187 protein-coding genes, 6 tRNA genes and 3 pseudogenes are annotated in these 227796 nt (G+C 69.3%); 98 read left to right on the top strand and 98 right to left on the bottom strand.

All coding sequences use genetic code 11. The annotated features are described in order from the left end of the window. Positions 1-218: 218 nt before the first annotated feature. Positions 219-758, bottom strand: coding sequence for an HNH endonuclease (locus tag AB0M67_RS24235; protein WP_249949387.1), 540 nt, complete (start codon positions 756-758; stop codon positions 219-221). Between the two features lie 264 nt (positions 759-1022). On the opposite strand from AB0M67_RS24235, the gene AB0M67_RS24230 reads away from it, so the two are divergent. The 14 genes from AB0M67_RS24230 to AB0M67_RS24165 all read left to right on the top strand — a co-directional run bounded on the left by AB0M67_RS24230 (position 1023) and on the right by AB0M67_RS24165 (position 20613). Then, the gene (locus tag AB0M67_RS24230; RefSeq protein WP_365748555.1) at positions 1023-2090 is read left to right on the top strand and encodes a mechanosensitive ion channel family protein; all 1068 of its coding nucleotides are present in this window, start codon (positions 1023-1025) and stop codon (positions 2088-2090) included. 234 nt (positions 2091-2324) lie between these two features. Then, complete coding sequence (locus tag AB0M67_RS24225; RefSeq protein WP_365748587.1) at positions 2325-3488, top strand: ROK family transcriptional regulator; 1164 nt, start codon at positions 2325-2327, stop codon at positions 3486-3488. Positions 3489-3581: 93 nt separating this feature from the next. Beyond that, positions 3582-4916, top strand: a complete 1335-nt coding sequence (locus tag AB0M67_RS24220; RefSeq protein ID WP_365748553.1) for an ABC transporter substrate-binding protein — start codon at positions 3582-3584, stop codon at positions 4914-4916. An 18-nt stretch (positions 4917-4934) separates the two neighbouring features. Next, positions 4935-5876: a sugar ABC transporter permease gene (locus AB0M67_RS24215; RefSeq protein WP_365748552.1), complete on the top strand. Its 942-nt coding sequence runs from the start codon at positions 4935-4937 to the stop codon at positions 5874-5876. 1 nt (position 5877) lies between these two features. Beyond that, positions 5878-6789: a carbohydrate ABC transporter permease gene (locus AB0M67_RS24210; protein WP_365748585.1), complete on the top strand. Its 912-nt coding sequence runs from the start codon at positions 5878-5880 to the stop codon at positions 6787-6789. A gap of 5 nt (positions 6790-6794) precedes the next feature. Further along, positions 6795-8060, top strand: coding sequence for a 6-phospho-beta-glucosidase (locus AB0M67_RS24205; protein ID WP_365748550.1), 1266 nt, complete (start codon positions 6795-6797; stop codon positions 8058-8060). Between the two features lie 29 nt (positions 8061-8089). Next, a complete protein-coding gene (locus tag AB0M67_RS24200) occupies positions 8090-9073 on the top strand; it encodes a BadF/BadG/BcrA/BcrD ATPase family protein (protein WP_365748583.1) in 984 nt (327 codons plus the stop codon). A gap of 338 nt (positions 9074-9411) precedes the next feature. Next, positions 9412-10755 (top strand): hypothetical protein, encoded by a 1344-nt coding sequence (locus tag AB0M67_RS24195; RefSeq protein ID WP_365748581.1) that lies wholly within the window; start codon positions 9412-9414, stop codon positions 10753-10755. Between the two features lie 17 nt (positions 10756-10772). Then, a complete protein-coding gene (locus tag AB0M67_RS24190) occupies positions 10773-11831 on the top strand; it encodes a glutamate ABC transporter substrate-binding protein (protein WP_365748549.1) in 1059 nt (352 codons plus the stop codon). A gap of 150 nt (positions 11832-11981) precedes the next feature. Beyond that, positions 11982-13313 carry a hypothetical protein gene (locus AB0M67_RS24185; RefSeq protein ID WP_365748547.1) on the top strand — a complete coding sequence of 444 codons (1332 nt, stop codon included), beginning with the start codon at positions 11982-11984 and terminating at the stop codon, positions 13311-13313. Positions 13314-13419: 106 nt separating this feature from the next. Next, the gene (locus AB0M67_RS24180; RefSeq protein ID WP_365748545.1) at positions 13420-16263 is read left to right on the top strand and encodes a tetratricopeptide repeat protein; all 2844 of its coding nucleotides are present in this window, start codon (positions 13420-13422) and stop codon (positions 16261-16263) included. A 3-nt stretch (positions 16264-16266) separates the two neighbouring features. Further along, positions 16267-17829 (top strand): PP2C family serine/threonine-protein phosphatase, encoded by a 1563-nt coding sequence (locus AB0M67_RS24175; protein ID WP_365748543.1) that lies wholly within the window; start codon positions 16267-16269, stop codon positions 17827-17829. A 140-nt stretch (positions 17830-17969) separates the two neighbouring features. Beyond that, positions 17970-19328 carry a VWA domain-containing protein gene (locus tag AB0M67_RS24170; protein ID WP_365748542.1) on the top strand — a complete coding sequence of 453 codons (1359 nt, stop codon included), beginning with the start codon at positions 17970-17972 and terminating at the stop codon, positions 19326-19328. A 103-nt stretch (positions 19329-19431) separates the two neighbouring features. Further along, on the top strand, positions 19432-20613 hold the full coding sequence (locus tag AB0M67_RS24165) for an FHA domain-containing protein (RefSeq protein ID WP_365748540.1): 1182 nt from the start codon (positions 19432-19434) through the stop codon (positions 20611-20613). Here the strand turns inward: AB0M67_RS24165 and AB0M67_RS24160 are convergent. Continuing rightward, positions 20594-21679, bottom strand: coding sequence for a methyltransferase domain-containing protein (locus AB0M67_RS24160; RefSeq protein ID WP_365748538.1), 1086 nt, complete (start codon positions 21677-21679; stop codon positions 20594-20596). The two genes, AB0M67_RS24165 and AB0M67_RS24160, sit on opposite strands and share 20 nt — an antisense overlap. A 156-nt stretch (positions 21680-21835) precedes the next feature. On the opposite strand from AB0M67_RS24160, the gene AB0M67_RS24155 reads away from it, so the two are divergent. After that, complete coding sequence (locus AB0M67_RS24155) at positions 21836-22240, top strand: globin (protein ID WP_365748537.1); 405 nt, start codon at positions 21836-21838, stop codon at positions 22238-22240. A 120-nt stretch (positions 22241-22360) separates the two neighbouring features. Here AB0M67_RS24155 and AB0M67_RS24150 read toward each other — a convergent pair whose 3' ends face one another. The 7 genes from AB0M67_RS24150 to AB0M67_RS24120 form a co-directional block, all read right to left on the bottom strand. Next, positions 22361-23059, bottom strand: a complete 699-nt coding sequence (locus tag AB0M67_RS24150; protein ID WP_365748535.1) for a hypothetical protein — start codon at positions 23057-23059, stop codon at positions 22361-22363. Next, entirely contained in the window at positions 23056-23520 is a 465-nt protein-coding gene (locus tag AB0M67_RS24145) for a thioesterase family protein (protein ID WP_365748533.1), read from the bottom strand. The genes AB0M67_RS24150 and AB0M67_RS24145 overlap by 4 nt, the downstream gene beginning before the upstream one ends. Position 23521: 1 nt before the next feature. Next, positions 23522-25186, bottom strand: a complete 1665-nt coding sequence (ettA, locus tag AB0M67_RS24140; RefSeq protein ID WP_365748531.1) for an energy-dependent translational throttle protein EttA — start codon at positions 25184-25186, stop codon at positions 23522-23524. Between the two features lie 210 nt (positions 25187-25396). Then, positions 25397-26821, bottom strand: coding sequence for an LAETG motif-containing sortase-dependent surface protein (locus AB0M67_RS24135; RefSeq protein ID WP_365748529.1), 1425 nt, complete (start codon positions 26819-26821; stop codon positions 25397-25399). A gap of 223 nt (positions 26822-27044) precedes the next feature. Then, positions 27045-27638: a single-stranded DNA-binding protein gene (locus AB0M67_RS24130; protein WP_365748527.1), complete on the bottom strand. Its 594-nt coding sequence runs from the start codon at positions 27636-27638 to the stop codon at positions 27045-27047. Between the two features lie 113 nt (positions 27639-27751). After that, positions 27752-29452, bottom strand: coding sequence for a GTPase (locus tag AB0M67_RS24125; protein WP_365748579.1), 1701 nt, complete (start codon positions 29450-29452; stop codon positions 27752-27754). A 461-nt stretch (positions 29453-29913) separates the two neighbouring features. Then, entirely contained in the window at positions 29914-31512 is a 1599-nt protein-coding gene (locus AB0M67_RS24120) for a dynamin family protein (RefSeq protein ID WP_365748577.1), read from the bottom strand. Between the two features lie 316 nt (positions 31513-31828). Between AB0M67_RS24120 and AB0M67_RS24115 the strand changes: the two genes are divergently transcribed. The 4 genes from AB0M67_RS24115 (at position 31829) to AB0M67_RS24100 (ending at position 35428) form a co-directional block, all read left to right on the top strand. After that, positions 31829-31901: transfer RNA gene (locus tag AB0M67_RS24115), tRNA-Arg, on the top strand. Positions 31902-32567: 666 nt separating this feature from the next. After that, the gene (locus AB0M67_RS24110; protein WP_365748525.1) at positions 32568-32933 is read left to right on the top strand and encodes a hypothetical protein; all 366 of its coding nucleotides are present in this window, start codon (positions 32568-32570) and stop codon (positions 32931-32933) included. Between the two features lie 359 nt (positions 32934-33292). Further along, positions 33293-34492 (top strand): YbhN family protein, encoded by a 1200-nt coding sequence (locus AB0M67_RS24105; protein WP_365748523.1) that lies wholly within the window; start codon positions 33293-33295, stop codon positions 34490-34492. Between the two features lie 201 nt (positions 34493-34693). Continuing rightward, on the top strand, positions 34694-35428 hold the full coding sequence (locus AB0M67_RS24100) for a fasciclin domain-containing protein (protein ID WP_365748521.1): 735 nt from the start codon (positions 34694-34696) through the stop codon (positions 35426-35428). A 121-nt stretch (positions 35429-35549) separates the two neighbouring features. Here AB0M67_RS24100 and AB0M67_RS24095 read toward each other — a convergent pair whose 3' ends face one another. Next, complete coding sequence (locus AB0M67_RS24095) at positions 35550-36038, bottom strand: hypothetical protein (RefSeq protein ID WP_365748520.1); 489 nt, start codon at positions 36036-36038, stop codon at positions 35550-35552. Between the two features lie 396 nt (positions 36039-36434). On the opposite strand from AB0M67_RS24095, the gene AB0M67_RS24090 reads away from it, so the two are divergent. Next, positions 36435-37379, top strand: coding sequence for a phosphotransferase (locus AB0M67_RS24090; RefSeq protein ID WP_365748519.1), 945 nt, complete (start codon positions 36435-36437; stop codon positions 37377-37379). Between the two features lie 52 nt (positions 37380-37431). Here the strand turns inward: AB0M67_RS24090 and AB0M67_RS24085 are convergent, their stop codons facing one another. The 3 genes from AB0M67_RS24085 to AB0M67_RS24075 form a co-directional block, all read right to left on the bottom strand. Then, positions 37432-38250, bottom strand: coding sequence for an SAM-dependent methyltransferase (locus tag AB0M67_RS24085; protein ID WP_365748517.1), 819 nt, complete (start codon positions 38248-38250; stop codon positions 37432-37434). 122 nt (positions 38251-38372) lie between these two features. Then, on the bottom strand, positions 38373-38606 hold the full coding sequence (locus tag AB0M67_RS24080; protein WP_030352492.1) for a DUF397 domain-containing protein: 234 nt from the start codon (positions 38604-38606) through the stop codon (positions 38373-38375). Continuing rightward, complete coding sequence (locus tag AB0M67_RS24075) at positions 38606-39466, bottom strand: helix-turn-helix transcriptional regulator (RefSeq protein ID WP_365748515.1); 861 nt, start codon at positions 39464-39466, stop codon at positions 38606-38608. Before AB0M67_RS24075 ends, AB0M67_RS24080 begins: the two co-directional genes overlap by 1 nt. A 199-nt stretch (positions 39467-39665) precedes the next feature. Between AB0M67_RS24075 and AB0M67_RS24070 the strand changes: the two genes are divergently transcribed. Then, entirely contained in the window at positions 39666-40319 is a 654-nt protein-coding gene (locus tag AB0M67_RS24070) for an ATP-binding protein (protein ID WP_365748513.1), read from the top strand. A 123-nt stretch (positions 40320-40442) separates the two neighbouring features. On the opposite strand, the gene AB0M67_RS24065 is transcribed toward AB0M67_RS24070, so the two are convergent. Next, the gene (locus AB0M67_RS24065; RefSeq protein WP_365748511.1) at positions 40443-40904 is read right to left on the bottom strand and encodes an anthrone oxygenase family protein; all 462 of its coding nucleotides are present in this window, start codon (positions 40902-40904) and stop codon (positions 40443-40445) included. Between the two features lie 295 nt (positions 40905-41199). On the opposite strand from AB0M67_RS24065, the gene AB0M67_RS24060 reads away from it, so the two are divergent. Beyond that, entirely contained in the window at positions 41200-41910 is a 711-nt protein-coding gene (locus AB0M67_RS24060; RefSeq protein ID WP_365748510.1) for a DNA-binding response regulator, read from the top strand. A 71-nt stretch (positions 41911-41981) separates the two neighbouring features. On the opposite strand, the gene AB0M67_RS24055 is transcribed toward AB0M67_RS24060, so the two are convergent. The 8 genes from AB0M67_RS24055 to iolC form a co-directional block, all read right to left on the bottom strand. Beyond that, entirely contained in the window at positions 41982-42842 is an 861-nt protein-coding gene (locus tag AB0M67_RS24055) for an ABC transporter permease (RefSeq protein ID WP_365748508.1), read from the bottom strand. Beyond that, the gene (locus tag AB0M67_RS24050) at positions 42839-45406 is read right to left on the bottom strand and encodes an alpha/beta fold hydrolase (RefSeq protein WP_365748575.1); all 2568 of its coding nucleotides are present in this window, start codon (positions 45404-45406) and stop codon (positions 42839-42841) included. The genes AB0M67_RS24055 and AB0M67_RS24050 overlap by 4 nt, the downstream gene beginning before the upstream one ends. Positions 45407-45665: 259 nt before the next feature. Further along, entirely contained in the window at positions 45666-47507 is a 1842-nt protein-coding gene (gene asnB, locus AB0M67_RS24045; protein ID WP_365748506.1) for an asparagine synthase (glutamine-hydrolyzing), read from the bottom strand. A gap of 425 nt (positions 47508-47932) precedes the next feature. Continuing rightward, positions 47933-49432 carry a CoA-acylating methylmalonate-semialdehyde dehydrogenase gene (gene mmsA / locus AB0M67_RS24040; RefSeq protein ID WP_365748504.1) on the bottom strand — a complete coding sequence of 500 codons (1500 nt, stop codon included), beginning with the start codon at positions 49430-49432 and terminating at the stop codon, positions 47933-47935. Between the two features lie 14 nt (positions 49433-49446). Further along, positions 49447-51321, bottom strand: coding sequence for a 3D-(3,5/4)-trihydroxycyclohexane-1,2-dione acylhydrolase (decyclizing) (gene iolD, locus AB0M67_RS24035; RefSeq protein WP_365748502.1), 1875 nt, complete (start codon positions 51319-51321; stop codon positions 49447-49449). Further along, positions 51318-52328: a 5-deoxy-glucuronate isomerase gene (gene iolB / locus AB0M67_RS24030; RefSeq protein ID WP_365748500.1), complete on the bottom strand. Its 1011-nt coding sequence runs from the start codon at positions 52326-52328 to the stop codon at positions 51318-51320. The genes iolD and iolB overlap by 4 nt, the downstream gene beginning before the upstream one ends. 16 nt (positions 52329-52344) lie before the next feature. After that, on the bottom strand, positions 52345-53226 hold the full coding sequence (locus AB0M67_RS24025) for a deoxyribose-phosphate aldolase (RefSeq protein WP_365748498.1): 882 nt from the start codon (positions 53224-53226) through the stop codon (positions 52345-52347). After that, positions 53223-54323, bottom strand: a complete 1101-nt coding sequence (gene iolC / locus AB0M67_RS24020) for a 5-dehydro-2-deoxygluconokinase (protein WP_365748496.1) — start codon at positions 54321-54323, stop codon at positions 53223-53225. Before iolC ends, AB0M67_RS24025 begins: the two co-directional genes overlap by 4 nt. 154 nt (positions 54324-54477) lie before the next feature. Between iolC and AB0M67_RS24015 the strand changes: the two genes are divergently transcribed. The 3 genes from AB0M67_RS24015 (at position 54478) to AB0M67_RS24005 (ending at position 58419) form a co-directional block, all read left to right on the top strand. Further along, a complete protein-coding gene (locus AB0M67_RS24015) occupies positions 54478-55389 on the top strand; it encodes a sugar phosphate isomerase/epimerase (RefSeq protein ID WP_365748495.1) in 912 nt (303 codons plus the stop codon). Between the two features lie 305 nt (positions 55390-55694). Then, complete coding sequence (locus AB0M67_RS24010; RefSeq protein ID WP_365748493.1) at positions 55695-57935, top strand: glycoside hydrolase family 95-like protein; 2241 nt, start codon at positions 55695-55697, stop codon at positions 57933-57935. A 268-nt stretch (positions 57936-58203) separates the two neighbouring features. Further along, a complete protein-coding gene (locus AB0M67_RS24005) occupies positions 58204-58419 on the top strand; it encodes a MerR family transcriptional regulator (RefSeq protein ID WP_365748491.1) in 216 nt (71 codons plus the stop codon). Between the two features lie 84 nt (positions 58420-58503). On the opposite strand, the gene AB0M67_RS24000 is transcribed toward AB0M67_RS24005, so the two are convergent. After that, entirely contained in the window at positions 58504-60768 is a 2265-nt protein-coding gene (locus AB0M67_RS24000) for an MMPL family transporter (protein ID WP_365748489.1), read from the bottom strand. Between the two features lie 144 nt (positions 60769-60912). Between AB0M67_RS24000 and AB0M67_RS23995 the strand changes: the two genes are divergently transcribed. Together AB0M67_RS23995 and AB0M67_RS23990 are read left to right on the top strand one after the other, a co-directional pair. Beyond that, positions 60913-61554, top strand: a complete 642-nt coding sequence (locus AB0M67_RS23995) for a TetR/AcrR family transcriptional regulator (protein WP_365748487.1) — start codon at positions 60913-60915, stop codon at positions 61552-61554. Between the two features lie 138 nt (positions 61555-61692). Then, the gene (locus tag AB0M67_RS23990) at positions 61693-61926 is read left to right on the top strand and encodes a heavy-metal-associated domain-containing protein (RefSeq protein ID WP_365748485.1); all 234 of its coding nucleotides are present in this window, start codon (positions 61693-61695) and stop codon (positions 61924-61926) included. Between the two features lie 510 nt (positions 61927-62436). Here AB0M67_RS23990 and AB0M67_RS23985 read toward each other — a convergent pair. From AB0M67_RS23985 to AB0M67_RS23965, 5 genes are all read right to left on the bottom strand, one after another. Next, positions 62437-63735 (bottom strand): citrate synthase, encoded by a 1299-nt coding sequence (locus AB0M67_RS23985; RefSeq protein ID WP_365748483.1) that lies wholly within the window; start codon positions 63733-63735, stop codon positions 62437-62439. Between the two features lie 133 nt (positions 63736-63868). After that, positions 63869-66118: an ATP-dependent RecD-like DNA helicase gene (locus AB0M67_RS23980; RefSeq protein ID WP_365748482.1), complete on the bottom strand. Its 2250-nt coding sequence runs from the start codon at positions 66116-66118 to the stop codon at positions 63869-63871. Between the two features lie 244 nt (positions 66119-66362). Further along, the gene (locus AB0M67_RS23975; protein ID WP_365748573.1) at positions 66363-67154 is read right to left on the bottom strand and encodes a sugar phosphate isomerase/epimerase family protein; all 792 of its coding nucleotides are present in this window, start codon (positions 67152-67154) and stop codon (positions 66363-66365) included. 44 nt (positions 67155-67198) lie between these two features. Then, complete coding sequence (locus tag AB0M67_RS23970) at positions 67199-68368, bottom strand: dihydrodipicolinate synthase family protein (RefSeq protein WP_365748479.1); 1170 nt, start codon at positions 68366-68368, stop codon at positions 67199-67201. Then, the gene (locus AB0M67_RS23965; RefSeq protein ID WP_365748477.1) at positions 68365-69516 is read right to left on the bottom strand and encodes a Gfo/Idh/MocA family oxidoreductase; all 1152 of its coding nucleotides are present in this window, start codon (positions 69514-69516) and stop codon (positions 68365-68367) included. Before AB0M67_RS23965 ends, AB0M67_RS23970 begins: the two co-directional genes overlap by 4 nt. A 160-nt stretch (positions 69517-69676) precedes the next feature. Here AB0M67_RS23965 and AB0M67_RS23960 point away from each other — a divergent pair, with 160 nt between their 5' ends. The 3 genes from AB0M67_RS23960 to AB0M67_RS23950 all read left to right on the top strand — a co-directional run bounded on the left by AB0M67_RS23960 (position 69677) and on the right by AB0M67_RS23950 (position 72773). Further along, on the top strand, positions 69677-70804 hold the full coding sequence (locus tag AB0M67_RS23960; protein ID WP_365748475.1) for a LacI family DNA-binding transcriptional regulator: 1128 nt from the start codon (positions 69677-69679) through the stop codon (positions 70802-70804). A gap of 209 nt (positions 70805-71013) precedes the next feature. Then, entirely contained in the window at positions 71014-71997 is a 984-nt protein-coding gene (locus tag AB0M67_RS23955) for a helix-turn-helix domain-containing GNAT family N-acetyltransferase (RefSeq protein WP_365748473.1), read from the top strand. Then, positions 71994-72773 (top strand): sugar phosphate isomerase/epimerase family protein, encoded by a 780-nt coding sequence (locus tag AB0M67_RS23950; protein WP_365748471.1) that lies wholly within the window; start codon positions 71994-71996, stop codon positions 72771-72773. The genes AB0M67_RS23955 and AB0M67_RS23950 overlap by 4 nt, the downstream gene beginning before the upstream one ends. Here AB0M67_RS23950 and AB0M67_RS23945 read toward each other — a convergent pair. After that, complete coding sequence (locus tag AB0M67_RS23945) at positions 72770-73741, bottom strand: EamA family transporter (RefSeq protein ID WP_365748469.1); 972 nt, start codon at positions 73739-73741, stop codon at positions 72770-72772. The genes AB0M67_RS23950 and AB0M67_RS23945 overlap by 4 nt on opposite strands. Before the next feature lie 98 nt (positions 73742-73839). On the opposite strand from AB0M67_RS23945, the gene AB0M67_RS23940 reads away from it, so the two are divergent. Together AB0M67_RS23940 and AB0M67_RS23935 are read left to right on the top strand one after the other, a co-directional pair. Further along, positions 73840-74748: a LysR family transcriptional regulator gene (locus AB0M67_RS23940; RefSeq protein ID WP_365748467.1), complete on the top strand. Its 909-nt coding sequence runs from the start codon at positions 73840-73842 to the stop codon at positions 74746-74748. Positions 74749-74907: 159 nt separating this feature from the next. Beyond that, a complete protein-coding gene (locus AB0M67_RS23935; RefSeq protein ID WP_365748466.1) occupies positions 74908-76743 on the top strand; it encodes a glycoside hydrolase family 3 protein in 1836 nt (611 codons plus the stop codon). A 128-nt stretch (positions 76744-76871) separates the two neighbouring features. Here the strand turns inward: AB0M67_RS23935 and AB0M67_RS23930 are convergent, their stop codons facing one another. The 7 genes from AB0M67_RS23930 to AB0M67_RS23900 all read right to left on the bottom strand — a co-directional run bounded on the left by AB0M67_RS23930 (position 76872) and on the right by AB0M67_RS23900 (position 88439). Beyond that, positions 76872-78311, bottom strand: a complete 1440-nt coding sequence (locus AB0M67_RS23930) for a S28 family serine protease (RefSeq protein ID WP_365748464.1) — start codon at positions 78309-78311, stop codon at positions 76872-76874. A 104-nt stretch (positions 78312-78415) separates the two neighbouring features. Beyond that, positions 78416-78769: a hypothetical protein gene (locus tag AB0M67_RS23925; RefSeq protein ID WP_365748571.1), complete on the bottom strand. Its 354-nt coding sequence runs from the start codon at positions 78767-78769 to the stop codon at positions 78416-78418. A gap of 189 nt (positions 78770-78958) precedes the next feature. Continuing rightward, a complete protein-coding gene (locus AB0M67_RS23920) occupies positions 78959-82849 on the bottom strand; it encodes an ABC transporter ATP-binding protein (protein WP_365748462.1) in 3891 nt (1296 codons plus the stop codon). A gap of 207 nt (positions 82850-83056) precedes the next feature. After that, complete coding sequence (locus AB0M67_RS23915; RefSeq protein WP_365748460.1) at positions 83057-83920, bottom strand: serine hydrolase; 864 nt, start codon at positions 83918-83920, stop codon at positions 83057-83059. Between the two features lie 193 nt (positions 83921-84113). Then, on the bottom strand, positions 84114-85793 hold the full coding sequence (locus AB0M67_RS23910; RefSeq protein ID WP_365748458.1) for a thiamine pyrophosphate-binding protein: 1680 nt from the start codon (positions 85791-85793) through the stop codon (positions 84114-84116). Beyond that, entirely contained in the window at positions 85790-86800 is a 1011-nt protein-coding gene (speB, locus tag AB0M67_RS23905) for an agmatinase (RefSeq protein WP_365748456.1), read from the bottom strand. The genes AB0M67_RS23910 and speB overlap by 4 nt, the downstream gene beginning before the upstream one ends. 163 nt (positions 86801-86963) lie before the next feature. After that, complete coding sequence (locus AB0M67_RS23900; protein WP_365748454.1) at positions 86964-88439, bottom strand: sodium:solute symporter; 1476 nt, start codon at positions 88437-88439, stop codon at positions 86964-86966. Positions 88440-88567: 128 nt separating this feature from the next. Between AB0M67_RS23900 and AB0M67_RS23895 the strand changes: the two genes are divergently transcribed. Then, entirely contained in the window at positions 88568-90004 is a 1437-nt protein-coding gene (locus AB0M67_RS23895) for a PucR family transcriptional regulator (RefSeq protein ID WP_365748453.1), read from the top strand. 112 nt (positions 90005-90116) lie between these two features. On the opposite strand, the gene AB0M67_RS23890 is transcribed toward AB0M67_RS23895, so the two are convergent. After that, on the bottom strand, positions 90117-90323 hold the full coding sequence (locus tag AB0M67_RS23890) for a hypothetical protein (protein ID WP_365748451.1): 207 nt from the start codon (positions 90321-90323) through the stop codon (positions 90117-90119). Positions 90324-90427: 104 nt separating this feature from the next. Then, entirely contained in the window at positions 90428-96655 is a 6228-nt protein-coding gene (locus tag AB0M67_RS23885; protein ID WP_365748570.1) for a DNRLRE domain-containing protein, read from the bottom strand. Positions 96656-96947: 292 nt separating this feature from the next. Between AB0M67_RS23885 and AB0M67_RS23880 the strand changes: the two genes are divergently transcribed. Further along, positions 96948-98141, top strand: coding sequence for a histidine kinase (locus AB0M67_RS23880; RefSeq protein WP_365748449.1), 1194 nt, complete (start codon positions 96948-96950; stop codon positions 98139-98141). On the opposite strand, the gene AB0M67_RS23875 is transcribed toward AB0M67_RS23880, so the two are convergent. Further along, on the bottom strand, positions 98082-98660 hold the full coding sequence (locus AB0M67_RS23875) for a response regulator transcription factor (protein WP_365748448.1): 579 nt from the start codon (positions 98658-98660) through the stop codon (positions 98082-98084). The two genes, AB0M67_RS23880 and AB0M67_RS23875, sit on opposite strands and share 60 nt — an antisense overlap. Positions 98661-98938: 278 nt before the next feature. Here AB0M67_RS23875 and AB0M67_RS23870 point away from each other — a divergent pair, with 278 nt between their 5' ends. Continuing rightward, the gene (locus AB0M67_RS23870) at positions 98939-100096 is read left to right on the top strand and encodes an acyl-CoA dehydrogenase family protein (protein ID WP_365748446.1); all 1158 of its coding nucleotides are present in this window, start codon (positions 98939-98941) and stop codon (positions 100094-100096) included. 40 nt (positions 100097-100136) lie between these two features. Here the strand turns inward: AB0M67_RS23870 and AB0M67_RS23865 are convergent, their stop codons facing one another. Further along, on the bottom strand, positions 100137-100916 hold the full coding sequence (locus AB0M67_RS23865) for a phosphatase (protein WP_351388471.1): 780 nt from the start codon (positions 100914-100916) through the stop codon (positions 100137-100139). Positions 100917-101066: 150 nt separating this feature from the next. Next, positions 101067-101717, bottom strand: a complete 651-nt coding sequence (locus tag AB0M67_RS23860; RefSeq protein WP_365748445.1) for a TetR/AcrR family transcriptional regulator — start codon at positions 101715-101717, stop codon at positions 101067-101069. Between the two features lie 114 nt (positions 101718-101831). Between AB0M67_RS23860 and AB0M67_RS23855 the strand changes: the two genes are divergently transcribed. Genes AB0M67_RS23855 through AB0M67_RS23840 form a run of 4 tightly spaced genes read left to right on the top strand, consistent with a single transcriptional unit; the run spans position 101832 to position 107571 of the window. Next, positions 101832-103463, top strand: a complete 1632-nt coding sequence (locus tag AB0M67_RS23855; protein ID WP_365748443.1) for a carboxyl transferase domain-containing protein — start codon at positions 101832-101834, stop codon at positions 103461-103463. A gap of 8 nt (positions 103464-103471) precedes the next feature. Further along, a complete protein-coding gene (locus tag AB0M67_RS23850) occupies positions 103472-105445 on the top strand; it encodes a biotin carboxylase N-terminal domain-containing protein (RefSeq protein ID WP_365748441.1) in 1974 nt (657 codons plus the stop codon). Next, a complete protein-coding gene (locus AB0M67_RS23845; protein WP_365748439.1) occupies positions 105442-106389 on the top strand; it encodes a hydroxymethylglutaryl-CoA lyase in 948 nt (315 codons plus the stop codon). The genes AB0M67_RS23850 and AB0M67_RS23845 overlap by 4 nt, the downstream gene beginning before the upstream one ends. A gap of 6 nt (positions 106390-106395) precedes the next feature. Further along, positions 106396-107571, top strand: coding sequence for an acyl-CoA dehydrogenase family protein (locus tag AB0M67_RS23840; protein WP_365748437.1), 1176 nt, complete (start codon positions 106396-106398; stop codon positions 107569-107571). Between the two features lie 60 nt (positions 107572-107631). Here AB0M67_RS23840 and AB0M67_RS23835 read toward each other — a convergent pair whose 3' ends face one another. Next, positions 107632-109260: a beta-N-acetylhexosaminidase gene (locus AB0M67_RS23835; RefSeq protein WP_365748569.1), complete on the bottom strand. Its 1629-nt coding sequence runs from the start codon at positions 109258-109260 to the stop codon at positions 107632-107634. Between the two features lie 181 nt (positions 109261-109441). On the opposite strand from AB0M67_RS23835, the gene AB0M67_RS23830 reads away from it, so the two are divergent. From AB0M67_RS23830 to glmS, 3 genes are all read left to right on the top strand, one after another. Then, a complete protein-coding gene (locus AB0M67_RS23830) occupies positions 109442-110380 on the top strand; it encodes a DUF4429 domain-containing protein (RefSeq protein WP_365748436.1) in 939 nt (312 codons plus the stop codon). A 146-nt stretch (positions 110381-110526) separates the two neighbouring features. Beyond that, a complete protein-coding gene (locus AB0M67_RS23825; protein WP_249949545.1) occupies positions 110527-110802 on the top strand; it encodes a hypothetical protein in 276 nt (91 codons plus the stop codon). Positions 110803-110899: 97 nt separating this feature from the next. Continuing rightward, positions 110900-112729: a glutamine--fructose-6-phosphate transaminase (isomerizing) gene (gene glmS, locus AB0M67_RS23820; RefSeq protein ID WP_365748434.1), complete on the top strand. Its 1830-nt coding sequence runs from the start codon at positions 110900-110902 to the stop codon at positions 112727-112729. Between the two features lie 135 nt (positions 112730-112864). Here the strand turns inward: glmS and AB0M67_RS23815 are convergent, their stop codons facing one another. Both AB0M67_RS23815 and AB0M67_RS23810 read right to left on the bottom strand, forming a co-directional pair. Then, entirely contained in the window at positions 112865-113443 is a 579-nt protein-coding gene (locus AB0M67_RS23815) for an acetate uptake transporter (protein ID WP_365748432.1), read from the bottom strand. 167 nt (positions 113444-113610) lie between these two features. After that, positions 113611-114132: a universal stress protein gene (locus tag AB0M67_RS23810; RefSeq protein WP_365748430.1), complete on the bottom strand. Its 522-nt coding sequence runs from the start codon at positions 114130-114132 to the stop codon at positions 113611-113613. 290 nt (positions 114133-114422) lie between these two features. Here AB0M67_RS23810 and AB0M67_RS23805 point away from each other — a divergent pair, with 290 nt between their 5' ends. The 5 genes from AB0M67_RS23805 (at position 114423) to AB0M67_RS23785 (ending at position 117511) form a co-directional block, all read left to right on the top strand. Further along, positions 114423-114776, top strand: a complete 354-nt coding sequence (locus AB0M67_RS23805) for a hypothetical protein (RefSeq protein WP_365748429.1) — start codon at positions 114423-114425, stop codon at positions 114774-114776. Positions 114777-115254: 478 nt separating this feature from the next. Further along, positions 115255-116475, top strand: coding sequence for a helix-turn-helix domain-containing protein (locus AB0M67_RS23800; RefSeq protein WP_249949549.1), 1221 nt, complete (start codon positions 115255-115257; stop codon positions 116473-116475). A 10-nt stretch (positions 116476-116485) separates the two neighbouring features. Then, complete coding sequence (orn, locus tag AB0M67_RS23795) at positions 116486-117088, top strand: oligoribonuclease (protein WP_365748427.1); 603 nt, start codon at positions 116486-116488, stop codon at positions 117086-117088. Between the two features lie 130 nt (positions 117089-117218). After that, positions 117219-117291: transfer RNA gene (locus AB0M67_RS23790), tRNA-His, on the top strand. Positions 117292-117434: 143 nt separating this feature from the next. Beyond that, positions 117435-117511 (top strand) — tRNA-Asp (locus AB0M67_RS23785). Between the two features lie 97 nt (positions 117512-117608). Here the strand turns inward: AB0M67_RS23785 and AB0M67_RS23780 are convergent. After that, a complete protein-coding gene (locus AB0M67_RS23780; protein WP_365748425.1) occupies positions 117609-118739 on the bottom strand; it encodes a LacI family DNA-binding transcriptional regulator in 1131 nt (376 codons plus the stop codon). A gap of 213 nt (positions 118740-118952) precedes the next feature. Here AB0M67_RS23780 and AB0M67_RS23775 point away from each other — a divergent pair, with 213 nt between their 5' ends. From AB0M67_RS23775 to AB0M67_RS23760, 4 genes are all read left to right on the top strand, one after another. Continuing rightward, complete coding sequence (locus AB0M67_RS23775) at positions 118953-120287, top strand: ABC transporter substrate-binding protein (RefSeq protein ID WP_365748423.1); 1335 nt, start codon at positions 118953-118955, stop codon at positions 120285-120287. A 3-nt stretch (positions 120288-120290) separates the two neighbouring features. Continuing rightward, positions 120291-121310, top strand: a complete 1020-nt coding sequence (locus AB0M67_RS23770; RefSeq protein WP_365748421.1) for a sugar ABC transporter permease — start codon at positions 120291-120293, stop codon at positions 121308-121310. 9 nt (positions 121311-121319) lie between these two features. Beyond that, positions 121320-122240 (top strand): carbohydrate ABC transporter permease, encoded by a 921-nt coding sequence (locus AB0M67_RS23765; protein ID WP_365748419.1) that lies wholly within the window; start codon positions 121320-121322, stop codon positions 122238-122240. A 156-nt stretch (positions 122241-122396) separates the two neighbouring features. Continuing rightward, entirely contained in the window at positions 122397-123815 is a 1419-nt protein-coding gene (locus AB0M67_RS23760) for a GH1 family beta-glucosidase (protein ID WP_365748417.1), read from the top strand. Between the two features lie 191 nt (positions 123816-124006). Here the strand turns inward: AB0M67_RS23760 and AB0M67_RS23755 are convergent, their stop codons facing one another. Continuing rightward, positions 124007-125401 (bottom strand): HAMP domain-containing sensor histidine kinase, encoded by a 1395-nt coding sequence (locus AB0M67_RS23755; protein ID WP_365748416.1) that lies wholly within the window; start codon positions 125399-125401, stop codon positions 124007-124009. Between the two features lie 176 nt (positions 125402-125577). Further along, positions 125578-126261: pseudogene (locus AB0M67_RS23750) on the bottom strand (response regulator transcription factor); the annotation flags it as partial. 121 nt (positions 126262-126382) lie between these two features. Here AB0M67_RS23750 and AB0M67_RS23745 point away from each other — a divergent pair. Further along, positions 126383-126958 (top strand): hypothetical protein, encoded by a 576-nt coding sequence (locus AB0M67_RS23745; protein ID WP_365748414.1) that lies wholly within the window; start codon positions 126383-126385, stop codon positions 126956-126958. Between the two features lie 34 nt (positions 126959-126992). Here AB0M67_RS23745 and AB0M67_RS23740 read toward each other — a convergent pair whose 3' ends face one another. Both AB0M67_RS23740 and AB0M67_RS23735 read right to left on the bottom strand, forming a co-directional pair. Next, the gene (locus AB0M67_RS23740) at positions 126993-127850 is read right to left on the bottom strand and encodes a fused MFS/spermidine synthase (RefSeq protein WP_365748412.1); all 858 of its coding nucleotides are present in this window, start codon (positions 127848-127850) and stop codon (positions 126993-126995) included. Positions 127851-127915: 65 nt separating this feature from the next. Next, on the bottom strand, positions 127916-128308 hold the full coding sequence (locus AB0M67_RS23735) for a hypothetical protein (RefSeq protein ID WP_365748568.1): 393 nt from the start codon (positions 128306-128308) through the stop codon (positions 127916-127918). Between the two features lie 305 nt (positions 128309-128613). Here AB0M67_RS23735 and AB0M67_RS23730 point away from each other — a divergent pair, with 305 nt between their 5' ends. Continuing rightward, positions 128614-130005 carry a tetratricopeptide repeat protein gene (locus tag AB0M67_RS23730; RefSeq protein ID WP_365748410.1) on the top strand — a complete coding sequence of 464 codons (1392 nt, stop codon included), beginning with the start codon at positions 128614-128616 and terminating at the stop codon, positions 130003-130005. A gap of 58 nt (positions 130006-130063) precedes the next feature. Here AB0M67_RS23730 and AB0M67_RS23725 read toward each other — a convergent pair whose 3' ends face one another. Continuing rightward, positions 130064-130660, bottom strand: coding sequence for a histidine phosphatase family protein (locus AB0M67_RS23725; protein ID WP_365748408.1), 597 nt, complete (start codon positions 130658-130660; stop codon positions 130064-130066). 230 nt (positions 130661-130890) lie between these two features. On the opposite strand from AB0M67_RS23725, the gene AB0M67_RS23720 reads away from it, so the two are divergent. The 7 genes from AB0M67_RS23720 to AB0M67_RS23690 all read left to right on the top strand — a co-directional run bounded on the left by AB0M67_RS23720 (position 130891) and on the right by AB0M67_RS23690 (position 137834). Beyond that, complete coding sequence (locus AB0M67_RS23720) at positions 130891-131907, top strand: phosphatase PAP2 family protein (RefSeq protein WP_365748566.1); 1017 nt, start codon at positions 130891-130893, stop codon at positions 131905-131907. Continuing rightward, positions 131813-133063 carry a hypothetical protein gene (locus tag AB0M67_RS23715; RefSeq protein ID WP_365748407.1) on the top strand — a complete coding sequence of 417 codons (1251 nt, stop codon included), beginning with the start codon at positions 131813-131815 and terminating at the stop codon, positions 133061-133063. Before AB0M67_RS23720 ends, AB0M67_RS23715 begins: the two co-directional genes overlap by 95 nt. Next, complete coding sequence (locus AB0M67_RS23710; protein ID WP_365748406.1) at positions 133054-134709, top strand: hypothetical protein; 1656 nt, start codon at positions 133054-133056, stop codon at positions 134707-134709. Before AB0M67_RS23715 ends, AB0M67_RS23710 begins: the two co-directional genes overlap by 10 nt. 71 nt (positions 134710-134780) lie before the next feature. Next, positions 134781-136109: an AAA domain-containing protein gene (locus tag AB0M67_RS23705; RefSeq protein WP_365748564.1), complete on the top strand. Its 1329-nt coding sequence runs from the start codon at positions 134781-134783 to the stop codon at positions 136107-136109. 289 nt (positions 136110-136398) lie between these two features. Then, the gene (locus AB0M67_RS23700) at positions 136399-136746 is read left to right on the top strand and encodes a hypothetical protein (protein WP_365748404.1); all 348 of its coding nucleotides are present in this window, start codon (positions 136399-136401) and stop codon (positions 136744-136746) included. Between the two features lie 239 nt (positions 136747-136985). Beyond that, positions 136986-137675, top strand: a complete 690-nt coding sequence (locus tag AB0M67_RS23695) for a hypothetical protein (RefSeq protein ID WP_365748402.1) — start codon at positions 136986-136988, stop codon at positions 137673-137675. An 85-nt stretch (positions 137676-137760) separates the two neighbouring features. Next, positions 137761-137834 (top strand) — tRNA-Lys (locus tag AB0M67_RS23690). A gap of 54 nt (positions 137835-137888) precedes the next feature. Here AB0M67_RS23690 and AB0M67_RS23685 read toward each other — a convergent pair. Further along, a complete protein-coding gene (locus AB0M67_RS23685; protein ID WP_365748562.1) occupies positions 137889-139139 on the bottom strand; it encodes a M6 family metalloprotease domain-containing protein in 1251 nt (416 codons plus the stop codon). Positions 139140-139485: 346 nt separating this feature from the next. Here AB0M67_RS23685 and AB0M67_RS23680 point away from each other — a divergent pair, with 346 nt between their 5' ends. The 3 genes from AB0M67_RS23680 to AB0M67_RS23670 all read left to right on the top strand — a co-directional run bounded on the left by AB0M67_RS23680 (position 139486) and on the right by AB0M67_RS23670 (position 143090). Then, positions 139486-141501 (top strand): EAL domain-containing protein, encoded by a 2016-nt coding sequence (locus AB0M67_RS23680; protein ID WP_365748400.1) that lies wholly within the window; start codon positions 139486-139488, stop codon positions 141499-141501. Positions 141502-141748: 247 nt separating this feature from the next. Next, on the top strand, positions 141749-141877 hold the full coding sequence (locus AB0M67_RS23675) for a hypothetical protein (RefSeq protein ID WP_365748398.1): 129 nt from the start codon (positions 141749-141751) through the stop codon (positions 141875-141877). A 4-nt stretch (positions 141878-141881) separates the two neighbouring features. After that, the gene (locus tag AB0M67_RS23670; protein ID WP_365748396.1) at positions 141882-143090 is read left to right on the top strand and encodes a methyltransferase domain-containing protein; all 1209 of its coding nucleotides are present in this window, start codon (positions 141882-141884) and stop codon (positions 143088-143090) included. A 106-nt stretch (positions 143091-143196) separates the two neighbouring features. Here the strand turns inward: AB0M67_RS23670 and AB0M67_RS23665 are convergent, their stop codons facing one another. From AB0M67_RS23665 to AB0M67_RS23655, 3 genes are all read right to left on the bottom strand, one after another. Then, positions 143197-144279: an LLM class flavin-dependent oxidoreductase gene (locus AB0M67_RS23665; RefSeq protein WP_365748395.1), complete on the bottom strand. Its 1083-nt coding sequence runs from the start codon at positions 144277-144279 to the stop codon at positions 143197-143199. Between the two features lie 82 nt (positions 144280-144361). Then, the gene (locus AB0M67_RS23660; RefSeq protein ID WP_365748393.1) at positions 144362-145099 is read right to left on the bottom strand and encodes a decarboxylase; all 738 of its coding nucleotides are present in this window, start codon (positions 145097-145099) and stop codon (positions 144362-144364) included. Next, positions 145096-145998, bottom strand: coding sequence for a decarboxylase (locus AB0M67_RS23655; RefSeq protein WP_365748391.1), 903 nt, complete (start codon positions 145996-145998; stop codon positions 145096-145098). The genes AB0M67_RS23660 and AB0M67_RS23655 overlap by 4 nt, the downstream gene beginning before the upstream one ends. 228 nt (positions 145999-146226) lie before the next feature. Between AB0M67_RS23655 and AB0M67_RS23650 the strand changes: the two genes are divergently transcribed. Next, entirely contained in the window at positions 146227-147177 is a 951-nt protein-coding gene (locus AB0M67_RS23650; RefSeq protein ID WP_365748389.1) for a D-2-hydroxyacid dehydrogenase, read from the top strand. Beyond that, positions 147170-148678 carry an amidase gene (locus tag AB0M67_RS23645; RefSeq protein WP_365748387.1) on the top strand — a complete coding sequence of 503 codons (1509 nt, stop codon included), beginning with the start codon at positions 147170-147172 and terminating at the stop codon, positions 148676-148678. The genes AB0M67_RS23650 and AB0M67_RS23645 overlap by 8 nt, the downstream gene beginning before the upstream one ends. On the opposite strand, the gene AB0M67_RS23640 is transcribed toward AB0M67_RS23645, so the two are convergent. Further along, positions 148659-149156, bottom strand: a complete 498-nt coding sequence (locus tag AB0M67_RS23640) for a DUF3830 family protein (RefSeq protein ID WP_249949578.1) — start codon at positions 149154-149156, stop codon at positions 148659-148661. The genes AB0M67_RS23645 and AB0M67_RS23640 overlap by 20 nt on opposite strands. A 143-nt stretch (positions 149157-149299) precedes the next feature. Here AB0M67_RS23640 and ehuB point away from each other — a divergent pair, with 143 nt between their 5' ends. The 6 genes from ehuB (at position 149300) to AB0M67_RS23610 (ending at position 153377) form a co-directional block, all read left to right on the top strand. Further along, positions 149300-150208: an ectoine/hydroxyectoine ABC transporter substrate-binding protein EhuB gene (gene ehuB / locus AB0M67_RS23635; protein ID WP_365748385.1), complete on the top strand. Its 909-nt coding sequence runs from the start codon at positions 149300-149302 to the stop codon at positions 150206-150208. Further along, on the top strand, positions 150205-150879 hold the full coding sequence (gene ehuC, locus AB0M67_RS23630; protein WP_365748383.1) for an ectoine/hydroxyectoine ABC transporter permease subunit EhuC: 675 nt from the start codon (positions 150205-150207) through the stop codon (positions 150877-150879). Before ehuB ends, ehuC begins: the two co-directional genes overlap by 4 nt. After that, complete coding sequence (gene ehuD / locus AB0M67_RS23625) at positions 150876-151529, top strand: ectoine/hydroxyectoine ABC transporter permease subunit EhuD (RefSeq protein ID WP_365748380.1); 654 nt, start codon at positions 150876-150878, stop codon at positions 151527-151529. The genes ehuC and ehuD overlap by 4 nt, the downstream gene beginning before the upstream one ends. Continuing rightward, entirely contained in the window at positions 151519-152295 is a 777-nt protein-coding gene (gene ehuA / locus AB0M67_RS23620; protein ID WP_365748379.1) for an ectoine/hydroxyectoine ABC transporter ATP-binding protein EhuA, read from the top strand. The genes ehuD and ehuA overlap by 11 nt, the downstream gene beginning before the upstream one ends. Positions 152296-152461: 166 nt before the next feature. Continuing rightward, positions 152462-153220 (top strand): IclR family transcriptional regulator C-terminal domain-containing protein, encoded by a 759-nt coding sequence (locus AB0M67_RS23615; RefSeq protein WP_365748377.1) that lies wholly within the window; start codon positions 152462-152464, stop codon positions 153218-153220. A gap of 83 nt (positions 153221-153303) precedes the next feature. Further along, positions 153304-153377, top strand: a tRNA-Lys gene (locus tag AB0M67_RS23610). A 54-nt stretch (positions 153378-153431) separates the two neighbouring features. On the opposite strand, the gene AB0M67_RS23605 is transcribed toward AB0M67_RS23610, so the two are convergent. After that, complete coding sequence (locus AB0M67_RS23605) at positions 153432-153920, bottom strand: phospholipase (RefSeq protein ID WP_365748375.1); 489 nt, start codon at positions 153918-153920, stop codon at positions 153432-153434. A gap of 277 nt (positions 153921-154197) precedes the next feature. Next, positions 154198-155505, bottom strand: a complete 1308-nt coding sequence (locus AB0M67_RS23600; RefSeq protein ID WP_365748374.1) for a sensor domain-containing protein — start codon at positions 155503-155505, stop codon at positions 154198-154200. A 132-nt stretch (positions 155506-155637) separates the two neighbouring features. Here AB0M67_RS23600 and AB0M67_RS23595 point away from each other — a divergent pair, with 132 nt between their 5' ends. Together AB0M67_RS23595 and AB0M67_RS23590 are read left to right on the top strand one after the other, a co-directional pair. Next, positions 155638-156492: an ABC transporter ATP-binding protein gene (locus tag AB0M67_RS23595; protein ID WP_365748372.1), complete on the top strand. Its 855-nt coding sequence runs from the start codon at positions 155638-155640 to the stop codon at positions 156490-156492. Beyond that, positions 156486-158981 (top strand): ABC transporter permease, encoded by a 2496-nt coding sequence (locus AB0M67_RS23590; RefSeq protein ID WP_365748370.1) that lies wholly within the window; start codon positions 156486-156488, stop codon positions 158979-158981. The genes AB0M67_RS23595 and AB0M67_RS23590 overlap by 7 nt, the downstream gene beginning before the upstream one ends. Before the next feature lie 102 nt (positions 158982-159083). On the opposite strand, the gene AB0M67_RS23585 is transcribed toward AB0M67_RS23590, so the two are convergent. The 3 genes from AB0M67_RS23585 to AB0M67_RS23575 form a co-directional block, all read right to left on the bottom strand. Then, the gene (locus AB0M67_RS23585) at positions 159084-159671 is read right to left on the bottom strand and encodes a lytic polysaccharide monooxygenase (RefSeq protein ID WP_249949588.1); all 588 of its coding nucleotides are present in this window, start codon (positions 159669-159671) and stop codon (positions 159084-159086) included. Positions 159672-159953: 282 nt separating this feature from the next. Then, positions 159954-161690, bottom strand: coding sequence for an SPFH domain-containing protein (locus AB0M67_RS23580; protein WP_365748368.1), 1737 nt, complete (start codon positions 161688-161690; stop codon positions 159954-159956). A gap of 11 nt (positions 161691-161701) precedes the next feature. Beyond that, positions 161702-163144, bottom strand: coding sequence for a peptidoglycan-binding protein (locus tag AB0M67_RS23575; protein WP_365748366.1), 1443 nt, complete (start codon positions 163142-163144; stop codon positions 161702-161704). Between the two features lie 183 nt (positions 163145-163327). On the opposite strand from AB0M67_RS23575, the gene AB0M67_RS23570 reads away from it, so the two are divergent. From AB0M67_RS23570 to AB0M67_RS23560, 3 genes are all read left to right on the top strand, one after another. After that, positions 163328-163401: transfer RNA gene (locus tag AB0M67_RS23570), tRNA-Lys, on the top strand. Between the two features lie 574 nt (positions 163402-163975). After that, positions 163976-165988: a cellulose synthase catalytic subunit gene (locus AB0M67_RS23565; protein WP_365748364.1), complete on the top strand. Its 2013-nt coding sequence runs from the start codon at positions 163976-163978 to the stop codon at positions 165986-165988. Beyond that, positions 165985-167937 (top strand): galactose oxidase-like domain-containing protein, encoded by a 1953-nt coding sequence (locus AB0M67_RS23560; protein ID WP_365748362.1) that lies wholly within the window; start codon positions 165985-165987, stop codon positions 167935-167937. The genes AB0M67_RS23565 and AB0M67_RS23560 overlap by 4 nt, the downstream gene beginning before the upstream one ends. An 81-nt stretch (positions 167938-168018) precedes the next feature. Here AB0M67_RS23560 and AB0M67_RS23555 read toward each other — a convergent pair whose 3' ends face one another. Next, positions 168019-168324 carry a hypothetical protein gene (locus AB0M67_RS23555; protein WP_365748560.1) on the bottom strand — a complete coding sequence of 102 codons (306 nt, stop codon included), beginning with the start codon at positions 168322-168324 and terminating at the stop codon, positions 168019-168021. Between the two features lie 235 nt (positions 168325-168559). Here AB0M67_RS23555 and AB0M67_RS23550 point away from each other — a divergent pair, with 235 nt between their 5' ends. Next, the gene (locus AB0M67_RS23550) at positions 168560-169480 is read left to right on the top strand and encodes an aminoglycoside phosphotransferase family protein (protein ID WP_365748361.1); all 921 of its coding nucleotides are present in this window, start codon (positions 168560-168562) and stop codon (positions 169478-169480) included. A gap of 6 nt (positions 169481-169486) precedes the next feature. On the opposite strand, the gene AB0M67_RS23545 is transcribed toward AB0M67_RS23550, so the two are convergent. Beyond that, entirely contained in the window at positions 169487-170860 is a 1374-nt protein-coding gene (locus AB0M67_RS23545) for a sporulation protein (RefSeq protein ID WP_365748359.1), read from the bottom strand. Between the two features lie 350 nt (positions 170861-171210). On the opposite strand from AB0M67_RS23545, the gene AB0M67_RS23540 reads away from it, so the two are divergent. The 4 genes from AB0M67_RS23540 (at position 171211) to AB0M67_RS23525 (ending at position 172517) form a co-directional block, all read left to right on the top strand. Next, entirely contained in the window at positions 171211-171384 is a 174-nt protein-coding gene (locus tag AB0M67_RS23540; RefSeq protein WP_365748358.1) for a hypothetical protein, read from the top strand. Next, complete coding sequence (locus AB0M67_RS23535; protein WP_365748356.1) at positions 171381-171740, top strand: hypothetical protein; 360 nt, start codon at positions 171381-171383, stop codon at positions 171738-171740. The genes AB0M67_RS23540 and AB0M67_RS23535 overlap by 4 nt, the downstream gene beginning before the upstream one ends. Further along, entirely contained in the window at positions 171737-172009 is a 273-nt protein-coding gene (locus AB0M67_RS23530; RefSeq protein WP_365748354.1) for a hypothetical protein, read from the top strand. Before AB0M67_RS23535 ends, AB0M67_RS23530 begins: the two co-directional genes overlap by 4 nt. 217 nt (positions 172010-172226) lie before the next feature. Continuing rightward, positions 172227-172517, top strand: coding sequence for a hypothetical protein (locus AB0M67_RS23525; RefSeq protein WP_365748352.1), 291 nt, complete (start codon positions 172227-172229; stop codon positions 172515-172517). A gap of 242 nt (positions 172518-172759) precedes the next feature. Here AB0M67_RS23525 and AB0M67_RS23520 read toward each other — a convergent pair whose 3' ends face one another. The 15 genes from AB0M67_RS23520 to AB0M67_RS23450 form a co-directional block, all read right to left on the bottom strand. Then, entirely contained in the window at positions 172760-173491 is a 732-nt protein-coding gene (locus tag AB0M67_RS23520; RefSeq protein WP_365748351.1) for a hypothetical protein, read from the bottom strand. 878 nt (positions 173492-174369) lie between these two features. Beyond that, positions 174370-175797: a hypothetical protein gene (locus AB0M67_RS23515; RefSeq protein WP_365748349.1), complete on the bottom strand. Its 1428-nt coding sequence runs from the start codon at positions 175795-175797 to the stop codon at positions 174370-174372. Positions 175798-177689: 1892 nt separating this feature from the next. Beyond that, positions 177690-178739, bottom strand: coding sequence for a glycoside hydrolase family 6 protein (locus AB0M67_RS23510; protein WP_365748347.1), 1050 nt, complete (start codon positions 178737-178739; stop codon positions 177690-177692). 126 nt (positions 178740-178865) lie between these two features. Continuing rightward, on the bottom strand, positions 178866-179543 hold the full coding sequence (locus AB0M67_RS23505; RefSeq protein WP_365748345.1) for a class F sortase: 678 nt from the start codon (positions 179541-179543) through the stop codon (positions 178866-178868). Position 179544: 1 nt separating this feature from the next. Then, positions 179545-180228: a hypothetical protein gene (locus AB0M67_RS23500; protein WP_365748343.1), complete on the bottom strand. Its 684-nt coding sequence runs from the start codon at positions 180226-180228 to the stop codon at positions 179545-179547. Between the two features lie 93 nt (positions 180229-180321). Next, positions 180322-181101: an HAD-IIA family hydrolase gene (locus AB0M67_RS23495; RefSeq protein ID WP_365748341.1), complete on the bottom strand. Its 780-nt coding sequence runs from the start codon at positions 181099-181101 to the stop codon at positions 180322-180324. 169 nt (positions 181102-181270) lie between these two features. Then, positions 181271-182323, bottom strand: a complete 1053-nt coding sequence (locus tag AB0M67_RS23490) for a 2-aminoethylphosphonate ABC transporter substrate-binding protein (RefSeq protein WP_365748558.1) — start codon at positions 182321-182323, stop codon at positions 181271-181273. A gap of 122 nt (positions 182324-182445) precedes the next feature. Further along, positions 182446-183243 (bottom strand): ABC transporter permease subunit, encoded by a 798-nt coding sequence (locus AB0M67_RS23485; RefSeq protein ID WP_365748339.1) that lies wholly within the window; start codon positions 183241-183243, stop codon positions 182446-182448. Further along, positions 183230-184147 (bottom strand): 2-aminoethylphosphonate ABC transporter permease subunit, encoded by a 918-nt coding sequence (locus tag AB0M67_RS23480; RefSeq protein WP_365748338.1) that lies wholly within the window; start codon positions 184145-184147, stop codon positions 183230-183232. The genes AB0M67_RS23485 and AB0M67_RS23480 overlap by 14 nt, the downstream gene beginning before the upstream one ends. Next, positions 184140-185297 carry an ABC transporter ATP-binding protein gene (locus tag AB0M67_RS23475; protein ID WP_365748336.1) on the bottom strand — a complete coding sequence of 386 codons (1158 nt, stop codon included), beginning with the start codon at positions 185295-185297 and terminating at the stop codon, positions 184140-184142. The genes AB0M67_RS23480 and AB0M67_RS23475 overlap by 8 nt, the downstream gene beginning before the upstream one ends. Further along, positions 185297-186034: a phosphonatase-like hydrolase gene (locus tag AB0M67_RS23470; RefSeq protein WP_365748557.1), complete on the bottom strand. Its 738-nt coding sequence runs from the start codon at positions 186032-186034 to the stop codon at positions 185297-185299. The genes AB0M67_RS23475 and AB0M67_RS23470 overlap by 1 nt, the downstream gene beginning before the upstream one ends. Positions 186035-186093: 59 nt before the next feature. Then, positions 186094-187215 (bottom strand): TIGR03364 family FAD-dependent oxidoreductase, encoded by a 1122-nt coding sequence (locus tag AB0M67_RS23465; RefSeq protein WP_365748334.1) that lies wholly within the window; start codon positions 187213-187215, stop codon positions 186094-186096. A 198-nt stretch (positions 187216-187413) separates the two neighbouring features. Next, entirely contained in the window at positions 187414-188181 is a 768-nt protein-coding gene (locus AB0M67_RS23460; RefSeq protein ID WP_365748332.1) for a GntR family transcriptional regulator, read from the bottom strand. Between the two features lie 51 nt (positions 188182-188232). Next, complete coding sequence (locus AB0M67_RS23455) at positions 188233-189165, bottom strand: hypothetical protein (protein WP_365748331.1); 933 nt, start codon at positions 189163-189165, stop codon at positions 188233-188235. Positions 189166-189462: 297 nt separating this feature from the next. Further along, positions 189463-190668, bottom strand: a complete 1206-nt coding sequence (locus tag AB0M67_RS23450; RefSeq protein WP_365748329.1) for an ROK family transcriptional regulator — start codon at positions 190666-190668, stop codon at positions 189463-189465. 47 nt (positions 190669-190715) lie between these two features. Between AB0M67_RS23450 and AB0M67_RS23445 the strand changes: the two genes are divergently transcribed. Further along, a complete protein-coding gene (locus AB0M67_RS23445; protein ID WP_365748328.1) occupies positions 190716-191807 on the top strand; it encodes a Gfo/Idh/MocA family oxidoreductase in 1092 nt (363 codons plus the stop codon). A 101-nt stretch (positions 191808-191908) separates the two neighbouring features. Further along, positions 191909-192367: a heme-degrading domain-containing protein gene (locus tag AB0M67_RS23440; protein WP_365748326.1), complete on the top strand. Its 459-nt coding sequence runs from the start codon at positions 191909-191911 to the stop codon at positions 192365-192367. A gap of 107 nt (positions 192368-192474) precedes the next feature. On the opposite strand, the gene AB0M67_RS23435 is transcribed toward AB0M67_RS23440, so the two are convergent. From AB0M67_RS23435 to AB0M67_RS23420, 4 genes are all read right to left on the bottom strand, one after another. Further along, a complete protein-coding gene (locus AB0M67_RS23435; RefSeq protein ID WP_365748325.1) occupies positions 192475-193335 on the bottom strand; it encodes a fumarylacetoacetate hydrolase family protein in 861 nt (286 codons plus the stop codon). 172 nt (positions 193336-193507) lie between these two features. After that, positions 193508-194266 (bottom strand): YidC/Oxa1 family membrane protein insertase, encoded by a 759-nt coding sequence (locus AB0M67_RS23430; RefSeq protein WP_365748323.1) that lies wholly within the window; start codon positions 194264-194266, stop codon positions 193508-193510. A 129-nt stretch (positions 194267-194395) separates the two neighbouring features. After that, a complete protein-coding gene (locus AB0M67_RS23425) occupies positions 194396-194713 on the bottom strand; it encodes a DUF6412 domain-containing protein (RefSeq protein ID WP_351397732.1) in 318 nt (105 codons plus the stop codon). 64 nt (positions 194714-194777) lie between these two features. After that, the gene (locus AB0M67_RS23420; RefSeq protein ID WP_365748321.1) at positions 194778-195290 is read right to left on the bottom strand and encodes a helix-turn-helix domain-containing protein; all 513 of its coding nucleotides are present in this window, start codon (positions 195288-195290) and stop codon (positions 194778-194780) included. 133 nt (positions 195291-195423) lie between these two features. Here AB0M67_RS23420 and AB0M67_RS23415 point away from each other — a divergent pair. Then, positions 195424-195624: pseudogene (locus tag AB0M67_RS23415) on the top strand (MFS transporter); the annotation flags it as partial. Here the strand turns inward: AB0M67_RS23415 and AB0M67_RS23410 are convergent. Beyond that, positions 195566-197221: a sodium:solute symporter family protein gene (locus tag AB0M67_RS23410; RefSeq protein WP_365748319.1), complete on the bottom strand. Its 1656-nt coding sequence runs from the start codon at positions 197219-197221 to the stop codon at positions 195566-195568. The pseudogene AB0M67_RS23415 and the gene AB0M67_RS23410 sit on opposite strands and share 59 nt — an antisense overlap. Further along, positions 197218-197430, bottom strand: coding sequence for a DUF3311 domain-containing protein (locus AB0M67_RS23405; RefSeq protein WP_240627720.1), 213 nt, complete (start codon positions 197428-197430; stop codon positions 197218-197220). The genes AB0M67_RS23410 and AB0M67_RS23405 overlap by 4 nt, the downstream gene beginning before the upstream one ends. Positions 197431-197503: 73 nt before the next feature. On the opposite strand from AB0M67_RS23405, the gene AB0M67_RS23400 reads away from it, so the two are divergent. The 3 genes from AB0M67_RS23400 to AB0M67_RS23390 all read left to right on the top strand — a co-directional run bounded on the left by AB0M67_RS23400 (position 197504) and on the right by AB0M67_RS23390 (position 202842). Continuing rightward, positions 197504-198502 (top strand): SEC-C domain-containing protein, encoded by a 999-nt coding sequence (locus AB0M67_RS23400; protein WP_365748317.1) that lies wholly within the window; start codon positions 197504-197506, stop codon positions 198500-198502. Positions 198503-198569: 67 nt separating this feature from the next. Continuing rightward, the gene (locus tag AB0M67_RS23395) at positions 198570-201647 is read left to right on the top strand and encodes a DUF3427 domain-containing protein (protein ID WP_365748315.1); all 3078 of its coding nucleotides are present in this window, start codon (positions 198570-198572) and stop codon (positions 201645-201647) included. Between the two features lie 223 nt (positions 201648-201870). Next, complete coding sequence (locus tag AB0M67_RS23390) at positions 201871-202842, top strand: hypothetical protein (protein ID WP_365748313.1); 972 nt, start codon at positions 201871-201873, stop codon at positions 202840-202842. Between the two features lie 15 nt (positions 202843-202857). Here AB0M67_RS23390 and AB0M67_RS23385 read toward each other — a convergent pair whose 3' ends face one another. The 4 genes from AB0M67_RS23385 to AB0M67_RS23370 form a co-directional block, all read right to left on the bottom strand. Then, positions 202858-203667, bottom strand: coding sequence for a DUF6602 domain-containing protein (locus AB0M67_RS23385; RefSeq protein WP_365748311.1), 810 nt, complete (start codon positions 203665-203667; stop codon positions 202858-202860). A gap of 144 nt (positions 203668-203811) precedes the next feature. After that, on the bottom strand, positions 203812-204795 hold the full coding sequence (locus tag AB0M67_RS23380) for a hypothetical protein (protein ID WP_365748309.1): 984 nt from the start codon (positions 204793-204795) through the stop codon (positions 203812-203814). Between the two features lie 79 nt (positions 204796-204874). After that, the gene (locus tag AB0M67_RS23375) at positions 204875-205726 is read right to left on the bottom strand and encodes an alpha/beta hydrolase (protein ID WP_365748307.1); all 852 of its coding nucleotides are present in this window, start codon (positions 205724-205726) and stop codon (positions 204875-204877) included. 247 nt (positions 205727-205973) lie between these two features. Further along, entirely contained in the window at positions 205974-207458 is a 1485-nt protein-coding gene (locus AB0M67_RS23370) for a DUF445 domain-containing protein (protein ID WP_365748305.1), read from the bottom strand. Between the two features lie 235 nt (positions 207459-207693). Between AB0M67_RS23370 and AB0M67_RS23365 the strand changes: the two genes are divergently transcribed. Then, entirely contained in the window at positions 207694-209025 is a 1332-nt protein-coding gene (locus tag AB0M67_RS23365; protein ID WP_365748304.1) for an SGNH/GDSL hydrolase family protein, read from the top strand. Between the two features lie 187 nt (positions 209026-209212). Here AB0M67_RS23365 and AB0M67_RS23360 read toward each other — a convergent pair whose 3' ends face one another. Continuing rightward, complete coding sequence (locus AB0M67_RS23360) at positions 209213-209959, bottom strand: DUF1707 domain-containing protein (RefSeq protein ID WP_365748302.1); 747 nt, start codon at positions 209957-209959, stop codon at positions 209213-209215. Positions 209960-209990: 31 nt separating this feature from the next. Further along, positions 209991-210665: pseudogene (locus AB0M67_RS23355) on the bottom strand (ATP-binding cassette domain-containing protein); the annotation flags it as partial. Between the two features lie 102 nt (positions 210666-210767). On the opposite strand from AB0M67_RS23355, the gene AB0M67_RS23350 reads away from it, so the two are divergent. The 8 genes from AB0M67_RS23350 (at position 210768) to AB0M67_RS23315 (ending at position 219676) form a co-directional block, all read left to right on the top strand. After that, on the top strand, positions 210768-212300 hold the full coding sequence (locus AB0M67_RS23350) for a recombinase family protein (protein WP_365748300.1): 1533 nt from the start codon (positions 210768-210770) through the stop codon (positions 212298-212300). 306 nt (positions 212301-212606) lie between these two features. Further along, the gene (locus tag AB0M67_RS23345) at positions 212607-212939 is read left to right on the top strand and encodes a hypothetical protein (RefSeq protein WP_365748298.1); all 333 of its coding nucleotides are present in this window, start codon (positions 212607-212609) and stop codon (positions 212937-212939) included. A 184-nt stretch (positions 212940-213123) separates the two neighbouring features. After that, the gene (locus AB0M67_RS23340; protein ID WP_365748296.1) at positions 213124-213612 is read left to right on the top strand and encodes a hypothetical protein; all 489 of its coding nucleotides are present in this window, start codon (positions 213124-213126) and stop codon (positions 213610-213612) included. A gap of 525 nt (positions 213613-214137) precedes the next feature. Next, positions 214138-216360, top strand: a complete 2223-nt coding sequence (locus tag AB0M67_RS23335) for a type IV secretion system DNA-binding domain-containing protein (RefSeq protein WP_365748294.1) — start codon at positions 214138-214140, stop codon at positions 216358-216360. 184 nt (positions 216361-216544) lie between these two features. Next, positions 216545-217309: a replication-relaxation family protein gene (locus AB0M67_RS23330; RefSeq protein WP_365748292.1), complete on the top strand. Its 765-nt coding sequence runs from the start codon at positions 216545-216547 to the stop codon at positions 217307-217309. A gap of 84 nt (positions 217310-217393) precedes the next feature. Then, on the top strand, positions 217394-217621 hold the full coding sequence (locus AB0M67_RS23325; protein ID WP_365748290.1) for a helix-turn-helix domain-containing protein: 228 nt from the start codon (positions 217394-217396) through the stop codon (positions 217619-217621). Then, positions 217621-219063: a site-specific integrase gene (locus AB0M67_RS23320; protein ID WP_365748288.1), complete on the top strand. Its 1443-nt coding sequence runs from the start codon at positions 217621-217623 to the stop codon at positions 219061-219063. Before AB0M67_RS23325 ends, AB0M67_RS23320 begins: the two co-directional genes overlap by 1 nt. A gap of 97 nt (positions 219064-219160) precedes the next feature. Further along, positions 219161-219676, top strand: a complete 516-nt coding sequence (locus AB0M67_RS23315) for a DUF1697 domain-containing protein (RefSeq protein ID WP_365748286.1) — start codon at positions 219161-219163, stop codon at positions 219674-219676. A gap of 57 nt (positions 219677-219733) precedes the next feature. On the opposite strand, the gene AB0M67_RS23310 is transcribed toward AB0M67_RS23315, so the two are convergent. From AB0M67_RS23310 to AB0M67_RS23270, 9 genes are all read right to left on the bottom strand, one after another. Then, entirely contained in the window at positions 219734-220060 is a 327-nt protein-coding gene (locus AB0M67_RS23310; RefSeq protein ID WP_365748284.1) for a hypothetical protein, read from the bottom strand. Between the two features lie 264 nt (positions 220061-220324). After that, positions 220325-220582, bottom strand: a complete 258-nt coding sequence (locus AB0M67_RS23305) for a hypothetical protein (protein WP_365748282.1) — start codon at positions 220580-220582, stop codon at positions 220325-220327. Positions 220583-220671: 89 nt separating this feature from the next. Beyond that, positions 220672-221349 carry a replication-relaxation family protein gene (locus AB0M67_RS23300; protein ID WP_365748280.1) on the bottom strand — a complete coding sequence of 226 codons (678 nt, stop codon included), beginning with the start codon at positions 221347-221349 and terminating at the stop codon, positions 220672-220674. 143 nt (positions 221350-221492) lie between these two features. Beyond that, positions 221493-222149 (bottom strand): hypothetical protein, encoded by a 657-nt coding sequence (locus AB0M67_RS23295; RefSeq protein ID WP_365748278.1) that lies wholly within the window; start codon positions 222147-222149, stop codon positions 221493-221495. A 63-nt stretch (positions 222150-222212) separates the two neighbouring features. Continuing rightward, positions 222213-224402: a hypothetical protein gene (locus AB0M67_RS23290; RefSeq protein ID WP_365748276.1), complete on the bottom strand. Its 2190-nt coding sequence runs from the start codon at positions 224400-224402 to the stop codon at positions 222213-222215. A 15-nt stretch (positions 224403-224417) separates the two neighbouring features. Continuing rightward, positions 224418-224576: a hypothetical protein gene (locus AB0M67_RS23285; RefSeq protein ID WP_158960709.1), complete on the bottom strand. Its 159-nt coding sequence runs from the start codon at positions 224574-224576 to the stop codon at positions 224418-224420. A 151-nt stretch (positions 224577-224727) separates the two neighbouring features. Next, complete coding sequence (locus tag AB0M67_RS23280) at positions 224728-224907, bottom strand: hypothetical protein (protein ID WP_365748274.1); 180 nt, start codon at positions 224905-224907, stop codon at positions 224728-224730. Next, positions 224904-225158 (bottom strand): hypothetical protein, encoded by a 255-nt coding sequence (locus AB0M67_RS23275; RefSeq protein ID WP_365748272.1) that lies wholly within the window; start codon positions 225156-225158, stop codon positions 224904-224906. The genes AB0M67_RS23280 and AB0M67_RS23275 overlap by 4 nt, the downstream gene beginning before the upstream one ends. Next, positions 225158-225490, bottom strand: coding sequence for a hypothetical protein (locus AB0M67_RS23270; RefSeq protein ID WP_365748270.1), 333 nt, complete (start codon positions 225488-225490; stop codon positions 225158-225160). Before AB0M67_RS23270 ends, AB0M67_RS23275 begins: the two co-directional genes overlap by 1 nt. Before the next feature lie 175 nt (positions 225491-225665). Between AB0M67_RS23270 and AB0M67_RS23265 the strand changes: the two genes are divergently transcribed. Both AB0M67_RS23265 and AB0M67_RS23260 read left to right on the top strand, forming a co-directional pair. Next, complete coding sequence (locus tag AB0M67_RS23265; RefSeq protein WP_365748269.1) at positions 225666-226994, top strand: hypothetical protein; 1329 nt, start codon at positions 225666-225668, stop codon at positions 226992-226994. A gap of 172 nt (positions 226995-227166) precedes the next feature. Then, positions 227167-227733, top strand: coding sequence for a hypothetical protein (locus tag AB0M67_RS23260; protein WP_365748267.1), 567 nt, complete (start codon positions 227167-227169; stop codon positions 227731-227733). Positions 227734-227796 lie beyond the last annotated feature (63 nt).

Below are 227796 nucleotides of genomic sequence, written 5' to 3'. Positions count from 1 at the left end.
CGGCCTCGTGGTCGGCCGGGCCCGCTTGTGCGGGCGGTGAAGGGGGGCGCGCAGGGGTCGTGTCCGGGACGTAGAGCGTGATTTGTGGCGCGCGAACGCCCGAACCATCGACTGGGCAGAACGCGCCGTAAATCATGCAGTCCCGGATGCGAGCCCGGAGCGCCACCCGGCGACAACCCGCACCCGGAAACCGGCCCCAGCCGAAACGACCGGCCCCATCAAGACGCTCGGGGTGCGTCGATTCGGGCTACCGCGTCCTCCGCGCCGTACGGCTGGAGATATGGCATCCAGCGCGGATCACGGTGGCCCGTGCCGATGATGCGCCAGGCCAGGCCCGACGGGGGTTCGGGCTGGTGGTTGAGGCGCCAGCCCAGTTCTCGTAGGTGCCTGTCCGCCTTGACGTGGTTGCAGCGGCGGCATGCCGCCACCACGTTGTCCCACCGGTGCTGTCCGCCGCGGCTGCGCGGGATGACGTGGTCGACGCTGGTTGCGACGCCACCGCAGTACATACAGCGACCGCCGTCACGGGCGAAGAGGGCACGGCGGGTCAGCGGAACGGGCCCCCTGTAGGGGACCCGGACGAAGCGCTTGAGCCGTACGACGCTGGGGGCTGGGATGACTCGGGTCTCGCTGTGCATGAAGGCGCCGGATTCCTCTAGGCAGAGTGCCTTGTTCTCCAGAACGAGGACGAGCGCGCGGCGGAGCGGTACGACGCCGAGTGGCTCGTACGACGCGTTGAGGACCAGGACATGCGGCACGGATGCCTCCTTGTACGCCGGCGGCACGTGGCTCGCGCCGGGACGATCTGCTCTCAGTCTCTCCTCATGCCTGGTCGAAACGCCACCACGTCCAGGTAACGGGCCATGAGTGTTTTCGACCACATGACGTGTGCGGGGCCGCTCGGGGGCCCTGGGAAGGCCCTATACGTGAGGCGCGTCTCTCCGGCCTCCGGGGCGGCGGTCGCGCGGGAGTGCCCCGTTAGTGTGGTTGGTCCACCCCGCCGATACCTGGAGGTTTCTGTCGTGTCCTGGTCCGCCCTGCCGGCCGCCGGCCCGTCGTCCGACCCCGTCACTCTCGACGAGGCCGCGGACAGGGCGAACGACGCCGCGAGCTGGGTCGGGGACAACTGGGCCACCTGGCTGAGCACCGGTCTGCGCATGGTGCTGATCCTGGTGATCGCGCTGGTGCTGCGCCATGTCATCCGCCGCGCCCTGACCAAGCTGATAGACCGGATGAACCGCAGCGTGCAGACGGTCGAGGGCACCGCGCTCGGCGGGCTGCTGGTGAACGCGGAGCGGCGTCGGCAGCGTTCCGAGGCGATCGGGTCGGTGCTCCGTTCGGTCACATCGTTCCTGATCATGGGCACGGCGGCGTTGATGATGCTGGGCGCGCTCAATATCAATCTGGCCCCGCTGCTGGCCTCGGCGGGCGTCGCGGGAGTGGCGCTGGGGTTCGGTGCGCGCAATCTCGTGACGGACTTCCTGTCCGGGGTCTTCATGATCCTGGAGGACCAGTACGGCGTCGGGGACACCATCGACGCGGGGGTGGCCTCCGGTGAGGTGATCGAGGTCGGGCTGCGGGTCACCAAGCTGCGGGGCGACAACGGCGAGATCTGGTACGTACGCAACGGTGAGGTGAAGCGGATCGGCAACCTCAGCCAGGGCTGGGCGACGGCGGGTGTCGATGTGATGGTGCGGCCGACGGAGGACCTGGAGGCGGTCCGTACGGTCATCACGGCGGTCGCGGAGAAGATGGCCAAGGACGACCCGTGGAACGAGCGGCTGTGGGGCCCGGTCGAGGTGCTCGGTCTGGACGCCGTCCTGCTGGACTCGATGACGGTGCGGCTCTCGGCGAAGACGATGCCGGGGCAGGCGCTCGGGGTGGAGCGCGAGCTGCGCTGGCGGGTCAAGCGCGCGTTCGACGAGGCGGGCATACAGATCGTCGGGGGCCTTTTCCCCGCGGTGGAGACAGCCGCCGCGGCGCCCGACCCGGCGGCCGGTGTCGCCGCCCCCTCGGCGCTGGCGAGCCCGACGTCCCCGCAGTCCCTGGCGGCGGCCCCGATCACGCCGCCCCCGAACCTGGCGAAGTAGCGCGCCCCTTTTCAGGCACCCCCGCAGGTAACGCTTTGGTTGCCGCGGGGGTGTCTTGTGCCGGAGAGTATTGACGCCTTCGAGGCTTCCGGCCTACTTTCCTCGCACCCGATAGGAAACTTTCCTAACAGTGTCATCGGGAGAGCGAGCAGTGGAAGGGCAGGTGCCGAGTCCGTGACCGATGCGACCGGATCACCCACTCCGTCACCGGGGACGCCGCGTGTGCTGCGGGCCATGAACGACCGGGCCGCGCTCGATCTGCTGCTGGCCCACGGCCCGCTCTCGCGGACCCGGATAGGCAAGCTCACCGGCCTCTCGAAGCCGACCGCCTCCCAGCTGCTCGCCCGTCTCGAAGCGGCCGGTCTGGTCGTGGCCACCGGGACCACCGAGGGACGGCCGGGGCCCAACGCCCAGCTCTACGCGGTCAACGCGCACGCGGCGTACGCCGGGGGGCTCGATGTGAATCCGCGGCGGATCCTGGCCGCCGTCGCCGATATCACCGGAACCACCGTCGGGGAGTTCGAACTGCCCACCCCGGGGCGCCGCGCCGACAGTGTCGTCCGTCAGGTCACGGACGCGCTGGAGGGGGCCGTGAAGGCCGCCGGCCTCGCCACCGCCGAGGTGCGCCGGGTCGTGATCGGTACGCCAGGCGCGTTCGATCCGTCCACCGGCCGGCTGCGGTACGCGTCCCATCTGCCCGGCTGGCACTCCGCCACGCTCCTCGACGAGTTGGCCGCGGTCCTGCCGATGCCCGTCGAGTACGAGAACGACGTGAACCTCGCGGCGGTCGCCGAGCAGCGCCTCGGAGTGGCCCGCGGCGACGAGGACTTCGTTCTGCTGTGGAACGAGGACGGCCTCGGCGCCGCCCTGTTCATCGGCGGGCGGCTGCACCGCGGCTTCACCGGCGGCGCCGGCGAGGTCGGCTTCCTGCCGGTCCCCGGAACTCCGCTGGTACGCCAGGTGGTCCGGGCGAACAGCGGTGGTTTCCAGGAGCTGGCGGGCGCCCAGTCCGTGCCCCGGCTCGCGAAAACCCTCGGCATCGACACCCCCGAGACGCCGTACGCCGAGGTCGCGGCCGGGCTGCTGACCCGCGCCGCCGCCGGGCACGAGCAGGACGAGCGGCTGGCCGAGCTGCTGCGGCTGTACGCCCAGCGGCTCGCCACCGGTCTCGCTTCGGTGACCGCCGTACTCGACCCCGAGCTGATCGTCCTGGCGGGCGGGGTGACCGCCGCCGGCGGTGAGCCGCTGCGCGCACTCGTCCAGGCGGAGCTGGCCGAACTGGCCGCGTCCCGCCCCCGGCTCCTCATCGGCGAGGTCCAGCACCGTCCGGTTCTGCGGGGCGCGCTGGAGAGCGCCCTGTCGACCACGCGCGACGAGGTCTTCGACACCGCCCGCTGATCACCGTCCGACTCCGCCCGACTCCTTCCGCCGCACCGCACACCCCCCGTATCTCCCTTACCGACCCCCGTACCCATCACCGGGAGTACCGCCATGCTCAGAAACCGTCGTCTCGCCGCCTCCGCCGTCGCCGTGGCCGCGATATCCGTTCTCGCCACCTCCTGTACCGGGCAGTCCGGCGCCGACGCGTCCGACGACCCGAACGCCAAGACCTCCATCACCTTCTGGCACGGCTGGAGCGCGCCCGCCGAGGTGAAGGCCATCCAGGACAACATCGACCGGTTCGAGAAGGCGCATCCGAACATCACGGTGAACGTCGTCGGCAATATCAACGACGACAAGCTCAACCAGGCGCTGCGCGCGGGCGGTTCCAAGGGGCCGGATGTGGTGTCCTCCTTCACCACCTCGAACGTCGGCAAGTTCTGTTCGTCGGGCGCCTTCGCCGATCTGGCCCCGTTCATCGAGAAGTCCAAGCTGGACCTGGAGAAGACGTTCCCCAAGGTGCTGCTGGAGTACACGCAGTTCGAGGGCAAGCGCTGCGCGCTGCCGCTGCTCAGCGACGCGTACGGGCTCTACTACAACAAGGACGCCTTCGAGAAGGCCGGGATCGCCTCCCCGCCGAGGACGATGTCGGAGCTGGCCGCCGTCGCGAAGAAGCTCACGAAGCCCAAGGGCGACAGCTACGAGCAGGTCGGCATGATGCCGACGTACCACGGCTACGAGACGGTCGTCGACCACTACATGTCAAGCTGGGACCACGCGTACTTCGACAAGGACGGCAAGTCCGGCATCGCCAAGGACCCGGCCTTCGCCAAGATGTTCACGTACCAGAAGAAGCTGGTCGACGACCTCGGCGGGTACGAGAAGCTGGAGAAGTACCGCTCCACGTTCGGTGACGAGTGGGGCGCCAAGCACCCGTTCCACACCGGCCAGGTCGCCATGCAGCTGGACGGCGAGTGGCGGCTCGGCATGGCCGAGGACGCCAAGGTGCCGTTCGAGATCGGTGTCGCGCCGATGCCGGTGGCGGACGACGAGGCGGACAGCTACGGCAAGGGGTTCCTCTCCGGCACGATCATGGGGATCGCACCGCAGAGCGAGAAGCAGAACGCCGCGTGGGAGCTGGTGAAGTACATGACGACCGACACCGAGGCGGTCGTCCAGTTCGCGAACGGCATCCGCAATGTGCCCTCCACGCTGGAGGCGCTGAAGTCCCCGGGCCTGAAGTTCGACCCGCGCTTCAAGACCTTCCTCGACATCGCGCAGCACCCGAAGTCCAACACCCCGCCGGCCGCCATCAACGGCTCGACGTACCAGCAGACGCTCCAGGACTTCGGGTACCAGTACGAGCAGGGCAAGGTGAAGGATCTCCAGGCGGGTCTGGAGAAGACCGCCCAGCAGATCGACCGTGACATCGAGCAGGCCAAGTAGCGGGCCGGGACGTCACCGATGTCCACGCACACGCTCCGTTCGAAGCGCCGCGCGTCGGCGCTTCGGACGGCGGCGTTCATGTCGCCCTGGTTGATCGGCTTCACCGTCTTCTTCGCGTATCCGCTGATCTCGACCGTCTACTTCTCCTTCATGAAGTACGACGGCTTCAACTCGCCCGTCTGGAACGGTCTGGGGAACTGGTCGTACGTCTTCAACGACTACCCGATGTTCTGGCCGTCCCTGCGCAACACGCTCTGGCTCGTCGTGATCATGGTGACCTGCCGGGTGGTCTTCGGACTCGGCATCGGCATGCTGATCACCAAGATCAAGACGGCTACGGGGATCTTCCGCACCCTCTTCTATCTGCCGTATCTGGCGCCGCCGGTCGCCGCGACGCTCGCGTTCGTCTTCCTGCTCAACCCGGGTACGGGGCCGGTCAACACCATTCTCGGGGACCTCGGCCTGCCGACCCCCGGCTGGTTCAACGACCCCGGCTGGTCCAAGCCCGCGCTCACCCTGCTGGCCGTCTGGGGCATCGGCGACCTGATGGTGATCTTCATGGCCGCGCTGCTCGACGTACCGAAGGAGCAGTACGAGGCGGCCGAGCTGGACGGCGCGTCGGCCTGGCACCGCTTCCGGTACGTGACCCTGCCGAACATCTCGCCGATCGTGATGTTCGCGGTGGTCACCGGGGTGATCTCGGCGATGCAGTACTACTCGCAGCCGCTGGTCGCGGGCAAGGTCGCCTCCGGGGTCATCGGCGGCTCCGGGCAGCAGTTCGAGCCCGGCTACCCGGACAAGTCCACGCTGACCCTGCCGCAGCTGGTCTACAACCTGGGCTTCCAGCGCTTCGACTACGGCGCCGCGTGTGTGGTCGCGCTCGTACTGTTCGCGCTGGCCATGGCCTTCACGGCGCTGCTGATGCGGCGGCGCGGCGGACTGATCGGATCGGGTGACTGAGATGACACAACTCCTCGGCCGGCCCGGCTCGCCGACGACGGCCGCGCCCGACGCGCCCGACCGCACGCCCGCCGCCCGCAGCGCGCGCCGCAGGGCGCTGCTGCACTGGATCGCCGTGCACTCCCTGGGCGTCGCGGCCGCGCTCTTCTTCGTGCTGCCGTTCGTCTTCCTCTTCCTGACCTCGGTGATGAGCGACCATCAGGCGCTCACCCGCGATCTGACCCCCAACTCCTGGGAGTGGGGCAACTACGCGAAGGTGTTCGACACCCCGGGCTTTCTGACCTGGTGGAAGAACACCCTGCTGTACGCGGGGCTGGGGACCGTCCTGTCGGTGCTCTCCTCGATCCCGGTGGCGTACGCGCTCGCCAAGTTCCGCTTCCGGGGCCGGCAGCTCTCACTGATGCTCGTCATCTCGATGATGATGCTGCCGCCCCAGGTGATCATCATTCCGATGTATCTGTTCTGGGCGAAGCAGCTCGATCTGTCGGGCTCGCTCTGGCCGCTGATCATCCCGATGGCGTTCGGTGACGCGTTCTCCATCTTCCTGCTGCGCCAGTTCCTGCTGACGATCCCCAATGAGTACCTGGACGCCGCGAAGGTCGACGGCTGCGGCGAGTTCCGTACCCTGATCAGGGTCGTCCTGCCGATGGCCAAGCCCGGGATCGCGGCCGTGGCCCTGTTCCAGTTCTTCTACGCCTGGAACGACTACTTCGGCCCGCAGATCTACGCCTCGGAGAACCCGGCCGCCTGGACGCTCAGTTACGGCCTGGAGTCCTTCAAGGGCGCGCACCATACCGACTGGAATCTGACCATGGCCGCGACCGTACTGGTCATGGCCCCTGTGATCCTCGTGTTCTTCTTCGCCCAGAAGGCGTTCGTCGAGGGAGTCACACTGACCGGAGTGAAGGGCTGAGAACCATGAAGCTCGCCGTGGTAGGCGGAGGATCGACCTACACACCCGAACTCATCGACGGATTCTCTCGGTTGAGGGACACCCTGCCGATCGAGGAACTCGTACTGGTCGACCCCGCGGCCGACCGTCTTGAGCTGGTCGGAGGGCTCGCCCGGCGTATCTTCGCCAAGCAGGGCCATCCCGGCCGTATCACCACCACCTCGGACGTGGACGCGGGCGTCGCCGACGCCGACGCCGTACTGCTCCAGCTGCGGGTCGGCGGACAGGCCGCGCGCGACCAGGACGAGACCTGGCCGCTGGAGTGCGGCTGTGTCGGCCAGGAGACGACGGGCGCGGGCGGTCTCGCCAAGGCGCTGCGTACGGTCCCGGTGGTCCTCGACATCGCCGAGCGGGTGCGGCGCGCCAACCCCGACGCGTGGATCATCGACTTCACCAACCCGGTGGGGATCGTGACCCGGGCGCTGCTCCAGGCCGGTCACAAGGCCGTGGGGCTGTGCAACGTGGCGATCGGTTTCCAGCGCAGGTTCGCGAAGCTGCTGAACGTCGCGCCCTCCGAGGTGTACTTGGAGCATGTGGGGCTGAACCATCTGACCTGGGAGCGTGGCGTACGGCTCGGCGGCCCCGACGGCGCCGATCTGCTGCCCAGGCTGCTGGCCGAGCACGGCGACTCGCTCGCGGCCGATCTGCGGCTGCCGCGCGTGCTGCTGGACCGGCTCGGGGTGGTGCCCTCGTACTATCTGCGCTACTTCTACGCGCACGACGAGGTCGTACGGGAGCTGCGGACCAAGCCGTCCCGGGCCGCCGAGGTGGCCGAGATGGAGAAGCAGCTGCTGGAGATGTACGGCGACCCCTCGCTGGACGAGAAGCCCGAGCTGCTGTCCAAGCGCGGCGGCGCCTTCTACTCGGAGGCCGCGGTGGATCTGGCCGCTTCGCTGCTGCGCGGCGGCGGCAGCCCGATCCAGGTGGTGAACACGTACAACAACGGCACACTGCCGTTCCTGGCGGACGACGCGGTGATCGAGGTCCAGGCGCGGGTGGACACGTCGGGCGCGGTGCCGCTCCCGGTGTCCGAGCTGGATCCGCTGTACGCGGGCCTGATCGCGAATGTCACGGCGTACGAGGACCTGGCGCTGGAGGCCGCGCTGCACGGCGGCCGGGACCGGGTCTTCGAGGCGCTGCTCTCGCACCCGCTGATCGGTCAGTTCGAGTACGCCGAGGCGCTCACCGACCAGCTGATCGCGCACAACCGGGAGCATCTCGCGTGGGTGTGAGCGTGGCGGTGAGCACTGCCGGCGAGACGGTGGGGCGCGCGAGCGTCCTCGCCATCGACGCCGGGAACAGCAAGACCGATGTGGCCGTGATCGGCGCCGACGGCTCGGTGCTCGGCACGGCCCGCGGGGGCGGCTTCCAGCCGCCGGTCGTCGGGATCGAGACGGCGGTCGACGCGCTGGCGGTGACGGTCGCCGAGGCCGCCTCGGCGGCCGGGCTGCCGGCGCGCGACCTGGTCGGCCATGTGTCCGCCTGTCTCGCCAACGCCGATCTCCCGGTCGAGGAGCGGGAGTTGGCCGAGGCCGTGCAGGCGCGCGGCTGGGGGCGCACGACGGAGGTGCGCAACGACACCTTCGCGATACTGCGCGCCGGTCTGCCGAGCGGCGCGGAGCCGCGGGGCGTGGCCGTCGTCTGTGGCGCGGGCATCAACTGTGTGGGGATGCTGCCGGACGGCCGTACCGCGCGCTTCCCGGCGATCGGACGGATCTCCGGTGACTGGGGCGGCGGTTCGGGTCTCGCGGAGGAGGCCCTGTGGTTCGCGGCGCGGGCCGAGGACGGACGCGGCGAGCCCACGGAACTGGTGCGGACGCTGCCCGGCCACTTCGGGCTCGGCACGATGTACGAGCTGATCGAGGCGCTGCATCTGGGGCATATCCCGTTCGTACGCAGGCATGAGCTGACGCCGGTGCTGTTCGCGACGAGCGCGGCGGGCGACGCGGTCGCCCATTCCGTGGTCGACCGGCTGGCCGAGGAGGTCGTCGTGCTGGCCGCGGTGGCGCTCGGCAAGCTCGGGCTGCTCGACGAGGAGGTACCGGTGCTGCTCGGCGGCAGCGTCCTGGCGGCCCGTCATCCGCAGCTCGACGCCCGGATCGCGGAGCTGCTCGCGGCCAGGGCGCCCAAGGCGGTCGTCGGAGTCGTGACGGCGCCGCCGGTGCTGGGAGCCGCGCTGCTCGGTCTCGACCAGGTGGGGGCGAGCGCGGAGGCGCATGCCAGGCTCGGGGCCCATTACGCCTGACCCGGGGAGCCGCTCCGAACGGACTCCGACCGCCGTACGCGTACGAAAGCCCCGTGACCGGGAACCGCTCACGGGGCTGCGGCGTATTCATGAGGGGAAACAGCGGGAGAACGGCGGGGAGATCGACCGGCCGCGGTCGGCGCGAGAAAGACAAGATCCAGTCAACCCTGGTGTAGTTGTCAGTGCCTGCGGCCATACTGCTGACCTGGAGTTGTCCTCCGACCCGCAGGGGGCGGGCCGCCGTCGTCCATGACCGAGGGGGAGGTCACGTGACAAACCCGCCGAATGTGCGCCCCGCGCCACCATCGGCTCCGCAGCACGCGCCCGCGCAGCCGCCGATGCCACCGTCGGCTCCGCCGGCCGGTCCGGTGCCCGCGCGGCGGGCGGCGTGGGCCGAGACCTCGGAGCGGCTGCGCTCCGCCGCGACGACCGAGCCCGGCCGGCTGCGGATCATCGGAGCCGCCCTGGCCCTGCTGGTCGTGGCGTTCGGGGCGGTGACGGCATGGGAGGCGTCGGACCGGTTCACCGCCGCCGATGACGTGGTGAACCGCAGTCAGCCGCTGAGCGTGGACGCGGCGGACATCTACCGCTCGCTGGCCGACGCCGACACGGCCGCGGCGAGCGGCTTCCTGGCGGGCGCGCCGGAGCCCGCGGATGTGCGGAAGACGTACAGCACGGACATCACGACCGCGTCCGGGCTGCTGATCACGGCCGCCACCCACACGGATGGTGCCAGCGAGTCCGGCCGTCAGATCGCCACGCTCAACGAGGGACTTCCGCGCTACACCGGCCTGATCGAGCAGGCCCGCGCCTACAACCGCCAGGGGCTGCCGCTGGGCGGCGCCTATCTGCGGTACGCGAACCAGCTGATGACGAACGAACTGCTGCCCGCCGCCGAGAAGCTGTACGCGGCGGAGACGGACCGGCTCGTGACGGACAACGACGACGCGCGGCTGTGGCCGTATGTCTCGACGGCGCTGGGGGCGCTGGCGTTCGGCGGCCTCTTCTGGGCGCAGCGGCGCAACTACCTGCGGACGAACAGGGTGTTCAACCACGGTCTGCTCGCCGCCACCGCCGCCTCCACGGTCCTGCTGCTCTGGCTGGCCGCCGCGCAGACCGTGGCCCGCTCGGAGCTGGACAACGCGCAGACGCACGGCCAGGCGTCGCTCAAGGTCCTCAACGACGCGCGGATCAACTCGCTCAAGGCCCGCGCGAATGAGAACCTCACCCTGGTCGCGAGGGGCGCCGTCCTCAACGAGGACAACAAGGACAAGTACGAGACGGACTACAACACGGGCATGGACGAGCTGAGCACCGCGCTCGGCAGGGCCAAGGGGCTCGCCGACAACAGCGACGGCCGGGCACCGGTGAACGACGCGATCGCCTCGGTCTCCGAATGGCGCGGGCGGCACGCCCTGGCCAGCGAGGCCGACAAGACCGGTGACTACAAGACCGCGCTGGCGAAGGTGATCGGGACGGAGGACTCCACCGGCGAGTCCTTCCGCCGGGTCGACTCGTCCCTGAAGCTCGCGATCGAGCTGGAGCAGAAGGAGTTCGACACCTACGCCTCCGACGGTCTCGGCGCGCTGAACGGTCTGGCGATCGGGGCCGGCGCACTGGCGCTGGTGGCCGCGGTGGGCGCGATCCTGGGGATCGGCCGCAGGCTTTCGGAGTACCGGTGAGAGGGGAAGGGGACGGGATGACCTCGACGGACAGGCCGCGCCGGTTCCGCGGACCCGGCCCGTTCCGCGGGCTCCGTGGCTGGGGCGGTGTCTCGGCCATGGCGGGCGCCTGTGTGCTGACGGCCGTGGTCACCCTGCTGCCGCTGGCCCATACGACCTCGGAGGGACTGGAACGCTCCGAGCAGCGCACGTCCACGGCCGTGCCCGCGAAGGCCGACGACTGCCCGTCCCCGGAGGCCAGTCTCCGGCCCGTCAATGACAACAACGCCCCCGGCGTCAAGGCGATCAGAGACCGTAAGGGTGATGACCGGAAGCTGATCGTCGGCGTCGACCAGAACAGCTACCGCTGGGGCGCCCGGAACCCGGACACCGGCGATCTGGAGGGCTTCGACATCGATCTCGCGAAGGCCATAGCGGCGGACATACTGGGCAGTCCGGACGCCATCGTCTTCCGTACCATCCCCACCAACCAGCGGACCGAGGCGCTGAGAAGTGGCACGGTGGACCTGGTCGTCCGGACGATGACGATCACCTGCGACCGGCTCAAGGACGTCTCCTTCTCCACCGCCTACTTCCAGACGGGCCAGCAGATACTGGTTCCCAAGGGGTCGACCATCAAGGGGTACGACGAATCGCTGGCCGGGAAGCGGGTCTGCACGGCCGAGGGTTCGATCGCGAACGAGACGCTGAAGAGTGAATCGTTCGGCGCGATATTCGAGGACGAGAATGAGGGGAAGCCTTCGGACAAGGATCAGTTGACGGTGCCCAACCAGCTCGACTGTCTGGTCCGGCTCCAGTTGGACGAGGTCGACGCCCTGATGACGGACAACGCCCTCGCGGCCGGCCAGGCGGCCCAGGATCCGGCGGTCGAGCTGCGCGGGAAGCCGCTCAAGCCGGAGTACTACGGTGTCGCCGCCAAGCGTGGCAACGACGACCTGGTGCGCCGGGTGAACCACGTGCTGGAGGAGTACCGCGCGGGCGGACCCGACAGCCCCTGGATGAAGTCGTACGAGCGGTGGCTGGCGGCGGGGCTGCCGGGCATCACGAAACCGCCCACGGCCACATACAAGGACTAGGCGGCCAGGGACTGGGCGGTCAAGGACTAGGCAGCCGAGAACTGGGCGGCCGAGGACTTGGGTTGGACTGAGCGCCGACGACCGGCGGACACACGGCGCGCCGGCCGGTCCGCGCCGACAGGGCCGAAGACACGAGCGGAGAGGTGAGCGATGGGCGTCACGGGTTCCTTCCCCGACTCGACGGGGAGGCCACCGGGACCGGTGATGGACCGGGACGAGGTGGACCGCGCCCTGTCACGCCTCGAAGCCGAGTACGAGGCGATCGAGACCTCACTGCTCGCTCTCCAGGACCACGCGGGCCGCAGACTCCTCGAAGGCGCCGAGCTGACCGGCGTCACCAAGGACCGCTGGGCCGCCGCCGAGCTGTCGATCACCCTGCTCTGGACATACTTCGACAGCTACACCGCGGCGCTGAACGGAGCGCGTGAGGCGCGCGCCAGACGGCGCTGGCCCAACCGCGACGATCTGCTGGAGCTGACGGAGACGCTGCGCGGCCGCGGTGTCGTGGTCGCGGGCGCCGCCGAAGCGCGGCCCGCCTCCCTCGACGGCCCGGCGAGGCTCTCCGAGCGCTTCACGCTCGCGGAGCTGGTGGCCAGGATGAACGAGCTGTACGCGTCGTCCCTAGACATGGTCGTGGCCGCGGACTCGGTGTGGTCCGCGCTGCCCGCGCGCATCGATCTGCTCGCCGCTGAGCTGCGGCGCACCCGCTCGCTGGCGCACTCCGTGGGCGTACGGCCCGGCGAGCATCCGGCCGGTGACGACCTGGAGTCGATCACTCAGGAACTGAGCATGCTGCGTGACCAGGTCGTCTCCGATCCGCTGGCCTTCTGGCGGCCCGCGCCGGGCAGTTCGGCGCCGGGCGGCGGCCGGCCCGACACCGAGCGCTACGACCGGGCGGCCCGCGCGCTGGAGGACGTACGGCGGGAGATCGAGGCGGTGCTGCGGGTGCGCCAGGACTCCGAGGAGCGGCTGATGCGGCTGCGGGACGTGCTGTCGCGCGCGGACCGTACGCTCACCGAGGCCAGGTCGGCGCGCGGCGAGGTGCTGGCGAAGATCGCCGCCTCCGAGGTGCCCGCGGTGAGCGGTCCGCCGACGGCCCTTCAGGAACGGCTCTCGACCGCCGCCGAGTACCGCAGACACGCCCAGTGGCACCGGCTCTCACCGCTCCTGGAGTCGCTGGAGCGGGACGCCGAGGACGAACTGCTGCGGGCCCGCGAGTCGTTGACCGCGGTCACGGCTCCGCTGGCGGTCCGCGCGGAGCTGCGCGGCCGGCTGGACGCGTACAAGGCGAAGGTCGCCCGGCACGGACTGGCCGAGGACCCTGTCCTGATCGAGCGGTACGACGCGGCGCGCCGGATGCTGTGGAGCGCGCCCTGCGATCTGCGCGTGGCCGAGGAGGCGGTGCTGCGCTATCAGCGGGCGGCGGCGGATGTACTGGTCCCCCGCGGGCCCGGCCCCGCCGACCGCAGGGGGGACGCATGAGGGCGCCGTACGCGGTGGCGGGAGTCACGGCCGGGGGACGGGCGGCCGGGAGACGGACGACGGAGCGAGACGCGACAGAGATGTCGGCGGGCCAACGGGGGGACAGATGAGCGGGACGAACGCATGCCAGCGGCCCGGCTGCGAGGGTTCGTACGAGGACATGGGCGGCGGTGAGCTGTACTGCGACACCTGCGGTCTGGCGCCCGTCGTCTCGCCCAATGGATCGCTGTCCTCACCGCCCACCGGCATCACGGGCGGCGGGCGGAGCAGCGGCTCCGGGCGTGGCGCGTCCGCACGCTCCTCGTCCGGCTCCTCCGCACGGACCTCCTCGCGCTCCTCGCGCTCCTCCACGTCCCGGCGCTCGGTCTCCGGCCGGCTCTCGCGCACCCTGTCGGGGCGGCTGTCGACCCAGTCGGTGTCGGTACGCAGCTCCGGCTCGTCCACGGCCGCGTCGGGCCGTAACCGCCTCGGCGCGGGCCTCGTCTCCGTACCGGACGTACCGCGCCCCGACCCGCGCTCCGCGGTGATGCGGCATCCGGAGGTGCCCGAGCGCAAGCGGTTCTGCTCGCGCTCGGACTGCGGTGCGCCGGTGGGCCGCGCGCGTGGGGACCGGCCGGGGCGTACGGAAGGGTTCTGCACCAAGTGCGGCCACCCGTACTCGTTCGTACCGAAGCTGCACGAGGGCAATATCGTGCACGGCCAGTACGAGGTGGTGGGGTGTCTGGCCCACGGCGGTCTGGGCTGGGTCTATCTGGCGATCGACCGCGCGGTCTCGGACCGCTGGGTGGTGCTCAAGGGCCTGCTGGACACCGGCGACCAGGACGCCATGGAGGCGGCGATCTCCGAGCGCCGCTTCCTCGCGGAGATCGAACACTCCAACATCGTCCGTATCTACAACTTCGTGGAACATCTCGACCAGCGGACCGGCTCCATGGACGGCTACATCGTCATGGAGTACGTCGGCGGCAAGTCGCTGAAGGAGATCGCCAACGAGCGGCGCACGGCCGCGGGCAAGCGCGATCCGCTGCCGGTGGAGCAGGCGTGCGCGTACGGCATCGAGGCGCTGGAGGCGCTCGGCCATCTGCACAGCCGCAATCTGCTCTACTGCGACTTCAAGGTGGACAACGCGATCCAGACCGAGGATCAGCTCAAGCTCATCGACATGGGCGCGGTCCGCAGGATGGACGACAACGAGTCGGCGATCTACGGCACCGTCGGCTACCAGGCGCCCGAGGTCGCGGAGCTCGGCCCGTCGGTGGCCTCCGATCTGTACACGATCGCCCGCACGCTGGCGGTGCTGACCTTCGACTTCCAGGGCTACACGAACGTGTTCGTGGACTCGCTCCCCGACCCGGACAATATCGAGGTCTTCCGGACGTACGAGTCCTTCTACCGGCTGCTGGTCCGGGCGACGGACCCGGACCCGGCGCGGCGGTTCTCGTCGGCGCAGGAGATGGCGGAGCAGCTGACGGGCGTGTTGCGGGAGGTGGTGGCGCTCCAGACGGGGCGTCCGCGTCCCTCGCTGTCCACGCTGTTCGGTCCCGAGCTGCGGGTCACGGACACGGAGTTGTTCGCGGAGCTGACCGAGGAGGTCTCACGGCTGGGGGCGCGCCCCGAACCGGCGCGGGGCGGTGGCCTGTTCGGGCGGCGCGCCCGGGCGGCGGGGCCGGGCCCGGCCCTCACCGGCGGCGACGGGACGGGAGCCGCGCCGGTCCTGGCGCCGGGGGCCGGGGCCGGTGCGGTCGCCCTGCCCGCGCCGGGCGCGCGGCCGGGTGTTGCCGGAACCGGTGGGCTCGCCCCGGTGGCCCCGCCGTATCTGCCGTCGCCCCGCGCCGGGACGGGTCCGGGCGCGGTGGTCCCCGGAGTGGTGGCCCCCGGCGCGGTGGCCCCCGGAGTGGTGGCCCCCGGCGCGGTGGCCCCCGGAGTGGTGGCTCCGGGTGTGGTGGCTCCGGGTGTGGTGGCTCCGGGTGTGGTGGCTCCGGGCTCGGGCGTGCCGCGGCTCGCGCCGCTCGACACGCGCGCGGTCTCGCTGGCCCTGCCCGTACCGAGAGTCGATCCGAACGATCCGAACGCCGGCTTCCTCGCCGGTCTGCTGGCCACGGCCCCCGCCGAGCTGATCACCGCGCTGGCCGCCGCCCCCGCCGACTCGCTGGAGCGCGGACTGCGTGAGCTGCGCGCCCGGCTGGAGATGGGTGAACTGGCCACCGCCGCCCAGTCGTTGGCCGTCCTGGAGGAGCAGCGTCCGGACGACTGGCGGGTCGTCTGGTACCGGGGCGTCGCCTCGCTCGCCACGGGCGACCACGAGACGGCGGCGCTCTCCTTCGACGCGATATACGACGCGTTCCCCGGCGAGCCGGCCCCGAAGCTGGCGCTGGGCGTCTGCGCCGAGGTGCTCGGCCAGCTGGACAACGCCGCCGAGTACTACCGCCTCGTCTGGACGACCGATCCGAGCTATGTCAGCGCGGCGTTCGGTCTCGCCCGGGTGCAGCTGGCCGCCGGTGACCGGGTCGGCGCCGTACGGTCCCTGGAGTCCGTGCCCGAGGCGTCGATCCACTACACGGCGGCGCGGGTCGCGGCCGTACGGGCCAGGCTGCGGCAGCGTGGAGCGCCGACGGCCACCGCCGGTCCGGGCCAGGAGGGGCCGCTGATCGACGATCTCACGGCGGCGGCCCATCAGGTGTCCGCGCTCCAGCAGTTCGGTCTGGACGCGGTACGGCGCGAGCAGTTGTCGACGGAGGTACTGGGGACGGCCCTGGACTGGGTACTCTCCGGTAGTCCCGGCTCCCGTCCGGTGCGGGCCGTACTGCTCGGCAGTGAGCTGGACGAGCGCGGGCTGCGGTTCGGACTGGAACGCTCGTACCGGGTGCTCGCCCGGCTCGCTCAGCGCGGCGAGGAGAGGATCGAACTGGTGGAACGGGCAAACCGTTTCCGCCCCCGGACGTGGGTGTGATTGATGTCCCAGAAGCCCAAGTCGGCGCAGCTGCCGACCTGCCCCAGCTGCGAGGAGCCGCTGGAGTCCGGCGACCTGTTCTGCGGCGCGTGCGGTTACGACCTGTCGGTCGTGCCGCCGCGCCCTGACGACAGACCGACCCTCGTCATGAACGGGCTGGCACCGACGGTCCCCGACACGCGCGCGCCCGAGGCACCGGCGGCCGGTGCTCCGGCGACTGGTACGCCGGCGGCCGGTGCTCCGGTGGCCGGTGTGGAGTGGCCCACGGTCTCGGGGACCGGCAGCTCGGGCACATCGGCGCCGCCGCCGCAGCTGCCGGAGGAGTTGCCGGGGCTGGAGTCGAGCGGCTCGCGACTGCCCGCCCATCCAGGTGATTTCGAACTGCCCGCGCCCGGCGCCCTGATCCATGACAGCTCGGCGCGCGACTACGCGACCCCGGAGAACACGAGCCAGGAGAACACGGGCCCGAAGAGCGCGGACCCGGAGAGCACCGGCACCGAGAACGCCGGCGCCGAGGGCCCGAAGAGCACGGGCCCGGAGAGCACCGGCACCGAGAACGCCGGCGCCGAGGGCCCGAACCGGGCGGCCACCGATCCGCGCACCGCAGACCCCGGCGCGGCCCTCCCTGCCGGTGGCAAGCTCTGCGTCGCCTGCCGGGCCGGCCGGGTCGACACGGACGGCTACTGCGAGAACTGCGGCCACGCCCAGCCACGCGAACGTGACCATGTGGAGCAGGAGTTGGGCGCGGTGGCGGCCGTCAGCGACCGCGGGCTACGGCATCACCGCAACGAGGACGCGTTCGCCGTGTCGTCCGCCGCCCTGCCGGACGGCTCCCCCGCCGTGGTCGCGGTCGTCTGCGACGGTGTGTCGTCCGCGACCCGTCCCGACGAGGCCTCGGCCGCGGCGGCGGGCGCGGCGAACGAGTCCCTGCTGGCCGCGCTGGAGCGCGGTACGCATCCGCAGCAGTCGATGCACGACGCGATCGTGGTCGCGGCCGAGGCGGTCAACGCCCTGGCCACGGCCCCGGGCGGCGGAATGGAGCATGACCCGCACCGCCATCAGAACGCCCCCGCGTGCACCATCGTCGGCGCGGTGGTCGCGAGCGGTCTGCTGGTCGTCGGCTGGGTCGGCGACAGCCGGGTCTACTGGATCCCCGACGACCGCGGCGGCCCGCCCGCCCGGCTCACCGAGGACGACTCCTGGGCCGCGCAGATGGTCGCGGCGGGGCTGATGAACGAGACGGAGGCGTACGCGGACGCCCGCGCCCACGCCATCACCGGCTGGCTCGGCGCCGACGCGTATGAACTGGAGCCGCACACCGCCTCGTTCAAGCCGGACCGCCCCGGTGTGGTGGTGGTCTGCACGGACGGTCTGTGGAACTACGCGGAGGGCGCGGACGAGATGGCCAGGGCCCTGCCGGCCGACGCGGCGCGACGGCCGCTGCACGCCGCCCAGGTACTGGTCGGACACGCGCTCGACGGTGGGGGCCACGACAACGTAACAGTGGCGGTACTGCCGTTCGCCCTGCCATCGCAAGGGGCAGGATCCGCCTACAGCTCGGCATGAGTCTCGATTTCGGTCACGCATGCCTCGAAACTGACCAATTACTGATCAATTACTGACCGAACACTGATCAACGGAAGACCTTTTACTGCCCCTTTCACTGACTTGTCTCTGCTGTGTGGAGCGTCAAGGAGCCGATACAGATGGCGAACTTCTCCAAGTCGAACGTGCCGCGGTTCTCCGTCGACGTGTACCAGAACGAATACCTGCCGGAAGGCGGGCGCGAGGTCAACGCGATCGTCACGGTCACCTCGACGGGGGGCGGCACCACCGGTGGAGTGCCACTGACAGGAGCCACGGCCACGCCCTCCGCCGTGCCCGGCCAGGGCCCGAACGCGGCCGTGGTGATCATGGTCGACTGTTCGGGGTCCATGGACTACCCGCCGACGAAGATGCGCAACGCGCGCGACGCCACGGCCGCGGCCGTCGACACCCTGCGCGACGGCGTCGCCTTCGCGATCGTCGGCGGTACGCATGTGGCGAAGGAGGTCTTCCCGGGCAACGGGAAGCTCGCGATCGCCGACAGAGGGACCAGAGCCCAGGCCAAGGAGGCGCTGCGCCGGCTGAGCGCGGGCGGCGGAACGGCCATCGGCACCTGGCTGCGGCTGGCCGACCGGCTGCTGTCCACCGCCGATGTCCCCATCCGGCACGGCATCCTGCTCACCGACGGCCGTAACGAGCACGAGGCGCCGGAGGATCTGCGGGCCGCGCTCGACTCCTGCGCGGGCCGGTTCACCTGCGACGCCCGCGGTGTCGGCACGGACTGGGAGGTGAAGGAGGTCACGGCCATCGCCTCCGCGCTGCTCGGGACGGCCGATATCGTCGCCGATCCGGCCGGTCTGGCCGCGGACTTCACCAGCATGATGGAGAACGCGATGGGCAAGGAGATCGCGGATGTGGCGCTGCGGCTGTGGACACCCGTCGGCGTGGAGATCGCCTTCATCAAGCAGGTGGCACCCACGGTCGAGGATCTGACCGGCCGCCGCACGGAGGCGGGGCCGCGGGCCGGGGACTATCCCACCGGGTCCTGGGGTGACGAATCGCGCGATTACCACGTGTGTGTACGGGTTCCGGAGGCCGGCATCGGCCAGGAGATGCTGGCCGCGCGCGTCTCGCTCATCCTTCCCGCGCCCGGCGGCGGAGCCCCCGAGGTGCTGTCCCAGGGGCTGGTACGAGCGGTGTGGACGGATGACATGGCGGCCTCCACCTCGATAAACCCCCAGGTCGCGCACTACACGGGTCAAGCCGAACTGGCGCAAGTCATCCAACAGGGTCTGGACGCACGCAAGTCGGGCGATTTCGACGGCGCGACCGCCAAACTGGGACGCGCCGTACAGCTCGCCGCTTCGTCGGGGAACGCCGATACCGCGAAATTGCTTTCGAAGGTGGTGGACGTCGTCGATGCGGCGACAGGTACTGTGCGACTGAAGGCGAAGGTCGCGGACGCGGACGAGATGACCCTCGAAACGCGCTCCACCAAGACCGTTCGCGTCAAGAAGTAGAGGCAACCGCATCACCGCGTAACCGCGCGACGAGGAGTCCGCGGCGCGGAGACACAGAGAACAGCGGCCTGCGGGCCGAACGAGGAGAGGGGGAAGCGCCGACATGCCGACCTGCCCGAACGGACACCAGTCGGGTTCCGACGACTGGTGCGAGGTCTGCGGCCATCGCATGGCCGGACCTGGCGCTCCCACGGGTGCCGTACCGCCGCCGCCTCCCCCGCCGCCGCCCGCGCCCGGCTACGGCTATCCCCCGGGGCCGGGCCCCAACGCCACCGTCCAGGCCGAGCTGTGCCCGCAGTGCCGCACTCCGCGCGAGCCGATGGCTCCGTTCTGCGAGGAGTGCCGCTGGAACTTCCTGACGAACACGGCGACGTCGTACACCCCGCTGGCTCCGCAACAGCCGAGCCCCGGCGGCCCCGTACCCGGGCTGAACCTGCCGCCGGGCTTCCAGGCCCAGCAGCCGCCCCGGCAGCCGGCGGATCCGTACGAGTACCAGAGCTCGCGGCCCTCGCAGCTGAACCGGCCCGCCGAGCCGCTGTCGCCAGAGCAGCCGTCACCGCCCCCGCCGCCCTCGCCGCAGAACCCGCACCAGCAGGGGCCGCCGCCCCCGCCGCCGTATCAGCAGCAGGGACCGCCGCCCCCGCCCGCCTTCCAGCAGCAGTCCGCCGCTCCGCAGGCGCCCTCGCCCGCGCGGCCGGCCGGGGACGACGACTGGATGCTGCCGCCGCCCTCGGCGGCATCGGCCCCGGTCCATCCGCAGGCCCCGCAGTCGCAGCAGCACGCGCCGTCGCAGTCGTCACAGCAGTCGCAGGCACACACCCGGGCCCAGGTACCCCAGCAACAGCAGCACGACCCGATGCGGCAGTACCAGCAGCCGCCGGCCACCTGGACGGCGGTCATCGGCCCCGACCGTGAGTACTTCATGGCGATGATGCAGCGCAGCGGCCCCGAGGCCACCGGGCTGAATCTGCCCGCGTACTCCCCCGAGCAGCATCTGCCGCTGGCCGGGAACCAGGTCACCATCGGCCGCCGCCGGCACTCCACCGGTGAGTCGCCGGAGATCGACCTGTCGGTCCCGCCGGAGGACCCGGGCGTCTCGCACCAGCACGCGGTCCTGGTCCACCAGCCGGACGGCAGCTGGGCCGTGGTCGACCAGAACTCCACCAACGGCACGACGCTCAACGGCGCCGAGGACCCGATACAGCCCTATGTCCCCGTCCCGCTCAAGGACGGCGACCGAGTGCATGTCGGTGCCTGGACGACGATCACGATCCGTCGAGGCTGATCCCACCGGGGCTGAGGGGCCATACGTACGGCCCCGCCGGGTCGTCCAGCCAGGCCCACTGACGGCCGCCGGTGAGGGTGACGCCGAAGCGTTCCCGCTCCGGGCGGCGCTCCCGCTCCCAGAGGGAGAGCGCCTCGTGCGGATCCAGGCTGCCCGCGGTCAGGGTCAGCAGGAAGCGGAAGAGTTCGTTCTCGCTCGCGCGCCTCGGCAGTCCGCCGAGGGGCCGGCGTGCCAGGGCCCTGCTCCCGGGCACGCCGCGCAGCGGTACGAAGTAGGCGGCGGTGTTCAGGAAGTGCCCTTCCGCGCAGGTGCCGCGCTCCCCTTCGCCGCGCCCGCCCCCACCGCCATGTGCCCCGTTGCCGTGGGCGCCGTTCCCGTGGGTTCCCTTGCCGACGAGAAGGTTGATCAGCCCGGTCGCGAGCGGCGCCAGGATCCGGGCCCCCGGCCGGCACTGCGCCGGCCAGATCGTCGGCACCGACGGCAGGGTGCAGGTCGCGATGATCCGGTCGAACGGAGCGCGCTCCGGGCAGCCGCGCGCGCCGTCGCCGGTGATGACGGCGGGCCGGTAACCGGCCGTGGCGAGATGACCCCGGGCCGACTCGGTGATCTCCGGATCGACATCGACGGTGGTGACGAGTTCGTCGCCCAGCCGGTGACAGAGGAGGGCCGCGTTGTAGCCGCTGCCCGCGCCGATCTCCAGGACGCGGTCACCGTCCCGTACATCCAGCTCCACCAGCATCCGGGCCATCAGCGAGGGCTGGCTGCTGGAGGAGATCAACTCGCCGTCGCGCACCCGGGTCGCGAGCGGCCCGTCCGCGTACGCCCCGCGCAGCCAGCGCCGGCGCCGCGCCGGGTCGGGGTCTCCGCCCCACAGCCGGTCATAGCCGCCGGGGCGGCCGACGAAGTAGTACGGCACGAAGAGATGGCGCGGTACCGCCTCGAACGCCGCCCGCCAGGCCGGGTCGTCGAGCGCCCCGGTCAGTGCGATCTCCCGGATCAGTCCGGCGCGTGCGACGGCGACGGCCGCCTCGTCCAGCCCGTACACGTCCTCCCGGTGTGCGCCCATCTCTCCACTGTCCTGGGTGAGCGGCCCGGAAGCGAGTGGGCCTTGGCATCTGCGCGCCACTATCGGACAGGTCCTGTACAGGAGGACTGGTGGCGGATATGGGGGACAAGTCCTAGGGCTGAGGTCCTCCGCCGGTCGGTCTGAGACCATGGACAGGTGAACGAGATTCCGCGAGGCACGCTTCAGGAGCAGACCTTCTACGAGCAGGTCGGCGGCGAGGAGACCTTCCGGCGCCTGGTCCACCGGTTCTACCAGGGGGTTGCCGAGGATCCGCTGCTGCGGCCGATGTACCCCGAGGAGGATCTGGGCCCCGCCGAGGAGCGGCTTGTGCTGTTCCTGATGCAGTACTGGGGCGGTCCCCGCACCTACAGCGACAACCGCGGCCACCCCCGGCTGCGGATGCGCCACGCTCCGTTCACGGTGGACAGCGCCGCGCACGACGCCTGGCTCAAGCACATGCGCGTGGCCGTCGAGGAGCTGGGGCTCTCGGAGGCGCATCAGCGGCAGCTGTGGGACTACCTCACATACGCCGCCGCCTCGATGGTGAACACCGCGGGCTGATCTCTCCCGGGGCGCGCCGGTCGCGCCGCCCCTCGATCTCCCCGGTCCCCGCGGTCCTGTTCAGACCGGGGTGGTCCTGTTCAGACCGGGGTGGTCCTCTTCAGACGGGGGTGGTCCTGTTCAGACCGGGGTGACCGTGAGGCCGCCGATTCCCGCGCGCCGTACCGCGATCGAGCCGTACGGCGTGCGGAGCCGAAGCCAGCGGCCCGACTCCAGCAGCGCCACCGGCTGTTCCTCGACGGGCGCTGTGGCCGGCACCATGGCGCGAACCGGCCGCAGGAACCCCAGCGACCGCGCCGCGTGCACCGCCCGCAGCGGCAGATGGGTGTCGCCGAGGGTCCGGGACCAGATCTCCCGGCCGATCCGGTCGCGTTCCGCGCGCGTCCCGTCGCCGGGCGTCAACCGTTCGTCGCGGGACCGGAATTCGGCGACCGCGACGGTCAGCGCACGGCGCATGGCGTCCGTGCCCGGCAGTCCTGGCATCTGCCGCCAGCCGCCGCGCGGGGGCAGCACCCCGGCCCAGGGCGGGCCGGTGACGGCCGTCGGGACGACCACGCTGCCCGCAGTCTCGTCGATCGCTTCGAGGAGTTCCCCGGCCGAGACGGTGACATCGAACGCGTACCGCGTGGCGAGTCTGGCCGTACGGATGGCGAGCACCTCGAAGGACGCCGGCCGGCCGAAGACGGCGAGCGCGCCGCCCCCGGCCTGGAGCCGTACGGCGGCGGCGCGGTCGTAGTGGATCAGCCGGGCGAGGAAGGCGCCGAGATCGGCCGCCTCCCGCGCGTCGGCGAACTCCACTGTCCGTTCGGGCCCGGTCATGCCGCGAGCGCGTCCTTGTCCTTGTCCTTGTCCTCGGCCTCGGCCTCGTCGTCGAGGTACTTCAGGAGATGCGTCCTCTCCTCCTCGGTGATCCGCCGGGGCCGCCCGGCCGCCAGGTCGTACGGCACGACGACGGTCGAGGCCCGTACGTACACCTGGTCGGAGCCGTCACCGTCCTTGATCTCGTACGCGATCGTCAGCGACGCGGCGTTGATCTTCGTCACCCACGACTCGATGGTCACCGGCTCGTGCCGGTGGACCAACGGCCGCTTGTAGTCGATCTCGTGCCGGGCCACCACGGACCCGCCGGAGAAGGACGGCGAGCCGTCCCCCGGCGCCAGCCGGAACATGAAATCGATCCGGGCCTCCTCCAGATAACTGATGAAGACCGCGTTGTTGACATGCCCGAAGGCGTCCATGTCCGACCAGCGCAGCGGGCAGCTGTAGTAGTGGCGGGCCATCTCAGCCTCGCGTCAGCTTCTTGTAGGTGGCACGGTGCGGACGGGCGGCGTCCGCGCCGAGCCGCTCGACCTTGTTCTTCTCGTACGACTCGAAGTTGCCCTCGAACCAGAACCACTTGGATTCGCCCTCGTACGCGAGGATGTGCGTGGCGACCCTGTCCAGGAACCACCGGTCGTGGGAGACGACCACGGCCGCGCCGGGGAACTCCAGCAGCGCGTTCTCCAGCGAGGACAGCGTCTCGACGTCCAGGTCGTTCGTCGGCTCGTCGAGGAGCAGCAGATTGCCGCCCTGCTTGAGGGTCAGCGCCAGGTTCAGCCGGTTGCGCTCACCACCGGAGAGCACACCGGCCGGCTTCTGCTGGTCCGGGCCCTTGAAGCCGAACGCGGAGACATAGGCGCGCGAGGGCATCTCGACCTGGCCGACGTTGATGTAGTCCAGCTCGTCGGAGACGACCGCCCACAGCGTCTTCTTCGGGTCGATGTTGTCGCGGCCCTGGTCGGCATAGCTGATCTTGACGGTGTCGCCGACCTTGATGGAGCCCGAGTCCGGCTCCTCCAGGCCCTGGATCATCTTGAAGAGCGTGGTCTTGCCTGCGCCGTTCGGGCCGATGACCCCGACGATGCCGTTGCGCGGGAGCGAGAACGACAGGTCGTCGATCAGAACCTTCTCGCCGAACGCCTTGGAGAGGTTCTCCACCTCGACGACGACGCTGCCGAGCCGGGGGCCCGGCGGGATCTGGATCTCCTCGAAGTCCAGCTTCCGCATCTTGTCGGCCTCGGCGGCCATCTCCTCGTAACGGGCCAGTCGGGCCTTGGACTTGGCCTGGCGCCCCTTGGCGTTCGACCGCACCCACTCCAGCTCGTCCTTGAGCCGCTTGGCGCGCTTGGCGTCCTTCTGGCCCTCGACCTTGAGACGGGCCTGCTTGGTCTCCAGGTACTTGGAGTAGTTGCCCTCGTAGCCGTGCAGACGGCCGCGGTCGACCTCGCAGATCCACCCGGCGACATTGTCGAGGAAGTACCGGTCGTGGGTGACGGCGACGATGGTGCCGGGGTACTTGGCGAGGTGCTGCTCCAGCCACTGCACGGACTCGGCGTCCAGGTGGTTGGTGGGCTCGTCGAGGAGCAGCAGGTCGGGGGCTTCGAGCAGCAGCTTGCAGAGCGCGACGCGACGGCGCTCACCACCGGAGAGGTTGGTGACGGGCCAGTCGCCGGGCGGGCAGCCGAGCGCGTCCATGGCCTGTTCGAGCTGGGTGTCCAGGTCCCACGCGTTGGCGTGGTCGAGGTCCTCCTGGAGCTTGCCCATCTCCTCCATCAGCGCGTCGGAGTAGTCGGTCGCCATCAGCTCGGCCACTTCGTTGAAGCGGTTGAGCTTGCCCATGATCTCGGCGGCGCCGTCCTGGACGTTCTGCAGCACGGTCTTGGACTCGTCCAGGGGCGGTTCCTGAAGGAGAATGCCAACCGTGTAACCCGGGGACAGGAACGCGTCACCGTTGGACGGCTGCTCCAGCCCCGCCATGATCTTCAGCACGGTGGACTTACCGGCGCCGTTCGGACCCACCACACCGATCTTCGCGCCCGGCAGGAAGCTCTGCGTCACGTCATCGAGGATGACCTTGTCGCCGTGCGCCTTACGCGTCTTGCGCATCGTGTAGATGTACTCAGCCAAGAGAAACCGTCCGGCAATCGAGAAGGGCCAATGTGCGGCTCCGCCGCGTGAGGGCAGATACACGCCATCCTGCCGCATGTCCATCCCCTGATGGAAACCAGTACCGCTCCCCGGACCGCTCTCGCGCCGTTCTCACGGCCGTGGCCCCCGGTACGCGAATGCGTGCCGGGGGCCACGGGCTGCGAGGTCTCACTCAGCGCGAGACTTCGGTCACTCTCCGGGAGTCGAAGGCGCCGAGGCGTTCCTCTTACGGAGGAGGAAGACGGCGCCGCCACCGAGCACCACGAGCGCGATCGCGATGCCCGCGATGACCGGGGTGGCGCTGGAGGAGCCGGTCTCCGCGAGGTTGTCCGTGGCAGCCGCCGAGGAGCCGCCGGCCGAGGCCGGGAGGGGCTGCGCGGACTCCTGCTGGGTCACGGGGCCCGAGTCGCTGGTGGTCAGGCAGTCCAGGACGCCCTTGAAGTTCTGTGTGAACCCGGCAGGCCCGGTGATGGTGAAGTCGTACGCCTCGTCCTCACCGACCGGGACGGTGACGGTCTTGGACTCACCGGCCGGGACCGAGTGCTCGGTGCCCTGGAGCTCGAAGACGAACGGCTCGTCGCCCTTGTTGGTGGCGGTGATGTCGACGCCGCCCTCGGCGCAGTTCTTCTGAGCGGTCACGGCGGGGATCGCGCCCTGCTCGGCCCAGGTAGCGGTCGCCGTCGCCGAGACGGTGGACTCGCTGGACCCGGCCAGGATCTGCGTCTGGCTCTTGGTCACACCGGCGAAGGCCCGGCCGACCGGTACGGAGGTGGTGGCCTGCACACCGAGCGACGCGGTGCCGTCGGAGGCATCGGACGGCACATCGAAGTACAGCTGCGTGCCATTGACGGCGGTGGTGACCGGGGCGCCGTCCTTGTCCGTGATCGTGACGCCGCTGGCGGCGGCGTCGGCGGGCGGCGTGACGGTGGCACCGGCCGCGTTGGTGCGGAGGGTGATCGGCCCGAGCTTCTCACCGGCCTTGCCGGAGACGGCGCCGGGTTCGAGGGTCAGGGACGCCTTGGGCTCGGCGGCGTCCTGGGCGCTCTTCTCCAGCCAGTCGGCGAGCTTCTCGGCCGCCGGGTCGCTGGCGTCGACATCGGCGTTGTCCGAGTAGCGCCAGATCGCGACCTGGGTGCCCGCCGCCGCCGTCTTCTCGGTGAGGGGCCCGGTCTCCGCGCTCTGGGCGAGCGCCGAGAGGTCGTCTATCTGCGGATAGGAGTGCTCCAGGATCCACCGGATCTTGCCGGCGTTCTTGTTGGCGCCGAGCGAGGTCTGATCCCAGGGGGTCTCCAGGTATTTCGCCTGGTCCTGTGTGGGGTTGTGGACATCGATGCAGTACGTCTTGAGCTTGCCGCCGCCGTCCACGGTCATCTCGAACAGCCCGGCGGGGAGTTGCTGGTCCTTGCCGTCGGTGTGGAGCACGGCGCCGCCGTAGGTCTTCAGTCCGTCGAGGGTGGCCGCGGCGCCACCCTGGTGCTGCGGGACCTCGTCGGCGGTGGCCGCGCCGGCGCCGACCACCGAGCCCATGGCCACCAGACCCGAGACGAGTACCGCGGCGGCGAGACGGGCGGCGCCTCGCCTCCGTACGGATGACGCAGATATCGCAGAAAACACAGAATTCCCCTTCGGGCGAGGTACTTCCGCGTTGAACGCGTGGGGGGGATGCCTCGCCAGCAGACTCAAGTGCCCCGTGAGTACTGCGAATCCTATGGACGGCGCGAACCACCCGAGTCCACTCACGCACTCTGATAACCGTTCCGAATCGGAATCGTTATCGACACTCCGGCAGAACTATGCAATGCGACCGAGTATATCGACATGTCTCCACAACCCCCGTTCAGAAAGCCGCGGTCGACGCCGTGGCCGGCGCGCGAGCGGGTGCCGCCCCCGGTTTCCCGTCCAGCGCCCCGTCCAACGTGCCGTCCGGCACTCCGTCCGGCGCTCCGTCCGGCGCTCCGTCCGACACGGGAAGCCGCACGGGAAGCCGCACCTGATCCGGTCCCTGAGGCCGCGTCCGCCCCCGCTCCTCCCCCTCCGTCGCGGGCTTGTGACGCTCCGTCAGGGAGGGAGTGGCCCTGGTCACACGTCTGAACGCGGCGGTCCCGCGCGTCAGATCGTGTCCGACCGCCACCGCGTCGATCTCCACGGACGTCCGCCGCTGCCCTTCCCGTTCGTCCTCCCGCACCCGCAATCGGCCATGCACCACCAGCGGCTCACCGACGGAGACCGAGGCCGCCAGATTCGCCCCCAGAGTCCGCCACGCCCATACCGTGTAGAAGCTCGTGGGCCCGTCGGTCCAGCCGTTCTTCTGCCGGTCCCACCGGCGCCCCGTCACCGCGAATCGAAACCGGGCCACCCCGCCCGTGGCCGACTCCCTGAATTCCACGCCTGTTGCGACATTCCCCACCACGGTTACCACGGTGTCGTTCATAACGGCCCCTCCCCGTCCGGCTGCATTGACTGATCCCATGCTGGACCGGATGGAAAGAATCTGCTGTCGCCTGTGTATTACCTGTGAGTTGTGGAAAACCCCGTCACCCGCCGTCACCCGCCCGTGCGGGAAACAGTCACGTACTGCTCCCGCACCTCCCGGTAGCGCATCAGCTCCGCCGAGATCGGGTCCAGCACCCTCGCCCGCCCGCAGGCCGCCGCCGCCTCGCGCAGCCGCCGCTCCGCGTCCTGCCCGTACCGTCGTGCCGGCCCCATCGCGGCCGCCCCGCACGCCCACTCCACGAACGGCCCGCCGACGATCCCGGCGAGCATCACGAGTACGGGCGGCAGCAGCCCCGGTTCCAGTACGCCGATGATCTGCCCCACCAGCCACAGCGCGCCGAAGATCTGAAGCAGCGTCATGGATGCCTGTGCCAGCACGGCCGCTGGCCACCAGGCGGGCCGCGGTGGCCGGCTGCTCGGAGTGGCCGCCGTCACCGCCAGCTCGTCCAGCGCCTCCGGCAGCCCCTCCGCGCCCCGTGCCGCCGCCTCGCGCACGGAGTGCGCCCAGGGCCCGGGCAGCCCGGCGGACGCCTCCTCCGCCACCGTACGCACGGCCTGTTCGACCCGCTGGCGAGCCGTCAGCTCCTCCTCCGCGATCGCCGGGGGCCGCTGCGTCTTGCCGCCGGGCATCCGCGTCGACTCGTACCACCGCCACAGCCGGAGCCAGGGTGTCCCGCACGCGCGGCCCGCGTTCCTGCGCCAGGCGCGCTCCGCCGACTCGCCCGCGGCCACCGCGCCGACCGCCCAGGCCAGCCGGTCGGCGAACTGTTCACGGGAACGCTCGCCGAGTCCGGCGCGCCCCTCGGCGACATACGCGGACCGCAAGCGCCACGCCGCCGCGTCCACATCGGCGGAGAGCCGCCGTTCCGCGGCGTTCCGCTCCTGGACGAACCGCCCCAGCAGCTCACGCAGTTCGCCCACGCCGTGCCCGCTGAGCGCGGAGACCGCGAGGACCGTGGCGCCGGGCTCGCCGTGTTCGCCGAGGGCCATCCCGTCCTCGTCCAGCAGCCGGCGCAGATCGTCGAGCACCTGGTCGGCGGCCTCGCCGGGGAGCCGGTCGATCTGGTTGAGCACGACGAAGGTGATCTCCGCGTGGCCGGCGAGTGGCCGCAGATAGCGCTCGTGCAGCGCGGCGTCCGCGTACTTCTCGGGGTCGACGACCCAGATCACCGCGTCCACGAGCGCGAGCACCCGGTCCACCTGCTCACGGTGGCGGACGACGGCCGAGTCGTGGTCGGGGAGATCGACGAGGACCAGGCCGTGCAGTTCCTCGTCGCCGTCCCCGCCCGCGAGCGGCTTGCGCCGCAGCCGTCCGGGGATGGCCAGCCGGTCGAGCAGCCCCGCCGCGCCCTCGGACCAGACGCAGGCGATGGGGGCGGAGGTGGTGGGCCTGCGCAGGCCCGTCTCCGAGATGGGCACTTCGGCCAGGGCGTTGAAGAGCGTCGACTTGCCGCTGCCGGTCGCTCCCGCGATCGCGACGACGGTATGGCGCGAGGAGAGCCGCTGCCGTGCGGACGCCTCGTCCAGTACGCGCCCGGCCTCGGCGAGTACGGAACCGTCGAGTCGGGTCCGCGACAGTCCCACCAGCTCGCCCAGGGCATCGAGACGTACGCGCAGAGAGCCGCCGTACGCGCCTCCGATGGGCGTGTGGGCCTCGGACTCGTCGGAACCGGCGCCCGGAACGCCGTCGAGGCCGTCCACGCCGCTGAGGCCGTCCAGGGAGTCCTTCTCGGTGGCGCGGCGGGCGATCAGCCCGTCGTCCCAGCTGCCCGCGGAGGGGCCGGGCTCGTCGGGGGCCGGAAACGCGGCGTACTCGCCGGATTCGGCGTACTCCGTGGACTTGGCGTACTCCGTGGATTCGGCGGATTCGGCGTACCCCGCCGACTTGACGTACTCCGCCGACTCGCTTGCCTCATGGACCTCTTGGACTTCATGGACCTCTTGCGCCTCATGGACCTCCACAGCCACGTCGGGCTCACTGGATTCCGTGGATCTCACCGACTTCATGAATTTCGCGGGCTTCATGAATTTCGCGAGCATCGCGGACTTCCCGGGCTCCATGGCGCTCTCGGCGCCCTCCCCTCCGTTCTCAGAAGCCTTGTCAGCGCCGTCAGCTCTCTCGGCCTCATGAGACCCGTCAGGTTCATGGGGCCCATGGACTTTGTCGATCTCGTTGGCCTCATCAGCAACATCAGTCACCTGAGACACATCGGTCACCTTTCCCTCTGGAGTACGGACAGCGCGGCGATCAACTCGGCCTGCGGCTCCGGGCTCACCTCAAGCGCGTCGAGGGGGCCCAGCCGCCGGTCGCGCTCCGCGTGCAGTACGCGATCGATGTATGTCGTCACCAACTCGCCGCCCCGGTCGCGCAGCCGCAGCGCGGCGTGCGCCCCGACCCGCTCCGCGAGCCGCTCCCCCGCGAGCCGGGCGCGCCGGCCGCCGAGCAGGGCTGCCGCGAGCAGGGCGGCGACGGTCTCGGCGTCGGGCGCGGGGGTCCGTTCGAGCTGCCGGACCTCCTCCTCGGCCAGTTCCTCAAGGACGCGGCGCCAGCGGCGTACGGCCATCCCGACCCGTTCCGCCGTCTCCCCGTCCGGACCCGGCATGGGCAGCGTCCCGGCGGCCGGCTCACGCCGCCATACCTCCTCCACCCGCTCCTCAGCGGCGGCCACCGCGCACTGGAGGAGGGCGCCCAGGCTCTCCACCAGTGAGTCGAGCAGCTCACGCGCCGAACTGTCCCGGGGATAGCCGCGCCAGCGCGTCCGCGCGTCCCCGGCGAGCACGGCCCCGCGCTGGAGCTGCCGCCGCACCCGCTCGCCCTCGGACGCGTAGGCCTCCTCGACCGCGCCCGTCAGCCGCACGGCGGCGGCGTACTGTGCGGCGACCGCCCCCGCCAGCTCCGGCATCCGCGCGTTCAGCGAGTCGATGACCCCGGCCGCGGTGCGTACCAGGGCCTGCTGACGAGCCGCCGGGTCCTGTACCCGGTGCGCGAGCCAGGCGAGCAGAGGCGCGACGGCGGTGGTGGGCAGCAGGCCCCGCCCGGCGCCCGCGGACTCGGGCAGTTCGGGGACGGTGAACCGCGGTACGTCACCGAGCCCGGCCCGGGTCAGCAGCGCCGCGTACTGCCGTGACACCTCGTCGATCATCTGGTGCGGCACCCGATCGAGGACGGTGACCAGGGACGCGTCGTACTCCTTCGCGGTACGGAGCAGATGCCAGGGCACGGCATCCGCGTAGCGGGAGGCGGTGGTCACCATGACCCACACATCCGCGGCGCAGATCAACTCGGCGGCCAGCAGCCGGTTCTCCACCACGAGCGAGTCGATGTCGGGTGCGTCGAGCAGCGCGAGCCCACGGGGCAGGGTCGAGGCGGTGTCGATACGCAGCGCGCTCTGCTCCACGGACCCCATCCCGTCCGTACCGATCCCCCCGTCGTCCTCCTGCTGCGGCAGCCAGACGCGCGTCAGGTGCGGCAACACCCGCATCCCGGCGAACCAGTGGTGGTCCTCGGGGTGGCAGACCAGTACGGGGGTACGTGTGGTGGGCCGCAGCACCCCCGCGTCACTGACCCGCCGTCCCACAAGGGAGTTGACGAGCGTGGACTTCCCGGCACCGGTGGACCCCCCGACGACCACGAGAAGAGGTGCTTCGGGGTCCCTGAGCCGGGGCAGCAGGTAGTCGTCGAGCTGTGCGAGCAGCTCGGCCCGGGTCTGCCGGGCACGCGGCGCCCCGGTGAGAGGCAGTGGAAGACGCACGGCGGCGACACGGTCGCGCAGTGCGGAGAGTGCGTCGATCAGCTGGGGCCGTACGTCCAAGGTCACCACATGCGAAGAATGCCCAATTTTGGAGCCTTTTTGAAGCGTATGGACATCCCTGCGCGCCGATCACATACTCGGGACAGACGGGACGAGTGGGGCACAGGCATAACGACTGCACAACACCCGGGGCGCCGAGGGCCAAAAGCGATGCGTGAATCGCACCTGCCTGCGATTATCGGTTCGCTTCACTGAACCTCCACAACGTGCCACGGGCGTGAAGCAACCGGGTCAAGGTGATCGGAGCCCTATCCTTGTCCCGGCAAGGTCGCGGAACCACCCAACCAGGGCTTCAGGTCACCGAGGCCACCACCCGGCCCCCGTAGCTCAGTGGATAGAGCAGGTGCCTTCTAAGCACTTGGCCGCAGGTTCGAGTCCTGCCGGGGGCGCTTTTCTACGCGCGGTGCACGGCCCTCCCCAAGGGAGGGCCTTTCCGCAGGTCAGAGGCACCTTAGCGGGTACGGCGTAGCGCTGGCGTAAGCACCGGCACCACCGATACCGGCACCCGGGGCTACCGGCACCCGGGGCGTTACGCGACCCCGCCGAACCCCGGGCCGCGACCCCGGCCGGCCGCGCGCCCGTGGGCTGTCCGGGACGCCATCGCCACCGGGCCGGATTCCCGGCAGGCCGCCCCCGACCGGGCCGCCACCTACCGACACCACCGGGACCTGGTCCCGACACCATCAGGACCGGGTCCCGCGACAGAGCCCCCGCTTCCCCCGACGTCTGCTCGAAGGCGGCGCGCCCGGCGCCCGCGCCCCTGCCGCTCCCCGCCGCTCTCCGTCCCCCGTGCCGTGACACCCGGCATGATTGCGTGAGCCATGGCGAATGAATCACATTATGCGTAGCGGATTACGTATTCATTTGGCGAGGCAATGCCAAATGTCAGATTGATTCCCGGCGCACGCCGGAGCTTTCTCCTCGCGTGAACGCCGTATTCACAGGTGTCGTGTACTCGTACGGATGACATGCGTTCTCTCCCCCTTCCCGACACGCTTTCCGGGGTGCCATAAAGGACCCGGGGGAAATTCCCCCGTCAATAGAATGAGGGAAGCATGCGTAGATTGCGTAGCAAGGCCGGTGTCCTCGCGGTTCTCGCCGTACTCGCGGTAGGCGGCACGGGAATCGCCTCCGCCGTACAGACAGAGGGTTCCGACTCCGGAGCCACGCGCGGTGCCATGGAGCCGCCGCGGGTGGAGTACACCGGCGTCATCAAGGGTCCCCAGAACGCGAATGTCCACAAGGCCAAGCACCTGGACGCCGAGGAGTGGGGGCTGATCTACAACACGGAGACGGTGCATCTGAAGTGCAAGGGCCGCGGCGGCGGATACACCTGGTACCAGCTTGAGGGCCAGCCGAACAGGTGGATCGTCGGCTTCAAGCTCGAAAATCTCACCCCCGGAATTCCCAACTGTCAGTGACAGTTCCGGGAATCCACCGAACATATGCGGCCGGCCGGGACGGCGCACTTCAGTGACATGCCCCCCACGGCCATGCCGGATCACCGGGTGTCAGCTCCCCGGTGGTCCGGCGTCCACGGGCCACCGCCCAACTGTCGTCCGTGACCATCGAGATGAACGACGCGCGGGTCCGGGGTGGGCGTGCGTCGGGTGGGGTCGTCGGCGGGCCGCTGGAGACAGGCCCGCTGAAACTGTTCGCCGACGGCTCGGCTCAACACCCGAATGGCCCAGTGCCGCAGACCGGATCCCGGCATGCCGTGCGGCGGCCCCGGGAAGAACGGGCGGGGCCGGAGAGCCGGCCGGGTCGTATCGTGAAGAGCGTGGCGGGCCGCTCCGGGGGGCACAAGGGGGCCTCGCGACACGCCTTGGCCGCCGCGGTCACGTCCGTACGTCCGCTCTGGTGGGTCGTGTCAGCCCTGCTGGTGGCCGCCGCCGTGGTCGTCACACTCACCCGGCGCCACGAACTGGTCACCGCCGTACATCTCATCGATGACGTCCGGCTGCCCAGACTGGTGATCGCCGCCGGGTTCGAGGCGGCTTCCCTGGGCTGTCTGGCGGCCGTGCAGCACTGGCTGCTGCGCGCGGGGGGTGCGCGGATCCGGCTGCGGGTCGTCGGCGCCGTCGTGCTGGCGGCCAACGCCATCGCGGGGGCGCTGCCCGGTGGGGCGGCGTTCGCGGCGGCGTGGGTGTTCCGGCAGTTCCGCCGCCGGGGCGCGGGGCAGGTCCTCGCCGGGACCGTGCTGGTGGTCGCGGGGCTGCTGTCCGGGCTGAGCCTCTTCGTCCTTCTGATGGCAGGTGTACTGGCGGCCGGTTCATCGGGCCCGGTCGCCGGGGTGCGGCCGGTGGTCGTCGGGCTCGCCGCCGTGGCGGTCCTGGTGGCGGGCGTGGCGGGCGGCCTGTCGCGGTTTCCCCGGGTAAGGCGCCGGGCCCGCCGGGTGTGGCGGCGGATCGGACTGCGCTCCCGACGGCTGTGGGACATCGAGCGGGCGCTGTCGCGTCTGGGCCATCAGGTCCGTACCACCAGGCCGGGGGTACGCCCGTGGCTGTGGCCGTCGTCGCTGGCCGTGCTCAACTGGGGCTTCGACCTCGCGTGTCTGGTCGCGTGCGTGTGGAGTCTCGGGATCGCCGTACCGTGGCACGGCGTTCTCGCCGTCTACGCGCTGACGCAGTTCGCCGGAAGCCTGCGGCTCACACCGGGCGGTCTGGGCGTGGTCGAGACGAGCCTCACGGCGCTGCTCGTGCTGTACGGGCTGAGCACCGAGCAGGCGATCGCCGTCACGCTCCTGTACCGGGTGCTGAGTTACTGGGTGCTCCAGCCGATCGGCTGGGCGAGCGGGCTCGGACTGACGCTGAGCCGTGCCCACGCCGGTCCAGGTGCCAGTACCGGAGCCGATACCAGTGCCGATACCAGTGCCGATACCGGTGCCGATACCGGTCCTCACGCCGGATCCGAATCCGGCGACGGATCCGGCGACGGATCCGAATCCGACGGTGAATCCGCCGCCGACGGCCGCGCCTGACCTGGCCATACCTCTCAAGATGCCCATATCCACCCAGTACGGCTACGCTTTATGCGGTGGCTTGACCGATTGACAGGCTGGACCGGTGAGAACGCCCCGTCCGGCATCCCGCGCCACCGGCAGGATCGGCCGCCCCGGCCGCCATCGACGCCTCCCGGGCCCGAGCCGGGGCCCTCCTCCCACAGGAAGAGGAATCGAGACATGAAGTCCTCCCGCATCCGTCGTACCGTCGTGGCCGCTGCCGCCGTGGTGGCCCTCCCGGTCTCCCTGGGCGTCATGGCACCCCAGGCCTTCGCGGATCCCTCCACGCCCGGCACCCCCACACCGCCGACCGCGTCCGTGACCCCCAGCACGCCCACGTCGCCCAGCGAGTCCGCGTCGCCGAGCGAGTCGACGTCACCGAGCACGTCCACCTCGCCCAGCCCCTCCACCTCGCCGAGCAGGACCGCGGTGCCCAGCCCGGCCGTTCCGTTCGGTCCCGAATGCTCGTCGATCCCGAAGACCGGCGCCGGCAGCTTCGTCGAGATGGCCAAGGAGCCGGTGGCGACGGCCATTTCGCACAACCCGGACTTCAGCACGTTCGTCTCGCTGGTGAAGAAGGCCGGGCTGACCGACAGGCTGAACACCGCCCAGGACATCACGCTCTTCGTGCCGACCAACGAGGCGTTCAAGAAGCTCTCGACGGCGGACCTCGACCAGATCAAGAACAACGAGGCGCAGCTCAGGAAGGTCGTGAAGTATCACGTCGCGGAGAAGAAGGTCGTCCCCGACCAGCTCCCCAACGGCGTCTTCTCGACCTGGGAGGGCACGACCCTCTCCACCTCGGGATCCGACCGGACGTTCAAGGTGAACGACACGGCGAAGATCCTCTGCGGGAACATCAAGACGGCGAACGCCACGGTGTACACCATCGACACCGTGCTGACGCCGAAGTAGCGCGTCACGCCTCGCCGTACGCACCGTGTCGTACGGTGAGGCGTACACACATCGTCGTACGCACGTCTCGGATGGGCGGGCCCGCCGACCGGGCCCGCCCATCCATCGTGCCGAGGACGCGTCAGATACCCGCCGAGGCCATTTCGATCGCGGAGCGGTAGTTCAGCGCGGTCGCCTTCACACAGACGCCGTACGTACGGTCCTTGGTGACCACGAGGAAGTAGTCACGCAGGTTCTTCCAGTAGTTGACGAGATAGCCCAGCCCCGGAATGAAGCCGGCGGGCCGGGGTACGAGGGCGAACGCCTCGGAACACTTCAGGATTTCACCGGTGGCCGTCGAGAGGACGGCCGCCACATCGCTGTTCATGTTCCAGCCGGCGGCCAGCGAGTCGTTCCAGATGGCGCCGGCTATCTGCCGGAGCCGCTCCTGCTCCTCCGGCGTGGGATCGCTGCTGAACGCGACACTCCCCGATGAGACGGCTCTCGCGGCCGGTGCCTCGGGAGCCCCGCCGGCCGCGTGGGCCGCACCCGCCGTGCCGACGGCCAGGACCGCCCCGGCGGCGACCAGCGCCACCGCCGACGCCCAGCGGGATACTCTCCGCTCAACCATGTTCTCCACCCCTCCCCTGCAGCTGACCCGAGGTCCGAATTGGCCCTCGTCGGTCGCTGCCGCGCCGAGCCTCCCGTTTCGCCCCCGGGCCGTCAACGGCGCAGATCAAGCCGCGTGGCGATCCCCGATCTATCGAACGTCTGTTCTATGATTCCCCCGGTGCGCCCCGTTACACGCCCTTGATCAGGGCCGTTGTCCGGGCGCCCACCCCAACACCCCGCGCTCCGGAGGAATCATGCGACCTGTTCCCGCCCCCGCCCGTCTCGCTCCCGTCCCTCTCCCCGCGCCTTCCGTATCCCTGGTGTCTTCGGCGCTTCCCACGCTTCCGGTGCTTCCCGCGCTTCCCGTTGTGGCCGCCACGGATCTGTCATCACGACCGTCACCGAGGTGGGGCGCATGAGTCACACCCACGACAAGTCCCTGCCGCCCTCGCTACGAGTCTGGGCGGAACGCGTCGTCGGCCCCCTCTCCGCCGTACTGGACGCGTCACACCCACGCGAGACCTCGCGGGTCTGGGATGTCACCGGCAGTCGCGACCGGCGCTTCTTCATCAAGCAGTCGGCGAGTGCCGCGTTGTACGAAAGGGAGACCTTCGGGTACCAGTCCGCGGTACCCGCCCTGGGATTCGGCCGCGCCCCACGGCTCGTCGAGACCGACCCCCGGCAGCTGGCGCTGCTGCTGACCGCCGTGCCCGGCACACCCGTATCGCGGCTGGCGCTGCCCGGCCCGGAACGCCGCTCGGCCCACCGGCAGTTCGGGGCCCTGCTGCGCCGTCTGCACGGCACGGACAAGATGCCGGGCGCCGGACGACGGGAGGCCCGGGCCGCGCTGGAACGGCTGGCCGACGACGCCGAGCACCACCTCGCCCGCGCCCGTGACCTGATGTCCGAGAGCCGGCGCGCGCTCGTACGCCGCTCGGCCGACCACGTACGGAAACTGACCGATCTGCTCGCCCCCGCCCATATCCACGGCGACGCCCAGGAACGCAACGCCCTCTGGACCGGCCCGGCGGTGCCAGGACAGCGGACGTCAACGCGGGAGGCACCGGGACAGCTCGCGGTCATCGACTTCGAGCGGTCCCGGTACGCCCCCGCCGTACAGGACTTCGTACGGCTGGCCTGCGGCCCCTGGCAGGACCGCGACGATCTGCGCGCCGCGTTCTTCCACGGGTACGGCCGCCCGCTGACCGACGCGGAGCGCCAGGCGCTGCCGTGCCTGGCCGCGCTCGACGCCGCGAGCTGTCTCGCGTACGGGCCGGACCATGGCGAACACGACGTCACGGCCCGGGGGCTCCGTACGCTGGCCCGTCTGGAGAGCGGCGCCTGGGGAACGTTCGTATGACCGGACGGCGCGTGGATGTGACCGGACGGGGCGTGCGCGGTGCCGGCCGCCGTTACGGCTTGCGCGCCACGCCCGCGTAGATGGAGACCGCCGCATCGGTGGCGCCGTCCCTCGGTTCGCCGTCCGGGCGCCAGCGATGCGGCACCGCGAGGCCGGGTTCGACGAGTTCCAGCCCGTCGAAGAAACGGAGGACGTCACTCCGGGAGCGCACCTGAGCGGGGATACCGCCGCGGTGGTAGACATCGATCACTCGCTCCCACATCTCCGGGGCGAAGTCCGGAGTGCAGTGGGAGAGAACCAGGTAGCTCCCGGAGGGCAGCGCGTCGACCAGACACCCGACGGTCTCGTACGGACGGAACTCGTCCGGCACGAAATGCAGCAGCGCGTTGAGGGACAGCGCGACCGGGCGCGTCAGATCGATCGTGTCACGCAGCCGCTCCGACTCGATGATGGTCTTCGGCTCCCGGACGTCCGCGTGGATGTACGCGGTACGGCCCTCGGGCGTGCTGCGCATCAGGGCCTCGGCGTGCCGGAGGACGATCGGGTCGTTGTCGACGTACACGACACGGGCGTCCGGGGCGGCCTCCTGGGCTATCTGGTGGAGATTGGGCCGGGTGGGGATGCCCGTACCGATGTCGAGGAACTGCCGGATGCCGGCCTCGGACGCGAGCCAGCGGGTCGCCCGGTGCATGAAGTGGCGGTTCGTCTGCGCGCAGATCTTGACGGTGGGGAAGACCGACTCGACGGTCGCCGCGGCCAGTTGGTCGGCTTCGTAGTAGTCCTTGCCGTTGAGATAGAAGTCGTACATCCGGGCCGGGTGGGGCTTGGTGGTGTCGATCTCGTCTACCGACGGGTGGTCGAGGTCCGTCATGCGGGGCCGTCCGTTTCTGGCTCGTGGGGGGTTTGAGGGCTTTGGGGCCGTGGGGTTTCTTGGGGGGGCGAGGTATCCGAGGAGGCGGGGGGGTAGCCGGGCGGGCCCGGAGGAGGTGGCGACTACAGCAGGAAGTCGGCGAGACCGTTCTTGGCGCCTGCGACGAAGTCGGCCATGGCGGCCGCGGTGCAGATCAGGGTCGGCCCCGACGGGTCCGCCGACTGACGGATCGCGACGTGCTCGCCGTCCACCTTCTTCGTCTCGACGCAACTGCCGCCGTTGGGGCCGCTCCACGGCTTCTCCCAGCCATCGGCTCCCAGTTCATCGGCCGGCATACCGTTGAAAATCTCCCGCATTAGAGCTCCTTGCGTATCCCTAGGAGAAAAGCTCTGGTTTCGTCAACGGGTGCCGCCCGGGCGGACATATTGTCCAGGACTTCCAGATAGGCGGCGATATCGGGGCGCTGATCCATATAGACGGCGCCGGTGAGATTCTCGGTGTAGACGACATCGGGCAGTTCGGGTATATCGAACCGGAAGAGATGGAACGGTCCGAACGCCCCGAGATGCGGCCCGATCGCGAACGGCATGATCTGCAAGGTGACGTTGGGGATCTCGGTGGTTTCCAGCAGCCGGTCGACCTGCGCCCGCATCACCTCCGGATTGCCGACGGGTCTGCGCAGGACCGCTTCTTCCATCAGAATCCACAGAAAGGGCGCGTGCGACTTGGTGAGCAGCTGCTGACGCTTGACGCGCAGGGCGACGCGCCGCTCCAGCTCCTCGGCGTTACGGTGCGCGCCCGCCCGCAGCACACCGCGGGCGTACTCCTCGGTCTGCAACAGGCCCGGCACATAGTGGGGTTCGTACGTCCTGATCAGACTGGCCTGGTCCTCCAGGCTGATGTACGCGCTGAACCAGCCGGGCAGCGCGTCCCGATAGCGATGCCACCAGCCGGGCCTGTTGGCGACCTTGACCAGCTCGGCGAACTCCTCGGCCTCGCTCTCCGTGACTCCGTACGCCTGCAACAGCAGCAGGACATAGGGGAGTTTGAGGCTGACCTCGGAATTCTCCATACGCCGAATGGTCAGCGGAGCGACATCAAGGACTTTCGCCGCCTCCTCACGGGACACCCCCGCCTTCTCACGGAGTGCCCCGAGCCGCTTGCCCAGAACGATTCGGAGGACGGTGGGCGCGGTTCCCGGACGAGCCTCACTCATGTGGGGTCTCCTGACGTCGACTCATCTCATGAAGTCTGACAGGTGAGTGGTGCGCTAACCAGAGAGATGTGGAGCATTGTGAAATTATCAGAACGATCGGTTGCGGCCTGTGACCGCCAACGCTCATAGTGAACGCGTGGCTCACATCACGGATCACCGTGCACACAAGCAACCCCTGCCTCTCGCCGGGGAGTTACAAGTGCGGGCTCGGCACCCCTGGGGTGCCTGGTGTGCCTCGGTCAGCCGACGGGACGAGGGAACCGGCCCCGGCCCCGGCCTCCGCGCACGTACGCACTGTCACGACACCTACGGTCATGACGCCTACGGGCATGAGGCGTACCGGCACGGCACCTGCGGACACGAGGCGCCCGGGCACGAGGCGTACGAGCACGAGGCATACGGGCACGAGGCGTACGGACACGACCTGCGCGAACACGGTCGGCACCCCGCGTACAGAAGCGCCTTCACGCTCCCCAGCCGACGGGACTCCGTCTCCAGAGCGCGCCACTGGCTCCGTGATGAGCTTCAGCGGTGGAGACTGCACACGGATCTGTGCGATGTCGCCGTCCTCGTCGTCTCCGAACTGTTCACCAATGCCGTGCTCCATACGGCCAGCACGCTGATCAGCTGTGAGGTGCGGCTCCTGGCCGAGCATGTACGGCTCGACGTCCACGACCAGGGCGCGCGGGACGGGGCACCCAGCCCCCGCAGCCCCGACTTCCGCGCGGAGAACGGGCGTGGCCTGCTGCTGGTGGAGAGTCTGGCCGAGGCGTGGGGCGTCGGATCCCGCGAGGGTGGGGTGGGGCGCACGGTATGGGCGATGCTCCCGCTGAGTCACGGGTCCGGCATCTGAACGACGCGTCGGGCCGCGGGTTGTCGCCGGTCCCGACCGGCAGTACAGGGGTCTGCCGGTCGGGTCGGTCCGGCCGGGCCGACCCGGACTGGGCCGGCCGGACCCGCCCGGGCCCGCGGCGGGTTACGAGAGAGCGGCGCCGACCACCAGCGCGAAGGCCGCGACGGAGAAGAGCGTGCGGATGAGGTGGAAGGTGTTCCACCGGGACTCGAAGGCCGCGCGCGCCACACCGTCGGGTGAAGAAGTGGCCGAGGCCAGCGCGTTGTTGAGCGGTACGTTCCCGCCGATGGTGACCAGATGATTGAGGACGGCGCAGACCAGTCCGGCCACCAGAAGCCAGCGCTGGGTGTCCGAGCGCCCGTCGACGGGTATGGCGAGCGCCGCGGCCGGGAACGCCACCACGGCGAGGAAGGTGAGCAGGAAGACCGGGCGGGGCACGTACTCGTTCACCCGGCGCATGGCCGCGACGAACTGCTCGTCGTTCAACCGCCCCAGGGCGGGCATGATGCCGGTCTGGAAGATCAGGAAGTACCCCGCGAACAGACCCGTGGAGATCGCGGCGAGAGCGAGCAGCAGAGTGGCCATGCGCACATCATGGCGCACGTAAAGGCCGGCTGGGCAGGGTTCTTGGGGGCTTCTCGATCACACCGGTTCGATCGCCGCCGATCACCCAGACTGCGGGAGTATGGGCCGATTGCGGAAGCTCTGGCATGGAGTCGCCACTCTCCGTACCAGCACTTGTCACGGTGAGCAATGATGTGCGTACATGGAGTGGCGTACGGCTCCGAGGGGATGGCGGGGGTGGTCAGCCGTGGCAGAGGTTTCGGGTTCTGTGCTCAACAGGTCGACATTACCGGTGGGCGGAGCGCGGGAGGACGTGGTGGACACGCCCCATCCGCCCGGCCGCCCCATCCAGGGTGTGCGGGAAGTGACGGCGACACTGACGGCACTGGTCCGGTCCGCCCGCCGGGAGCTGCTGATCTTCGACGACCCGGGCAGTTGTCTGGGCCAGTGCATCCCGGAGCAGTTCCTTGAGTTCGCCGGTGCCTGTGTGCGTGCCGCGGGTGAGCAGAACTGGCACGACAGCGGCCCGGGAGGCAGAGCGCGCGGACGGTCCAGCGCGGTCGGCGTCCGCAGGATCGTGCCGCGCCATGGGCTCGCCGGGCTCGCGTATCCACTCCCCCGGGACCTGCCGGGCCGGGCCAGACAGACGGACTCCATCCCGTTCAAGATGGTCCTGGTGGACCGCTCGGTCGCCGCGGTCCCTCTCGATCTCCAACTCCACTACCACGGGCTGCTGTTGATCCGCGATCCGGTGGTCGTCCAGGCCCTGGTCCGTACGCACCAGACATGGTGGGACACGGGTGAGGAGCTGCCGACCGCCGCGCTCCCCTCGCCCGGAGGTCTGCCGGGACACCTGCGGCCCGTCCTGGAGGCGCTGCTCGCTGGTCTCACCGATGAGACGGCTGCCACCCGGCTGGGCATGTCCAGCCGTACCTACAGCCGTCGGGTGGGCGATCTGCTCACCGCCCTCGGCACGACGAGCCGCTTCCGGGCGGGTGCGGAAGCGGCTCGAAGGGGGTGGATCTAGAAGGGGATCCAGAAGGGGGATCCAGAAGGGGATGACTCTGCCGGGCGGCTACGAAACGGCGTCCTCAGCGGCTACGAAACGACGTCCTTACGCGAGAAGCCCCGGAAGGCCAGCGCGAACAGCACCACGGCGTAAGTCACTGAGATCGCCGCGCCCTTCACCATGCCGCTCCACTCCAGTTGCGGCTGGAGCGCGTCCGCCCAGGCGAACTGCCAGTGCGCCGGAAGGAAGTCCCGCCAGGAACCGAGCGCCGTCACGGCGTCCAGCACGTTACCGATGATCGTCAGCCCGACCGCCCCGCCGACCGCGCCCAGGGGTGCGTCGGTCTTGGTGGACAGCCAGAAGGCGAGGCCCGCGGTCACCAGTTGGGAGACGAAGATGAACGCCACGACGAGCGCCAGCCGGGGCACCGCTTCGGCGGTGGCCAGGGAGCCGCCCGTCGGCAGTTCGAGTGGCTTCCAGCCATAGGCCGCGGTGCCCGCCGCCAGGGCGACCAGCGGCAGCAGCAGCATCGCCGCCGCGCTCATACCGAGCGCCACCGCCAGCTTGCTCCAGAGCAGCCGGGCGCGTGGCACGGGCGCGGCGAGGAGATACCGCAGCGAGGACCAGCTCGCCTCGGAGGCGACCGTGTCCCCGTGGAACAGCGCCACGGGCACCACCAGCAGAAAGCCCGCGGAGACAAAGAGGCAGGTGGCCGCGAAGTTGGCGCCGGAGGCGGTCGCGGTGTCCATCAGGGTCACCCGGTTGTTCTCGCCGTCCGCGCCCGGGGTGCCGCCGATCGCGAACGCCACGATCAGGATGAAGGGCAGGACGGCGAGCAGGACTCCCATCGCCAGCGTCCGTCTGCGCTTCAGCTGGCGCAGCGCCTCGACCCGCAGCGGCAGGGTGCGCCGGGCCCGGTAGCCGGGGGCCGATTCCGTCAGCGCGCTCATGCGGTGCCTCCTGAGATCAGGGTGAGGAACGCGTCCTCCAGGCGGCGGTGCGGTCCGACACCCGTCAGCGGGACATCCAGCCGGATCAATTCGGTGACCAGCGCGTTGGTGCTCGCCCCGTCGAGCCGTACGAGCAGACCGAGTCCGTCGTCCGCGCGGACCGCCGAGCCGATACCCGCCAGCGCGGCGATCTTCTCGACGACCGGCTCCGGCACCTTCTCGGCGGTGGTGACGAGCAGGGTGTCGCCCGCACCGGTGATCTCCGCGACCGGACCGGCCTGGACGAGCTGTCCGCGGTGCATGACGACCAGATGCGTACAGGACTGCTCAACCTCGGAGAGGAGGTGACTGGAGACGATCACGGTCCTGCCACCGGCCGCGTATCTGATCATCACGTCCCGCATCTCGCGGATCTGGGGCGGGTCGAGACCGTTGGTCGGTTCGTCGAGGATCAGCAGATCCGGCATGCCGAGCATGGCCTGGGCGATCGCGAGCCGCTGGCGCATGCCCTGCGAGTAGGTGCGTACGGCCCGTGCGAGGGCGTCGCCGAGCCCGGCGATCTCCAGGGCCTCCTCGATATGGGAGTCCTCGGCGGGGCGTCCGGTGGCCTGCCAGTACAGCTCCAGGTTGGCCCGGCCCGACAGATGCGGCAGGAAGCCCGCGCCCTCGACGAACGAGCCGACCCGGGAGAGCACCGGAGCGCCCGGCCTGATGGCGTGCCCGAAGACACGGATCTCGCCCGCGTCGGGGCTGATCAGCCCCATCAGCATGCGCAGGGTGGTGGTCTTGCCGGCGCCGTTCGGGCCGAGAAGGCCGAGGACCTGGCCCTTTTCGACCTGGAAGGAGAGATCACGGACCGCGTAGCGGTCGGCGGCCCCGGCGTACCGCTTCGTCAGCTCGGTGATCCGCAGCGGCACCTCCGCGAGCGCGGGATCGGGCGCCGGCGCGCTGGTGCGGCGCCGGGCGGTGAGCAGCAGTGCGGCCGCGATCAGTACGCCGGCGGCCGGCAGCCCCCAGGTCCACCAGGGCAGTGCGGTGGATCCGGTGGTGAGCGCGGGCACGGTCGGTACGGTCAGCGGGCCGTCGACGGAGACCCGGTAGGTGGCCGGGACCGCCGGGGAGGCATAGCCGAGGTCGGTGGCGGAGAGGACGACACGGAGCCGGTGCCCCGGCACGACCTGATGGTCCACGGCGGGCAGGGTGAGCTCCACCGTTCTGCCCTCGCGCGCGTCCTCGATCCGTACGGGCGAGACAAGCTGCGAGGGCAGCACCTGCTGGCGGCCGTCGGGCCCGACGTCGTACACCTTGGCGAAGAGAACCGCGTCACCGCTGTCGGAGGTGACGGTGGCCCGGACGGTCGGCGAGCCGGTGATCCGCAGTGACCGGTCGAGCGGTGCGGAGTCGAAGCGCGCGTGCTGTCCGGGGAAGTCGAGGGAGAGCCCGACGCCGAGCGAGGAGAGCTGGGAGAGTCCGCCGCCGACGCCCGGTACGGCGGAGATGGCGGGCGGGCTCCCGCCGGCCGGGTTGGCGAAGGTCTGCGTGCCGCCGTTGAGCGGGACGCTGGTGGTGCCGCTCTCCAGGCCGGGGTAGCGGTCGCTGCTCGCGCCCCGCAACAGGGCCTGACCGTCGGTGGAGTCGATACCTCCGGTCCGGCTGACACGGAACGCGGGTCCGGTGTCCGCGCCCTTGTCGTCCTTGAGATAGCGGTCGAACCAGGACGAGATCCGGCCCTCCAGCCGGGCGTTCTCGCGGTCACCGCCGTCGTGTCCGCCCGCCATCCAGTCGACGTCGACGGGTGCGCCATTGGCGCTGATCGCCTTCGCCATGGCGTCGGCCTGGCCGAGCGGGAAGAGTGAGTCGGTCTGGCCCTGGACGATCAGCGCGGGCACATCGATACGGTCACCGACGGCGGACGGGCTGCGCTCTTCCAGGAGCTTACGGGCGGCCTCGTCCGGCGTACCGGAGACGGCGACCCGCTGGTACATGTCGCAGAGTTCCTTCTGGAACGTCTCACAGCCACCGCCGGTGGAGAAGAAGATCCCCGCCCAGAGCTTCTTGAAGACGCCGTTGGGGAAGAGCGCGTCGGCGAGGTTCCAGTACGTGATCAGCGGGGCGATCGCGTCGACCCGCTTGTCGTATCCGGCGGCGAGCAGCGAGACGCCACCACCGTACGAGGCGCCGGTCACCCCCACCCGGGGATCGCCCTTCGCGTCGAGACGCACCTCGGGCCTGGCGGCGAGCCAGTCGATCATCCGGGAGACGTCCTTGACCTCGTGATCGGGGTCATTGAGCCCGATCTCACCGGTCGACTTCCCGAAACCGCGCGCCGACCAGGTCAGCACCGCGTATCCGTCCCGGGCGAGCTTCTCGGCCTGGCCTCGTACGTCGTCCTTGCTGCCGCCGAAACCGTGCCCGACGAGCACCGCCGGCCGCCGCCCGCTGCCGGCGGTGAAGTACGAGGTGTCGATCCGGGCACCGTCCATCGACAGCACCTGATCCGTGCGGTGCACGGCGGGCGCACCGTCCGAGGCGACGGCGGTCCAGGTCCCGGCTCCGACGAGCACGGCGGCGACGCCAAGGCTCGCGAGCCATCGCGCGCGCGGCCGAAACCGGCGGGGGGTTCGTAGCTCCATGATTGAACCCTAAACGGGCCCCGGCCCCGCCCGTGGTGACACCGGTCGGAACTCGAACGTCTCCCCGGGTAGTACGGACAGCGTCGCCGTACACCAGACGCGGTATGCGGAACCTTACCGAGGCGACGGAAAAGGGATGGGATGGGGCCGGAGCCGCCCGCGGAGCCGGCGATTCCAGCGGGCGGGCCTTTCAGGTCAGAGTGATCTCCGGGTTGTACATGTCCAGCCAGATCGCCAGGTCCAGCGTGCGCTCCAGGCCACGGCGCGAAGCCTGGGTGATCTGGGGGGTGTCGCGCTCCGTCACCTGTCGGACGCGGTCGGCGTCCACCAGGTCGAAGACCCGGTGGGACGGTTGCGAGAGCAGGTCCTTGGCGAGTTCCTGGAGGGCGACGGCGTACTTCGGGTCCTGGGTGGACGGATAGGGGCTCTTCACCCGGTCGTACACCGATTTCGGCAGCAGGTCGGCCGTCGCCTCCCGCAGCAGGCTCTTCTCCCTGCCGTCGAAGGACTTCAGGGACCACGGGGCGTTGTAGACGTACTCGACGAGCCGGTGGTCGCAGAACGGCACCCTGACCTCCAGGCCGACCGCCATGCTCGCGCGGTCCTTGCGGTCCAGCAGGATCCGCACGAAACGGGTCAGGTGGAGGTAGCAGATCTTGCGCATCCGGTACTCGAAGTCGCTCTCCCCGCTGAGGCGTTCGATGTCGGCGATGGCCGTGACATAGCTCTCGCGGAGGAACTCCGGCAGATTCACGGCCGCGCTCACATCGGCGCGCAGTACGTCGGCGTCGTCGCCGAAGTGGTCGGCGAAGCGCACCAGCCACGGGAACATCTCGGCGTGCCTGGCCTCCTCGTCGAAGAACTGGAGGTAGCCGCCGAAGACCTCGTCGGCCGATTCGCCGGAGAGCGCGACGGTCGAGTGCTTCCGGATGGCCCGGAAGAGAAGGTAGAGGGAGGAGTCCATGTCGCCGAAGCCCATGGGGAGATCGCGGGCCCTGATCATCCGGCCGCGTACCTCGGGATCGGCCAGGGCGTGCGAGTCGAGCATGATGTCCTGGTGCTCCGTGCCCGACGCGAGTGCGACGTCGTGGACGTACGGGGCGTCCGGGGTCGCGCGCAGTTCGTCGGCGACGAAGTTCTCGGTCTGGCCGAGGAAGTCGACGGAGAAGCTGCGGACCCGCTCGCCGGTCTCGGCCAGTTGACGCGCGGCCAGCGCCGTCATGGCGGAGGAGTCGAGGCCGCCGGAGAGGAGCGTGCAGCGCGGTACGTCCGCGACGAGCTGGCGCCGCACGATGTCGTCGAGGAGGGTGCGTACCCGCGCCACCGTGGCGTCACGGTCGTCCGTGTGCGGCCGGGTCTCCAGCGACCAGTAGAGCCGTCGGCGCAGTCCGGCGCGGTTCAGGGTCAGTACGGTGCCGGGTTCGACCTCGTGCATTCCGTCCCACACGGCGTGGCCGGGCGTTTTCACGAAGGAGAAGAGTTCACGCACCCCGTCCAGCCGGACCCGGGCGCGGGCGAGCGGGTTGGCGAGGATCGCCTTGGGTTCGGAGCCGAACAGCACACCGTCGGGGGTCGGATAGTAGTAGAAGGGCTTGATGCCCATCCGGTCGCGGATCATCACGAGCGTGTCGGTGCGGCCGTCCCAGATCGCGAAGGCGTACATGCCGTTGAGCCGTTCCGCCACCGCCTCGCCCCACTCCTGATAGCCGTGCAGGACGACCTCGGTGTCGGAGTCGGTGATGAACCGGTGGCCCCGGTCCGTCAGCTCGCGCCGTAGTTCGGTGAAGTTGTAGGTCTCGCCCGAGTAGACGAGCGCCAGGGGGCCCTGCGGGGTGTCGAGCGTCATGGGCTGACGCCCGCCCGGCAGGTCGATGATCGCCAGTCGGCGATGGCCGAGGGCCGCGGGGCCGCTGATCCAGGTGCCGCGGTCGTCGGGGCCCCGACAGGCCATGGTTTCCGTCATCGCATCCAATGTGTCGGACGCGGAACGCAGATCACGGTCGAAGGAGACCCAGCCGGTGATGCCACACATGTGTGTCCTCCTGCTTCCGATCCCAGGCCGGAGCGCAGGTCAGAGACCGTGGACAAGCCTGGGGTTCACGGCAGGACGGGGCACCGGGCCAGATCAGTTGTATCCAGCACCTATATTACGAGCGTGAGTCATACGACTGCGCCCGGTCAACGCGGCCGTCCGATACCCGGTTACGCGAACCGGGCACTTTCAGCCGTACGCCGCGAAAGGTAATGAATTGCTCTGGACCGGGATACGGGGGCGTACCAGGGCCGTGGCCGTGTCGTCGGCGCGAGGGAGAGTCCCGATCAGGCCATGGGCAAAGACTTCATCAACCGGCCGGTGACCCGAAGCGCGCGGGATACGCCGGTGGCCCGTACGACGGGGGACGTCGTACGGGCCACGGCTGCGATCAGGACCGGGAGTGGTGGGCCGGGAGCGGTGTGTCAGTGGTTGCGCGGGAACCCGAGGTCCACGCCCGCCGGAGCCTCGGACGGGTCCGGCCAGCGAGTGGTCACCACCTTGCCGCGGGTGTAGAAGTGCACACCGTCGTTTCCGTAGATGTGATGGTCGCCGAAGAGCGAGTCCTTCCAGCCACCGAAGGAGTGGTAGCCGACGGGGACCGGGATCGGTACGTTCACCCCGACCATGCCGGCCTCGATCTCCAGCTGGAAGCGGCGGGCGGCGCCGCCGTCGCGGGTGAAGATGGCCGTGCCATTGCCGAAGGGGGAGGCGTTGATCAGGTCGACGCCCTCCTCGTATGTCTCCGTACGCACCACGACCAGCACCGGGCCGAAGATCTCGTCACGGTACGCGTCGGAGTCGGTGGAGACCCTGTCCAGCAGCGAGAGCCCGATCCAGTGGCCTTCCTCGAAGCCCTCGACCGTGTACCCCGTACCGTCCAGGACGACTTCGGCGCCCTGGGCGGCCGCGCCCGTGACATAGCCGGCGACCTTGTCGCGGTGGGCCCTGGTGATGAGCGGGCCCATCTCGGAGGCCGGGTCGTCGCCGGGGCCGATCTTGATCTTCTCGGCGCGCTCACGGATCTTGGCGACCAGTTCATCGCCGATCGCGCCCACCGCCACGACCGCGGAGATCGCCATGCAGCGCTCACCGGCGGAGCCGTAGGCGGCCGAGACCGCCGCGTCCGCGGCGGCGTCGAGGTCCGCGTCCGGCAGGACCAGCATGTGGTTCTTGGCGCCGCCGAGCGCCTGGACGCGCTTGCCGTTGGCGGCGGCCGTGGTGTGGATATAGCGGGCGATCGGGGTGGAGCCGACGAACGAGACCGCTGCCACATCCGGGTGGACGAGCAGCGCGTCCACCGCGACCTTGTCGCCGTGCACGACATTCAGCACTCCATCGGGCAGCCCGGCCTCGGCGGCCAGCTCCGCCAGCAGGTTCGCCGCCGAGGGGTCCTTCTCGCTGGGCTTGAGTACGAAGGTGTTACCGCAGGCGACCGCCAGCGGGAACATCCACATCGGCACCATCGCCGGGAAGTTGAACGGCGTGATGCCCGCGACGACGCCCAGCGGCTGGCGGATCGAGGAGACATCGACGCGGTTGGAGACCTGGGTGGACAGCTCGCCCTTGAGCTGGGTGGTGATCCCACAGGCCAGTTCGACGATCTCCAGGCCCCGGGCGACCTCGCCGAGCGCGTCCGAGTGCACCTTGCCGTGCTCCGCGGTGATCAGGGCGGCAATATCGTCGCGGCGGGCGTCCAGCAGCGCGCGGTAGCGGAAGAGGATGCCCGTGCGCTGGGCGAGGGACGAGGTTCCCCAGGTGGCGTACGCGGCCTTCGCGGCGGAGACCGCGCTGTCCACCTCCTCGGCGGAGGCGAGCGCGACCTGTGTGGTGACGGCGCCGGTCGCCGGGTCGGTCACCGGGCCCCAGTTGCCCGACGCGCCCTCGACGGTCTTGCCACCGATCCAGTGGTTGACGGTCTTCATTCCGTTGAGCTCCTTCACAGCTGGCGGCGGCGGGCGGCTACGTGCCGGTCGTACTGCTCACGGGCCTTGACCGCGGACGGACGCGTCGCGGTCTCGGCCACGGGGACATCCCACCACGCCTGGGCCGGAGGGACGCCCGACACAGTGTCTGCCGTTTCGGTCTCCACATAGACACATGTGGGAACGTCGGCGGCACGCGCCTCGGCCAGGGCTTCACGCAGGTCACGAACAGTCTTGGCACGGATCACCCGCAGGCCGAGGGAGGCCGCGTTGGCAGCGAGATCGACAGGCAGCGGGGCGCCGGTGTAGGTCCCGTCGGAGGCCCGGAAACGATAGGCCGTGCCGAACCGTTCCGCGCCGACCGTCTCGGACAGGCCGCCGATGGAGGCGTAGCCGTGGTTCTGGAGGATCACCACCTTGAGGGGCAGCCGCTCCTGGACCGCCGTGACGATCTCGGTGGGGTTCATCAGATACGTACCGTCGCCGACGAGCGCCCAGACCGGCCGGCCCGGCGCCGCGAGCTGCACGCCGATGGCCGCCGGGATCTCGTACCCCATGCAGGAGTAGCCGTACTCGACGTGGTACTGGTCACGGGAGCGGGCCCGCCACAGCTTATGGAGATCGCCGGGGAGCGATCCGGCCGCGTTGATGACGATGTCCTCGTCGCTGACCAGGGCGTCGAACGCGCCGAGGACCTGGGCCTGGGTGGGGCGTACGAGATCCTCGTCGGCGGTGAACGCCGCGGCGACGCGGTACTCCCAGCGCTCCTTGTCCTCGGTGTACTCGGTCGCGTAGGCGGGCGCGACGCGGTGCCCGACGAGCCCCGCCGCGAGCAGTTGCAAGGCTGTTCGGGCGTCCGCCACCAGGGGGTCGGCCGCGAGCTTGTGGGCGTCGAAACCGGTGACATTGAGATTGAGGAAGTGGACGGCGGGGTTCGTGAAGAGCGTGCCGGACGCGGTGGAGAAGTCCGACCAGCGGGTGCCGACGCCGATCAGCAGATCGGCGGTCCTGGCCAGTTCATTGGCGGTGGCCGTGCCGGTGTGGCCGATGCCGCCGACTTCGCAGGGGTGGTCGTACGGCAGCGAGCCCTTGCCGGCCTGGGTGGTGGCGACCGGAATCCCGGTCGCCTCGGCGAACGTGGCGAGCACATCCTCTGCCGCGCTGTGGTGCACTCCGCCGCCCGCGACGAGCAGGGGACGGCGGGCTTCCCGTACGAGCCGTACCGCCTCGGCGAGTTCGTCGGGATCGGGCGCCTGACGGCGGACTCGCCAGACGCGTTCGGAGAAGAACTCCTCCGGCCAGTCGTACGCCTCCACCTGCACGTCCTGGGGCAGGGCGAGGGTGACGGCCCCGGTCTCGGCGGGGTCGCTGAGCACGCGCATCGCGGCGAGCGCGGCCGGGATCAGCGCCTCGGGGCGGGTGACACGGTCGAAGTACGTGGAGACGGGCCGCAGGGCGTCATTGACGGTGATGTCGCCCGCGCTGGGCAGTTCGAGCTGTTGCAGGACGGGGTCGGCAGGACGGGTGGCGAAGGTGTCACCGGGGAGCAACAACACGGGGAGGCGGTTGATGGTGGCGAGAGCCGCTCCGGTGACGAGATTGGTCGCGCCGGGACCGATGGAGGTGGTCACGGCATGGGCGGACAGGCGGTTGCTCTGGCGGGCATAGCCGACGGCGGCGTGGACCATGGCCTGCTCATTGCGTCCCTGCAAGTACCTCATCTCCGAGGCGGACTCGACAAGGGCTTGGCCGATACCCGCCACGTTGCCGTGGCCGAAGATGCCCCAAGTGGCGTTGATCAAACGTTGTTTGTGGCCGTCCCGCTCGGTGTACTGCCGGGACAGGAAGCTGATCAGCGCCTGGGCGACGGTAAGACGACGCGTACTCATCGGGATTCCTCCTCAGCCGCGGGTGCGGCCCCAGTTCCTGCGGCCGCGGCCTCGGACTCCGCGGATGCGGGTGCCCCGGGCTCCGCGGATGCCGGTGCCCCGGGCCCCGCGGCCGTGCCTTCCGGCTCGGCCGATGCCGCCTCGTACAGCGGCAACCGGGGGTCGACGGCCAGCCCCGGCCACGTATCCCTGATCCAGCCGTGGTCGGGGTGGTCGCGGATCAGCCACTCCCGCGACTCCCCCGGCCCCGCCATCACGTTGAGGTAGTACATGTCCCGGCCCGGCGAGGCGATGGACGGGCCGTGCCAGCCGTCCGGGATCAGGACCGTGTCGCCCGTACGGACCTCCGCGAGGACATCCGTCCCGCCGGGCCGGGACGGCGAGACCCGGTGATAGCCGAGGCCGTCGCCGTCGATCTCGAAGTAGTAGATCTCCTCCAGCTCGGACTCGACGCCCGGCCGGTACTCGTCGTGTTTGTGCGGGGGGTACGACGACCAGTTGCCGCCCGGGGTGAGCACCTCGACCGCGATCAGCCGGTCGCACGCGAAGACCCCCGCCGCGCCGAAGTTGTTGACCTGACGCGAGCAGCCGCCCGCGCCGCGCAGTTCGACCGGAACCTCCGGCGCGGGGCCGTAGCGAGCGGGGAGTCGTCGCTCGCACTTCGCTCCTGCCAGGGCGAAGCGGCCTCCCGCACCGGAGGCGATCTGTGCGTGGGCATCACGCGGCACGTACGCGAAGTCCGTGACTCCGCTGAACACGCTTTCCCTGCCCCGCAGTTCAAACAGTTTGCCCTGCGTGCTCACCGTGCAACCGCCGGTGAGCGGAAGAACGATCCACTCACTGTCCCCGGCGGCCAGCTCGTGTGTGCCGCCGGGCGGAAGCTCCAGGACGCGCAGACTGCTGTGTGACCAGCCTGCCCGCCGCGGATCGATGTCGAGGGCGTACGGTCCCGACGCGGCGCTGCCGGCGGGTACGTACCGGCCGTACGGTTCGTGGTTGGTCGTCATGAAGTCTCCGTACCCCCTAGAGCAGACCCACGGCCGTATCGACGGCACGGGCCACGTCCCCGTCGACCGGATAGAGCAGCGAACGGCCGACGACCAGCCCACGGACGGTGGGCAGTTGCAGCGCCTTGCGCCATTTCTCGTACGCGCCCTCCTGATCGCCCCCGATCTCGCCGCCCAGCAGGACGGCCGGGAGTGTCGAGGTCTCCATCACCCGGGCCATATCGTCGGGGTCCTGGGTAACGGGAACCTTCAACCAGGTGTACGCCGAGGTACCGCCCAGTCCGGAGGCGATGGCGATCGAGCGCGTCACCGCGTCCGCGCCCAGATCGGTGTGGAGCCTGCCGTCCGCGCGGTAGCAGATGAACGGCTCGACGAAGACCGGCAGCCGGCGTTCCGCCATGGCGTCGACGGCGCGGGCGGTGGAGTGGAGGGTGTCGAGGGAGCGCGGGTCCTCGTAGTCGATGCGGAGGAGCAGTTTGCCCGCGTCGAAGCGGAGCCTGGCGAGGTCCTCGGGGCGGTGCCCGGTGAAGCGGTCGTCGAGTTCGAACGCGGCGCCGGCCAGCCCGCCGCGGTTCATCGAACCCATGACGACGCGGTCCTCCAGGGCTCCGAGGAGCAACAGGTCGTCGAGGATGTCCGCGGTGGCCAGGACGCCGTCGACACCCGGGCGGGACAGCGCCAGACAGAGCCGCTCCAGCAGATCGGCGCGGTTGGCCATGGCGAGGCGCCGGTCCCCGACGGCCAGGGCGCCGCGGGCGGGATGATCCGCCGCGATGATCATCAGCCGGCCGCCGGCGCGCAGCAGGGGGCGGCGGGTACGGCGGGCGGCGGCCTCGGCGACGGCCTCGGGGTGGTACGTACGCAGCCGGACCAGCTCGGGCACATCGACGCCGCTCACGAGAGGGCCTCGGGGGCTCGCACCGAAGACCGCACCGCGGACGGCTCGGTGGACGACGCGGTGGACGGCGCCACGGCGGAGGCCGCAGGATCGGAGGCCGCAGGATCCCCCGCGACGACCCGCCCGGCCGCGAGCGTCCCGGTGACCTCCTCGTCGTACGGCATCGCGGAGGAGCAGGCGAGGCGGCCCGCGACGATGGCCCCGGCGGCGTTCGCGTACCGCATGACGCGCTCCAGATCCCAGCCGGCGAGCAGTCCGTGACAGAGGGCGCCGCCGAACGCGTCCCCCGCGCCGAGTCCGTTGACGACATCGACGGGGACGGGCGGCACCTCGGCCCGGCTGCCGTCCCGATGGACGGCGAGCACGCCCTTGGGACCCTGCTTGACGACGGCCAGCTCGACTCCGGCGGCGAGCAGCGCCCGCGCGGCGGCATGGGGTTCACGCTCGCCCACGGCGACTTCGCACTCGTCCAGATTGCCCACGGCGACGGTGGCGTGGCGCAGGGCCCGCGCGTACACCGCGCCCGGCTCCGTGCCCTCCGGCTCCGGAGCGCCCGGCTTCGCACCGTCCGGCCAGAACATCGGCCGCCAGTCGAGATCGAAGACGGTGATCCCCGATTTTCCGCGCGCTTCCAGCGCCGCGAGGGTCGCCGTACGGCTGGGCTCCGCGCACAGGCCGGTGCCGGTCATCCAGAAGATACGGGCAGAACGGATGGCGTCCAGGTTCAGTTCGCCCGGGTGGATCTCCAGGTCGGGGGCCTTGGGCAGCCGGTAGAAGTAGAGCGGGAAGTCGTCCGGGGGGAACACCTCGCAGAAGGTGACCGGGGTCGGATACGCGTCCACCGCCGTCACCCAGCGGTCATCGACCTCGAACTCCCGCAGCGCCTGGTGCAGATAGTCCCCGAACGGGTCCCGGCCGGTACGGGTGATGACGGCGGTACGCCGGCCGAGCCGAGCCGCCGCCACGGCGACATTCGTCGCGGAGCCGCCGAGGAACTTCCCGAAGGTGTCGACCTGAGCCAGCGGGACCCCGGTCCGCAGTGGATAGAGGTCCACCCCGATCCGGCCCATGGTGATGACGTCGTACGGCTCAGGCATGCGCGTCCCTTCGGTTCGGCGGTCACTCCGACGTCACTCCCACGTCCACGTCACCCCCAGGTCTAATGCCGCCCCGGAGCCCTGTCAACGTTTTGTCCTTACATTCGGACCTAGGGGTTGACACTCTTTCCGGACGGCCGGAAAGCTGACCGGTATGACCTCTTCCGTACCCACGTCCAACCGCATCCGGGTCGGGTCGGCCCCCGATTCCTGGGGCGTGTGGTTTCCCGACGATCCTCAGCAGGTTCCCTGGCAGCGCTTCCTCGACGAGGTCGCCGAGGCGGGCTACGAATGGATCGAACTCGGCCCGTACGGCTATCTCCCCTCCGATCCCGTCCGGCTGGGCGAGGAGACCGCCCAGCGCGGGCTGAAGGTCTCCGCCGGAACCGTCTTCACCGGGCTGCATCACGGCCCCGCCGTCTGGGAGAAGACCTGGGCGCATGTCGCGGACATCGCCGCGCTCACCCGGGCGATGGGCGCGGACCATCTGGTCGTCATCCCGTCGTTCTGGCGCGACGACAAGACCGGCGAGGTACTGGAGGGCCGCACCCTGACGGCGGAGCAGTGGCGCGATCTGACGGCGGGGACCGAGCGGCTCGGCCGCGAGGTGCGGGACAGGTACGGGCTGCGCATCGTCGTCCATCCGCACGCCGACACCCATATCGACAGCGAGGAGAACGTCAGCCGCTTCCTCGACGCGACCGATCCCGATCTGGTCTCGCTCTGTCTGGACACCGGGCACTACGCCTACTGCGGTGGCGACAGCGTCAAACTGATCGAGACCTATGGGGAGCGGATCGGCTATCTCCATCTCAAGCAGGTGGACCCCGAGATCCTCGCCGGGGTCGTCGCGGAGGAGGTGCCGTTCGGGCCGGCGGTCGGGCGCGGGGTGATGTGCGAGCCGCCGGGCGGGGTTCCCGCGCTTGAACCGGTGCTCGCCGCGGCGCGGCGGCTGGATGTGGACCTCTTCGCCATCGTCGAACAGGACATGTATCCCTGCCCTCCCGACAAGCCGTTCCCGATCGCCGCGCGCACGCGCCGTTTTCTGCGGAGCTGCGGCGCCTGACGCGACGCATCCGCGCGGCGGCCTGACACCGCGCGCGGCCACTCTGACGCCCGGAACTGGATCCGAAAGGTTCCGTCCGGGCGTTTCCGCATCTCCCTCCAATAGCCTCATCGACCTCATTGATCCGATCTTTCCCCGCTTTGGCTTCTTGACAGGGACACGACTGCGGCAGGATCGTCCTAGTTAGGGAGATTCCTGAGCCGAAGACAGGGGCCGCCGTGCATTCATCCGTTCCTCCACCTTCATCGCGCCCCGGATTCCTCGGAGGTATCACCCGGGCGGGGCGCATCTCACGGCGTACGTTCATGACGGCGGCGGGAGCGGCGGCCTTCGCGGTCTCCTCGCGCACCGCCTGGGCACGGACCTCCGACGGCGACGGCGGTAGCGCCGACGGCACGGACGCGCACCGCCGCATCCTTCTGGACGCGGCCATGAAGTGGCGGAGACTTCCATCCGGTTGGCAGTCCGCGCCCTTCTTCGGGAACGGCTTCCTCGCCGCGCATCTCTACAGCAAGGCGGGCGAGGGCAACACCCTGCGGATCATGCTCAACCACTCCCTGGTACAGGACCAGCGCGGACAGTGGGAGGCGGCCATCGGCTACTCCCGGCTGCCGGTCGGCTATCTCACCCTGACCTTCGCGGGCACGGTCACGGATGTCGACTGGTCCCTTGATCCGGCGACCGCCGAGTTGAACGGCACGGTCACCACGACCGCCGGCGGCGTCCGTATGCGCGTACTGATCCTGCGTCAGAGCGATGTGCTGTTGGTGTCCCTGGAGCCCACCGCGGGCGAGCGGACCGCCGCCTGGGGGTTCACGGCGCTGCAGTCGGCCACCACCAGGACCAACCGTGTCCCACCGGAGTACACCGCCAACCCCGATCCGGCCGCGGGGCCCGGTTTCGTGGAACAGCCACTGCACGCGGGCGGCGGGTACACCACGGCCTGGCGGGAGATCCAGGAGGGCAGCGGACGGCTGCTCGCGGCCGGCATCGCCTATGGCTTCCCGGATTCGACCGGCCGCGAGCGCGCGCTGGCGGCCGTGGACCGGGCGCTCACCACCGCCCCGGACAGGCTCGTACGCGAACACCGGGCGTGGTGGGGCGACTTCTACCGGCGCAGTCTGGTCTCGGTCCCGGACAAACATCTCCAGCGCTTCTACTGGCTCCAGCTCTACAAGATGGCGTCGTCCACCGGGAAGGACTCCCCCGTCCTGCCCGTCTTCGGGCCGTGGTTCCCGGAGACCGGCAACAACTGGACCAATATCTGGTGGAACCTCAACACCCAGGTCGCGTATCCGCTGATCAATGGCTCCAACCATCTTGAACTGGACGCGATCACCCCCACCTTCCGTACGTACCACCGCAACCTGGAGCTCAACATCCACCCCGCCCACCGGGACGGGGCGAGCTACGCGCTCTGCCACCCGGGCGACCGGGAGCTGCGTCCGGGCCCGCGCTATGTGGGGGTGCCCGGGGTCAGCCCCAACGACCACACCGGCAATCTCACCTGGGCCATGCACAATGTGTGGCTGTCCTACCGGCACTCCATGGACCGGCGGATTCTCCAAGACGTGCTGTATCCGGTGCTCAGCCGGGCCATCGCCTATTACGCGCGCTTCCTGACCGAAGGGTCCGACGGACTGCTGCATCTGCCGGAGACCCGGTCACCGGAGTACGCCAACGCGTCCGACTGCACCTACGACCTCTCATTGATCCGCTGGGGTTGCCGGACACTGCTGGAGGCGACGCGAGTGCTGCGGATCCATGACGCACCGACCGCGCGCCTGCGCGACATCCTGGCCCGGCTGGTGCCGTACCACCGGGGCGAGCAGGGTGTACTGATCGGCGCGGAGGTGCCGCTCGCGGAGTCGCACCGGCACTACTCGCATCTGCTCTGGCTCTACCCCCTCCAGGAGTCGCTGGACCGTAAGAGCTTCGAGCACTGGGCGGGGATGAGGGAGCGCTGGCACGGCTACAGCTTCGCCGCCGCCGCCTCGATGGAGACCCTCTTCGGCAACGCGGACCGGGCGCTGTCGTATCTGAAGTTCTTCACCGACGGAAACACCGTCGACAGCACGCAGTTGACGCCGAACACCCTGTACCGGGAGGGCTCCAACTTCGCCATCGAGAGCCCGCTCGCCGCCGCCCAGTCGCTGCTGGACATGCTGGTCCAGAGCCATGGCGGTACGGTCCGCGTCTTCCCCGCCGTCCCCTCGGGCTGGGCGGACGCGTCGGTCCAACGCCTGCGTACCCAGGGGGCGTTTCTCGTGGACGCGTCACGTTCGGCCGGCCGCACCGACTGGGTGACGGTACGGAGCGAGGCGGGCGCGCCGCTGGCGCTGGACCACGGCATCGAGGGCGCGATCGACGTACGCGACGAGCACGGCCGGCAACTGCCGTACCGAGGCACCGGGACCATCACCGTCGATCTGCCGAAGGGCCGCACCGCCGTGCTCACCCGAAGGGGCTCGAACCCGGTTCTACGACCGCGCGACGTAAGGGCGGACGGCACATATCCGCGGTGGGGACTGCCCGAGGCGGACTGATGACGCACCCGGCCTCATGCCCCTGACGCGGTCCATCCGCGCCGCATGAGGTGTACGCGCCATATGTGACGCATGTGCCACAAAGGTCCCTCCACCGTCACACATATCTCCATTACACGGTCCTTTCGTCACAAGGAGGTGACAAATCCATCCTCCTCATCACTCTGTGTCGCTCGGGGGGCACAGGGTGGGTGATCACCAGCGTCGTGCCGCAGCTCCCCCGACGGCCCCCCGGCCTCCCTGCGGCGGACGTGGGGAGGTGTCACTGGTGACGGACAAAAACCTCTGGTCATACAAGGAGATCGCGGCGCACATCAGGGTGCAGCCGGACACCGTCCGCTCCTACCGCAAGCACGGACTGCTTCCACCGCCCGACCATGTGGAGAACGGAAAGCCCTACTGGTACGCGGACACCGTCCGAGCCTGGGTGGCCCAGCGCCCCGGCAACAGAAGTAACGGAAACAAGAGAAACAACAGAGGCTGAGCGAGGCAACGGCGTCCGCCCGCCGTGGGCCCGCACCGATCCGGTACGGGCCCACGGCCCCCGTTCCGGATCGGTGCGGGGCCGTCAGACGCCCGCCGTGTCCCGGTCCCGGTCAGCGGGCTCCGTCCGAGCCGGATCCCTCGCGTCCACTTCGGCGATCGGCTTCGACTCGCCCTCACTCAGCCCGAACCGGTCATGGAAGCGGCGCAGCGGCCCGGGGGCCCACCAAGTCGCCCTGCCCGTCAGCTTCATCACCGCGGGCACCAGCAGGCTGCGGACCACCATCGCGTCCATCAGTACGGCGAGCGCGATACCGAGCCCGAGCATCTTGGTGTTGGTCACCCGGGAGGTGCCTATGCCCACCATGACCACCGCGAGGATCACGGCCGCCGCGGTGATCAGTCCACCGGTGCGCCGGAGGCCGAAGGTCACCGCCTGTTCGCGGTCACCGCTCCGGTCGTACTCCTCCTTGATCCGGGAGAGCAGGAAGACGCCGTAGTCCATGGAGAGCCCGAAGGCGACACAGAACATCAGGACCGGCAGGGTCGTCTCGATGTCGCCGGTGGCGGTGAAGCCGAGCAGCCCGGAGAGGTTGCCGTCCTGGAAGACCCAGACCACCGCCCCGAACATCGCTGTAAGACTCAGCGCGTTGAGCACGACCGCCTGGATCGGGATCAGCACGCTTCCGGTGAGCAGGAAGATCAGCAGCAGGGTCACCACCACGATGATGGCCACCGCCCAGGGCAGCCGGTCGGCAATGGCGTCCTTGGAGTCGACCAGGACGGCGGCGGTGCCGGTCACCGATGCCTCGAACGCGGCTGGTTCCGCGCGGATGTCCCGGACAAGCTGCTGGGCCTGCTGCCCGACCGCCTCTCCTTCGGCCCGCACCGTGAAGTACCCGTGTTCACCCGAGGTGACGGGACCGTCGACCCCGAGCGCCCCCGGCAGAGCCGCTATCCGGCTGCGGTAGTCGGCGTACTCGGCGGGCGTGGCAGCACCCTCGACGAACACCTCCAGGCCCCCGCTGGGACTGCCGGGAAAGCCGTCCCTTATCTCTTCCTGAACCACCCGGGAGTCGGCGCTCGCCGGCAGCTGCCGATAGTCGGCGGTGCCGAACGTGGCTCCCAGGAAGGGCAGTCCGAGCACTATCAGCCCGGCCGCCGTCGCGAGGGCGAAGACCGGCGCCCGGCGCATCACCAGCGCTGCCGTACGCGCCCAGCCGGCCCCCGGCTCGGCGGGCGCGCCCACGGCTTCCGACCCGTCCCGCGCCCCGGACTTCCGCCGCACCCGGCGCAGCAGCACCCGTAGATCCAGCGCGTTCACCCGGTGGCCCAGCAGCATCAGCGCGGCCGGCAGCAGTATGAGCGCGGCGGCCGCCGCCAGCAGCACCACCGCGATCCCGGCATAGGCGAAGGAGCGCAGGAAGTACTGGGGGAAGACCATCATGGCGGCCAGCGACACCGCCACGGTCAGCGCGGAGAACAGCACCGTCCGCCCGGCGGTGCGCAGCGTGACGCCCACGGCGTCCCGTACCTCGGCCCCCTCGGCCAGCTCCTCGCGGAACCGGCGCACGATGAACAGGGCGTAGTCCACGGCGAGTCCGAGCCCCAGGGCCGTGGTGAGGTTCTGCGCGAAGACCGAGACGTCGGTGAGCTCGGTGATCCCGCGCAGTACCGCGTTCGTCCCCAGAATGGCGACGATGCCGAGCCCGAGCGGCAGCAGTGCGGCGACCGCGCTGCCGAAGACCATCACCAGCAGAACCAGCGTCACCGGCAGGGCGATCAGCTCGGCCCGCAGCAGATCTTCCTTGATGATGCCCTGCATCTCGTGCTGCACGGCGACGGGTCCGCCGAGCGAGACCTCCAACGGCCCGTGAGTGCCGCGGAATTCGGGCGCTATCCGGTCCAGGGCCGCGGCGGCCGTCTTCTCGTCGCCCTCGATCCTCGCCGTGACCAGCGCTTCCCGGCCGTCCTCGGCACGCAGCGCGGCCGATCCGGTCCCCCAGTAGGACCCGACCCCGCTGATCCCCGGCTCGGCCGCGAGCCGGTCGGTGAGGCGCTTGGCCTCCGTGGCGACCGCGGGGTCGTCCACACTCCGGCTCCCGCTGTCGACGAGCAGCAACAGATTGGGCTGGGAAGCCGGGAACTCCCGCTCCAGCGCCCGGGTCGCGTAGGTCGACTCGGCGTCCGGATCCGCCCAGCCGCCGCTGCCCATCCGGTCGGCGACGCCGCTTCCGGCGAAGACGGCCAGGGCCGTGATCACCAGTGCGACCAGTAGAGAGAGCCTCGGGCGCGCGGTGACGAACCGGGTCCATCCCCCAGGACTCGGTCCCGTATTGACTTCGGACATGGTGCGGTGTCCCCTTCACCGTGACCCGTGGCATGGGTCAGTCATTGTCATAGAATAGACAAACACGAGTCTTCGCTCGCATTAATCAATAATGCGAGCCCCCACTCGCGTTTGTCAACCGATCCAGGAAAGCCGGGGATTCACATGCCCGAGGCCAAGAACGGCAGCGAGAACGGGACGGGAAAGCCGCGCCGCCGTCAGGCCCGCGGCGAGCGCCGCATCGCCCAGCTCCTCGAAGCGGCGGCCAACGTGTTCTGCACCAACGGCTACACCGCGGCGAGCACCAACTCCATCGCCCGCGAGGCCGGCGTCTCCCCGGGCACGCTCTACCAGTTCTTCCCGAACAAGGAAGCCATCGCGGTGGAGCTGGGCGATCAGCTGCTGACGCGCTGGCGCGCCACCTACGGCCAGGCATTCACCCCGACCCACCTCGAACTGCCGCTGGACCAGCTGCTGGACGCCGTCCTCGACCCGCTGATCCAGTTCAACTTCGAGAACCCCGCCTTCGGCGTCCTCATGCACGGCCCCGACATCCCCGGCCAGGTCACCCGGGAGCACGACGCTCTGCACTCCTCCATGCTCACCCGGGTCGAGGAAGTCCTCGCCTGTTACCTCCCCGCGACTCCCGAGCCCGACATCACCCGGGTCGCACACATGGTCTTCGCCGTGTACAAGGCGGGCATGGACGTGGTCCTCGCCGCGGCGCCCGCCGAGCGGGACGCGTACATCGCCGAGCTGAAAGCGATCCTCTTCCGCTACATCGATCCGCTCGTCGGGGATCTCTGAGCCGGCGGCCACCAGCGGGGCCGGGTTCTGCTTCATACCCCCTAGGGGTAAAATCGCGGATGTCGGGAGGTCGCGCGGCCCACGCGCACCCCTGACGCGCCACCCGTCCCCACGTCAGCCCCGAAGAGGAGAAACGCCATGACCGCCGAGACGAAGAACCAGGTCACCACCGTCTATCAGGTCACCGGTATGACCTGCGGACACTGCGAGGGGGCCGTCTCCAGCGAGATCTCCGGGATCGAGGGTGTCACGTCCGTGGAGGCCACGGCGGCCACGGGCCGGGTGACCGTTGTATCCCTGGCCCCGCTGGACGAGGAGGCCGTACGCGCCGCCGTCGACGAAGCCGGGTACGAACTGGCCGGACAGGTCTGACCACACGATCAGAGGCAGGGACTCGCCTACTCCTCCGTTTATGTGGTTAGCGCCTCCTATGCGCCTACGGTCCTTCACATGCGCCACAGGACCTTCACAAAGAGATCTAGATCACATAGATTGAGGGGTAACCATTAGGTCGACTCGCGAGTCTAAGAGGACGATGCCAGAGAACGTCTTGGGGGACGTTCGACGGGATCGTGTGGGATGTCTTGGGGGACGTCTCATGCACGCGATTGGCCGGGGCACGTGCACCGGGGAGCTTTGAGCGGCCCTCCCGTACGTACCCCGGTCCGACCGCTAGTAGCCGTTGATGGTTACGGCAGACGCCCGGCCCGGATCCCGTGGGGGGAATCCGCTCCGGGGATATGGAAAGCGCCCCGTTCGCCGACCCGTGGGGGGATCGGCGGCGGGGCGCTTTTCGCTGCGTACACCCGGCGTACACCGGCGTGCGCGGTACGAGCGGGCGGGCGCCGGGCCCTCGGGGGCCCGGGCGCGGGGAAGCGTGGGTCAGCGGGACTCGACCGGAACGAAGTCGCGCAGGACCTCGCCGGTGTAGATCTGGCGCGGACGGCCGATACGGGAGCCCGGCTCCTTGATCATCTCGTGCCACTGGGCGATCCAGCCGGGCAGCCGGCCGAGCGCGAAGAGAACGGTGAACATCTCGGTCGGGAAGCCCATGGCCCGGTAGATCAGACCGGTGTAGAAGTCCACGTTCGGGTAGAGCTTCCGCTCGACGAAGTAGTCGTCGGCGAGCGCGTGCTCTTCGAGCTTGAGCGCGATGTCGAGCAGCTCGTCGGACTTGCCGAGAGCCGAGAGGACGTCGTGCGCCGCCGCCTTGATGATCTTCGCCCGGGGGTCGAAGTTCTTGTAGACGCGGTGCCCGAAGCCCATGAGCTTCACGCCGTCTTCCTTGTTCTTCACCTTGCGGATGAAGGAGTCCACATCGCCGCCGGAGGCCTGGATGCCCTCAAGCATCTCCAGCACCGACTGGTTGGCGCCACCGTGCAGCGGGCCCCACAGGGCGCTGATGCCGGCGGAGATCGAGGCGAACATGTTCGCCTGCGAGGAGCCGACCAGACGCACGGTGGAGGTCGAACAGTTCTGCTCGTGGTCCGCGTGCAGGATCAGCAGCTTGTCGAGGGCGGAGACCACGACCGGGTCCGGCACATACTCCTGCGCGGGGACCGAGAAGGTCATCCGCAGGAAGTTCTCGACGTACCCGAGGTCGTTGCGCGGGTAGACGAAGGGGTGGCCGATCGACTTCTTGTAGGCGTACGCCGCGATGGTGGGCAGCTTGGCGAGCAGCCGGATCGTGGAGAGATGACGCTGCTTCTCGTCGAAGGGGTTGTGGCTGTCCTGGTAGAACGTGGACAGCGCGCTGACCACGGAGGACAGCATCGCCATCGGGTGGGCGTCGCGCGGGAAACCGTCGTAGAACCGCTTGACGTCCTCGTGCAGCAGCGTGTGCTGGGTGATCTCGTTCTTGAACGACGCCAGCTGGTCGACCGTCGGTAGCTCGCCGTTGATCAGCAGATACGCCACCTCGACGAAGCTGGACCGCTCCGCCAGCTGCTCGATCGGATAGCCGCGGTAGCGCAGGATGCCCTGTTCGCCGTCGAGATAGGTGATCGCGGACTTGTAGGCGGCGGTGTTGCCGTATCCGCTGTCCAGTGTCACCAGACCGGTCTGAGAACGGAGCTTCCCGATGTCGAAGCCCGTATCGCCGACGGTGCTGTTGATCACCGGGTAGGTGTACTCGCCGTCGCCGTACCGCAGTACTACCGCGTTGTCGCGTTTCTCGCTCACGTCATCCCTCACCGACGTAGTGCCTCTTCTTCGAGGTGCCCTGACTGTCTCTACCATCCCCCATTTGGCTCAGGAGAGTGCACTCGGGGTCGGCCTTTAGGCCTTTTGGCGGCACTCAGTGCCGTCAACCTGTTCATCCTGCCCCCTTCGCCCCAGTTGTGGGAAGCCGAGGTGCGGAAAGTCCCGCCAGCCGGTGGTCGAGCGCTGTGAAGCGTCTGCCCGCGGAGACCGTGCGTACCGCCTGTCCTATGGCTTTGCGGGAGCCGACCAGCACGACGAGCTTCTTGGCGCGGGTGACGGCCGTATAGAGCAGATTCCGCTGGAGCATCATCCAGGCACCGGTAGTGACCGGAATGACCACGGCCGGATACTCGCTGCCCTGGGAGCGGTGGATCGTCACGGCGTACGCGTGCGCCAGCTCATCCAGCTCGTCGAAGTCGTACGGAACCTCCTCGTCCTCGTCCGTCAGCACCGTCAGTCGCTGATCGTCCATGCTGAGTGAGGAGACGACGCCGACCGTGCCGTTGAAGACGCCGTTCTCCCCCTTCTCGTAGTTGTTGCGAATCTGGGTGACCTTGTCGCCGACGCGGAAGACCCGGCCGCCGAGCCGCTTCTCGGGAAGGTCGGGCCTGGCGGGGGTGATGGCCTGCTGGAGCAGGGCGTTGAGCGCGCCCGCGCCGGCCGGGCCGCGGTGCATCGGCGCCAGCACCTGCACATCGCGCCGCGGATCGAGTCCGAATTTGGCGGGAATCCGTTGGGCCGCCACCTCGACGGTCAGCCGGCCCGCGTCCTCCGTCTCCTCCTCGACGAAGTGGAAGAAGTCGACAAGGCCCTGAGTGATGGGCGGTACCCCGGAGTTGATGCGGTGGGCGTTGGTGACCACGCCCGACTGCTGGGCCTGCCGGAAGATACGGGTGAGCCGGACCCGGGGCACGGGGCCGCTTTCGGCCAGCAGATCGCGCAGCACCTCGCCGGCCCCGACCGAGGGAAGCTGGTCCACGTCCCCGACGAGCAGCAGATGCGCGCCCGGGGCGACCGCCTTGACCAGCTTGTTGGCCAGCAGCAGATCGAGCATCGACGCCTCGTCGACCACCACCAGGTCGGCGTCCAGCGGGCGGTCCCGGTCGTACGCCGCGTCCCCGCCCGGCTTGAGTTCCAGCAGCCGGTGGACGGTGGACGCCTCGGCCCCGGTCAGCTCCGCGAGCCGCTTGGCCGCCCGTCCGGTGGGCGCCGCGAGCACTACCTTGGCCTTCTTGGCCCGCGCCAGCTCTACGATCGAGCGGACCGTGAAGGACTTGCCGCAGCCGGGGCCGCCGGTCAGAACGGCGACCTTCTCGGTGAGCGCGAGCCGCACCGCCTGCTGCTGCTCGGGGGCCAGCTCGGCGCCCGTACGGCCCGCCAGCCAGGTCAGCGCCCGGTCCCAGACCACGTCCTGGAAGGCCGGCATCCGGTCCTCCCCGGTGCGCAGCAGTCGCAGCAGCTGGGCGGAGAGGGACAGCTCGGCGCGGTGGAAGGGGACCAGATAGACCGCCGTGACCTCCTCCTCGCCGCCGTCCGGTCCTGGCACCCTTTCCCGTACGACCCCCTCGTCCTCGGCGGCCAGCTCGGCGAGGCACTCGATGACCAGGCCCGTATCGACCTGGAGCAGCTTCACGGCGTCCGCGATGAGCCGATCCTCCGGCAGGAAGCAGTGCCCCTGGTCCGTGGACTGGGACAGGGCGTACTGGAGCCCGGCCTTGACCCGCTCCGGGCTGTCGTGCGGGATTCCGACGGCCTGGGCGATCCGGTCGGCGGTGAGGAAGCCGATCCCCCAGACGTCGGCCGCCAGGCGGTACGGCTCGTTCTTGACGACGGAGATCGAGGCGTCCGCGTACTTCTTGTAGATACGGACGGCGATGGAGGTGGAGACGCCCACCCCCTGGAGGAAGACCATGACCTCCTTGATGGCCTTCTGCTCCTCCCAGGCGGCGGCGATGCGCTTCGTCCGCTTGGGGCCGAGGCCGGGGACTTCCACGAGCCTCTTGGGCTGCTGCTCGATGATGTCGAGGGTGTCCAGGCCGAAGTGCTCGACGATCCGGTCGGCGAACACGGGGCCGATGCCCTTGATCAGACCGGAGCCGAGATAGCGGCGGATGCCCTGGATCGTGGCCGGCAGGATCGTGGTGTAGTTCTCCACCGTGAACTGCTTGCCGTACTGGGGGTGCGAGCCCCAGCGGCCCTCCATACGCAGTGACTCACCGGGCTGTGCGCCGAGCAACGAGCCGACCACGGTGAGGAGATCGGCGCTGCGGCCGGTGTCGACGCGGGCGACCGTATAGCCGTTCTCCTCATTGGCGTAGGTGATCCGCTCAAGGACGGCTTCGAGCACAGCGGGATTGGACATGATCCGACGCTACCGCCAGGCTCCGACATCCCGGCCGCCCTGTGGACAACTCCTCGTCCGTGGAGAACTACCAGGGGCCCGGTCCACTGGACCGGGCCCCGCGCGCTCCCCCTCGACAGAGCCTTCCTGATCCCCCCGGATCCCTCCCCCGAAAGCCCTGTTGACGTATACGACTCACGTCACCCCAGAAGGGTTGCACGATTCCTCTGAGTAATTTTCCGGACCCTGTATCGGGCGTCCGCGTCTATAGGGCGTGCCGTACATACCGCTCGATGACCTCGCCGAGCAGTTGCACGCCGTCCCGCGCCCACAGTTCGTCGTTGAACAGCTCCACCTCGATCGGGCCGGTATAGCCCGCCGCGTCGACCCGTTCCCGCCAGGCACGCATATCGACGGCGCCGTCCCCGAGCTGGCCGCGGCCGTTCAGCACCCCGGCCGGGAGCGGTGTCGTCCAGTCGGCCAGTTGGAAGGTGAAGATCCGCGAGGCCGCACGGGCGACGGCCGCGGGCGCCCGGTCGTCCCACCAGATGTGGTACGTGTCGACGGCCACCCCCACCTGATCGGCGGGAAAGCGTTCCGCCAGGTCGAGAGCCTGGTCGAGGGTGGAGACCACACAGCGGTCGGCGGCGAACATCGGGTGCAGCGGCTCGATGGCGAGCCGCACCCCGCGCTCCGCCGCGTACGGCGCCAGTTCGCCCAAGGCGTCGGCGATACGTTCACGCGCCCCGGGGAGATCCCGGCTTCCCTCCGGGAGCCCGCCGGAGACCAGGACGAGGGTGTCCGTGCCCAGCGCCGCGGCCTCGTCGACCGCCGCGCGGTTGTCGGCCAGCGCCTCGGCCCGCCGGCCGGGGTCGAGCGCGGTGAGGAAGCCGCCCCGGCAGAGCGTGGTGACCGCGAGGCCCGCGTCGCGTACGAGCTTGGCGGTGGCCTCGATTCCGTACGTCCGGACGGGCTCGCGCCACAGCCCGACCCCTGGCACACCAAGACGTACGCACGCCTCGGTCAGGTCGGGCAGCGACAGCTGTCTCACCGTCATCTGGTTGATGCTGAAGCGCTTCAGCTCCGCCGCGGGCCGATCGGTCACTGGTCCACTCCGTACACGCTGAGCAGGGATGCCATCCGTGCCTCCGCCACCGCCGGGTCGGGGAACAGACCGAGCCCGTCGGCCAGTTCGTACGCCCGCGCCAGATGGGGCAGCGAGCGGGCCGACTGGAGGCCGCCGACCATCGAGAAATGGTCCTGGTGTCCGGCCAGCCAGGCGAGGAACACCACGCCCGTCTTGTAGAACCGGGTCGGCGGCTGGAAGAGATGACGGGACAGCTCGACGGTGGGATCGAGGAGTTCCCGGAAGCCCTTCGTGTCACCCGTGTCCAGGACGCGTACGGCCTGCGCGGCGAGCGGCCCCAGGGGATCGAAGATCCCGAGCAGGGCGTGGCTGAAGCCCCGTTCGTCGCCCGCGATCAGCTCGGGATAGTGGAAATCGTCACCGGTGTAGCAGCGCACGCCGCTGGGCAGTCCGCGACGCAGCTCGATCTCGCGCCCGGCGTCCAGCAGGGAGATCTTGACGCCGTCGACCTTGTCCGGATGCTCGGCGATGACCTGGAGGAACGTCCCGGTGGCCGCGTCGAGGTCCGTGCTGCCCCAGTAGCCCTCCAGCGCGGGGTCGAACATCGGGCCGAGCCAGTGCAGCACGACCGGCTCCGACGCCTGGCGCAGGAGATGGGCGTAGACGGCGAGGTAGTCGTCGGGGCTCTTGGCGGTCGCGGCGAGGGCCCGGGAGGCCATCAGGATGGCCTGTGAACCGGTCTCCTCCACGAGCGCCAACTGCTCCTCGTAGGCCGCCAGGACCGCGTCCAGGGAATCGGAACCGTCCGTGCCGGGGGCCAGTTGGTCGGTGCCCACGCCACACGCGATCCGGCCGCCCACCGCCTTCGCCTCGGCGGCGGAGCGGCGGATCAGCTCGGCCGCGCCCGCCCAGTCAAGGCCCATGCCGCGCTGCGCGGTGTCCATGGCCTCGGCGACGCCCAGGCCGTGCGACCAGAGATGACGGCGGAAGGCGAGCGTGGCGTCCCAATCGACGGCGGCGGGCGCATCGGGGGCGATATCGGCGTACGGGTCGGCCACGACATGGGCCGCGGAGAAGACCGTACGGGAGGCGAGGGGCGGCCCGCCCGGTGCGAGGCGGGCGGGTTCGGGGCGAGGCGTGTACGTACGCGATCCGCCGCCCGGGGAAGGCAGTCGGAGAGTCACAGCGACAGCTCCGGTACCTCGAAGCGGCGGCCCTCGGCCGAGGACCGCAGCCCCAGTTCGGCGAGTTGTACACCGCGCGCGCCCGCGAGCAGATCCCAGTGGTACGGCTCACCGAGCGCCACATGGCGCAGGAACAGCTCCCACTGTGCCTTGAAACCGTTGTCGAACTCGGCGTTGTCCGGCACTTCCTGCCACTGGTCGCGGAAGGACTCGGTGGCGGGCAGATCGGGGTTCCAGACGGGCTTGGGGGTGGTGCCGCGGTGCTGGACGCGGCAGCGGCGCAGACCCGCGACGGCCGAGCCCTGTGTGCCGTCGACCTGGAACTCGACCAGCTCGTCGCGGTTGACCCGGACCGTCCAGGAGGAGTTGATCTGGGCGACCACTCCGCCGTCGAGCTCGAAGATGCCGTAGGCGGCGTCGTCGGCGGTCGCGGCGTACGGCTTGCCCTGCTCGTCCCAGCGCCGCGGGATGTGGGTGGTGATGTGCGCCTGGACGGTGGTGACCCGGCCGAACAGCTCGTGCAGGACGTACTCCCAGTGCGGGAACATGTCCACGGTGATGCCGCCGCCGTCCTCGGCGCGGTAGTTCCAGGAGGGGCGCTGGGGGTCCTGCCAGTCGCCCTCGAAGACCCAGTAGCCGAACTCTCCCCGTACGGAGAGGATCTCGCCGAAGAAGCCGCCGTCGATGAGGCGCTTCAGCTTGAGCAGACCCGGCAGGAAGATCTTGTCCTGGACGACGCCGTGCCTGATCCCCGCGTCACGGGCCAGCCGGGCCAGTTCGAGGGCGCCGTCGAGATCCGCCGCGGTCGGCTTCTCGGTGTAGATGTGTTTACCGGCGGCGATCGCCTTCTTGACGGCCTCGACCCGCGCGGCGGTGACCTGGGCGTCGAAGTAGATGTCGATCGTGTCGTCCGCGAGGACGGCGTCAAGATCGGTGGACCATTCGGTGAGGCCGTGCCGTTCGGCGATCTCCCCGAGGGCGTGTTCACGGCGGCCGACGAGTACGGGCTCGGGCCACAGCACCTCGCCGCCCCCGAGGTCCAGTCCGCCCTGCTCGCGGATCGCGAGGATGGAGCGGAGCAGATGCTGCCGGTACCCCATCCGCCCCGTGACGCCGTTCATGGCGATCCGCACTGTCCTGCGTGTCACGAAGGTTCCTCCATATTGCCGTAGCAAGCGCTTTCTATTCGGTAAGAAGCTAGCCTGCGACAGCGAGCCGGACAAGAGCCCGGCTCCGATCCCGTACCGGTCCCGCCCCGATCTCGCCCCGAACGCACCTCGATCACCCTCGTCCCCTCGGAGGAAAGCGATGACAGTCACCCTGGCGGATGTGGCGGCCCGCGCCCGGGTGTCGCCCGCCACCGTCTCCCGCGTACTGAACGGCAACTACCCGGTCGCCGCCGCCACCCGGGAGCGCGTGCTGCGCGCGGTGGACGATCTGGACTACGTGCTCAACGGGCCCGCGAGTTCGCTGGCCGCCGCCACCTCCGATCTGGTCGGCATCCTCGTCAACGACATCGCGGACCCGTTCTTCGGGATCATGGCGGGCGCGGCGCAGACCGAGATCGGCGGCCAGGAGGGCACCGGCCGGGCGGGCGGCGAGAAGCTCGCCGTCGTCTGCAACACGGGCGGTTCACCCGAGCGTGAACTCACCTATCTGACCCTGCTCCAGCGCCAGCGGGCCGCGGCCGTCATCCTCACCGGCGGGGCGCTCGAAGACCCGGGCCATATTGCCGCGATGGCCACGAAGCTGGCGAAACTCGCCGACGCGGGGACCCGGGTGGTGCTGTGCGGACGCCCGCCGCTGCCGGGCAGCGACGCGATCGTGGCCTCGCTGGCCTTCGACAACCGGGGCGGCGGGCGGCGGCTGACGGAGCATCTGCTCACACTGGGCCACCGGAGGATCGGCTATGTCGCGGGTCCGCTGGAGCGGACGACGACCCGGCACCGGCTGGAGGGACACCAGGCCGCGATGGCGGCGGCGGGACTGGGAGATCCGGGGCCGGGCGCGGGATCCGGCGAGGGGCGGGAGGAGCTGGTCGTCCACGGCCCCTACAGCCGTCGGTCCGGCTATGAGGCGACGCTTGAGCTGCTGCGCCGCGCACCGGATCTGACCGCCGTGGTCGCCGCCAATGACACGGTGGCGCTGGGCGCGTGCGCGGCGGTACGCGATCAAGGGCTGCGCATCCCGGAGGACGTATCGGTGGCGGGCTTCGACGATCTGCCGTTCTCGGTCGACGCGACACCGGCGCTGACAACGGTGCGGCTGCCGCTGCACGAGGCGGGAGCGCGTGCGGGCCGGCTGGCGATGGGCACGGAGACGCCGCCGCCCGGCGGGATCGCCACGATCACGGCCGAGCTGATGGCGCGGGCGTCGACGGCGCCGCCGCGAGTGGACCGGGGCCGGGGCCGACCGACCGACCGGCTGACCAGCTGACCGGCTGACCACATAGCCGCCTGACCGGCTGACCGGCAGACCAGTCGCGGGGCGGGGGGGGGCGGGCAACTGGTGGCGGATGGCGGTGGCGGGCGACGGGTGGCAGGCGACGGATGGCGAGCTGACGCCAATGCGCGGATGGGGCCTTGCCGAGCCTCCGCGGAGCGACGTAGCGTTGACTCAGTCAAAGAAAAGCTCGGGGGTTGATCATGGCCGTCCAGGAAATCCGCGCGTTCAACCGCTTCTACACGAATCTCATCGGGGCGCTCGACTACAGCAGACACCTCTACACCCCGTACACGCTCACCGAGTCCCGGGTGCTGTACGAGCTGGCCCACGCGCCGCGCACCGACGCCGCCGATCTGCGGGTCGAGCTGTCGCTCGACGCCGGCTATCTGAGCAGACTGCTGACCAAGTTCGAGAAGGACGGGCTGGTCGGACGCGCGCCGTCCGAGCGGGACTCCCGGCGCCAGCGGATCACGCTCACACCGCAGGGGCGCGAGGCCGCGGCGCTGCTCGACGAGCGGTCACGGGAGGCGGTGGGCTCGCTGCTCGCCCGGGTCGAGCCGGCGCAGCGGCTCCGGCTCGCGGACGCGATGCGGACCGTGCAGGACATCTTCAGCGCCGACGGCCGGGCGGCGCCCCACCGCGACGAGCCGGTCCTGCGGGATCCGATGCCCGGCGAGCTGGGCTGGATCGTGCAGCGCCATGGCGCCGCGTACGCCGCGGAGTACGGCTGGAACACCGAGTTCGAGGGGCTTGTCGCCCGGATCGTCGCGGACTTCGCGGCGGACCACGATTCCCGGCTGGAGCGGGTCTGGATCGCCGAGCTCGCCGGCGTCCCCGTGGGGTCCGTGATGTGCGTTCGGGACGACGCGCCGGAGGTACGGGACCAGGCTCCCGGCACCGCGAGGCTGAGGCTGCTGCTGGTCGAGCCCGGCGCCCGGGGACACGGCCTCGGGAAGCGGCTGATCGGGACGGTGGTGGATTTCGCACGCGAGGCGGGGTATCAGGAACTGACGCTGTGGACCAATGACGTCCTCGCCGCCGCCCGCACCCTTTACCAGCGCGCCGGATTCACGCTGGTCTCGGAGACCCCGCACCACTCGTACGGAGCGGATCTGGTCGGCCAGGACTGGCGGCTCCCACTCGGGACAGGAGCCACCCCCTGTCAGAAAGGAATAACACCGTGAAATTCGCCTTCTCCACCCTTGGGGTACCGGGTCTGCCCATCCCCGATGTCCTCGCGCTCGCCGCCGGGACCGGCTACCAGGGGGTGGAGCTGCGCGCCCACCCGGAGGAGCCGGTCCATCCGGGCATCGGGCCACGCGAACGGGCCGCGGTGATCGAGGAGTTCCAGCGCGCCGGAATCGAGATCCTGACGGTCGCCGGATATGTGCGGGTGGCGAAGGCCGACGCCGACGAGGAGGCGCTGCGGCAGGAGCTGGACGAACTGCTGGGGCTGGCACGGGATCTGGGCGCCTCCTTCGTCCGGGTCTTCCCCGGCGGCGGCGACCAGCCCGCGGCCGAGGCCGACGCGACGGCCGCGCGACGGCTGGGCGCCGCGGCCGAGCGGGCGGCGGACTACGGCGTACGGATCCTGTTGGAGACACATGACTCGCACCGCACGGGTGCGGCAGCGGCCCGGGTGCTCGGGCCGGTGGGGCACAAGCACGTGGGGGCGCTGTGGGACGTGATGCACACCTGGCTGGGCGGCGAGGCGCCGGCCACCACGCACGCGGCGCTCGCCCCGTACCTGGGCTATGTCCAGGTGAAGGACATCGCCTCGGCGGAGGACACGACGCCGCTGGCGCTGGGGGCGGGGGTACTGCCCCTGGGCGAGTGTCTGGCGCTCCTCGATGACGACAGCTGGGTGTGCTGGGAGTACGAGAAGCGCTGGTATCCGGCGGCGGAGGAGCTGCCGGGGCTGCTGGCGGCGGGGCGGGAGCATCTGGAGGGGCTGATCTAGGACGTCGGTGTCAGCGGCCCGGCGGCGGTGTTCGCGGTGTTCGCGGTGTGAGTGGAGGTGGCGGAAGGCGGCTCGGTGGGCAGCGGCTCGGGGTGGGGCGATGGGGTGCGGCCTCCGGCGCGGGAGAGTGAGGTCAGGGCCACTCCCCCGACCAGCAGCGCCGCCGCGCACCAGCGCAGGGGGCTGACGGACTCGCTCAGCAGCAGCGCCGCCGAGGACATCCCGAAGACCGGGACCAGCAGTGAGAAGGGCGCGACGGAGGAGGCGGGGTAGCGGCGCAGCAGGAAGCCCCAGGCGCCGAAGCCGAAGACGGTCGTGACCCAGGCGACATAGAGGATGACACCGATACCGGTCCCGTCCAGGGCGCGCAGCGCGGCCAGGTCGGCGTCCGGGCCTTCGAACAGCAGCGACAGACCGAGCAGTGGCAGCACGGGTACGGCCGACACCCACACCATGAAGTTCAGGGCGTCGGGCGGGGACGCCTTGCGGGTGAGCACATTGGAGACGCCCCAGCAGGCCGCGGCGGCGATGACGAGCGTGAAGGCGAGCAGCGGGCCCGAGGTTCCCTCGTCGACGGCCGCGACCGCGATACCGGCCAGTGCGACAGCCATGCCCAGCAGCCGTACGCGGCCCGGCCGTTCGCCGAGGGCCATCGCCGCGAACAGGGCCGTGAAGACGGCCTGGATCTGAAGGACGAGCGACGAGAGACCGGCCGGCATGCCCTGATCCATGCCGACGAAGAGCAGTCCGAACTTGGCCACACCCAGCACCAGTCCGACCCCGATCACCCACTTCCAGGCGACCTTCGGCCGGCCCACGAAGAAGACCGCGGGCAGCGCCGCCGCCAGAAAGCGCAGAGCCGAGAAGAGCAGCGGCGGGAAGTGGCCGAGCCCGACCTCGATGACGACGAAGTTCACTCCCCAGACGGCGGTGACGACAACGGCGAGAGCGATATGAGTGGTGCGCATGCACAGAGGATCACCGGGCCGGACTATGTAGCACCAGCGCGGATTTCTTCATAGTGGAATTCAGTGTTGCTTATGATTCTCCGGGAAAGGGGGCAGCGATGCTCGATCTGGCCAGGCTGCGCGCGCTGCACGCGGTCTCCGTCCACGGTTCCGTAGCGGCGGCGGCCGCCGCTCTCGGCTATACGCCCTCGGCCGTGTCGCAGCAGATCACCAAGTTGGAGCGGGAGACCCGTACGACCCTGCTTGAGCGGCGCGGGCGCGGCGTGGCGCTGACCGACGAGGCACGCCATCTCGCCTCCACCGCCGAAGAGTTGCTCGCGATAGTGGAGCGCGCCGAGACCACGCTTGAGGAGCGCAGAGGGGAGCCGACCGGGCAGCTCGTCGTCGGGGCATTCGCCTCCTCGGCGCGTGGTCTGCTCCCCGGCGTCCTGGCGGAGCTGGCCGGGCGCCACCCCACTCTCGATGTCCGGCTGCGGGAGATCGATCCGCATCTCTCCATCGATCTGGTGGCCCGCGGCGCGATCGATCTGGCGGTCGCCCATGACTGGGACATCGCGCCGCTGCCCGCCCCCGAGGGCGTGGAGCAGGCGGTCATCGGGGACGACCTGTGCGATGTGCTCGTGCCGGTGGCTCATCCACTGGCGGCGCGGCCCTCCGTACGGCGGGAGGATCTGTCCCGGCAGCGCTGGATCTGCCAGCCGCCCGGGACGGTCTGCCACGACTGGCTGGTGCGCACGCTGCGCGCGGCCGGATGCGAGCCCGATCTCGCCCACCAGGCAGAGGAGAACCACACACAGCTCGCGCTGGTGGCGGCGGGGCTCGGCATCGCCATGATTCCGCGGCTGGGGCGCGGGCCACTGCCCGAGGGGGTACGGGCGATCGCCCTCGACCCCGTACCGATACGCAGGCTGTACGCGCTCTGGCGGACGGGAGCGGCCAGACGTCCGGCGGTCACGGTGACCGTGGAGACATTGCGGCGGCACTGGCCGGCGGTCGCCGCCGCCTGACCGGCGGGCCGGGCCGGCCGCCGTGCCGCCGTGCCGCCGTGCCCGCCTCGCAGACGCTTTCCGTGGCGCGTCCCTTGACTGGAATTTATTTTCCGGATATCCGTAAATCTTGGAAGTTTCCTTCACTTCCCTCGCAGCGCACGGCCGGAAGGAGCACCAGTGCACGACCGGACCATCTCCAGACGCGCCCTCCTCACCGCAACCGCCGTAGCGGCGGCGGCTGTTACCACCGCCACCGTCCCCGCGACCGCCGCCGTCCCCCCGCCCCACGAGCGAGCCCCCGATCGCCGCGACCGCCTCCGCCGTCTCATCAGCCGTATGAGCCTGGAGGAGAAGGTCGGCCAGCTCTTCGTCATGCGGGTGTACGGCCACTCCGCCACCGCGCCCGACCAGGCCGACATCGACGCCAACCTCGCCGAGATCGGGGTCCGCACGGCCGCCGAGCTGATCTCCACGTACCACGTCGGCGGCATCATCTACTTCGCCTGGGCGCACAACACCCGTGATCCGCACCAGATCGCCGGTCTCTCCAACGGCATCCAGAAGGCCGGTCTGGCCCAGCGCGTCCCCGTGCCCCTGCTCATCGCCACCGATCAGGAGCACGGCATCGTCGCCCGGGTCGGCAAGCCCGCCACGCTGCTGCCCGGCGCGATGGCGCTCGGCGCGTCCCGTTCGCACTCCGACGCCCAGGAGGCCGCCCGGATCGCGGGCAGAGAGCTGGCCGCCATGGGCATCAACCAGAACTACGCGCCCGACGCGGACGTCAATGTCAATCCGGCCAATCCCGTCATCGGCGTACGGTCCTTCGGCGCCGATCCGGGGGCCGTGGCCGGGATGGTCGCCGCCCAGGTCAAGGGGTACCAGAGCGCCGGGATCGCCACCGCCGCCAAGCACTTCCCCGGTCATGGCGACACCAAGGACGACAGCCACTACGCGCTGCCCACCATCCACCACACCCGCGAGCAGTGGACGGAGCTGGACGCGCCACCGTTCCGGGCCGCGATCGCCGCCGGTGTCACCTCGGTCATGACCGCGCATATCGTCGTCCCCGCCCTCGACCCCAGCGAGGACCCGGCGACCCTCTCGCACCCCATCGTCACCGGCGTGCTGCGCGAACAGCTCGGCTACGACGGCCTGGTGATCACCGACGCGCTCGGGATGGCGGGCGTACGGCAGAAGTACGGCGACGACCGGGTGCCCGTCCTCGCGCTGAAGGCGGGCGTCGACCAGCTGCTCAATCCGCCGGACCTCCGGGTGGCGTGGAACGCCGTCCTGGCCGCGGTCAGGAGCGGCGAGCTGACGGAGCGGCGCGTCGAGGAGTCGGTGCTGCGCATCCTCGAACTGAAGGAGCGGCTGGGGCTGTTCCGCGGCGATCCCTATGTCTCGTCACGGGACGTGGACCGTGAGGTCGGCACCCGGACGCATCTCGCCGCCGCCGACCGGATCGCGGAGAACACCACCACCCTGCTCGTCAACGACCGCGGACTGCTGCCACTGAGCCGCCGCCGGGAGAGGGAGCTGCTGGTCGTGGGCGCCGATCCGGCCTCGCCCTCCGGGACGACGGGTCCGCCGACGGCCGTCCTGGCCGCCGCCCTGACCGAACTGGGCTTCTCCGCCACGGCCCTGTCCACCGGTACGGCGCCGACCGCGGCGCGTATCGAGTCGGCGGTGGCGGCCGCGCGGGGCAAGGACGCGGTGGTCGTGGCCACGTACAACGTCTCGGCCACCAGCACACAGCGGACGCTGGTCAGCGCGTTGGCCGCGAGCGGCGTGCCCGTCGTCACGGTCGCCATCCGCAATCCGTACGACATCGCGCTGCTGACCGGTGTCACCGCGTCTCTCGCCGCGTACTCGTGGACCGATGTCGAGCTGCGCGCCGCGGCACGGGTGATCGCGGGCCGGGCGCGGCCCAGGGGCCGGCTGCCGGTGCCGGTGCAGCGCGCGGACGATCCGGCGCGGGTGCTGTATCCCCTCGGCCATGGACTGGGCTACTGAACCGACAGGCACCGACAGGCAGCCACCGGCGCCGAGGACAGCGAAGTGCCCGCCGTGCACCGGACCTGATGGCCTGGTGAACGGCGGGCACCTCACGGAACTGTCCGGCTACGGCCGGAACTGTCCGGCTACGGCCTCAAGGTCTGCTGCCGTTCGACCTTCTGACGGTCGAGCTTGGAGTCGAACGGAGCCAGCGGCTTCGCCTTCGACTCGTCCTGCTGCACAGCGGCCGGGGAGACGCCCGCCCAGGCGAGGATCCGGGCCGTGGCCTTCGCCTGCTGGTCCGGGACCAGACCCGCGACATTGGCGCCGTGGTTGGCGCCCGGCGCGACATACACATAGCTGTCACGCGCGCCGCGACCGAGGCGGAACTGCTCCGCGCCCCACGGGTCGTTCTCGCCGTACACGAACAGCATCTGGTTCGCGTGGTGACGGACCCAGTTGTCGACGTCCGGCATCGTCAGCGGGTTGAACCTCATCGGGATGTCGCGCGGTACGAAGTTCCGCGGCGGCTGGTAGCCGTACCGGCTCAGATTGCCCAGGTGCGGCTGCTTGATGTCGGGCGAGCCCAGCTGGGTGCCGGCCTGGTAGTAGTACGGCGTGTACGTCGTCAGGCCCTGGTCCGTATAGGCCGAGAAGCCGGAGATCGAGTCGACGGTGTCGAAGATCTCCTGGTCGGAGACGGTGGCCGCCGGGATGCTGTCGCAGTCGGAGAGCAGGCTGTACTGCCAGAAGCCCCAGACGAAGTCGAGCACGGTGGCCTCGTAGGCCTTGTCGAGCGTGCCGATCGTGTTGAACGTGGCGCCGTTGGCGTCCGCCCACTCCTCGAACTTCTTCTCCAGCGGCTCGCGCCGGATCAGCGCCTCGCGCTGCACGGCGTTGAGCTTGTCGCGGCACTCCTTGGTGCCGACGCGCTCGAAGAACCGGTCGTACGCGGAGTCCTCGTCGTTCCACACGTCGTTGGGCGCGACATACGCGACGACGCCGTCCATGTCGCGCGGGTAGTAGCGCTCGAAGTACGTGGCGGTCATCCCGCCCTTGGAAGCGCCCGTGGAGAGCCAGTTCTTGGGGTAGATCTTCTTCAGCGCGGTGAAGATCCGGTGCTGGTCGCTGGCCGCCTGCCAGATGTCCAGCTTCGACCAGTCGGCCGGCTGCGGGCGCGACGGGGTGAAGAAGCGGTACTCCATCGAGACCTGGTTGCCGTCGATGATCCGGGTCGGCTCACTGCGGCTCGGGTTGGTGGAGACGTTGTAGCCGCCGGTGAAGAAGACCGTGGGCCGGCTGGTGTCCTTGTGCAGCAACGTGATGCGCTGCTGGAACGTGCCCTTGGACGGCTTCCGGTGGTCCACCGGCTGCGTGTAGTTGAGTACGAAGTAGCGGTAACCCTCGTACGGCTTCTCCTGGATCAGGCTCATCCCCGGGATCGCGAGGATTCGGTCCTTGATGTCAGTGGTGTCGGCGGCGGTCTTCCGACCCGCACCCCGATCGGCGGCGGTGGCCGCGCCGGCTGTGGCCACCGTGCCTATCACCAGCACGAGCGACAGCACCCATCTCAGCGCCTTGCGCATTCACACTCCCTGTGTTCATGACAGACGCCGTGAACCTAGCCCGATCACTGCCCGACCCGCCAGTCTTCTTGACCGTTTTATCCCGCCGGGCTCCCGCGCAATCCTCAGCAGAGGATCCAGCCGGTCGATCCTTTCCGCCCCGAGACGGCTCCCGTCGCCCGTACACAGCGGTTCAGCGCGTGCACCGTGACCGGGCCGGCCCGCTGTGTGTAGTCGCCGCTGTCCACGACCGGGCTACCGCCGCGCGGTTGGAGACTGACCGACATCGCGCGCCTGGACCCGGGGTTCTTGGCGACGGTGACCGCGCAGGCGTAGGCGCGGTCCTTGTAGACCCGCAGCTCACCGGTGGCGAAGCTGACCGTCTTCTGCGGTCTGCCCGAACAGACCGACGCGGCCTCGGCGCCTGACGCACCGGGACCGGCCAGGACAGAGGCTCCCGCGGCGATCAGCACCACCAGACAGTGCAGCAGCGGTCTTCTGACCCCGATTCCGCTCCCGGCCGTCCCTGCCGAACCGAACACGAATGCCCCCCTTGGCTACTCGGGTGTACATGCGTACGACGCGTGGGGAGCCAGGACGGTTGCGGAAGCGCTCCCCGTACAACCGGGCCGTACGCCGGGCCCCGCCCCCGCGCGCCCCCGCGCGTCTCATCGCACCGCCGCGGGCTCCTCCTCGCCGATGAAGCTGCTCCACAGGCGGGTGTACCGGCCGTTCAGCGCGAGCAGTTGCTCATGTGTGCCGTCCTCCACGACCCGGCCGTGGTCCATCACTATCACCCGGTCCGCACGGGCCGCGGTGGTCAGCCGGTGGGCGACCACCAGGGTGGTACGGCGGCCGGTGAGCCGGTCGGTGGCCTGGTTGACCAGTGCCTCGCTCGCCAGGTCCAGCGCGGCGGTCGCCTCGTCGAGCAGCAGGATGTCCGGGTCGACCAGCTCGGCGCGGGCCAGGGCGATCAGCTGGCGCTGGCCCGCGGAGAGATTGCGGCCACGCTCGGACACCTCGTGCAGATAGCCGCCGTCCAGCGTGGCGATCATCTCGTGGGCGCCGACCGCGCGGGCCGCGGCCTCCACCTCCGCGTCGGTCGCCTCGGGGCGCCCGTACGCGATGGCGTCCCGGACCGTACCGGCGAAGAGATACGCCTCCTGCGGTACGACACCGAGCCGGTGCCGGTACGCCGTCATGTCCAGCTCACGCAGATCCGTGCCGTCCGCGGTCACCCGGCCCGCGGTCGGGTCGTAGAACCGCGCGACCAGCTTGACGAGCGTGGACTTGCCCGCGCCGGTCTCACCGACGAAGGCGACGGTCTGGCCGGCCGGTATCCGCAGATCCACCCCGGTCAGCGCGGCCTCCGCACCTCCGTCGGAGGGGACTCCGCCGCCGACGCCGCCGACGCCAGCGCCGGCGACGCCGTCGGCGGGCTCACCTCCGTACGAGAACTCCACCCCCTCGAAGGCGATCTCACCACGCAGCGACAGCACGTCCAGCGGCTCCTTCGGGGCGGCCGTCGACGTCCGCTCCCGCAGCAGTTCCTGGATCCGGCCCAGCGAGACGGTCGCCTGCTGGTAGCCGTCGAAGACCTGCGAGAGCTGCTGCACGGGCGCGAAGAACAGATCGATATAGAGGAGATACGCGACCAGCGCGCCGGTCGTCAGCGTGCCCGCCTCCACCCGTCCCGCGCCCACGATCAGCACAGCGGCGGCGGCCACCGAGGAGAGCAGCTGAACGAAGGGGAAGTAGACCGATATCAGCCACTGACCCCGTACCCGCGCCGAGCGGTAGTGGTCGCTGCGGGCCGCGAAGCGCTCGCCGCCGTCCTTCTCGCGCCGGAACGCCTGGACGATCCGCAGCCCGGACACGGACTCCTGGAGGTCCGCGTTGACGACACTGATGCGCTCGCGGGCCAGTTCGTACGCCTGCACGCTCTTGCGGCGGAAGAAGTACGTACCGACTATCAGCACGGGCAGGGTCGCGAAGACCACCAGCGCCAGTTCCACATCGATCACCAGCAGCGCCGCCAGGATGCCGAAGAAGGTGACGACGGAGACGAACGCGGTGACGAGCCCGGTCTGCAGGAAGGTCGACAGGGCGTCGACGTCGGTCGTCATACGGGTCATGATCCGGCCCGTCAGCTCACGCTCGTAGTAGTCGAGTCCGAGCCGCTGGAGCTGGGCGAAGATCTTGAGCCGTAGCGCGTAGAGGACACGTTCGCCGGTGCGGCCGGTCTTGCGGGTCTCACCGATCTGCGCCGCCCACTGGACGAGTACGGTCAGCAGACCGAGCGAGGCGGCCGTCCAGACGGCGCCGAGGGCGAGTTGCTCGACGCCCTGGTCGATGCCGTGCCGGATGAGGACCGGGAGCAGCAGGCCCATGCCCGCGTCGACGGCGACGAGCGCCAGGCTGACCAGCAGCGGCGGTCCGAACCCGCGCAGCAGCCGGCGCAGCCCGTACGCGTCCTCGGCGGCCACGGCGCGCGCCTCGTCGATCGCGGGCTGGTCGGTGGCCGGGGGCAGCGCCTCGACCTGGGCGAGCAGTTCGGGCGTGGCACCGGGGGCAGCGGAGTCGGACGAGCCATCCCCGCATGCCTCGTTCCGTTCCCACAGCGCGGGGGTGACGCCGCGCTCGGCGTCGAACTCCGCGTCGATCTCGGCCTGGAGCGCGCGGGCGTCCGCCACGGACCCCGGAGACCCCGGAGACCCTGTGGACCCCAGGGATTCCAGCGAGTCCACGGACTCCCGTGGCTCCAGGGACTCCAGGGATTCGACCGACGCCTCGGACTCGGCGGCGACCGGGGTGTGACCGGGCGAGACCCCGCCCAGTTCGTCGGGCTCGGTCAGCAGCCGCCGGTAGAGGGCGGAGCGCCGCTGAAGCTCCTCGTGCGTACCGATGTCGGCGAGCCGGCCGCCGTCCAGTACGGCGATCCGGTCCGCCAGTCCGAGGGTGGAGCGGCGGTGGGCGATGAGCAGCGTCGTACGGCCGGCCATCACGGCGCGCAGCGCGTCATGGATCTCGTGCTCCACCCGGGCGTCCACGGCGGAGGTGGCGTCGTCGAGGACGAGCAGCCGGGGGTCGGTGAGGATGGCCCGCGCGAGCGCGATGCGCTGGCGCTGTCCGCCGGAGAGCGTGAGGCCCTGCTCGCCCACCTTGGTGTCGTAGCCGCCGGGCAGTTCGGAGATGAAGCCGTGGGCCTGGGCGGCGCGCGTGGCCCGGAGGATCTCCTCCTCGGTGGCGTCCGGCTTTCCGTAGGCGATATTGGCGCGGACGGTGTCGGAGAAGAGGAAGCTGTCTTCCGGTACGAGCCCGATGGCGGCCCGCAGCGAGTGGAGGGTCAGCTCGCGTACGTCATGGCCGCCGACGAGGACCGCGCCGTGCGTCACATCGTAGAAGCGGGGCAGCAGCAGCGAGACGGTGGACTTTCCGCTGCCGGACGAGCCGACGACGGCGACGGTCTCGCCGGGCCGCATCTCCAGCGAGAAGCCTTCGAGAACAGACCGCCCGTCCTCGTACGCGAACGACACGTCGTCGAACTCGACCGACGCCTCGGCGTCCGCCGGCAGCTCCTTCGTACCGTCCTGAAGGCTCGGTTCCGTGTCGATCAGCTCCAGCACCCGTTCCACCCCGGCCCGCGCCTGCTGCCCGATGGTCAGCACCATGGCGAGCATCCGGACGGGACCGACGAGCTGGGCGAGATAGGTGGAGAAGGCGACGAACGTGCCCAGGGATATCTGTCCCCGGGTGGCCAGCCAGCCGCCGAGCGCCAGCATCGCGACCTGCCCGAGCGCGGGGACGGCCTGAAGTGCGGGGGTGTAGCGGGCGTTGAGCCTGATGGTGCGCAACCGCCCGGCGAACAGCTTGCGGCCGGCCTCGCGGAGCTTTCCGGTCTCCTGGTCCTCCTGGCCGAACCCCTTGACCACGCGTACGCCGGAGACGGCCCCGTCCACGACCCCGGCGACGGCCGCGGCCTGCGACTGGGCGTACCAGGTGGCGGGGTGCAGCCGGGTGCGGCTGCGGCGGGCTATGAACCAGACGGCGGGGGCGACCGCCAGCGCTATCAGCGTCAGCGGCGGTGACAGCCACGCCATGATCACGAGGGAGATCAGGAACAGCAGCACATTGCCGATGGTCATCGGCAGCATGAAGAGCAGGCCCTGTATGAGCTGGAGGTCGCTGGTGGCGCGGCCGATGACCTGGCCGGTGGAGAGCGTGTCCTGGCGCCGCCCGTCGAGCCGGGCGATGGTGTCGTACATCTCCGTACGCAGATCGTGCTGGACGTCGAGGGCGAGCCGCCCGCCGTAGTAACGGCGGATGAACGTCATGACGTAGACGGCGAGGGCCGCGACGATCAGCAGACCGGTCCAGACGAGGAGGGAGCGGTCGCCGCCCCCGATGACATCGTCGATGACGACCTTGGTGATCAGCGGGACGAGAGCCATCACCGCCATACCGGCGAGCGAGGACCCGAGAGCGAGCACCACATTGCGCCGATACCGCCACGCGTACCCGGTGAGCCGCCGTGCCCAGCCCTGCTCCGCCGCCGCCACTGAGTGCCTCCCGATCGACCTGAACTGCCGGAAGGCACCAACGCGGGCCGTCGCGGATTTCATCCCTCCGCAACAAATACCGGTCGGCGGACCGAGACGCACTCGGCAGCGAGTCCTAGGACCCCCGGTGCTGGGACCTCGATCTGGGACCTTGATGGGACCTCGGTGCTGAGACCTTCCGCGACCTTCTGAGACCTTCCGAGACCTCTAGGCGCCGGCCTGGGCGAGGTCCTTGTGGACGGCCCTGGCGACGGCCTGGATGGTGTTGATGCCGTCGTTCATCGTCTTGTCGTCCTGGGTGAGCACGGCGATCGTGTAGTCGTGGCCCTTGCCCGTGAACGCGCCGACGCTGTGCACGCGCCAGCCATGGGTGGACCGCTGGAGCCAGCCGTTCTTGAGCTGGACGGTGGCGCCGGCCGGGGCGCCCGCCGGTACGCCCCAGCGCTGGGACGGGATGACCTTGCGCATCCGGTCCAGGATGAAGGCGCGCGAGTCGGCGCCGAGCACGGTGTTCTCGGCGGTGACCAGGGACAGCAGCTGCCCCTGGTCCTCCGCGGTGATCTGGGTGAGGCCCCAGGAGCCTCCCGCGCCGGGAACGGTCCGGGTCATCCCCGCCGCCTTGAGGAAGCCCTTGACCTTCGTCGAACCGAGCTGCTTCCACAGTGCGCTGGTCGACGCGTTGTCCGACTTGGTGATCATGGCCGTGGCGAGCTCGGTCTCACGCTCGGTCAGCTCGCGGTTCGTCTTCCGCGCGTCCCAGAGCAGGGTCGCGAGGACAGTGACCTTGACCACACTGGCGGAGTCGAACTGCCGCGTGGCACGGAGGCCGCAGCGCGTATGGGTCGTGCGGTCGTGGACGGCGAGGGCCGTGGTGGACTTCCGGCCCTTGAGCGACGCGGTGATGTCCTTGGCGAGCTCGGCCCCGAGCCCGGCCCTGTCCGAGGTGCAGGCGACGGCCGGAGCCGCCGCCCCGGCGGGCACCGCTCCCGCGGTCATCGGCACGAGTACGCCCGCCGCCAGGGCAGCGGCGAGCGGGCCCCGGGCACGCCGGAGTATTCGCTGGTGAGTCATGAAGGATTCCCACCCCTGGTGCGTCAGCGAGCGCGCTCTCCGCGGCGCGCTCGCTGAACATGATGCACACGTACGAGTGAATGGTTGTACGGCCAATCGATGTCGCGATTGTCACAACTGTCGCCCTTGCCGCACGCGCCGCCCGGCACCCGCGGGTGCCGCACCGCCACCCCCCACGCCCACGGGCTCCCGGTCAGAGGTGGGTCGGGGCGAACATCCTGAGCAGGGCGGGCAGTACGACCACCGACGGGCCCGGTGCCGCGAGGGCCTCGGCCAGGTCCTCGCGCAGGGACTCCGGGGTGGTACGGACCGCCGGGACACCGAAGGACTCGGACAGCGCCACGAAGTCCGGGCGGGACAGCTCGGTGCCGGTCGCCTCGCCGAAGGCGTCGGTCATGTACTCGCGCAGGATTCCGTAGCCGCCGTCGTCCACGATCAGCCAGGTGACGGGCAGGCCGTACTGGCGGGCGGTGGCGAGCTCCGCGAGCGAGTACATCGCGCCACCGTCGCCCGAGACCGCGAGAACCGGTTTCGTACGGTCGGCCGCCGCCGCGCCCAGGGCGGCGGGGAAGGCGTAGCCGAGACCGCCGGCTCCCTGGCCGGAGTGCATCGGGCCCGGCCAGGCGGACCAGGCCCAGTAGGCGAGGATCGTCATGTCCCAGAAGCTGGGGGCCGCGGCGGGCAGGGCCTCGCGTACGGAGGCGAGCACCCGCTGTTCCAGGGTGAGGTCCTGGGCGGCGATCCTCGCCCGTACCTTCGTCAGGACCGTACGGACCGACTCCGCGCCCGCCGGGTCCCGGCGCTCGCTCACCGCGTCCAGCAGCGCGGCCAGCGCGTTGCGCGCGTCGGCGTGGATGCCGAGAGCGGGGTGGTTGGACTCCAGCTTGCCGAGGTCCGCCTCGATCTGGATCACCCGGCCGCGCGGCCTGAACGTGTGGTAGTTCGAGGAGAGTTCACCGAGCCCGGAGCCGACCACCAGCAGGACGTCCGCGTCTTCGAGGAAGTCCGTGGTGTGGCGGTCCTCCAGCCAGGACTGGAGCGAGAGCGGATGCTCCCAGGGGAAGGCGCCCTTGCCGCCGAAGGTGGTGACGACCGGGGCGGACAGCTTCTCGGCGAGCGCGCGGAGCTTGCCCGCGGCGTCGGCGCGTACGACTCCGCCGCCCGCGATGATCGCCGGGCGGGCGGCGTTCGACAGCGCGTGCGCGGCCACCGCGGTCAGTTCGGGACGGGGCAGCAGCTCGCGCGGCGTGGCGTCCATGGCGCTGACGACCGGCAGGGACGTCTCGGCGAGGAGGACGTCCTGCGGGATCTCGACCCAGACCGGGCCGTGCGGCGCGGTGAGCGCGGACTCCCAGGCCGCCGCGATCGCGGACGGGATCTGGGAGGCGGCGCGGACGGGGTGCACGGACTTCACGATGTCGCGGAAGGACGCCTGCTGATCGCGGAGTTCATGCAGATAGCCGTGCCGGCCGCCGCCGAGCCCGGCCGTCGGGACCTGACTGGAGATGGCGAGGACGGGCGCCGAGGCGGCTGCCGCCTCCTGGAGCGCGGCGAGCGAGGTCAGGGCGCCCGGGCCGGTGGAGAGCAGCAGCGGGGCGACCTCGCCGGTGACCCTGCCGTACGCGTCGGCGGCGAAGCCCGCGTTGTTCTCGACGCGGAGGCCGACGTACTGGAGCGAGGACCGGCGCAGGGCGTCGAACATGCCCAGCGCGTGCTGTCCCGGCAGCCCGAACACGGTCGTGGCGCCGAGCCCGTACAGCGTCTCGACGACCAGGTCACCGCCGTTGCGCCCGGCGGGCGGCGCCAGGGCCGCGGCGGTCTGTTCCGGGGTGAGGGGCCGGGGCCCGTGGTCGTGATCGTGGTCGTGGGTCACTTCGACGCCCTTCCCGCGGCGATCTGCCGGGACATGATCGTCGTCAGTTCGTACGCCGTGTGGGAGGCGGCGACGGACGTGATCTCCGCGTGGTCGTACGCGGGCGCGACCTCGACGACATCCGCCGAGACCAGACGGCAGGAGGCCAGCCCCCGCACTATTTCGAGGAGTTCACGGGAGGTCAGCCCGCCCGCCTCCGGCGTGCCCGTGCCCGGGGCGTGCGCCGGGTCGAGCACATCGATGTCGATGGAGATGTACAGCGGACGGTCCCCGATGCGCTGCCGCAGCTGGTCCGCGATCTCGTCCACGCCCCGGCGCATCACATCGGCGGACGTGACGATCCCGAAGCCCATCTTGGCGTCGTCGTCCAGGTCCCGCTTGCCGTACAGCGGGCCGCGCGTACCGACGTGGGAGAGCGCCTCCGTATCGAGGATGCCCTCCTCGACGGCCCGGCGGAACGGCGTGCCGTGGGTGTACTCGGCGCCGAAGTAGGTGTCCCAGGTGTCCAGATGGGCGTCGAAGTGGAGCAGCGCGACCGGGCCGTGCCGCTTCGCCACCGAGCGCAGCAGCGGCAGCGCGATGGTGTGGTCGCCGCCGAGGGTCATCAGGCGCGCGCCGGTCCCGAGCAGTTCGTCGGCCGCGGCCTCGATGGTGTCGACGGCCTCGTTGATGTTGAACGGGTTGGCGGCGATGTCCCCGGCGTCGGCGACCTGCGCGAGCGCGAACGGGGAGGCGTCCTGGGCCGGGTTGTACGGGCGCAGCAGGCGCGACGCCTCCCGGATCGCGTTCCCGCCGAAGCGGGCACCGGGACGGTAGGAGACGCCGGTGTCGAAGGGGACGCCGACGACGGCGACATCGGCGGTGCCGACCTCGTCGAGGCGGGGCAGCCGGGCGAAGGTCGCCGGGCCCGCGTAGCGCGGGACGCGGGACGAGTCGACCGGGCCGCGTGGCCCGTCGTCATGGCCCCCGGCGCCGGTGACCTGGGATTCGTTGCCGTTGCTGCTCATCGTCGGGCCTCTCCGGGTATTGCTCGTGTGGCTCCGCGCGCCTCCGCGCGGCTGCGTACCGCTGTGCTGCGCCGCGTACCGATACGCGTCGCTGTGTGGTGCTCTGTCAAGAATGGACCGGCCCACTGACAAGGGGCCGGTCCGGGTCGTGCGTCGCCCGCCCTCAGCCCACGGGAACGGCTGGTTCGGACGGGGTCTCGTCATCGGCCTCGCCCGCGAGCCGGCGCCGCCACGCGGCCAGCACCGCTTCGTCCGTCGGCCTGGTCGCCAGGCTGACGATCAGATAGGCGGCCAGCGAGGACAACAGCCCGTAGTAGACGGGCTCATTGGCGAGGATGCCGTACGTCGCCATCAGCCCCACGACGGCCAGACCGCCGACGATCACGCCGGCCAGCGCGCCGTACACCGTCCCGCGCTTCCAGAGCAGACCGCCGAGGATCGGCACCAGCAGCCCGCCGACGAGCAGGTTGTACGCGACGGTGAGCGCCTCGACGACATCGTTCAGCGCGATCGCGATGACGATGACGCCGATCCCCATGATCAGGATGAACAGCCGGTTCCCCTTGACCTCGTCGTGCTCGGCGCCGTCCGCCCCGCCGCCCCGGCCGCCGGCCCTCCGCAGCCGCGACCAGATGTCGTTGTTCGCGACGGTGGCGCAGGCGATCAGGGCGCCCGAGGAGGTCGACATCACGGCCGCGAGTGCGGCGGCCAGCACCAGCCCCCGTACACCCATGGGCAGTTCGTCCTTGACGATGGTCGCGAACGCGTCGTCCGCGCTGCCCAGATTCGGGTAGAGCACCTTGGCGGCGGTCCCGATGACCGCTCCGGCCAGCGCGTACACCAGACAGTACGTACCGGCGACGGTGCCGCCCCAGCGCGCCACCTTGTCGCCGCGCGCCGTGAACACCCGCTGCCAGATGTCCTGTCCGATCAGCATGCCGAAGGTGTAGATCAGCACATAGGTGAAGATCGTCTCGCCGCCGATGCCGAACGGCGCGAAGTACTCGTCCGGCAGCTGCGCCCTCATCTCGCTGAACCCGCCCGCCTTGACCACCGCGATGGGCAGCAGAAGCAGCAGCACCCCGACGGTCTTGACCACGAACTGCACCATGTCGGTGAGCGTGATGGACCACATGCCGCCGAGCGTCGAGTACGCGACGACGATCGCGCCGCCCAGAATGATCGAGACGGTGCGGTTCAGATCGAAGAGGACATCGAAGATCGTGGCGTACGCGATGGTCGAGGTGACCGCGAGCATGAGCGTGTACGCCCACATCACGATGCCCGAGATGACCCCGGCCCGGCCGCCGTAGCGCAGATCGAGCATCTCGGAGACGGTGTAGACCTTCAGCCGGGCGATCCGCGCGGAGAAGAAGACGGAGAGGGCGAGCAGGCCGAGGCCGATGGTGAAGACCATCCAGGCGCCGGAGAGCCCGTGCTTGTAACCGAGGCCGACCCCGCCGATCGTGGAGGCGCCGCCGAGGACGATCGCGGCCATCGTGCCCGAGTACATCCAGGGACCCAGCCTGCGGCCCGCGACCAGGAACTCGCTCTTGGACTTGGCGCGGCGCATGCCCCACCAGCCCATGGCCAGCATGCCGGCCAGATAGACGACGATCACCGCGTAATCGACAGCCATGGGCTTTCTCCGTCTCGATTCGGACTCTTCATCCCGCGTTCTTGTGGGTCATGACGGTAGGTGGCCGGAAAGCATCGCTGAAGTGTACGTTTCATCCATCCCGCAGACGAATGATGGATGGAACGTCCATGACGAACCCCACCGCGCGCCCCGCCGCTCCCCCGCCCACTCCGCCGATTCCACTGGCCGCACTGCTCGCGGACCGTGACCTCGGGCTGCGCCGGATCGCCGGGCCGCCGGACGACGGTTCCCAGGTGGTGCACTGGGTGCACACCTCCGAGATGGCCGATCCGTATCCGTATCTGCTCGGCGGGGAGCTGCTGCTGACCGCCGGTGTCCAGCTCAGCGACGCGTACGCGGACGAGTACGCGGCGCGGGTGGTCGAGGCGGGCGCGGGGGCGCTCGGTTTCGGGGTGACGCCGGTGTACGACACGGTGCCGCCCGCGCTCGTCGAGGCGTGCGACCGGCACGGGCTGCCCCTGCTGGAGGTACCGCCCAGTACCCCGTTCACCACGGTCGCACGCGGGGTGTGGCGGCTGATGGCGGAGGCACGCCACCGTGAGCTGCGCCGGGTGACCCAGGCGCAGCAGGGCCTGGCGGCAGCCGCCGCGCGTCAGGACCCGGTGCCCGCGGTGCTGCGGCAGCTGGCGACGCGGCTGAGGGGCCGCGCGGTGCTGTTCGCGCCGGACGGCGCGGAGCTGTACACCACGGGCCACGCCCCGTCGCCGGGGGCGCGTACGGCCCTCGCCCGGCTGGCCCGGGTGGTACGTGGCGGACCGGCGTCCGCCACCGACACCGCCCAGGGCGCCCATCTCGCCGCCTACGCGCTCGGCGGCGGCCAGGGCCTCGTCCTCGGCGTGGTCACCGGGGTGCGTGAGGCCGGGGACCACACCGTCGCCGGCGTCGCCGTCGTCCTGCTGTCCCTGCTCACGGCCCCGCATCAGAGCGCGGCCGAGGCGGGCCGGTCGGCGGCGCTCGTACGGCTGCTGCTCGGGGCCACGCCCGCCGAGGCCGCGCCGCTGCTCGGGCCGGGGCCGTGGAGGGTGGTGCACGCGCGCGGCGGCTCCACGCCGTTCGCGGCGGGCGCGCTGGCGGCGGAGCTGGGCAGCGCGCTGGTCGAGACGGACGGCACCACGACCCGGATCGTCACCGACCGCGAGGTCACCGCCAGGCCCGGCTGGACCCTGGGCGTCAGCGAGCCGGTGGAACCGGTGGAGCTGGCCGCCGCCGACGCCCGCGCCGAGCGCGCGCTGCGCCGCGCCGAGGCCACCCGTACCCCGCTCGTACGCCACCAGGGGGAGGGCCTCACCGGCCTGTTCGCCCCCGAGGAGGCCGCCGCCCACGCCCGTACCCGCCTCGCGCCGCTCACCGGCTCCCCTGCCCTGACCGAGACACTGCGCGCCTGGCTCTCGCTGCACGGCAACTGGGACCGTACGGCGGTGGCCCTGACCGTCCACCGCAACACCGTCCGCCAGCGGATCGCACGCTGCGCGGCCCTGCTGGACGCGGATCTGGACGACGCCGACGTACGGATGGAGCTGTGGTTCGCGCTGCGCTGGGCGTGACGTGAGGCGGCGGACCCGCCCGAGGCGACGGGCCGTAGGCCTGGCGACCGGAGCGGTCAGCCCGGCTTCCGCCGCGTACTCCTCATGACCGGCGCGCGGGAGGCCGTAGGCGTCACTCTTCCTCTCCCCGCCGCGAAATCCTCTCGAACAGCCACGCACCCGCGAATACGACGGACGAACAGGCGAAGCTCACGGTCGACGCGGCCCTGCCCGAGACGATCCAGAAAACGATCCCCGTAACGAAGGCGACCACCCCGAGGAGGAAAAACGCGCCCGAATTCCTGCCTGACTCACTCACTTTCCTGCCTGACTCACTCACTTCGACTCCCTGTCTTCCCGTTCGCGACTGTCGATCCAACTCTCGGCACCGCTGCTCTCCGCCCCCTGGTTTCCCAAGGAGCGGAGAGCAGCGGAGGCACTATGTCATCGCCGCCAACTCGACCACCACGACGACTTCTTGCGGTGGCTTCCGGCGGCCACGCGGTGTGCCCCGCGAGCGGGGTACCGCTTGACGGCCCACCTCGTGACAGCCCTCTTCACGCCGTAGCGGCCAACGGCTCCGAATACGGAGCCGAAGGGGCCGATGCCCGTGGCGCCCGCCACTCCAGCGCGCGCGATCGAACCGAATGACGCCCTCCGGTTCCCGTACCACTTGGCCCCGGCGCCGGCGGCGGCACCGGCGACGACGGCGCATCCGGCCGCGGCCAGACCGGCGGTGAACAGACCGCAGCCGATTCCCGCCGCGGTCGCGGCGATGCCGACCCGGTGCCTCTTGACCCATCTCTTGGTCTTCTTCCAGCTCCACCACTTGCCATCGAGGTCGAACTGGTTGACGGGGTCGCCCGGGTACGCGTACGCGTTGTCGCCGCCGCTGTACACCGGGTCCACGGACAGGAAGCGGCCGGTGGCCGGGTTGTAGAGGCGTACGCCCATGAGGACGAGGCCGGTCACGGTCTCCGCGGACCGCTGCTTGGCGCCGAGCCAGCCGTAGCGGGCGGCGGTCCTGCCCGGCCTGGGGTTGCCGTACTCGTCCGCGTCCAGGGCGACCGGGGCCTTGCCGGTGTCCAGCGGGAGCTGGAGGGCGATGTCGCCATGGATCGTGGACAGTTGCAGGACGGTGTCGCCGGTCCTGCCGGTGGTGGCGGCGAGGTCTCCGGACGCGGAGTCGACGTTGCGGGTCAACGCGCCGCTCGTGGTGTCCTCGACGATCCAGCGCGGGTTGTCGCCGTCGCCGTCGTAGTGGTTGAGCTTGGCCGCGGTCCGCGTCCAAGTGCTGCCACTTCCGGTCTCCGTCGTCCAGGAGCGGAAGCGCAGCGCCGCGTCGAGCTGCCAGGTCTGCCGCTTGCCGTCCGCGGTCTGCTGGTACGCCAGGTCGTTCGCGTAGTAGCCGACGGTGCCGCCGCCGGGCAGGGCGGTGGTGCGGCCGAACGCGTCATAGACGGAGCCTGAGTTGACGATCCGGTCACCGCTGTCGTAGGTGGAGGTGGCGGTGCTGCCTCCGCCGGCCGGGCAGTCGGCGCCGGGCGTGCCGGTCGCGGTGGTCAGGGACGTGCGGTTGGTACGCGCGTCGAAGGCGTACGCGCGGCGGGTGCAGATCGTCTCGGAGGTGTCCTCGACGGTGGTGAGCCGTCCCACGGCGTCGTAGCGATACGTCTGGTCCGACCAGCCGGCATGGCTCGCGACCTGGCCGTGTATGGACTCGGTCACGGTGTCGGAGTAGACGATCGTGCCGTCGCCGTCGCGGGTGTAGGTGCGGTCGACGGCGGAACCGGTGGTGTCCTCGGTCTGCTTGAGGGTGTAGCCGCCGGGCAGCTTCTCGGTGGCCACCGAGCCGTCCGCGTCGTAGGTGGACTTGAAGGTGCCCGCGACCGAGTCGGTGATGCCGGTGGCGAGGCCACGGGGTTCCGCGGTGTGGTCGTAGGTGTACGTGACGGTGGACGGAGCGGTGTCGGTGACTTTGACCGGTCGGCCCAGCAGGTCGTACGCGGTCGTGGTGGTGCCGTTGTCGGCATCGGTGTAGGAGATCTGGCGGCCGAGCTTGTCGTACACCTTCGTGAGGGTGCCGCCGGTGGGTGAGGTGGTCCTGACGGCCTGGCCGGTGGCCGGGTCGTACTCCGTGGTGGATTCGGGCACCGTCTGGCCGACGCCTCCGGTGACGGCGGTCTTGATCCGGCGGCCCGCGCTGTCGTACGTGCTGGTGGTGGTGCGGGCGGTGCCGTTCGCGGTCTCGGTGACCTGGCTCGGGTTGCCCCACCAGTCGTACTCGGTCGTGGTGACCGGCAGCCCGGCCGGGTTGCCGCCGCCGCCGGTGATCGCGCCGCCCGCGGAGGTGGCGCAGACCAGGTCCGCCCACTCGGGACGGCCGGCGCACGCGCCGGTGCCGGTCGCGGACCAGTAGGTCGTCACGCGAGTGGCGGCGTCGGTGCCGGTGGCTCCGGGCAGCAGCTGCTTGACCGTGCGGCCCTGGGCGTCGTACTCCGTGGTCTCGCTGATGGCGAGCCCACCGGGGTCCTTGACCGTCGTGGCCGGCAGGCCCTTGGCCCAGTCGAACACGGTCCGGGTGACCCGGGTCTCGCCGTGTACGGACGGCTGCTCGCGCACCTGCGCGCCGACCGTGGCCTTGGTGACCTGGTCCTTGACCTTGGCGGTGCCATCGGTCGGACGTCCGGCGTCGTGCTCGTTGACCGTCCAGGCGCGCGCGGTGACCGACGTACCCGCCGGGATCAGGGTGGTGGCGCCCTGCTTGAGGTCGGCGGTCAGCTCGATCCGGCGCAGCGGCCCGAATTCCTCCAGTTCCCGGGTGCCGGTGTCGTTGTGTACCGAGCGGGTCGCCAGCAGGTCGGCCCGTTCGGCGCTGGTGAGCCGCGCGATGCCGAGGTCGGCCTGCACGGCCCGGTCGTCCGCCGTCAGGCCGAGCGCCACGGCCCGGTTGGCCGCGTTCAGTTCACGGACGGTGTTGCCGAACCGGTCGTACTCAGTGGTGGTGAGGTACCCGCCAGGGATGGCCGAGTTGACCTCACGGCCGGAGACGCCGAGGTAGTGGACCGCGGCCCGCCTGTAGTCCGTCGCGCCAAGCGAGCCGCCGGAGTTCGAGGCGGGGACGGCGTCGGCCGGGAAGACCGCGGTCGCGTCGGTCGGGGCATCCAGCTGACCCCACGCCTTCACGTCCGCCGCGCCCATCGCGTACGGGGCGGCGGCGCCGGTCGGCGGCACGTCGTAGACGACGCTGGTGGCGGCGGTGCCTTCCTCGACGTCCGCGGTGCCCTGCTTCAGCCCCGGGCGACCGGCCTTGAGCAGCATGCCGTCACCGGCGGTCGCGGCGTTGCCCGCCTTGCCGTAGGTGAACGTCCAGGGAAGTTCGCCGGGCGGCGTGAGCTTGGCGACGCGGCCGGCGGCGTCGTACTCGTACCGCGTCTTGAGGGCCGGAGAGATACGGGGGTTCCACGTCTCGCGCAGCCGCCCCTCCGTGTCGTACGCGTACGACGCGATCGCGGAGACCTTGGAGGTCGCGGCCCCCGGCTCGGTGGCCCACAGGCGGATGGACTTCACCCTGCCGACCACATCACCGAACGCGGTGTCCGTCGCGGTGGTGGACAGCGGATACAGATATTCCAGGACCCGGCAGCCCCTGGTGGCCGGATCGGCGGCGCACTCCGCCGCGGTCACCGCGGAGGTGGGCGCGATGATCAGCTTGGGCCGGGCGACGGCCTTGCCGTCGTAGGTGGTCTTGGTGGAGATGACCGTGGTCGTGGAGTTGGACAGCCCGTCAAGGAGCGTGCTGGAGACCTGCCACGTCGGCACGGACGGGTCGGGCTTCGTGAACTCCGTGACGGTGCCTTCGGTGTCGGTGAGCGTGAAACCGCCGCTCACGGCGCCCTTGAGGGTCAGGTCCTCCGAGCCCGGCTCCGGGATCCATCCGGTCTTGGCCGCGTTGGCGGTGAAGTGGGTCTGCTCGCCTTCGGAGTCGACGATGGCCACCGCGGTGTCGGAGATCCTGCGGAGGTGGGAGTAGTCGGAGTCCGTCATCTCGGCGGTGGTGCCCGATACCCACTCCTTACCGAAGATCGGCGCCTGCCCCTCCTGTGCGGCGCCCTTGTCGGGGGTACGGGACGAGGCCGTACGCGAGACGGACAGGTCGAACGCGGAAGCATCCGTGGCCGACAGGCCATAGTCACCGGTCAGCAGGTTCACCGTGCCGGGGCCCACCTCCTGGGTGGCGGCGCCGTCCGCGTTACGGTCGACGACCACGCTCAGCGGTTCGGTGCTGCCCGAGGCGCCGCCCGGTCCGGTGAAGTCGGCCTTGATCCGCACGGAGCCGTCAGGGTCGACGGTTCCGGCGGCGTTCCACACGAGCTGCGCGTTCCTGCCGCCCGTCAGCGGTACCGGCCAGGCGGTCAGCGCCCGGCCGCCGGAAGTGACGTCCCCGACCGGGATCCGCACCCACGGGTCCGCCTCGGAGCGGCGCCAGGAGAAGGAGACGCTGTCGTACGTGCCGGACTCGGCCTCGGCGACCAGCGGCAGCCGGCGCGCCGTGCGCTCGCCCTCGGAGGGCTGGACGAAGCCGCCGGGACCGGCGTGGAAGGTGTACTCGACGGCCTCGGACTTGTTGTCCGCCTTGTCCACGGCTCGCACCTGGAGTGTGTGGGTGCCGTCCTTCGGCGGGGCGATGCCGATGGCCTTGTCCGCACCGGACCCCCCGGTGGCGACCTTGGCCCAGGTCACGCCGTCCAGCGACCATTCCAGCCAGTTGTGGTCCGCGCCGGGCGGGGTGACGGTGAAGGTGCCGGTCTGACCCGCGCCCTTGACCCACTTGTCCTTCGGGTAGTCCGCGGAGGTGATCTTCGAGGGCGCGGAGGGCGCCTTGGCGTCGACGGTGAACGTCTTCCAGGCCGACCAGCCGGTGTTGTAGTGCGTGCCGTCGTACGGCGAGGTGCGGAACTTGTACGTCCTGCCGTCGGTCAGCACCCCGGACGGCACGGTCACCGAGGCGACCTGCCCGGAGGGCACGTACTTCGACACCATCGCATTGCCGACCTGGGTGTCGGTGGCGCTGTCGAAGATCTGGAACGTGCCGTTGACCTTGTCGCCGTCGGCGTCCACGAAGGTGTCGCGCAGCGTGGGCGTCACGGTGTTGACCACGTAGGCGCCGCTGTACGAGAAGTACGGCGGTCCGGCCTCCTGCTTGGTGCCGGTGCGCGGCCGGTAGTTGTACGTGACGACCAGCTTCGGCGGGTTCGAGGCGGCGTTGGCGGAGTTGACCCGCTTCCACTGCGCGGTCACGGCTTCGTCCGAGGCACGCAGGCCCAGGTGGCCCCGGGCCGCCTTGGCCGAAGCCCACTCCTGCACGAGCGTTGTCACATCGGCCTTGATCCACCCGTCGGGCTGCGTGGCGCACCCGGCGTTGCCGGTGGTCTCCGTGGAGGTGGCCTTCTTCACGGTCATGACCGGGCGGTTCGTCCACCGGCTGGAGGTGGACGCCGCGCCGGAGGACCACACTTCCCATGGATAGAGCTTGCAGTCGGTGTTGCCCGAGTGGAAGTTCCACAGGCTCAGCTTCGCGTCCAGCACCAGCGCGTCCTGGACCGGCGTGGTGTTCCAGGAGATGAACGACTGCGCCGTGCGAGGCGTACCGTCGGCGTTCTTGGTGCCCGGGTTGCCGAAGTCCAGCTCGGTGTCGGCGGACCAGTCGACGGTCTCGCCCTGCTGTACGTAGGTGTCGAAGACGTTGCCCAGCGACGAGGTGGACGGGTCGACGGTGACCGGGTACGTGGTGTCCGGGTCGGCGAGGAACTTCGCGTCCGGGGTGATCACCAGGTCGACGGACGAGCCCTTCCGTACGACCTCCAGGCCGACCCTGGCCCGGTTCGTGTGCTCACCGGACCGCGCGTCGACGGCGGCGTCCCACATCACCGGCGCGGGCATCACGGCCTGCTGCTTGTTCTTCCCGTCGGTGAACTGCACGCTGCCGTCGGGCAGTTGCTTCACCGTCAGCCCCTTGGCCTTCAGCGGCAGCGTGTAGGAGTAGCCGCCGTCTCCGGGGCTGCCGGCATCGGGGCGCTCCTTGATCTCGACGTACTGCTCGAATCCGGTACGCGTGGCCTCGACGACCACGTCCGCGCCCGGAACGGCGTTGACGTACTCCGCCCGCGTGCCGGTCAGTTTGGGCTTCGGCAGTCCGCCCTTCCACTGGAGCGTGATCTGCTGGTCACCATCACCGAGCGTCACCAGGTCGGTGGGCTTCGCCTCGCGCGTGGCCCACAGGGAGGTGGCGGGTGTCCCCGTCCGGCCGGCCAGCCGCAGCCTGCCCGGGTGGGCCTTCGGCTCGACCCCGCCGGAGACTTCCTGGAGGTTCACGTCGACGTCGGTCCACCGGCCGTCCCGCTCGAAGCGGACCGGTCCCGCGGCCAGCTCGGTGGTGAGACTGCCGTCCTCGTTCGCCCACGTCGTGGACGTCTCGGTGCGCTCGCTCAGCGCCTCCACGCGGTGGCCGTACAGCCGGGCGGCGACGCGGGCCGAGGGGATCGTCGCCGCCTCGCGCGCGCTCGGGCTCTCCGGCTCGGCGGCGGCGTCCTGGCGCGGACGGGCGAGGTTCAGGGCCACGGCGTCGCCGGAATTGGCCACCAGCAGCGCGGTTTCGGCGGCGAGGAGCATGGCGGCGCCGAGCGCGATGCGGGGCAGTACGCGTCTTCGGCGGCGGAAGGCCGACTCGGACCCTGCCCACTCCTGTGGCGGTGGCACGGTATGTCTCATCGAACAGTCCCCCTGGCACGTCGGAGATCTACGAGCGCCCGTTACCTACGAGCGCCCGATCTGATCACCTCCGCGATCACCAAAGAAGTGAGATCTTCACCAATCCCCGCGCACAACCTTTCCGCCCTTCGCGCGGTCGTCCATGGGCGTTGAGGTGTGTCGGAAGGGAAGTGCCGTGCGGCGTCGAACGCGGATGACTCAGGCGACCGGAGTCGCCTCCGTCTCCCTCGCCCTGCTGGTGACCGGGTCACTCGCGCTGATCGCCGTGGACGTGCTGGCGCAGCCCTTGAGCAAGGGAACGCTGATCACCGGCCTCATCCTGCTGATCCTGCTGCCCGCTGTCCTGCTCGGCCAGTACGCGCCGCCGCCCTACCGTCTCCCGTACCGGTGGCGCTGGGGTCTGCTCGGCCTTCAAGTGCTTCTCACCTACCCGCCGGTCCTCGTCTTCGAGTTCAAGTGGCTGAGCCTGCTGGGTTTCCTGGCCGGTGCCGTACTGCTCACCGTGCCCCGGCCCGCGTCGATCGTCATCGCGCTGGCGGTGGCGGCGAGCGGTCCTCTGCTGGTGCACAGCAGCCTGGTGAGCACGTCGCGCGGCGGCATGAGCGTGCTGGTGTCCACGGTGATCACGGGCAGCGGTGTGTACGCCGTCGTCCATCTCGCCCTGCTCGCCGCGCGCCTTCAGGCGTCACACAGTCAGGCCGCCCGGCTCGCCGAGCACCGCGAGCGGGCCCGTATCGCGCAGGACCTGCACGACCTGGTCGGCTCATCGCTCGTCTCCATCGCCGTACAGAGCGAGAACGCCCTGCGCCACACGCCGGCCGCCACCCCCGGTCACCAGGTGCTGAGCGAGATCGCGACGCTGGCACGGCGAGCCCACGGCGAAGTGCGCGGCATCACCGGAAACCGCGCCTCCGCCCAGCTGCACACGGAACTGGCGCACGCCCAGCGACTGTTGTCCCAAGCCGGGATCAGCACCCGCACCACACTCCCGCCGCAGGTGGACCTGCCCGGCCTCGTGAGCGACTGCCTCGGTGCCGTACTGCGTGAAGGCATCGGCAACGTCCTCCAGCACAGCCAGGCGTCCCGCTGCGACATCGAGGTGACGACGACCGCGGGACGCCTTCGGCTGTCCGTCGACAACGACGGCGTCCCGCCGACGGCGGGCGGGACCGGATCAGTCAGTGGACCGGGCAGTGGCCTGGCAAACCTGAGATTCCGGACACTGGCCCTGGGCGGCACGCTCACCACGCACATCGATGGCGGACAGTGCGTCCTGACCGCGGAGCTCCCCCTTGATCCGCCGGATCCGGCAGATCCGGCGGATCCGCTAGATCCATCCATGACGCTCGGCGATACGGATCGCGTCCACAAGGGAGCGCGCGTGTAGCTTCCCCACCACCGAGGACAGCCGATTGCGGACGGTGCCCAGACCGAGGAACAGCTCGGCCGCGATCTCCCGCGCGTCCGCCCCGCTCGCGGCGAGTCTCAGCGCCTCGGCCTCGCGCGCCGTCAGTGGAGTGACCGACCCCAACGAGTCCGCGAGCTCCCGGGGTTCGATCACCCGGCCGCCGGCGCTGACCGTACGCACGGCGTCCGCGAGCCCCTTCGGAGACACACTCTTGAGCAGATAGCCCGCTGCCCCGGCGTCGAGGGCACGCCGGACGTAACCGGGCCGGTCCATGGCCGTGAGCATGATCGTGCGGCAGGCCGCCACGGGCAGCTCACGCGCCAGCGCCAGTCCGTCCATGCCGGGGAGGTCGATATCGAGCAGCGCGACATCGGGCGAGGCGCGTCCGAAGACCTCCAGGGCTTCCCGCGCGTCGGCCGCCTGCCCCACGACCTCGATACCGAACGCGCTGCCGAGCAGAGCCACCAGGCCCGCCCTGACCACCTGCATGTCTTCCACGACGAGCACCTTGATCACCCCGGCAAGCTACCCGCCCCTCCGCGGCGTCCTGACACGGCCTCTCCCTTTCCGTCGCCCGCTGACGTCGCCGACCGTAGGCGCTGACCGGCGGATACGCCCGCCGTCGGGGGCCTGGACACCGCGACGAACCTCCGGGTAACTTGAGTGAGCAAGCGCTTAGCCATCGGGGTGGGCAACCATCGATTGAGCGACCCCGACGGCGAGCGACCACCTCCGCGAGAGCGGCGGCGGTTCAGCCACGAAGAGAGGGGCACCTCGTGCGCCGCACCGTGTACAACGAGGACCACGAGGCGTTCCGGGAGACCATCCGCGCCTTCATCGAGGCCGAGGTCGTCCCCGTCCACGACGAGTGGTACGCGGCGGGGCAGGCGCCCCGCGACTTCTACTACCAGCTGGGCGAGCTGGGCATCTTCGGCATCGAGGTGCCCGAGGAGTACGGCGGCGCGGGCGAGGAGTCGTTCAAGTTCCAGGCGGTCATCTCCGAGGAGTGCGCACGCGCGGGTGTCTCCTTCGGCGGCTCCGGGGTCCATGTCGCGCTCTGTCTGCCCTACTTGAAGGCGTACGCCACCGACGAGCAGAAGAAGCGCTGGCTGCCGGACTTCGTCAGCGGCCGGACGATGTACGCCATCGCCATGACCGAGCCGGGCACCGGCTCCGACCTGGCCGGTATGAAGACCACCGCCAGGCTCTCCGAGGACGGCACACACTATGTCCTGAACGGCTCGAAGACCTTCATCACCGGCGGGGTGCACGCGGACCGGGTCATCGTCTGCGCCCGTACCGCCGCCCCGACCGCCGAGGACCGCCGCCACGGCATCTCGCTGCTCGTCGTGGACACCGGGTCCGAGGGATACGCGGTCGGCCGGAAGCTCGACAAGCTGGGCCTGCGGGTCTCCGACACCGCCGAGCTGTCCTTCACCGACGTCAGGGTCCCGGTCGGGGATCTGCTCGGCGAGGAGAACAAGGGCTTCTCCTACCTCGGCCAGAATCTGCCGCAGGAGCGGCTGGGCATCGCCGTCGGCGCGTACGCGCAGGCAGCCGCCGCGGTCCGGTTCGCGCAGGCGTACGTCCAGGAGCGGACGGTCTTCGGCAAGAGCGTCGCGTCGTTCCAGAACACGAAGTTCGAACTGGCCGCGTGCAAGGCCGAGGTGGACGCGGCGGAGGCCGTCGTCGACCGCGCGCTGGAGGCCCATGACCTGGGCGAGCTGTCCGCCGCCGAGGCCGCGTCCGCGAAGCTCTTCACCACCGAGGTCGCGCACCGCGTCATCGACAAGTGCCTCCAACTGCACGGCGGCTACGGCTATATGAACGAGTACCCGATCGCCCGGCTGTACGCGGACAACCGCGTCAACCGGATCTACGGCGGCACCAGCGAGGTCATGAAGATGATCATCGCCAAGTCGATGGGGCTGTGACGAGGAGCGACAAGGGGGCGGGCCGGCGGCGGCCGTAAGGTCAGAGCAGGCCCGCCTCGTTGAGCAGGTAGGCGGTCATCGGGTCGTAGAAGCGCGGATCCGTGACATGGTCGTCCAGCGGGACGGTCACCTCCACCGTGCCCTCCGCCTCGGCGATGAAGAGCGCCGGGTCGTTGCAGTCCGCGTAACCGACCGAGTCCAGTCCGCGCTGGCCCGCGCAGCCCGCCCAGCCGTGGTCCGCGACCACCAGATCGGGCTGCGGTCTGCCCTCGCGCTCCAGACCGTCCAGGATCGCCCGCATCGGCTCCGGCGAGTGCGTGTGCCAGAGGGTCGCGCCGCGCTCCAGCATCGCGACATCGGCGAACTGGAAGACCATGCCCTCGTCGGCGGTGAGCCCGCCCGGGATCCGGATGATCTCGCAGCCCGCGGCCCGCAGGGCGTCCGCGGTCTGCCGGTGCACATCCAGCAGCCCGCCCGGGTGGCCGGTCGCGAACAGCACGCGCTGCTTGCCGGCGGCGGCCTTGCGCAGCCGGGCCGCCAGCCGCTCCAGTCCGTCCACGGTCAGCTCGGGATCGATGGTGTCCTGGCCGGCCCGGTGCTCGGGGTCGTCGCTGACCCCGCACCGCTCGGCCATCACGGCGAGCACGTCCTGCTCGTCGGTCCAGCGGTCGCCCAGCTCCAGGCCCAGCCAGTAATGGCGGTCGCCGTTGGCCAGCTTGCGGTAGTGGGAGAGGTTGTTGTCACGGGGGGTGGCGACGTCCCCGGCGATACGCGTTCGGACGAGATGGTCGACAAGGGCGGCACGGCTCGGTATCGGCATGAACCCATTGTGCCGTCCGGCCCGCGCGCCGCGCCGGTTGTGCCGGTTCCCGGACGGTCTTCGGCCGGTCTTCGACCAGCCCGGACACCGGTACGCACCTCGTTGTCGTGGTACGCCCGCCCTCACCCGCGACCGGCGGGCTCCCCCGGCTCAGCCGCGACCGGCGGCGTCCCCCGGCTCGCCCGCCTCGGCCGTCTCACCCGTCTCGCCCAGCGCCGCGAACGCGCCGTGCGCCAGGCGGCGCAGCAGTGATTCCGTCGCCGCGCGACCGGGCAGGCCACCGCCCGGTGAGCCGAGGTGCGGCGTCGAGTTCAGCAGGCCGAAGACCGCGTGCACCGCGCCCCGCGCCTGGGATTCCGGGACGGTCGGATGCAGCTCCCTCACGACCGTGACCCACAGCTCCACGTACTGCCGCTGGAGCTGGCGCACCAGCTTGCGGTCGCTGTCCCTGAGCCGGTCGAGCTCCCGATCGTGGAGGGTGATCAGCGGGCGGTCGTCGAGCGCGAAGTCGATATGCCCGTCGATCAGCGAGGCCAGTACGGCGGCCGGGTCGCCGGCCGCGCCCGCGCCCCGTACCCGCAGTTTCCCGCCGTCCAGCAGCCGTCCGCTGATGCCGACCAGCAGCTCGGCGAGCATCGCGTCCTTGCCCGCGAAATGGCGGTAGAGGCCCGGCCCGCTGATGCCGACGGCCGCCCCTATCTCGTCGACACCGACGCCGTGGAACCCCCGCTCGGCGAAGAGGCGCGCGGCCTCGCTGAGGATCTGCTCGCGGCGGGTCGGGGCCGCGGTCCTGGTGCTCATGAGAAATCATTCTAGACAGGGCCGTTAGCGGTCGTTAACCTGAAGACAGCACGTTAACGCTCACTAACTCACCGAACCCGGCCACCAGTGAACCCAGCGAAGGGGCTACGAGCGATGCGGCAGGCACCAGTGCTGGCGAGCGCCGCCGATCCGGCGTCCGAGGCGTGGCAGGCCAACGAGGCGGCCCATCAGGAGCTGGCCGACGGCCTGCGCGCCCGGCTCGTCGCCGCGCGCCTCGGCGGCGGCGAGAAGGCGCGCGCCCGGCACACCGCGCGCGGGAAGCTGCTCCCGCGCGACCGGGTGGACACCCTCCTCGACCCCGGCTCGCCCTTCCTTGAGCTGGCGCCGCTCGCGGCCGAGGGGATGTACGGCGGAGCCGCCCCGGCCGCCGGGGTGATCGCCGGCATCGGCCGGGTCAGCGGGCGCGAGGTGGTGATCGTCGCCAATGACGCCACGGTCAAGGGCGGTACGTACTACCCGATGACGGTGAAGAAGCACCTCCGCGCCCAGGAGGTGGCTCTGGAGAACCGCCTCCCCTGCCTCTATCTGGTGGACTCCGGCGGCGCCTTCCTGCCGATGCAGGACGAGGTCTTCCCCGACCGCGACCACTTCGGCCGGATCTTCTACAACCAGGCCAGGATGTCCGGCGCCGGTATCCCGCAGATCGCCGCGGTACTCGGCTCCTGCACGGCGGGCGGGGCGTATGTCCCGGCGATGAGCGACGAGGCCGTGATCGTCCGCGGTCAGGGCACGATCTTCCTGGGCGGGCCACCGCTGGTGAAGGCGGCGACCGGCGAGGTCGTCACGGCCGAGGAACTGGGCGGCGGCGAGGTGCACTCCCGGGTCTCGGGGGTCACCGACCATCTCGCCGAGGACGACGCGCACGCGCTGCGCATCGTCCGCACGATCGTCTCCACGCTCCCCGAGCGCGACCCGCTCCCCTGGTCCGTCGAGCCGGTGGAGGAGCCCAAGGCCGACCCCGCCGGGCTGTACGGCGCGGTGCCGGTGGATTCCCGTACGCCCTACGACGTCCGCGAGGTGATCGCGCGGCTGGTCGACGGCTCCCGGTTCGCCGAGTTCAAGTCCGAGTTCGGGACGACGCTGGTCACCGGCTTCGCGCGGATCCACGGCCATCCGGTCGGCATCGTCGCCAACAACGGCATCCTCTTCTCCGAGTCGGCCCAGAAGGGCGCGCATTTCATCGAGCTGTGCGACCAGCGCGGCATCCCGCTGCTCTTCCTCCAGAACATCTCGGGCTTCATGGTCGGCCGGGACTACGAGGCGGGCGGGATCGCCAAGCACGGCGCGAAGATGGTGACGGCCGTCGCCTGCGCGCGGGTGCCGAAGCTGACGGTCGTGGTCGGCGGTTCGTACGGCGCGGGCAACTACTCGATGTGCGGCCGGGCCTACTCCCCCCGCTTCCTGTGGATGTGGCCCAACGCCAAGATCTCGGTGATGGGCGGCGAGCAGGCCGCCTCCGTGCTGGCCACCGTCAAGCGCGACCAGATCGAGGGGCGCGGCGAGGAGTGGCCCGCAGAGGACGAGGAGTCCTTCAAGGACCCGATCCGCGCGCAGTACGAGACCCAGGGCAACGCCTACTACGCGACGGCGCGCCTCTGGGACGACGGTGTGATCGACCCGCTGGAGACCCGCCAGGTGGTGGGTCTGGCCCTGACCGCGTGTGCCAACGCCCCGCTGCCCCGGAGGGACAGCGCGGCGCAGGGCTTCGGCGTCTTCCGGATGTGAGGGTGGGAATGTTCGACACGGTTCTGATCGCCAACCGCGGCGAGATCGCGGTCCGCGTCATCCGCACCCTGCGGGCTCTGGGCGTGCGCTCGGTCGCGGTGTTCAGCGACGCGGACGCGGACGCCCGGCATGTACGGGAGGCCGACACCGCCGTACGGATCGGGCCCGCCGCCGCGACCGAGAGCTATCTCCGCGTCGACCGGCTGCTGGAGGCGGCGGCCCGTACGGGCGCCGGCGCGGTCCACCCCGGCTATGGCTTCCTCGCCGAGAACGCCGGCTTCGCGCGCGCCTGCGCGGACGCGGGGCTGGTCTTCGTCGGCCCGCCCGCCCCCGCCATCGCGCTGATGGGCGACAAGATCCGCGCCAAGGAGACCGTGCGGGCCGCCGGGGTCCCGGTGGTGCCCGGCTCCTCGGGCGGCGGGCTGAGCGATGACCAACTGGCCGAGGCGGCGCGCGGGATCGGCATGCCGGTGCTGCTGAAGCCCTCGGCGGGCGGCGGCGGCAAGGGCATGCGGCTGGTGCGGTCCGAGGCGGCGCTCGCCGAGGAGATCGCGGCGGCCCGGCGCGAGGCGCGCTCCTCCTTCGGGGACGACACGCTCCTGGTGGAGCGGTGGGTGGACCGCCCGCGCCATATCGAGATCCAGGTACTGGCGGACACGCACGGGAACGTGGTGCATCTGGGCGAGCGCGAGTGCTCGCTCCAGCGCCGCCACCAGAAGGTCATCGAGGAGGCGCCGTCCGTCCTGCTGGACGGGGCGACGCGCGCGGCGATGGGCGAGGCGGCGGTCCGGGCGGCGCGCTCGTGCGGATACGCGGGCGCGGGGACGGTCGAGTTCATCGTCCCCGGCGGCGACCCGTCGTCGTACTTCTTCATGGAGATGAACACCCGTCTCCAGGTCGAGCACCCGGTGACCGAACTGGCGGTGTCGGTCGACGGGAAGCGCGGCCTTGATCTGGTGGAGTGGCAGCTGCGGATCGCCTCCGGTGAGGAACTGCCCTTCGGCCAGGACGGCATCGCGTTCGACGGCCACGCGGTGGAGGCGCGTGTGTGCGCCGAGGATCCCGCCCGCGGCTTCCTGCCCTCCGGCGGTACGGTGCTCGCCCTGAGCGAGCCGGAGGGCGACGGCGTACGGACCGACTCGGGCCTCTCCGAGGGCGCGGAGGTGGGCAGCGCGTACGATCCGATGCTCTCCAAGGTCATCGCGTACGGCCCCGACCGCGCCACGGCCCTGCGTAAGCTCCGCGCGGCGCTCGCGGAGACGGTCACGCTCGGGGTCCCGACGAACGCCGGATTCCTCCGCAGGCTGCTGGCCCATCCCTCGGTGGTCGCTGGCGAGCTGGACACGGGTCTGGTCGAGCGCGAGGCGGCGGGGCTGCTGGCGGAGACGGTCCCGCCCGAGGTGTACACGGCCGCGGCGGCGGTCCGTCAGACGGATCTGCTGCCGCCCGCGACCGCGGGATGGGTGGACCCCTTCTCCGTACCGGACGGCTGGCGTCTGGGCGGCGTGCCCCACCCGGTCAGCCATCCGCTGCGAGTAACGGGACTTGAACCCGTGACGGTCGAGGCGCCGCCCGCGGACCGGTCCCGGGTGGAGCCCGGCCGGGTCACGGTCACCGTGGACGGAGTGACCCACACCTTCCACCGCGCGGGCGACTGGCTCGGCAGGGACGGGGACAGCTGGCACGTCCAGGACTTCGACCCCGTCGAGGCCGCCCTGCGCGGGGCCGCCGGGGCGGGCGGCCTGGACGCGCTGACCGCGCCGATGCCCGGGACGGTGACCGTCGTGAAGGTGGCCGTCGGGGACGAGGTGACGGCCGGGCAGAGTCTGCTGGTCGTCGAGGCGATGAAGATGGAGCACGTCATCTCCGCCCCGCACGACGGCACGGTCACCGAGCTGGACGTCACCCCCGGCTCCACCGTCGCCATGGATCAGGTGCTGGCCGTCGTCGCGCCGGCCGGCCCCGCCGAGGAGGAGTCATGACCGAAGGACTGCCCATGGAGGTGCCCGCGCAGGGCGTGCCGCCCCGGGTCCGTATCCACGAGGTGGGCGCGCGCGACGGGCTCCAGAACGAGAAGGCGGTCGTACCGACCGCGGTCAAGGCGGAGTTCATCCACCGCCTCGCCCACGCCGGGCTGACCACCATCGAGGCGACCAGCTTCGTCCGCCCCGAGTGGGTGCCCCAACTGGCCGACGCGGAACAGCTGTTCCCGATGCTCGCCGATCTCGGCGGCGCCCCCGACATCGAGCTTCCCGTACTCGTGCCCAACGGGCGCGGGCTGGAGCGCGCGATGGCGCTGGGCGTCCGCCGTATCGCCGTGTTCGGCAGCGCTTCGGAATCCTTCGCCAAGGCCAATCTGAACCGGTCGGTCGACGAGTCGCTCGCCATGTTCGAGCCGGTCGTCGCCCGGGCCCGGGAGGACCGGATGTGGGTCCGCGGCTATCTCTCGATGTGCTTCGGGGACCCCTGGGAGGGCCCCGTCCCGATCCATCAGGTCGTCAGGGTCGCCAAGGCCCTCAGGGACATGGGGTGCGACGAGCTGAGCCTCGGGGACACCATCGGCGTCGCCACCCCCGGTCATGTGCAGACGCTCCTCGCCGAGCTGAACGAGGAGGGGGTGCCGACCGACGCGATCGCGGTGCACTTCCACGACACCTACGGCCAGGCGCTCGCCAACACCCTCGCCGCGCTCCAGCACGGAGTGACCACCGTGGACGCCTCCGCGGGCGGCCTCGGCGGCTGCCCGTACGCGAAGAGCGCGACCGGCAATCTCGCCACCGAAGACCTCGTGTGGATGCTCGACGGCCTCGGTATCGAAACCGGCGTCGATCTCGGCCGGCTCGTCGCCACCAGCGAGTGGCTGGCCGAACGGCTGGGCCGCCCCAGCCCTTCCCGTACCGTACGCGCCCTCTCCCACAAGGAGTGACCATCGATGTCCCTGGACCACCGGCTCTCCGCCGAGCACGAAGAACTGCGCCGCACCGTCGAGGAGTTCGCCCACGAGGTCGTCGCACCCAAGATCGGCGACTTCTACGAGCGCCATGAGTTCCCCTACGAGATCATCCGTGAGATGGGCCGGATGGGGCTGTTCGGGCTGCCGTTCCCGGAGGAGTACGGCGGCATGGGCGGCGACTATCTCGCGCTCGGCATCGCCCTGGAGGAGCTGGCCCGCGTCGACTCCTCGGTGGCGATCACCCTGGAGGCCGGGGTCTCGCTCGGCGCGATGCCCCTCCATCTCTTCGGTACGGAGGAGCAGAAGCGCGAGTGGCTGCCCCGTCTCTGCTCGGGCGAGCTGCTCGGCGCGTTCGGCCTGACGGAGCCGGACTGCGGTTCGGACGCGGGCGGCACGCGCACCACCGCCGTGCGCGACGGCGACTCATGGGTGATCAATGGCACCAAGTGCTTCATCACCAACTCCGGTACGGACATCACGGGCCTGGTCACGGTCACGGCCGTCACCGGCCGCAAGGAGGACGGCCGTCCGGAGATCTCCTCGATCATCGTGCCGTCGGGCACCCCCGGCTTCACGGTCGCGGCCCCGTACTCGAAGGTCGGCTGGAACGCGTCGGACACCCGCGAGCTGTCCTTCGCGGACGTCCGCGTCCCGCTGGCCAATCTGCTCGGCGAGGAGGGCCGTGGGTACGCGCAGTTCCTGCGCATCCTCGACGAGGGCAGGATCGCGATCTCCGCACTGGCGACCGGGCTCGCCCAGGGGTGTGTGGACGAGTCGGTGGCGTACGCGCGCGAGCGGCACGCGTTCGGCCGGCCGATCGGCGCCAACCAGGCCATCCAGTTCAAGATCGCCGACATGGAGATGCGCGCGCACATGGCGCGGATCGGCTGGCGGGACGCGGCCTCCCGGCTGACGCACGGCGAGCCGTTCAAGAAGGAGGCGGCGCTGGCGAAGCTCTACTCCTCGACGGTCGCCGTCGACAACGCCCGTGAGGCCACCCAGATCCACGGCGGATACGGCTTCATGAACGAGTATCCGGTCGCCAGGATGTGGCGGGACTCGAAGATCCTGGAGATCGGTGAGGGGACGAGCGAGGTCCAGCGGATGCTGATCGCGCGGGAGTTGGGGCTGGCGGAGCTGAGCCCGACGGGCTGAGGCCCACCGGGCGCCGGGGGTGTGACGCAGCCCCCCGGCGCCCGCGCCCCGCGGGCGCTGTCAGCCGGCCGGCCAGTTCACCAGCGGCGAGCGGTAGTAGTCGATCCCGAGCGCCGCCATACGCGGCCCCTGCGCCGCGAGCCGGACCTTGTAGGTGTCCCAGTCGTGCGTGGCGGCCGGTGACCAGCCCAGCTCGGCGATGCCGGGCAGCCGCGGGAAGGCCATGGACTCCAGCTGATCGCTCGTCGCGAGAGTCTCGGTCCAGAGCGGCGCCTCGACACCGAGTACCGCGTCCTCGGGCACGCCCGCGCCGGCGAGGTAGGTGGCCGGGTTCCAGTCGTAGGAGCGGTCCACCTCCGTATAGCCGGCCCAGGACTGGCCCAGCACAGTGGTCCTGTCGTACTTCATGTCGAGGTACGTCCGGTCCGCCGGGGAGAGGATCAGCCCGGTGCCCTTCTTGGCCGCCGCCGCGACCTGCGCGCGCTCGGCCGCGCTCGTGGCGTCGTACCCCCAGTACTGGGCGACGGCCCCCTCCACCGGGGTGGCGCCGGTCAGCTGATGCCAGCCGACGACGGTCTTCCCGTACTTCCGGACGACGGCCTGGGTCCGCTCCATGAAGGTCACATAGTCGGCGTGGCTGGTGGAGTGGGCCTCGTCGCCGCCGATGTGGAGATACTTCCCGGGTGTGAGGGCGGCCACCTCCCGGATCACATCGTCCACGAAGTCGTACGTCACCTCCTTGGGCGCGCACAGCGAGCTGAAGCCGACCGCCGTGCCGGTGTAGAGCGGGGGCGCGACGCCGTCGCAGTTCAGCTCGGCGTACGAGGCGAGGGCTGCGTTGGTGTGGCCCGGCATGTCGATCTCCGGGATCACCTCCAGGTGACGGGAGGACGCGTAGCTCACCAGCTCCCGGTACTGGGCCTTGGTGTAGTAGCCGCCCGGTCCGCCGCCGACCTGGGTGGAGCCGCCGTAGGTGGCCAGCCGCGGCCAGGAGTCGATGGCGATCCGCCAGCCCTGGTCGTCGGAGAGATGCAGATGCAGCTTGTTGATCTTGTAGAGCGCCAACTGGTCGATATAGAGCTTGACCTGATCGACCGTCAGGAAGTGCCGTGAGACATCGAGCATCGCGCCGCGGTAGGCGTAGCGCGGGGTGTCGGTGACGGTGCCGCCCGCGACGGTCCAGGGGCCGCGCTGGGTGGTCCGCTTCTCCACGGAGGCGGGCAGCAGCTGGCGCAGGGTCTGGACGCCGTGGAAGAGCCCGGCGGGCTCCTGGGCGGTGATGGTGACGCCGCCGCGGCCGGACTCCAGGCGGTAGCCCTCCTCGCCCAGCTCCCGGTCCCTTCCCCGGTCCCGGCCGGGGCCCCGGTCGTCGGAGCCGACGAGCCGCAGCCGGATGCCTCCCTCGCCGCGGCGGTCGGTGACGGGCAGCGCGTAACCGGTCGAGGGCCGCAGCAGCCCGGCCAGATACGAGCCGATCCGGCGGGCCTCGCGAGCGTCCTCGTGCGACCGGCCCTCGATCTGGATCTTGCTGCGCGCCGTGAGGGCGTATGCCGCCCCGCCCGCCCTGACCTGGGCGGGAGCGGGCACGATCTGATCGAGCGGGCGCGCGGCGGACTCATGGGCGGGGCCCGGAGGACCGCCCGGAGCGCCACTCGGAGCGGCTCCGATGCCGGCGATACCGGCCGCCATGACGAGCAGCAGCGAACCGAACAGACGGGGTAACGTGCCGTGCTGTCTCACAAGATTGTCCCTTCGACGGGGCGATGGGGTACTCACCTGCGGTGCCTGGGGCCTGTCCATGGGACCCGCACGTCCCACCGTCGGTCAAGGTGTAGACCACTCTCCGCCCACCTGATGGAAGAATCCCCGCATGGCGGAAATCATCCAGAAGGACGGCACGTGGACGTTCGACGGGGACACGGTCCGTATCGTGCCCGGCACGGACAAGGGCGTGAGCCTGCTCCGCAAGGCCCTCGGTGAAATCGCCGTGCCACTGGGCGCGTTGGCGGGGATCTCCTTCGAGGCGGGTCGCAAGTCCGGGCGGCTGCGGCTGCGACTGCGGGAGGGCGCGGACCCGCTGCTCCAGATCACCGGAAGCCGGCTGGGCGACAGCTCCGACCCGTATCTGCTGACCGTCGACAAGGACCGCGCGGGGGTCGCCGAGTACTTCGTCGACGAGGTACGGAACGCCCTGCTGCTCGACCAGGTGGAGTCCGGACCCGTCGACCGCTATCTGCTGCCGGGCCCCGCCCTGCCGATCACCGCGAGCGCGGGCGACGCGAGCGTCACCTTCGACGGGGAGCGTATCCGGCTGGAGTGGAACTGGAAGACGGAGGAGTCCAAGTCCTCCGGCGGCCCCCGCACCCTCGCGCTGAGCGAGGTGGCGGCGGTGGAGTGGCTGCCGAGCGCCGGTCTGGAGAACGGCTATCTGCGCTTCCTCACCAGCAGGGCGCCCGTGTCCACCCCGCCGAAGTACGACCCGCACGCGGTGGATCTGTACGGATTCAGAAAGGATCCGCTGATGGCGCTGGTCGGCGCGGCGGTGGTGGCCCGACTGCCCCATCCGCGCGGCACGGCCACCGAGCCCACGGCCACCGAGCCCACCGCCATCCCGGCTCCACCGCCGAGCCTCACCAAGGCCGCGGCGGCCACCACGGACCCGGCGAACCCCACGGGCCGGGCGGCGAGCGGCGACGACCACGACGCCCTGCTGCGCCGGCTGCGGGAGCTGGGTGAGCTGCACCAGGCGGGGATTCTCACCGCCGAGGAGTTCAGCACGGCGAAGCAGGCCATCCTCAGACGGCTCTGATCCTCGATCGCTCGGCCACGTCCCGGATCCCCGGATCCCCGCTCCTTGTTCTCGCCTTCCCTCTTTCAGCCCCCGTTTTCAGAGCTTCCTGCCCGATTCCGGGCAGGATTCTTGCAAACCTCCTTTGTCACGTTCAATATCAACACGTGCTCGAACGCCGCTCATCGCACGACGACCTCATCGACCATCTGGTCCGCAGCACCGCGCTCCAGCGCGGTGAGGCCGCCCGGGTGGTGCTCGACGTGCTGGCGTACTTCGACGAGACGACCGAGGAGTTCGTCCGCCGCCGCCACCGGGAGATGCAGTCCGGTGGGTCCACGAACGCGGAGATCTTCGAGCGGATCGCGGCCGAGCTGCCACACCGCGCGGTGGCGCCCCCGGCGCTCTCGCTGCGGCAGCTGCGCCGCATCGTCTACGGCTGATACGGCCGGCCCGGCCGGGGCGCCCGACCGTGCGGGAGCACTGTGATCGAGGACAGCGTGATCCAGGACAGCGTGACTCAGGAGGAGCGGAGACCGTATGTGCGGAATCGTCGGATACATCGGAAAGCGTGATGTGGCACCGCTGCTGCTGGAAGGCCTGCAGCGGCTGGAGTACCGGGGGTACGACTCGGCCGGCCTGGTCATCACAGGCAAGCCGGCCGCGGGCAAGCCGGCCGCGCTGAAGCTGGTCAAGGCCAAGGGCCGGGTACGCGAGCTGGAGGCCCGCGTACCCAAGCGCTTCGCCGGTACGACCGGGATCGCGCACACCCGCTGGGCCACCCATGGCGCCCCGAGCGACGAGAACGCGCACCCGCACATGGACCCGGAGGGCAAGGTCGCCCTCGTCCACAACGGCATCATCGACAACGCCTCGGAGCTGCGGGTCAAGCTGGAGGCCGACGGTGTGGTGTTCCGGTCGGAGACCGACACCGAGGTGGTGACCCATCTCATCGCGCGCTCCCAGGCCTCGACCCTGGAGGAGAAGGTCCGTCAGGCGCTTCAGCTGATCGAGGGCACCTACGGCATCGCCGTCCTGCACGCCGATTTCGCGGACCGTATCGTCGTCGCCCGCAATGGCTCGCCGGTCGTCCTGGGCATCGGCGAGAAGGAGATGTTCGTCGCGTCCGACGTGGCCGCGCTGGTCTCCCACACCCGCCAGGTCGTGACGCTGGACGACGGCGAGATGGCCACCCTCAAGGCCGATGACTTCCGTACGTACACCACCGAGGGCTCGCGCACCTCGGCGACGCCGACCACCGTGGAGTGGGAGGCCGAGTCGTACGACATGGGTGGCCATGACACCTATATGCACAAGGAGATCTCGGAGCAGGTCGACTCCGTGGACCGGGTGCTGCGCGGCCGGATCGACGACCGGTTCTCCACCGTGCATCTCGGCGGTCTCAACCTGGACGCCCGGGAGGCGCGCGGGGTGCGCCGGATCAAGATCCTCGGCTGTGGCACCTCGTACCACGCCGGGCTCATCGGCGCGCAGCTCATCGAGGAGCTGGCCCGGATCCCGGCGGACGCCGAGCCCGCCTCCGAGTTCCGCTACCGCAATCCGGTCGTGGACCCCGACACCCTGTATGTCGCGGTGTCCCAGTCGGGCGAGACGTACGACGTGCTGGCGGCGGTGCAGGAGCTGAAGCGCAAGGGCGCGCGCGTACTGGGCGTGGTGAATGTCGTCGGCTCGGCGATCGCCCGGGAGACCGATGGCGGGGTGTACGTACACGCGGGTCCTGAGGTCTGTGTCGTCTCCACCAAGTGCTTCACCAACACCGTGGTCTCGTTCGCGCTGCTCGCGCTGCATCTGGGCCGGATCCGCGATCTGTCGGTCGCGGACGGCAAGCGGATCATCGAAGGGCTGCGCAGGCTGCCCGCCCAGATCGCCGAGATCCTGGCGACGGAGGATGACATCGCGAAGCTGGCGGCACAGTACGCGCAGGTCAGTTCCATGATGTTCATCGGCAGGGTGCGGGGCTATCCGGTGGCGCTTGAGGCCTCGCTGAAGCTGAAGGAGATCTCCTACATCCACGCCGAGGCGTATCCGGCCTCGGAGCTGAAGCACGGCCCGCTCGCCCTGATCGAGCCGGCGCTGCCGACGGTCGCGATCGTCCCCGACGACGATCTGCTGGAGAAGAACCGGGCGGCACTGGAGGAGATCAAGGCCCGCAGCGGGCCGATCCTGGCGGTGGCGCACCAGCCGCAGGAGAAGGCCGACCACACCATCGTCGTACCGAAGAACGAGACGGAGCTGGACCCGATCCTGCTGGGCATCCCGCTCCAGCTGCTCGCGTACCACACGGCGCTGGCGCTGGGCCGGGACATCGACAAGCCCCGTAACCTCGCGAAGTCCGTGACGGTCGAGTAGCGGCTCGCCCCCGCCCCGCTCACGAGCGCGCGGGAGCCCGTACGGCGAGAGCGCCCCCAGCGCGTGCCACCCATCGCGCTGGGGGCGCCCCCCGAAGGGGCCGGCGCTTGCCCTGGGCGCCGGCCCGCGGCTGCCTCAGCCGGTGGCCGTCACTCCCCGGCCGGCAGCACGACGGCGCGGCAGGGCGGTCGGCCACTTGGCGAGCGCGGCCGTCGCCGCGTACCAGGAGGCGAGGCCCGCCACGACGGCGAACCAGCCACCGACCTTGGTGAGGCCCGCGCTGTCGGCGAACTGGCCCACGGCGAGCAGCAGCAGCCCGGCACTGAACAGCCCGTACGCGCTCTGCACCAGCGGCCCCGCGCCCCCGCCACCGACGGCCAGACTGAAGGCCAGGAGCGCCCAGAGGACGAGGAAGAGACCCGCGGCGTCCGCGGAGGTCTGATGGCCGACTCCCATCCCCCAGGTGAACCAGAAGGCGCCAAGGCCCGCGAAGGCCGTGCCGGTGAATGAGTCTCCCGCGCGGAATTCGAGGAGTCCGGCGAGGAAGAGGGCGATACCGCCGACATAGAGCGCGAGCGTGACGGCGGCGACCGCCGTCACACTCGCGACGACACCGGTGTGGCCGATTCCGAAGGCGAGCAGGGTGAGGCCCAGGGCGAGATGGCCCAGGACCCAGGTCGAAGTAGTACTTCCCGCAGAGACGGCATTGTCCACGGCGGGCTCCCTTCACGATGTGCGTGGTGCTGTGTCCCAGCGGCCGATATGTACCCTTCACAAGGACGCAATCCACCTCTACCTGTGAGTAGATTCACACTGCGGGCAAGGGAGTTGACAGGCCGTCAGCACCCAGTTGACGCCAACGGGCCTGATGCACAGGTGGGTTACGGAATCACCACGACGGGCCGCTGTGCGCGCCGCGCCAGCCGCCCCGCCACCGAGCCGAAGATCCGCCCGACGATGCCGTGCGTGGATCCGACGACGATCGCGTCGGCGGAGTACTCCTGGCCGACCTCTTCGAGTTCATGGCAGATGTCGCCGCCGCGCTCGACCAGGATCCACGGCACCTCCGCGAGATAGTCCGCGCAGGCCAGTTCGAGGCCGAGCACTTCCGTGCGGTGATCGGGCACGTCCACGAAGACAGGGGGCTCGCAGCCCGCCCAGACCGTGGTGGGCAACCGGTTGGCGACATGGACGATGATCAGACCCGAGCCCAGCCGTCTGGCCATGCCGATGGCATAAGCGAGGGCCCGCTCACTCGACATCGAGCCGTCGAAGCCGACAACGACTCCGTGGCGGAAGGCGGGATCGCAGGAAGAGCGCGTCTGTTCCGCCGCTCGCGGGCCCGACAGCGGGTCGGCTACCTGCTCGCGGTCTACGGGTTCTGGGATTTCGTGACCGGCCATGGGTGTCTCGGCGAAGGAAGTCCTCTTGAGAAGGATCAACAAGTGGCGTGACAGGGGGAGCTGTGTCCGGGAATCATCTTCCCAAGCCCATACCCCAAAGGGTACGGCGGCACTCCTCTCATGCCCAGAGTCCGGCGCCCCACACGCGGCGTTCCAGGGAGCATGCACGAGGGCGCCCCGGATGGCAATGCCGGATGGTCGCTACAGCCGTTCCCGCGTCGACCCGGAGTGACCGGACGGCTCCGCTCCTCGTTGGCCATCGGCCATGTCCCCGGCCCCAGGGAGCCCCCGTGCCCGCACCAACCGTCGCTCGGGCCCCGGCTGTCGCCCCGGGGCCCGCACGCCACGGAGCGCGCCCCGGGGCGCATCATGGGGCGCATCGCGCGGGGCCGCATGGGCGCCCGCCGGCCCCCGTCGCGCTCACCGCGCGGCCCGCCGCCGAGCCGGCGGACGAAGTGGTCGGCCGGGCGGCGTTCGGCTGTCCGCTGGTCCCGGTGGTCCTCGCGGTGTACGGCGCGCCCGTCGGCTCCACGGCGGCGGTCGCGGCCGGCCTCGCCGTGGCGACCGCGATCCACCGGCCGCCGCCGCGCCGGTCCGAACGCGCCGCCGCCGGCGAGGTGCGGAGGAGGCCAGGATGTACGTAACGTACGCAACGACCGGAAGCCGTCACTCCCGGAGCCCTCAAGGGGCGCGCCGGGGCTCGCGCGTACACGAAAGGTGTGCGCCGGGAGACTGAGTGCGTCACACCGACGCACCCATCGCTTTTCAGCCAACTTCGCACTTGAGTAGAACCCTTGGCGAAATGGCCTGCCAACCCCCTTGCCACCAGGGAAGAAAGGACCGCACCGGTCCTTGGCACCCTACGGGGACGGGCCATGCATGCGAGGCCCACTTCCACTCTCGGCTTCCGAGTGGAACGCTTCGTGATCGAATGCTTCGCGCCAAGTTGCCTTGTCGACATAGCGCCGGTTGGAGAACTTGTCACGCCGGCACCACGGGACACAGTAGATTCGATCATGAGTATCGAAGGCTGGGGACCCGTGCAAAACCGAGGGGAATCGTGCAGGAGCGAGAGGCCCGACAAGAACGGGGAGACGCGAACACCGAGGGGGGCTTAGCACCATGAGCCAGGACTCCACTGCCGTAACGGAGTCAGCACGCAAACTTTCCGGGAGACGTCGCCGGGAAGTCGTCGCTGTGCTGCTCTTCAGCGGCGGCCCCATCTTCGAGAGCTCCATCCCGCTCTCCGTGTTCGGAATCGACCGCCAGGACGCCGGGGTTCCCCGCTATCGCCTGCTCGTCTGCGGCGGGGAGGACGGGCCGCTGCGCACCACCGGCGGCCTCGAACTCACCGCGCCGTACGGCCTGGAGGCGATCAGCAGGGCCGGCACGGTGGTGGTACCGGCCTGGCGGTCGATCACATCACCGCCACCGCCGGAGGCACTGGACGCGTTGCGCCGTGCCCATGAAGAGGGCGCGCGGATCGTCGGTCTGTGCACCGGCGCGTTCGTGCTCGCCGCGGCCGGTCTGCTGGACGGCCGGCCGGCCACCACGCACTGGATGTACGCGCCGACGCTCGCCAAGCGTTATCCGTCCGTCCATGTGGATCCGAGAGAGCTGTTCGTCGATGACGGCGATGTGCTCACATCCGCGGGGACAGCGGCCGGAATCGATCTGTGTCTGCACATAGTCCGGACGGATCACGGCGCGGAGGCGGCGGGCGCGCTCGCCCGCAGACTGGTCGTACCACCACGGCGCAGCGGCGGCCAGGAGCGCTATCTGGACAGGTCTTTACCAGAGGAAATCGGCTCCGACCCGCTCGCCGAGGTCGTGGCCTGGGCGCTGGAGCATCTGCACGAGCAGTTCGACGTGGAGACGCTCGCGGCCCGCGCGTATATGAGCCGCCGTACGTTCGACCGGCGGTTCCGCTCGCTCACCGGGAGCGCGCCGCTGCAGTGGCTGATCACCCAGCGGGTGCTGCAGGCGCAGCGGCTGCTGGAGACCTCCGACTACTCGGTCGACGAGGTCGCGGGCCGCTGCGGCTTCCGCTCCCCGGTGGCACTGCGCGGCCACTTCCGGCGCCAGCTGGGCTCGTCCCCCGCGGCCTACCGGTCCGCCTACCGGGCCCGCAGACCGCAGGGCGATTCCATGCCTCACGGGGTCATGGAGTCGGTCGTCCCCGCCCAGGCGTCCCCGCACTCCAGGCGGGCGGCGGCAGCCGCCAGTACGCCCGGCCAGGCGGCGGCGTCGGCGTCGGTGACGGAGCACGGAAAAACCGGCTCCGACATGTACGCGACAGGTCCGGGCCGTCCGAGTCTGCCCGGCCAGCGGAGCGCCCCGTAGGGTAAGGCGCATGAACGATCGAATGGTGTGGATCGACTGCGAGATGACCGGGCTCTCGCTGACGGACGACGCACTCATCGAGGTGGCCGCGCTGGTCACCGACTCGGAGCTGAACGTGCTCGGCGAAGGGGTGGACATCGTGATCCGCCCGCCGGACACGGCGCTGGAGACCATGCCCGAGGTGGTGCGGCAGATGCACACCGCCTCGGGACTCCTCGACGAGCTGGCGGGCGGCACCACGCTCGCCGCCGCCGAGGAGCAGGTCCTCGCGTACGTACGCAAGCATGTGAAGGAGCCCGGGAAGGCTCCGCTGTGCGGAAACACGGTCGGCACCGACCGGGGCTTCCTGCTCCGCGACATGCCGACGCTGGAGGGCTACCTCCACTACCGCATCGTCGATGTCTCCTCGATCAAGGAGCTGGCCCGCCGCTGGTACCCGCGGGCCTACTTCAACAGCCCGGAGAAGAGCGGCAACCACCGCGCGCTGGCGGACATCCGCGAGTCCATCGCGGAGCTGCGCTACTACCGGGAGGCGGTCTTCGTACCCCAGCCGGGCCCGGACTCGGACACGGCCAGGCAGATCGCCGCGAAGCACGTGCTCCGCGCGGAATGACCGCCCCGGAGCAGGGCCCCACCCGGGCACCTGCTCCGGACCCGGTCCCGGCCCCGGAATCCGGGCGCGAGCACCCTCGCGGACCCTGTACACTTTTTCTCGGCCGGTAGGGAACGAAGACCGGCCCTTGGTGGGTATAGCTCAGCTGGTAGAGCACCTGGTTGTGGTCCAGGATGTCGCGGGTTCAAGTCCCGTTACTCACCCTTGTCGATCAAGGCCCGGCCTGCGAAAAGCAGGTCGGGCCTTGATCGTTTCCGACTCCTGGGGATACGACGTCCTCGCCGCGTGGCCGCCGGAGGAAAATGCCGCGCCCCCGGCCCGCACCGGGTGGATATGATCACCGCACGGTGAGGTCGTAGCACAGAGGTAGTGCGCCTACACGTCATGGAGGAGGACGCCGGTTCGAATCCGGCCGCCCCACCGCGCCCCTGCTCCTCTCCGGAAGGGCAGGGGCACTCTCGCTGTCCGGCCTCGTACCGGTTCCCTCCATGACCGACTGGATCGCGGCAGCGGTGGACGCTCAGGACGATCCCCGTACCACCAGCTCCGTCGGCAGCACCAGTTGCCGCGGGCCTTCCCCCGATCCCGTCTCCCCGGCCTCCGTCCCGTCGGACGCCGTCGCCGCGGCCCCCGGTGACCGTGTCGCGATCTCCGACAGGACCACCCGCGCCATCGCCCGGCCCATCTCCTCGATCGGCTGCCGGACGCTCGTCAGCGGCGGGTCCATGTGGCGTGCTATCGCCGAGTCGTCGAAGCCGACCAGCGCCACGTCCTCCGGTATGCGCCGGCCCGCCGCGCGGAGGGTCTGGCGGGCGCCGGCCGCCATGACGTCGGAGGCCGCGAAGACCGCGTCCAGGTCCGGGCGGCGGGCCAGCAGGTCGCGCATCGCGCGCCGGCCGCCCTCCTCCGTGAAGTCGGCCACCGCGATGAGCGATTCGTCCGGCGCGTGGCCGGCCTCGGTGAGGGCCAGGCGGTAGCCGTCGAGGCGGCAGGCCGCGCCGTAGACCTCCAGCCGTCCGGTGATCGTCGCGATCGTACGGCGGCCCCTGGAGAGCAGATGCGTCACCGCCGTACGGGCGCCCCCGGCGTTGTCGGAGTCGACCGAGGGCAGCGACTCGGCCGCCGAGCGGCGTCCGCTGATGACCGTCGGGATGCCTGTCCCGGCCAGCAGGTCGGGCAGCGGGTCGTCCGCGCGGACCGAGACCAGCAGCACCCCGTCGACCCGGTGCGCGGCCAGATACTGCGCCAGCCTGCGGCGCTCGCGCGCGCCGCCCGCGAAGGTGAGCAGCAGCTGCATCCCGGTCTCGGCGAGCGCCTCGCCCACCCCGCTGACGATGTCCGAGAAGTACGGCTCGGCGAAGAACCGCGCCTCCGGCTCGGGGACCACCAGGGCGATCGCGTCGGCGCGGTTCGCGGCGAGCGCGCGGGCCGCGCGGTTCGGTACGTACCCCAGCTCGGCGATCGCCGCCTCCACCGCGGCCCTGGTCCGGTCGCTCACCCGCGGCGAGCCGTTGATCACCCGGGAGACCGTGCCGCGCCCGACGCCCGCGCGGGCGGCCACCTCTTCGAGCGTGGGCGGCTTCCCGCCGCGCCGCCGCGTCGGCGGGGCCGTACCGGCCTCATCCGACTCACGGGCCGTCCGAGCTGTCATCTCCGCCTCCCGATGAATCCGTCCCGTGGAATCCGTCCCGAGTCCAGCCCGGTCCCTTGACACCCCCTACAGGGACCCGCGACGCTTCAACACATCACACATGGGAGCGCTCCCACCGTACCCGACCCATTCATGCCCCGCACGCTGCCCGACCACGCCCGGCCGGCCACAGAGGCCGGAGGACCGGGCACGTCGGTGCACTAGGAGGACGTCATGCGTACACGTACTCGCCCGTCCCGGGTGGCGGTCCTCGCGGCCGTCGCCGCACTCACCGCCGGAATCCTGGCCGGCTGCGCCCAGGACAGCGAAGGCCCCTCCGGAAACGCCACGGGCGGCGGCGGAGACGGCGGCGAGGGGAAGACCACGCTCACGGTGGGGGTCTTCGGAGCCTTCGGCCTGAAGGAGGCCGGACTCTACGACCAATACATGAAGCTCCACCCGGACATCGTCATCAGACAGACGTCCATCGAGCGCAACGAGAACTACTACCCGCAGTTGCTCACCCACCTCGGCAGCGGCAGCGGACTCGCCGACATCCAGGCCGTCGAGGTCAACAACATCGCCGAGATCACCGCCACCCAGGCGGACAAGCTCGTGGACCTCGGCAGGACCGACGGCGTGCGGCAGGACAGCTTCCTGCCGTGGAAGTGGTCGCAGGCCACCAACAAGGCCGGCCGCACCATAGGGCTCGGCACCGACATCGGCCCCCAGGGCATCTGCTACCGCAAGGATCTCTTCGCCGCGGCCGGGCTGCCCACCGACCGCGCGTCGGTCGGCGCGCTGTGGGCGGGCGACTGGCGGAAGTATCTGGACGCCGGGAAGAAGTTCAAGGCCAAGGCGCCCAAGGGCACGGCCTTCGTGGACTCGGCGAGCGGCGTCATGGCCGCCATCACCGGCGGCGAGGCGAACCGGTTCTACGACAAGGACGGCAAGGTCGTCTACAAGACCAACCCGGCCGTACGGAACGCGTGGGACATCGCCGCGGAGTTCGCCGGGGCGGGACTGACCGCCAAACTTCAGCAGTTCACCCCGGCCTGGGACCAGGGGTACGCGAACGCCGGTTTCGCCACGGTCTCCTGCCCGGCCTGGATGCTCGGCTATATCCAGGACAAGTCCGGCGCCGCGGGCAAGGGCAAGTGGGATGTGGCCGCCGCGCCGAAGCCCAGCAACTGGGGCGGCTCCTTCCTGGTGGTGCCCGAGGCGGGCAAGCACAAGAAGGAGGCGGCCGAACTCGTCGCCTGGCTGACCGCGCCCGAACAGCAGGCCACGTTCTTCGCGAAGCGCGGCAGCTTCCCCAGCTCCCAGGCGGCGTACGCGCTGCCCGCCGTGTCCGGCGCCAAGCACGAGTACTTCGACAACGCCCCCATCGGAGAGATCTTCTCCGCCGCCGCCCAGGGCGTACCGGTCCAGATCGTCGGTCCGAAGGACCTGATCATCGCGCAGAACCTGGCCGATGTCGGCATGCTCCAGGTCGACCAGAAGGGCACATCCTCCAAGGACGGCTGGGACGCGGCCGTCAAGGCGATCGACAACGCACTGGACCAGTGACCGATGGCAAGCAGTGACGCCACCGCCGTCCCGGAGACAGACGCCGGGGACACGGCGCCCGTCTCCGGGTGGCCGGAACAGCGAGGGGACGGGGAACGGGACGAGCGGCGCCGGGAGCGGCGCAGCCGCTGGTACCGCCGCGACGTGCGGTGGAGCCCGTACGTCTTCATCGCCCCGTTCTTCGTCTTCTTCCTGGCCTTCGGCCTCTTCCCGCTCCTCTACACCGGCTGGGCCTCGCTCCACCGGGTGGAACTGACCGCGCCCACCGACATGGAGTGGGTGGGGCTACGGAACTTCTCCCGGCTGCTGAGCGACGACTTCTTCTGGAACGCGCTGAAGAACACCGTCACCATCGGGGTGCTCTCGACCGTTCCACAGCTGCTGATCGCGCTGGGGATCGCGCATCTGCTCAACTACCGGCTGCGCGGCTCGATGTTCTTCCGGGTCGCGGTGCTCACTCCGTACGCCACATCGGTGGCCGCCGCGACGCTTGTCTTCGTCCTTCTCTTCGGTCGTGACTACGGAATGATCAACTGGGCGCTGGGGCTGATCGGTATCGACCCGGTCGACTGGCAGAACGGCACCTGGACCTCTCAGCTCGCGGTGTCCACGATCGTCATCTGGCGCTGGACCGGCTACAACGCGCTGATCTATCTGGCGGCGATGCAGGCCATCCCGGACGATCTGTACGAGTCGGCGGCGCTGGACGGGGCGTCGCGGTGGCAGCAGTTCCTCCATGTGACCGTCCCTTCGCTGCGGCCGACGATCCTGTTCACCTGCGTGGTCTCGACGATCGGCGCGACCCAGCTCTTCGGCGAGCCGCTGCTGTTCAACGGCGGCGCGGGCGCGACGGGCGGGGCGGATCACCAGTTCCAGACGCTCGGGCTGTATCTGTACGAGCAGGGCTGGGTGAATCTGCATCTCGGCCGGGCCTCGGCGATCGCCTGGACGATGTTCCTGATCCTGCTGGTCATCGGCGCGGTGAACTGGATCATCGCCCGCCGTCTCCGCAAGAGCGCGTAGGGGAGAGAGATGGCGACGACGACTTCACGGACCGGCGACAAGACCGGGCACAGGACCGGCGACGCGACCGGCACCGCGACCCGCGGCGGAAACAGGAAGGGCGCGGGGCGGCAGCTGCACGGCGGGCGGATCACCCACGCCGTACTGATCCTCTTCACCGCCGGCTCACTCTTCCCCCTGGTCTGGACGGCGATCGCGGCTTCCCGCAACAACACCCGGCTCGCCCAGACCCCACCGCCCTTCTGGTTCGGCGGAAACCTCTTCAAGAACCTCGAAATCGCCTGGACCGACGCCAACATGGGCACGGCCCTGCTCAATACGACGATCGTCGCCGGGGCGATCGCGGCGGGCACGGTGCTCTTCTCCACGCTCGCCGGTTTCGCCTTCGCCAAGCTGCGCTTCCGGTTGAAGAATCTGCTTCTGCTGCTGGTGATCGGCACGATGATGGTGCCGCCGCAACTCAGCGTCGTACCGCTGTACATGCTGATCGCCGAGCTGTCCTGGACCGATCAGCTCCAGTCCGTCATCCTGCCCACCCTGGTCAGCGCGTTCGGGGTGTTCTTCATGCGGCAGTATCTGACCGGGGCGCTGCCCACCGAGCTGATCGAGGCGGCCCGGGTGGACGGCGCGAGCAGCTGGCGCGTGGTGTGGCATGTGGTCTTCCCGGCCGCGCGGCCCGCGATGGCCGTGCTCGGGATGCTGACCTTCGTGATGGCCTGGAACGACTTCTTCTGGCCCATCATCGCGCTGACCCAGAACGGCAACCCCACCGTGCAGGTGGCGCTGACCGGGCTCGGCCGCGGCTATATCCCCGATCAGTCGGTGATCATGGCCGGCGCGCTGCTGGGCACCCTGCCGCTGCTGATCGCCTTCGTGATCTTCGGCAGACATATCGTCGGCGGCATCATGCAGGGCGCGGTCAAGGGCTGAGGCCCGTACGGCCGGTCCTCGCGGGGCCCGTACCCCTATGGCCGGTCCGACGCGCCGGCCCTCCTCGTACCACCGCGCCCCTTGTCCCTCACCACCTCATCTGCCCCTCCTCGCTCATTCCTTTCCCTCATCCCTACGGTCAACGGGAGCCGCATCATGTCCGACACCTTTCCGCCCGGGTTCCTGTGGGGCACCGCCACCGCCGCGTACCAGATCGAGGGCGCGGCGCGGGAGAACGGCCGTACGCCCTCCATCTGGGACACCTTCAGCCATACCCCCGGCAAGGTCGCGCGGGGAGAGACCGGCGATATCGCCGTCGACCACTTCCACCGCAGGGCCGAGGACGTCCGGATGATGGCGGACCTCGGCGTGAACGCGTACCGCTTCTCGGTCTCCTGGCCGCGCGTCCAGCCCACCGGCCGCGGCCCGGCCATACAGCGCGGTCTCGACTTCTACCGCGGTCTGGTCGACGATCTGCTCGCCCATGGCATCGAGCCCGTCCTGACGCTCTACCACTGGGATCTGCCCCAGGAGTTGGAGGCGGCGGGCGGCTGGCCCGAGCGCGAGACGGCGTACCGCTTCGCGGAGTACGCGCGAACCGTCGCCGAGGCACTCGGCGACCGGGTGACCCGCTGGACAACCCTCAACGAGCCCTGGTGCAGCGCCTTTCTCGGGTACGGATCCGGTGTGCACGCCCCCGGCCGTACGGACCCGGTGGCCGCCCTGCGCGCCGCGCACCATCTCAACCTCGGTCACGGGCTCGCGGCCCAGGCCCTGCGCTCCGTACTCCCGCCGGGCGGCCAGGTCTCGGTCAGCCTCAACCCGGCGGCGGTCAGGGCCCGTACGCAGTCGCCCGAGGACCGGGACGCCCGCCGCCGTATCGACGCCCTGGCGAACCGGGTCTTCACCGGCCCGATGCTGACCGGCGCGTACCCCGGGGATCTCCTCGCGGACACCGCGCGGCTGACCGACTGGGCGTTCGTCCAGGCCGGCGACGAGGCGGTGAGCCGGCAACCGCTGGACTCGCTGGGCATCAACTACTACCAGCCCTCGGTGGTCTCCGCCGCCGATGGCCAGGACGCGGGCGAACGCAGCCGTCAGGACGGCCATGGCGCGAGCGAGCACTCCCCCTGGCCGGGCGCGGAATCCGTCGTCTTCCACCAGCCGCCCGGCGAACTGACCGAGATGGGCTGGTCGGTGGATCCGAGCGGACTGTACGACCTGCTGCTGCGCTATACGCGCGAGGCGCCGGGACTGCCCCTGATGATCACCGAGAACGGCGCGGCGTACCCCGACAAGCCGGACGCCGACGGCGCGGTCCACGACCCGGACCGGATCCGCTATCTGCACGGCCATCTGTCGGCGGTACAGCGCGCGATCGCCGACGGGGCCGATGTGCGCGGCTACTTCCTCTGGTCGCTGATGGACAACTTCGAGTGGTCCTACGGCTACGGCAAGCGCTTCGGCGCGGTCCATGTGGACTACGAGACACAGCGCCGTACCCCGAAGTCGAGCGCGCGTTGGTATGCCCGGCTGGCGGGTACGGGGGTGCTGCCGGAGGTGCCGGTCGGCTGACGCCTGTCGCGGGGGTGGGCGCGCCCCGGCCGGGTGGGGGGTTGGGTACCGGCCGGAGCGCGCGGTGCGGGGGGGGGGCGGGGGCGGGGTGGCTGATGCCAGCACGTTAGCCGCCCCCATCCGGACGAAGGGCCCATTCCGGGTGGGCTCCGCTGTTCTTAGGGCGCGCTTAAGGAGCGCATCGGAGGCCGTTAAAGGTCCGGACTCGCGCGGCGTCCGCGCCGCCGCAGCCGGTGGCCCCGGCGCGGCCCGTCCGCGGCGCGCCATCCGTCGAGGCCGATCCAGATCCGTACCTCGGTACCGCCGAGCACCGAGCGTCCGAGCCGTACATCGCCACCCGTCGACTCGGCCACCCTGCGCACGATGTCCAGGCCGAGCCCGGTCGAGCCCTCACGGCCGCCGCTGTTGCCCCGGGCGAGGGCAGCCGCCGGGTCGGCGATACCGGAGCCCGCGTCCGAGACGAGGACGATCACGGCGTCCTCCCCGTTGTGCACATCGACGGAGAAGGCCGTGCCCTCCGGGGTGTGGCGGAAGACATTGCCGAGCAACGCGTCCAGGGCTGCGGCCAGTTCGGCGCGGACGACCGGGATGCGTACGGGACGGCCGATGCCCGCGACCCGTGCCGGGCGCCCCTCGTCCTCCGCCAGCGCCGACCAGAAGTCCATCCGTTCCCTGACGACTTCGGAGACGTCGCACCCGCCGGCCGGGCCCGCCGCCACCGTCTGCGGTTTGGCCTCACGGGCGGTACGGATGATCGTGTCGACCTCGCGCTCCAGCTGCGCGACGGCGGCCCTGGTCTGGTCGGCGGCCGGTCCCTCGCCCAGGGACGCGGCGTTGAGGCGCAGTACGGTGAGCGGGGTGCGCAGCCGGTGTGAGAGATCGGCCGCGAGTTCCCGCTCGTTGGCGAGGAGCCCGACGACCTGGTCGGCCATGGAGTTGAAGGCGATCGCGGCGGACCGCAGCTCGGCGGGGCCCTCCTCCGGGACCCGCGCGCCGAGTTTTCCCTCGCCCAGCGCGTGCGCCGCGCCCGCGAGCCGCTGGGCGGGCTCGACCATCCGCAGGCCGAGCCGGTCGGCGACGGCGACGGACCCGACGATCAGCGCGAGCCCCACGCCCGCGAGCACCAGCCAGGCGGTGGTGACGCCCTTGGAGACCTCGTTCTGCGGAACATAGATCTCGACGACCGCGATCTGGCCGGAGCCGAGTGCGGTCGGCTGGAGCAGTACGGACCCGCCCATGACCTCGGCCATGGCCGCGCGGGGGATCCGCTGGACGGTCACCAGATCCTTCTCGGCCGCCCGGCCGCGCCCGATGTCCAGCCGGCCGGCCTCCGGCCCCGGGGCGGCCGGCACATGCACGGCCATCCGCCCTTCGGCACCGGCGTTGGTGGAGGCGATGGCCCGCTCCAGCTGCTCGCGGTCGGTGGTGATGGAGAGGGTGGGGGCGATGGCGGCGGCCTGTCGCTCCGCGTTGGAGAAGGCGCGGTCCCTGGCCATCTCCTTGATGACCAGTCCGAGGGGGACGGCGAAGGCCACGACGACCATGACCGTAACGGCCACGGCCACCTTGACCAGGGCCCATCTCATACGGGCGGCTCCGCGCGGTGCGCTCCGGCCGCCGGGGTCCCGGCCGCCGGGGTCCCGGCAACGGGCGTCCCCGGAGCGGGCGGTTCGGGAAGAGGCAGTTCGGAAAGAGGCGGCTCGGAAAGAGGCGACTCCCCTACGGGCGGCTCGGATAACGGCACCTCGGGGACGGCCGGCACGGGCGGCTCCAGCTTCACCCCGACGCCCCGCAGCGTGTGCAGATAGCGCGGCCTGGCCGCCGTCTCACCGAGTTTCCTTCGCAGCCAGGAGAGATGGACGTCGATGGTCTGGTCGTCGCCGTACGACTGCTGCCACACCTCCGCGAGCAGCTCCTTGCGTGCCACGACCACCCCGGGGCGTCCGGCGAGGAACGTCAGCAGGTCGAACTCACGCCGGGTCAGATCCAGCCGGGCCCCGTCCAACTCGGCCTGGCGGCGCAGCGGATCGATCGAGAGCCCGCCGACCCGGATGACGCGCGGCGGTGTGGCCTCACCGGCGGTGGCGCGCGAACGGCGCAGTACGGCCGCCATCCTGGCCGCCAGATGTTCCACCGAGAACGGTTTGGTGAGGTAGTCGTCGGCGCCGTCGTTGAGCAGCCGTACGATCTCCGCCTCGTCGTCCCGCGCGGTGGCGATGATCACCGGTACGTCGGTGATGCCCCGCAGCATCTTCAGCGCCTCCGCGCCGTCCAGATCGGGCAGACCGAGGTCGAGAATGACCACGTCGAACCGGAAATGGGCCACTTCGCGCAGCGCCTCCAGAGCCGTGCCGACGCTCCGCACGGTGTGGGAGGCCTCGGTCAAGTGCCTGATGAGGGCGGAGCGTACGAACTGGTCGTCCTCGACCACGAGCACACTGGGCATGGGCGGCACCGTACGCCATCCGAGCCGTACGGGAGGGCCGGTCCCGCGGGACGGCCGTGACCGGTGTCCCTTCCCGGCACTCATGGGACAGCCGTGGCGCGGGTGGTGCAGTATGGCCCCGATGCGTAGGGGACTCATACACACCCTGGCGTGGTCGCTCGCCACGGGCGCGGCGGTCACGCTGTCGTGGTGGGGCGTTCACTCGGTCATGGCGGGAACGGCGTACGACCCGCCGCGCGCGCTCCCGCTGCCCGTGGACAGCGCGACGGAATCGGGCGCGAGCCCCCTCGCCTCGTCCACCTGGCGTCCCCCGAGCCCGTCCGCGAGGCCAGCCGCCTCGCCGACGCCGTCACCGAGCCACAGCGGGCGGCCCTCGTCGCACCCACCGGCCGAGAAGACGAAGGACCCTGGCGGGCACGCGGGCGGGGACGAGGGGGCGGGCGCGGGCGCGGAGACCGAACCGTCCGGCTCGTCCGGTGAGGTGAAGAGCTTCACGGTCGACGGCGGCCGGGTCGTCTTCGACATCCACGGCGCCTCGGCCGAACTGGTCTCGGCCACCCCCGACAGCGGCTGGCAGATGCAGGTGTGGACCCAACCGACCTGGATCCGGGTCACGTTCACCCGGGACGGCCGGGAGGTGTCGGTGTTCTGCACCTGGAACGGCCATCCGCCGATGGTTCAGTTCGACGACCGCTGAGCGATCCCCCGTCCCGACGACCCGGGGATCCCGTCTACGTGAAGGCGTCGGCCGGGGGCGGCGGCGACGCCTTGGCGCTCGCGTCGGTCACCACGGCCGCGCCGCCCGTGAAGTCGGCCAGCGCCCGGCCGTGTTCCACCCGCCCCGGATGGGGATCGCTCGCGACCCGGCGGGTCAGCTCGGCGACGGGCAGTTCACGGTCCGAGGCGAGCAGTACGGCGTTCCCGAAGCGGCGGCCCCGGAACACCGCCGGATCGGCGGCGAGCGCGAGCCGCCCGAAGACGGTGGCGGCGGTGGCGATCTGGCCCCGCAGATGCGCCAGCGGCGGACCGTCCGCGAGATTGGCCGCGTAGTGGCCGTCCGCCTTCAGGACCCGGCGTACATCGCTCAGGAACTCGACGCTGGTCAGATGCGCGGGCGTACGGGCGCCGTCGAACACATCGGCGATCACCAGATCCGCCCAGCCGTCCGGCATTTTCGCGAGCCCGGCCCGCGCGTCGGCGGTACGGACGCGGATACGGGCGTTCGGGTCCAGCGGAAGACGCTCGCGTACGAAGTGGACGAGGGGACCGTCCACTTCGACGATCTGCTGGGTGGAGCGGGGGCGCGTGGCGGCGAGATAGCGGGCGAGGGTGAAGGCCCCGCCGCCGAGGTGCGCGACATACAGCGGCCGGCCCGCGGGCGCCACGAGATCCGCGACATGGCCGAGCCTGCGCTGATACGCGAAGGAGAGATGCGTCGGGTCGTCGAGGTCGACATGGGACTGCGGGGCTCCGTCGATCAGCAACGACCAGGCCCGCGCCCGCTCCCGGTCGGGCACCAGCTCGGCGCGACCGCCGTCGACGTCTTCGGCCGGGACCGCACTCGGCGCCCGGCGCCTGTTCTTTGCCACACGTCTATTCTGGGGCCCGGTTCGCCTCCGGGGCGCGCGCACCCTGGGGGCGGGGGTCCGGTGGGCTATCTACACCGGTCGGCGGCCTCAAGGAGCCGCGCGGCCTCGCCCAGCGCCTCCCTCAGCAGCGCCGGATCCGTGACCGGGCCCGTCGTGTCGGGGTGGAGCAGCCAGTCCGAGCCGATGACCGGGGGTTCGGCGGGGAGACGCAGACCCCGGCCGTTCGTCTGCGTACAGGCGCTGCCCGGCATGTCCCAGCCCGCGGCCGTACCCGGCGGGACCAGAAAGCCGAGGATGTCGCACGGGCCGTCGTGGAACACCGGCCCCACCTTGGGAGTGGCGCCCCCCCGGCGCAGGATGTCCACCGCTTCGAGGCCCTGCCGGGCCGGCACCGTCACCAGGTCGCAGGGCTCCCCGGCGTCGTCCCGGGGACGCCCGCCGCACTCCTGGCCGGGCATGCGCCGAGCAGTCGTCCGCGAGCCACCACTGGTGTCCATACCGACCTCCACGTTGAGCGTCTCCCAGATCGGTTCAACGCATGGCGGCGTCAACGGCTACGGCGGCGCACCGTCGAAAAAGATGGCAGTTCATGGCAGATCATGGGCGAGAAATCCGGTTTGTAGGCAAACTCTATGTGTCACCATCGTCACAGCCGGTACGTTCTGCCCGTCGGAACAACCGGAGTTGGGCACCGCGCCACACCACACCGCACGCTCCGGGTGACCCGCGGGCACCAACGGCTGTACCAGGAGAGGGCTCGGCCATGGCGTCGTCTCGGGCAGTTCCCAACCTCGCCTTCCGCCGGCTGCGCGCGCGCCGCTCGCCGGGGGAGTTCGCGGCCGCCGTGCGCAGGGCCGCGCGGGAGATCGGTGAACAAGTCGCCTGTGACGCACGTTATATCGGACGGGTGGAGGCGGGCGAGATCCGCTGCCCCAACTACGCGTATGAACGGGTCTTCCTGCATATGTTCCCCGGGCTGGCCCTGGAGGACCTCGGCTTCTCTCCGCGTGAGCACGTACGCGGCAGAGCGGCGCGGGCCACGGTGACCACCATCACGGACAGGGGGGACGCCCCCAACAGCCGGAGCGACACCGTCCATCCAAGCGATTCCAGCGATACCGGCGAGGAGAGCGAAGTGCTGCGCCGCGCGTTCATGACGAGCGGCCCCGTCACGGTGGTGGCCGCCTCCCTCGGTCTCGGCGGTACGGCCGTCGCGGCCGTACCCACGCCGCGGCGGACACCGCGACTGGTCGGCGACTCCGAGGTGATGGCCGTCGAGGCGGCCGTGCGGCGGATCCGGCTGCTGGACGACCGGCACGGCGCCGACGGGATCTACCGGCAGGCCGCCCAGCCGCTGCGCGCCGCGTACGCGCTGCTCGACACTGGGACGCCCGCCCGCCAGTCCACCGCCGACCGGCTCTACGCGGGCGCCGGCGAGCTGTCGATCTCGGTGGGCTGGCTCGCCCACGACTCCGGACGCTTCGACGACGCGCGCTCGCACTACGCGGAGGCGCTGGCGACCGCGCGGATGGCGAACGATCCGGAGGTGGAGGCGCACGCCTTCGCCAACACCTCGTTCCTGGCGAAGGATTCGGGCCGGTACCGGGAAGCGGTACGGACCGCGCAGGCCGGCCGGCGCGCCGCCAGGCATCTCGCCTCGCCACGGCTGCTGTCGCTGCTCGCGCTGCGCGAGGCGGCCGGCTGGGCCAAGCTCGGCGACCGTACGGACTGCGAGCAGGCGGTCGCCCGGGCCCATCGCCTCTTCGACCGCGGCCCCTCGGACGCCGACCCCGAGTGGATGTCCTTCTTCGGCGAGCCCGAGCTGGAGTCACAGGTGGCGCTGTGTCACGCGGCGCTGGGCGACTGGTCGCGCGCGGCCCGGCACGCCCATCGCGCGACAGCGCTCCAGAATCCGCACTTCGCCCGGAATCTCGCGCTCTACCGGGTGGAGCTGGCCACGGACCTGGCCCGGGCCGGCGCGCCGGACGAGGCGGCGGCGGCCGGCCAGCAGGTGCTCGATCTGCTGGACGTCGTCCAGTCGTCCCGTATCCATACGCGGCTCGCGGCCACGGCGCGGGTACTGCTGCCGCAGCGGCGGCTGCCGGAGGTGGGTGCCTTCCTGGACCGCCACGCCTCGACGAGCAGCCGGGCCTGAGAAGGGGCGAGCAGCCGGGCCTGAGGGGTCAGGGCGTGAGGGGTCAGGGCCTGAGGAATCAGGGCGTGAGATGCGCCGTGTCGTTCCAGATCTGGATCGCCGGCAGGTCGTACGCCCAGCTCAGCACCGACACCGACGTCGGGTCGAGCCGGATGCGCGCCGCGAACGAGATGTCCTCGCCCAGCCAGCGCGCGCCGATCGCGCGGAGGATATGCCCGTGGGCGAAGACCAGGACGTCACGGTCCGCCTCGCGCGCCCAGGAGACGACCTCGTCGGCGCGGGCCGATACCTGCTCCAGGGTCTCGCCGTCCGGAACACCGTCGCGCCAGATGAACCAGTCGGGGCGGTCCGCCTTGATCTGCGCCGGGGTCATGCCCTCGTACGCGCCGTAGTCGAACTCCATCAGCGCGTCCCACTCCTCGGCCCGGTCACCGAAGCCGGCCAGCGCGCAGGTCTCGGCGGCGCGCACCAGCGGGCTGGTGCGTATCTCCACGCCGGGCAGCCCCGACCAGGGCGCCTGGTGGAGCCGCTCACCCAGCAGCTTGGCGCCGCGCCGGCCCTCGTCGAGCAGCGGGATGTCCGTCCTGCCCGTGTGTTGGCCGGACAGCGACCAGGCTGTCTGGCCGTGCCTGGCGAGCAGGATGCGCGGTGCCATGAAGGTGCTCCCTGAGGTTCACAACTGGTGCTGTTCCATCATCGCGCACCTGAACGGAGGGCGACCTCCAGGGGCAACCTCCCGGAAGATCCCCGCGTCCCTCCCTCCGTCAGGGAGTGATGTTGTCGAACATTATTCCGGAGATACACCCGGTCGAGGGACTCAATCGCTTACACCGTACGGTGAACGACGGCCGACAATCGCATGAAAATATGATGGAGATCGTCCGGATGCCGTACAGCGCCAGCGTGCCGCCGCAGCGCCCCCGGGCCCGGCCCCGCTGGTGGACCGAGCTGACGCTGCTCGTTCTGGTCTACACGGCGTACTCCCTGGGCCGGCTGCTCGCGCGGGGCGACGAGTCGACCGCCGTCGACCACGGACTCGCCATCCTCCGAGTGGAGAAAGCGCTCCTCCTCAACGCCGAGCACCCGCTCAACCGGCTCTTCACCAGCACCCCGGCCCTCGGCATACCCGCCGACTTCGTCTATGCCTCGCTGCACTACCTCGTCACCCCGGCCGTCCTCGTCTGGCTCTTCCGCCGTCGCCCCGCCCGCTACCGGGCCGCCCGTACCTGGCTGATGCTCTCCACCGTCCTCGGCCTGGTCGGCTTCACCCTGCTGCCCACCTGCCCGCCCCGGCTGCTGGAGGCCGGGTACGGCTTCGTCGACACCATGGCGCGGTACAGCTCGTACGGCTGGTGGGGCGACGAGGCGAGCGCGCCACGCGGCCTCGGCGGGATGACCAACCAGTACGCGGCGATGCCCAGCCTCCATGTCGGCTGGGCCCTGTGGTGCGGGGTGCTGCTGTGGCGGCACAGCCGTAACCCGCTGGTGAGGTGGGTGGGCGTCGGCTATCCGCTGCTCATCACCGTGGTGGTGATGGGGACCGCGAACCACTACTTCCTGGACGCCCTCGCGGGCGCGGCGGTGATGGGCGCCGGGGCGCTGCTGACCCGGCCTGCGCTGCGTGCGGCCGAGCGCGTACGGGGCGCGGCGAGGGCACGCCTCGGGCGATCGCCGCAGGCGGCGGCCCTGTCACCCGCCTGCTCCTCCTCAGTCTCCCCGACCCCCTCAGTCCCTCCAGCCCAGGCGCCGTCGCGTACTCCACCCCGTAAAGGCACGATTGTCAGCGGCGGATGCGAGACTTCCGCGGGTGAGCGATTCCCTGGGCAGCGGACCCGCACCAGCACCTCCGGCACCACCCCCGGCACCACCTCCGCGGACGACACTCCGGCGACGGCTCGCTGAGCTGCGCGGCCCCGCCGTCGCGCCGCATCCGCTCGACGCCCGCGCGCTGGCCGCCCTCGCCGCCAACCCCGGCTGTCGACGGCGTGCCCTGCTGGACGGCGCCGGGGTCGACAAGGCGGCGCTCGCGACGGCGCTCGGCTCGCCCGCCCCGTTCGGCCAGTCGCAGTTCGCGTTCATGCGCGGCAACGCCTTCGAGGCCAAGGTCAAGGCCGACGGCGGTACGGAGCTGATGCGGCTGCTGTCCGAACGGCTCGGCGGACAGTCTCCCCCGCCCTCCCCGGATGACGTCCTCGTCCCCGATCTGTCCGCGGCCGGGCCCGAAGGCCGTACGGCCCGTACGGCGCTGGCCCTGCGTGAGGCCACGGAGGCGCGGGCATGGGCACTGCTCGACCATCCGCTGCTGGCCCTTGAGGTGGCGGGCTCCCCCGCGTATCTGGAGCCGGACGCGGTGGTGGTGCGTCCGGACGGCCGGTGGACGGTCGTGGAGATCAAGTCCTTCCCGATGATCGACGGTTCGGCGGACGCGGCGAAGGTGGGCGCGGCGGCGCGGCAGGCCGCGGTGTACGTGCTCGCGCTGGAGCGGGTCGCCCTCCATACGGCGGGCGCGGAGGTGGCGGACCGCGTGCTGCTGGTCTGTCCCAAGGACTTCTCCAACCTGCCGTCCGCGTCGGTCGTGGACGTACGCAAGCAGCTGTCGGTGACGCGCCGTCAACTGGCCAGGCTGACCCGGATCGAGGACATCGCGGCCGGGCTGCCCGAGGGCACCACCTTCGATCCGGACCACTGCTCGGGCGAGGAGCTGACGGCCGCGGTCGAATCGGTCTCGGCGGCCTACGCGCCCGAGTGCCTGTCCGCGTGCGAACTGGCCTTCCACTGCCGCCACCGGGCCCGCGCGCAGGACGCGGTGGAGGCGCTGGGCCGTGGCGTACGGGGCGAGCTGGGCGGTCTGACCACGGTCGGCGCGGTGCTGGCGGCGGCGCACGGCGGGGCGGGCGACCCGGCGGACCCGGCGGTCATCGCGCTGCGCAGAGCGGCGGCGCTGCGGACGGAGGCGCTGGCGGCGGCATCCGGTGCCTCCCATGAGGACGCCGAGGGCGCGGCCGAGGGAGCCGGGTCGGTCATGGTGGCCCCGAGCGAGGCGGTCTCATGTCGCTGATCAGTACGCTCGCGCGGCTGGAGGCCGTGGAGAGCGGACGGGCCCGGCCGCTGGCCACCGTCCGGCACCGCAGGATCTCGGACGAGCCGCTGGTGCTCGTACCGCTCACCACGGCGGGCGAGGCCGGTGCGCCGCTCGGCGCGCTGGTCGGGACGGACCGGGACGCGCCCCGGCTGCTGACCGTCGCGCAGCCACGCGACCGCGATCTCCGGTTCGCGTTCCTCGGCGAGCTGGCCGAGGCCGTGCTGCCGTATCTGGACGCGTACGCCGAGGTGATCGAGCCCGCCGAGCGCAATGAGACGGACCCGGAGACCGGGAAGCGGGTCAAGGTCGAGGCCGAGCTGTGCGTGGACGCGCCGCAGTTGATCGTGCCGAGCCGGCCCGGCATCGATTTCGTACGGCTGCTGGGGCGGTCGATGCGGTTCCGGCGTACGGCCGAGGACGATCCGGACACGCCGTATCCCGCGCCGCCGCGCGTGCCGTTGCTCGGTCGCTGGCTGACGCACTACGGCGAGCGCGCCCGGGTGCCGGGGTCCTCGCTGCTGCTCGCGGCGACCGATCTGCTGAACCGTCACTGGGCGACCGGGCAGTCCAGCCTGGAGGACCAGCATCTCGGCGCGCTGCTCTCCTGGATCGATCCGCCCGAGGGCCTCTCGGGCGCCGAGGCGGCGCTCCGGGCCGAGCTCGACCGGGACCGCGGCGGGCAGCTGCGCTGTCCCCCGGCGGGGCCCGCCACCGACCCGGCGTTCGACAACAGACTGCTGGCGCCCGCGATCGAGGGGTACGACCGGGCACGCCAGGCGCTCGCCGCGGCGGAGGACGGGCCGGGCGCGGAGGAGCAGTTGGCCCGGCTGACCGCGGCGGAGCGGGAGATCCGCGAGCTGCTCGCGGGTGTCATGCGGCCGACCTGGGACGCGGTGTGGCGCGGTCTCGATCTGCTGCGCGCGCTGCCGGAGGGGGAGCGTGTCACCGATCGCTGGACTCGCGACCGCTGGTCGTTCACCGGCCATCGCGACCGGGTGCGCGCCGGGGAGCCGCCGCAGCCCCGGCGGGACGACGCGGTGACGGCGGCGCAGAAGCTGGCCTCGCACGAGACGGCGCAGACGCGGCTGGAGGCCCAGGAGGCGCTGGACGATCCGCTGGTGCTCGCGGGGCGCAGGCTGTCGGGCGAGGCGTTCCTGAGCGAGGTGACGGAGGTGGTGATGGCGTACAGCGAGAGCAAGCGGCCGAGCCCGCGCCCGCTGGTCACCGTCCGCACCGACGACCGGCCGCAGCTGGAGGCGGGTACGAAGGTGTTCCGCTCGCTGGACGGCAGACCGCAGTCGGCGGAGTTCGTACGGTCGTCCACCGACGACGCCGACGACGCCGACGGCGCGGCCGGGACCGACAGCGGCGGCGGTGTGCTGGTGCTGCGGCTGACCGACCGGATGGGCCGCGGCAAGGAGCCCGTTCCCGGTTCCGTGCCGGAGAAGGGCGACCGGATCGCCTGGACGCTCTTCGAGCACGACCCGCGCGGTGGCCCGAAACTGCCGGACCCGGAGGAGACCCCGTGGACCCACGGCGGGCCCCCGGGAGCGGAGGACGCGACCCCGGCCCGGACCCTGCCCGAGGCTCCGGACCCGATCACCGAGGAGGACTTCCTGTGACGGACACCGCGGCGTCGGGTCCCGCCACTTCCGATCCCTGTCGTCCCGACGGTCGCCACCGTCCCGAGCATGTGGCCTTCGACCCGGGCGCCGCCGCCACGCGTGCCACGGACGCGATCCTGCGGGACACGCTGCACGGCAGCCACCGCGGTGTGGTGGTCGACTCGCCGCCCGGCGCGGGCAAGTCGACGCTCGTGGTCAGGGCGGCTCGGGAACTAGCCGCCGCCGGGCGGCCGTTGATGGTGGTCGCGCAGACCAACGCGCAGGTGGACGACCTGGTCGCACGGCTCGCCGAGAAGGATCCCGAGCTGCCGGTCGGCCGGCTGCACAGCAATGACCCCGACCCGTACGACAAGGCCCTGGACGCGTTGCCGAATGTCCGCAAGTCCGCGAAGGCCGCGGAGCTGGCGGGGCTCGATGTCGTGATCTCGACGGCGGCGAAGTGGGCGCATGTGCAGGGCGTCGAGCCCTGGCGGCACGCCATCGTGGACGAGGCGTACCAGATGCGTTCGGACGCGCTCCTCGCCGTCGCCGGGCTCTTCGAACGCGCCCTGTTCGTCGGCGACCCCGGCCAGCTGGATCCGTTCAGCGTGGTGGGCGCCGACCAGTGGGCGGGGCTGTCGTACGACCCGTCCGCGAGCGCGGTCTCCACGCTCCTCGCGCACAACCCCGAGCTGCCCCAGCACCGGCTGCCCGTGTCATGGCGGCTCCCCGCGTCCGCGGCGCCGCTCGTGTCGGACGCGTTCTATCCGTACACCCCGTTCCGCAGCGGTACGGGCCACGGCGACCGGGGGCTCGCGTTCGGGGTGCCGTCCGACGGCTCGGGCCCCGACCGGGTGCTCGACGAGGCGGCCGAGTCCGGCTGGGGCCTGCTGGAGCTGCCCGCCCGGCGTACGCCCCGTACGGACCCGGAGGCCGTACGGGCCGTGGCGCTGGTCGTGCGCAGGGTGCTGGACCGCGGCGGCGCGGCCACCAGCGAGCGCTCCCCCGAGCCGGTGCCGGTCACGGCTGACCGGATCGCGGTCGGCACCGCCCACCGCGACCAGGCGGCGGCGGTCCGCGCGGCCCTCGCGGAGCTGGGGGTGAGCGGCGTGGCCGTGGACACCGCGAACCGGCTCCAGGGCCGTGAGTTCGATGTCACGGTGGTGCTCCACCCGCTCTCCGGCCGACCGGACGCCACCGCGTTCCACCTGGAGACGGGCCGCCTGTGCGTCCTGGCCTCCCGGCACCGGCACGCGTGTGTCGTGGTGTGCCGCGCGGGCGTGGCGGACCTGCTGGACGAACATCCGTCGACGGAACCGGTCCAGCTGGGAGTGACGGTGAAGTTCCCGGACGGCTGGGAGGCGAACCACTCGGTCCTGGCCCGGCTCTCGGAGCACCGGGTGAGCTGGCGTCCTTGAACCGACTCCACCCACCAGGTGGAGCGGTACGGGCCCCACATGCTGTGGGACGACGTACGCAAGGAGTTCCTCGGCCGGCATGACCTTGGGAAGCCGAACGGTCCCGGTTCGGAGCAGCGCCCGGAAGGGGCATGGGCGGGCGCTGCCCGGGCACGGCACGTTGGCCGTGGCACCCGGTCGCGGCCGGCCACGGCCCTGAAACCGGGCACCATACGAGGCCCCCTTGCGCCGGGCGGGACAATGGACGGTGGCCGAGAGGCCGGACAACGCACGAGCAGGAGGAGAACCGATGCCGGATCCCGAGCGGAGCGAGCGGCGGCTGCGGCCGGCACCGCTGCTCTTCGAGCCCTCGGAGGCGGTCGCCGACCCCGAGCACTTCTTCGATCTCGAATCCATCGACGACCCCGCCGATCTGCTGGCCAGAGCCACGGAGCTGACTCTCGCGTTCCGGGCGGCGACCGACCGGGCCGTCGAGTTCCAGGCGATCGCCGCCGCGCAGCTCGCGGATCCCCGCCGGTTCGACCGGCTGACGACGGCGGACATCGCGCTGCGCGGGCAGTGGACCGAGGACTACGCGAAGAAGATGGTCGAGTTCGGCCGGGACCTGCTGAGCGGCGAGGGCATAGCGAGCCAGTGAGCACCGCGCGGGGCGGGCGGCGCCGGCGGATCGGCAGCTCGCGGGGCGGCAGCTCGCGGGGCGGCAGCTCGCGGGGCGGGTGGCGTCGACGGGAGGGGTGGCGTCCGCGAGCCGGATGGGGCAGGTGAGTAACCCGTTTGGCATATGCGGAGCGCAGGTTACGCCTCCCCCCGCCACCCTGTCCCGTCTTTCGCGAACTCTCGGGAACGGGTTCATTACTCCCGGTAGATCTGACTGCCATGAGCGTATGGCTACGAGATGAATCCCCGCTGAGCCCCGGCATGAGCGACGACGAACGCCGCACCGACATCTTCGGCCTTCTCCATGACGAGGGCCGCCATCACACCGCGCGGGTCACCCCCGCCGGCGCGGAGTGGCTCGCCTCCGCCGGACCGTACTCCCGCTCGACGCTCTCCCACTGGACTGCCCGTCCGACCGCTCCCGCGGTGCTGCCCTGCGGCTCCGCCTTCGATGTGGTGAACGCCCCCGCGATCTTCGGCCGGCGCATGCTGGACCGGCTCTGGTCGGACGGTCCCGGCTCGGGGCCGGTCGCCGCGTATCGCGGCCGTACGCTCCTGTTCGCCGCGCCGGGCACCGCCCAGCGGCTGCCGTCCCTGCTCTCCTGGGAGGAGTGGGGCGGCTCGGGGCCCGACGGGCGGGAGGCGGCGCCGCCTCCCCTGCTCTGCCACGGCACCGGTGACGCGGTGACCGTACCGCCGCTGACGCCGGGATCCGCGTCGGGGCCGCGCTGGCTGGTCGCGCCCGACACCCGCCACCCCTGGCTGCCGGGGCCCGATGTGCTGCTCTGGGCCTGCGTACGGGCGGCCCGCGACCAGGCGGCGTCCGGGGCCGGTTCCGTACCGCGCCCCAGGACGGCGCCGGAACCATCGGCCGAAGCGGTCGCCCGGCTGCCACGGACGCGCTCCTGACCACAGGAAACGCCTCCTGGACGGGTCCGGGTATATCGATTTTTCTTCGCGTCGATCCGGGTGCTAAGGTCTACGACGTCAGCAGGCGCCGCTAGCTCAGTTGGTTAGAGCAGCTGACTCTTAATCAGCGGGTCCGGGGTTCGAGTCCCTGGCGGCGCACAGACATGAAGGAGCCCCTCGCGCGAGCGAGGGGCTCCTTCGTTTTCCTCAGCTCTAGGACTTGACCTCCGGGGTGATCTTGACGGTCCAGGCCCCCGTGGGCGTACGGTCCGCCACCTGTACCCGCGTGCGCTCCCCCTCCACCGTGAAGGTCTCGCCGACCCCCAGCGGCGCGTCGGCCAGCGGCGGATACACCGACCGGTCCCAGCAGGCCTCGCCGTCCGGATGGGTGTCCACCACCTCGACCGGGCCGCCGCCCGACGCCGTCTCGCCGCGTACCCGGTAGATCAGCACCCCCTCGGTGCAGGTGTGCAGATCATTGCCGGTCGCGGCGCGCGCCTCGATGGCCAGCGCGGTGTTCCGGCCGGTCCTGACGACCGCGAGCCGGGTCCCGACGCTCCCGCCGGGGGTGGGCGCCGCGGCGATCGGCTCCAGGGTGAGCAGGCTCGTGCCCGTCGGCGGCACGCACCGCACCTGCCGCTGGTCGAGCCAGCCGAGCTTCCACTTGTGCCAGCCGAAGAGATCGGGCGCCATCCCGAACTGGCTCCCCATCACATCCCAGTCGCCGACATAGGTGTCCCAGTCGCCCTTGCCGTCCGTGGGCCGGTGGTACAGGTCCGCCAGATCGAAGACATGTCCGGTCTCGTGGGCCAGCACATTGCGGTCCGGCGGGTGCCGCTCGAAGACGGTGACGATACGCCGGATGTCCGTGCCGTCCGCCCGCATCGGCCGGTCGAAGTTGACCACTTTCGTGGCATCGGAGTCGACACCGGGCGCGTCCGGATCGGCGACCAGATACACGACGTCGTAGCGCGAGAAGTCGACCGCCGGATCGGCCGTGGCCAGCGCGTCCCGCAGATAGGCCGTGCGCCGGGCGGGCTCCCAGTCACGCCGTATCCCGTAGTCGGTCGAGGCGTGCGGCATCCGGAACCACTGGAGCTGGGGGTGGGCGCGCAGCGCGAACTTCCCGTACGAGGCCTGCTCGTAGAAGCGGCTGGTGGCCGGGAAGTGATCGGCCGCCAGGTCGGCGGGGTCGGCCAGCGGCGCCGAGTCGGGAAAGGAGAGAAAGATCATGACCGCGTCGAGGACGCGGTCAGGGCGCGGATAGGCGGCGTTCCAGGTGTCGAGGCCGAGCGAGTGGTGAGCGCCGGTACGCGGCAGAGCGCAGGGCCCTTCGGGGGCCGAGGCCCCCGCGGGCCCCGCGATCAGCGATGTGGCGGCGAGCGCCACGAGGGAGGTTACGGCGGCCGCGGTCCTGCGCAGGCGGGGCCGTTCCACTCCCCCGGGTGGCTGCGGACGCTCCACATCGACCTCCGTTTCCGGATTGGGGGACACCACTCCCACCTTGGGCCGTTTTGTACGACTCCGCCCTGTTCCGCTGCACCAGATGGGTGAGGAGACCTGTGATCAGGGCGTCGACGACCCGACACCCCGACGCGTCACGGAAAGTCACAAGCGATCACGGCGGGCTCTTCCGGTGCCACAGACGTGCAGAAACGATCGCGCGTCGGCAAGCCGGCGGGATTACGCCGCCTCTTCGCCGTCCCGGAGCTGGAATGGCCGCCCGGCCTGCCTCTATGATCGGCACACTTTCCCTGGCAGACCCGTCCCGACCACTCTGTACGACACGACTGCACCGCGGGAGCGAGCCGTGAGCGGAACCTCCGAAGGGCCGCGTCCAGCGGCGGTCGCGGCGGCCGGCATCGTACGGCCACCCGTCACGGAGCGTCATACCTTCGGCAGAACAGCCGCCGAGCCGTCGGACGGACGTGACGCACACACACGGGGCGGCGCGTACAGACCGGGCGGCGCGCACGCCGCGGGCGATACACACGCCGCGGGCGATACACACACGACAGGCGATACACACGCGGCGGGCGACACCCACGCGGCAGGCGACGCGCCGGATTTCCGCGGCGCCTTCCGGGCCGCCGAACTCGCCATGGCCGTGATCGACCACGAGGGCACGGTCATCAGCGCCAACGACGCGCTCGCCGTACTCCTCGACACCGAGCCCGCCGCGCTCACCGGCCGGTCCGCGGCCGATCTCGTCGACCTCGCCTCCGACAGCCGCACCTGGGACGCCTACAGCGCGGTGCTCGAACGCCGGCGCGCCCGCTTCCGCTGCACCCGCCGGCTCAAGCACCCCGACGGGCGGACCCTCTGGGCGGAGGTCACCGTCGTCCCCGTACCGGAGAGCCGCGGTGCGCTGCTGTCGATCGCGGACATCAGCGACCGGCGCGAGCTCCAGGCGCGTCTGCGCCATCTCCAGATGCACGATCCGGTGACCCGGCTGCCCAACCGCACCCTGTTCTTCGAACGGCTCTCCTCCGCGCTGGAGGCCTCGACGTACGACGGCGTGGCGTACGGCGTGTCCCCGGTCCATCCGGACCGCCGGCCGTACGGCGATGGCAGAACAGGGCGGATCGGGCTGTGCTACCTCGACCTCGACGGCTTCAAGGCCGTCAACGACACGCTCGGCCACCGCACCGGCGACCGGCTGCTCGCCGCCGTCGCGACCCGGCTCACCGAGTGCGCCGACCAGGACGGCTACACCCGCAGCGGCGGCCATCTGGTCGCCAGGCTCGGCGGGGACGAGTTCGCGATCCTCGTCGAGGACTCCACCGGTACGGAACAACTCGCCGATCTGGCCCGCTCCGTGCTCACCGCGCTCCAGCGCCCCTTCGATCTGGCCGGGCAGCGGCTCTCGGTCTCGGCGTCGATCGGGGTCGTGGAGCGGGCCGCGGACGGCACCACCCCGACCGGTCTGATGCAGGCCGCCGACACCACGCTGTACTGGGCGAAGGCCGACGGCAAGGCTCGCTGGACCCTCTTCGACCCGGAGCGCAACGCCCACCGGATGACGCGACAGGCGCTGACCTCGACGCTGCGGCCGGCCGTGGAGCGCGAGGAGTTCGTGCTCCAGTACCAGCCGCTGGTGGGGATGGCCGACGGGGTCGTACGCGGGGTGGAGGCGCTGGTGCGCTGGAACCACCCGCAGTTCGGGACTCTGGCGCCGAATCGGTTCATCGGGATCGCCGAGGAGGACGGCTCGATCGTGCAGCTCGGTCGCTGGGTGCTGCGTACGGCGTGCCGGCAGGCGAGACGGTGGCAGCTGGACCACCCGCACACCCGGCCGCTCTTCGTCAGCGTCAATGTCGCCGTACGCCAGGTCTGGGACTCCGACCTGGTCGCGGACGTGGCGGAGATCCTCGCGGAGACCGGTCTCGCGCCGCAACTGCTGCAACTGGAGCTGACGGAGTCCGCCGTGATGGGCTCGGCGGGCCGACCCCTCCAGGCGCTCCAGGCGCTGAGCGACATGGGCGTACGGATCGCCATCGACGACTTCGGCACCGGCTACTCGAACCTCGCGTATCTCAGCCGGCTGCCCGTGTCGGTCCTCAAGCTGGACGGCTCGTTCGTCCGCGGTTTCCGCTACGACGAGGGCGTCCATCCGAGCCCGGCCGACGAGACGATCGTGGAGGCCCTGATCCAGCTCGCGCACCGGCTGGGGCTGACGGTCACCGCGGAGTGCGTGGAGACCTCGGGCCAGGCGGCCCGGCTCCAGCGGATCGGCTGTGACACGGGGCAGGGCTGGCTCTTCTCCCGTCCGGTGGCGCCGGAACGGATCGCGGAGATGGTCGCGGTCAGCCCGCGCGGCAGGTGACGGCCGCTCACGCCCCCTGTGTGACTCCCGTACGTGATCCCGTACGGGAGGTATGCGACTCCCGTACGTGAGGGCCATATCCGAACGGATGGGCCCTTGGCTGGCGGGGACTCGCCATTCGTTCGGGCGGCCTTGCCGGTGATCCGGGCGCTGGGTGATCGTGGAAGGGCGTCCCGGTGTCTTTCCCGCCGGTGTCCCGCCGGGGCGTGAGACCACGACAGCGGCGGAGACCACGGGGGCGCGAGACATGGGCTGGGTAACGGGCAGGACCGGCGGCGGGGGCGAGGGCAAGCACGCGGGCGGCAAGGATCCCGGTACGGCGAAGCCGTCGCCGGACACGGCTCAGCCCAGGCCCGGACCGAAGCACGGCAAGTAGCGCGGTGACGGCTGCCGGGCCGGACGTGCCCCGTACAGGCGCCGCCGAGCGGGCCGCGATGCGGGGGCTGCTCGACGGGTTGCGCGGTGCCCTGGCCGGGCCGCTCGCGCCGGAGTGGGAGCGTGCCTTCTGGGCGGTTCCGCGCCACCGGTTCCTGCCGGAGAGGGTCTGGGTCGACGACGATCTGACGGCCTGCAGCCGAGGCGCGGCGCCGGACCACTGGCTCCGCGCCGCGTACGCGAACGGGCCGGTGGTGACGCAGATCAATGACGGCCGGGATCCGGGCGACGGCGAGCGCCGGGCCTCGTCCTCGGCGTCGGCGCCGTCGATCGTCTTCCGTATGCTGCGCCTGCTGGCGGTGGAGGACGGGCATCGCGTGCTGGAGATCGGCACCGGGACCGGCTGGAACGCCGGGCTGCTGGCGCACCGGCTGGGCGGCGAGCGCGTGACCACCGTCGAGCTGGATCCCCTGCTCAGCGCGCGGGCCGCACATCACCTTCGCAAGGCCGGCCTGGAGCCCAGGCTCGTCACCGGTGACGGCTCGGCGGGGTACGCGCCCGGCGCCCCGTACGACCGGGTCGTCGCCACCTGCTCCGTACGGCGGGTACCGCGCGCCTGGCTGGCGCAGACCCGGCCGGGCGGGGTGATCCTGACGCCCTGGGAATCGCCCTGGTTCTGCTTCGGGTTGCTGCGGCTCACCGTCGGGGACGACGGCAGCGCGTCCGGCCGGTTCTCCCCGCACTCCGCGTTCATGCTCATCCGCAACCAGCGCACGGACCTGCGGATCTACCGCGATGTCGTGGAGGACGACCAGATACCCGAGCGGTCCGCCACGGAGCTGTGCCCCTGGGCCGTGGCGGGCGACGACCCGGCCGCGCGCTTCGCCATCGGCCTGCGGCTCCCGGACATCTGGCGCGCCTGGCACGACAACCCGGATGTGCATGGCGTGGCGTCCCGGCTCTGGCTCGCCACCACCGACACCACGTCCTGGGCGGCCGTCGACTGGGACGGCCGGACGGACAAGCGGCTCACGGTCTGGCAGTACGGCCCGCGTCGGCTGTGGGACGAGGTCGAGGCCACATACCGATGGTGGCTCCGGGCCGGCAGTCCGGGCCCGGAGCGCTTCGGTCTGACCGTCACGCCCGACGGCCGTCAGACAGCGTGGCTCCATACCCCGGCCGGGGTGCTGACGCCGAGGGCGGACGAGTCGTAGGGGTGGCTCCGGGACCGTCCTCATGACTCCGGGACAGTCCCCGGTGCCCCGGTGACCGTCCCCGTGACTCCGGGGCCATTCCGCGGAGGGAGTCCGGTCCCGGCCGTCAGGCGGGCAGGCCGTAGGCGTCCGCGATCAGCTCATAGCTGCGCAGCCGCTCCTCGCCGCTGTGCGCGTGGGTGGTGAGCATCAACTCATCGGCGCCCGTGCGCTTCTGAAGGTCGTTGAGGCCGTCGCGGACCGCGTCCGAGGTGCCGTGCACGATATTGACCAGCCAGTTGTCCACGAACTCCTGCTCCATCGCGCTGAACCGGTACGCCTCGGCCTCTTCCGGTGTCGGCACGAGCCCCGGTCGGCCGGTGCGCAGCTGGACCATGGAGAGGGCGCCGGTCATGACCTGGCGGCGGGCCTCGCGCTCGTCGTCCGCGGCCAGGGCCGAGACGCCGATCAGCGCGTAGGGGGCGTCGAGGACGGCGGAGGGGCGGAACGACTCCCGGTACAGATCGAGCGCCGGGACGGTGTTCTGCGCCGAGAAGTGGTGGGCGAAGGCGAAGGGCAGCCCCAGCACCCCGGCCAGCCTGGCGCTGAAGCCGGAGGAGCCGAGCAGCCAGATCGGCGGCCGGCCCACGGGGCCCTGGACCCGGCCCGGCACCGCGTGGATACGGGAGTACGGGTGGCCGTCCGGGAAGTCGTCGTCCAGGAACCGGGTCAGCTCGGCGAGCTGCTGCGGGAAGTCGTCGGCGCCTTCGTTCAGCCGCTCGGAGCGGCGCAGCGCGGCGGCCGTCGCCCCATCGGTGCCGGGCGCGCGGCCGAGGCCCAGATCGACCCGGCCAGGGGCGAGCGCCTCCACCGTGCCGAACTGCTCGGCAATCACCAGCGGAGCGTGGTTGGGCAGCATCACGCCGCCGGAGCCGAGCCGGATGCGCTCGGTGTGGGCGGCGAGATGCGCGAGGATCACGGCCGGGGAGGACGAGGCGACGCCCGGCATGGAGTGGTGCTCGGCGACCCAGTGCCGGTGGTATCCCCTGCGCTCGGCGAGCTTCGCGAGCGCGACGCTCGTCCGGAGCGACCGGGTGGCCGTGGAGCCTCTGCCCACGGTGACCAGATCCAGTACCGAGAGGGGTACGGGTGCGGTGCCGTGTGCCGTGCCCCTGATGCCGTCCGTCGTGCCTCGGCTCGCGTCGTCCACCGGTCAGACCCTCCTGCGTAGCGAATACGTACAGAGGTACGACAACAGGAGGGTCTCTCCGTTTATTCCCGGGCCGGGTTTCTCATTTGTGCGGGGCCTCGTACTCCCGGCCTTCGAACAGCTTCCCCAGCCGGGGCCCCCACGCCCTGCGCCGCGCGAGCCGCAGTCCCTCCCAGACCGTCACCTGGTTCGCGGTGAGGACCGGCTTGCCGAGGATCTCCTCCAACTCGGGCAGATACGCGATCGTGTGCAGGGCCGTGTCCGGGAGCAGGACGACCTCCGCGTCCGGGTGATCGCCCGCGCGGGCCAGTTCGAGGACCTGCTCCCGCTCCCAGGTGCCGACCTCGGCCGCGGTGATGATGCCGCTCGCCCGGTCCGAGACGACCTCGATCGCGGCGGCCTTGAGGAAGGCGGCGAAATACGCGGTGACATCCGCCGGATAGGTGGCGGCGATGGCGACCCGGGAGGCGCCCAGCGCGCGTACGGCGTGGGCGAAGGCGAACGACGTGCTCGACGCCGGCAGTCCGGCGGCGGTGGCCAGGGCTCGGGTCTGCTTATGGGCGCCCTCCCACCCGTAGATGAAGCTTCCGCTGGTACAGGCCCAGACCACGGACTCGGCACCGGCGAGGCGCAGCTCTTCCACCCCCTCGGCGAGCCGTGCGTCCGCACCCATCCGGAGCAGCGCGTCGACGCGGTGGGCATCCTCGCCGATATCGGTGTGAACGACCGGCAGTCTGATGTCGCTGCCGAACATCATCTCGATGCGGGGGTAGTCGTCCTCGGCCGAATGCCCGGGGTAGAGGAGTCCGACGGTGGTCATGTCCATCCTTCCGTATCTTCCGGCAGCGGCTCCGCCGACGGGGCGGTCTGCCCCTGCGGGGCGACCCCGACCGGGCCGACCGGCCCGATCGGCGCTGCCGGTGACACGGGCGCGACCGGTGGCAAGGGCTCCACCGGCGGCAGCGTCGGGACCTCGTGCGTCGAGGGCCGATCGAGCAGCAGCGCCTGGTACGGACCGACGGCGTGTGCTCCGAGCCTGCGCAGTGCCGCCCACATCGTCACCTGGTTGGCGGACAGGACGGGCATCCTCAGCTCGGCCTCCAGCTGCGGAATCGCGTCGTAGGTCGGCAGATTCGTACAGCTGATGAAGAGCGCGTCGGCCGCCCCGACAACGGCCTGTCGCGCCATGTCCACGACCGAGCGGTACGGCACCTTCCAGATGTGCCGGGTCAGCCCCAGAAAAGCGCGACCCGTCACAGTTACCCCGACCTCACCCAGATACTCCTCCAGCGACTGGGTGACCGACTCCGTATAGGGCGTGACCAGCGCGATACGGCCGACGCCCAGCTCCGTCAGCGCCTCGACCAGGGCGCCCGAGGTGGTGAGCGAGGGCACCTCACCGGCGCGGGTCATCGCCTCGCACATGGCGCGCTCGCCCGCCGCTCCGCCGACAAAACTGCCGGAGGTGCAGGCGTAGGCGATGACCTCGGGCTCCGAGGCGCCGAGCGCCCTGACCGCCTCGCCCAGGGTCTCGTGCTCGCTGACCAGCCGGGCGAGGTCGAGGGAGACCTCGACCGGCACGTAGGGCGTGCGGGTGACCCGCAGCGAGATGTCGTCCGGCACCCACCGCCACAGTTCACGGTCGAGTGCGAAATCGAAGGGAGCCACGACTCCAACACCACGCTGCGGCTCCGGACCACCCAGAAAGGAGACTTCCATGGCATGCCCCCTTGTCGGGTATCAGGCTCTTGTTGACGACGGTAGGAGCAAGGTGCGAGCGTGGTCAATCAGCCCATCTCAGACGTTGCACGGAATTTTCCCGAGGGAAATCCCGAGGGAACCCCGCCCGGCCCGATCCTCGGCGGATTCCCGCCGTTCTCGGCGGCTCCCCTCCAGCCGCTCGGCGAACCCGCCGACGGTCCGGCCCCGGCAGAAGGGCTCCTCCTCATGCCAGCACCCACCCTCCTCGTCCTGGAGGCGGACCCTCCGCCACGGTTGGGCCGGCTCACCGGAAAGGCACGGATCCGCTCCGTCGACGAGACCGCTCTCGCGGCCGAACTCCCGCACGCGGACGCCCTGCTGGTCTGGGACTTCACCTCCGACGCGGTACGGAACGCCTGGCCGGGTGAGGGGCCGCGGCCCGGCTGGGTACACACCGCGAGCGCCGGGGTGGACCGGCTGCTCTGCCCCGAGCTGGTCGCCTCCGACACGGTCGTGACCAATGCCCGGGGCATCTTCGAGGCGCCGATCGCGGAGTATGTGGCAGGTCTGGTGCTCGCCATGGCGAAGGATCTCCCCGGCACGCTGGAGCTCCAGCGCCAGCGCCGCTGGCGCCATCGCGAGGGCCTTCAGGTCGCGGGCAGCCGGGCGGTCGTGATCGGCGCGGGCCCGATCGGCCGGGCCGTGGCCGACACACTGCGGGCGCTGGGCGTGACGGTGGCCGTCACCGGCCGTACGGCGCGCCCCGGCGTGCACGCCGCCGACCAGTTGGACCGGCTGGTGATCCGGGCCGACTGGGTGATCTCCGCGGCGCCGCTCACGGACGCCACTCGGGGCATGTTCGACGCGCGGCTCTTCGGCCTGATGCAGCCTTCCGCCCGCTTCATCAATGTGGGCCGAGGTCAGCTCGTGGTGGAGGACGATCTCGTCGCGGCGGTGTCGAAGCGGTGGATCGCGGGCGCGGCGCTCGATGTCTTCGCGCGGGAGCCGCTGGACGCGGACGACAGGCTCTGGGACGTACCCGGTCTGATCATCTCCCCGCATATGAGCGGGGACACCGTCGGCTGGCGCGACCGGCTGGGTGAGCAGTTCGTGGAACTTTATGAACTTTGGGCGGCCGGAAAGCCCCTGCCGAACGTGGTGGACAAGAAACGTGGGTACGTCCCCATGCATGACTGATCTCACGACCGACCCCACGCGCCTCACCGACCTCACCGCGCGTCAGCTGCTGGCCGGCTACGAGAGGGGCGACTTCTCGCCACTCGACGCGACCCGTGCCGTACTGGACCGGATCGAGGTGGTGCAGCCGCTGGTCAACGCCTTCGTACGGGTGGACGCCGAGGCGGCGCTCGCCCAGGCGGAGGCGTCCACCGCCCGCTGGCGCGGCAGGGAACCGCGGGGGCTGCTCGACGGGGTCCCGGTCTCGGTGAAGGACCTCTTCCTCCAGCGCGGGAGCCCCACCCTGCGCGGCTCCCGGACCGTACGGGCCGAGGGCGCCTGGGACGAGGACGCGCCGGCGGTGGCGCGGCTGCGGGAACACGGCGCGGTCCTCGTCGGCAAGACCACCACGCCGGAGTTCGGCTGGAAGGGGGTCACCGACTCACCGCTGAGCGGGGTGACCCGTAATCCGTACGATCCCTCCCGGACGTCGGGCGGGTCCAGCGGCGGCAGCGCGGCGGCCGTGGCGCTGGGCGCGGGCCCGCTCTCCATCGGCACGGACGGCGGCGGCTCGGTCCGTATCCCCGCCTCCTTCTGCGGGATCTTCGGGTTCAAACCGACGTACGGCCGGGTGCCGCTCTATCCGTCCAGCCCGTTCGGCACGCTCGCGCACGCCGGGCCGATGACCCGGGACGCGGCGGATGCCGCGCTGCTGATGGATGTGATCAGCGGCGCCGACTGGCGCGACTGGTCGCAGCTCGCCCCGTCGCCGGGCCTCTCCGCCGCGCTGACGGGGAGTACGGGGGCGGAGGGCGCGGGCGGCGTCAAGGGGCTGCGGATCGCGTACTCCCCGACCTTCGGCAATCAGGTCCCGGTGCGCCCGGCGGTGGCCTCGGCCGTACGGCGCGCGGTGGGCCGGCTCGCCGAGCTGGGAGCGTATATCGAGGAGGCCGATCCGGACGTCACGGATCCGGTGGAAGCCTTCCACACGCTGTGGTTCAGCGGCGCGGCCCGGCTGGTGGAGCCGTTCGGGGCGGAGCAGCGGGAGCTGCTCGATCCGGGGCTGCGGGAGATCGTCGCGGTCGGTGAGCGCTACAGCGCGCTGGACTATCTGGCGGCGGTCGACGCGCGGATGGAGCTGGGCCGGCGGTTCGGCCGGTTCCACGAGTCGTACGACCTGCTCGTCACACCGACGCTGCCGATCACCGCGTTCGAGGCGGGCCGGGAGACACCGCGCGGGTCGGGGCAGCGGCGCTGGACGGGGTGGACGCCGTTCACCTACCCGTTCAATCTGACGCAGCAGCCCGCCGCGAGCGTCCCGTGCGGGGTGGACGAGGACGGGCTGCCGATCGGCGTGCAGCTGGTCGCGGCCCGGCACGCGGACGCGCTGGTGCTGCGCGCCGCGCACGCGCTGTACGCGTCGGGGGCCGCGCCCGGCCTTCCCGGCCCGGGGTCGTCCGGTCTTCCCGGCCCGGGGTCGTCCGGCTCTCCCGGCCCGGGGGCTACTCCCGTCGGAAGCTGAGCGTCTCGCCGATGGCGCCCGCGCGCCACAGGTCCTGGCAGGCCTCGGCCATCCGGTCGAGGCCGTCCACCACCGTCCCCCAGACGATGCCCGGGATCCAGCCCATGTCCCCGTTGATCAGGAGATTGTTGCGCTCGTAGAAGAGCGCCAGGTCCACGACGGTGCGCCGGCCGCGCACCGCCTTCTCGTCGTAGCCGTAGGACGACGTGCCCAGCTCCGTGTCGGAGAAGGTGAAGTAGCAGAGGTCCCCGGGGATCGGGGTCACGGTCGGGTTCTCCAGTGGCGGTTCCTCGGCGGCGAAGGCCGGGAAGAGCGCGTAGATCTCATTGCGGGCGTACTTCGCGTGGTACACGTCCGAGCCCAGCGGCAGCGCCTCCCACACCGCCGCGCAGGTCACCGGGGCCCGGTCATCCAGGAGTTTCGCGGTGCAGCGCACCCCGCGCTTGTCGAGCGACACAGTTACAAATCGGTCGGCCATGTCCTCATGGTCCTCATCTGATCCACTGAGTCAAGGCCACCCGACCGCGCACGGGATGATCTCAGGACCGGCTCGAATCGATGTGCATAACCCGTATGGAGTCGGGTAGCCGCGCGCCCATGGCTTCACCACCAGAACACGACATGGAAAGAACCGCGGAACGCCCCATAGGCCGCCCGTCACCGGGCCGTCGAGCCCTGGGCCGCCGGTCCCTTCTGCTGGGCACGGCGGCGCTGGGTGCCGCGGGGGCGCTCGGCGCCGCCGGCTGCGGCAGGATTCCCTCCGGTGACACGCTCGCCCGGCTGAAATCGCAGCGCACGGTGCGGCTCGGTATCGCGGGCGAGGCACCCTACGGATTCATCAACGAACAGGGCGATTTCACCGGTGAGGCGGTGGAGCTGGCGAAGGTGATCTTCAAGCGGCTCGGGGTCGGCGCCGTACAGCCCGTGGCCACCGATTTCTCGTCGCTGATCCCCGGCCTCAATTCGCAGCAGTTCGATGTCGTCTCGGCCGGGATGTACATCAACAAGGAGCGCTGCGCGCAGGTCATCTTCGCCGATCCCGAATACCAGATGCTCGACTCGTTCATCGTGCGCAAGGGCAACCCCAAAGGGCTGCACTCGTACCAGGACGTGGTGCGGACCAAAGCGAAGATCGCCACCGGCACCGGCTACGCGGAAATCGACTATGCGATATCCGCCGGGGTCCCCGAAAAGGAACTCGTCATCCTCCAGGACCCGGTCGCGGGGCTGAACGCGGTCGAGTCCGGCCGGGTCGACGTATTCGCGGGCACCGCGCTCACCGGGCGCGATGTGGTGAAGAAGAGCGACAAGGCGGAAGCCACCAAGCCGTTCGCGCCGATCGTGGACGGCGAGAAGAAGATCGACGGTGGCGGGTTCGCCTTCCGCCCCACGGATTCCGCTCTCCGGGACGCCTTCAATGTCGAGATCCACAAGATGAAGAAGAGCGGCGAGCTGCTCCGCGTCCTCAAGCCGTTCGGCTTCACGGAGGCGGAGATGACCACCCTGACCGCAGAGGAGCTGTGCGCATGACAGCCGGCCTCTGGACCAACTGGGTGCTGCCCGGTATCTGGATCACGATCCAGCTCACGCTGTACAGCGCCGCGCTCGCCACCGCCGTGGCCTTCACCGTCGGTACGGCGCGTACGCACAGCTCGCGCTTCGTCCGCTTCCTCGCGGGCCTCTACACCGAGATCTTCCGGGGCACCTCGGCGCTGGTGCTGATGTTCTGGCTGTTCTTCGTCATGCCGGGCCTGTTCGGCTGGGCCCTGGTCCCGATGTGGGCCGCCGTGCTGGCGCTGGGCCTGTCGTACGGGGCGTACGGCGCCGAGGTCGTACGCGGCGCCCTGAACTCCGTGGCGCCCGCGCAGCGCGAGGCGGGCATCGCCCTGAACTTCTCGCCCTGGCAGCGCATGCGGCTGATCCTGCTTCCCCAGGCGATCCCGGAGATGATCCCGCCGTTCTGCAATCTCCTCATCGAGTTGCTGAAGGGCACCGCGCTGGTCTCCCTGCTCGGCGTCGCCGATGTGTCGTTCGCCGCCTATCTGGTGCGACTGGCCACCCAGGAGAGCGCGCAGATCTACTCGGTGACGCTGGTGATCTATTTCGTACTCGCGTTTGTCCTGGCCCGTGGAATGAAGGCACTTGAGCGCAGGACCAAGGCCGGGATCGGCATCACGGCGACACCGGGAGGCACCCGATGAACAATTGGGACTGGTCCGCCGTCGCGGACTTCATGCCACGCTTCTGGGACGGTCTGCTCCTCACCCTTCAGGTGCTGGTGCTCGGCTCGCTGCTCTCCTTCACGCTCGGTCTGGTCTGGGCGATCGGTTTCCGAGCGCCGACACGTTTCGTCCGGTGGCCGGTCAATGTCATCACCGAGTTCATCCGGAACACCCCGCTGCTCGTGCAGCTGTTCTTCTTCTTCTTCGTGCTGCCCGAATGGGGTGTGCAGTTCTCCGGGATGACCACCGGCACGATCGCGATCGGTCTGCACTATTCGACGTACACCGCCCAGGTCTACCGCGCCGGAATCGACGCGGTGCCGGTCGGGCAGTGGGAGGCGGCCACCGCGCTCAGCCTGCCGGCCGGCCGTACCTGGATGGCGGTGATCCTGCCGCAGGCGATCCGGCGGATCGTGCCCGCGCTGGGCAATTACGTCATCTCGATGCTGAAGGACACGCCCCTGCTCGCCGGAATCAGTGTGCTGGAAATGCTCCAGCAGTCCCGGCTGGAGAGCGCGACCACCTTCCAGTACACCGAACCGCTGACCGTGGTCGGTGTCGCCTTCATTCTCATCGCCTACCCGGCTTCTCTTCTCATGCGAGCCCTGGAGCGTCGTCTTGTCCGCTGACATATCCACCACCGAAATCACCGATCCGGCGGGTGAGCTGATCCGTTTCGAGAAGGTCACCAAGCGGTTCGGAAAGAACACCGTGCTGGACGATCTCTGTTTCTCCGTGCGGCCCGGGAAACATGTGACCCTGATCGGCCCGTCCGGCTCCGGAAAGACGACGATCCTGCGGCTGCTGATGACTCTCGTCAAACCGGACGAGGGTGTCATCACCATCAATGGCGACAGACTCTTCCCCGCCGACAACAAGCATGTCCGTGAAGTGCGCAAGAGCATCGGCATGGTCTTCCAGCAGTTCAATCTCTTCCCCAACATGAACGTCCTGCGCAATGTCACCGAGGCCCCGGTGAAGGTGCTGGGGCTGAGCAAGGACGAGGCGGAGGAACGCGGCCGTGAGCTGCTCGATCTGGTCGGCCTCGGCGACCGCTGCGGGGCGAAGCCGACCCAGCTCTCGGGCGGCCAGCAGCAGCGGGTGGCGATCGCCCGCGCGCTGGCGATGCGGCCGAAGATCCTGCTGCTCGACGAGGTCACCTCGGCGCTCGACCCCGAACTGGTCGCGGGCGTACTCGACGTGCTCCGGGACATCGCGCGCACCACGGACATCACGATGCTCTGTGTGACCCACGAGATGAACTTCGCCAGGGACATCTCCGACGACGTCCTGATGTTCGACGCGGGCAAGGTCATCGAATCGGGGCCACCGGAGAAGATCTTCTCCGAGCCGGAGCACGAACGTACGCGCGAGTTCCTGGGCGCGGTGCTCTGACCTCGTATCCGCGCTGACAAGTATACCCATGGCATATGCCGGAGCGATACGGCCCAGCCCAGAGCGCCGGTCCGCCCGCCCCTTATGGGCAACCACCGCCCCGGCGAAGGCTCTTGACGGCTATCGTGGTGCGGGAGCTTGCGGTCACAACCTGCTGGGGGGAACCGTGGTGCTGAAGCCGGAGCCGACCGCGCCGTTCCATTCGGTGCGGTATGTGCTGCGCGTGCTGGAGGCCGTGTCCAGGTATGGCGGCGGGGTGACCGAGGCCCGGATAGCCAGGGAGAGCGGGCTGCCGACCGGTCATCTGGCTCCCCTGCTCTCCATGCTGCGGCGCGAGGGATACGTGGAGCAGGTCGCGGACGGCGCGTATGTGATCGGCGACTCGCTGGCGCTGCTCGGCTCCGGCGCGGCCCGGCAGCGGGCCCTGGCGGACAGGCTCCAGAACACGCTGGACGAGCTGCGCGACTCGGTCGGGGCGGCCGTCTACCTCAGCCGCTACATCGACGGTGAGATCAAGGTCACCCAGGTCGCCGACGGCCCGCTGACGCCCGCGGTCAATGAGTATGTGGACTTCCGCGCCACCGCCCACGCCAGCGCGATCGGCAAGTGTCTGCTGACCCAGCTGGACAGGGACGGCCGCCGGGACCATCTGGACCGCCACAAGATCGCCCGGTTCACCTCCCGGACGATCACCAGCGAGCGGCTGCTGTTCTCCCGGCTCGACAGCCAGGCGCCGACGGTGCCGGTGCTCGATCTTCAGGAGTACGCGCTGGGGACGGTCTGCGCCGCGGTCCCGCTGACGGCGGGCTCCACCGTGGGCTGTCTGGCGCTGTCACTGCCGGTCGAGCACGCCCATCGGCTACGGGTGGCGGCGGAGACCCTGAACCGCGGGGCGGCGCCGCTCGCCCTCTCGCTGACGATCTAGGGCCTGCTCCGACTACTCCGGCGCTCCATCGGGTGGTGGTCCTGAGCACCCCGGACCACCGGGTATTATTTTCGAGTCAGCAGGCGCCGCTAGCTCAGTTGGTTAGAGCAGCTGACTCTTAATCAGCGGGTCCGGGGTTCGAGTCCCTGGCGGCGCACAGACAGGGGAAGGCCCCTCGCGAAAGCGGGGGGCCTTCCTTCTTTCAGGATCTTCAGACCACGGACCTCGAACCGTCCACCATCGGGCTCACGCCGAAGATGTCGACCGCGTGGTAGTACGTCCACGCCAGCGCGTCGCAGGACGTCTTCGTCGCGCCCGAGTAGCCCGAGCACACCCGCTTCAGGTCCGCGTAGAACGCGGAGTCGAGGCGCGCCTTGTTCGCCGGGAACTGACCGGCCGCCTTGTAGTTGCGGTAGCCGAAGTCGTGACGGGCACAGGCGGTCTGGAACGGGAAGCCGAAGGGGTTGTCCGGGGAGGACGAGCAGTAGTCCGTGGACCAGTCGAAGCCATAGGCCGACCATGCGCCCTGGTTACCCCGGGCGGCGACCCAGGAGTTGTAGCTGGCGGCGGACTCCTGGGTCCAGCCGCTGAGGACCTGCGGCTTGTCGGCCGGGGCGGCGGCGGCCTGAGAGGCCGTCACCAGGGAGGCGGCGAGGGCGAGTACGGCTGAGGCGAGCGGAAGTGCCAGACGTCGACGCATGACGGTGATCCTCCGGGCGAGGTATGGGGGGACATGGGGGGACAGACGCTCCGCGCCCGGGTGGGCACGGAGCGTCCACAGAGTGAGCGGCGCGGCTGTCGCAGGGATCTACGCGCGATGACCGACGCGGGAATGGTCCCCCAAATCCCGGCGTCGGCAAACCCCTTGGGCGACGAACTCCCGGCTGACGGCGTTCAGTTGACGCATCCGTCCCCCGATGACCGATCTGCGCCCGGCCGCTGGGACGGACGGGACGCCCGACCAGCCGTCTGGACGACTACTCGTCGACTCCCTTGACCGGGCAGGGGATTTCGACCCGCAGGACGGTCGGGCCACCGGCCGGGCTGGACAGCGAGAGCCTGCCGTCCAGTACGGAGACACGGTCGGCCAGTCCGGTCAGTCCGCTTCCCCCGCCCGCGCGGGCGCCGCCGTCGCCGTCGTCCTCGATCTCCAGCACCAGCCGCCCGTCGCCGTACCGGCCGGAGACGGTGACCTGGCTCGCCCCGCTGTGCCTGCCCGCGTTCGCCAGCGCCTCGCACACCACGAAGTACGCGGTGGCCTCCACCGCGTCGGAGAACCGCCGGGCCCCCTCGATCCGTACGTCCACCGGCAGCGCGGAGCGGTCGGCCACATCCGCGACGGCCGCCGCGAGTCCGTAGTCGGTGAGGACCTTGGGGTGTATGCCCCTGATCAGTTCGCGCAGCTCCGCCAGCGCCTCGCCGGCCTCCTGGTGCGCCGCGTCGATACGGTCGGCGACCGGGCCGGGCGGGGCGTCCAGCCTGGCCAGACCGAGCGTCATGGTCAGCGCGACCAGTCGCTGCTGGGCACCGTCGTGCAGATCTCGTTCGATCCGGCGCCGCTCCGCCTCGAAGGCGTCCACCAACCGCACCCGGGAGCGGCTCAGTTCGGTGACCCGCTGACCGAGCGCGGTCTCCCGGGGCGCTATCAGGATCCGGGTCAGTCCGGCGCGGGCGCCGGCCAGCACGCCCAGCGCGTAACAGCAGACCGCGAGGAAGAGCAGCCCGAGCACGGCGAACGTGTACGCCATGGGCCAGGACGTGACCGTCCACACCTTGACGACCTTCACCTCCTCGCCGTCCCCCACGGTGGCCAGCAGCACCGGTGTGGCGACCATGGCGAGCGGCAGCAGCAGACAGAGGACGACGGCGATCGCGTCGAGCGGCCACAGCACCAGGGCGAGGAGCACGGCGTATCCCAGCTCCCGCCAGGTCGACCGCTCCTGGAAGCGGGTCCGCAGCCAGGGCCACAGCCCCGGTTCGGCCGGCCGGCCGTGCGGATCGGCGGCGGGCCGCTCATCGATCAGCCGTGTCCTGAACCGCTCCAGCCGGGCCACCGGCAGTCCGCCGAGCGCCGCCAGGGCGAGAAGCGGCAACCCGATCAGTACGAGGGAGAGCACCCCGCCGACGGCGAGGACGGCCACCGCCACCACCAGCACGGCGATCCCGACCGGTACGCCGCTGAGCAGATACGCCGCCGCGCGCCACGGCCAGGGCGAGAGCGGGAAGTCCGGCCGGGCCAGGGCCTGCCACAGGGTGCGGGAGCGGGTACGGGAGCGGGAGTGCATGGGAGGACCGTAGAAGGCGAACCGGAGTACGGGCCATCCATGCGGCCGGAGTATCCGGGGTAGTGCCTGCCCTACCCCAGGACTATGTCCTGCACTGGTGTGCTGGGCGTCACGCGACGGTGGAATTGGCCCATGACCCACGACATGGCCGACGACACACATCGCGACAGACGCGACGCGCACCGCGATGTGCACGGTGACGCGGACCGCGGCGCGCTCGGTGACACGTACCGCGGCGCGCTCGGCGAGGCGCACCGTGACGCGATTCGACTGCGCTCCGTACGCAGGATCCACGGATCGGGGGACAGCGCTGTCGCCGCCCTCGACGAGGTCTCCCTCTCCTTCCCCCGCGCCACCTTCACCGCCGTGATGGGTCCCTCCGGCTCCGGCAAGTCGACACTCCTCCAGTGCGCGGCCGGTCTCGACCGGCCCACCTCGGGTTCCGTGTCCATCGGCGGTACCGAACTGACGGAGCTGACCGAGAGGAGACTGACCCTGCTGCGCCGCGACCGTGTCGGCTTCGTCTTCCAGTCCTTCAATCTGCTGCCCTCGCTGACGGCCGAGCAGAATGTGGCGCTGCCGCTGCGGCTCGCCGGGCGCGGGGTCTCGCGGGCCCGGGTACGGGACGTACTGGACCGCGTCGGCCTGGCCGGCCGCGCGAAGCACCGGCCCTCCGAGCTGTCCGGCGGCCAGCAGCAGCGGGTCGCGCTCGCCCGCGCCCTGATCACCCGCCCCGAGGTGCTGTTCGCCGACGAGCCGACCGGGGCGCTGGACTCGCGGACCAGCCGTGAGGTGCTGGCCATGCTGCGCTCCCTGGTCGACCGGGACGGCGGCACGATCGTGATGGTCACCCATGACCCGGTCGCCGCCTCGTACGCCGATCGCGTCGTCTTCCTGGTCGACGGACGGGTCAGCGGCGAGCTGTCGGCGCCGTCCGCCGAGTCGATCGCCGCCCGGATGACCACGCTGGAGGCCGTGCCGTGCTGAGCGTCGCCCTGCGTACGCTGCGCAGCCGCTGGACCACCTTCGTGGGCAGTTTCGTCGCGCTCTCCTTGGGGGTCGGGCTGATCGCGACGATGGGGCTCGCCCTGGCCGCGAGTCTGGACGCGCCCGAGCGCCGCCCCGAGCGCTTCGCCGGGGCCCCGGTCGTGGTCAAGGGCGCGGACACCCTGCGCGTACCGACCCGGATCGGGGACCGAGTCGCGAAGCTGGACAGCCCTCGTCCCGTACCGCCGTCCCTGGCAGAGGAGTTGGCGGCCCTGGGCCGTACGGTCGAGGACCGTACGTTCGCGGTACGGGCCGAGGGCGGGCCGCCCGGACTGGTGGGTCACCCCTGGTCCACGGCCGCCTTCGCGCCGTACCGCGTCGACACCGGCCGGGCGCCGAGGGCGGCGGACGAGGCCGTGGCCACCGGCGACTGGACCGCGCCGGGCCAACGAGTGCGTACCGACCGGGGGACGGTGACGATCGTCGGTACCGTCCGGGATCTCGGCTTCGAGCGGGCGCTCTTCTACACGGACGCTCGCGCCGCCCAACTGTCGCCGCGAGTGGATCAGTTGGTGGTGGACGCCGATCCCCGGGCGGTACGGGAGACGGTGGCGGGCTCGGCGGACGCGGCGGGCGTACGGGTACTCACGGGCGCCGGCAGGAAGGACGCGGACGCCGATCCGGAGCGCGACAGCGAGGCGCTGGTCACGGTGAACGCGATGCTCGGCACGGCGGCCGGGGTCACCGGCTTCGTCTCGGTCTTCGTGGTGGCGTCGACGTTCGCCTTCGCGGTCGCGCAGCGGCGCCGGGAGTTCGGGCTGCTGCGCACGGCGGGCGCCACCCCGGGGCAGATCCGGCACATGGTGCTGGTCGAGGCGATGGTGGTGGGGGTGATGGCCTCGGCGGCGGGCTGCGCGCTGGGGGCGCGGGGGGCGCCCCTGCTGGCGGCGTGGCTGGTGGACGGCGGGCTCGCGCCGCGCTGGTTCGCCATCGGGTCCGCCACCTGGCCATATCAACTGGCTTTCTGGACCGGGCTGTTCGTGGCGCTCTCGGGTGCGGTGGCCGCGTCGCGGCGGGCCGGGAGGACGGGGCCCATGGAGGCGCTGCGTGACGCGGCGGTGGACACCGGGACCATGACCCGGGGCCGGTGGCTCTTCGGCGCGGGGCTGCTGCTGGTGGGGATCGGGGTGCCGGTCCACGCCCTGCTGACCGAACCGGGCGGTCTGCTCGGCCGTAAGTCGTACACGAGCGGGCCGATGCCGCTGATCGTCGCGTGCGCGCTGCTCGCGCCGGTTCTGGTGCCTCCGCTCGCCCGGCTGCTTGCCTGGCTGCCCGCCCGGCTGCCGGGCGCGACCGGCCTGTTGGTACGGGAGAACGCGTCGGCCGGGGTACGGCGCACCGCGGCCGTCGCCGCGCCCGTGCTGGTGACGGTCGCGCTGACGGGCTCCCTGCTCGGGGCCACGGCGACGCTCGACGGGGCGAAGGCCGAGGAGATCCGGCAGCGGACCACGGCGGATTTCGTGATCTCCGCGCCGGGCGGGGCGGCCGCGGCCGGGCGGGACCAGGCCGGACCGGGTTTCGACGCCGCGACGGTGGAGCGAATACGGCGGGTCCCCGGCACCGTGGTCTCCCCCACCGCCGCGAGCGCCGTCCATGTACGGGAGGACGGGGTGGCGCTGATCCGGTCCGACGCCCGCGCGGCCGATCCGGCGGCGCTCGCGGAGACGGCCCGACTGCCGCTCGCCGCGGGCCGGGTGACCGATCTGGACGACCGCTCGATCATCGTCAACGAGGAGTGGGAGCGGCGTACGGTCGGCGAGTCCGTGGACGTATGGCGGGCGGACGGTACGCGGACCACGCTGCGGATCGCCGCCGTCATGCGCGTCGGAACCGGCGGCAACGGGGTGTACGTGACGCCGCGCAACGCGCCGGGCGCGTCCGTCGACCGGATCGACGTGACGCTCGCGGAGGGCGCCGACGCGAGCGCCGTGGCGGCCGGTCTGCGCGCGGCGACCGGGCGCTCGGGCGGCCAGGTGTTCACCAAGGAGGCGTGGGTGGCGGCCAGTTACCCCGAGACCGACGGCAGAACACGGGCGGGGTTTCTGCTGGTCCTCGGCATCGCACTGCTCTACACCGGGATCTCCTTGGTGAACACCCTGGTCATGGCGGGGTCCGACCGAGTGCGGGAGCTGGCCGCGCTCCGGCTCGCGGGCGCCACGGCGCCTCAGGTGCTACGGCTCGTCGCGGCGGAGGCGCTGCTGGTCGTGGCGGTCGGGACCGTGCTCGGCACGCTGGTAGCGGGGGTCGGTCTGGCCGGGTTGTGGGGCGCACTGGGTGTTCTGCACGCGGCGTCCCCGCTCGTACTGCCGTGGCACGCGCTCGGCGCGGCGGCGGGCGCGTGCGCGGTGCTCGCCACGGTCTCCGCGGTGATCCCGGCCGCGCTCTCCCTGCGCGGGCGGCCGGTGGAGTACGCGGGCGCGCGTGAGTGACACGAGCCTCGGGGAGCGCGGACCGCACGACGGCGGACCGTGAGGAGCCGCGCTCCCCGAGGTCCTACTGGTTACTTCTGGTTACTGCTGCTGAGGCATGCCTCAGAACTGGACGTCGGAGCAGGCGTAGAACGCGTTCGACGTGTCAGCGATGGTCCAGACAGCCACGATCAGGTGCCGGCCCGACTTCGAGGGCAGCGTGCCCGAGTGCGACAGCGTCGCGGGCGGCTGCTGGTTGTTGTACGGCACCGTCAGGAACGGCTGGGAGTCGAGAGCCGCACGGGTGACCGGTGCGTTCGAGTTCCATCCGTTCTTGGTGATGTAGTACTTGAAGTCGGTCGTGGCGTGCCGGGCGGTGAACTGCCAGCGGAAGTTGTAGCTCTGGCCGCTCGATACCTTGGTGGTGGGCCAGGCACCGCCGCGCGGGTCATCGAGCTGCGCGAACTGGCCGAGACCGCCGGAGCAGATCTTGCCGTCGGCGGGACCGCCGGCCGGGAAGCCCTTGGGCCCCTCGACGCTCTGCGGTTCCCACTGGATGTTGCCGCAGTTGGTCACGGTGCCATTGGCACAGAGCTTCTGGCGGCTGATGGGGGAGTCGGTGTAGCCGTGGCTGCTGGCGCTGCCGGTGGCGAGCAGGGAGACGCCCGCGACCGCGAGGCCGACCACGGCCGCGCCAATCTTCTTTCGCATGCTTCGCTCCAGAGAACGTGGGGAGTTCGGTGAGCCGTGCTGCGCGCGTGCAGGGTGAGCACATCTGCGGTCTAGACCAAGTCCTAGAGTATGGACAGAACTTGACCGTGTCCATAACAAGTACGAACAAGGTCCAGACCAATCGACGCCGACCGGTCACGGTCTCGCTGTCACCACCTCATTGGCCCCACGTCGCCGGCACCGTCTCTCCGTCCCCACTTCGCCGGCGCCGTCTCCCTGTCACCACTTCACCGTCACCACCACGCGGTCACCACCACACGGTCACCATTTCTCCGCGGCCCCCTGGCGTCCCGTGTAGAACGCGACGGTGAGGTCCTTGACCAACGCCTTGCGCTCGTAGTCGTCCAGCTCCACAAGGCCCCGAGAGGTGAGCCGGTTCACGGTGTCATGCACCGCGTCGACCACCGAGGTCAGCACGGTGTCCCGGTGCTTGGCGTCGATCGCCGCGATCCGGCTGCGCTGCATCGCCTCCGCGATCTCCGGCGCGTACTCGATCCGGGTCGGCTGCGCGGAGAAGACATCGACGCCGACCGGCCGGCACTCCGCCGACAGCATCCTGGTCAGCGAGTCGCCGACAGCCTCGACGTCGCGCAGCGTCGGCGCCTCGTCGTGGAACGCGTCGGCGGGCAGCTGGGAGAGGACCCGAGCCATCGCCGCCTCCACCTGCTCGCGCAGATACGCCTCATGGTCGGGGACGCCGAGCGCCGCGCGTACGGTGTCCCGGACCCGCCAGACCACCAGCACGACGACCCGCAGCGCGGTGCCGTTCGCGTCGACCGCCGGCATCGGCTCGCTGCGCCAGTGCCGCAGCCGTACGTCCACTCCGCGGCGCAGCAGCAACGGGCTCACCCACAGCAGTCCCGTGCGGCGCACACTGCCCCGGTAGTCACCGAAGAGCGTCAGCACCCACGCCTGGCCGACCCGGCCCCGGCCGAGCCCGCCGAAGGTGAAGAGCACGACCGTCACCCCCAGCACGAGCAGGGCCCACTGGCCGAGCCCGATGCCGTGGTACGGGCGCCACGGCAGCCCGATCACCCTGGACGCCGTGTCCGGTACGGCACCGGTCGTCCACACCACCACCGCGCAGGCGATGAGCGCCACGCTCCCGACGAGGGCCGCGGCCCAGCCGGGCAGGACCGGCCCCGGCCGTTCGACGAGCCTGGGGTCCGCGGGCGGCGCCGTACGCGTCAGTGCGGCGGGCATCGGCGCGGGCCCGGGTACGCGGCGGACCCGGGGCTGCTCCCCGGTCCCCCACCGGCGTCCGACGACGGTGGGCCTGACGGGGGGTCCGGCCGCTTGTCCCGCAGGGTGTCCGGCGGCTTCGAGCTCGTCGGCCTCGTCGCGGAAGAGGAGATGGACGGGGATCTCCTGGGTGCTGTCACCCACGATGAGCGGGCTCCACCGGGGGTGCCCGGCGGTACGTACGAACGGGGCGGCGCCCGCGGCGGGCAGTTGGGCGCCGAAGGCCGCGAGGACCGGTCGGCCGCCGGGCGTGTCCTCTCCGAGAGGGCCGGCGGCGGGACCGGTCGCCATGGGCACGCTCACGGCGCCGTTGTGAGCGGGTCCGTCGTGAACGGGTCCGTCGTGAACGGGTCCGTCGTGAACGGGTTCGTCATGAGCGGGTTCGTCATGAGCGGGTTCACCTTTCCCGAAGAACACCGGCTCCGGGCAGCGGGCGCGTTCGCTTCCGCCGTCACCACCCCCGTCGCCACCGAAGTCGTCGGGGGCCGGGCTCTCCGGTACGAGCTCCGCCGTGTCCTCGACCGATGGCTCGACCGACGGCTCGACCGACGGCTCGGGCAGTTGCTCGGACTCCGGCCGGTACTCGGCCTGGGGGTCGGGGCGCGGGTCGGGGCGCGGGTCGGGCCGCTGCTGGGGCTCGGGCTGCGGCTCGGGCTCGGGCTCCGATACGTGCTCAACCGGGGGCGGTGTGCGCCGTACCGTGAACACCCCCCTCAGTTCGTCCTCGTCATTGTTCGGCCGCCAGGTCGTCGTCATCCGTGCCTCCGTCATGCGAAGAGTCGCCGCCAGGTTTCCGGACCGGGGTAGCCGTTGGCCGCGCTGCCGCGCCAGCCCTGGGCGCGCTGGAACGCCTCGACGTTGCGCCGGTCGGCCTCGGTCCAGAGCCTGCCGGGACCCGAGGTGTAGTGCTTTCCGAAGCCCTTCCTCACCAGCTGCTTACCGAGTTGCTCCACAGAGGCGCTGGACTGGCCCGGCCGGAAGAACTCGACGCCCGGAAACGCCCCCGGCTTCCCCGTACCGTGCCCGTTCCCGGCTCCATTTCCGGCCACATGTCCGTTCCCACCGCCACCGCCACCGCCACCGACGGAGCCACCGACGGAGCCGCCCCCGCCGGCGGAGGCACCGGGGCGCACGCCCGGGTCCCCGGCCGGGATGTTCTTGCCCAGGCCCCGCACCAGCAGGCGCCAGGTCCCCGGCCCCGGCCGGCCGTCCGCCTCCGCGCCGCGCCAGCCCTGCGCGAGCTGGAACGCCTGAGTGGCCCGCTGGTCCGCCTCGCCCCACTCGGGTCCCGGGCCCTGGCTGTAGAAGCGCTTGCCACCCCGCTGGATCAGCAACGTGCCGAGCCGGGTGACATGCGCGTTGCGGGCGCCGGGCCCGAAGGAACGCGCCCCCGGATACGCCGCCGACGTCCCGGCCCCGTTGCCCGTGGCCGAGTTCGAGCCCTTGCCTTCCGATACCTCGGTCAGCCCTTTGTAGCGATAGGGCACATAGCGGTCGGGATTGTTCCAGTACCCCACCGGCGTGGCCTGCGTACGCGCATGCGGCTTGGTCTGCTCGTAGGCCACGTAGTAGGAGTGGGTGTAATCGGTCCAGCCGCCGAAGAGCGTGACATGCGACCCCTTGTTGGGGTCGGCCGGATTGTGGAAGAGCAGCATGTCCCCGGGCTCCATCTCGTCGGGCGCGATCCGCACGCCGAAATCGGCCAGGCTGCCCGTCCATTCGTTGTCGGAGAGGTTCCAGGCCATCGACACATAGCCGGAGCAGTCCTGGCGGTACCCGTCCGACCAGTACTTCTCCATGCTGTACGGCACCTGCTCCCGCACCCACCGCTTGGCGCGGTTGATGATGTCGGCCCGGGTGGTCGCGCGCAGCTCGCCCGGTGGCTTACCGGCCCCGGGGCCGGGCAGTGGCCGCCCGTGCAGGGGGCCGCTGCCGCCCTGCGGGGTGGCGGGATTCGGATCGACGGAGGTTCCGGTCGTCGCCGTACCGGCCGGCGCGACGGCCCAAGCAGTGTCGGCTCCCGTACCCGCCGCGCCCAGGGCGACCCCCGCGGCGGTCGCCAGCACCAGCGCGCGCCGGGCACCGTGCGCCGCCGGATGACCACCGGCCCGCACCGGCAGCCCTCTGGCCAGATCGCGCCGGTGCTCGGCGCATCCCGCACAGGGGCAGTCGGGAGCGGGTTCGTACTCCTCGAAGACCGGGATGGTCATGCGATCCCCTCCACACTCATCAAAATCCTTGGGCGCTGCCACAAGAGTGCCAATGCGTCAACTGTCCAAACAAATCGCATTTTGACGGATCAAAGGGAAGAAAGGACAATCCGACAGGCCGCAACACCCATCAAATGGTCGGGGCCACCCAAGCCGATCGGGTAGAGTTGGCCAGGTCAGCAGGCGCCGCTAGCTCAGTTGGTTAGAGCAGCTGACTCTTAATCAGCGGGTCCGGGGTTCGAGTCCCTGGCGGCGCACGCACAGTCGAGGCCCTCTCACTTCAGGTGAGGGGGCCTCGCTCGTTGTGTCACCCGCCCACCCTCGACCGCCCCCACTCGCCCACCCATCCGTTACGCGTCGGCGCATTCGGACACTTGGCCGGTCAACTACACAGTGTCTTCACGTCACGCACCGCGTGAACCCCCGAAGCCCCGAGCGCCTCACGGGCCTGTGAAATACCGCCTGAGCTGGGAAGTTCCCCGAAACAATACGGTGACACCCCGCACCGCGCCGCTCACGATACGATTCCCTCCGGGGCAGATGCCCCAAGGTTCTTCACACGATCAGACTGAGCCTGTGAACGCCAATGGGGCATGCGGTCCGAACAGTTGGACGCGGCACGAGGGGATGTCCCAACGGCGGGTCCGGCGGGGGCGGGGGCCCCGTCCGTGCCGAGTGGCCGTGACCGGCGTCATGCAACCGGAAGGCCACTGTTTCCTCTCCATGAGGACGGGAGCGCAATTCACGCGTCCGGGGCGATGGTCGAGAGGAGCCACTCCGGATGAATCGATCGACCGATCACGCGCAAGCACGCGTGCGGGGGGATGACTCATGACGTCGACGCCAGACGGCGACCAGCGGAACGACGACGTTTCCCGGACCACCCAGCTCCGGATCCCCTCGCATCTCAGAAGGGGCGGGGGCCGGCCACGTCCGAAGAAGGACGTCCTGCCGAAGTACGACTACGAGCACTACAGCCGGCTCGCCGGGCCCCTCACCAGGCCCGACCCGACCAAGCCGTACCGGGTCCAGTACCGTTCGCTGCTCTCCCAGGAGCCGCACCGTATCCGCGCCGCCCTGCTCCTCGGCGCGGCGCCGCTGCTCTCCCTCGGGCTCTTCGTCTGGCTGATGCAGCCGCAGCACTGGACGGAGCGTGACCCGAACCTCAAGAACGATCTCCTGCTCGTCCTCGACATCGTGATGCTCGTCTCGATCGGACTGATCGAGCTGTTCCGTACGATGAATGTCCTCTCGAACGCGCACGCGACGCTGGTGGCGCGCGACCCGATCCCGGTCGTGCCCGAGGCCAATACCCGCGTGGCCTTCCTCACCTCCTTCGTACCGGGCAAGGAGCCCCTGGAGATGGTGACGAAGACGCTGGAGGCCGCCGTGAGGATCCGGCACCGCGGCACGATGCACGTATGGCTGCTCGACGAGGGAGACGACCCCGCCGTCAAGGAGGTCTGCGCCCGCCTCGGCGTGTATCACTTCTCCCGCAAGGGCGTGGCGAAGTGGAACCAGGCCAAGGGAGCGCACCGCGCGAAGACCAAGCACGGCAACTACAACGCCTGGCTGGACGCGCACGGCGACGACTACGAGTTCTTCGCCTCCGTCGACACCGACCACGTACCGATGCCCAACTACCTGGAGCGGATGCTCGGTTACTTCCGCGACCCGGACGTCGGCTTCGTCATCGGCCCGCAGGTCTACGGCAACTACGACACATTCGTCACCAAGGCCGCCGAGTCGCAGCAGTTCCTCTTCCACGCGCTCATCCAGCGCGCGGGCAACCGCTACGGCGCCCCCATGTTCGTCGGGACGAGCAACGCCGTCCGGATCAGGGCGCTCAAGCAGATCGGCGGTCTGTACGACTCGATCACCGAGGACATGGCGACGGGCTTCGAGATGCACCGCGCCAGAAACCCGCGGACCGGCAAGAAGTGGCGCTCGGTCTACACCCCGGACGTACTGGCCGTGGGCGAGGGCCCGACCGCCTGGACCGACTTCTTCACCCAGCAGCTGCGCTGGTCCCGGGGGACGTACGAAACGATCCTCAAGCAGTACTGGCGCGGGTACGGCACGCTGCCGCCCGGCAAGCTCTTCAACTACACGATGATGATCATCTTCTACCCGATGTCGGCGCTCAACTGGATCCTCGCCGCGCTGAGTTGCGCGCTGTTCCTGGGGATGGGCGCCTCGGGTGTGCAGATCGACCCGGCGATCTGGATGATGCTGTACGGCAACGCCTCGGCCCTCCAGATCGGTCTCTACATCTGGAACCGTCGGCACAATGTCTCGCCGCACGAGCCCGAGGGCTCCGGCGGGCTGGCCGGGATGGCGATGTCCGCGATGTCGGCGCCGCTGTACGCCCGGTCCCTGATGGACGCGGTCCTGCGGCGCAAGAGCAGCTTCGTGGTGACGCCCAAGGGCGACTCGTCCAGCCCGGACACGCTCTTCGGCACGTTCCGGATCCATCTCTTCTTCATCCTGATCTTCGGCGGATCGCTGGTCTCGTCCTTCTACTTCGGGCACGACCATCCGGCGATGATCACCTGGGCGACACTGGCCATGCTGATCACGGCGGCGCCGATCATCGCCTGGCGCCTGGGGATGCGCGAGGAGAAGAAGAAGCGACGGGGGCAGCGGGGTACGCACCGAGGTGGTGGCGGCGGTCACGCGCGGCCGGCGGGCGAGGCACCACCGACCGTGCCGCAGCCGACCGTGCCGCAGCAGGCCGTGCCACAGCAGTCCGTTACGGACCCGGCCGGTACGCACCCGGCGCCCCCTGGGGCCGCGGCCACCGATCAGACCGTACGGATTTCCCTTGGGGGACATAAGAAATGAGCGCGACTCCCCTCCGGCCCAACCACCGCAAGAACCGCGCCCGTCGGATAGCGATAGGCGCGGCGGTGGTCGTCGCGGTGGCCGGCTTCAACGGACCCGCGCTCTACCGGTTCGGCTCCGAGCAGTACCACGAGTACAAGATCAACCGCCCCGAGTACAAGGCGGAGAACGGCCACTGGGACTTCCTCGACATACCGGCCGACTTCAAGATCAATTCGATCCACGCCTCCTTGCTGCACACCGGCAAGGTGCTGCTGATAGCCGGCTCCGGGAACAACCAGAAGAACTTCGACGCGGGCAAGTTCGAGTCGGTGCTCTGGGACCCGGAGACCAACAAGTACAAGATGATCCCGACGCCCAAGGACATGTTCTGCTCCGGGCACACCCAGCTGCCCGACGGGAACCTGCTGGTGGCGGGCGGTACGAAGCGGTACGAGAAGCTCAAGGGCGATGTCACCAAGGCCGGCGGCCTGATGATCGTCCATAACGAGGACCCGGACAAGCCGATCACCCTGCCCGCGGGCACGGTCTTCACCGGCAAGGGGAACGGCAAGACCTTCGTCTCCAAGGACCCCGTCCTGGTCGAGAAGGCGACGAAGGTCTTCGACAAGGAGACGGGCGCGTTCCTGCGGACCGAGCCGGGTCTTGGCCGTATCTACGTCGAGGCCCGTGAGTCCGGGAAGAAGTACGAGACCGGCACCGAGGACAACTACCGCGTGCACGGCATGAAGGGCTCCGACGCCCGCAATGTCTACGGCATCGCGCAGAAGCTCGCGCTCGACAAGAAGGACTTCCAGGGCATCAGGGAAGCGTTCGAGTTCGATCCGGTCGCGGAGAAGTACATCAAGGTCGACCCGATGAACGAGGCCCGCTGGTACCCGACGCTGACCACGCTCAAGGACGGCAAGGTCCTGGCGATGTCCGGCCTTGACGAGATCGGCCAGATCGTCCCGGGCAAGGACGAGATCTACGACCCGGAGACCAGGAGCTGGGAGTACACCGGGATCATCCGGAAGTTCCCCACCTACCCGGCGGTCTTCCTGATGGACAACGGCAAGCTGTTCTACAGCGGTTCCAACGCGGGTTACGGGCCGGCCGATGTCGGCCGTGACCCGGGCATCTGGGATCTGGAGACGAACAAGTTCGACAAGATCCCCGGACTGAGCGACCCGGACCGGATGGAGACCTCGGCGACGGTCATGCTGCCGCCAGCGCAGGACCAGAAGTTCATGGTCATCGGCGGCGGCGGAGTCGGCGAGTCCGAGAAGTCCAGCGACAAGTCCCGGCTGGTCGATCTGAAGGACCCCGACCCCCGCTTCACGGACGGCCCGACGCTGGAGAAGGGCACCCGCTACCCGAGCGCCTCGCTGCTCCCCGACGACAGCGTGCTGGTCACCGGCGGCTCGGAGGACTACCGGGGGCGCGGTGGCTCGGACGTCCTCCAGGCCCGGATGTACGACCCGAAGTCATCCACGTACAAGCGGGTGGCCGATCCGGCGGTGGGCCGCAACTACCACTCGGGCTCGGTACTGCTGCCCGACGGCCGCGTCATGATCTTCGGTTCGGACTCGCTCTACGCCGACAAGGCCAACACCAAGCCGGGCGTGTTCGAGCAGCGGATCGAGATCTACACCCCGCCGTACCTCTTCCGCGACTCACGCCCCACGCTGTCGGACGGCCCCAAGACCGTCGAGCGCGGTGACACGGCCGCCTTCAGGACGAAGGATCCGTCGTCGGTCAAGACGGCGAAACTGATGCGACCGAGCGCGGTCACGCATGTCACCGATGTCGAACAGCGGTCGGTGGCGCTGGACATGAAGAAGACGGCGGACGGCATCGAGGTCACGATCCCGAAGAACAGCGCGCTGGTCCCGCCGGGCTGGTACATGGTGTTCGTCACGGACAAGGACGGAACGCCGTCGGAGGGCGTGTGGGTGGAGATCCCGTAGCGGCCATGCCTCTGGAGGAACGACTCGATCACGGGCATGAGCCTGGAAGATCGGCAGAGGACATCCCGGCTGGTGCTCGGTTCACTCTCGCAGGTGAGCCGGGAGTCCGTCGTCCACGGGGTAGAGGCGTTCGCGGGAAAGCAAGTGCCGGGCGGCTTCCAACTCCCCCTCCCGCACTTGGGCGTGGATCGTGTGGGCGAGCGGGGTCCCCTGCACGCGCGCAGGAGAGCGCTTCAACTCGCGCTTCCAGAGCGCCGGTGCGAGGCGCGGTGGTAGTGCGACAAACAGGCATACGCCAGAGCCGACTCCTTCCCGTCCTGGGCGATCGACACGGCCAGCACGGACGTCTGATCCTCTTGGGTGCCTGCCCCAGCCGCAGCGGTGCATCATCCACAAGAAAGACGGCTTGATCCATGTCAAGCGTTATTCGTAGTCCTCTTCCACTCTGTCGCATACCAGCAGGCCAGAGGCCATGCCTCAGGGTCGAGTGATCCATGTCTCCGAGGATGGCCGATCGTCACGCCCCGGAATCGTCTGTCCTCGCTGCCCGTGGGTAGCGTCGCATAGACGTCTGTTGCCGGCCGCCGGTCGCCGCGGCGGTATCTAAGGGGTGGGTACGGGCATGCCGTCTGGTGCAGCGGAGAGTACGGGAAAGGGGTTCACGTCGACGAGCGCCACACGGGTGATGGCGGCGGCGTGCCGACGCGCGGGTCTCGACGGTGACGGCGCGCGTCTGGTCCGGCTGGGAGAGAACGCTCTGTTCCGCCTCGCCGCGCACCCCGTGGTGGTACGGATCGCACGATCGATGGAGTATCTGGACTCGGCGCGGGGTGAGGTTCAGGTGTCGCGCTGGCTGGCGGGTGAGGGGTTCCCGGTCACGCGGGTGGTCGATGATCTGGAACAGCCAGTGATCGTTGAGGGTCATCCCGTGACGTTCTGGCACCTGATCGAGGAGAGTGACCGGAAGCCGACGTACGGGGAGCTGGGCGCGGTTCTGCGTGACCTGCACTCGATCAGCCTGCCGGACACGTTGACGCTGCCCCCGTACCCGGTCCTGGACCGGACGGACCGGCGGATCAACGCGGCGGTGGACATACCGGAGGACGATCGCGCGTTCCTGCGCAAGCGTGCGCGTGAGCTGCGGGATCGGGTGGGAGACCTTCGGTTCGAGTCCGAGAAGGGTCCCGTGCACGGGGATGCCCATGTGCAGAACCTCATGGTGGATAAGAACTGTCAGGTGATCCTGATTGATCTGGAGAGGTTCAGCTTCGACTTTCCCGAGTGGGATCTCATGGTTACGGCCACCGAGCATCACAGCCTGGGGTGGCAGACCCCGGAGGAGTACGGCGCCTTCGTCGGCGCGTACGGGCGGGATCTCCGTACCTGGTCCGGGTTCTCCACCCTGCGGGCAGTGCAGGAATTCAACATGACGACGTGGCTGATGCAGAACGTCTCCGAGAGTTCCGAGACAGCGGCGGAGTACGCCCGTCGGATCTCCTCGCTGCGGAACGACGACGCGCCGCGCGACTGGAACCCGGGCTGAGTCCGGCTACTCGTCGTCCAAGCGCTCCATCGCGTCCCGTACCTGCCCGTTGAACTGCTGGACGATCGGAAGCGTCCCGTGAACCGAAACCTCGCGTTGGAAGTCGCCCACGTACCGCTGGAACCGGGCGGACTGGAGGGCGTCTCCCGCTTCGACAGCGAGACCGGCCGTTGTCACGGCGGCGTCAAGGTCCCCGTTGAGTAGCTGACTCTGTGCGAGCACCATGCGGCAGAACCCGAGCGTGCGCGCGTACTTGGGGTCGGTGAGTGCTACGGCGCGCTCGGCGAACCGGACGGCTTCGGGGCCTTGCTTCAGGTCCCGGAAGCAGTGGCAGAACTCGCCGATCAGTTCGGCCTCGTCCATGTAGGCGAGCCATTCGGGATCGTCAGCGCCGTCGGCTCGCTCGAAGAACTTCTCCGCGTCATTCATCGCGCGGGCGGCGCCCTTGTGGTCCTGAGATGTGGACAGCGCGCGGGCCTCGTGGGCGGAGAAGAGCGCCATAGCTCGTGGTGTCGAACTGCCCTTCCCTCCCTCCACCGATGCGCGGGCGAGCATGACGGCCCTGGGCACTCGGCCCAAGTAGTTCGCCTGGTGACTCATGTTGGTGAGGATGCGCGCACCCATCATGCGGTCCCCGGACACCTGGGTCAGACGCAGCGTCGACATCATGTAGCGGTCCGCAAGGGTGTGGTTTCCGCTGTCGTACGCGCTCCAGGCAAGGAGCTGCGACATCTCCGACGCTGCCGCGAACAGTGCTTCTCTCACCTTGGCGCTGTAGCCGGCGCCGAGGAGAGGCAGGGCGTCTTCGCGGAAGTAGTGCCGGAACGCCTTGTGCGCGTGTCCGCCGCCGAACTGGAAGTCGAGCTGCATGAAGAAGCCGGCGGCGGTCCGGATGGCTGCGACGTCGCGCATGCCGACTCGACGCGTGGCGGAGGCGTCCGTAGGAACACCGTCCGGGCGGGACACCAGCCAGGCAAGGGCGGCGGAGTGGACATCGCTGTCAGGAAGGGGAGGGTCATCCTCCGGCCCGTCCTCCGGGCGCTGGTGCGTGAGGCTGTCCAGGGTGTTCAGCGTCTCGGCCAGGGAACCGGCGTACGGCATACCGACCGTGGAGGCGGGGGCCGGCGCTGCCCCGGGGAAACCGAGGTCTTTCGGGGTGATCCGCCGTCGTAACTTGTCGCTCAGTGCCTCGGCGACGAACGCGGCGGTCTGCCGCTGGATTCCGGCACCGTCCCTCCATCGTTGAACAGCGACGTGCGTGGTCCCCAAGCGCTCACCGTGCCGCTCCGCGACCTCACGAACCCGCTTGGCCAATCCCTTGTTCGAGGATCCTGCCTCCGCCATGACGGCGGCCAACTGATGATTCGGCTCTCTGCTCACGTTCTGCTGGCACCCCCGGCGTCACGCCAAGTGCTCATCCTGTCACAGCAGTTTCGAGTAAGGGGGTTCACCGTGAACCCCCGTACCCGAAATTCGTGAACCCTCGTGTGTACGTGAACCCCCATGTGAACGCTGCCGCATGGCCAAAGACGGTCGTTGACTGTCGAGACAAGACACCCCGGCGGTGCGTAGCGGCACCCCGGGGCATGGCCCACCTGAGAAAGCAGGTAGACATGCGGAACCCTATCGGCAGGATTTTCGCGTCGCTGCTGAGACTGCTATTTCCCGCCCCAGGCCATCATCGCGCGGCCAAAACCAGCCCTGTCGTTCGCTGTGTGGACACACCGACGATGAGCCTGCCGCGCGTTCCCGACCCGTACATCTGGCGCGCGATCCGTGGCGAAGACGTCCACCTCGTCCGCCCGTACGTCATCGCGCACGAGCGTCGCACACGCCCCGGTCCGGCTTGCGGCTGCCGCATGGGCCTGGTCTGCACCGCCCACTGGACGGCGGTGGCACAGTGAGCAAGAACCCCCGTCTCCTGCCGTGGCTCGGCCCTGCCGGACAACGCTCGTACCTCGTGACGGACGACGGTCGGAGCCATCTGTCCCGGCTCGCCGACCAGATGGAAGAGGTGCAGCTCCAAGCTGGTGACGTCCTCCTCGGCCACGCGGCCGGCATGCTCAAGGACGAGAACGTCAAAGCCTGGGAACTCCGCTACCTGAGCGCCCGGCTGTACGAAGCACTGAGCGACGCCCTGCGGGTGGCCGAGAGCCGCGGCGACCGACTCCCTGAACCCGACGACGACATCGAACCGGTCGATGACGGCAACAACGGCCCGAACGACATCACGTCACCCTCCGAGGAGACGCCCGCATGAACCGGCCCACCCGCAAGACGCCTGAATGGCAGATTGGACCGGTATCGGGCCAGTCACTCAGTCGCGACCAGAATGGCCAACTGACACTGCCGCTCCAGGTCGTCCACCTCGGTAAGCACGTCGCCACTTCATCGCTGCTGCTGACCGTGGCTGAGGCCGAGCAACTACACGCCTCGCTCTGCTATGCACTCGACGGCGAACCCACGCCCGACAATGCGCCGGACTGCCGCAAGCCCATCCAATATCCCGGCGGCCGACAACGATTCTGATCTCTCCCCGGCCTACGAGCTCCACCCACAAAAACCGCTGACATAACACCGGACCACCCCTCAAACCCTGGCAGGCGCGGGGTGGTCCAGTTGGGGACCGGCACAAACGATCACGAACCCCGGTGCCGAAGGTACCGGGGCCTTCGTCGTGTCCTCCTACGGCGCGGCCCGGCAAGGTCAGTGTTCAGCCAGCCTGCGGGGAAAGGGACTTGAGAGAATGGACGGCATCGGGGACGGCGGATTCAACCGTGAGGACCTGGACCTCGGCGCGATGCTGTGGGCACGCGGCGTGGACTACCTAACCGGCTGGCGGGACGCCACGCAGGCAGCGGCAGAACTGGGCGACGCACTGACAGCCGCGGGCGTGGACACGTCGGGGACCAAGCTCCGGGCCGCAACGGATCCGAACGGCTCGGGGGTCGTACGCCTGGAGTTATCGGCGGCGACCGCGCGCGAGGTGGCAATGCTGGCCCGCGTGACGGCGGCCAGATGGTGCGAGGCCGGTTGAACGGCAGTTAAGCGGGAGACGTCTGGCGGGATCGCATCTCCTTCGGAAGGCGATACAAACGTGCCCTCTGCCCCTCCATGCGAACTTCAGGCGGGAAGCTCCGAGGTCTGTTCGGCTGATCAGCCAGACGCTGGAAACCCGCGGAGCGTGCAGCGCACGCTGTGTGCGAACCCGGCGTCCACGTGTCGTCCACGCAGTCCAGGTATGCCGTGGTTGTGCCTCGCCCTCGTGCGCTCGCTCCTTCAGCTTCCGACGGGCCGCCACTGCCCGCAGCTTTCACTGTTGAACGAGTAGTCGCTCGACCGAATGGTCACCTGTACCCGCTTCGCTGCGTTGGTGAAGTAGTTGTCGATGGGCTCGCCGTTCGAGTCGGTGCGTTCCCAGTAGCAGCCCTCGACGTCGGTCGCGTAGTAGGTGTCGGCCTTGATCTCGTCACCGACCAGGAACACACCAGCGCCGAAGATCTTCCCCTCGGCCTCAAGACCGTTGCGCTTCCCGGCTCCGGCGAGCGCCTTGTTGATCTGCGCTTTCTTGGGGTGCTCAGGGCAGAGCGTCAATGCTCCCTTGATCTCTGTGATCTGCTCGGGCGAACCCGCCGTGTCCAAGTAGGAGAAGCTGTCGGGGCCATTCTGGGCGCAGATGCCGTACAACACGCCGAGGCCGCTCACGTATCCCTCTTCGTCGTAGGCAGCCTTGACCGCCCGGTTCTCGACGTCCGTCATCTCCCCGTCAGTGGCGTCACCTTCGCACATGTCGTGCTCGGCCGACCACGCCTCCTCGAACGAGGAGTAGTACTCCATTGAGCAGGTGATCTCCACGGTCACGGCGGGCGGGGCTTCCGAAGTGACCGGTTCCTGCGCCTCCTCGGGCGTCTCCTGGACGCTTTCGGTATCCGCTGCGCCAGTCTCTGACGACGTGCTGGAGCACCCCACCAGTGCCAAGCCCACCAACAGCCCCACGGCAATTTTCTTCAACTGACCCCCCACAGGTCGTGCCAGCGGACACCGAGGCTGGAAGGGCCCGTTCCCGCTAGCGCGTGCAGCGCACGCTACCGGGACTTCCGGCCTTGTCCAGCCACAACCGGCATATGGAACTACAGCAACCGCGTCGACCGCTGGCAACGTTAAGCAGCCCCCAGCGGCTGGCTGACCGGCTCAGCAGACCTGAACGACTGTCCTGCCGGTAGTCGCATCGAGGGGTCAACCCCGCCGCCCAGATCGTAGGGGGTACCACGGAGGGCTTGCGGTAACCATCAGGGCCAATCCGCCAAAGCACCGCACGCTGGAAAACACCGCAACTCACGCGCGACGTGGCGCCACCGCGCTCCTAGACTTCGCTGCTTTACAGCAGCATCCGGCCGGCACCAGAGAATCCATAGGCGGCGGGGTCCGGAGGAGCCCCCGACTTGTCCCCGCACCGCGCGAAACCCAAAGGATGCTTCCGCAGTGCGGGTACGACGGTGCATCGGAGGACGGTGGAGTCACGGCGCGGGAACCAATCAGGCGTGGCACTACTGGTATCGGCCCGAAGGGGCGAGGCTGACCACCGCATTAGGAGTTCGGCTGGGCGACTGCCAACCGGACTCCTGCGGCGGCCTTTGGAGCTGCTGGTGACCGTCCGATGTTGCTGTTGTGCGCCGTCGTTGATGTCACCTATGGATGTCAGACTGCCCCTTGAAGCGACCTACAGGCGGGGCGGTCGCTAGGAGCCGCCGAACTGGCTGAAGGCACTCATGGGCGCACGGTCAACGTCGGTCGGGCTGGTTACTGCACTCCACTGTTGTGCAACGCAGGCCACCACTTGGGGAGTTCTGCCATCTTGTTGTGTTTAGTAGCGGCGACCTAAGGTTCGATCAAGAATTACTTGCTGATTCCTTCGGCATGATATCGATGCGAGCCACTTCGATCCTGCAAGAGTTAGCTTCGCCAGCCGCAGCCGCTTCCAGATCCAGCTTCATCCAGCGCTCGTTCATCGGTCTGCTCGTAGAGTCGCGAACAGAGAGAAAGATCGCATGGTCGACACCCTGACTATCCATATAGATCGGGGTCTGCGTGTGAAGGCCGTGCCAAAATTCTCCGTGCGTAAGTTTCTTCATTTCCAGCAACACCCTAAAATTTCCCGCCGATGTGAAGGTGAAATCTACCGGCCCGCGCCCCGTCTCCACCTCGCGATCAAGAATTACGCCAGCTTGTTCACAATAGTGGTCTAGGACCCCAAGGAAGAGGAGCTGCATATTGGTTTCGGGGATAGACTTTAGACCTTTAAGATCCCGCCAAAATGCTCGCCATCCGCCCTTTTTCTCGACCCATCTACGGAAGTGCTCGATGGCCGAATGTGCGAAATTTAGAAGGTCGTCCGCGTTAGAGATGCGAGGGGTCTCCCTGACCGGCTCCGCGCTAATGGCTTCACGGGCAAGGCGTTGCCAGTTGACGTGAAGCATAGGGTCTGAGTCAACGTCGTAGGGGTTGGAACCGCGCTCCTCGGAATACTGAATCCATTGACGAAGAACGGCAGGATGACTGCGGGCGAGAGCGATGAAATCTTCCTTCTTCATCCCTTGCGAGATCTTGATGTTCAGGTCATCCCTGAGGGAAGTATCAAGGAATTCACTCCAGTTGTCTGAAGAAAGGGTCGGGAGTTCACGCAAAAAACGCTTTGGCACTAGGAGGATAGGCGTGTTTGACTCGGGATCGACTGGCGTGAGGTGCTCGGCATCCATCCAACGGGAGCGCATCTCGTCATAGGCGCTGTGCCGAATTTTGCGAACTTCCATGGGGACGTTGAGAGAATGGCAGATTTCCTGAGTGTATTGAATCAACTGCGACTTAAGGAGATTGCAAGTGATGTCCGATATTCGATCCTTGTTAATCCCCGAAACGAGGATTCCTAGCTCTTCAAAGTGTTCTATGTCCTTGATTCCGCGCTGAATGGCTTGCGTCATGGCTTCTACGACTTTCCTCGCAAGTCCGGGACCAGATCCAGAACCCGCACTACTTTTACCCGCAAAACCCAGCCGGAACTCCCGAGGCTCGGGGAATTCCATCAGTGATAGCGTACGCCTGTAGTACTGATGCTTAGGATTGAGCTTACTACTGGCCAGAAGGGTAAAAGCGGACTGGAAGTACGCCATCATCTCACCGTAAGCTTGCCGCCAATTAGAATCCGAGTCCGCGAAGACCAAAAAGGGATCGACGAAGAGCAGAGTATCGTTTTCGAGAATCGGATCAAACCAATCAAACTCTGCCTTATATTCGATCTGAAAGAGCTCGCTGAAGTACATGACTTTCCCCCCACGCTTGCAGCAGCATGCCCGATCAAGACACCCCATCATGATGAGGCCTAGTCGGCCGTTGTGGGTAGCCATCGGCAAGCTTCGTGGAGAGGCCGGTGCCTGGCGACGTCGCCCCGTCCGCTGCTGGTTCCAAAGACGTAGTGCGGGGTGGAGGCGGCTGTCGCGGCACGTCGCTGTTGTAGCACTTCATTGCCTTAGCGTTCGGCGGGTCGCCCTCCACGCTGGAGCCCTCGACGCGAACTACGAGCAGGTGGAGGGCTGAAGTCCACAAGGCAGGTTGGGCAACCGTCTTGGGACAGTGGCGGTCGGCTGCCGTGGTTGCTGTACTTTCCTGCTGTACAGCAGCCGTACGCACAAGCTCAGAGACGTAAGGCGTTCGTTCGGTAGACCGCGCACCAACACGGCAGACTGGCGGCTGTGAAAGACACCGTAGCTTCGCCTTGATCACAGCAGTCTCTACCTTGTCTGCCGGTGCGATCACGGGCGGGTTCGCTTTTTGGAGCATCCGTCAGGGGGGCTAGCGAACAGGCAAAACGGGCTCGTGAAGACCGAATCGAGCAGCGAGCCACTCGGCATCGAGAGGCCCGCCGGGACGCTTATGTTCGCTCTCTCGACCTAGCCATGCAGAAAGATCATCTTATGACGGCCGTTTGGATTCAGTCCCCCTCGTCCCTCAGTCCGGATCATGATGCACGGATGAGTGACTCGGTGGATGAGCTATGGAAGGTGCTCCCCGTCGTGCTGTTGGAGGGTGCGCTTGATGTCGCTGAGGCAGCTCGCTCGCTCTGCGGCCTTGCTGCTGAGGAATGGGATTGTCTCACCGATGGGGCAGGCTCTGACGTTCGTCCTCTCAACGTCTTGCTCAGTGACGACTTTCTGGACTTCTCTGAGCGACGGGCTGCTCTTAGGGAGCAGTTCATCAGTAGGGCCAGAGAAGCACTCGGAGGCCATCTACCTCCTCCAAATGCATGATTGCTAGACCCTCCCGATTATGCATCGCCCCGACTCCCCTCACCCACCTCTCACCCCGGCACCCATCCCGTCTGCCTTCGACCTACACACTGTGGAGCGGGCGTGGTTCAGGGCACCAAGGTGGGGCGCGTCACGGTACGAACGACCTTGACGCCCTGGGCCGCGACTGCTCGGCTTTGCCTCGGCCGAAGGTGGTCGGGATGGGAGCCCCACGACACCACGCTCCGGCCAGGAAGCTCGCATGTCCAAGGGTTTGTTCCCGACTTCCGGGTGGGTGGGTGGTCTGCGCGGGAGTGGAGTGGGGCGACCCGGCCCCGGCAAAGCGTCTGACGGTCGGGAAGCGGCCGGAACTCATGCCCCGCTGGTGAGGGTGTGTGGGTGGCGGGACGGGTGTGACACATGGGGCGCCGAGTGGGCCGGTCGGGGGCGGTGATGTGTCGTGGGGACGGGTTAACCGACCTCAGGACGCATCACCCGCCCAAGGACTCCCCAAAGCCCCCGCTAAACTGGGACATAGGGGGCAGGTTGCGGGTCCGTCCGCCCCCAGCCAACAGGTGCCACCCGACAACGGACCCTCACAGCGGGGCATGAATCCCAACTACCCACCCACACCTGCCCGCTGAGCCGGGGCCGGGCCGCCCCACTCCACTGCCGCGCAGCCCCGCAGGGCCCACCGGGCCGCAGGCCGGGAACAGAGCGGCACCACGAAACCAGCCCCCCGGGGACCCCTCCCCCGGGCCGCCCCCCACAAAGCTGCACTTGCGGTGGAGGGTTGGGAGTCAAGGGTGACCGCAGGTCATCGGCTTGCCGACGCGACGAAGGAGCGCCCTTGACGCCCGACCCGGAACCGCGAGACTCAAAGGTCAGAGGCGGCCCCCACCGCCATGACCGGCTCCGGGTCACCTCGGCTACCCCCGGCTGTTGCGCGCGAGGTCCAGGGCGTAGTTCGGGTACCAGTCCCCCGCCTTGGGGCCGCCCTTGCAGTCGCCGTCCGACTCTCCCGGGCGCTTGATCCACAGGTATGCCTTGACCAGTGGATCCCCGGTCTTCGTGGTCGGTTGTTCGCCGAGCGCGCGGCCGGGCGGGTTGCACCAGTTCTCGCCCGGATCGCCCTGGGTGTAAGGGCCGTTGCCGTTGCGGCTGGTGTCGATCACGAAGGGCTTGCCACCGACCTTCGCGGAGAGCCGCTTGCCGAAGTCCTTGCTCGCCGCGGTCGGGTAGAAGTTGGACACATTGACCGAGAAGCCGTCCGCGTCGGCGATGCCCGCCCGCTGGAGCGGTTCGAACAGCGCGTCGGGCGTCTGCCAGCCGGCGTTGCCCGCGTCCAGGTAGACCGAGGTCGCCGGCTGCTGCTTGAGCCGCTGGATGGCGCCCTTGAGCAGGTCGTAGCGCTCCTCGTGGAACTGGCCGGGAGTGCAGCCGTCCACCAGGTGCAGGAGGGCGTCGGGTTCCAGGATCACGGTCGCGCGGCGGTCGCCGATGCCCTTCGCGACCTGGTCGACCCATGTGCGGTAGGCGTTGCCGTCCGAGGCGCCGCCCTTGGAGAACTGGCCGCAGTCGCGGTGCGGGATGTTGTAGAGGACGAGCAGCGCGTCGCGGTCGGCCTTCTTCGCCGCCTCCGTGAAGCCCTTGGTCTGTGCCTCGGGGGTGTCGGGCCCGATCCACTCGGCCACCGGCTGTTCGGCGATCCTCCGGATCAGCGCGGCGTTCTCGATGGCGCCCGCGCTGTCGTACGCGGCGACCTGACGGGCCGCCCTGCCCTCGGGGTTGACCCAGTACGGCGCTTCCGCCCTGGGCCGCTGGCCGATCGGCGCCGCCTTCGTACCACCGTCGCCGTCGTCACCGTCGCCGTCGGACGAACAGCCCGCGAGCAGCAGCACCGCCCCCGCCGCCGCCACACCGGCCCGTACGCGTCCGGGCCCGGCGCCGCGGTCGCGACCGGAATAACTGCCGTACATTCACTCCCCCTTGGTGCACCATCACTGTGTCCGGGGTCCGGGGCCGCTCTCCCCCGGCCGCCCCGACCGAGCCGGCCCGGTCGTCGCCAATCCTGGCATACCGGCCCCGCGCCGGGCCGGGGTCCGTCAGCTCTCGCGCGGCTCGCTCACTCCCGTCAGATATGCCGAGACCACCACGTTCGCCGTGTAGGACCCCGTCGCGCGGTCGAAGGTTCCACCGCAGGTGATCAGCCGCAGCTCGGCACGGGAACTTCGGTGCGGCCCATAGGCCTTGTTCGCGTCGAAGCGGTCCGTGCCGAAGACCCGTACGTCGTCGATGGTGAACTCGGCGATCTTCCCGTCCACCCCGGTCACCCGGATCTTCGCGCCGCGCCGGGCCGCGCTCAGCCCGTGGAACACCGCCGGTTTCGTCTCGGTGTCGGCATGGCCGACGAGGAGCGCGGCGCCCTGCGCGCCGGGCCGGACCCCGCCGCCGTACCAGCCGACCGCGCGCGGTGTCGCGTACGGCGGTGGATCGACCGCCCCGGTGTCATCGAGCCCGCGGGCCACGACGGGCGCGTCGATCCCCATCGCCGGTACCTCCACCCGCCGCGGCTCGGCCGGCTCCAGCGGGGTACGGGCCGGTGGCAGCGCCACCCTCAGCGGGCGGCCGACCGCCGCCACATCGCCGGTGGTGAGCGCGGACCATCCGCCGGGCCCTTCGCCGATGTCACGTCCCCAGAGCCAGAGCCCCAGCAGCAGGACGGCCCAGGTCACTCCGGCCAGCAGTCTGCCGATGCCCGGGGCGGCGCTCCGGCCGGACATCTCAGTCCGAGTCCCGCTCGGAGTGGCGCGAGCGCCGTGCGCTCCTGAGGGCCACGGCGACCGCGGCGACGCCCGCCAGGACCAGGCCGATCACCGCGTGCGGCATACCGGGCCCGGTGGCCTCGGCGGCGGACCGTGAGTCCGTATCCACCTCATCCGCGTCTTCCGCGTCGCGCACGTCCCGTGTCCCAGGTACGTCGCCCGCGCCCCCGGCCAGGGGCGCAGCGCCACCGCCGCCCGCGCGGACCGGTGCCACGGGACTGGCGTGGTGACCGGGCTTGTCGTGCCCGGCAGGGGCGACGACATCGAAGCCGCCCGCGCCCGCGTGGCCATGACCGTCGCAGCGCACATCGATCTCGTATCTGCCCTCCTTGACGGAGGATCCGATGACGGCGGATCCGGTCAACGCGCCATCCGCACCGCCCGCGCCACCCGTGCTATCCGCGCCGCCCGCGCCGCCTTTCAGTGCCGCGTCGGCGACGAAGACCCGCGACACGGCGGCACCCGAACCGCTCGCGCAGCCCTCGGCTCTGATCTCGATCTCGCCACCCGGGGCGACCGCGGACGGCGTGACCATGACCCGTACGGAGTCATGGGCCCGCGCGGCGTCGGCGCCGAGGGCGGGCGCGGCCATCAGTACGGCGACCACCCCCGCGGCACGGAGAGCGAGCAACCCTGAACGCATCGTGAACCTCCTGGTACACGACAGACTCACGCGCGCCGCCGGATTTCGCATCCGCAGCGCGCGGTCACTCGCTCATACGCCGCACGGACACACTCAGACGCGGTCGATCAGATCGGCGATCGAGTCGACGATCCGCGACGGACGGAACGGATAGCGGTCCACATCGTTGGGGGTCGTCACGCCGGTCAGCACCAGGAAGGTCTCCATCCCGGCCTCCAGTCCGGCCAGCACATCGGTGTCCATCCGGTCACCGATCATCGCGCTGGTCTCGGAGTGCGCGCCGATGGCGTTGAGCCCGGTCCGCATCATCAGGGGGTTGGGCTTGCCCGCGAAGTACGGGGCCTTGCCCGTGGCCTTGGTGATCAGCGCGGCGACGGCGCCGGTCGCGGGCAGCGGGCCCTCGGTCGAAGGGCCGGTCTCGTCGGGGTTGGTGCAGATGAACCGCGCTCCGCCGTTGATCAGCCGGATCGCCCGGGTCAGCGCCTCGAAGCTGTACGTACGGGTCTCGCCGAGCACCACATAGTCCGGCTCGTGGTCGGTGAGGATATAGCCGATGTCATGCAGAGCCGTGGTCATCCCGGCCTCGCCGATGACATAGGCCGTACCGCCGGGCCGCTGGTCCTCCAGGAACTTGGCGGTGGCGAGCGCCGAGGTCCAGATGTTGTCCACGGGCACATCGAGCCCCATCCGGGCCAGCCGGGCCTGGAGATCGCGCGGGGTGTAGATGGAGTTGTTGGTGAGGACGAGGAACGGCTTGCCCGACTCCCGCAGTCGCTTGATGAACTCGGCGGCGCCGGGGATCGGGACCCCCTCATGGATGAGGACGCCGTCCATGTCGGTGAGCCAGGACTCGATCGGCTTGCGCTCTGCCACTGGACTGTTCTCCGCTCTGCGGTGGCCAATAATGCACGGTCCGACACGCTCAGCCTAACCAGCGCGTGCGGTGGACGGCACGGGGTCCCGTCCACCGCACAAGCGATCAAGGTGGGGCCGGGGTGGCGGCCCGGCCGGGGGAGGTCCGGCAGCTGCCGGTGGAGGTCCGTCAGCTGCCGGTGGCCGACTTCCAGGCGTCTATGTACCCGTCGAGGTTCTTCTCGATGTCCTGCCAGTCCGGCTCGAAGATCTCCACGCCGTCGACCAGCTTCGTGAGCGCGACGGCGTTCGCGTCGGTGGGCTTGATGTCCGTACGGGCCGGGAAGCCGCCGCCGATCTCGCTGACCTGCCGCTGCGCCCGCTCGGCCAGCATGAAGTCGAGGAGCTTCTTGCCGTTCTCGCTGTGCGGGGCCTTGCTGACCAGTCCGGCCGCGTAGGGCAGAGCGAAGGTGGTGGGCTTGCCGCCGTCCTTCGCGGGGAACCAGATGCCCAGGTTCGGCATGGACCTGGCCTGCGCGAAGTTCATCTGGACGTCGCCGTTGGCCACCAGGATCTCGCCCTTGTCGACCTTGGGCGCGAGCTTGGAGGTGGAGGACGACGGGCCGACGTTGTTGGCCTGGAGCTTCTTGAGATAGGCCATCGCCGGCTCCTTTCCGCCGAAGTCGTGCATGGCCTTGATGACCACGGCCGTACCGTCGCCCGCGACGCCGGGCGTGGAGTACTGGAGCTTGTTCTTGTACGCCGGGTCGAGCAGGTCCTCCCAGGTCGTGGGCGCCTGCTTCAGCTCCTTGGTGTTCCGGATGAAGCCGAAGTAGTTGTTGACGACCGTGGTCCAGGTGGAGTCGGCGGACTTGCCGGCCGCGTCGAGGTGCTCGGCGCCGCTCGGTTCGTACGGCTGGAGCAGCCCCTTGGCGTCGGCCTGCTGGATGAACGGCGGGAGCGTGACGAGGACATCGGCCTGGGTGTTGGACTTCTCGCGGACGGCGCGCTGCACGACCTCGCCGGATCCGCCCTCGACGTAGTTGACCTTGATGCCGGTTTCCTTCTCGAAGTCCTTGAAGACCTGGTCGTACCAGCCGTCGCCGTTCTCGCCCTTGAGTCCGTCGGCGCTGTAGACGGTGACGGACTTCTCGTCCGAGGCGGTGGAGGAGCCGCCGCAGCCGGTGAGGGAGAGCGCGAGGACGAGACCGCCCGCGATCAGGGGCAGGGCGGATCCCCGCAGGGCGGACTTCCGCACGGTGGGTGTCCCTGGGGCGGACTTCCGCACGGTGGGTGTCCCTGGGGCGGTCGTCCGCGGGGCGGGGAGCGGCTGGCGAGTGAAGGCGCGCATAACGTGGTCTTCTCCTAGCGAAAAGTGGCTTTGGTACGGATACGGGAGAGGGCGAGCAGCACCAGCAGCGTCGTGCCCATCAGAACGACGGCGACGGCCGAGCCGGTGAAGAGGGAGCCGCGGTCGGTGGCGGTGAAGATCCGTACCGGCAGTGGCATCCAGTCGGGCGGATAGAGCATCATCGTGGCGCTCAACTCGCCCATGGACAGGGCGAAGCAGAGGCCGGCCGCCGCGTTGAGCGATGGCAGCAGGAGCGGTATCCGCACCCGCCACAGCACATACGAGGGGCGGGCGCCGAGCGACGCCGCCGCCTGTTCGTACATCGGGTCGAGCCGCCGGAGGGCCGCCGACACCGACTGGTGGGCGAACGCCGTGACCAGCACGGTGTGCGCCAGGATCACGATCCAGCGCGTGCCGTTCAGCAGCAGCGGCGGTTGGCTGAACGCGACCAGTACGGCGAGCCCCACGACCACCGACGGCACGGCGACGGGCAGCATGAACAGCGCTTCGAGGACGCGACGTCCGCGCCTTCCCAGCGCGGCACCGGCCAGCGCGGCCCAGGTACCGATGGTCAGCGCCAGCAGACTGGCGGTGACGGCCGTGATCAGACTGGTCAGCAGGGCCTGGAGGGATTCCCCGCGTACGGCGGCGCCGTAGTGCCCGGCGGTCGGCCCGGAGGGAAGCGCGCCCGACCAGTTGGTGGAGAACGACGCGGCGACCACGACGAGCAGCGGCAGCGCGAAGAGCGGAAGGAAGAGAACGAGGAAGCCGCCCCAGGCGGCCCACCGTCCCGTACGGCTATGCACCAGCACGGCAAGCCACCATTCGGTAGACGGCGTACAGCCCGACGGAGAGCGCGACATTGACGACGGCGACCACACAGGCGGCCGGATAGTCGGATTCGAGGATCGCCTTGCTGTAGACGAGCGTCGGCAGGGTCGTGACGCCCTTGGCCCCGGTGAAGAGCACGATCCCGAACTCGTTGAGGCAGAGAACGAGGACGAGACTGCCGCCGGCGGCGAGCGCGGACAGCGCCTCGGGCAGGATCACCCGCCGTACGATCCTGGCCGGCCTGGCACCCAGCGAGGACGCCACCTCGATCTGCGCGGTGTCGAGTTGGGAGAAGGCGGCGAGCAGCGGGCGCATCACGAAGGGCGTGAAGTACGTGATCTCCGCGAGGAGCACGCCCCAGGGGGTGGTCAGAAACCGCACCGGCCCCGACGCCGCGCCGGTGACGTCCGTCCAGGCGCCGTTGACCATGCCGACCGTGCCGTAGATGAACAGCAGCGCGAGCGTGATCAGGAAGGACGGGAAGGAGAGGAAGACATCGATGAAGCGGGCGACCGCCCGGCTGCCGGGGAACGGTACGAAGGCGATGACGAGGGCGAGTGCGAAGCCGAGGACCAGACATCCGGCGGTCGAACCGACCGCCAGCCAGACCGTGGTGGTGAGCGCCTCGCGGAAGGCCTCGGAGGCGAAGACCTCGGTGTACGGCTCGATCGAGGTGCCGCCCGTGTCGGGTGAGAAGGACTGCTTGACGACCAGGGCGAGCGGATAGAGGAAGAAGAGAGCGAGGGCGGCGACAGGAGGCAGGGCCCACAGAAGCCTTCGGTCGCGCCGGGCCCCACGGGTCTCCCGCGTTTCGGGGTCCTTCCCCGTCCCGGGTGGCCGTACGGACTGCCGCTCCGCCACCTCACCGGACACGGCACTAGACATCGGGGCCACCGATCCCCGCGCCCGCGGGCAGCAGCACCGCGTCCTCGGGCGCGAAGTGCACGGTCACCTCGTCGCCGAGGGCCGGGGCCTCGCGCAGCTCCCGAACGTCCGCCTTGAGCCGGTGCCCGGCCACCTCCACGTACAACCGGTGGGTGGAGCCGCGCCACTGCACCTCGGCGACCGTGCCGCGCAGGGTGTTGGGCCCGGCGCCGAGACCGACGAGATGCGGGCGCACGCAGAGGGTCGCCGTGGCCCCCCGCGCCACATCGCCGGTCGCGACCTCGATCTCCGTACCCGCGAAGGCGACCCCGGCCGTACCGACCGTGACGGGCAGCAGATTCGCGTTGCCGACGAACGACGCCGTGAACTCGGATCGGGGACTGCGGTACAGCTCGCGCGGGGTGCCGCAGTCCGTCAGCCGCGCCCGGTCCATGACGGCGATCCGGTCCGCCAGGGTGAGCGCCTCGACCTGGTCATGGGTGACGTACAGGATGGACACATCGGGCAACTCGCGGTGCAGCCGGGCCAGTTCGGTGAGCATTCCGGAACGCAGCCGTGCGTCGAGCGCGGAGAGCGGCTCGTCGAGGAGCAGCACCCGGGGGCGGATGGCGAGCGCGCGGGCGATGGCGACGCGCTGCTGCTGACCGCCGGAGAGTTCGCGCGGGTAGCGCCGGGCGTACGCGGCCATGCCCGTCAGCCCCAGCGCCTCGGCGACCCGGCCGGGGATCTCGCTCCTGGGGACCTTCGGGTCCCGCTGCGCCTTGAGTCCGAAGGCGACGTTCTCCTCGACCCGCAGATGCGGGAAGAGCGCGTACTGCTGGACGACCATCCCGATGCCGCGCCGGTACGGCGGGAGGTCGGTGACGTCCCGGCCGCCGATGAGCACCCGCCCGGCGGCCGGCCTGACGAATCCGGCGACGGCGCGCAGCGCGGTCGTCTTGCCGGAGCCCGAGGGGCCGAGGAGCGCCATGAACTCCCCCGGCCCGACGGTCAGATCGAGGGAGTCGAGGACGGTGGTCCGGCCGTACGCGACCGACACACCGTCGAAGCGGATGCCACTGCGCGAGGGCGGGGGCGAGTGCGGCGAGGGCGAGAACGTGAGCGAGGGGCCGGTTTCAGGCGTGGTGTTCCTGACCGCGGGGCCGGTCATCACTCCGCCTCCGCCGCGGCGAGAGCGGCAGGCAGAGCGGCGACCGACGCGAGGACATGCGTCGCGCCGTTCGCCTCCAGCGCGTCCCGGTCATGGGCGCCGGTGAGCACGCCCGCGACGACGCGCGCGCCGGACCGAACCCCGCTGAGCATGTCGTACGACGTGTCGCCGACGACCGCGATCTCCCGGACCCCGTCGGCCGCGCCGGTGCGCAGGAAGGCCGCCAGCACCATGTCCGGGTACGGACGCCCGCGCCCGCCCGCGTCGGCCGGGCAGAGGGTGAGTTCCACCAGCTCCCGCCAGCCCAGCGCGGCGAGGATCGCGTCCTGGGTGACGCGGGCGAAGCCCGTGGTCAGCACTACCGTCCGGCCTTGGGCGCGCAGCTCCTCGATGGCTTCGCGCGCACCGGGTACGGGCGCGATGTGCCCGGCGGCGACCAGCTCTCCGTAGGCCGCCTCGAAGGCCGTGTTCGCCTGCTGGGCCTTCGCCTCGTCCCCGAAGAGATGCCGGAAGACGGAGATCTTGGACTCGCCCATGGTGGCGCGCACATGAGCGAGCATCGACTCCGGCTCGGCGCCCATGCGACGCACCGCGACCGAGAACGCGCGCTCGACGAGTCCGCCGTCGGCGACCGTGGTGCCCGCCATGTCCAGCACGACCAGCTTGATCGTCGGTTTCCCCGGCACGTTCGGCTCGTTCACCTTGCTTACGTCAGCCACCTGGCTCACGTCAGTCATCTGGCTCACGTCAGCCACTCTGCTCACCTCAGTCACCTTGCTCGCTTCCTTCACCCTGCTCACCAGCCCAGTTCGTTCGCGGTCGTCTCGGCGATGGCGGGCGAGCAGGTCATCCCGCGCCCGCCCGGCCCCGTCACCAGCCACACCCCGTCCCGCACCCGCTCCCGGTGCACGACCCGGGTGGTGTCGACGCACTGCGCGTACACCCCGGCCCAGCGGCGCCTGATCCGCGGCAGCGGTCGGCCGAGGAAGGACTCGACGACGGCGGAGAGATGCGCGTACGGGTCGTCCAGCAGGTCGAAGGCGAAGGGGTGCGCGTACTCATGGGTGTCGCCGATGGTCAGCCCACCGTCCCGGCGCTGCACCATGAGCAGTTGCATCCGGTGCTCGGCGGCGACGGGGTCCTGTGCCTGGCCCGTGTTGAGCGCGTCGAGCGCCGCGCTCGCGTAGGCCGGGTAGTAGCGGAAGCTGTCGGCGTCCGCGACGGAGGTGGTGAGATCCTCACCGAGGGGATCGGTCTGCATCATCTGGAGCCGCACGCGGCGCACGGGCAGATCGGGCACCAGCTCACGGACGAGCCCGCTCAGCGCGGCGCCCGTGCAGAGGATGACGGCGTCGCCGGAGTGCGTCTCGCCGTGGTCGTCGCGGACGGCGTGCTCACCGATGACCTCGCGGACCTCGCGCCCGCCGAGGTAGGTGTACCGCCCGGAGGCCAGCAGCTCCCGCTTGAGGGCGAGTTGGGCCGTACGCGGCTCGACGGCCGCGTCCCGCTCGCACCACAGAGCGGCCGTGAAGTCGCCCAGCAGCGCCGGGTTGACCACCCGCGCCTCGGCGGCGGTGAGCAGTCGATAGCCGCGGGCGGCGGCGTCGGGGCGGGAGGCCGCCGCCTCGGCGACGGCGAGCTCCAGCTCGGTACGTACGGGGGTCAGCGAACCGTTGGCCCGGAAGCCGAGGTCGGGGACGCGACGGCCGATGTCCTCCCACAGCTCGCGGGCCCGCAGCGCCGTCTCCAGCTCCTCGCCGCCCGCGCGGCCACTCACCCAAATCTGCCCGAAATTACGGAGAGAGGCCCCTCGCGCCTCGGTCTCGCGCTCGATCTGTACGACCTCGTGGCCGCGGTTCACTGCGTGCCAGGCGTGCATGGTTCCCACCACGCCGGCTCCTACGACGATGACTCTCACGACGGCAACGCTCCTCGCGGGTAGTGGCCCGGAGCCGTCCGGTCGGCAACCGGACGGTGAACGGGCCCTCAAGTTTGGACCAGACCCGTTATCTTTCCGTAATCGAGCGAGATAGTCACGACCGCCGTGGCGGCTGGTCGCCAATCGTGAGTTCTCGTGTTCCCTCGGACACGGCACGAGCCGACAGTCGCGGAACCGTCAGCCGCGAACCCCGCCCAGGTGGGTGGTGAAGCTGAATCGGTCTCCGCGGTAGAGGGTGCGCACGCGCTCCAGCGGGTTGCCCGTCGTATCGCGCGAGACACGGTGGATCAGCAGCATGGGCAGGGCCGGCGGGGTACCGATCAGCAGCGCCTCGCGCGGGGTGGCGAGCACCGTCTCGATCCGTTCGTCCGCGTCCCCGAAGGAGATGCCGAGCTCATCATGGAGATAGGCGTAGAAGGACGAGTCGGGGTCGAACTCCGTGGCCAGGGAAGGCACGCGGGCGACGGAGACATAGGTGCTCTCCAGCCCCACCCGCTCGTCGTCGGCAAGCAGCACCCGCTCCATGTGCCAGATCTGCTCACCGAGCGCCACCCCCGTCGCGGCGGCCAGCGAGGGCGGGCAGGCGAAGCGGTCGAGGGAGATGAGGTTACGGCCCGGCCGGCGGCCCTGCCTGCGTACGCCCTCGGTATAGCTGGCGAGCGAGAGCGGCTGCTCCAGTTTGGGGCCCGCGACGACCGTTCCCCGACCCTGTCTGCGCAGCCGGCCCTCCAGCAGGAGCTCGCGGAGGGCCTGGCGCACGGTCTCGCGGGAGACCTCGTACCGTACGGCGAGATCGCGTTCGGTGGGGAGCAGCCCCCCTTCGCCCAACTCCTCGATCAGGACGGCGACCCGCGCCTTGACCGCGTAGTACTTGGGGATGCGGCCGTGCTCCGGAATGCCGGAGCGGACGGGGGCGCCTGGTGCCTGGTCGTTCGGGTAGTCCACCTGGGGATATTCGCATGGGGCGCCCGGGCCCGGGCGCCCGGGCCCGGCCGGTCAGGGGCGCCCGGCCCGCAGCCGCCGTACGCCGGCGACCAGCATGACTCCGGCCGTGAGCAGGGCCATGGCGGCGGCGACACGGCCGACGAGGTCGTTGCCGGCTCCGGCACGGGCGAGTTCGGGCCGCTCGTCCGCCCGCTGCTCCTTGTGGCGCTCCTCCCTGCGGCCCTTCTCCCTGTAGCCCTCCTCCCTGTAGCCCTTCTCGTTGTCGCTGTTCGCCCTGTCACCGTTCACCTTGTCGCCGTTCAGCCCGCCCGAGCCGACGGCGAAGTCGTACGTGTTGGACTCCCCCACCCAGTCACCGTCACGTCCGCGGCGCTGCACGGTCGCGGCGCTCATCACGACCCTGTTCGGGCGTGTGTCCGCGGCGAAGGCCAGCCGCGCGCTGACGGTCACGGTCCGGCCCTCCGGGACGACGAAACCCGGGAAGCCGTCGTTGAGGACACCGACGATCTCGTCCTCGTCGGTCTTCTCCAGCGACAGCGTGCGCCACCGCCCACCGTCGCCGGACGTCGCCGGCCTGATCTGGAGCGTGACCTGGGAGACGGCCAGCGTCCGGTCCCGGTCGGCGAGGACGACCACGGGATGGATGTACCGGCAGTCCGCGTCCGTGGTGTTGGTCAGATCGAGAAACCAGGCCCCGGGGCCGCCGCCGGGCCGGAAACCGGTGGGCCCACCATGGATACGGGCCTCGATCGGGAAGTCACGATCGAAGACATCGCCGCAGCGGGGCTCGCGCGTCGCCTCACGGGCGCCGGCGGAGGCCGCCGTCCGGACAGCCGTCGCCTGCTCGGCCCGCGCCTCCTGGGTGAGCGCGGGCAGCGTGGGCACTACGGTCGGCGCGAGGGCGGTGGCCGCGGTGACCCCGAGGGCGAGGGCGCGCCGGAACCTCGCGAGGGGCTTGCGGAGAGGGGACAGCCCGGGGCGCATGGACAGCCCGGGGCGTATGAACGGCTCGGGTTGTAGGGGTCGTATGGACAGCCGGGGTCGTATGGACGGCTTGGGTCGTATCAACGGCTTGGGTCGTATGAAGGGCATGGGTCGCACGGCCTTTGCTGATCGCGTGGCGGTCGGGGCACAGTTGCCCGGCCGGCCGGTCGGCCGCCACTGGACGAACGAGCTGGACGAACGAGTCCCGGCCCCGCATCCCTGACGCTGTCATGTGCCGGAGGCCCGGCCCGAACGCTGTACCCCCAAATGGATGATCAATCGAACAAATGAACTCGATCAGCCCAGTTCCGCACTTCGGCGGTGCCTGAACACCGGCGCCAGGACCAACTGCGCGGCGCCCTCCGCGACCGGATGCGCGCCCCCTTGCGCCGCCGCCACGGAGATGCCCGCGCCCCGGGCGCGTTCGGTGACGGCGGCGGCCACTCCCCGTACGAAACGCTCCTCGTGCGCGGCGATCGTCCGGCCGCCGAGCAGTACGCGGTCGATGTCGAGCAGTCCCACGAGGTTCGCCGCCCCGGCGCCGAGCACCCGCGCGGCCTCCGCCAGATCGCCGCGGTCGACCGCCGCCAAGCAGAGCGCCTCGATACAGCCGCGGTTTCCGCACTCGCACAGGGGCCCGTCGAGCTGGATGACCTGGTGGCCGAACTCGCCCGCGCCGGTGCGTGCGCCGCGGTGAAGCGTGCCGCCGAGGACGAGCCCGGCGCCCAGGCCCGTACCGAGATGGAGGTACACGAACGAGTCGCCGGGCCCGCGCGGCGCGAGTCCGAGAGCGGCGGCGTTGGTGTCCTTGTCGAGGACGACGGGGAGTTGGAGGCGCGCGGCGAGGGCGTCGCGCAGCGGGAAACCGTCCCACTGCGGAAAGCCGGTGACGCGCCGGGGTACGCCGGTGGCGTGATCGAGCGGCCCGGGCATCGCGACACCGACACCGAGCAGTTCCCCGGCACGGCCTCCGACCCGCCCGGTCCCGTCCCACTCGCCTCCGACCCGCTCGGTCCCGGCGCGGCCGGCCTCCGCCCGTACCGCGTCCACCTGGACCGCCGCCGTCTCGATCACCTGTTCCGCCCCCGCCCCGAGGTCGAACGGAACCCTGCGTACCGCCACCGGCGTGCCGGCCAGGTCGACCAGGACCGCCGTCAGTTCGTCGCGGTCCAGATGCAGGCCCACGGCGTAACCGGCCGAGGGGACGAGCCGCAGTACGGTCCTGGGCTTGCCGCCCGTGGAGGCGCGGCGCCCGGCCTCCGCCGCCATGCCCTCCGTACGCAGCCTGGCCGTGATCTTGCTGACCGCCTGCGGGGTGAGGCCGGTGCGCTCGGCCAGTTCCAGCCGGCTGATCCCGCCCTCACCCGCCGTACGCAGCAGGTCGAGCACCAGCGCCGCGTTATGGCCGCGCAGCGTCGGCAGATTGGCGCCCGCGCTCTCTCTGCCATTTCCTGTGCCGTTTCCTCTGCCGTTCCCCGTGTTCACATCCGTCACATCCGTCATTGTCTCTCCTGCTTGCACTTTGGAAACACCGTTGCTTAAGTGGACGCATGACTGGTACCGGCACCCCAACGCGCGTCGGACTCGTGGGCTACGGCCTCGCGGGCTCCGTCTTCCACGCCCCGCTGATCGCCGCCACCGACGGGCTCGTACTCGACACGGTCGTCACCTCCAGCCAGGAGCGCCGGGCACAGGCGCGCGCCGAGTTCCCCGGCGTACGGTTCGCGGCCTCGCCGGACGAACTGTGGCAGCGGGCGGACAGCCTCGACCTCATCGTCATCGCCTCCCCCAACAAGACCCATGTCCCGATCGCGACAGCCGCGCTCAAGGCCGGTCTGCCGGTCGTCGTGGACAAGCCGGTCGCCGGCAGCGCGGCCGAGGCGCGAGAGCTGGCCGCGCTCGCCGAGGAGCGCGGGCTGCTGCTCTCCGTCTTCCAGAACCGCCGCTGGGACAACGACTTCCTCACGCTCACCCGTCTTGTCGCGGCGGGCGAGCTGGGCGACGTACAGCGCTTCGAGTCCCGCTTCGAGCGGTGGCGCCCGCAGCTCAAGGGCGGCTGGCGCGAGTCGGGCGCGGCGGAGGAGATCGGAGGTCTGCTGTACGACCTCGGGAGCCATGTCGTCGACCAGGCGCTGGTGCTGTTCGGCCCGGCGGTACGGGTGTACGCGGAGGCGGACGCACGCCGCCCCGGCGCCGAGGCCGACGACGACACCTTCATCGCGATCACCCACGCGAACGGCGTGCGCTCCCATCTCTACGCCAGCGCCACCACCGCCCAACTGGGCCCGCGCTTCCGGGTGCTCGGCTCGACGGCCGGCTATGTGAAGTACGGGCTCGACCCTCAGGAGGCGGATCTGCGCGAGGGCAGGCGGCCGGGCAGGGGGACCGGCTGGGGTGTGGAGCCCGAGTCGCTCTGGGGCCGGATCGGGGCCGGGGAGTCGCCACTGACGGGCGGGGGCCACCCCGTGGAGACCGAACCGGGCGACTATCCGGCGTACTACGCGGGGATCGCCACCGCGCTGCGCGAGGGCACCGCGCCACCGGTGACGGCGCACGAGGCGGCGGCGGCGCTCGACGTACTGGAGGCGGCGCGGCGCTCGGCCCGCGAGGGCACCGCGGTCACGCTGGAGGTCCGCTCATGAGCGCCCCGCTTCCCCACGCCCCCGCACCCGAAACCCCTGCGCCCAACGCCTCCGTTCCAGAAGCCCCCGCACCCGAAGCCCCTGTCCCCACGGCCCCCACGGTGGCCGAACTCGAAGCGCAGGAAGCCCGGCTGATCCTGCGCCACTTCACCTACGACGACGCGTGGGCGCTGGGCTGTCTGCTGGTCGAGCTGGCGCGCGAGCGGAGCGCGCCGGTGGCGATCGACATCCGCCGGGGCGCGCAGCAGCTGTTCCACTGCGCCCTGCCGGGCTCGACGGCGGACAACGACGCGTGGATCGACCGCAAGCGCCGGGTGGTGGAGCGATACGGCGCCGGCTCGTTCCTCGTGGGCGCCCGCTTCCGCGCCAAGGGCACCACCTTCGAGGAATCCTCGCGTCTGGACCCGGACCTGTACGCGGCGCACGGCGGCTCGTTCCCGATCGCGGTGGAGGGCGCGGGCGTCATCGGTACGGTGACGGTCTCGGGCCTGCCGCAGGCGGAGGACCACGCCATGGTGGTGCGGGCGCTGGAGCGACTGCGCGACCGCGACCGCGGCTGAGGAGTTGGAGCGGGCAGGCGGGTACGGAACGGGCGGCCGTTCCGTACCCCGGCCGCCTCGCTTCCGTACCCTCCTGCCTCGTTTCCGTACCCCGGCCGCCTCCCGCGTCAGGCGTCCTTGAGCTCCTGGCGCTGCCGCCCCAGTCCCTCGATCTCCAGCTCCACCACATCACCCGCGCGCAGATACGGCTTGGGCTCCGGCTTGCCCAGCGCCACGCCGGCGGGCGTCCCGGTGTTGATGACATCACCCGGGTAGAGCGTCATGAACTGGCTGACGTACCGCACGACTTCACCCACCCCGAAGATCTGCTCGGCGGTCGTGCCGTCCTGCTTCAGCTCGCCGTTGACGCGGAGCCTGAGCGCCAGGGCCTGCGGGTCCGGCACCTCGTCCGCGGTCACCAGCCAGGGGCCGAGCGGGTTGAACGTCTCGCAGTTCTTGCCCTTGTCCCAGGTGCCGCCACGCTCGATCTGGAACTCGCGCTCGGAGACATCGTGCGAGACGGCGTACCCGGCGACATGCGCCAGCCCCTCCGCCGCGGAGTCCAGATAGCGGGCGGTACGGCCGATGACGACCGCGAGTTCGACCTCCCAGTCCGTCTTGACGCTGCCCCGGGGCACGAGGACGGTGTCGTCGGGGCCGACCACGGTGTCCGGGGCCTTGAAGAAGATGATCGGCTCGGCCGGAATCTCCGCTCCGGTCTCCGCCGCGTGGTCGTGGTAGTTCAGCCCGATGCACACGATCTTGCCGATCCGGGCGAGCGGCGGTCCGACGCGCTGACCGGGTCCGTCGAGTACGGGCAGTTCGCCCGCCGCGGCGGCTGCCCGGATCCGGTCCAGCGCGGTGTCATCGGCGAGCAGCGCGCCGTCGATGTCCGTGACCAGCCCGGACAGGTCCCTGAGGGTCGTCCCGTCCTGGTCAAGCAGCGCGGGGCGCTCGGCCCCCGCCGTACCGACACGCAGCAGCTTCATGTCTGTCTCCTCTGGTCGAACCTGACCCGGCCGATGGATGCGGCCACCGGAGGGGATTGGCCGATCCTCCAAGACATCCGATCACTCTGCAAGACCCAGTTCAACCGCTGGACCGCCCTCACCTCTTGGACCGCCCTCACCTCTTGGGCGTCAGGAGGTGACCTCTTGGGCGTCAGGAGGTGGCGGTGGCCAGCGCGCCGCCCGCCGGATACATGTCCCGGTAGAGGAAGTAGCGTTCGGCCGCCGTCCATGTCGTACTCGTCACCACGTACAGCGCGGCGGCCAGCGGCACCACGGCGACGGTGAAGAGCGTCGCGAAGGACAGCAGGGGCATCATCTTCGTCATCGCGCCCATGCCCGGCATCTGCTGTCCGTCGGGCCCCGCCGGCATCGCGGGAGCGTGCGCCATCTGGATCTTCGTCCGGCGGAAGTTGAAGGTGGCGACGCCGGCGACGATCGCGAAGAGGCCCAGATACACCAGCCCCGCGCCGCCCAGCAGGCCGCCGTGCGCGAGCGCGTCCGTCCAGCGGTCGCCGAGGGGCGCGGCGAAGAGGGAGTGGCCGAGCAGTTCGTTCCGCTCGCCGCCGATCGTGGTGTTGGAGAAGAGGTGGTACATGAGGAAGAACGCGGGCATCTGGAGCAGGCTCGGCAGACAGCCCGAGAGCGGTGAGACCTTCTCCTTGGCGTGCAGTTCCATGAGCGCCTTCTGCATGCGCTCGGGGTTCTTGCCGTGTTTCTTGCGCAGTTCGGCGATCTGCGGGGCGAGTTTGGTACGTGCCTTCTGACCGCGGGCCGCCGCGCGGGAGAGGGGATGGATCGCCAGCCGTACGCAGGCGGTGAAGAGGATGATCGCCGCGGCGGCGGCGCCCGCGCTGAAGAGCGGCTGGAGCAGATTGGCGAGTTGTCCGACCAGATTGGCGAAAACGGACATGGTGAGCCCTCCGTGGGTCTCGTCGTGCCGGATGAGATGCAGCTCGGCATGACGACCCGCGCGGGGGTGTGGAGAGGGTGGTTGTCGTGCGTGTCCCTGTCCTGCGTGTCCCTGTTCTGCGTACCCCTGCTACGCGGCCGTCGGAAGAAGACGGCCCGGTGCTCGGGGCCGGGTGCGGCCCGAGGCGTCGGGGTCCCGTTGGGGCAGGAAGGCCGTACGTTGCTCACGGTCGCGGATGGCCGTACGTACCCGGTGTCGCGGGTGAGCGGGTACGGAGCGCGCGCTGATCAGGGCGCAGACGACGAGGGCGGAGCCCGCGGCGGCCGTGGCGGTGGCGGCGAGCGCGACGGCGGCGGAGAGGCCACCGGCGTCGAGGAGCAGGACTTCGGCGACGAGGAAGAGCAGCAGCCCGGCGGGGCGCAGCAGCCGCAGCGCGCTGCGGACCATGGCCTGCCCCTCTCGTTCTGGTCGTTCTCGTTACTCGTTCTCGCGACAAACGTCTCTTCAGCCGTTATACACGATCGGTCTCCAGTGGCTGAAGGAGCCGACGGGGCCGGAGCAGGGCCCGGCGTACCGGATCCCGCGGGTCCGGATCGAGCCCCGGGCCCGGCAGCATCTCGACGTCCGCCGGTGGTACGGGGACGCAGCAGGCCGGGCATTCGCCGTACGAGCACAGTTCCGTACCGCAGGCGGCGTGCGTGAAGACCCGCAGCGGCTTCGCACCGCCCGCCCGCCCGGCGCCGTCGACCCGCCCGGCGCCGTCCCTCTGTCCGGCGGCGCCGTCGACCTGCCCGATGCCCCAGACGCTGAGTCGCCGCTTCTCCAGCACACCGGCCCGCTCCAGCGCCTGGAGGCGGGAGGCGAGGACGGCGCGGGGCAGACCGAGGTGGACGAGGAAATCGTGGTACCGGCGCACCCCGTAGAAGGCGTCGCGCACGACGAGGAGCGTCCAGCGCTCGCCGACGATCTCCAGCGCACGGGCGATCGAGCACTGCTGTGTCGCGTAGCCCTTGCCCAGAGCCATGGGCAGCCCGACGACCAGCCCGGCGACCACTACGTACCGACGCGGGAAGCGGGCGCGCGCCACGGGACACCGACGCGCGCACCCCCGCCGCACCCCCGCCGCGGCCTCGACCCGACCCTCCACCCGACCGCCACGCGCGGCGATGGGTTCGGGCGCCAACAACACGGCCCGTTACATCGGTTCGTCGGCGGGTGTCGCGCTGATCATCGCGGTGGCCGCCTCTGTCGCCGACCCGGCGCACGGCGCTGACCTGGCGATCCTGGTGTCGGCGGGGTTCACGGCGCTGGGCGCGGCGGCGGTGCCGGCGCCGCGGGAGCGCCGTCCGAAGGCGTAACCGCGGAGGCACGGTCCGAGGCCGAAGACATGGCACCGAGCGAATCACCCGAATCGGATGAACCGGACGGGCCCGGCACACCCGATACACCCGGCACACCCGATGAATCGCGTGAATCAAGCGAATCGCGCGCGAGCACGTCCACATCCGGCCGAGGGTCGACGTCGGCCCTCGTCGCGAAGGTCACCACCAGCGCGACGACAAGATTGACGGCGAGCGCGACGATCCCCGCGTTCACCCCCCACACCGGATCGTGACCGGTGAAGACCAGCGCGCACACCGTCCCCACCCCCACCGCGAGCCCGCTCAACCCGCCCGCCAGAGTCAGCCGACGCCACACCAGCCCCAGCAGCACCATGGGGAGCAGCTGCGCCATTCCCTCGTAGGAGATGAGGGAGAGCCGTACGAGCGTGTTGGGCGCGGCGTACGTCAGCACCAGCGCGCCCGCTCCCGCCGCCACGACGACCACCTGCGCGGCGCCCTTCTGCCTGGCCCGCCAGCGCGGTACGAGCGAGAGCACGCTGCGCCCCCACATCGTCCCGATCACCAGCATGAACACGGCCATCGGCACGATGGAGGAAAGGGCCGCGGCCACGCCGATGATCCCGACCGCCCAGGCGGGCAGCGAGTCGACCACGAGCCGGAAGAGCGCGAGGTTGGAGTCGGCGCCGGTCAGCCCGGGGACGACGAAGAGCGCGGCCATGCCGAGCAGCATCGGGATGAAGAGGAGCACGTTGTAGGCGGGCAGCCAGATCGCGTTGCGGCGCAGCGCGTCGGCGCTGCGGGCGCCCAGATAGCCCGCGACGGTGGTGGGGAAGATGACGACGGTGAGTGCGTTGAGCAGGGAGGTGGTGATGAACCAGGCGGTGCCCAGCCCGCTGCCGCCCGCTCCGCGACCGCCGTGTCCTGGCAGGGTCAGCCACTCCCCCTTCTGCGCCACCAGCCGGTCGAGGAGCGGCCCGTAGCCGTCGAAGTAGTGCAGCGGCACATAGACGGCGAGGAACCCCAGGGTGCCGATCACCAGTACGTCCTTGAGCACCGAGACCCAGGCACTCCCCCGCAGTCCGCTCACCACCACAAATCCGGTGGTGACCGCGAAGGCAATGAAATAGCCCCAGTTGAGGCTTATCGCCCCGTACGAGATGGTCGAGACGACGACGCCCATGCCGGTGATCTGAAGCTGGATGTACGGCAACAGGAAGACGGTCGCGAGCACCGCCGTCAGGGCGCCGACCCAGGGCCGTCCGAAGCGGTGGGCGAGTATGTCCGTGATACCCACAAGATCATGGCGGCGCGCATAGCCCCACAACATGGGGCCGACCACATAGCCGATGGCGTAACCGCAGGACATATAGGCGACCACATAAAGGACCGGGGCACCGTAGTTGTAGCCCCAGCCCGCGGCGCCCAGATAGCTGAAACTCGTATAGCTCTCGCCGGCCATCAGCACCCAGATGAAGACGGCGCCGAGACTGCGTCCCCCGACGGACCACTCGGCGATCCCGCCGCCCGTACGCCGGCGGACGGCGAGCAGCCCGAGGCCGACCGTCCCGACCATGAAGACGGCGAAGATCGTGGTGGCGACAGCGGCGTTCACTCCGCTCCCTCCCGGCGGCGCAGCCGCTGATCCCCGCGCCAGGCCAGCGCCACGGCGACGGGCGTCAGCACGGTCGCGCCGAGCAGCCACAAGGACAGGAACGGCAGCCCGAGGATCACGGGCTCCACCCGGTTCACCCAGGGCAGCGCCACCAGGAACAGCACGAAGGGAACCAGCAGCCAGAGCAGATGAGGACGGTGTCGAAGCACGTCAGGACCTTAGACGAGGCACGACCGGCCACCGCCCTCCGCTCCCGACCCGCACGGCAGTACGGTGTCCGTCATGCGCCCCGACATGCCTGCCGACCACACCACGGAAGCCGAGCGCCTGCTGCGCACCGCTGCCCAGTACCCCGAGGATCACGAGCCCCTGCTCCTCCGTGCCGCGGCCCATCTGGAACTGGCCGGCGACCGTGATCGCGCGACCGGCCTCTACGACACCCTCCTCGCGACCTCCCCCGACCACCCCCATCTGGTGAAGGCGCTCCAGGCAGCCAACCTCTGGGAGTACGGCCACGAGGCGGAGGCCCGCGCGATCATCGACGGCCTGCGCGCCGCGGCCCCGCTGGACCCGGGCCCCTGGGAGATCGTCGCCGAGACCCTGGAGTCCCACGACGAACTCGAAGCGGCCCACGACACCTTCACCTCGGCGCTCAACACACTGCTCACCCCCGGCGAAGAGGTCCCCTACCCGGTCCACAACCTGCTGATCGGCCGCCACCGCGTCCGCCGCCTGCTGGCCCTGGACCACGACGACTGGGACGGCCTGGCGGACCGCGTCAACCCCGCCTCGGTCACCCTCGACGAACTCCACGACCCCAAACGCCTCTGGTCCCTGGGTTCCGACAACCCCGCCGAACTCCAGGCCGAGATCACCCGCCTCCGCGCCGAACTCGGCTCGTACCGCACGGCCCTGTCCCGCCCCTTCCCGGTGGCGATGCTCCACTGGCCGGCCCCGGAACTGGCCGAACTCCTCGCCGCGTACCCGACCCTGACCACCGAGTACCCCTCGCACGAGACCCACCTGTCCCACCTCGAATCCTCCCTCCGCGACCTCGCCGCCACCGGCACCCCCAACCTGGGCATCGTCACGGCGACGGTCCCGTCGTACGAGGCGTTCGCGGCCTCGGAACAGTCCTCCCCGTCCAACACGGACCTGCTCCCCCAATACGCCACCACCCTCGCAGCCCGAGGCCGAGCCACCCCTTGGCCCCCAGCCCGCAACGCCCCCTGCTGGTGCGGCTCAACAAAGGCCTACAGGGACTGCCACGGCGCAAACTAGCGCAAGATATAGGTAGTTGCTGCAAAAATCACCAGCGGCCATGCGGTTTCGATGAGGGGATCCTTGGATGACGGACGCTGTGGACAGCAGATCTCCGGAAGTCGGACTCTACGAACAGCTGATTACGTTGCGGCTCGAAGACCGTCTCAAGCAGCTGGATGGCGTGGGTAGGCGAACGATCGATGCCGAAGGCGGCATCGAATCAACGCCAAGCACCTTGGCTCGTCATGTTTCGGAGTTCGTCCGGCTGTTCCTTCATAATCTTCCTGCTGCCGAACGCGCCCATGCCGCGAACCACATCCTCGAATCCGTCGGCACGTCCGCTGGCGCCCAAGAGTGGATCGACCTGGTCGCCGACGAACAAAGCGAGCTCATCTCGATTCCAGAACAACAAGCTGTCGCCGGCTACGCCATCAGGTCAGAGCTTCGCGCCGAGTTGGCCACTGCAGATCGATTCGACGTCATAAGCAACTTCGTAAAGCAGCAGGAACTAAGCGTCCTTGAGTATGCACTCCGCGCTGCAAACGAGCGCGGAGTTCCCATTCGGTTCATCACCACGACACACCTGGGCGCCACTGAGCGGCATGCGCTGGATCGCCTGGTCGACGAGTTTGGCGCCGAGGTGAAGGTGAACTACCAGCCAAGCTCTGCCCATCTGCACACGAAAGTATGGCTCTTTAGGCGGAACTCCACATACAACACGGCGTACGTCGAAAGCTCGAAGCTCTCCGCGACAGAGACGCATGCTGGCCCCGAGCGGAACGTGCGATTCTCTTTCATCACAACGCCCGGCGCCATGCAGGAGCTTGAAGCCACCTTCGATTCCTACTGGACCGAGGCAGCTTTTGAGTTGTACGCCCCTGATGTTCATGGGGAGCAACTTGAGACGGCTCTGCTAGAGGCCCGTATGGAATCCGACGGTACGACCAGCCGGACCATCACCGTCTCGGGGCCGGAAGTAACTCCTTATCCACATCAACAGGACATGCTGGAGCGTCTTGAAGTAGAGCGGGATGTCCATGACCGGCATCGCAATCTCTTGGTTGCCGCCACCGGTACGGGCAAGACGGTCATGGCCGCGCTCGACTACAAGACTCTACGCCGGAGGCTCGGTCAGGATCTACGCATTCTCTTCATCGCCCACCGCAAAGAGATCCTGGAACAGTCACTTCAGACCTACCGAGGAGTCCTGAAAGACGAAAACTTTGGCGAGCTACTTGTCGGCGGTGAGATCCCATCCACCTGGAAGCATGTCTTCGCAAGCGTTCAATCACTCAATGCTCGCGCATTGGAGAATCTTACCCCTGAACATTTCGATGTCGTCGTCATCGACGAATTCCATCACGGAACAGCACCGACCTATCGAAAGATAGTAGACCATTTCATTCCGAAAGAACTACTCGGCCTTACAGCAACACCGGAGCGCATGGATGGATTGAATATCCAGGATGAGTTCTTCGACGGTCGAATCGCCGCAGAGATGCGCCTGTGGGAAGCCTTGGAGAATGCTCTCCTCTCCCCTTTCCGCTACTTCGGTATCGCCGATAGCACCGATCTGTCGGCGATCCAGTGGAAACGTGGATCATACGAACCCACCGCTCTCAGTGATGTCTTCACCGGGAATGATAAACGCGCCCAACTAGTCGTCAGCGCCATTGAAGACAAGGTCTCCGACCCTCAGAGTATGCGCGCGCTGGGCTTCTGTGTATCCGTAGCCCATGCTCAGTTCATGGCGAAGTTCTTCCAGCAGGCAGGACTCAACGCCGTCGCACTATCTGGTGAGGTACCCGGCGAGCAGCGCAAGGCAGCACTCGATGCACTTCGGTCCGGAGAGCTGCAAGTCATCTTCTCTGTAGACCTCTTCAACGAGGGCCTGGACATTCCCCAAGTTGACACCTTGCTCCTACTTCGCCCCACATCGAGCGCCACTGTTTTCTTGCAGCAACTCGGACGTGGTCTGCGGCGCTCCACGGGGAAGGACTTCCTCACCGTGCTTGACTTTATTGGTCAGCATCGCAAGGAGTTCCGCTTCGAAGAGCAGTTCCGATCTCTCACCAACCTCACCCGAAATCGTCTCATCTCCGCGATAGAGCACGATTTCCCCCAGCTTCCTTCGGATTGCCGGATCATCCTTGAGTCAAAGGCCAAGGAGTTGATCATCGACAACATCCGCCAGCAAATCAGCGTGAACGTCAATCAACTTGCTGTCGAGGTGCATCGAATCGGCGAGCCTCGCCTTTCGACATATTTGGCAGAGAGTGGACGAGAGATCAAGGAACTCTACCGCGGGTCCAACCACTCATGGACGGCCTTGCTACGCCGCAGCAAGCTTCTCACTACCCCAGCACCTGACGGCGAGGGGGCTCTGCTGAAGCGAGCTTCTGCCTTCCTCCACGTTGACGACACAACTCGCGCTGCGGTCTATACGCGCCTCCTAGAAGACGACGCCCCTTCCTACGACGAGCTATCCGACGGCGACCGCGCTTACGCGCGCATGCTCTTCTTCACACTCTGGCCGTTGGGTGGATTCGATACCTACCAAGCTGGCCTCGCATCCCTACACCACCAGCACACAGCACGCAGCGAGTTGCGCGAAATCCTCGCACACGTCCTTAACCATCTAGACCACGTCACACCGCCCATGCCTGGCGCGCATAGCGACCTGCCATTGCGCTTGCATGCTTCGTACAGTCGCGAGGAAATCCTCACCGCGCTCGGTCAATCCACCATTGGCGGCCTTCTGCCAGGAAATTTCCGAGAAGGCGTTCGCTGGTGTGAGCAACCGAAGGTCGATGCTTTGCTGATCACTCGCGAGAAGGACGACAAGGACTTCTCTCCCCAAACGCGCTACAAGGACTACGCGATGAGCGACACCCTTTTTCATTGGGAGTCGCAGAACCAGACGTCCGAGTCCTCATCTACGGGAATCCGCTACAGGTCTCACCAAGACATGGGCACACACGTGATGCTCTTCCTCCGCCGCTACAAGAAGACGGACATCGGCGGTCCCCAGCCGTGGATGCTGCTCGGTCCTGCGGACTACGTTTCCCACGAGGGCAACAAGCCGATGGGCATCACCTGGAAGCTACACTTCCCGCTCCCCGCTGACGTCTTGACCTACTCCGCCCTCGGCGTAGGTCAGTAGACGTGCCGACTCACATCTCACCGGAGCAAGCGAAGATACGTAACACCTCTGCAGGGTTCTCGGATTGCTCAACAAGCTTGCGATCAAGGTGAGCATCTAGACTGACAGTATGACAAGTGGCCCCGCGATCCTCCCTGGCGATGTCCGTACCCGAGCCCAGATCCGACCCATCTTCGGCGGAAGTCCGTATGGCGGCATTTGCCCGTCTAAGGAAATGCGGAACGTGGTCCTCTACTCGGATCCGGAGGTTGCGGAGCAGTTGGGCTACCACGACGGCTGGCTCGCTGAGGAAGATGCTCTCGGGCCCATCTTCGAGTACACCGGCGCCGGAGGATCGGGAGATCAATCGTTCGCCGGCACAGGAGGCTCGGGAAACACAGCGATACTTCAGCACGCATTGAAGGGGCGAGCACTTCGCCTATTCGTACGTGAGGGCACAAAACCGGGAACCGCCACGAGAACACACCGGTATATTGGCGAGTTCGCCGTGGACGAGGAGCAACCGTTTGTGCCACGCCAGGGCATAGGAGCTGACGGTGCGCCCCGCACTACCATCGTCTTCCGTCTGCGCCCAACGGGGACCTTTGAAAGGTCTGCGCGAGATGCGATAGCTCCGGCCCCACACACCACGGCCCAGTTTGTCCCCCGAGCAGTTACCATCGACATGCTTCAAGCGGCGGCGGTTACGACTGGTGGATTCATAGCCACCGACTTGAGGAGCACAACTAATATTGCTGCACTCGGTGCTGCTGCGAGTGGGAAGCTTATGCCGGTTCAAGCGGTGAAGGTAGCAGAGTTCGCGCGAGCGACCTCTGCAGCAACAACTGTCCGCCGCAGGAAGGCGCTACTAATTGAATCCTATGTAAACCATCTTGAGTCACAGGGACACTCTGTCGGGTCTTTCCAGATCAGAATCGAGGGCAGAACTACGACCTTGCGAACCGATCTTTTTGACGCAACAGACCATGTCTTGTATGAGGCTCAGGGATCAAGCGACCGCGACGCGGTCAGAATCGCACTCGGCCGGCTTCTCGACTATCGCAGGTATGTGAGGCATGACAGGCGGCAATACGAACCGAAGTCTGTCATCCTTCTACCCGGGCGTCCCGATGTCGACTTGGAGGCCCTTCTGGCCAACCACAAAACTTCGCTAATATACCAAGCGAAGACCGGTGAATTTATCTCAATGACGTAACCTGACCCAACGCCCCTACGGAGCAGGCCACTCCCTCGATATAGTTCCAAGCCGCGCCGAGCCCGCGTAAGGAACTAGATTGAGCGGATGCATCCACGCCTCAGAGAAGTGAATATTTAGATGGAGCGCCAACGGCAGCAGAATGTCATCATCCTCCCACGAGTCAATCTGCACCAGAGAAGCCCCGGGTGAGGGGGTGCGCTCTAGGAGCCCACTAGCTTTACCCTGCCACTGCAGATTCCCTTTACCAAGGACCCAAACACTATCGGGCCACTCATGAACTTGATGAGTGCTGCACCACTCCATGAGGTGATTCCCGAGAGTTTCAAGGTTCCCACTATTGAACGCAACAACAATACCCGACGTCGGGAAATGATCATACATATTCCCATAGGCTACAGTCGTGCGCTCAATGGTATTCGGGATCCTCCGATAGGCGGTCTTTTCCATTTTGCGCACTTTGCTGATCTTGTCGCAAGCATTGAACAGCTCCGCACGAGTTAGATTTGTCTTCACTTCCACTATCCCATATGTACATTCATTGGGAATGACTTGATAACCCTCCAAAGAGGTAAGTGGTAGCGTTTCCTTATCCACGATCGCTACGTCACACTGCGACGAAACACTTCCGGAAGAGGTAATGATCTCCACATTGTGCACTGCTCGAACATGGGCAGGCAGATATGACGAAAGGAAGTTGCGAACCAAAACCTCTCGCGAAGTCCCTGCTTCTCCATTGTGATTGAAAACCCTTGATTGCTCGAAGTCCGCCCGCATCCTCTTGGCGACTGAGCTTAGAATTATTCCCAACTTCTCCTGCGGCATGCATTAATCATAGGGGAAGAGGGTCTTAGAGTCTCCACACGCAATGACACCACCGATCAGCGACGGGAGCGCAACGGCGTGCGTCTTCCGGGGTACGGCTTGGGGGCGGTTTGTTCTGGGGGTGCGGGAGGGGCAGTTGGGGGGCTAGAGGTAGGGGCGGATGATGATGTTCGGGCGGTTCGGGCGGGATTTGGCCAGGCGGAGTTTGGTGCGGATCGCCGCTACCAGTTCTTCGGGGTGGTCGCGGATCAGGGCCGGGGCCGCGCTCGTGACGTCGATGCCGTGGGACTCCATCAGCAGGCGGCGGCGGAGGGTGGCGCGGTATTGGGGTGCGCCCAGGTGGTATTCCTCCGAGTCGACCTCCAGGGCCATCCCCGCGAACGGCCAGTAGGCGTCCGGCTTGGCCAGGAAGGTGCCCTTCGGGGTGAGGAGGGTTGGGTTCCAGAGGGCGTCCGGGAGGCCGGCGGTGCGGAGGGTGTCTCGGGCCTGGGCCTCGGCGATGGAGCGGATGCCGGCGCGGAGTTCTTCCAGGGCGGTGCGTACGGCCGGGTTGCGGAGGGCGTGGGAGGCGTGGAGTTCGGCTCGGAGGTCTTCCGGGTGGCAGCTGCACCGCTGGACCGTCGCCGCGAGGATCGCGCGGATCCGTTCCGGCGAGGGCTCGTGGGCCGCGAAGTCGGAGGCCGCGCGGACCGGGTGTACGCAGGGGATGCCGTCGACCAGCAGCGTCGGCGGCCAGCGGCTGGTGCGGCGCAGGCGTACGTACGATCTGTCGCGCAGACCGCGGCGCGCGGCGACCAGTACGTCGGCGCGGTCCGTGCCCGCGTCCCGTACCCCGTACAGCGCGAGCGCCGCCTCGCCGGTCAGGACGGACTTCGTGCCCGAGAGGACGGCCGTCTCCGTGTCCGCGTAGAGGACGGCGGCGAGCAGCCGTTGGCGCGGATCAGGAGCGCCGGTCTGTATCAGGACGACGCCGGGCAGCGGGCGCTGCCAAGGGCCGGACGGTGCGCAGCGGGCCGTGGTGGTGCCGGCGGCGAGGCCGGTGGCGCGCAGTTGGCGGGTGGTCGCCAGGCGCCGCTGCGTACGGGACAGCTGGGCGATGGCCGCGTCGGCGGCGGTGGTTCGAGGCATGGGGATTCCGTGCCCACACCGGGCCTGAAGTGGACACGCGTCGGCGAGCTGTGACGATCTCTTGCGTCCTCCGTAGCGTTCAAGACATATGGTCCGACTTATACGACTCGGCCAAGCCGTCGGTCCGGCGCAGAAACGCCTCGACCGCCTCATGCAGCGCCCCCGGCTGGTCCAGGTGGACATCGTGGGCCGCCGACGGAATCACACGTAGCTCCGTCCCCGGACGGCGAACCCGCATCTCCGTGGCTTCCGCCTCCGGCATCGAGCCCGTATCGCCGCGCACCACGAGCGTGGGGCAGCGCACCCGTTCCCATTCGTCCCAGAACGACCGGCGGGCGTTCTCCGCGACGCAGGCGACCATCACCTCCCGGTCGACGCGCGGGCGCAGGCCGTCCGGGTGTGCCGCCAGGCCCGCCGCCCACGCCCGGCCGGCCGGGCCGCCGCCGAAGAACGCGGTCGCCGCTTCCATGGACGCGAAGGGGACCGGCCAGGAGTCCAGCCAGCCGCCGATACGCGCGGGCAGCTCCGGGGCAGGGCCCCTGGGGCCCGCCTCGATCAGTACCAGGGCACCGAACAGTTCCGGATGAGCCGCGGCGGCGAGCATGGCCGTATGGCCGCCCAGGGACTGGCCCACGAGGACGGGCCGATCGAGCGCCAGATGTCCGGCCACCGCCACCACATCGCGTACATGCGCCGCGCGCGAGACGTCCGCGGGGCGGCGTTCACTGGCGCCGTGGCCGCGCGCGTCGTACGCCACCACCCGGCGCGCGGGCCGGAGCAGCCGTACGAGCGGCTCCCATTCGGCCGCGTGGCCGGCCAGCCCGTGCAGCAGGAGCACGGGCCGGCCCCCGCCCACCTCGCCCATGCCATGGTCGGTACAGGCCAGCCGTACCCCGTCCTCGCTCGTCACCATCTCCGTCGTCCGCGCCATGCGCTGACGGTCCCACGGACCGCGCTCGGGGGCACACCCGTTTCTCGCGTCCCGGGCCGTCACCCGCCGCGCCGGTGGATGACCGAGCAGCGGCACTTTCCCGTTCCGTTGAACGGTCCCGCCCCGCCCTCCGTACTCAACAGCAACTCCCCCACGGTGGCTGGGCGCGTGAACGGACGACAGGGTCCGGACCACGCGCCCAGCGCTTTTCCCGCGCCCAGCGCTTCACCGGGCGCCCAGCGCTTCGTCACGCGCCCAGCAGGTGGGACACCGTATAGATCAGCAGGCCCGCCAGCGCGCCCACCACCGTGCCGTTGATCCGGATGAACTGGAGGTCGCGGCCGATATGCGCCTCGATCTTCCTGGAGGTGTCGGCGGCGTCCCAGCTCGCGACCGTGTCCGAGATCAGGGAGGTGATCTCGCCGCGGTACGTGGAGACCACATACGCCGCCGCGTCCTCGATCCAGCCGTCCAGCTTCGCCTGGAGCCGGGCGTCCGTCGCCAGCCGCGAGCCCAGGGAGAGCAGCGAGGCCCGCGCCCGCAGGCGCAGTTCGCTCCGGTCGTCCTCCGCGGCCGACATGATCATGGCCCGTACGGAGGCCCAGGCCGAGGCGATGATGTCCTGCACCTCGGGGCGGGCGAGCAGCTCCGACTTCAGGCGTTCGACCCGGGCGCGGGTGTCCGTGTCCGACTGGAGGTCCGCCGCGAAGTCGCGCAGGAAGCGGTCGATGGCGCCGCGCGCCGGGTGGTCCGGCATGTCGCGCATCTCGGTGATGAAGCGGAGCAGTTCCTTGTAGACGCGGTCGCCGATCCTCCGGTCGACGAAGCGCGGCGTCCACCCCGGCGCCCCGCCCTGGACCGCGTCCATGACCGAGTCCCCGTGCTCCACCAGCCAGTCGTGCGCGCGGGCGCAGATCAGATCGACCGCGCGGTGGTGGGCGCCGTCGGCGACGACCGTGTCCAGGGTCTTGCCGAGCCCCGGCGCGATCTCCACCGCGTCCGCGCGCCGGGTGATCGCCTCGCCGACGACCGCCTGGACGTCCGAGTCCCGCAGGACGGTCAGCGCGCCGCGCAGCGCCGTGGACAGCTCGGCGGTGACCCGGTCCGCGTGGTCGGGCTCCGCGAGCCAGGTGCCGAGCCGGCGGCCGATACCGAGGGCTCTCAGCCTGTTCCTCACGACCTCGGCCGAGAGGAAGTTCTCCCCGACGAACGCGCCGAGCGACGTGCCCAGCTGGTCCTTCTTGTTCGGGATGATCGCGGTGTGCGGGATGGGCAGACCGAGCGGGTGCCGGAAGAGCGCCGTCACCGCGAACCAGTCGGCCAGCGCGCCCACCATGCCCGCCTCGGCCGCCGCGGCGACGAAGCCGGCCCAGCCGCCCAGGCCGGAGTTCTTCGCCCAGGTGGCGAGCACATAGATCAGGGCCACCAGCAGCAGCAGACCGGTGGCGGTGGTCTTCATCCGGCGGACGCCACGCAGCTTCTCCGCGTCGGCGGCCGTATAGGTGAAGGCGGGGAGCGCCGAACGCTTTCCGGTCCCGGACGGCCGAGTCCCGCCAGGCACACCAGGCCCACGGGACCCACCGGAACCGCCGAGCGCCCCAGGCCCACCAGGCACCCCGGATCCGCCCGACGCCCCGGATCCCCCCGGACCGCCGCCAGACCCGGCGGGCAGACCAGCACTACCACCGCTGCCGTCGCCGCCCACCGCTCTCTCCGGATCTGTACGTTCCATCCGCTCCACCCGATCCACCCGTCCGCGTAAGCGCCGGCGCCATGCTCAACGCACTCGGCTCAACGCTCCATGCTCCCGATCTCGTGCCCCGCGCACCGCCCCTACCGCATTGTCTCTGCCTGAGGTACTCCCGGGGCGCACGTCAAGTTCCCGCGCGATGTCGGATGATGTGTTCTGTACGGAGTGCCGTACGTGGTGATGTGGTGACGAGGGAGACACGGGGGACTCGGGGGCTATGACCAGACATCGCGGATTCGCCCTGTTCGGGGCGTTGGTCACGGTGGTGGCGCTGGTGTGCGGCGTCATCATCGCCGGGTACGGACTACTGGACAGCGGCTCGGGCGCGGACGCCGGCGGCTCCGCCGACACCTCCGGGGACCCTCGTACGCGCGGGCGCACCCCCATGGGGACGGCCGCGCCCGCCTCCGCCGACAACTGGACCGGCACCTGGGCCGCCGCTCCGGCGGGCGCCGAGCCGGGGGCGCCGGTCGGTTATCCCGGGCGTTCCATCCGTAACGTCGTACACACCAGCATCGGCGGCACCAAGGTCCGGATCACCCTCTCCAACCTCTACAGCCCCACCCCACTGCTGATAGGCACCGCCTCGGTCGCGGTCGGCGAGGGCGGGGGCGGTCCCGAGGCGGTCGCCGGGACCATGCGGCAGCTGACCTTCGGCCGCCGGGCGGCGGTGACCGTACCGCCCGGCGGGCAGATTGTCAGCGATCCCGTGGCGCTTCGGGTGCCGTACGACAGCGATCTGCTGATCACGCTCCACACCCCGCGCGCCGGGGGGCCCGTCACCTATCACCGGCACGCGCTCCAGACCTCGTATCTCGCCGACGGCGACCGTACGCGCGACCTCGACGCGACCGCGTACGCCCCGTCGCGCAGGATCTGGCGCTATCTCACCGCCGTCGATGTCCTCAACCGCGAGGCGCGGGGGGCGGTCGTCGCCTTCGGTGACTCGATCACCGACGGGGTCGGCTCCGGCTACGACGCGAACCGCCGCTGGCCCGATGTGCTCGCCGCGCGCCTGCGCGACCGGCGCGTCGGCGTACTCAACGAGGGCATCGGCGGTAACCGCGTCCTGAGTGACGGGTCATCGCTGGGCAACGGCGCGAGCGGGCTCGCCCGCTTCCAGCGCGATGTACTCGACCGGGCCGGTGCCAAGGTCGTCGTCATCGACCTCGGCGTCAACGACATCCTGCGGGGCCGCGAGACCGACCCCGCCAGGATCACCGCCGGGCTGCGCGAACTCGCCCAGCGGGCGAAGGCGCGCGGGCTGCGCGTGATCGGGTCGACGCTGACACCGTTCGGCGCGTACGGCGGGTACAACGCCACCACCGAGTCCGTACGCGACCGGGTCAACGAGGAGATCCGCTCGGGCCGGGTCTTCGACGAGGTCGTGGACTTCGACAAGGTGGTACGCGATCCGTACGCGCCCGACCGGATCAGGCCGGTGTACGACTCGGGCGACGGGCTGCACCCGAGCGACGCCGGGTACCGGGCCATGGGCCGTTACCTGAGCCCCCGGCTGCTGGAGGACCGGGCCCCGGCCCGGCTGTGACAGCTCGTCACCACAGCTGCCCGCGGACTGCCGGGGCGGTCACCACCGCCCCACCCCTCAGTCCAGCTCCTCCGCCCGGCCCCTCAGTCCAGCTCCTCCGCCCGGCCCCTCAGTCCAGCTCCTCCGCCCGGCCCCTCAATCCAGCTCCTCCGCCCGGCCCCTCAGTCCAGCTCCTCCGCCCCGCCCCTCAGTCCAGCTCCTTGCGGTCCGCCTTCTTCTCCAGCTTCTGGCGCTTGCGCTCCTCCTTGAGCCGGCGCTTCTCCGACTCCCGCACCTTGCGCTCCACCCCGACCCCGCCCATCAGCGCGAAGCCCGTGACGATCACCCGCGGCGACCCCGGGCTCGCCGTGCCCTCGCCCACCTCGCCGAAGCCGCCCATCAGCCCGAAGCCCCTGACCTCGACGTCCATGTCCGGCGGTACGGTCACATGCACCCCGCCCATGATCGTGACGCAGCGGATCACCACATCGCGGTCCTCGAACCGCGCCTCGCGCAGATCGATCTCGCCGCCCGCCTGGAACACGACGGCCGTGAACTTACGGCTCACCGTCCATGTCCCCTTACGGCGGAACCCGCCCCAGAACGCGAAGGCGCCCTTCGAGGTGGCCGGTTCCCGGCCGATCCGGCTCTGCCAGGTGCTCACCCCACCCGTGCCCGCCGGGTCGCTCACCCCGCGCCCGACGACGGACGTATCGGCTGCGAGCGCCACGTCCGTGGTCGTCCCCGGCGCGGGGAGGTCCCGTACCAGTGGCGCCAACTCGCCATGGGTGCGTGCCGTGAAGGCCGCCTCCAGGCGCTCGTCGAACTCCTCCATATCGAGCCGGCCCTCGGCCATGGCCTCGCGCAGCCGCTCCGCGACCCGTTCCCGCTCGGCGTCGGAGGCTCGCGTGTCAGGGCTCGGATTCGTCGGCGGATGAGGCCGGTCACTCGTCATACGAGCAGACTAGTCAACGGTGGGGGTCACGTCACACAGCTGATCGATCGGCATACATCTTGGCGATCACCGCCTCGATATCCGGCTCCCGCACCGACAGGTCCACCAGCGGATACTCCGCCGCGATCCGCGCGAGGAGCGGCGCCGCGGACTCCGCCGCGGGGAAGGCCAGCCACTGCCGAGGCCCCTCCACCCGCACCACCCGCGCCCCTTGTACCTCGATCGGTGGAAGTTCGCGCGCCAAGTCGACGACGAGTGTCCGCTCGCTCTCCCCCACCTCGTGCAGTCCGGCCAGCCCGCCGTCGTACAGCAGCCGGCCGTGGTCGATGACCATCACCCGCTTGCAGAGCTGCTCGATATCGGTCAGATCGTGGGTGGTCAGCAGGACCGTCGTACCGCGCTCCGCGTTCAGATCCCGCAGGAACTCCCTGACCTTGGCCTTGGAGATCACATCGAGGCCGATCGTCGGCTCGTCCAGATACAGGACCTCCGGGTCGTGCAGCAGCGCCGCCGCGATATCGCCGCGCATCCGCTGGCCGAGCGAGAGCTGCCGTACGGGTACGGCCAGCAGCTCGGCCAGATCGAGGAGTTCGACACAGCGCTCCAGATTCACCCGGAACCGCGCGTCCGGCACCCGGTACATCCGGTGCGTCAGCCGGTACGAGTCGATCAGCGGCAGATCCCACCACAGCGTGGTCCGCTGTCCGCAGCAGTATTGCAAACGATGTGATCATTGTTACAATAAGTAACAGGAGATCACGCAGTGCAATCACAACCGAACACACTAGAGCGCGTCCAACGGGGCGACTTGACCGGCCTTTACATCGCCGGATTGGTTCGGCTCTCCTTCGAAACCCACCCTGACCGTGAAACGTCCGGTCCTCCGATGACCGGTGGGGACATCAACAACCGCGATGAACAAGAGGCGTTCTGTCGCAAGTACGTCGAATCGCGCGGCGGAACGTACGTCGGCACCTATGACGAGCCCGACACCTCGGCGTGGAAGAAGAAGCGCATCAAGCAGGAGGACGGAAGCTACATCTACCGCGTCATCCGTCCTGTGTTTGAAGGGATGCTCAGCGACCTCAAGAAGGGGTCGACTGAGTCGGCGCACTTCACCCCGGCCGATGGGTTCGACAAGACCACGGCTGTTGACGGCTCGGTCGTCTACGACATCGACCGCCTCACCCGCGACCACCGCCACCTAGAAGACGCCATCGAGGTAGTGCAGTACTACCACCGCCCCATCCTCGACATCCGTGGTTCGCTCGACCTACTGACCGACAACGGCCGGTCTGCGGCGCGCTACGTCCTGAACGCCCGCGCCAGCTCCTCAACTGACACATCGCGCCGGTTAAGGGATAGCCATCTTTCACGCGCCATGCGGGGCATCCCCGTAGGCGGCAACCGCGCGTTCGGATGGGCGGAAGACAAGCGCACTCTCGTTCCGCGCGAAGCCTGGCAGATCCGGGCGGCGGCGCGTCTGCTCCTGGCCGGAGTGAAGGCGTCCACCATCATCCGCAAGTGGAACAAGGCTGGGAAGCTCACCACCAAGGGCAACCCGTGGTCTCGAAGGACGTTCGTTCTCATGATGACGTCGCCGCGCATGGTCGGGTACCGCGTCTATGGTCCGATGGATCAGCCGCACCACACGCGCTATCTCACCGACGACCAAGGCCACCCGGTCAAGGGGCAGCACGAGGCCATTCTCGATGAGCACACCTGGCATTCAGTTGTGGCGCTCCTCGCAGGCCCCGACCGTCCGGAAGGACACGCGGACATCGGAAAGTTGAAGTACATGTTGTCGCGCATCATCCGGTGCGGGAGCTGTGGGAACAAAATCTCAGGCAACGCCAAGCCGAACAACCGCTTCGACTACGCCTGCAAAGTCAACGACGGCGGATGCGGCAAGGCGTGCGGTTCCGGCATCGCCATTGATGCCATCGTCACCAAGCTCATTCTTGCTCGACTGGAAGAGCAACACATCGAGGTGGAACCACAACCGTGGCCGAAGGCGGAAGAACTCGTCGCCCTCAATACGGCAAAAGCAGGTCTGTTGGCCCAGTTCAAGGACAACCCAGACATGGGGCCGCACATCTGGCCGGAGGTACGAAAGAAAGAAGCTGCTATCGCCGCACTCGTCAAAGAGCGAGCGGCCTACGCCAAGAAGAACGCAAAACCTAAGTCAACCAACATGACTGAGACGTGGCCAGACCTAGAAGTCGAGCAGAAGAACGCCATCGCTGCTGAGATGTTCGAGGCCATCGTCTTGATGCCAGCCACCAAGGGCAGCAACCGCTTTAATCCCGAGCGTCTACAGGTGGTGTGGCGCCAAGGATAGTGGCGATACGTTCAACTTGAGTGGGTCGGAGTTCAGGGGCATTCCGCAACTGGGCTTCGACCCATTTTTGTTCCGCAATCTCAGTTGGCGATTGCGGCTTTTTTGATGTCGCCATTTCGGGTTGTTCTGCTTGCATGAATCATTTCTCCGCTTACTTTCTCATTGTACCTCATTACCTATTCTCTGCGTTCGTTTCGGTGTTGTAGTTCGGTCAAACTCTATGGAACTACCCCTATAGATAATGCATAAATGGGTGTAGGGCCAGGAACAATCCGGCCCGGAACCTACCCAACCAGTGGAGCAGAAATGGCAATCGTGAGTCAGAAGGTCTCCGACCTTTCCGGCAAGCAGGGTGACGACAAGCAGTTCGCTGCGGTCGTCGTTCGGCAACACCCGGCTATCGACCAGCCGAAGGCGCTGGACGTGCTCGTGCCGGAACTCAAGCAGTTCGTGGACATCGGTGACCAGATCGTGATTCTCGAAGTCACGATGCCGGACAACTCCAAGCGTGACGTATACGTCGCACTGGAAGTGTTCAATGAGGCCGCGCCCAACATGGCCGATGTCCTCAAGAACGCTCGGGGCACGCGAGGCCGCGTTCCTGGTACCCGTGTCGGAAACGGCAACGGTAACGGGTAACCCCTACTCCGCCTCCCGCCACCGCTCCCGGCGGTTGAGGCGGAACACCCCCGTTCTGGTGACCCACAAGGGACATCGGAACGGGGGCTCTCTCATGTCGAGAGAACAAATCGTGAGCTGCCCACCGGGCCGCATCCCTGCGACCCGGTGAATCAGTCCCACGATCGAGAAAGTACGTGGTCGCATGATTACTGGCATCTTGCTGCCCCCTGACGAGGACACCCCGATTTCGAAAATCGAGGTGGACACGGAAGACACAGAAGCCGTGGAAAACATCGTTCTCGGCGGCTATGAGGTACACAACCTCATCTCCCCGCCGGCCTCCCTCATTGGGAATGAGGGACTGACGCTCTGGGATCTGCAATACAATCATCGCGCCACTATTCTCCTGTGGCTGCACGCGCCAGACCACCGCTACGACACCCATGTTCTTGGCCCTGCCATTCTCACCGGCAGGCCGGATGGAACGGGAAAACTCACCTCCGTTCCGGGCGAGCTGGTAACGCTCCTTCTCGAAACGGAGTCGTACCGCGTCGAGGTCCTGATGGACAAGTACGGCCCGTGGGTCAAAGACGGTCTCGTATTCGATACCTGGGTGGACGCGTATAACTTCGCGCTCATCACGGCGAAGACGCATTACGAGATCATGGACGTACGAGTCACTCCAGCGTGACAGCTCCGGTCAGATCGCGGGATTCCCGCCGCCGACAGGCGGCGGGTTTTCCATTCGCTCATTCCGCGCATGCTTGCAATATCAACCTTGCCTAATAATCCCTTGGCAGTGAGAGCGGGCACAGATCCTAACTCTTCCGAGTCGAGTCAAACAGAGCTCCCATGATGGGAGTTCTTTGAGACACAGATACTTCGGAATCTCAATACTTGAACCTATCAACTATCTTGTGGCACCATTAAAAAGGGAGCTTTAGTGTGTAACACATACGCATGTTTGACTGCCCCTTCCTTTCGGAGAGGTTATTCGCTTCGGCGTTGTAGTTACCGCAAAAGTTATTGAATCGTCTCTGACGGTTCCCCATAGTGGAATGTAGGAGCGCTGCCGACCGGCCAAATAGGTCGGCGACTGCCGCTCCACTCCCACACTAAAACGCAGACAAGTCTACATTTAGGACCCACGGTAATCCGTGAGCCCTATTTTATGCTGCCAAAATTTGGGGAGAGTAACGCCGAAAAGGAGGGGCCTATGGTTAAGCAAGTTATCAACCCTAAAGCACGAGGAGCACCGCGACCTGCGGGTCTGTACTGGTTCGCAGTGCATTTCCCTCATAGCCTCACTCCGGACGATGTTGTCAGAGCACTTCAACCGCTGGCCTACCGGCCGCAGTTGGGCTGGCGTAGGAAAACACCTGTCGTCGTCTTTGAACTGCGGGCACGAGCCGACAGCATCCGCTGGTTGGTCGGTGTCGATCCACGTATCAGCGATGAGCTGCCCGCGCAGCTCCAGGCGCAACTTCCCGGCCTGGTGCTCTCGCCCGAACTCAAGAGTTCCCGGCCGCTTCCCGCTCTCGCGTCCTCGGTCCGTCCCTCCAGCCTTACGCAACCGCTCCGCGTCGAGATGGGCGCAGCCGTCACGGCCGGTCTGCTGGAGGTCTTGAACGGTTTGTCCAAGCGCGAGTCCGCCGTTGTGCAGTGGGTCATCGGACCGACGCAGCAGCGCCGTACTCGTCTAGCCGCGTTTAGCGTGCCCCGCGCCCTCGGCTTGGTTGCCGCCTCCCAGGAGACAGCGGAGGACAAGAAGCAGTGGCGCAAGAAGGCCGCCGAACCCCTGCTCGCAGTACGGGGCCGCATTGCAGCCCGTTCTGCTGACCATGAGGCCGCGAGCGCCATCGTGCGCACATTGGGCGAAGCGCTCCATCTGGTCAGCGCTCCGCAGGCAGATCTACGAATCACCCGACCAACGGTGCGCACGGTACGTCAGCTCGACCACATCACCAACGCGCAGTGGTCGGGCGTCCTGAACGTTGCCGAGCTGGCCGCCGTCGTCGGCTGGCCGGTAGAAGGCACGGGTTCACTCCATGCCCCACGAGGCCGTCAGTACCCGGCACCTACCGAACTGCTCGTGCCGGTAGATGCGAAGGTTCCGGTGTCCGAGCGGGTGCTCGGCGCCGGCCTGCATCCAAGTCAGCCAGACCAACTCGTCACGCTGCCGACGGAAAGCGCCCTCCATCATCTGCACGTCGTCGGCCCGACTGGAAGCGGCAAGTCAACGCTCCTCAGTCAGCTCATCACGGCCGACATGCAGGCGGGTAAGAGCGTGCTCGTCATCGAGCCCCGCGGCGACCTCGTAGAAGACGTGCTTCAACGCGTCCCGCCGGCACGGCGCGAGGACGTCGTCATCATCGAGCCGGGCCAGGCCGACGAGGTCGTCGGCTTCAACCCGCTCCGCGGTCGACTGGAAGAGGCCGAGCAACGAGCCGACACCCTGCTGCATCTGTTCCACGAGCTGTACGGCCGCAGCATCGGCCCTCGAAGTAGTGACGTTCTTCTACACGCCTTCATCGCGTTGGCTCGCAGCGACCACGGCACGCTCGCTGATGTTCCGGTCCTGCTGACCAACGCGGCGTTTCGCCGTCGCACCCTTGCAGCAGTCAGTGACCCGCTGGTGATCGCGCCGTTCTTCGCCTGGTACGACGCGCTCTCAGAAGCCGAGCGTCAACAGGTGGTAGCACCGGTTCTTAACAAGACGCGGGCCTTCCTGACGCGGACGCCGATTAGAAGGCTCGTCGGCCAGGCCGCTCCGCGGTTCGACATGAACGAGCTGTTCCAACGTCCCCGCATCGTCCTGGTGAACCTGAACGTCGGCGTCATCGGAGAGGAGACGGCCGACCTAATCGGCGCGCTCCTGGTGACGCAGTTCTACGGCGCGATGCAGCGCCAGGCGATGATCCCGGCGTCCCAGCGACGCCCGGTCATGGCCGTGATCGACGAGGTACAGAACTACCTTCGACTACCGGTAGACCTTGGCGACATGTTCGCCCAGGCGCGCGGCCTTGGTGTCGGGCTCACCGTGGCCCATCAACACCTCGGGCAGCTCCCGCCCAAGGTGAAGGCCGGTCTCCTCGCCAACGCCCGAAACCGCGTGGTCTTCCGCCCCAGCGTCGAGGACGGTTCACCGCTAGCCGCTGTGCTCGGTGGTGACCTGAGCGCGCAGGATCTCGCGCTGCTCCAAGCGCACGAAGCGTACGCGCAAGTCCTCGTCGCCCACGCGCCCCGCCGGCCGTTCCTGGTCCGCACCGTTCTACCGCCCACCCTGGCGCTCAGTAGCTCGACCGACTTACGACGCGACAGCGCGGCACGGTTCGGCGTGGACGGCCAGGCGCTCGACAACGCGCTTCGTAAGCGCTGGCAAGGACGGTCTTCTACGCCCGACGCTCCCATAGGGCAGGTGCCACGGAGGCAGGCATGACGGCTCGTCGTACTGGTTCGCCTCGGCCTTCTCATCGTGTTGGTCGCGGTGGTCGCTCCCTCCCTGTTCCTGTGCAACAGGTGCCAGGGAAACTCTCACCGTTACGAGGTACCTCACGATGAGGTCGTCTCGTTCAAGCGGCGGCCAGGTCGAGCGACTGCGGCGGCGACTCAGCGAACGGGACGTGTCCCTGCTCGGCGCGCTTCACCGTGTACGCATCCTGAACCTGCGGCAGATACAACGGCTGCTCGTCGTGGATGGATCGCCCGCCGCTCGCACGCGGCGCACGCAACTTTGGATGGCCCGACTTACCAAGCTCGGCGTCGTTGTCAGGTTCTCCCGGACTATCGGCGGTATCCGCGCCGGATCGTCCGGCTACATCTACGGACTGAGCGGCCTGGGGCAATCCGTCCTCGACGTACGCGGCCCGGCCGGTGGCAGACGTCGCCGCGTCTGGGAGACGAAGCCTCACTTCCAAGACCACATGCTCGCGGTCGCTGAACTCTACGTTCAAACCGTCGAGCAGCACCGCGAAGGTGGGGCCGATCTCCTCGCCTTCGACGCGGAACCCTCAGCCTGGCGACACTTCACCGGCAGCGGCGGCGAGCTGGTTCTCGTCAAGCCTGACGCCTACGTCCGCATTGGCACAGACACCGTTGAACGCCACGCCTTTGTCGAGGTCGACATGACCACCGAAGGACTGCCGACCATTCAGAAGAAGAACGCGCGCTACGTCGACTACTGGAACTCGGGTGTCGAGCAACAGCGACTCAGTGTCTTCCCCAAGGTGGTGTGGCTCGTCCAGAACGAGCGCCGACAAGAACACATCATGGGTTTGGTGAAGAAGCTCGCCACCGAGGTGCAGGCCCTTTTCGCTGTCGGACTCCTGACAGTAGGAGCCAAACTTCTCAGCGGAAAAACTCCTGAGAAAGGAGAGTGCACCGCATGATGACGAAAGCACAATGCCGCAGCCCACCACGACCATTCACAATCAACGACGATTACGTTACAACTAAATAAGGAGGAAAGATTCATGACAGAGACAACTCAACCCAACGAACAAAACGACGCTTCAACAAGTGTGCCCGAGCTGCTTACCGTACGCGAGGCCGCCGAGAGGCTGCGCATTAGTAAGTGGAAGCTGTACGAGTTAATCCGTTCACGCAAGCTCGATACCATCCAGATCGGACGACGGCGCCTAGTACCAGCAAAGGCCATTGAAAAGCTCCTCGACCAGCTTACTCGCGAGACCAATGTTTGATGGGTCGCCGTAATGCCATCGGCGAAGGAACTCTCTACCACCGTAAAGACGGACGGTGGGAGGGCGCGGTTTATGTCCTTGGAGCCAACGGAACGCGAAAGCGGGTGCGCGTCTACGGCGCCACCCGCGCCGAAGCACACACCAAACTCACGGACGCCAAAGCGAAGAGCAACCGCGGAATACCGGCGGCGGATAAAACTTGGCTTCTGGGTGACTATCTAGATTACTGGCTCGAAGAGGTCATTAGACCCAACCGGCGCCCCACTACATACGAATCATATGAGATAAACGTTCGCCTCTACATCAAACCCTCTCTCGGGAACTTACCTCTATCCCGACTCACCGTGCCCGTCTTGCAACGATTTCTAAATCAGCATCTTGCAGAAGGCAAGTCGGTACGCAAAGTTCAGATGATACGAGAGAGCTTAAGCCCGGCCCTCAGTCGAGCCGTACGCGAAGAACTACTGACCCGCAATGTCGCGCAACTCGTAGAACTGCCCGGCCGTCAGGATAAGGACATTGAGCCGTGGACTCCTCAAGAAGTCATCGACTTCGTTACGGCGGCCCAGGATCACAAGTGGTTTCCAGCATTTTTGCTCGTGTCGCTGTATGGACTCCGTCGCGGAGAGGCTATTGGGCTGCGATGGCAGGACATCGACTTTACCAACAAGGTAATACATGTTCGTCAGCAAGTGTTTCGAGCTAATGGCGAAGTCCAACAGGGCCCGGTAAAAACACGTGCGGGGCGACGAGATCTGCCATTGTTGGACGCTATCTCCTGGAGACTAGCTGAGCACTACGAGAAGTACGGCCACCTGTCGTCAGACACGGGTCTCGTCTTCACTACATCGACTGGACGAATGATAGAGCCGTACAACTTTACACGCGCCTTTCAGCTCATCTGCGCTCGCAACAATATTCGACGCATAAAGCTACATCACGTGCGACACACGGCGGCAACGATCCTAAAAAACCTCGGCGTACCCGCCCGAGACGTACAACTCATCCTCGGCCACAGCAACATAGCCATCACTCAGCAAATCTATCAACATGACAGTATGGGCTCACGCCGCGATGCTTTGGAACTAATGGAGGGTGTAATAGTAACGACCCGCACCAACGAACAGAGCGAAGGTTCGGGAGCGGGATTGGACGCGTCTGACGGCAACAATAGCCGCGAAATTAGCCGTCAAAGTAAAGAATCCACTAGTCCGAGCGACCAGTTTCTCAACCAAACAAATAAGACACCGAGGTTACGCGGTGCCTTATCTTGGCTGGGATGGAGGGATTCGAACCCCCGAATGCTGGAACCAGAACTAGAAACGACCGTCTTTACACGCGCCCTAACGAACCGTATATCAGAGGTAGATACCCTCTTCGCCGTTCGTCGCCGACAGGTAAAAATGGGCATACTAGCCGTCACCTTAGCCGTCAGAGAATAGCCCCAAAAAGCCATGCGATTCAATGATGCAGGATTGCCGCCCTCGGCTTTCAGACGGTCACCCTTGTTATTTGAGCATCCTCTAGTACAATACCGATATGCAATATGTCATGTTTTTACGGGGAATAAACGTTGGAGGCATAAGAGTGCCCATGAGCGAACTGAGAGAATGCCTTAAACGATTGGGTCTCGCGGACATCAAGACGTACCTGCAAACAGGTAACGTCACGTTCAGCTCCCCTTTGCCCGCAGCGGAATTAAAGAGTTCCGTCGAGAAAGCCTTGGGTGAAGAGTTTCACTACGACGCCTACGCGCTCCTCTTTCCGGCTGCGATTATTGAAAGAGTCATCGCACAGTACCCGTTTGCGACGGATGACCAGACGCATCGATATGCCATATTCTGTAGCTCGCAAGACATCATCGAAGAGTTGGCCGCCTATGGCAATGAACTGATCGATACAGTCGAAGCTATCGCACCTGGTGAAAATGTCCTCTACTGGCGCGCACCAAAGGGTGGTTCTACGGACACCTTCTTTAGCAAGGTACTGTCGAAGTCAAAATACAAAGCTACGACGACAAACCGCAATCTCAACACTTTAGAGAAGATGATCTAGGGTTGTTGATCCCGCCGTTCTCGATCGCAGCCGGCCACAACCCTAGAACCGCGTCATTCAATCAGGCTTCCGCTCCGCCAGAGCCCTGACGGTTGTCCGCCGCTCACTCACGTAGTCAATAAGACGTGAGATCACGTCGTTCTCGTCGGACAGTTCACCGCTGCTGACCTCATCTAGAAGCTCTGCGAGTGCGCCTTGAAAGAGTCGCAGTTCTTCGAGACGGGCCGTGATGGCGAGCTGTGCGGTTTCCTCGTGCGGCAAATAGTTGGCATCCACGTGTCCTGCTGTCTCCTTCACGATGCGCCGCAGAACAACCGGGTCAATGGAACCTGCTACCTCGACAAGAAGGCGCTTAATTCCTGCGTGAGCCTTCGGTACGTCCATCGTGTGCCCGACCCCTTCGAGTGGTGAGTAGCCTTTCTCAGCGAAGTGTAATTCCGACTGCCGGATATTGCCAGGCACAGCAGATTTTGGCAGGTGACGCCACTACCGCTAAATGACCGCAATTGAGACCAGGCCATCAGAGTTTGAAATGAACCTCCTTGCCTCAGCCCTCGATACTTCAAGGGTTCAGGTAAAGCAGCAACCTTGACGTAGTTGACATGAGAGTTTATTCAACTCAACGGGCTCCATAAGCGGAGCGAGGGCTCAGTTACGATCGGGGTTGCGGAGGAACAAGGATGCGAGCTGCTCAACACCGCCGACGATCATGCAGCCGAGGCCAATGAGTACGGGCCGGGGGCTTTCCCAGGGAGGGATAGGCGCGATGTACATGTTCCAGATGCATACCACCACGCCAACCACCACGAGGGTAAGGCCGAGGCAATCCAGAACTGAACCTATCTTCGTATTCACTACGTTCACCTTCAATGAGGAGAAATCTAATCCGTAGATGGGCGGGTTCATCCGTTGAAGGAGAACGGCATAAATACGAAGAGTAACCCTTCATCTAATTAAACACAATTAGTCGAATTTGTCAATGGTTCGGGAGTGCATTAGAGCTTCATGAGCGCAGGTATCAGCTCGCCAAGCATGAAAATCCGAACCATCTCTTGGCGCTCTTCGGGAAGTCGCTTAGCTATCCGCGCAAGCTCCTGCCTGCGGCCCGGATGGACAACGACGAACACCACGTACGGGAAGTACTCGTCTTCACTCGCGCCCGCGGCCTGCCAGTAACCCTCTAGTTTTTCGACTATCCGCTGCGGCCGTTCGGTGGCGAGGTCGGCTTCGAGGAAGTAGCTACCACTTCGACGTTGGCCCGGAAAGTCGAGAGAAACGAACAGGTCGGCTCTCACCGGAGGAACGGAGAGTTCGACGTCCCACCGCTTCACGGTCAGAACGCTCGCCCGCTCAGCCTGTCGCAGTGAAACGTAGGAATCTGCCACCAGGAGCGCGTGATTACTGACGTTGGCAGATGGGCGGCTCTCAATGTCGAGTAGAACGCGCCCATATCTGCCGAGCTGGTAGACGTAGGCGCCGGCCCCGCCTTGGTCGCCGCTATTTCGTCGTCCGACCCGTGCCAGGTAACTCAGTCGAACCAACCGAGCGAGCACGCGATCTGGCACGCTGTGCGATCGGTCGGCAAACACCAGCTCGCTGATGTGAACTGAGGAGAGCTGGGAGAACTGCTCAACCAGGCGCACTATCTCAAGGTCGCGGGTGGTGAGTTGCAAGGGTCGGCCCTCCTCGGGTCACCATGCGGTGATAGGTATCGGTGTTCATCAAGGTCAGCCGCAGTGCGGGTGCAGGCGTACACCTACAGCTGGCCTACGGAGTTCACCTACGGCACATGGCAACTCACCTTCGTCATTGCACGTTACGCGGGGTACTTCATCATGAAGTCCCGGAGGCCATTGATGAAATGTCGCACCTGCTGGGCATCGTACGCACTGTAGTTTCCATGCGCGGCGCTATTGCGTATATCCATCCAGGTTATGAGTTGCTTGTGTTCTAAGTTTCCGTAGACCCCAGCCCTCTTTAGATCCGCATTCATGACGTTGGCTTTTTTATGGGAGCCATCTGGTAGTTCGGTATCGATGTCATGTTTTACGCAGAGAGCACGCACATGCACTTCCAGGGAAGTCCCGGTGATGACCGCTGCCGCGTCCTTGTAATCCTTCACCAGCAACTCATCTGCCATATCTAGGTAGTCAGAGTAGATGTCGGCGTGCACCAACTCCACGACTGACCGCGCCCACCCTGAATTTAGGTCCTCACGGAGGGCAATAGCAGTAGCCACGATGGGCTCTAGTTTGCTTTCGAGTGACCACGTAGCAACCTGTTCAATCTCTCTGGTATAGACGGAGTCAGGTGGCGCAATACGCTCGACCGCTGCGCTCAGACGAGTAGCAAGGGTCCGGGCTGCCGCATAATTATGCTGAGCCTCAAGAATCTCCGGTGTCCATCTGATGACCGCTTGGCCCTCGATAAGCAGCGCGTCCAACTGGGCCACCATCTGCTCTACTTCCCGCATTCTTCCTCCCGAGTGTGTTGAACAGGCGAGCCTACAACTACAGTCCGTCTACTGGCCAGTTGGTTACCGTGGTCCACCGAACCGGGGCCTGCGCGCAGAACGACTCGGGGCCGGCCGATGACCGCGGCGGCGTTGTATCGCTGCTTCCACCTCCGCAACTGGGCGACCGTAGGTCTCCCGTGAAGCTGCGCGAGCCTCTTCGGCGTGGCCCGTCTCATCTACCGGTGGGAGTGTGACCGCAGTGAACGGCGCACTGACGCCGGAGTGAGTAGCGAGCTTCGCGATCACCTCGAAGCGACCCAAGTTGATGAGGTCGTCTTCGGTCACACTGCCGCCGAACCCGCGAGCTAGATTTCTCGCCTCGTCGCCAGACGATTGGAACGCGACCTTCGAGCGGGCGTTAGCGTCTGTTGCGTCTTGGAGTTCACGGCCAAGCTGCCCGAGATACTGGTGAGCTACCGTCATTGCGAGCCCGAGCGAACGCGCCTGCGCAAACATGTCGGCAGGGGCAATGGGGAGCGCGAGGAAGTCTTGAAACTCGTCCAGGTACAACATGGTCGGTCGCTTTGGGTTGGCGGCTCCGCCCTGCACCGTGCTCCAGACTGAATTCAGCAGCAAGCTACCGAGCAGCCCGGCCGTGTCTTTGCCTTCAACTCCTCGACCAAGGTTGACCAGAAGAATCTTCTCCTTACGGATGATGGTTCGCAGATCCACCGTACTCATGCTCTGACCGATGATGTTCCGCAGCGATCGCCGAGAGGTGAGCTGCCATGTCCGGTCCATCAGGGGTTTGAAGTAGAACTCTCGCTTTTGCCTCGGCATCCCCTTGATGTCTTCCCACCACGAGGCCAGCTCCTCAACCTGTGAAACCCCTCGGATCAACTGATCTGAGAACTCCTGCTGAGCAACGGTCGGCACCCCAAGCGGCTGGATATCCGCGAACGTCAGCTTCTCCGTAGAGCCCGTACTCATCATGAGCGTGAGCACCAGGTGGTAGAAACCCTGCCGAACGCGCACGCCTCGTGCGTCCTGCGGATAGAGATGGTCGAACAGCCGTTGAATGTCGGCAGCTACCACGTACGGGCTGCCCTGCAAGATGTTGAAGCCGACCGGGTGTTTGGTGTCGGTCACGTCCAGGAGGACGACATCTTGAACGCGATTTTCTGGCACGCGGGCCAGTGCCTCCGCGAACAAGTCGCCTTTGCTTTCAATCAGGATGACGCCTCGACCCGCCTCCATGTCCTGAGCTATCAGGTTGGCGAGCAGCGCAGTTTTACCGCTGCCGGTTGGCCCGACGACATGCAGGTGTTTGGCCGACTCCACGTAGTCGAGCGCAACCAAGCGCTCAGCTCCAGGGAAGTTGGATCGCCCGATCACACGCCCTCGACGCGGAATTGATCCGGCCGCCACCAAGTGACGCGTCCGCCTCGGCGGAAGTCCGGCAACGTGCGGCGTCCCGATCGGCCATGCGAGAAGTGCGGCCAGCTCCGACGCGGCGAGCTGCATAGGAAACAGTGTCGGCGCTTCCGCCACCGTGACGCGTCGGATCGCCTGACTTTGGCGGCCAAGCCGTTTCTTGAGTCGTTTGGTCCCACTGCCGACACTGGCGAAACTGGTCTTCACCCTTCCAAGCAACTGGCCGGCGCGCTCATTGGTCGGCGCCTTCACCGCGACCCGCAGCAGCCCAAGAAAGTTTGGTTCACTCAGCTTCGCCCGGCGGTCGGTGATCTCGTCCCACCTACTGCCACTCTCCACCAGCATTGCCACCCCACGTACTCGCTGCCGGGGCAACGCTGGTGGACGTTCCCGCAGCGCGGGCGAGACGACCCATTGAAGAAGAACAGCCTCACCGCGTCCGAGCCCTTGCAGATTCGCCAGGATGCTTGCCGACAAACTTTCGGCATTCACCGTGCCGAGGCTGCGTCGAGGGTCTGTCTGTCCCAACTCCACCGCGGCCGTCCAGTGGTCGAGCGGTTCATCCGTCCCGGCCGGCGTGACCGTAGAACCGGGGATGAGCGTGCGCAACTGCGGTACCAGGAAGTCAGCCAACCCATGAGGGGCGTGGAGTCGGTACATGATGCCAAACTCATCCGCGCGCACCTCGAACGCAACGCTGGGGACACCCAGCAGGCGCCGCGGCCCGGTTTGGAGTGTGCCACTCAACGAGCGGAGCCACGTCGAAATGACGTCGGCTTCAAGGTCGGCCGGGAAGCTCAGATGAAAGCTGGATCGGTCGGCGGGCCGCGGTGCCATGATGATTCCTCTCCTTTACCAGCGGGTCATGCGGTAGTAGATGAAGCCCAGCACCAACACGATTGCGGTCGCGCTGACGAGGTACGGCACGAGCGGTGAAACCGCCCACCACAGCACCCGAATCGTCAGGGCGGCGAGTAGCAGCGTCAGGAGCAAACTCCGCGCCTTCTTCACGACGAGCCCCTTCTCGTTGATGCCGCCGACCTAGGCTCGTGGCCGGCGGGGAGTTGGAAGGGGACGTATCAACGACACGTCCCCTTCCGTTTTGGTGGGGTGGCTCTGGCCCTGGGGCTGCCTTCCCCGAAGTGCCGTACTTCTGGACGGGTCACCCCGCGACGCAGAACGTCCTGATCCACTGGGCACCACCGCGTCCGTAGCGAACGGCGATCCGCGCGTTCCCGCTCGGCTGCCACCGTCGGTTGAACCACCAGAAGAGAGGCGTTCTCAGCGCCCGGAGCCCGAAGACGAAGAACAGGCCGACCAGCAGTTCCGCGGTCTGGTTCATGAAGGCCATTCCCTTCGGTCACGCTGCCGGGAAGTCGGGTTGTGGTGGTCGCGGACAACGGCCCGCATCTGCCGTATGGCGTCGTTCTTGCGCTGGCGACGCAGCGCGTAGAGGTCCATCTCGCTGAGCCGCTGCGGTTGTCTCGGCGTACGCCGCTTCTCCCTGCGCGACGGCGTACAGAGAGCCCGTACGCACAGGAAGAGGACGACGAGCGAGATGATGAGCCCGGCCTCGTTGAACCCGGCGCCCATCAGAGGGTCCGGCCCCGGCCGAAGTCCCGAATGTCACGCGCGGTGGTGCGGGCGTACTCCTGGACGATGGGAACCAGCAGGGTCGCAAGGAACTGGTCGGCGCCCGCCAGCTCCTGGGCCAGGCGGCCCACGTCGGTCACGTCCTGCATGGCGTCCTCGGTCAGCCGCTTGCGCAGCATGGCCTTCACTTCCTCGTGCCTGCCCGAGGTGACGAGGGCGGCGAGGTTGGTCTCGGCCCTCCTCATCACCGCGCGCTCACCGCGTGACTGACGCGGAGCCAGGCCGCCGCGTCGTTCGTCGCTGCCACCAAAGAGCGAGAGTTCGCCACCCATGACCGTCGCCTCCTTCTTGTCTGAGCGGCCCCGGTTGGTTCCGCTCCTTCAAGGTGCGCCGGCCCCTGGTGCAGGGTCACTGCGGTAGTACTGCACCGTTCAAAGCCGCACTGCTGTTGCAGTGGTGCGGGCATACTTTGGTAAGGAAGACGGCGAGGTCAGCAGGGGGTACAGCGTGCGCACGCGCGAGGAAGTGACCGCCAGCATCAAGGCTGTTCGGGTGTCATCACCCGGTCTGACCGAGGACACTCTCAAGGCCGAGCAGGCGCTCATGGAGGTCTTGGGTACCGATGATCCCGCCGAGGGAGTCATCCGGTTGAGGGCCTACGTGGAACAGCTCACGGAAGTTCAGCACAAGAAGAGAGCCGATGATGCCCAAGCCCTACGGGCTGCCCTCGGTGTCGGTCTCGACCTTCACACCAGCGTGAGCGATCGTCGTCGTACAGCCATCAGAGAGGGCCTGTTCTACGGAGCTTGGCGCACACAGCTCTATGCCGAGGAGCGCGCGATCAAGGAGTTGGTTGACCTCCTTGTCAAGGAAGCAGACAAGCGTGGGGCCGCCGAACGAGAGGTCGGCCCCTTCCAGAGTGCCGGGCCCGTCGTCCTGGACGACCCCGACCTAGATGCGCCCGCGAAACCAGATGAGCCAGACGACCAACCAGCCCCGCCGGCTGAACCCAAGGACTCGGACTTCATTGAGACCGCCCGCGGTGCCGTTGGTCGGTGGTCTCTTCCTGCCGACCGCGAGCGGCTTGGTCAGTTCATCTTGATGGCTGTCGGTGGCGTCGGATTCGTCGTCGTTTTCACCCTGATTCTCACGGGTGTGATTCCGCCGGGTTCCAAGGCACACCCCGCCGCCGACAAGGTCGAGAGCGCCACCGTTCCAAGCGGCGTCACCGTCAAGGGATCGGCCGCTGCCAAGTTGGACAACTCTCGGGGCTGGGGGCCGGAGCGGAAGAAGACGTACGCCTGGAAGCATCCGGCCTCGTTCCCGGTGTTCAACAGCATCACCGACAACCCGTACTGGGGGGACGAGCGCAACTTCCTCCAGTGCAAGGACACCGCCAAGGACGGCCAGGGCTGGGCTGACGAGCTGGTGGCAAAGGACGGCCACACCTACGAGTGCTCGCTCTACATCGGGAACGATGTGGCTCCCAACCTGGACACCAACGTTGCAGCCAAGCTCCAGAACACGCGTGTACGTCTCTCGCTTCCGGACGAGCGCACGCTCAACCCTGGATTCACCGGGGTCCTCTCTGCCGACAACGCGCAACAGGTCTGGGACTCCTGCAACTTCGTCGCGGCCCGCCCGGTGACGCTGCTCTACGTCCGAGGTTCCGCCCGGCTGCATACCAACGGCACTCCGAAGACAGGGGTACCGCTCCCCGGCACGGAAGACACCGTTATTCATGACAACGGCGCGCTTCTCGGTGACGCGGGCGACGGCATTGTCGGGCAGAACGCGGGTTATCTGTCGTTCCAAATATCGGTGGTACTGGGCTAGTAGCCATTTACTTAACAGGGGTAGCATTTAGGTATGCATTGATCTTTTGCCCGAATTGTGTTATAAATAGAACCAATCGCCTTTAGCGATAGCACCCGTACTTTCACTGGTCTTCGGATGCGGCACCCTGTCTATTTTTTGAGCAGGTGGCGTGCCCCACCCGAATCGACCAGTGGAGTACACCCACATGTCGGAAAAATTGCTCGGCCTCGCCGCACTGAGTCCCGCTGTGCGCGAAAAGGTGTATCTGCAACTCCGTGTCCTCAAGAAAGGCGTCGGTTTGACTCCTGAGCTTTCGGGGAGCCACTCATTGCAGTACCTGAGCGCCTTCATCGGCGTAACAACGCCGTCCAGCGTCTACGCACTGCTTCGTGCCGCGCTGAGTTCCATGAATCCGAGTCACCTCTACGTTCAAGCGCTCCTCAATGCCTACGGTGGCGAAGGACTCGCAGACGACCTCAAGACTCGACGCATGAACTTCGCGGAGACGCACGGAATCAAGGAATCCCGAGTGGTTCGTCTGGAAGACTTCGCCCTGGACGAGATGGTGCAGATTCTCGATGCGCACGCGCAAGGCGAGGAGATCAAGCCGTTCAAGGCTGAGACCCTCGACGCCTCTACCGAGAAGTCGTCCGTCGAAGAGCAGACAGTCAAGGACCTCCTGATCCGCCTCATCGAGGCGGTTGAGGAACAGACGACGGTTCTTCGCGGGATCAGCACCAAGCTGAGCCACCGGTAATACCGAGCATCATCCGACAACTTCGCGCTGACCTACCTCAGCCGTTTCCTGCTCAGCCACGGC

The organism is Streptomyces sp. NPDC051662, from assembly GCF_040681655.1.
In the GTDB taxonomy this organism is placed as follows: Bacteria; Actinomycetota; Actinomycetes; order Streptomycetales; family Streptomycetaceae; genus Streptomyces.
The sequence above is the reverse complement of the archived record's forward strand: the minus strand, read 5'-3'. Positions and strand labels throughout refer to the sequence as shown.

Bases quoted from the DNA above. Each gene is read 5' to 3' on its own strand.
- AB0M67_RS23305 (WP_365748282.1), bottom strand. From the start codon at position 220,582: ATGAACCCGCCCATCTACGGATTAGATTTCTCCTCATTGAAGGTGAAC.
- AB0M67_RS23940 (WP_365748467.1), top strand. From the start codon at position 73,840: ATGCTCGATCTGGCCAGGCTGCGCGCGCTGCACGCGGTCTCCGTCCAC.
- AB0M67_RS23550 (WP_365748361.1), top strand. From the start codon at position 168,560: ATGCCGTCTGGTGCAGCGGAGAGTACGGGAAAGGGGTTCACGTCGACG.
- AB0M67_RS23585 (WP_249949588.1), bottom strand. From the start codon at position 159,671: ATGCGAAAGAAGATTGGCGCGGCCGTGGTCGGCCTCGCGGTCGCGGGC.
- AB0M67_RS23660 (WP_365748393.1), bottom strand. From the start codon at position 145,099: ATGACCACCGTCGGACTCCTCTACCCCGGGCATTCGGCCGAGGACGAC.
- AB0M67_RS23290 (WP_365748276.1), bottom strand. From the start codon at position 224,402: ATGGCACCGCGGCCCGCCGACCGATCCAGCTTTCATCTGAGCTTCCCG.
- AB0M67_RS23430 (WP_365748323.1), bottom strand. From the start codon at position 194,266: ATGTCCGTTTTCGCCAATCTGGTCGGACAACTCGCCAATCTGCTCCAG.
- AB0M67_RS24215 (WP_365748552.1), top strand. From the start codon at position 4,935: ATGTCCACGCACACGCTCCGTTCGAAGCGCCGCGCGTCGGCGCTTCGG.
- AB0M67_RS23730 (WP_365748410.1), top strand. From the start codon at position 128,614: ATGGCGTCGTCTCGGGCAGTTCCCAACCTCGCCTTCCGCCGGCTGCGC.
- ehuC (WP_365748383.1), top strand. From the start codon at position 150,205: ATGACAGCCGGCCTCTGGACCAACTGGGTGCTGCCCGGTATCTGGATC.
- AB0M67_RS23310 (WP_365748284.1), bottom strand. From the start codon at position 220,060: ATGGACGTACCGAAGGCTCACGCAGGAATTAAGCGCCTTCTTGTCGAG.
- AB0M67_RS24075 (WP_365748515.1), bottom strand. From the start codon at position 39,466: ATGAGTGAGGCTCGTCCGGGAACCGCGCCCACCGTCCTCCGAATCGTT.
- AB0M67_RS23945 (WP_365748469.1), bottom strand. From the start codon at position 73,741: ATGCGCACCACTCATATCGCTCTCGCCGTTGTCGTCACCGCCGTCTGG.
- AB0M67_RS24110 (WP_365748525.1), top strand. From the start codon at position 32,568: ATGCGTAGATTGCGTAGCAAGGCCGGTGTCCTCGCGGTTCTCGCCGTA.
- AB0M67_RS23335 (WP_365748294.1), top strand. From the start codon at position 214,138: ATGGTTAAGCAAGTTATCAACCCTAAAGCACGAGGAGCACCGCGACCT.
- AB0M67_RS23845 (WP_365748439.1), top strand. From the start codon at position 105,442: ATGACCGAAGGACTGCCCATGGAGGTGCCCGCGCAGGGCGTGCCGCCC.
- glmS (WP_365748434.1), top strand. From the start codon at position 110,900: ATGTGCGGAATCGTCGGATACATCGGAAAGCGTGATGTGGCACCGCTG.
- AB0M67_RS24180 (WP_365748545.1), top strand. From the start codon at position 13,420: ATGAGCGGGACGAACGCATGCCAGCGGCCCGGCTGCGAGGGTTCGTAC.
- AB0M67_RS23320 (WP_365748288.1), top strand. From the start codon at position 217,621: ATGGGTCGCCGTAATGCCATCGGCGAAGGAACTCTCTACCACCGTAAA.
- AB0M67_RS23600 (WP_365748374.1), bottom strand. From the start codon at position 155,505: ATGCACTCCCGCTCCCGTACCCGCTCCCGCACCCTGTGGCAGGCCCTG.
- ehuB (WP_365748385.1), top strand. From the start codon at position 149,300: ATGGAAAGAACCGCGGAACGCCCCATAGGCCGCCCGTCACCGGGCCGT.
- AB0M67_RS23930 (WP_365748464.1), bottom strand. From the start codon at position 78,311: ATGCGCAAGGCGCTGAGATGGGTGCTGTCGCTCGTGCTGGTGATAGGC.
- AB0M67_RS23555 (WP_365748560.1), bottom strand. From the start codon at position 168,324: ATGCACCGCTGCGGCTGGGGCAGGCACCCAAGAGGATCAGACGTCCGT.
- AB0M67_RS23505 (WP_365748345.1), bottom strand. From the start codon at position 179,543: ATGTCCGGCCGGAGCGCCGCCCCGGGCATCGGCAGACTGCTGGCCGGA.
- AB0M67_RS23990 (WP_365748485.1), top strand. From the start codon at position 61,693: ATGACCGCCGAGACGAAGAACCAGGTCACCACCGTCTATCAGGTCACC.
- AB0M67_RS23455 (WP_365748331.1), bottom strand. From the start codon at position 189,165: ATGCGCCCCGGGCTGTCCCCTCTCCGCAAGCCCCTCGCGAGGTTCCGG.
- AB0M67_RS24210 (WP_365748585.1), top strand. From the start codon at position 5,878: ATGACACAACTCCTCGGCCGGCCCGGCTCGCCGACGACGGCCGCGCCC.
- AB0M67_RS23760 (WP_365748417.1), top strand. From the start codon at position 122,397: ATGTCCGACACCTTTCCGCCCGGGTTCCTGTGGGGCACCGCCACCGCC.
- AB0M67_RS23340 (WP_365748296.1), top strand. From the start codon at position 213,124: ATGATTACTGGCATCTTGCTGCCCCCTGACGAGGACACCCCGATTTCG.
- AB0M67_RS23500 (WP_365748343.1), bottom strand. From the start codon at position 180,228: ATGCGTTCAGGGTTGCTCGCTCTCCGTGCCGCGGGGGTGGTCGCCGTA.
- AB0M67_RS23595 (WP_365748372.1), top strand. From the start codon at position 155,638: ATGACCCACGACATGGCCGACGACACACATCGCGACAGACGCGACGCG.
- AB0M67_RS23800 (WP_249949549.1), top strand. From the start codon at position 115,255: ATGAGCCAGGACTCCACTGCCGTAACGGAGTCAGCACGCAAACTTTCC.
- asnB (WP_365748506.1), bottom strand. From the start codon at position 47,507: ATGTGTGGCATCACCGGCTGGGTCTCCTTCGACCGTGATCTGCGTTCC.
- AB0M67_RS24190 (WP_365748549.1), top strand. From the start codon at position 10,773: ATGACCTCGACGGACAGGCCGCGCCGGTTCCGCGGACCCGGCCCGTTC.
- AB0M67_RS23385 (WP_365748311.1), bottom strand. From the start codon at position 203,667: ATGCCGCAGGAGAAGTTGGGAATAATTCTAAGCTCAGTCGCCAAGAGG.
- iolD (WP_365748502.1), bottom strand. From the start codon at position 51,321: ATGAGTACGCGTCGTCTTACCGTCGCCCAGGCGCTGATCAGCTTCCTG.
- AB0M67_RS23275 (WP_365748272.1), bottom strand. From the start codon at position 225,158: ATGGGCGCCGGGTTCAACGAGGCCGGGCTCATCATCTCGCTCGTCGTC.
- AB0M67_RS24090 (WP_365748519.1), top strand. From the start codon at position 36,435: ATGAGTCACACCCACGACAAGTCCCTGCCGCCCTCGCTACGAGTCTGG.
- AB0M67_RS23765 (WP_365748419.1), top strand. From the start codon at position 121,320: ATGGCGACGACGACTTCACGGACCGGCGACAAGACCGGGCACAGGACC.
- AB0M67_RS23835 (WP_365748569.1), bottom strand. From the start codon at position 109,260: ATGGCGGCCGGTATCGCCGGCATCGGAGCCGCTCCGAGTGGCGCTCCG.
- speB (WP_365748456.1), bottom strand. From the start codon at position 86,800: ATGAGCAGCAACGGCAACGAATCCCAGGTCACCGGCGCCGGGGGCCAT.
- AB0M67_RS23325 (WP_365748290.1), top strand. From the start codon at position 217,394: ATGACAGAGACAACTCAACCCAACGAACAAAACGACGCTTCAACAAGT.
- ehuD (WP_365748380.1), top strand. From the start codon at position 150,876: ATGAACAATTGGGACTGGTCCGCCGTCGCGGACTTCATGCCACGCTTC.
- AB0M67_RS24165 (WP_365748540.1), top strand. From the start codon at position 19,432: ATGCCGACCTGCCCGAACGGACACCAGTCGGGTTCCGACGACTGGTGC.
- AB0M67_RS24100 (WP_365748521.1), top strand. From the start codon at position 34,694: ATGAAGTCCTCCCGCATCCGTCGTACCGTCGTGGCCGCTGCCGCCGTG.
- AB0M67_RS24130 (WP_365748527.1), bottom strand. From the start codon at position 27,638: ATGAACGACACCGTGGTAACCGTGGTGGGGAATGTCGCAACAGGCGTG.
- AB0M67_RS23365 (WP_365748304.1), top strand. From the start codon at position 207,694: ATGACCAGACATCGCGGATTCGCCCTGTTCGGGGCGTTGGTCACGGTG.
- AB0M67_RS23450 (WP_365748329.1), bottom strand. From the start codon at position 190,668: ATGACGGATGTGACGGATGTGAACACGGGGAACGGCAGAGGAAACGGC.
- AB0M67_RS23425 (WP_351397732.1), bottom strand. From the start codon at position 194,713: ATGGTCCGCAGCGCGCTGCGGCTGCTGCGCCCCGCCGGGCTGCTGCTC.
- AB0M67_RS23780 (WP_365748425.1), bottom strand. From the start codon at position 118,739: ATGACAGCTCGGACGGCCCGTGAGTCGGATGAGGCCGGTACGGCCCCG.
- AB0M67_RS23560 (WP_365748362.1), top strand. From the start codon at position 165,985: ATGAGCGCGACTCCCCTCCGGCCCAACCACCGCAAGAACCGCGCCCGT.
- AB0M67_RS23540 (WP_365748358.1), top strand. From the start codon at position 171,211: ATGAGCCTGCCGCGCGTTCCCGACCCGTACATCTGGCGCGCGATCCGT.
- AB0M67_RS24205 (WP_365748550.1), top strand. From the start codon at position 6,795: ATGAAGCTCGCCGTGGTAGGCGGAGGATCGACCTACACACCCGAACTC.
- AB0M67_RS23270 (WP_365748270.1), bottom strand. From the start codon at position 225,490: ATGGGTGGCGAACTCTCGCTCTTTGGTGGCAGCGACGAACGACGCGGC.
- iolB (WP_365748500.1), bottom strand. From the start codon at position 52,328: ATGACGACCAACCACGAACCGTACGGCCGGTACGTACCCGCCGGCAGC.
- AB0M67_RS23860 (WP_365748445.1), bottom strand. From the start codon at position 101,717: ATGAGCACCAGGACCGCGGCCCCGACCCGCCGCGAGCAGATCCTCAGC.
- AB0M67_RS23400 (WP_365748317.1), top strand. From the start codon at position 197,504: ATGCGCCCCGACATGCCTGCCGACCACACCACGGAAGCCGAGCGCCTG.
- AB0M67_RS23980 (WP_365748482.1), bottom strand. From the start codon at position 66,118: ATGTCCAATCCCGCTGTGCTCGAAGCCGTCCTTGAGCGGATCACCTAC.
- AB0M67_RS23725 (WP_365748408.1), bottom strand. From the start codon at position 130,660: ATGGCACCGCGCATCCTGCTCGCCAGGCACGGCCAGACAGCCTGGTCG.
- AB0M67_RS23435 (WP_365748325.1), bottom strand. From the start codon at position 193,335: ATGAAGCTGCTGCGTGTCGGTACGGCGGGGGCCGAGCGCCCCGCGCTG.
- AB0M67_RS23280 (WP_365748274.1), bottom strand. From the start codon at position 224,907: ATGAACCAGACCGCGGAACTGCTGGTCGGCCTGTTCTTCGTCTTCGGG.
- AB0M67_RS24000 (WP_365748489.1), bottom strand. From the start codon at position 60,768: ATGTCCGAAGTCAATACGGGACCGAGTCCTGGGGGATGGACCCGGTTC.
- iolC (WP_365748496.1), bottom strand. From the start codon at position 54,323: ATGCCTGAGCCGTACGACGTCATCACCATGGGCCGGATCGGGGTGGAC.
- AB0M67_RS23880 (WP_365748449.1), top strand. From the start codon at position 96,948: ATGACTCAGGCGACCGGAGTCGCCTCCGTCTCCCTCGCCCTGCTGGTG.
- AB0M67_RS23480 (WP_365748338.1), bottom strand. From the start codon at position 184,147: ATGTCTAGTGCCGTGTCCGGTGAGGTGGCGGAGCGGCAGTCCGTACGG.
- AB0M67_RS23395 (WP_365748315.1), top strand. From the start codon at position 198,570: ATGACGGACGCTGTGGACAGCAGATCTCCGGAAGTCGGACTCTACGAA.
- AB0M67_RS23380 (WP_365748309.1), bottom strand. From the start codon at position 204,795: ATGCCTCGAACCACCGCCGCCGACGCGGCCATCGCCCAGCTGTCCCGT.
- AB0M67_RS24145 (WP_365748533.1), bottom strand. From the start codon at position 23,520: ATGGCCCGCCACTACTACAGCTGCCCGCTGCGCTGGTCGGACATGGAC.
- AB0M67_RS24225 (WP_365748587.1), top strand. From the start codon at position 2,325: ATGAACGACCGGGCCGCGCTCGATCTGCTGCTGGCCCACGGCCCGCTC.
- AB0M67_RS24220 (WP_365748553.1), top strand. From the start codon at position 3,582: ATGCTCAGAAACCGTCGTCTCGCCGCCTCCGCCGTCGCCGTGGCCGCG.
- AB0M67_RS23530 (WP_365748354.1), top strand. From the start codon at position 171,737: ATGAACCGGCCCACCCGCAAGACGCCTGAATGGCAGATTGGACCGGTA.
- AB0M67_RS23700 (WP_365748404.1), top strand. From the start codon at position 136,399: ATGCCGGATCCCGAGCGGAGCGAGCGGCGGCTGCGGCCGGCACCGCTG.
- AB0M67_RS23960 (WP_365748475.1), top strand. From the start codon at position 69,677: ATGACAGTCACCCTGGCGGATGTGGCGGCCCGCGCCCGGGTGTCGCCC.
- orn (WP_365748427.1), top strand. From the start codon at position 116,486: ATGAACGATCGAATGGTGTGGATCGACTGCGAGATGACCGGGCTCTCG.
- AB0M67_RS23645 (WP_365748387.1), top strand. From the start codon at position 147,170: ATGACTGATCTCACGACCGACCCCACGCGCCTCACCGACCTCACCGCG.
- AB0M67_RS24085 (WP_365748517.1), bottom strand. From the start codon at position 38,250: ATGACGGACCTCGACCACCCGTCGGTAGACGAGATCGACACCACCAAG.
- AB0M67_RS23575 (WP_365748366.1), bottom strand. From the start codon at position 163,144: ATGACCATCCCGGTCTTCGAGGAGTACGAACCCGCTCCCGACTGCCCC.
- AB0M67_RS23770 (WP_365748421.1), top strand. From the start codon at position 120,291: ATGGCAAGCAGTGACGCCACCGCCGTCCCGGAGACAGACGCCGGGGAC.
- AB0M67_RS23525 (WP_365748352.1), top strand. From the start codon at position 172,227: ATGGACGGCATCGGGGACGGCGGATTCAACCGTGAGGACCTGGACCTC.
- AB0M67_RS23565 (WP_365748364.1), top strand. From the start codon at position 163,976: ATGACGTCGACGCCAGACGGCGACCAGCGGAACGACGACGTTTCCCGG.
- AB0M67_RS23745 (WP_365748414.1), top strand. From the start codon at position 126,383: ATGCGTAGGGGACTCATACACACCCTGGCGTGGTCGCTCGCCACGGGC.
- AB0M67_RS23315 (WP_365748286.1), top strand. From the start codon at position 219,161: ATGCAATATGTCATGTTTTTACGGGGAATAAACGTTGGAGGCATAAGA.
- AB0M67_RS23895 (WP_365748453.1), top strand. From the start codon at position 88,568: ATGACGAACCCCACCGCGCGCCCCGCCGCTCCCCCGCCCACTCCGCCG.
- AB0M67_RS23515 (WP_365748349.1), bottom strand. From the start codon at position 175,797: ATGTACTTCAGCGAGCTCTTTCAGATCGAATATAAGGCAGAGTTTGAT.
- AB0M67_RS24055 (WP_365748508.1), bottom strand. From the start codon at position 42,842: ATGAGCGCGCTGACGGAATCGGCCCCCGGCTACCGGGCCCGGCGCACC.
- AB0M67_RS23720 (WP_365748566.1), top strand. From the start codon at position 130,891: ATGCCGTACAGCGCCAGCGTGCCGCCGCAGCGCCCCCGGGCCCGGCCC.
- AB0M67_RS23855 (WP_365748443.1), top strand. From the start codon at position 101,832: ATGCGGCAGGCACCAGTGCTGGCGAGCGCCGCCGATCCGGCGTCCGAG.
- AB0M67_RS23900 (WP_365748454.1), bottom strand. From the start codon at position 88,439: ATGGCTGTCGATTACGCGGTGATCGTCGTCTATCTGGCCGGCATGCTG.
- AB0M67_RS23655 (WP_365748391.1), bottom strand. From the start codon at position 145,998: ATGGAAGTCTCCTTTCTGGGTGGTCCGGAGCCGCAGCGTGGTGTTGGA.
- AB0M67_RS24080 (WP_030352492.1), bottom strand. From the start codon at position 38,606: ATGCGGGAGATTTTCAACGGTATGCCGGCCGATGAACTGGGAGCCGAT.
- AB0M67_RS23915 (WP_365748460.1), bottom strand. From the start codon at position 83,920: ATGACTCACCAGCGAATACTCCGGCGTGCCCGGGGCCCGCTCGCCGCT.
- AB0M67_RS23445 (WP_365748328.1), top strand. From the start codon at position 190,716: ATGACTGGTACCGGCACCCCAACGCGCGTCGGACTCGTGGGCTACGGC.
- AB0M67_RS24195 (WP_365748581.1), top strand. From the start codon at position 9,412: ATGCCACCGTCGGCTCCGCCGGCCGGTCCGGTGCCCGCGCGGCGGGCG.
- AB0M67_RS24185 (WP_365748547.1), top strand. From the start codon at position 11,982: ATGGGCGTCACGGGTTCCTTCCCCGACTCGACGGGGAGGCCACCGGGA.
- AB0M67_RS23695 (WP_365748402.1), top strand. From the start codon at position 136,986: ATGAGCGTATGGCTACGAGATGAATCCCCGCTGAGCCCCGGCATGAGC.
- AB0M67_RS23775 (WP_365748423.1), top strand. From the start codon at position 118,953: ATGCGTACACGTACTCGCCCGTCCCGGGTGGCGGTCCTCGCGGCCGTC.
- AB0M67_RS23420 (WP_365748321.1), bottom strand. From the start codon at position 195,290: ATGGCTCTGGGCAAGGGCTACGCGACACAGCAGTGCTCGATCGCCCGT.
- AB0M67_RS23975 (WP_365748573.1), bottom strand. From the start codon at position 67,154: ATGACGGTGAGACAGCTGTCGCTGCCCGACCTGACCGAGGCGTGCGTA.
- AB0M67_RS23710 (WP_365748406.1), top strand. From the start codon at position 133,054: ATGTCGCTGATCAGTACGCTCGCGCGGCTGGAGGCCGTGGAGAGCGGA.
- AB0M67_RS24175 (WP_365748543.1), top strand. From the start codon at position 16,267: ATGTCCCAGAAGCCCAAGTCGGCGCAGCTGCCGACCTGCCCCAGCTGC.
- AB0M67_RS23375 (WP_365748307.1), bottom strand. From the start codon at position 205,726: ATGGCGCGGACGACGGAGATGGTGACGAGCGAGGACGGGGTACGGCTG.
- AB0M67_RS23580 (WP_365748368.1), bottom strand. From the start codon at position 161,690: ATGACGACGACCTGGCGGCCGAACAATGACGAGGACGAACTGAGGGGG.
- AB0M67_RS23850 (WP_365748441.1), top strand. From the start codon at position 103,472: ATGTTCGACACGGTTCTGATCGCCAACCGCGGCGAGATCGCGGTCCGC.
- AB0M67_RS23360 (WP_365748302.1), bottom strand. From the start codon at position 209,959: ATGACGAGTGACCGGCCTCATCCGCCGACGAATCCGAGCCCTGACACG.
- AB0M67_RS23295 (WP_365748278.1), bottom strand. From the start codon at position 222,149: ATGCGGGAAGTAGAGCAGATGGTGGCCCAGTTGGACGCGCTGCTTATC.
- AB0M67_RS23470 (WP_365748557.1), bottom strand. From the start codon at position 186,034: ATGACTGACGTGAGCCAGGTGGCTGACGTAAGCAAGGTGAACGAGCCG.
- AB0M67_RS23475 (WP_365748336.1), bottom strand. From the start codon at position 185,297: ATGACCGGCCCCGCGGTCAGGAACACCACGCCTGAAACCGGCCCCTCG.
- AB0M67_RS23370 (WP_365748305.1), bottom strand. From the start codon at position 207,458: ATGGAACGTACAGATCCGGAGAGAGCGGTGGGCGGCGACGGCAGCGGT.
- AB0M67_RS23885 (WP_365748570.1), bottom strand. From the start codon at position 96,655: ATGCTCCTCGCCGCCGAAACCGCGCTGCTGGTGGCCAATTCCGGCGAC.
- AB0M67_RS24065 (WP_365748511.1), bottom strand. From the start codon at position 40,904: ATGGCCACTCTGCTGCTCGCTCTCGCCGCGATCTCCACGGGTCTGTTC.
- AB0M67_RS23640 (WP_249949578.1), bottom strand. From the start codon at position 149,156: ATGGCCGACCGATTTGTAACTGTGTCGCTCGACAAGCGCGGGGTGCGC.
- AB0M67_RS23345 (WP_365748298.1), top strand. From the start codon at position 212,607: ATGGCAATCGTGAGTCAGAAGGTCTCCGACCTTTCCGGCAAGCAGGGT.
- AB0M67_RS24170 (WP_365748542.1), top strand. From the start codon at position 17,970: ATGGCGAACTTCTCCAAGTCGAACGTGCCGCGGTTCTCCGTCGACGTG.
- AB0M67_RS23810 (WP_365748430.1), bottom strand. From the start codon at position 114,132: ATGGCCGGTCACGAAATCCCAGAACCCGTAGACCGCGAGCAGGTAGCC.
- AB0M67_RS24015 (WP_365748495.1), top strand. From the start codon at position 54,478: ATGACCTCTTCCGTACCCACGTCCAACCGCATCCGGGTCGGGTCGGCC.
- AB0M67_RS24010 (WP_365748493.1), top strand. From the start codon at position 55,695: ATGACGGCGGCGGGAGCGGCGGCCTTCGCGGTCTCCTCGCGCACCGCC.
- AB0M67_RS24150 (WP_365748535.1), bottom strand. From the start codon at position 23,059: ATGACCGGGCCCGAACGGACAGTGGAGTTCGCCGACGCGCGGGAGGCG.
- AB0M67_RS23995 (WP_365748487.1), top strand. From the start codon at position 60,913: ATGCCCGAGGCCAAGAACGGCAGCGAGAACGGGACGGGAAAGCCGCGC.
- AB0M67_RS24095 (WP_365748520.1), bottom strand. From the start codon at position 36,038: ATGGTTGAGCGGAGAGTATCCCGCTGGGCGTCGGCGGTGGCGCTGGTC.
- AB0M67_RS23865 (WP_351388471.1), bottom strand. From the start codon at position 100,916: ATGCCGATACCGAGCCGTGCCGCCCTTGTCGACCATCTCGTCCGAACG.
- AB0M67_RS23650 (WP_365748389.1), top strand. From the start codon at position 146,227: ATGCCAGCACCCACCCTCCTCGTCCTGGAGGCGGACCCTCCGCCACGG.
- AB0M67_RS23605 (WP_365748375.1), bottom strand. From the start codon at position 153,920: ATGCGTCGACGTCTGGCACTTCCGCTCGCCTCAGCCGTACTCGCCCTC.
- AB0M67_RS23755 (WP_365748416.1), bottom strand. From the start codon at position 125,401: ATGAGATGGGCCCTGGTCAAGGTGGCCGTGGCCGTTACGGTCATGGTC.
- AB0M67_RS23830 (WP_365748436.1), top strand. From the start codon at position 109,442: ATGGCGGAAATCATCCAGAAGGACGGCACGTGGACGTTCGACGGGGAC.
- AB0M67_RS24160 (WP_365748538.1), bottom strand. From the start codon at position 21,679: ATGGGCGCACACCGGGAGGACGTGTACGGGCTGGACGAGGCGGCCGTC.
- AB0M67_RS23735 (WP_365748568.1), bottom strand. From the start codon at position 128,308: ATGCCCGGCCAGGAGTGCGGCGGGCGTCCCCGGGACGACGCCGGGGAG.
- AB0M67_RS23840 (WP_365748437.1), top strand. From the start codon at position 106,396: ATGTCCCTGGACCACCGGCTCTCCGCCGAGCACGAAGAACTGCGCCGC.
- AB0M67_RS23510 (WP_365748347.1), bottom strand. From the start codon at position 178,739: ATGTACGGCAGTTATTCCGGTCGCGACCGCGGCGCCGGGCCCGGACGC.
- AB0M67_RS23955 (WP_365748473.1), top strand. From the start codon at position 71,014: ATGGCCGTCCAGGAAATCCGCGCGTTCAACCGCTTCTACACGAATCTC.
- mmsA (WP_365748504.1), bottom strand. From the start codon at position 49,432: ATGAAGACCGTCAACCACTGGATCGGTGGCAAGACCGTCGAGGGCGCG.
- AB0M67_RS23675 (WP_365748398.1), top strand. From the start codon at position 141,749: ATGGGCTGGGTAACGGGCAGGACCGGCGGCGGGGGCGAGGGCAAGCAC.